We start from the raw sequence: 230,686 nt of genomic DNA, 5'->3' as shown, positions 1-230,686 counted from the left end.
CTTTTTGTTCAGGCATATTGGAAAGACGGATCTTATTGAAAAATGTACTTGTTGTACCAATCTTCATACCTTTCTCCATAATTATATAATTTGCTTTTAACCATTATCGTCATCTTTGAGTAATACTTTATATATAAAATAATTATTCCGGTATAATTTAGAGCAATTTTTTTTATTTTGGTTTTTATTGACAATGACAATCAATGTCAATGAAGGCTGAAGGAATAAAAAACGATTCTATCAATTGAATACGAGGAACTATGAGGGATGTAATAGATCTTGTCGGCGCAAAGACAGAAGAAATTAAAAATGGATATGATATTGTTCACGAAACTGTTCATCAATTTGCAGAATCTCTTGGCAATGCCATTGATGCCAAAGATACATGTACAAGTTCGCATTCTGATGAGGTGGCTGTGATATCAAAGGCTTTAGGTGTGCAAATAAGGTTAAATCCAGATGAATGCAGGGCGCTGCATATTGCCGGACATCTTCATGATATAGGTAAAATTGGAATTCCTGATTCAATTTTAAAAAAGAAAGGGAAATTGACCGATGAAGAATATGAGGTTGTAAAAAAACATCCGGTTATCGGAGCGGGAATTGTCGGTCCAGTTTCAGTCTTTTCTGGAGAGAATGGTATCGCCAAAATGATATTACATCATCATGAAAGATTTGACGGAAAAGGGTATCCAGCAGGATTAAAGGGGCATGATATCCCTTTCGGAGCAAGAATTATAGCTGTTGCAGATACCTTATCTGCTATAATGCAGGATCGTCCATATCGGCAGGCAATGTCATTTAATCATGCCTTGGAGGAAATCGAAAGATGTTCCGAAACACAATTTGACCCTGTGGTTGTTAACGCATTAATTGAAATAGCAGATGATGTTCAAAAATATCTATCTGATATGAAAAGTTACAATGAAGAAGATTTAATAATAAAAGATGCATAGTTAATTGAAGATAAAATATTAAACTTTCCTATTCACGCTTATAACGGTTCATTTTCTTTTCTAAAGCTCGCACTGCAATTGAGCACGGGAATGTCAGCAAAAAGTATAAAACGATTACTACTGACCAGATTTCAAAGGTTCGGTATGTCGCGGACATAAGTTCTTGTCCGGCAAAAGTTAATTCTTGGATAGAAATAATTGAAACAATAGATGAATCCTTGATGGTTGATATAAATTGTCCAGCCAAAGTCGGTAAAGATTGCGCGAATGCCTGCGGAAGAATAATATAAATAAGCTGCTTACGGCGGTTTAATCCTTGTGCTTTAGAAGCTTCCCATTGTTCAACCGGGATTGATTCAATACCGGAGCGAACAATTTCTGTAATATAAGCACCTTCAAATAAGGACATGGTTATAACACCGGAAAGAAAGGCGGGGAGCTGCTCAACAGGTCCGAGTAGAAACGTTAAAAAAGGAAAAGATTTATCATCAAGTGAATACGAAAGATCTGTTATTCCTGTGGCGTTCATCAGTTGATCGCCGAGGAAATAATAGAAGATAAAAATCAGCACTAACGGTGGAATGTTACGAATCAGCCCGACATAAGAGCTCGAAATCATGCGATATAGCGGACGCGGACTGACCCTTAAGATACCCATAACGGTACCGATAATCAGAGCAAAGATGATTGACCATACGGAAAGGCGCAGGGTCACTAAAAGTCCCTGAGTCAGCTGTCCTGCTTTCCACGTGTCTGTGGTGTGATCATATCTGATGATATAATTAGGTATTACAGACCAATCCCAATGGTAATTCAGCTGTGTAACAATATGATAGGAAAGAGTGGACAACACCCCGATGATAACTGCAAGCAGCAGTATATCAAGGGATGTTATCCTCTTTTTTGAATTATTCATTTTGTAGTGATTATTCTACCAGAGATTCCCATTGGTTGCTTTTAAACCAGTAATTAAAGCGAGCTTCGAGCCAGCCTTCAGAATTGGTAACTTTAATCCAATTATTGAGATAATTGAGAAAATCAGGATCACCTTTTCTAACCGCAAATCCGATAGGTTCTTTGGTGAAATCACCTTTAAGCGGCAGGTAAAGCTTTTGTGGGTACTTTTGAGCCAGTGTTTCTGGTAAGGGGGCGGAAGCGATCAGACATGCGACTTTTCCATTGAGAAGTTCCTGAATAGAAGCAGCTTCATCGCTGAATTTTAGTAGATTAGCTTTAGGAAGAAAATTCTGAGCTGCTTTTTCAGCTGTTGTTCCTAAACGGACGGAGACTTTTGTATCCGGATTATTGAAACCTTCAAGTGAACTTTTATCTGGAGCGGCAGATTTGCTGGCAATAATGGACATTCCGGTGAATTCATAAGGATCTGAAAAATTAACTTTCAGATTCCGCTTTGGAGTAATTCCCATTCCGCCGATAATTATATCAAATTTACCTGTTAGAAGGGCGGGGATAATTCCATCCCATTTTGTCGGAATAAATCTTATTTTTACGCCCATGTCTTCTGCAAGTCGTTTAGCTACATCTATTTCGAATCCGATGAATTCTCCATTTTTATCCTTCATAGCCCACGGTTTGAAAGTTGAGAATCCTACCCTTAGAGTTTGTTTTTTCTGGATAGTTTCGAGAGTGCTGTCCTGTGCCAGGTCCTGCCTGGTACTACCGGCCCAGACCGCAGTAGAGACCCCGATGATCAGGATTACAGCTGCAAGTCCTGTGTTAATAGTTCTCCATAAAGTCATCAGATAATTCCTCCGGTTTTGAGAATGATACTTACCATGCACTTTTAAAGCTTTTAGCAAGCCTATCCAGTGTCCACGAAAGTAAAAGAGTAACAACAAGGTATGCTGCCGCAACAGTAAACCAAATTTCAAAAGTTAGAAACGTTTCAGATATTATTGATTGCCCCTGCATAGTCAGGTCGTAAATTGCGACTGTGCTGACAAGGGCCGAATCTTTAACAAGTGCGATAGCCTGACCGGCAAGAGGTGGAGCTATGCGAGGAATTGCTTGAGGTAATATCACATTCAAATAGGCAAATTTAGTGTCGCCGCCTAAACTGTACGCAGCTTCCCACTGTCCGATATCAATTGATGTTATACCGGATCTGAAAATTTCTGAGGCATAAGCTCCTTCAAAAAGACTTAAGGCTATAACTGCAGACCAGAATCCGTTGATATTGAGTATTGGTGATGCAACAAAGTATATAAAAAACAGCTGGATAAGCAGTGGAGTATTACGAATAATCTCAAGATATAAGCGTGCAAGGCTGTTAGCCATAAATGAATCTGAAAGACGGAAAATTGCGGTTCCAAGTCCTATAATAAAAGTGAGAACAAAGCTGATTCCTGTGATTTTTAAAGTGACAATAAGTCCCTGCAAAAGAGGTCCGGCCATGAATCCTTGGCTGGAGTATGTGAAAATAAAGTCCGGCACTCTGAACCACTGCCAGTTATACCCGAGTTTTTCAGCCCCCTGGTATAAAAAATAGCTGGAGGCAATTAATAAGCAAATAAAAAGAATGATATCACAAATATAAATTCTTTTATTTACAGTATGTCGATTAGTTAATCTGGTATTTAACATATTATTTTTGATTACTATTAATTACTGTACAAATCTAGGATTGTTTTTTTATGCGATAATATTTGCTCTTAACAAAGTAAATTTTAAATGGCGACACATTCTGTCAGTTTGTGTCGCCTTTTGTATATAATGGATAGCGAATACTCGGAACTGGCTGGTAAATCGTTTAATTATCAGCAACTCAAATAAAGCAACTTATATATTTAGTAATGGGGTTTGAATAATATGAATAAAAATCAAATAAAATTCATACAAACAGTTTTAAACAAAAATAATGCAGATTTAATTGTCGATGGTATTGTCGGGCCTGCAACTATCTCAGCTATAAAAGTTGCTGCGGATATTCCTGAAGATTGGACCGACGAAAGATGTTTAGCCGGATATATCCAGATTCTTACAGCAAATAGCGGTATTGAATGTGGTCCGTTTGATGGTTATTGGGGTGATAAAAAATTTACACCTTCGATCTGGCCAAATTCTTCGCAAAAAGATTTAATCCGATATTATGGTCAAGTTGGTGAGAATCAAGTTAGAATTACCCTTCCTTATCCGCATAAGCTGGCGTGGGATACGAATAAAACTATAAATTCATATTTATGCCATGAGAAAGTACATGACAGCCTCAAACGAGTTCTTACGCGCACACTGTCCCATTACGGTCCGGCTAAAGTTGAACAATTGAATTTAAATCTTTGGGGTGGATGTTTAAATGTGCGTACTATGAGAGGAGGAACAACATATTCTGCTCATAGTTGGGGAATAGCCGTTGATTACGACCCTGAGCATAATCAGCTCAAATGGGGGCGTGATAAAGCATTATTTGCTAAGTCCGAATATGATGCATGGTGGTCTTTTTGGAAAGAAGAAGGGTGGACAAGTCTTGGGCTGACACAAAATAGAGATTGGATGCATATACAAGCGGCTGAAATAAAGCCCCGTTCTGTCCACTGACGGAATGGGGCTTCAAATATATAAGAATAACTTTAAGAACTAAACTGTAGCAGCAACTTTTTTAATCAGGCGAACGAGCTGGTTGGAAAAGCTGGATTCATTATCATACCAGACAATAAGTTTGAGCATATTTTCTTCCATTACAGACGTAAGCGGACCATCAACAACTCCTCCGTAGGTGCTGCCAATGTAATCAGTAGAAACAAGCGGTTTATCAGTATAACCCATGTTCTCATTTGCAGCTTTTTTAAGAGCGGCATTAACTTCTTCAATGGTAGTTTTTTTTGCAAGATCACAAGTAAGATCAACCAATGAAACATTCGGAGTAGGAACGCGAAGAGACATACCGTCCAGCTTTCCTGTGAGTTCAGGGATAACAAGCGCTACAGATTTTGCTGCACCGGTAGTTGTCGGGATTATATTAACGGCACATGCTCTTCCTCTGCGGATATCGGAATGAGAACCATCAAGAACTCTCTGGCTCATTGTGTACGCATGGACTGTAGTCATGAGACCGCGTTCAATACCGAAAACATCGTTTATAACTTTTGCGACCGGAGCAAGGCAGTTTGTTGTACAGGATGCTGCTGACACAATTTTATGCTCAGGTTTTAGATCGTTGTCATTAACACCCATAACAACGGTTATATCTGAATCTACGCCGGGAGCGCTGATAATAACTTTTTTAGCTCCGCAGGCAATAGCTTTTTGGCAACTTTCACGATCACGGAATTTTCCTGTGGATTCAACAACAATGTCGCATCCGAGTTCTCCCCAGATCCATTCACCGGGAGCGCAGCGTGTAACTTTGATCTGTTTACCGTTAACGGTAAACCCATCTTCGTTTGCAATGACTTCGGCATCTAATTTACCGTGTACGGAGTCGTATTGCAAAAGAAGAGCAAGATCTTCGTTAGAAGCACGAGCATTTATAGCAACAAGATCAATTTCTTTGCTGTTGTGAATAAGTCTTGTCAGGTAGCGGCCTATTCTTCCAAATCCGTTAATTCCGACTTTTACAGCCATCGTTTACTCCTTCTAGAAGATGAGCCACCTTTATTAAAGGTGGCTATCATAGTTTATGCTTTTCCAGAGCAACCCAGAACATTTGTGATTTTATGGCGAACCATTTCTTTCACAGCTTTGCGGGCTTCGCCAAGGTATCCTCTAGGGTCAAATTCAGTTGGGTTTTGAGCTAAAAACTTGCGGATTTCAGCCGTCATTGCAAGGCGGATATCCGTATCAATATTAATCTTACAAACAGCTTTGGATGCAGCTTTACGAAGGAGATCTTCAGGTACTCCTTTTGCTCCGCCGATATTGCCGCCAAATTCATTTGCCATTTCAACGAATTTAGGAACAACACTTGATGCGCCATGCAGAACTATCGGCAAATTAGGGAGCAATGCAGATATCTTATCAAGGCGATCAAAATCAAGTCTTGCTTCACCTGTGAATTTGTATGCACCGTGACTGGTGCCGATTGCTACTGCAAGCGAGTCACAACCTGTGCGACCTGCAAATTCTGCAGCTTCATCAGGGTCTGTATATATATGTTCGTTTGAGGAAACATCTTCTTCAACCCCGGCAAGTCTGCCAAGTTCTGCTTCCACCCATACTCCATGGTCATGTGCGTATGCTACGACTTGTTTAGTCAAAGCAATATTTTCTTCAAAAGGAAGGTGAGAGCCGTCTATCATTACTGAAGAAAAGCCGCCGTCGATAACTTCTTTGCACATTTCAAACGTCGGGCCGTGATCAAGGTGCAGAACAACAGGAAGATCTGTTATTTCCAGAGCGGCTTCCATCAGTTTGATGATATATCTTTGGCCTGCATATTTACGGGCGCCGGCTGAAACCTGTAGAATCACCGGAGCGTTTTCTTCGCTGCCGGCTTCCATGATACCCTGAATGATTTCCATGTTGTTTACATTAAATGCTCCAATGGCATAGCCGCCGGCATAGGCTCCTGCGAACATCTCTTTAGGGGAAACGAGTGGCATAAACTCCTCCGTGGTAAAATGAATGAGGTAAAAAACATTGCAATAAAATTAACGCTGAACTGAAACAACAGCTCTTAATAATCGACAAAAAAGGAAATTACAGAACTTGAAGTCAGGAAAATTTACCGTTTTAAGTTCCAAATATTAACTATGTACACTATGTAGAAAGTAAATGTCTATAAACAGTTTAAAAAGTATGCCGATTATCTATTGAACGCCTGCTCAAGAGTTATAATTGCTTCTCTATCCGTAAAATCAAAATGCAAAGGAGTCATAGTAATATGACCTTTTGTAAGCAAATCACGGTCAGTTCCGGCACTTATAAGTTCTTTCGGCATAACGCCGTCCAGCCAGTAATAAGTCTTGCCTCGTGGATCTTTCCGGACATCATACCAATCGTGCCAAGAAACTCTGGTGTGCCTGCAAAATTTAATTTTAAGAGTATCAGCCATTTTTAAAGCTGGAAAGTTAAGATTCAAAACTGTTTTCTTCTCAAACTTAGACCATGGTATTTTGCTCAACATTTCAATGCAATAATCTGCCTGATCAGTCAGATCTGTCGGGTTAAAATCATCATAGGATACGGCTAAGGCCGGTATGCCCATGAGAGCTCCTTCCGTTGCCGCTGAAACTGTTCCGGAGTAGAGTATATCCACGCCGATGTTGGCTCCGTTATTGATTCCGGAAATGACTATGTCGGGTTTCGTATCGAGCAAAGTGGTTAGCCCAAGTTTTACGCAGTCAACCGGAGTTCCGTAAACACCGAGTCCTGAAAACCCACCTTCGTTAAATTCTTTAACACGAAGAGGGGAGGACAGCGATACAGCATGGCCTACAGCAGATTGTTCAGTAACCGGTGCGACAACCTGAACATTGTGACCTGCTTTTTTAATACTATTGTACAAGGCTCTCAGGCCTACGGCCTGTATTCCGTCATCGTTCGTCAAAAGTATGTTCATAATAATTTCCAATTGAAAAAAAAATTGGACAGTCTTCCAATGCTTTGACTATGAATACAACTTCGAAGCAGTTAAAATTGTGCAAACCGCAACGGTAAAACATCAACGCCTCGGGGCGAGTTATCAAAGCAATTCAGGAATAGCAAGAAGTGTCGCAAAAAACTATATATATTAAAGACCTTATTAACGGTTTAAGAATCAGAGACGTGTTTCTGATTGCTGATGCGCAGGTTCGGGAATCCAAAAATGGGCCTTTCTGGAATTTGCGTTTACAGGATTATTCAGGGTCGGTAGAAGCTAAAATATGGAGTCCTCTAAGTCAGGCGTTTACAAGTCTTGAAACAGGAATGTTTGTCATTGCCGGTGGAATGATCGGGTCCTTCAGGGATCAGCCTCAACTGACAATTGAACAGCTTGAAATACTTGATCCTGATCAATGTGAACTAGAAATATCAGATTTTCTACCGTCAAGCCATCAAAAACCTGAAGAAATGATGCAGGAATTAGAATACATGGTGGCTGAGCATATGGTTCATCCTCCATGGAAGAAGTTTTGTCGCAAGGTTTTAAATGATGATGAAATTCATAAACGACTACTTTGCGCAACAGGTGCAAAAACAGTTCACCATGCATACGTGGGCGGTCTTTTAGAGCATACTCTTTCAGTTGCCAAACTTTGCATGTCCATTTGTGATAATTACCCTCATATCGACAGGCAGGTTGTACTTGCGGCGGCAATTTTTCATGATTTAGGAAAAGCATGGGAGCTTACCGGAGGGCTTAAAAATGACTATACAGACGAAGGGCGTCTGCTTGGGCATATTCATATAGGAGTTGAAGTTTTAGAACCTTTTCTTCAAAAATCTAAAGATTTGGATGAAAAGTTAAAGCTTCACTTTAAACATTTGATTTTGTCTCATCACGGTGAATATGAGTTCGGTGCTCCTAAACGGCCGAAAACACCTGAAGCTTTTATTTTACATTTTGCGGATAATATCGATGCAAAAATGAATACAATTTTCGCGGAGCTTGATAAGCTTGATGGAACAGACAGTAATTGGACTCCATATCAGCGTTTTCTTGATAGATATTTGTATAAATCGGAAAAATCTCCCAATGAGAATAACATTAAATCTGACAAAAAAAAATCGGAGGCTCAATGTTCATTACCTTTGAAGGTATAGAAGGAACCGGCAAAACAACGCAAATTAAGCGGGTTGTAGAGTTTCTCAAAGAAACCGGGCATGAGGTTGATGTTACCCTTGAACCCGGCGGAAGTAGAATAGGCAAAGAATTGCGTAAAATTTTACTCAATATGGGAAGTACAGATATAACTGGTCCGTGTGAGCTTTTTCTTTATCTTGCAGATAGAGCACAGCATGTCAGTCAGGTTATTCTTCCCGCTATAGAGGCCGGGCGTGTTGTTATCTGCGACAGGTTTGCCGACTCTACTATAGTGTATCAAGGGTATGGTCGCGGTCTTGATCCCAAATTACTGCGTGAGCTTAATGAAGTTGCTGTGTCCGGATGCTGGCCTGATTTAACTATTCTGCTTGATATTGATCCTGAAATAGGTCTTAAACGGGCCACGTTCAGAAATTTAGATGAAGACAAAACGCAGGAAGAAGGACGATTTGAAGCTGAATCAATTGATTTTCATTCTAGAATCAGAGAAGGGTATTTAACTTGGGCTGCACTTAACAGGGAAAGAATTGCCATAATTAACGCAGATCAGACACCTGATGAAGTTTTTTCACAAATTAAAGAAAAAATTCTAGAAATTCTTAAAAAAGAGGAAAAATAATTTTTCCCCATTCAATATATTCATAATATTCTAAATTAATTAGGTTAAATAAAGACCATACACCTTATTTAAGGCGTATGGTCTTTATTATTATCAGAGTAATACTTATAAATTTTACGTGTTACTCTGGAAATTGTTATTGAAAATATCAAATGTTTAATCTTGGAGATAATCTTCATCAAAAGAGAAACTCTTTCTGTATAACAAATTAAAATTAGTGTTATACAGTGCTGTTTTTGTCTATAAAAGACGCAATGAACCATCTAAATCAACAATTTTGCATTTAGGGTTGACGCAGTCATAGTTAAATGGTTTATATCTAATTACAATATTCGATAGGTAAGCAGTTGCAGGGACAAGAGAATTAGATATTTTACTTGTGTAAAAGATTTAATTGCAATTGTAGACTGGTTATGGGGTATGTATTCACGGTTTCGGAATCGGATATGTTTCTGATTCCACCTTGAAAACTGTGTCGTCAGGGGGTAACTCCCGCTGATTTTTAATTAGAGGATGGAGGTTTTTATGAAATTCTCTGTGGGACTCGGAAAGGATGGAGCGGAACAACGCCTGGAGCAGAATGGTGTATCCCGCCGTGACTTCATGAAGTTCTGCGCAACAACTGCCGCTATTATGGGTATGGGGCCAGCTTTTGCGCCGACTGTAGCTGAAGCTCTTACTCAAAAAAGGCGTCCTTCTGTTGTTTATCTGCACATGGCCGAATGTACCGGCTGTTCAGAAGCAGTTCTTCGTACTGTTTCTCCTTACATTGATGCGTTGATTCTAGACACTATTTCTCTTGATTATCATGAAACTATTATGGCTGCTGCCGGTCATGCTGCTGAAGAAGCATTGCATGAAGCTATCAACTCACCTGAAGGCTTTATCTGTGTAGTAGAAGGGGGTATTCCTACTGCTCATGAAGGCGAATGGGGTAAAGTTGGCGGTAAGTCCATGCTCGACATCTGCAAAGAAATAGTTCCTAAAGCAAAAGCTACTATTTGTATCGGCACATGCGCATGTTATGGTGGCGTTCAAGCCGCTGCACCAAATCCTTCAAAGGCAATGGGTGTAAGTAAAGCTCTTGGCGGAATTACAACTGTAAATCTTCCAGGTTGCCCGACTAATCCATACAATTTTGTAGGTGCAGTTGTTCATTACCTTACCAAAGGTATTCCGGAACTTGATTCAAACGGTCGCCCAACCATTTTTTATGGTGAATCAGTTCATGACAACTGTCCTAGACTTGTTCATTTTGAAGCTGATGAATTTGCACCATCTTTCAGTTCCGAAGAAGCTAGAAAAGGCTACTGCCTTTATGAACTAGGCTGTAAGGGGCCGGACACCTACAACAACTGCCCGAAAGTCAAGTTTAATCAGACCAACTGGCCTGTTGAAGCTGGACATCCTTGCATCGGTTGTAGTGAACCAGACTTCTGGGATGAAATGAGTCCGTTCTATAAACAGGGTTAGTTTCATCTTTTTATTTGGAAGTTTGTTGAAGTTACATTCTATTTTCTGGAGGATTGTATATGTCTGGTTGCAAGTCAAAGTCGGGTCCAGCTATAATGGCTACCCCCTTCGATAAGAATTATACCGGTCCCGTTACGGTTGACCCGCTTACTCGAATCGAAGGTCATTTAAAAATTGAAGTTGAAGTTGAAAATGGTAAAGTAAGCAATGTTTGGAGTAGTGCTCAGCTCTTCCGCGGGCTGGAAATTATTCTGAAAGGACGTGACCCTAGAGATGCACAGCATTTCACTCAGCGGTCATGTGGTGTTTGTACTTATGTGCATGCCCTTGCTTCTACACGCGCCGTAGACAACGCTGTCGGTGCAGATAAAAATCTACCTGAAAATGCTAGAATTATCCGTAACTTGGTTATGGCTTCTCAGTATCTGCATGACCATATTGTTCATTTCTATCATTTGCATGCGCTAGACTGGGTTGACGTAGTCAGCGGCCTTCAGGCCGACCCTGTTAAAGCTGCAAAACTTGCCAACAACATGTCTTCTCGTGTTACCAAACCGGAAGACCTCAAAGCTGTTCAGGAAAAATTAAAAGCATTTGTAAGTTCCGGCCAGCTCGGTATTTTCACAAATGCTTACTTCCTCGGTGGTCATGATGCTTACTATCTGAAACCTGAAGAAAACCTTATTGCTACTGCTCATTATCTTGAAGGTCTCCACCTTCAGGTTAAAGCTGCACGTGCAATGGCTGTTTTCGGTGCTAAGAACCCGCATCCTCAGTTCACCATCGTCGGTGGTGTAACTTGTTACGAGTCTTTATCAAAAGAACGTATTCAAGAGTTTAAAGATCTTTACAACGAAACCAAAAAATTCGTTGATGAATGTTACATCCCTGACCTGTTGATGGTAGCTTCCTACTATAAAGACTGGGCAGGAATCGGTGGAACACATAACTTTCTGAGCTTTGGTGAATTCCCTGCAGTTGAAACTGATATTAACAGTCGTTTCATTCCTCAGGGTGTAATCATGAACCGTGATCTTAAAAACGTCATGGACTTTGATCCTAAATCCATCAAAGAAGATATTAAACACAGCTGGTATAAGGGCGAGTCTTCTCTGCATCCTTATGATGGCGAAACTGATCCTCAGTATACTTCTTACGAAGACAAAGACCGCTACTCATGGATGAAAGCTCCTCGTTATAAAGGCGAATCCATGGAAGTTGGTCCTCTTGCTCATGTTCTCACAGCTTACGCTAAAGGACATAAGGACTTCGTGCCTGTTGTTGACAGTGTTCTCAGCCACCTTGGAGTCGGAGCTGAAGCTTTATTCTCCACACTCGGCCGTACTGCTGCCCGCGGTATTGAAACCACTGTTGTTGCTAACGCAATGTCTGAATGGGTTAACAACCTCGAAGACAACATCAGTTCCGGTAATACTGACATTGCAGTTGAATGGGAAATGCCTGACGAAGCTGAAGGTGTCGGATTTGTCGGCGCACCTCGTGGAGCTCTTTCTCACTGGATTAAGATTAAAGGCGGAAAAATCGAGAACTTCCAGCTTGTTGTTCCTTCAACATGGAACCTCGGACCCCGCTGTAACCAGAACAAAATGTCAGCTGTTGAAGAAGCCCTTATCGGAACTCCAATTGCTGATCCTAAACGTCCTGTTGAAATCCTTCGTACTGTTCATTCATACGATCCTTGCATTGCTTGCGGTGTGCATGTTATCGATGCTAAAACAAATGAAGTTCATAAATTCAAGGTAATGTAATGCCCTGAGTTTCCGATTAGTTAACGGGAATCCGGGCTTTCCGGATTCCCGTTTTTTATTTAAAAGGATTAAGATGTCTGAAAGTCAAAAAATTTTAGTTCTGGGAGTTGGGAATATTCTTTTTACCGATGAGGGGATCGGTGTAAAAGTTGTGACCGATCTGCAAAATGAATTTTCGTTTTCCCCTAATGTCACGCTCATGGATGGTGGTACACTTGGAACCATTCTTATGGGCCCTATTATGGAATGTGACATGCTCATAGTGGTGGACGCAGTGCTTGGTGATGATAAACCAGGGTCTGTTTACCGCTTGACAGGAGAGGATTTGCGTAGGAGTCTTGCCTTTAAAGATTCTATGCATCAGACTGATTTGCTTGATACATTAGTTTTATGTGATCTGTGCGACAGTCGTCCTGATTGTGTTGTTGTAGGTGTTGAACCTTTTGATTATCAGACCATGTGTGAGCATGTTTCTGATACTGTTAAAGCTCAGCTGCCTACAATGAAAGAAAGGGTGCTTGAAGAAGTTCTCGCTGCTGGCGGTACCTATAAAGCAGTATAAGTTGCACCAACCGTAAATAAGGGGTTTTTCCATGTGTTTAGCTATTCCTGTTGAAATTGAGTCCATTAACGACAATGTTGCCCGTTGTCGCGTGGGTGAAGGTGAAACATATCTTGATGCTTCATTGATGCTTATGGGAGATGAAGTTGAAGTTGGGGATTATCTGATAGTTCATGCGGGATTTGCGTTGAGAAAACTAGAAACATCTGAAGCAGAAGAGACTCTCAAAATATTGAGAGAAATGCTTAGTCTGGCGGATGGAACAAAACCTGAAGCTTGCGGTTTTTAATTATAAATTTTTTGCTTAAATTTTAGGTTTTGAAACCTAATAATAAAACCCGTAATCTTAGAGTAAGATTACGGGTTTTATATATCTGGGATTAGTGCTTCTAATATTACTTATTAAACTTACGCTTAAATCCAAGTAAACCTGCAATGCTTGTTCCCAAAAGCCAAATTGCTCCGGGGATAGGAGTAGGGGAAGTTCCACTTGGTGTTTCAATTACATAACCGGTTATCATCTGCTTTACGGCACTATCTTCATCATTCCATTTATACTCAAATCTGGAGTCTGCACTGAGATGAATCTCGTTCATCCCTGAATTGTTAGGTTCCTTAGATGACCAATTAGTAAAGTTCCATTCTTCACCGGTAACCCATTGCCAGTTGGCTGTGGGGGTTTGTTTGTTTTCATCACCTGTCTGGAAAGCTCCAAGCCAGTAAGCGTTTTTATCTTTTGTGAAAAAAGTCTGCTTTAAAAATTCATTCTCCGCACTTGAGGTAATTGTCGCTAAATGACCACCAGCCGCTATTGCCTTAGCGTTAGCCTCATCCCAGCTTATTCCTTTATCTTTTATAAGTTCATAAGTAGAACCTTGAAATGCAAAAGGAGAAGCCGCTGCCGGAACAGCAAAGCATATAAGTAGCAATGTTATTGCAAATAACAGGAATTTCTTTGTCATATTTACCCCCCCAGGAAATATTTTGACTTAGGCAAATTCAAAACAATAATTTTTAGGAGTATATACCTTTATAATTAATATATCAATATGGTGAAAAGTAAATCGTGTTATTTTTAATTGCTAATAATGATTGTTAGTTAGATATGTTCTTTAACACCAAAGGCTTTAATATTTAGTAAAAGCCTTTGGTATCAGGGGGTATTCACCCGTTCAGGAAATTAATCACGCGGGGCAGGGTATGAGCTAACATGGGGTGCAATCGCTTTTCCAAGCCAGTTAATTGCCATACCCAAATGATTCATATTTCTTAAACCCTCTGCATCATTTCTAACTTCGCCTTCGTTTCTGCCGTAACCAATATTCCAATAAGTAGATCCGGGAACGACCATCTGACTCATAAGAAACATGTGGTTAATGCTGTCGTAAACGTGAGTAGCACCGCCACGACGAACTGCTATAACGGCTGCACCGATTTTACCGCGTAGTATCTGTCCATTAGCTCCAGAAACATATCCTGTACGGTCTATGACAGCTTTAAGCTCAGCGGTAACATCAGTAAAATACGTGGGTGAACCGAAGATCAGAGCATCCGCTCTAATAATTTTTTCGAATATTTCATTGAAATTATCAGTTTTTATGACACATTTATTATCTTGATTTTCCCTACACTTATTGCAAGCCATGCACCCATGCATAGGTTTGCCGCCTACTTTGATTATTTCAGTTTCCCACCCGGATTCTTTTAACGGTTCAAGAACTGTTTCCAATAATATTCCAGTATTTCCATTTTTACGGGGACTACCATTAATAGCGAGAGCGTACATTTGTTTTCTCCTTATTGAATTATTTAAGATAAAAAACGATAGCCTTTTCTTATTTTTTTACAAGTACATACTTTTTTGTTATGTACTTACATATTAGATAGTATAAAGAGGTTTTACATATGACATGCCGGATGAAAGATTTTAATGGTAAAGAATATAGGTGCTTTTTTGAGCTTACCTTACTTGTAATTGGTGGGAAGTGGAAACCTATTATTTTAAATTGTTTATTCATGGAAAAAACTTTGCGATTCGGGGAAATTAAAAAACGAATACCGGATGTTACTGAACGCATGCTTACAAAACAACTACGTGAACTTGAGTCTGATGGGTTGATCCACCGCGAAGTCTATAAGGTTGTTCCGCCTAAAGTTGAATATACTTTGAATCCAATTGGAGAACGCTTGATTCCGGTACTTAAAAGTATGCGGGAATGGGGCGTAGAGTATGAAGAATTTCTCTATGATGGTGAAGTTCTTGACGGCGAAGGTTATGAAAAAAAATAAGCATTATTTCAATTGCCTGTCATAAAATCATAGTTATTTTTTTGATTATCTTTAATTTTTAGAAGTAAAGTTGGTGAAAAATGATCAGTAAAGATAGAATTTTAAATTTATTTTTAGATTTAATTAAAATTGATAGCCCATCGTTAAAAGAAAAGAATGTTGCAGATTACCTGGTTTCCTTGATGCAGGAAAGCGAGTATGATGTGATAAAAGACTGCGCAGGAGATGCGTGCGGCGGAAATACCGGAAATATATTTGTTCGAATTCCAGCAACAGGCACTGGAGAGCCAATCGCTTTTTCAGCGCATATGGATTGTGTAAATCCATGCGTTGGTGTTGTTCCAGTTGTTAAAGATGATGTTGTGTATAGCTCCGGAGATACCGTTTTGGGCGGTGATGACAAAGCCGGGCTTGCCATAATGATTGAAGCTGTTAGACATCTCGAAGAAGAATCTATTCCTCATCCTGAAATTCATTTTATATTTTCGATATGTGAAGAGTCCGGAATGCATGGAGCAAAAAACATGGATAGCAGCTTATTGCCTGCAAAGAATATCCTTGTACTTGACTCAAGCGGAGACGTTGGAAGAATCATCATCGAATCTTCCGCAAAAGCCGGTATTAATATTACTTTTAAAGGTAAATCTGCTCATGCAGGGATTTGTCCGGAATCCGGGATAAGTGCAATTCAAATTGCTGCTGAAGCAGTTTCGAAAATGCATCTGCTACGTATTGATAAAGGAACAACTGCAAATCTCGGTAGAATTGAAGGCGGAGGAGCGACTAATATCGTAACGGATCAAGTTACGCTAACAGCAGAAGCTCGTTCTACAAATGATGAATCATTACAACTTCAGCTTGATCATATGGAAAAATGCTGTGTTGATGCTGCTGTCAAATTCGGTGGAATGTGCCAGTTTGATTCTGAAATTTCATATCCTGCTCTTCATATAGACGAAAAAAGTAAACTTTTGGCTAAAGTTGAGCAAAGTTGCAGAAATACAGGCATCACTCCTAAACGAGACTCAACAGGAGGTGGAAGTGACGCAAATATTCTTTACGGAAAAGGGTATACAGCTTTAACTCTGGGTGTCGGTATGAGCAAGGTGCATACTGTCGACGAATTTATTGCAGTTAAATCATTGACTGACTGTGCTGAATTAGTTGCAGATATTATGAGAAGTTAAATTAATCGTTGGGAAAATATTACAACATTTTAAAAATATAAAACTTATGTTAATCTATTCAGAAGAATGTTTCATTAGAAGTATTCTTCTGGATAGATTCTGGCTTATTTAAATTAGTCAGTTTAACTAATAGAGTTTTACTATAGACATAAATAGCTAAAATACTGCTGTCAGCCTTTTTCAATACTTCTATAATCTGATTTCTCTACGGAATCCTGATTACTACATTTCAGCAACTTCTCAATGCGTTTTTTTTCAATAATATCCAGTTTACTTAAACTATTTGTACAGGATGGAAACAAAAAGCATGACCTGTTTTAATACGTTTTGCTGTTTTTTAAGAATTTTGCTTATTGTAAATTTATATCAAAGGCCGGAATATTATGATTAATAAAAATAGGATATTGAATTTGTTTTTAGACCTAGTAAAAATTGACAGCCCCTCGCTTAAAGAAAATGATGTTGCAAGTTTTTTGTACTCATTAATGCTGGAAAAAGAATATGATGTTAAAAATGATAGAGCTGGTGATGCTTGCGGTGGAAATACAGGAAATCTATTTGTACGGATTCCTGCAACAGGGGCCGGGGAACCAATCGGGTTTTCGGCGCATATGGATTGTGTAGAACCTTGTTGCGGAGTAACACCGATCATTAAGGATGATGTAGTCTACAGCTCTGGTGACACCGTTTTAGGCGGTGATGATAAAGCCGGGCTCGCCATAATGATTGAAGCGATAAATCATCTTGAAGAAGAGTCGATTCCGCATCCAGAAATTAATTTTATGTTTTCAATGGGTGAAGAGTTAGGCATGTATGGTGTAAAAAATATGGATACTACTTTACTGCCTGCTAAAAATATTATTGTGCTTGATTCTGGCGGTGCTGTAGGAACAATCGTTGTTAATGCTCCATCTGAGGCTCTGATTTCGATGGTTTTTCATGGTAAATCTGTTCACGCAGGTATTATTCCTGAGAAAGGGATTAATGCTATTCAAATAGCTGCTGAAGCAATCTCCAATATGAATTTATTACGTATTGATGCATGCACTACTGCCAATTTAGGCCGAATTGAAGGTGGCGGAGCCGCTAATATAGTAACTGATCTTGTTGAACTTTCTGCCGAAGCTCGTTCTACAAAAGAAGAGTCGCTTAAGCATCAACTTGATCATATGAAAAAATGTTGCACAGATGCTGCAGCAAAATTCGGCGGAAGCTATGAATTTAATTATGAAGTGTCATACCCTGCGTTGCATGTGGATGAAGACAGCTTGCTCCTAGCTAAAGTTGAAAAGAGTTATAAAAATGTAGGTCTTACTTCCAGCCGTGTTTCAACTGGAGGAAGTAGTGACTCAAATATTCTTTCTGGAAAAGGTTATGGAGTTTTAACTCTTGGTATCGGCATGTGCAAAGCCCATACTACAGGGGAGTTCATTGCAATTAAATCAATGACGGACTGTGCTGAATTAGTTGCAGATATTATGAGAAGTTAATTTATCAGCGGTTTAAAAATAAAATCCCTCACTGTTAAAACACTGAGGGATTTTATTTTTAATGAAAAAAACAATAAAAATATTTTAAAGACCTAATGAAGCAAGCAAATCGTCAACTTCGCCTTGATCACTTCCTTCGGTAGGACCTTGCAATTCGCTCATTTGTATTTCCGCGACCTGATCTAATTCTTCCAATGATTTTTCAGGAGCCTTTTCACGGGCTTTAATTTTAAGTCCGGTGGACATGTACAGATCAAGAACAATTTTTTCGACACTTTTAATAGTCTCAACAATAATTTTGATTCTCTGTCCGGTTAAATCTTGAAAGCTAAGGGTCGTCATGATGTTCATGAGATCTTCACCGAGAGTATTGTTTATTTGACCCAATTCTTCGCGCTGCTCTTTCTTTACCCCGCCGGATTCAAATCCTTTTATGATAGCCGAAAGGGCAAACTGCATTTCCTGAAGTTTCTCAACAATATCCATAATATCTTGAGTAGCTTTTTCAGTTGTGCGCATAATCGCATCAAGCTGATCAGATGCTTCATTGAATAAGTCATCAGGATTTGCATCTACTGAGACAGAAACAGACGAGGTTGGACCTTTTTTGGCTTTTGCGACTTCTTGATATATATCTTTTAAGCCGCTTTGAAGATCTTCATTAATTCTGCGATAAAATTCTCCCTCAAGAAGTGTCTTAGACATGCTTTTAGAAATTTCTTTCTGAATGGCTAAGGTTATACTTTCCTTTAAACTCTCAGTCAGATCTGTAGAAATTTTCTCCATCATGTTTTGAACGATTAGATCATCGTTAACCACAATGCACTCCTTAGGGATTTATGTTTCTAGGATATTTTATCAGTACGTATGCGTTCACGTTGTTCGCTGAATACAAACTTGATTATAGCCTCAAGGTCGTGTTCTTTAATGTTTATAAATTCCATGACCCAAGTATCAGATATTTTACCTGCTTTAACAGTGCCTTTTGTACTGGCCATACGCAGCGGCACTTGATCAAGAACAAGAACAACTTCCATAATACTTTTGGACTTTAATGGTGTCGCCGTCTTGAACATTATGCCGTTCCCGGAGATTTCAAGAACTTCAATATCAATCGGGAAATCTTGAGAAATATCTTTTATACTTTGAATACCAAGAAGCTGATCAAGTTTACGATCAATTTCAATGAGATATACTTTTAACCATTCTGGAACCTTCGAATCATCAAGATCTTCAGCGGGATGCTTTTGCCCGTTCCCTATACCTCGGAAAAGAGGAGGGTTGCTAAGTGAGTTAGCAATCCTTCCATATCCCCTGATCCGTGTTTTTACACTTGAATAATGAGCGGTCTGGTCCATTATGTAGTCCTGTTTTCTTTCTCCTGCGGATCAATTTCCATAGCCCGTACCGGGCAGATCTTGGTACAGATTCCGCATGCAGTACATTTTTCAAGCTCGAACAGCACCAAGCGTGATTCCATATCCAAAGAAAGAGCACCCGTTGGGCACATCGCAAGGCACATTCCGCAATGCATACACGATTCTTCATCTCTGGATATTTTCTGTGCAACCGGAATTATTTTAATCCCATTTTCTTTCAGGTAGTTTAACCCCTTATGAAATTCTTCTTCCGGTCCTGTTATTTCAAGAGTCAGACTTCCTTCATGACGAGGATTTATGTCTGCTTTTAAAATATTAAAACTTAAACCGTATAATTTCCCGAGATTGCAGATTACAGGACGACCTGAAACTGTTGGTGGGAATGATAGGTGCACTATTTTATTAAAGTTTTTATTTTCAGTCATTTTCGTTATTCCAATTAAAGATTTGTAACGCTATATTATTTAATTGAACTAATCACTTCTTTAGCTCTCTTAGCTTCAGCAGACGAAGGAGCTTTTTTGATTAAGTCTTCCAAAATGTATTTACCGGATTTAGTCTTTCCAAGTTTAATGAGACAAATTCCCTGTTTAAGCATCGCTGATTTATATTTGTTGTTTTTGGGATACTTGGCAATAACTACTTGGTATTTCAGCGCGGCGTTAGGGTAATCATTGAGTTGGTAGTAACATTCCCCTTCCCAGAATAACGAATTAGGAACGAGCTCATTTGTAGGAAACGTTTTACTGAACTCTGACCAATCGGCTATGGCTTTCTTATACTCTCTAGCTTTAAAGGATTCAAGCGCCTTATCGTAAAGAGCTTGAGCCGGGTCGATAGAGGTTTCTTTTTTAGCAGGTGTCTCTAGGACAGCAGCAAGGCCAGTGGCCTGACTGACTGTCGCTGAAACAGCGGCAGGGTGAGCTTTTTCAGCTTGCGGTTTAATCAAATCAAGATCCATATCAAGCTGGCTTTCTAGAGCCATGCGCATAAGATTAACTTGCTGAGAAAGTTCACGAAATGAAATAGTGCTGTTAGAAGCACCGCCAGTTATGCCTTGAATTTTAAGATTAAGAGAATCTAATGATCCCTGTATCTTACTCATATCAATTTTTAAAGAATTAACTTCAGCCCACAGGTTTGCCTGACGGGTTTGTACAGGAGTATTGAATTCTTTTATTTCATTCCGAATTGAATTTTCAGTCTGATTAATCTGCTGGTCAAGAGTTTCTATTTTTTTATTAACCTGACTTCTACTTTGTCTCATTTCCATTCTGAGATTATCCATGTCAACAGTTGTTACACAACCACCTAGTCCCGTAATGACAGAAAGGGTCAATATTGAAATAGCTAAACAATTCTTATAATTATTTTTCATACTTTGTTCCTCTGTTTTTTCCTAATAGAAAATATACCAGACAACCTAGAAAAGGAATAAAAATGGCAAGTTGAATCCAGCCGACTTTTTCCATGTTTGAAGGAAATTCCCGTTTGAAGGCATCCCATATTGCAAAAAGTGTGAGCAGGGCAAAAAGCCCGACACTGCCGAGGATAATTATCCATGTTTCGGCTGGAAGAGCTGGTATGTGTCCCAAAAACATTATATTCTCCTGCGCTTATGTACAAATAATAAATAAAATCCGATTGAGAGAATGATCAAAGTTAAAAATTGAGTAAGACTGAGAGGACCGAATTCTCCTCTATAATCAGCTCTGAAAAATTCAATAATAAATCTGCATACTGCAAACAATATAAGAAATAAACCTGTCAACTTTCCTTCATTTTCAATAAATTTCTTCGCCACCATCAAAATGATGAATATCAATAATCCGCTCAAACTATGGTATAATTGAGTAGGATGCAATGAATGTCCTAACGGTGCAAGTGATTCCGGATCAGAAAAAGTTACTCCCCAAGGAAGTGATGTTGTCTTTCCATAACAACATCCAGCAAAAAAACAACCCAAGCGTCCGACGGCCTGCCCTAAAGCAACGCCAGGAACTATGCAGTCCAGCCATTGCAACAAAGGCTGCGCCTTAGATTTAAGAAAAAGAAGCCCGCTAAGTGTCCCGAAGAAAAAAGCTCCTGAAAAAACGAGACCACCTTGCCAAATATAAAAGATCTCAACGGGATTACGAATAAATTCCTGTGAGTACAAAGCTACATAAAGTGCGCGAGCACCGATAAGTCCGCAAACAATTGCAATGCCTCCTGCAATCGGAGCCAGTGTATATGGCAGACTCTTAAGACGAGCTTCGCGCATCGTCCACGCCATTGCCAGTAAACAGCCGGCTGTAAGGTATACGCTGTAGCTGTATATCGGCATGGAGCCTATGTTAAACAGTATCGGATGCATTGGATTTGTTCCGATAAACAGAAATAATCATGGCGATAGCTCCAAAACAGATTGCAATATCCGCAACATTGAATGCAGGCCAGTGATGTGTCCCAGCATAAATGTCAAGGAAGTCTGTTACTTCTCCGAATATAATCCTGTCAATCAAGTTGCCGACAGCCCCGCCGAGTATGCAGCCCAATCCTGATATTTGAAAATAATCTTTATCTTTGGTTGATTTGAGCAACATGGTGATTGCTGCTAAAGATACGACAGTAACAATGATAAAAAAAGTTCTCTGCCAATTGATATCACTACGGTTGAGAAAGCCGAAAGCCGCTCCTTTATTAACCACGTATACTAAGTTAAAATAGTCTGGAATAATTGTTTTGGACGACCACAGCTCTAGATTATTACGAACAGCTACCTTGGTAACTTGATCAAGGATAATTATTACTGCAGCAATCAGTCCGGCTAGTGAATATTTTTTCATAGCAGATCCTTTTTGCAAACATACCCCCGTCCTCAGTGTACTATGAGGACGGGGGTATGTATTTTTTAAGTATGAATAAGTTGTAACTTATTCGCCCGCTAGTACTTCAGTACAACGAGGGCAAAGTTCAGGATGCTCTGCATTGGATCCGAGGGTGTCATAACGCCAGCAACGGCTGCATTTCTCACCTTCAGCTTTTACAACTTTTATTGCAATACCTTCAAGTTCTTCAGGTTTAACGGCGTCACTGCCGGCTTCTGCTAAAGGTTTAATTTCTGCTCCGGAAACAATAAAGAATTCTCTCATTTCAAGATTCTCAAGAGCTTTTGTGATTGTTTCATCTGCAAAAAGAGTGATCTTCGTATCAAGAGAATGACCGATGATTCTGTCTCTGCGGAGTGGTTCAATGGCTTTGGTCACTTCTCTGCGTACATCCATCAAAAGTTCCCACATAGCTCTCTCATCTGAACTTAAAGTTGTGGCGAGAATCTTAGGACGAACAGCAAAAACAGTATCAACACCACATTTCATTTCTTCAGGAAGATGGTCGAAAACTTCTTCTGAAGTAAAGGAAAGTACCGGAGCCATATCTACAAGCAACATCATCATTACCTGCCAAAGAACAGTCTGCGCCGAGCGGCGTTCAAGACTCTTTTTGCCGGAGACATAAAGTCTGTCTTTGATGATATCAAGATAGAAAGCCGAAAGATCGGTTACGCAAAGGTTATGCAGAGTGTGATAAACTTTGTGGAACTCAAAGTTCTTGTAAGCTGCTTGAATAATCTCATGCTCTCTGGTGACCAGATCAAGTGCAAAGTGGTCAATAGGCAGAAGCTCCGCAACAGAAACAGCATCCGTTTCTGGATTAAATCCGTCAAGGTTACCGAGCAGGTAGCGGCAAGTATTTCTAATTCTGCGGTAAGCATCAACCAAACGGTTTAATATTTCATCAGAAATTTTTACATCTTCCTGATAGTTTACTGCAGAAACCCACATGCGCAGGATTTCAGCACCGTGCTGGTCTATAATTTCCTGCGGAGCAATTACGTTGCCGATTGATTTAGACATTTTTTTGCCATGTTTATCAACAACATAGCCATGAGTCAGAACATTACGGTAAGGCGGTGTTTTGCGCGTTGCCATGGAAGCAAGAAGGGAACTATGGAACCATCCTCTGTGCTGATCTGATCCTTCAAGATACAGGTCCGCAGGGAATTTAAGTTCAGGTCTTTTTTCTACAACTGCGGCAAAACTGGTTCCGGAATCGAACCATACATCAAGGATATCTGTTTCTTTATCCCAATGTGTTCCGCCGCATTTAGGACATTTGAGGCCTGCTGGAGCGAGCTCTTCAACTGATTTTTCAAACCAGTAGTCACAACCGTTCTCATGCTTTTCAAATTCGTCAACAATTGAGAAAACCCATTTCGGATCATTATATACTTCATCGCAATCCTGACAGATTAAAGCGATAATAGGTACACCCCAGTTACGCTGACGGGAAATACACCAGTCAGGTCTGTTTTCAATCATTTTATAAATACGGTTTTCACCCCAGGATGGAATCCAGTTAACATCATCCTGAATGGCTTTAAGCGTGTTTTTGCGCAGGTCATTTTTTTCCATAGAAATGAACCACTGTGTGGTTGCGCGGAATATGACCGGCTCTTTACAACGCCAGCAATGAGGATAGGAGTGGGTGATGTCTTCCTTAGCAAGTAAGTTTCCAACTTCTTCAAGTTTTTCAATTACTTTAGGATTTGCCTCAAAAGCATTAAGACCTGCAAAAAATTCTACTTCTTTGAGGAAAACACCGTCATTATTCATTGGAGAATAAACTTCGAGTCCGTAGCGATTTCCTGTTTCAAAGTCTTCGCGACCGTGACCTGGAGCAGTGTGAACACAACCGGTGCCGCTGTCTAAAGTTACATAGTCAGCCAGAACGATAGGAGATTCTCTGTCATAGAAAGGATGTTTTGCAACAGCTCCTTCAAGTTTAGCTCCTTCAAATGTTCCAAGCATATTCCACTTTTCCCAGCCGAATGATTCAGCGCAAACCGGTAGAAGTCTTTCAGCTAGAATGTAGAAATCACCATTAACTTCAGTTACGCAGTAATCAAATTCAGGATGCAGAGCCACTGCCATATTGTCAGGCATTGTCCACGGAGTAGTGGTCCAGATACAGACATATGTACGCGACAAATCTATTTTAGATGAAATGTCTGAAGGAAGAACTTCCAGAACTTTCTTATCATTTAAAGGAAAGCGGACATAAATTGATGGAGATGTGCTGTCTTCATGTTCGACTTCTGCTTCTGCCAGAGCGGTTTTACAAGAACAGCACCAATGGATCGGTTTTTTTCCGCGAACAACAGATCCGTTTTCCATAAAACGTCCTAGCTCACGGGCTGTCGCTGCTTCATATTCAGGTTTTAAAGTCAGGTACGGGTTATCCCATACACCCATTACTCCAAGGCGTTTAAATTCTTTACGCTGAATGTCTACATACTTAAGCGCATATTCGCGGCAAAGTTTGCGGATGATTAGAGTAGGGAGATCTTTTTTCTTTTTCTTAAGATCCTGTTCTACTTTATGTTCAATCGGCAGACCGTGACAATCCCATCCCGGCACGTATTCAGCTTTCTGACCTTGCAGGTTACGGGATTTAATAATGATATCTTTAAGCACCTTGTTCATGGCAGTACCCATGTGAATGTGCCCGTTTGCGTAAGGAGGACCATCATGCAGAACATACTGCTCTGCATCCTTATTGGCTTCGACCATTTTATTATAAACCCCGGTCTCTTCCCAGCGTTTAAGCATTTCAGGCTCACGCTGTTTGAGGTTTGCCTTCATTGGAAATTGGGTATTTGGCAGACACAGGGTCTTTTTGTAATCGCTCATCGCTTAGAAAATCCTCCGGGAGTATCTTAAAACATTGGATAATTTATTGATTTGTTGAAAATATCAAAATAAAGAACACCCGCTGTCAGTAGAAAAATTGTTAATTTAACATTTAATCTTTAGAGGAGAGCAGGTTGAACTTAAGTAAATTGCTTATACAGTCGACGCTTAGATATAGATTTATTAACTATATGTATAATGAAACCGCGTCATTTTTAAACAAGGACTGAAGGAAGTCAACCTTCATTCTGCATAACAGAATATTCTTAAATTATAGTTATAGCGAAATAAGCCCTTCAATGGTTGCGGCTTTTTGATATAAATTGAGAATGAAGTCTGAGCAGTCTGCGGTAACAGTCGCAGTAACACTGGTGTATTTACCTGTTTTCGAGTCTTTTTCAGAATGAGCAATTCCTTCAAGAAGGCTTTTAAGTTCGCCAAGTGATTTTGAAGGAACGATAAATTTAAAGGTGTATTCACAAGGCCATTCATGATGTTCTTCAAGAACTCTTTTAAAATTTTTAATTGATTCTTCCATTTCTGCTCCTGATCTCATTCTTATTTAATTTAAAGCAATATTTGTCCGCAAGGCTCAGTCTAATCATGGTAAAAGCAATGCTGATATATGAACCATGCAACAACCTGTCAATGGTAGCAAAAAATATAGTTATAAGTCTAAAGCATATTTTAGTTTTACCGATATGATATTTAAGCAGCTTCATATTTGTAAGCAAAAGAGGGTGATTATTATGAGAAAAAAATCAATTCATGCTACTAATTTTAGAAAAGTTCTCGAACTTTTCAGGGATGACCGCAGTGAAGAAGCAATACATCTTTTGAAAATTATTCAGGAAGATTATCTTGAATTATACAGCGAAAACAAAGAGTTACGCTCTCAGATAAAGGAAGTTGCGAATATCCTCGACCTTGCGGAATGCATGGATTTTGATGGACAAAAATATTGGATTAAAGAGGATTCTGATATAACCGGACCATATTGTCAGGTCTGTTATGATAAGGAAGGAACTTTAATCAGACTTCAGGAAAGAGAAAAACATTGGGAATGTTACTGTTGTAAGAATTTGTTTGCAAAGATTCCAAAAGGAATCACCGAGGAAAAAGAAGCTCCTGCAACAAAATTCAAGCCTCCTTTAAAGTTATTCAGTTCGAAATAGTAAAATTTAAGTCAAAATATTTCAGAGCCTTTTGTGTATTACAAAAGGCTCTTTTTTTATGAAATAATCTTTTTTTTTGCGCCAGATAATATGAACTGTAAAAAGGTGTATTAAAGTAACACAATTGTAACATAGTGAGTTTATCTTTAATATGAACTATTAAATAATGATATATAACTCAGTGTTAACGAGATAAACGACTGAACGGAGTCTATACGACTCGCGTTGACAAACAACATCTCTCTTGCAATGAGATGTTGTTTGTCAGTCAATTATCTGTTTGGCGCCTGCCACTTGCAGAATTCAACAAAATTATGATTAGGAAGACTTAATTACCCTAATTAGGGAGGTTGCTGTTCATATGGTCTTAAACGAACGCCATTTACAGTTGTTAAAACATATTAAAAGTTATTCTTGCATAAAGCGTTATCATGGTTTGCTTCCTCAACGAGAAGCCGCTTTTTATGATGATACTCTTATATGCGAATTGCAGGAACTCGGGCTGGTTGAAGAAGGGCGTATTTGCAGTTCATGCGGAAACAGTCTCGTTGGATATAAGGTATCTAAAAAAGCTGATGAAGAGCTTGAAAACGTTTATCTGGATATAAAAGATAACGATTGGGACAGTTTTTGCGGCTTGGACGTTGATGTACATGACTGTCTGGATAAAGAACATATCAGGGCCTTGATGGATATTTACCATTTGTCCAGAGTGACTCAATTTTGCGGGATTGCGCCTAAAAGACTTTTGCTTAACAGCTATGCATCAGATGTGATTAATGTTCTTCTGGATGTAGGATTTATAAATAAAATTTCACTAAAAGGGTCTTCCGTTAAATATAGAAGTGGTTTTGTTTTATCCACTAAAGCATCCAGGTTGTTGCAACAACTGGGATATATGCGCTGATTTGTCAGTAACACATATAAATGTTTTAATATTAACTCCCGGCATCACTAGATGACGGGAGTCTTTTTTTGATAAATAGTAAAAAACAAATTGAAATGATTTTCAGCGTTAAATTTATTGCCTTAAAAGTTGAATATGCTAAGATTTGAACCTAAGCTTAAATAAGACTCCTTGGTATATTAATATTATTACAGCGATATTTAAGGTAAATGAAAATAAAATCATAAAAGTGAGGTTCGAAATGTCTGGGAAATTTTTATGCATTCATGGGCATTTTTATCAGCCACCCCGTGAAGACCCTTGGCTGGATATGATCTTTCCGGAAGGTAGTGCGGCTCCTTTCAGACATTGGAACGAGCGAATCTGTCGCGAAAGTTATGGTCCGTTAGCTTGGTCCAGACGAATGGGCGATAAAGGTATTTTCGACATAACTAATTGTTATGAATGGATGAGTTTTAATGTTGGACCGACCCTTTTCAGCTGGATTGAGCGTGCAGAACCGGGACTCTATGAAAAAATCATAGAAGCTGATGCAAAAAGCCTTAAACGTTGGGGGCATGGAAATGCTATCGCTCAAATTTATCATCACGTGATCATGCCGCTTGCTTCAGAATTAGATAAAGAAGCAGAAGTTGCATGGGCTATAGCAGACTTTGAATCTAGATTTATGCGTAAACCTGAAGGTATGTGGCTTTCAGAAACAGCGTGCAATACAGCTTCGCTTGAGGCTTTGGCTAAACAGGGGATTGTCTACACTTTGCTTGCACCGCGTCAGGCAGAAGCCGTTTCTGAGCTTAATTCTGATGATTGGATTCAGATTGATGAAGGTTCACTCAACATTAAGGAACCTTATCTGGTAGAGCTTCCGTCAGGAAAAACTATATCTGTATTTTTCTATGATGGCGGATTGTCACAGGCTGTTGCATTTGAAGGGCTACTCAAGAATGGCGACAGTTTTTGGAACAAACTTTCCGGTGCTTCAGGTGAAGGGTTACTTTCAATCGGCACAGACGGGGAGACCTACGGTCATCATTTCGAATTCGGAGAAATGGCTCTTGCTTACGTTTTATCGCAAGGAACTATAGGCCGCGACGACATCAATCTCACTAACTACGGGGCGTACCTTGAGAAGAACCCGCCTACACGAAAAGTGAAAATTCGTGAAAATTCCTCATGGAGCTGCTATCATGGAGTCGAAAGATGGCGTTCAGATTGCGGCTGTTGCACAGGTGGTCATAACGGATGGAATCAGCAGTGGAGAATGCCTCTTAGGGATGGTTTGAATGAAATAAAAACACTGATGGATAAACATTTTTTTGCTGCCGGTGAAATTGTTTTCAATGATCCTCGCACGGCATTAGTTGAGTATGGTAAAGTGCTTAGCGGAACTTTGAGTCAAGACGATTTCTTCAAGCTTTACTTTAAGTGTAATGAAAATTCATCTCAAGCAAATTTGGGGTGGAAATTGCTATCTATGCAGAAATGGGCTTTGTCCTCATTTGCCAGTTGTGGATGGTTTTTTGATGATCTAGCCAGACTTGAACCGTTAAATGATATGTCGTTTGCTCTAAGAGCTATCGAGATCGCTGAAAGTACAGGGCTGATCGGTCTTGAAGAAAAGTTTTTACAGATCATAGCCAGAGCCAAATCTAATGAAGAAAGATACGGTTCCGGCGCAGATCTTTGGAAAAGTAAAATTAAATTACAAAGTGAGACTCCTGGAAGTTTGATAGCGCAGGGTCTTGTAAGGCTTTCCGCAGAAGGAGCCTTCCCCGTCCCGGATGAAGAAGGGCGTGTAGATTGGCCTGGAGCGTCTGTGTCAATCAGACTCGAAGGCAATGGCAGATCATGTTTGCGAGGGCAAGCTGAAATAAAGTGGAATCTTGAATCGGCTGTAACTGCTTATAAATGGGAATGGACCAAGGAATCCAACTTAATATCCGGGAATGTTAAAGTTGACGGGGTAAAGACCGGATATAAAGAAATATTTAATCTTGATCAATTATCATGGAAAAAAAGGCAATCTCTTTCAATGGCTTGGGTAAAAAGAGTTTCTGACAACAGTTGGGACAGAAAGTTGTTACCTGTCGTTGAGTACGGACCGGATATTTTTATTGAATTTGAAGATTATCAAACGACCCAAATATGGTCCCAAAAATGGAAAGAGCTTTGGGCTCCACTTGTCTGGACATATCTGTTTACTGATGTTTCAGCATGTGATGATTTCATAGCATTTATTAAAGGAACAGGCCGCGATCATCCTGATAATGATGCTTTGATTTATCGTATATCAACAACTCTTTGCGATATGCTGAATAAAAATGTGCTCGCTGCTGAAAAAATCAGCAATGTGTTATTAAAGTCGAAAAACATTGAACTTCCGCTGAATACATGGAAACTCCAAAATTGCTACTGGGATAAAGTACAAAATGGGTTTTCACATAAAGAATTGAGTGAACAGTTAGGATTTGATTTGTAAGTTTTAATATTAAGTTATGCAATTGTAAAAATCTCCTTGGAAAAATTAATTTCCAAGGAGATTTTTATTTAAATAAACGCAAATAATATAGTGAGCAGAGTATATTATTAAAATTCAAATACAGCTCCAGACCCCATTGGCAGAACAGAGCATGAGAGTCTGTCTTTCAAGAACTCATAACCCTTATCACCGGTGCAATGACCGGCAGCAATCATCTTAGGATTAAACTCTTCAATTACTTTGGCTGTGCTTTCAAATTCATTAACATCAGCTTCAAAAAGATGAAGTCCGCCGATAATAGCATGAACTGATTTAAGACCGGTCAAATCACGCAGATGATACAAACTGTTTGCAAGTCCGCTGTGACAGCAGCCTAAAACAACAACCGGACCGGACTTCGTCATCAAAAGTAAAAATGAATCATCCGGGACATGATCTGTAATGTTCATTTCCGGATCAATAAAAAGGCCACTTGTTGCTTCAAAAAGACCTGCAATGCGTGGAATTTCAGTGATCATGAACAAGCCCGTATCCAGCTCAGTATGATCACGCACGATTATTGTGCCGGGATATTCACACGGGAATGAAGCTTCTTTAACTTTATCGTCTTCCCAGAGAGCGTAACGCTTGGCCGCAAAATTCGGGTGAGCATAAACCGGCCCCATAAAATCTGTTTCCATAAGAGCATCCATGCCTGCGGTATGGTCCCAGTGTCCATGGCTAAGGGCGATCCCTTTAGCTTTATTTATGTCAACATTCATCTCTACCGCATTTTGCAGGAAAAGCGAGCTTGCGCCGCAATCCCATAGCCAAAGAGCCCCATGAGGCATATTAAGGGCCATAGAAAGGCCCCATTCTTTGCCTAAAGAATCCTTTGTAGTATGATTATCGCACAAGATTGAAATCTTAGTTGTGTCCTCAATAGTTGCACCGTCTACATTGAGCTTGGCCATTTTTGTGGATCATCCTTGAATAATTTGTAGTTGATGGAATCAACTAGTGCCTGCCAGCTGGCTTCAATAATATTATTGCTGACTCCCATTGTTGTCCACTGAGTTTTTCCGTCAGTAGATTCGATGAGTAGGCGAACATTTGAACTTGTTCCGCTTGAATCCCTGATTGCACCATTCAAAACTCTAACTTTAAAATCCATAAGGCGAACATTTTTAAGACTTGGATAAAACGGCTCAAGAGCTTTACGCAAAGCTTTATCAAGCGCGTTTACCGGGCCGTCTCCGGAAGCTGCCGTATGGTTTTCCTGTCCATGAACCTTAACAATAACAGTCGCTTCAGAAAAAGGCTCAGTGTCTTCTTTACGCTTTGCATCAACTACAAAAAAGTTGATAAATTCAAAGTACCGTTTGGACCAGCCCATAGCTTTAAAGAACAGCAATTCAAAAGAAGCTTCCGCTGCGGAATATTCAAACCCGATACTTTCGCGTTCTTTAATGTCTGCAAGAATAGTTTTAACCGCAGGATCATCTTTTTGCAGATCATACCCGAACTGGTGAGCTTTATAGATAATATTGCTCTTACCTGAAAGGTCGGAAAGTAAAACACGTCTATCATTTCCGACAAGTATCGGATCAATATGTTCGTAGCTTTTCGAATCTTTCATAACTGCGCTGACGTGAACACCGCCTTTGTGCGCAAAAGCAGCCGCGCCGACGTAAGGCTGCCTGAGAAACGGACGAAGATTCGCTATTTCAGTAATGTAATTTGAAATACTTTTCAGCATACTCAAATTTTCTTTACCGATAGTGTTATAACCCATTTTCAGTTCAAGGTTGGGAATGATAGAACAAAGGTTGGCGTTTCCGCACCGTTCGCCATATCCGTTCATTGTTCCTTGAATTTGGATTGCACCGCTTTTAACTGCAGCAAGTGAATTTGCAACAGCAAGTTCACAGTCGTTATGAGTATGAATCCCGACTTTTGAACCTGGAATATTCGAAAGAACTGTTTTACAAGCTTCTGCAACTTCTTCCGGCAGACTTCCGCCGTTAGTGTCACATAAAACAAGTACATCCGCTCCGGCATCATGGGCAGCTTTAAGACATGCCAATGAAAAATCAGGATTAGCTTTAAATCCATCAAAAAAATGTTCCGCATCAAAGAACAGCTCTTCAACATGCTTACGCATGAAGCCGATACTGTTGCTGATCAGTTCAAGATTTCGATCTAAGCTGACACCTAAGGCATCCGTAGCGTGAAAATCCCAAGTCTTTCCGAAAAGAGTTACAACTTTAGCCCCGCACTCAACAAGAGCAGCGAGGTTCGGATCATTTTCCGGCTGAAGCCGTGTGTTATGAGTTGATCCAAAAGCTGAAACTTTGGAATTTTCTAAATGGTAATTCTTAATTTCTTCGAAAAATTCCTTATCCGTGGAATTTGATCCAGGCCATCCGCCTTCAACATAATGTACGCCAAGCTCATCAAGCTTTTTAGTAATGCGTATCTTATCTTGCACAGATAAGTTTATTTCTTCGCTTTGAGTTCCATCGCGCAGAGTAGTGTCATATATTTTTATTGTTTTCATAGTTACAGCATATTTTCGACGGACCCGCTTTTATCAAGCCCGAACGTGTTGTGGAGCGTTCTGATGGCAAGTTCAGTGTATTTTTCCTCAATGAGGCAGGTAATTTTAATTTCAGAGGTGCTGATCATCATGATATTGATATTTTCATCCCGAAGTGCCTGAAATGCTTTAGATGCGACACCTGAGTGATTACGCATTCCAACACCGATAACTGAAACTTTACAGACATTCTGATCATAAAGAATTTCCTGAGCACCCATTTCGTCTTTAATTCTATCTAGAATTTCAAGAGTAATTTCAAGGTCGGCTCTTGGAATTGTGAAAGTCATATCAGTGCGACCGTCACGGCTGGGATTCTGAACAATCATATCAACAAGAACGCCGTTCTCAGCCAGAGGAGTAAAGAGAGTTGCGGATACACCCGGCTTATCGAGAACTTTTGCAAGAGTAACGCGTGCCTGATCTTTGTCATATGCAATGCCGGAAACCATAACCGATTCCATATCTTTATCCTCCTGAGTAACAAATGTCCCTATTTCATCGCTGAAAGTTGAGCGAACATGGACTTTTACATTATATTTTTTTGCAAATTCAACTGAACGTATCTGTAGAACTTTTGCTCCCATGCTGGCCATTTCCAGCATCTCATCATAGGAAACAGTATCAAGTTTTCGTGCTTGGCTACAGATGTTAGGATCGGTTGTAAAAACTCCGGGGACGTCTGTGTAAATTTCACAAACATCAGCGTTAACAGCTGCAGCCATAGCAACTGCGGATGTATCTGAACCGCCGCGCCCCAGGGTTGTAATACGTTTTTCTTCCGTACATCCCTGAAATCCGGCGACGACTAAAATATCGTACTTATCTAACAGACTGAAAATCTCATCGCTGCCCATGTCTAAAATTCGTGCGCGGGAATGAGCTGTATTTGTTTTAATGGGCATCTGAAAACCTAAAAGAGAGCGGGCTTTAATACCCTTATCTTTAAGGAGCATTGTAAACAAAGCTGTTGAAACTTGTTCTCCGGTTGAAACAAGAGAATCCATCTCAGCAAGATCCGGAGTTTTTGACCATTCTTTTGCAAGAGCAATCAGTCTATTGGTTTCGCCGGACATTGCGGATAATACTACAATGACTTTGTTGCCTTGCTCGTAAGGTACCATTACTTTTTCGAGTACCTGCTTCATACATTCGAGGTTCCTGACTGAGGTTCCTCCGAATTTCTGTACTACTATGTTCATTTGAACATTATCTCCTTACCACATTTATTTAACGTAAGTTGTTAAAAAGACTCTAGAAGTGTGGCAATCTCTTCGAAGAGGAGGGTCGCAAAGCCATGAAAGGTCAATTCGATTTTTCTACCGGTTGAGGTAGTTTTCCAAGTGAAGAGTAGTGCGTTATCAGGCCAAAATTCAATATTGAGATACTGAATCCACTCTACAACTGTCAAAGTTTTTTTGTTGTTCAATAAATCAAAAAACTCATCATCAGGGCATTGGCCTTCAAGTCTATACAGGTCAAAATGCTCAATTTGCGGTTTTGTGGGGTAAATATTAAGAATATTGAAACTTGGACTGCTAACTTCTGCGTTTTCCGCACCGGGAAGCGATTCTACAAATGCTCTGACAAATGTTGTTTTTCCTGCTCCAAGATCTCCGCTAAGAAAAATTGGAATGAATTCATTTTTTTTTTGGAAGAAATCCGCCAGAGTGGAGCCAAGTCTTAACGTTGCCTCCACGTCCGGCAGGTTTATTATCAACTTTTTCTTTGTCATTAGGATTTAATCAGCACCTTTAGCACATCTTCTTTGCCGATAACACCTATAAGCTTCCCGTTTTCTACAACAGGTAAAGTGTAAAGTTTTTTTCCAACCATCAGATCGGCAATTTTTTCAATGCTTGTTTCAGGTGTTATGGTTACAGGATTAGGAGTCATGGCCTGTTTAACCTTAGTAGCTGAAATTTTAGTTATTTCTTTTTCAAAATCATCACTTGATGACAGCGAAATAAAACCGTCAAGTATTGTGAAAAATGAAGGAACAGAAATACTTTTCTGCTGCGCAACCAAATCGCTTTGGCAGATTACACCGACAAGAGCACCCTCTGAATCAACAACAGGGACACCGTTCAGATGTTTTTCAAGCAACAGCTTTGCAGCGACGGATACTTCGGAATCCGGTGAGAGTGTAAGAGCTCCGGATGTCATAATGTCTTTAGCAGTTAGCATAATTCCTCCTTAAGTACTTGGGGAAGTGAGTTGGCAATTTCAGAAGCAATATTACCTCTGTGTGGGAAATTTCTATTTATATAAAGTCCGCATTTACCATGTAAGTATACCCCGAGACAGGCAGTTTGCATAGCCGGAATACCTCTGGCAAGTAATGCCACGGTAATTCCTGATAGGATATCTCCCGACCCGGCTGCTGCGAGATTCGGAGCGGAAATAGGAGATATCATCGTTTTACCGTCCGGACAGCCTATAATTGTTCCAGCACCCTTAAGGACAAGTATAACTTTTTTGGAAACTGCGTATTTATGGGCTGTCTCAATGCGCGCGGATTCAATTTCAGCTATACTTTTATTAATTAAACGGCCCATTTCTCCGGGGTGAGGAGTGAAAATAGAATTTTCTGCAATTGAAATCAATAGATGCGACCTTCGGGACAGGGCATAAAGCGCGTCTGCATCAAAAACGGCAGGAGGGTGCCCTGCAGAAATCATTGCTTCAACGATATTCATTGCTCCTTCAGTTCTTCCCAGACCCGGGCCTATAGCAATGGCGGAATAATTACCGAGCAAGGGAATAAGATCTTCAACAGCCTGATCATTCCAATGATCACCGGAGCCAAGCCCCATAGTCATAAGTTCCGGCATATATGCTTTCACTTGGGAAGCAAGACCGGCAGGACATGCGAGAGTGACTAAACCTGCTCCGGCTCTTAAGGCAGCAAGTCCGGCAAGTTGCAGTGCCCCGGTAAGTCCGATGGCCCCTCCGATTATTAAAACATGCCCGGAAGTTCCTTTATGCATGGTCGGCGTAAGGGGTGGTAGGTGGTCGTAAATGCTGTCATTAATCAAATAATGGCTTACAGGATGATCATTTTTAACCTTATTTGGGATGCCAATTTTTTTGACAATTAATTTCCCTGTAAACTGTTTAGCTTCAGGAAGAATAAGTCCTACTTTTGCGGCTTCAAATGTCACGGTAGTGTGAGCAATGACAGCTACCGGCTGAGCTTTTCCGCTAAGAGAGTTGAGCCCTGAAGGGACATCGATAGCAAAAATAAATGAATGCTTTCTTACTTTGTTTACAGCTTCAACAATTTTTGTGGCAAAAGGGCGTAGTTCATTATTAAAGCCTGTTCCAAGCAAGCAATCAATAATAATATCAGATTCATGAAGATTAATTTTATCGACAGCGCGGAAATGTTTGAGCTGAACGCCTGATTTTATAGCTAGTTTAAGATGGTATAAAGCGTCACCTTTATACTTATTTTTAGGCGCAGTATGCAGGATAAGTACTTCTGCACCGAGGTCCGCCAATTGTCTGCCCATGACAAAGCCGTCTCCTCCATTGTTTCCGGAGCCTGAGATGATGAGGATAGACTTGTTTTTAACCGAACCGAATTCGCTTAGAAGGGTAGAAACAGCTTCACGTCCGGCATTCTCCATAAGAATTTCACCACGGATACCTGTATCGTGAATTGCGGCCTTATCCCATCCAGACATTTCAACAGGTGTTGGAAGCGGAGAAAACATAATTACCCCCGGATGTTATTTCTCAAGAATTACGACAGCAGCAGCGGTGTCCCGTCCATGAGTTATTGAGATGAGTACACTCTCTACACCTAATTCAAGGGAACGCTCAAGCCCTTTGCCATTAAATTTAAGCTCAGGTCCACCTGATTTAAGATTGAATATCTCGATGTTTTTGAAGGTAATACCTTCGGAAAAACCGGTTCCAAGTGCTTTTACAGCGGCTTCCTTTGCGGCAAACCGTGCAGCAAGATGTTGGACATAGTTTACTTCGGGAACTAATTTTATTTCATTTTCAGTAAGGAAAGTCTTCATAAAACGCTCGCCGAATTTTTCCAGCGAGCTTTTTATGCGGTCAAGTTCCGTGATATCAATGCCTAAGCCTACTATCATTATTAATCCACAAAGGTTCTGATAATTTCAACCATATCTTTTACTGCGCGATCTATTCCGAGGAAAATTGCGCGGGCCATAATTGAATGCCCGATAGAGTATTCGCAAATCCCGGGAACATTAGCAAAATCCAAAATATTGGTATAATTAAGGCCGTGACCGAGGTTAACTTTCAATCCCAGATTCTGACTTCTTTTAATACCGTCGATTATTTTTTTCAGCTCTTTTTTTTGTTCAGGTCTTGTTTTAGCGTCAGCAAAATGGCCGGTGTGAATTTCAACATATTCAGAACCGATCTGGTGCGCCGCTTTAATCTGAGCTGGATCCGCATCAATAAAAAGGCTCGACCTGATTCCTGCTTCATGGATAGGCGCAAGATATTTTATCAGTTTATCTTCATGTCCCACGCAATTAAGACCGCCTTCTGTTGTAAGCTCTGCTCTTTTTTCCGGAACAAGGCACACTGTGGCAGGTATAATTTTAAGAGCGAAGGCTTGCATTTCTTCAGTTGCAGCCATTTCAAAATTAAATTTTGTCTGGATAGTCTGTGCAATAAGATTAATATCTCTATCTTGAATATGTCTTCTGTCTTCACGTAAATGCATAATAATTCCGGTAGCTCCGGCTTGTTCACACATTGCCGCGGCAACTATCGGATCCGGTTCTGTGCCTAAACGGGCTTGTCTTATTGTTGCAACATGATCAACATTGACGCATAATAATGGCATGTTTATATCCTCCCGGAAATATACTTTTCGTGTTGAATTAATTTATTTTTGCATACCTTTATATAGATCTATTTTGTGAAATGACAATATAGCCATTGATGATTGAAGGCAACTGTCATATCTTTGTAACCCTCTGATAGTTGACAGTAAAAATATAATAACGTTATCCGCTGTGTACCTGATCATAACGGCCTTGCTCAATTTGACTTTTCTGGGCGGCCTGTTAGTGAGTCTTTTTTTAACGTAAAGAATAGCATTGAGAGAATAAATAATGAACATATGTATTGTAGGAACCGGATACGTAGGGCTTGTCAGCGCAGCCTGTTTCGCTGAAATGGGAAACCATGTTTGGTGTGTTGATGTCAATCCAGACGTTGTTGCGACACTTAAAGAAGGCAAAATTCATATTTTTGAACCTGGTCTCGCAGGTCTTGTTAAAAGAAACTACGAAGATAAAAGACTTTTCTTCACTACCAGTCTGAAAGAGGGGCTTGATAAAGCCCGTTTTGTTTTTATTACGGTCGGAACTCCCTGCGGTTCAGACGGAAGTTGTGATTTAAGTTTTGTGGAAAATGTCGCTCGTGAAATAGGGCAATCCATGAATGATTATAAAATCATTGTTGATAAATCAACTGTTCCGGTTGGAACCGCTGATAAAGTTCGTACAATAGTTAAAGCAGAACTTGAAAAAAGAGGCTTAGACCTTGATTTCGATGTTGCTTCAAATCCGGAATTTCTAAAAGAAGGTGACGCAGTCAGCGACTTTATGAAACCTGACAGGGTTGTTGTCGGAACAGAAAAGAAAGAAACATGTAAGGAATTCGAAACCTTATATGCTCCATATGCCCGCAGCAGAGAAAAGCTGATTTTTATGGGAACCAGAAGCGCGGAAATGACAAAATATGCCGCTAACTGCATGCTTGCCACAAAAATTTCTTTTATTAACGAAATGTCCGGTATTTGCGAACAGGTCGGTGCGGATGTGCGTGAAGTCAGGCTCGGAATAGGTTCTGATCATCGCATCGGGTATTACTTTATTTATCCGGGCGTAGGCTACGGTGGATCATGCTTCCCTAAAGATGTGAAAGCCCTGATCAACACCGCAAAAGAAGTCGGAGCGAAAGCCGAGCTTATTGAAGCTGTTGATTCTGTTAATGACAGACAGAAAAAAATGCTTTCCAACAAAATTCTTGATTATTTTGAGCCTCAGGGCGGAGTCAAAGGTAAAACTCTTGCAATATGGGGGCTTGCATTTAAGGCTAATACCGATGATATGAGAGAATCATCTGCTTTATCCATAATTTCTGAGCTGACCGCGGCAGGAATGAAAATTAGAGCTTTTGACCCGGTAGCTCATACTAAAGCAAAAGAAATTTTGTGTGATAATGATCTGGTGGAGATCGTAGATAGCCAGTACGAAGCTCTTGAGGGAGCAAATGCCGTTGCAGTTGTTACTGACTGGAATCAGTTTAGAAATCCAGATTTCGATAAAGTGAAAAAAGCATTACTTGCTCCTGTTATTTTTGATGGTAGAAATCTTTATGATCCTTCTTATCTGGGCAGCAATGGTTTCGCTTATTTCAGCGTCGGCCGTAAGCCTGTCGGTGAATCTGTTTAATTTTAATCAAAATTTAAAGGCCCGCATGGAGCGGGCCTTTAAATCAATCTAAGGTGAGAGAGTTTTCATGCACGATCTGAGTTGCAGTTCCTGCAAAATTAATCTTTCATATTCTGGGTTGTATGGAATTTCTTCTTGGTTTTCTTGATTTAACATCTTTGCAAGAAACTGGGTTTCTTCCCAGAAATCAAGCAATTCATCATTTGCTAATGATTTAATCTGGTCTTCCAGAGTAACATTATCCGTTGGGGAAAACTGAGCCATGCGAGTTCATACCCTCCTGAGTCTTCGCCTTATCGCTTTTTTTTGCTAATCAGATTTACAAGTAGTCATTTTTGGGACAGTAGTCAATTTTCTATAAACAAAAAAAATGAATAAATTGTTTTATAATTTTATGATTAGCTTGCAAATATTTCAGATGAATAATAATATAATATATAAATGTGTGTATTTCGTTTAATTAAAACTTTTACACGGTTAAAATATTTTGACCGTGCACTGCAATAGCAACTAACAGGGGGCATGAATGGAAGAAGGTAAGAAAAGGCAAGATGCCGAACTTATCCAGCTAGTCACCTTCAGCATTGCCGAAGAAGAGTTCGGAGTTGATATCCTTAAGGTTCAGGAAATTATCCGGACCATGGAAATCACTAAAGTTCCCCGGGCTCCTGTATTCGTTGAGGGCGTAATAAACCTTCGCGGGAAGGTTATTCCAATTATTGACTTAAGAAGTAAGTTCGGTCTCGAAATTCGAGAGCATGATCAGAATACTCGTATCATTGTTATTGAAATAAATGATATGATAGTAGGTTTTGTGGTTGATTCTGTTTCCGAGGTTCTTAGAATCCCGTCAAATACGGTTGAACCGGCGCCACCGGTTGTTTCAGGACTCGAATCTGAATATATCAGCGGTGTAGGCAAGCTCGAAGACAGACTGCTTATTCTGCTTGATCTTAACAGATTGCTTTCAGGTGACGAACAGGAAATGCTGGCACAGGTTTAATCAAATATTTAAGACGGTTGCAGCCTGATTAAGGAACATTTATGATCCTGTAGTTATTGCAGATTGCTTATTAGTTGATTTACTCGTTTCAGATTTATTTGTGGTTAGCATCTATTTACTGGACAACAGAGCAGTTTCTTTGCAAAAAAAAGCCGTCCCCTGACGTATCTGGAGGACGGCTTTTACTTTTCATAATAATTTTGGAGCAAAATTGTCTTTACCTTCCGAACTTACCCCTTTCGCCGCCGGAAAAGGAAACACTGCACGAATATTTAAGAGTGGTCCCGGAACGCAGGCTTTTACCGCTCACAGTCTGCACTCCAGAGGCCAATCTGTTGTCATGATTGCCCCCGGTGCGCGCGAATATGCTGAATTAAAGGCGTTAATCACTTTGCTAAGCCGTAATGATTTTATTGAAAATAATAAAATTGTTCCGGCATGGGAAAGAGATTGGGTTTTTCTGCCACCGTATCTTTGCAAAACCCCGGTTGCTTCTGAATGGGCTGAACGCTGGACAGCATTGCATGCTCTGACTCGCGGCGGCAAACAGTCTGTACTGATGACTGTTGACAATCTGCTGCCCAAATGGCCTATGCCTTCAGTTTTGGAAAATAATTATATTAATCTTTCCAAAGGCGAAGAGATGGAGCCGGAACTCCTCATGGAACAATTAATTTCATGGGGATATTCCAGAACGAAATTGGTCTCGGAGTATGGCGAAATGTCCATGCGCGGGGATATCCTTGATGTTTATGCCCCGGGATATGACCTGCCAGTCCGATTAGAATTTTTCGGTGATATTCTTGAAGAAATCCGTGTTTTTGAACCTTCATCCCAACGTTCCAAAGCCGATTTAGATGATATAACCCTGCTTCCGGTCGCTCCGGCAATGTTGACTGGAAACAGCATTAATGATGCTGCAAAACTTTGGGAAAAGTTAAAAACTACGGGAGATATTTCCTCAGAAGGGCATGCAAAACTTAGTGAAAAAATTGGCAATGCTGACGGAATGATCTGGCCGGGTCTTTTTTATCCGGAATGCACTGATCTTAAATCATTTTTATCTAAAAAAGCTGTTTATATCCTTTCCTCTGCCTCCAATTTAAGATTGCGGCTTCAAGATCATGAGTACAGCTGGAAAACTTTTCTTCATGACAAAAATGCTCATTCCGGTTGTAGGTGGCCTGTTAATACTATTTGCTGGAATGAGGAAAAAGCCAGATCTACATGGCGAGATGAAAGACAGATTGTATACGAAGATCTCGTTATAGGCAGAGAAAAAAACGGAATTGATCTTTCTGAAAGATCATTGACCGCATTCACTGATCTATTCTGGAAGCCAGAGCAGATAAAAAGGCCTTGGGCTGCACTTGTTGCAGGACTTAAGGAATGGAGCTCTGAAAGATTCCAAACAGTTCTAAGTTTTAAAACTGACAGATCCCGAAAAAAATTTCTATCACTCATCGAATCAGAACAGCTTTCTATTTCAACTGAATATTCGCCGCTGAATAGAGGCGTATACGCTCTTATTTCACCCCTAAAAACCGGAATGGAACTTGAGTGGAATCAAACACTTATTTTAGGTGAAGATGTACTCCAGCCTGAATCCGCAAAGGGAACAAGAGTCAGAGATAAAGCGTTTGAAGGAATGACGAGTTATGAAGACTTGCTTCCAGAAGATTTACTTGTCCATAGAGATTACGGGTTGTCAAGATTCGGCGGGTTGCACCATTTTAAAGTAGGGGATGTTTCTAATGACTATCTTCTACTTTTTTTTGACGGGGATGATAAATTATATGTTCCTGTAGACAGACTCAACCTTGTTCAAAAGTACAAAGGTCCGGAAGGGACCTGTTCTGTATTAGATAAACTTGGCGGCAGCCGTTGGTCCAAGACCCGCGAAAAAGCGCGTAAAGCAATTGAGAAAATCGCCGGTGAGCTTGTTGAAATGTATGCGTATCGAAAAGTCGCCAAAGGATACGCCTATGGTCCACTGAATGACATGTACTGGGAATTTGAAAGCTCTTTCGGATTCGAAGAAACTCCGGATCAGGAAAAGGCTATACAAGATGTCTTCAGAGATATGGAAAGCCCTGAACCTATGGACAGACTCGTCTGCGGCGACGTCGGGTTCGGAAAAACAGAAGTTGCATTAAGAGCTGCATTCCGGGCAGTACTCGATGGTAAGCAAGTTATTTTGCTGTGTCCAACGACGGTTCTGGCAGAACAGCATTATCAGACTTTTCTGCAACGTATGGAAGGATTTCCTGTAACAGTCGGAATGCTCAGCCGATTTGTTACTAAAAACAGTCAGAAAAGAGTTCTTGAACAGATCTCTTCAGGACAACTTGATATTCTTATAGGTACACATAGAGTTTTGTCTAAGGATGTAGAAGCTCCGAATTTAGGCTTGCTTATTCTTGATGAAGAGCAGCGCTTCGGTGTGAGACATAAAGAGCGCATCAAAGAAATGCGTAAAAATATTGATGCGTTAACATTGACGGCAACACCGATTCCGCGAACTTTACAGCTGTCCCTATCCGGTGTGCGAAGCCTAAGTACCATTGAAACACCCCCAGTTGACCGCAAACCTGTTGAAACAGCTCTGATTGAACGAGACGAAGTACTGCTTGCGTCTGTGATTAAGCGCGAAATGGAGAGAGGCGGCCAGGTTTTCTGGGTCCATAACAGAGTTCAGGGGCTTGAACGGGTCGTTGAATTTGTTAAAAAACTTGCTCCTGATGCAAAAATCGGCATGGCTCACGGTCAGATGTCGGAAAAAAATCTGGAAGATACTATTCATAAATTCTGGCATAAAGAATTAGATATTCTTATTGCCACCGCAATTATTGAGTCAGGCCTCGATTTCCCTAACGCAAACACCTTAATTGTAGATCAGGCTCAAATGTTCGGGCTTGGACAGCTTTACCAGTTGCGAGGCAGAGTAGGGCGCAGCACCAGACAGGCTTATGCATATTTCGTAGTTTCATCTCTTGATTCTTTATCCGAAAAAGCTAAGCGACGCATGCAGATAATTCTTCAACTTGATTACCTAGGAGCAGGTTTTAAAGTTGCCATGGAAGATTTAAGACTGCGCGGAGCAGGTAATATCCTTGGTGAAGTTCAATCAGGACAGATGGCAAAGGTTGGGCTTGACCTGTTTCTGGAAATGCTTGACGAAGAAGTACGCAGAATTAAAGGTGATGACAGCACTGTTGCAACGGATCCTGAAATGAACTTTGTTTTCAAAGCGCATCTGCCGGAAGATTATGTTCCGGACGCCAGAGAGCGGCTCAGATACTACAGGGCACTTTCTTCAGCGAACACAGAAGCTAGAATCGAAGAACTTGCCGCAGAAATAAAAGATAGATTTGGACATTTTCCTGAGGAAGTTGAGAATTTTATAACTGTGCTTTACCTGAAACGAAATTTAGCACACCTCGGAGTTACGCGAGCAGATTTATTCCCTGCCAGAGTTGTTTTGACATGGGAAGATAGTAGAAATCCTGTAGATCCTGCTAAATTGATGGAATGGATTGCTGATGATAAACACGCAGCACGCCTCAAGCCGCCTGCAAGTATTGAAATCCGTTTTGATAAAGACATTGAAATAGCCGCTGGCCTTAGCAAAATATGTAAGGACTTAGAACCGTTAGTTGAAAAACTTTAAGCTATAGTGATAGCATACGGGAATTATATATGAAAAAAGTAACTATGATTTTAATGCTGACATTTATTTTTTTACTCGGATGTCAAAACAAAAAAGATGAACCCGGAATTATCGCGAGAGTAAATGGGAAACCTATTTATCTTTCACAGCTTAACTATAAATATGATTTAACTCATGACGGAAGTGCGGGTTTTATTCCTTCTGTCAATCAGGTCAGGAGCGAATACGGTCAAATTTTAGGTGATATTATAGTGCAGGAACTTGTCTCACAGGAACTTGCTGAACGTGATATCCCTGTAACGGATAAAGAACTGAAAGAAGCTGAAGATCAGGTTCGTTCTGATTATCCCGGAAATGCATTTGAGCAGATTTTAATAGAAGAATATATTGATCTTAATTCATGGCGCAGACAGCTGCGGTATCAGTTGGCAATGGATAAATTTTTCAGCCAGGTACTGCGCCCTGAAATTAAAATTGATTACAAAGAAGCCGAAGAATATTACCGCACGCATCTGTCGGATTTTTATATACAGGCAGGTAGCAAATTTGAAATGATCAAAGGAAGCAGCCGTGATTTAGTCACTAAAGCGGTTGAAGAATTCGGAAAAGGACTTACGCCAGCTGAGATATCAAGCAATTTGAAGGAGGTTACTGTCAGAGAAATATGGGTTAGAAATGGACAGTTGCCGGCCACTTGGGAGCCTTTTGTTCAAAAGCTTGGAATAGGAAAATCCAGCCCTGTAATCACTCAGGAAAAAGAATTTATCTGCTTAATTTTAAAAGAAAAAAAAGATGCCACTTTATTAACCCCTCTTCAAGCTTATCCAACAATTGAAAAAGTGCTTCTTGAACAGAAGCTGGATGATAAATTTGAGTTATGGCTCAAGGATAAGATTGTGAAATCTGACATTAAAATCAGCAAAGAATTATTGCCTCAAAAAGAAACAGAAGAGCCTGTTTCTACGGAAGATGCTAACCTGAAGGCTGAATAGATATTCGTTTTTTTACTAATCTTGCATACTTCTGTGAAAGAGTTTAGTTAGGCAGAGGAATTATTAATCTTGCGAAGGAATAAATCCGGCAGCTTGATTAAATTAAAAACGGGATACGAAGCATTCCTGCTCTATATATTTTATGGGAGAGTATGTGTTGAAACGTGTAATTATTGTTTTTTTTATTATATTGATCAGTTTGTTCGAAACCACTGCCAATGCTGAAGAAAAAGTAGTTGATGGCATTGTTGCAGTCGTTAACGGTGATATAATTACATTGTATGAAATGAACGACAAAATGGCCCCAATCATGAAGCAGTTCGGAAAATCAATTTCAACTGCAGATGCACAACAGATCAAAAATATAAGAAGCCAGATACTTGACCGCATGATTAATGAAATGATCATTGATCAGGAAGCAAAAAAGCTTAAAGTCATAGTTTCAGAGCAAGATATTGATGGCGAAATCAACCGAATTAAAGAATCAAGCAATCTTTCTGACGAAGACTTTCTACGCCAGCTTGCATTGCAAAAAACAAATTTAGAAGATTTTAAAGAAACTTTGCGTAAGGATATTCGTAAACACAGACTTGTTTCATACAAAGTTAAAAATAAAGTTGTAGTAACTGAAAAAGAAATTGAAAATGTATGGAACAGCACTCAGACCGACCAAGGCAGTGTTAAAGAGAGTGTTCACTTAAAATTAATACTTTTCCCTGATGGAGTCTCAGCTGATGATATTAGAGAAGAAATTATTTCCGGTAAAATGACTTTTGAAGAGGCCGCAGATAAATATACTGCTGGTCCCGGAGCGGGCAGTGGTGGAGATTTAGGGGTTCTGGAGTGGGATGATCTAGCGCAAACATGGCATGACGCATTAGATGGACTTAAAGTTGGAGACATCAGTCAGGTCTTTAAAGTTCAGCAGTCGTCAGCCTTGCTTAAACTCGATTCTTTTGAAAAACAAACGACTAAATCATTTGCTGACAGCAGAGATGTAATTTACGAACGCCTTTATAGAGAAAAACAAGACGCTGTTTTCAATGACTTTATAAATAAGCTGAGAGAAAAAGCAGTTATTGAAATTAAGTAGTGTTTTGAAAAAAGTGTTGTTGAATGGCAAAATCAATAAACAAAATTTATTTAAATAAAATAGCCAGACTATCATTAATGAGGGACTTATGGATTTAAAAGAGCTTGGTTCCCGATTAAAAGCGGAAAGAGAACAACAAGGACTTACCGTTGAACAAATGATGGAGCTTACCAAGTTAAGCCGCGTGAATGTTCATGCGATTGAAGACGGTAATAAGAATGATTTTCCACACCCTGTCTATGCTAAAGGTTTTATAAAAAACTACGCAAAAGCGCTTGGCCTTGACTCAGAAGAAATTGGAAATGAATTTTCAAAATTTTATTGTATTGACGAACCGGGTGATGAGAAAAAGGATATTAATTCTTGTGCTGATAACAGCTTATCTCAAAATAATTATTCTGACATACCCTCCAGTTCATCTAAGTCATCAATTTTTTTAATTATTATTCTAGTGGTTGTTCTTGCAGGTCTTGTTTATTATCTCAACGGCAGCTCCTTGTTAAATTTTGGAAAATCCCAAAAATCAGAAGTTGTTGTGACTGATGAATCGAAAGAGATTGTGAATACTGATGCTCACAATATGGAATCTCTTCAAGAAAAAAATGAAGATATTTCAAAAGAAGTTCCAGCAGAATACTCTGCTGGAGAGACACAAACTGAAGCTCAGGTAGCAGATTCAAATAAAGAGATTGCTCCAGTTGAAGATAAAAAAGCTGCTCCGGTAATCTCACCGAAAACTGAAGCTCAATCGATAGTGAAAAATACTGTTGTAATTACCGCTAAGCCCGGTGAATCTTGCTGGTTGGAAGCTACCAGTGACGGAACTTCTAAGGAATATGTTCTGCAGGAAAATGAAACAGTTTCCTTACCCTACGTAAATAACCTTAAAATAAAATTCGGTAATGCCGGTGGAGTAAATCTTATTTCTGATGGCAAACCGATAGTTCTTAATGCCGCAAAGGGAAAAGTTAAAACTCTTGAGTTTCCGATTTCCGAGTAGGAAATTCCGCATCTAGTATATGGAAACAACTGATAAAGTTTTAATTCTTAAGACAGGAAAATTTAAAGAGAACGATCTTTGGGTTAAATTTTTGTCTGCTTCACACGGAGTTCAAACAGCTTTCGCGTTTGGCGGAAGCAGAAGCAGAAAAAGATTTGGGGGATGTTTAGAGGTTTTTTCACAAGTTTTATTTAAAATCGAAAGCAACAAGAGTGGAGCGTATCAAGTTCTTAAAGAAGGCAGTCTCATGAAGAGTTACCCGGAAATAAGAACTAATCTGCGAAAAACCGGACTTGCTGCAAACTGTTTAAAATTTATTGAATCAGCCGGAACAGAGAAAGAAAGCAGCCGCAGAGTTTTTGACCTTTTATCTGAAACTTTGGAGGTTATTGAAAACTCTGAACCCGATGATTTTTTCCCTTTGTTTTTCAGAGCTAAGGTTGCATTTGAACAAGGATACAATCCTGACTTTACAATTTGCTCAGGATGCGGCAAACCTCTTTTCAGCGCGAAGCCGGTTGTTTTTGACATTGAGAGAGGTGTTATCGTCTGCTCAGAGTGTGACAAAGGGAGGAGCGGAGATTCAGTCGGAGCCGGAACCATCCGGACTTTGGCATGGATTCAGGACACAGGCCCTTCTAACTGGGTAACTCTCAGCCTGCCATATGAAGTGAGACAGGAATGTTTTTCTGTAATGGATAAATTTATGGCTTATCATATGGGGCTGGTTTGGGAAGATAGTGGGTACCGGAAAATTTAATGAAGCTTAATGTTTATCATGGTCGTGTGCCGCTTGAGATATTAAGTTTAATTTTGAGGCTTATTTCAAGTAAAAACTCTTGAAATTGTCTAAAATCTTTCTGCTATTAATCGTTTAGAAGTCGGACATTTTTTATATTATTCTTTATAGTGAGTATATGAAAAATGACTCTATAGAAAGTTTGGTTTTTTTCTAGATGCGAGGAATTTAATGAATTTTCAGAATGTTATACTTACGTTGCAAAAATATTGGTCTGATTACGGTTGTTGCTTGGTTCAGCCACTCGATATTGAGGTAGGGGCAGGAACTTTCAACCCTTCAACTTTTTTCAGAGTTATCGGACCTGAACCCTGGAATGCTGCTTATGTTGAACCATCACGCCGTCCGACAGATGGCCGTTATGGAGAAAATCCAAATAGGCTTCAGCATTACTTTCAATTTCAGGTTATTTTAAAACCTTCTCCTGATAATGTGCAGGATCTCTACCTCAAGAGCCTCGAAGCTCTCGGTTTAGATGCCGCTGCCCATGATATCAGATTTGTAGAAGATGACTGGGAATCTCCTACTCTTGGAGCTTGGGGACTCGGCTGGGAAGTTTGGCTTAACGGAATGGAAGTTACTCAGTTTACCTATTTCCAGCAGGTTGGCGGGATAGATCTGAGCCCTGTTTCTGTTGAAATTACATACGGTCTCGAAAGACTTTGCATGTATTTGCAGGGTAAAGAATCTGTTTATGACCTTATGTGGAATGATAAAGTCACTTATGGCCAGATATTCCATCAAAACGAAGTTGAGAATTCAAAATATAATTTTGAACTCAGCGACGCTGATATGCTTCTTGACCTCTTTAATAAATATGAAGCAGAAAGTTTGAGACTGTGCGAAGAAAAACTTCCTCGTCCTGCATATGACTACTGCCTGAAGTGTTCTCATACTTTTAATTTGCTTGATGCTCGCGGGGCGATATCTATTACCGAACGGGCAACCTATATAGGCAGAGTGCGTAATCTTGCTTCAGCAGCAGCCAGACTTTATTCGGAACAGCGTGCTGAGTTGAATTACCCCATGCTTGAAAACGATTAAAAAAAACGGAATTAGATATGGCCGATTTTATTCTCGAAATAGGTATTGAAGAAATGCCCGCCCGTTTTGTTCCACGTCTGGGCGAGGATATCAAAATAATATTCAATGATTTGCTAAATGAGCAGTTGATTGATTTTGCAAAAATTTCCGCTTTTGCAACTCCGCGCAGACTCAGTGTTTTTGTGACTGATATAGCGCTTGATCAGCGAAAAGTTGAAGAGGAAGTTTCAGGACCTCCAGCCAGAATCGCTTACGATGCAGATGGAAAACCTACTAAAGCCTGTGAAGGTTTTGCGAAGTCTCAAGGCATCACCCTGGAAGATATTTATATCATTAAAACTGATAAAGGTGACTATCTCGGGGCTAAAAAAACAGTCGGCGGATCTGCAACTGTCTCAATTCTTCCTGAAATATGTGTTACAGCAATTAAAAAACTTTCATTTCCCAAAAAGATGAAGTGGGGCAGCCTCGACTTCGCTTTTGCAAGACCGCTTCGCTGGCTTTTATGCCTTTGCGGTGACCAGGTCATTGATTTTGAGCTGGCAGGTCTGACTGCAGGGCGTCAGACCCACGGTCATCGTGTTATGGGCGCAGGTCCGTGGAATGTAACTTCTGCTTCTGACTATTTTAATATTATTGAACAGAATTGTTCCGTAATTATTTCACCGGAAGTACGTGGAGAATTTGTTCGTTCAGAAGGTAATAAACTTGCGTCTGAACTAAGCGGTACTGTTGTCTGGAAAGAAAGTCTGCTGGAAGAAGTCAGCAACCTCGTTGAACTTCCTATGCCGATCATTGGAAATTTTGATAAATCTTTCCTTGAACTTCCTAAAGAAGTTTTACTGACCAGCATGGAAAGTCATCAAAAATGTTTTGGTATTGAAAAATCTGACGGAAGCCTGCTCCCTCATTTTCTATGCACCTTAAATCTTATTCCTAAGGATATAGATTTAGTACGCAAAGGGTGGGAAAAAGTTCTTAAAGCAAGACTTGAAGATGCGCGTTTTTTCTGGGCTAAAGATCTAGGTACTGAACTTAGCTTCTGGCTGGAAAAACTTGAACATGTTGTATTTCTTGGACCTTTGGGAACAATGGGCGATAAATCACGCAGGATGGAAAATCTGGCTGCATTGATTGCCGGCAAAGTCGATCCTGATTTGCAGACAGAAATGGCCCGTGCCGGAAGACTTGCCAAGGCAGATTTAGTTTCTGAAATGGTTAATGAATTTGACAAGTTGCAAGGTCTGATGGGCGGAATCTACGCTTTGAAGAAAGGCGAAGAGGAAGTTGTCTGCAAAGCTATCAGCGAACAATATTTACCTGCAGGACCAGAAAGTCCTATACCTTCTACAATTGGTGGAGCTATAATATCCATTACCGATAAAGCCGATACTCTAGTCGGTTGCTTCGGATTAAATAAAATACCTACCGGTGCTAACGATGCCTACGCTCTCAGGCGCGCTGCCCTTGGTATTATTCGGATGATCCTTGAATTCAAATTAAGTGTCGACATCCTCGAAATCTTCGACATGGCTTATGACGGTTATTCAAAGGATATTAAGTGGAAACTTGATAAAGCAGAAATTCTTGAGAAACTCGGAGAATTTGTTTCAAGCAGACTTCGTGCCTACTTTACTGGAACAGGTTACGAAACAAGAGTTGTTGACGCTGCTTTAGGTGCTGGATTCAGAGATGTTAATGCTTTAAAAGCTAGAGTTGAAGCTTTATCTGAATTTGCAAAAAAAGATGGATTTGAGCAGTCGGTGCTTACTTTTAAACGAGCATCGAACATTATCAGAAAACAGGGCAGTGAAGCAGGAATAATTTTGACTGGCGGTTATGAAGTTGAAAAACTGATTGAACCTCAGGAAAAAGCTCTTGCTGCAAAGCTTGATGATACTGCTGCCAGATTCGAAGAACTGTGGGGAAATGATGATTTCACAAAACTCATTGGAATACTTGATGAATTGAGACCTTTTGTGGATGACTTTTTTGATAACGTAATGGTTATCAGTGATGATGAATCATTAAAAATTAATCGCTTAAATCTTCTTAAGGCTCTGGTAGACAGACTAAGTAGATTGGCTGATTTTAGTGCTCTTCAAGTTTAAAAAGGTTTCTTAATAAATAGGTTTGTTATTTTAACGAGTTTTTATTATATTTTTTGATCCAAGAATATTTTAATGCTTGACAATAACGGCTTATTTTAGTTAGAGACCCATTTTGTTTGAACGTAACTCCGGCTGTCCGGAGAAAGAAATACAAATTTAAGATACAGGAGAAATACCTTGGCTAATCATAAGTCCGCACTCAAAAGACACCGTCAGAGCCTCGTTCGTAACTCACGCAACAACATGGTACGTACTCGTATCAAAAACGTTGTAAAAGAAGTACGCGCAGCAGTTGACGCAAACGATACTGAACTTGCAGCAACAGCTCTTCGTAAAGCTACATCCGTTCTTGATGCCGCTGCTACTAAGAAAGTCATTCATGCTCGCGCAGCATCACGTAAAATTTCTCGCCTTCACGCTGCCGTGAATAAGATGGCATAGTTTTACAAGATACTGTTTTTGCATTGAAATATTTAGTCCGTCGCATATTGCGACGGACTTTTTTTTTAACTCAAATCTGTTTACTTTTTATATAAAAAGTCGATAGTAATTTTATTATCTTTGCGGTATCAAAAACAAATATTAATTTCAGTTATTAGCGGCAGTTATTTTTGATTTTCAGCTGTATTGGATTTCACATGAGGAGTTACTTTTGAGGGTTATAATCGTTGGAGCCGGAGAAGTTGGATTCAATGTTGCCAGGCGACTTTCCGGTGAAAGTAAGGAAGTTGTTGTTATTGACAAAGACTCCAAAGCCTTAAGCAAAGTTGCTGATACCTTGGATGTTCAAACGATACTTGGATCAGGTTCAAATCCTGAAATATTAGAGCGGGCTGGAGTTCTTGATGCTGATATTTTTCTGGCTGTGACAGATAAAGATGAAATTAATTTGATTTCAACTTTTATGGCTAATAGAATCGCTCCCAAAATTATAAAACTCGCACGTATCAGAAATGAAGATTATACAAAATACCCTGAAATGTTCACTGAGGGTGATCTGCGAATAGATACTCTGATTAATCCCGATGAAGAAGTTGTTGAATCAATACTTAGAATCATGAGTGTTCCCGGAGCTGTGGAAATTAATGATTTTGTCGGTGATAAGGTTCGTTTGATCGGAGTCAAGCTTCCAAATGCGAGCCCCCTTATCGGGGTAACTCTTATGAATATCAAAGAGCATCTTATCGATCTTGATGTTGTTATTGCTGCTTTGGTCCGTAAAGACAGGCTTATAATTCCCGGCGGACTGGACACTATTCAAGAAGGGGATATCGTTTACTTTGCTTGCATTCGTGATCAGCAAGAAGCACTACTCAGGCAGGCTGGCATTCTTTCAGACCCGATTAGGAAAGTTCTTATTGTAGGCGGAGGAAATGTCGGTTTTCTGCTGGCGCAAGCTCTGGACAACAAAAATCATCATACACGTCTTCTGGATAAAGATCCTGATCGGTGCGCAGAACTATCGGAAAAGCTTGACCGTGTTATTGTCTTGCAAGGCGATGGAACTGATCAGGAATTACTCAAAGAAGAAAATGTCGGTGAACTGGACATGGTTATTTCAGTTACCGGTGATGAAGAAATGAATATCCTGTCCTGCCTGCTTGCTAAAAACTTAGGCGCGCATAAGACAATTACCCGCATAAATAATTTTGCATATATTCCTTTAATTCAGCCTATCGGAATTGATCACCTTGTCTGCCCCAGACTTTCTGCAATTAATTCAATTTTGCATTTTGTCAGACAAGGAAAAGTTATTTCTGCTGTTTCAATTAAAGGTGAAGAAGCTGAAGCTCTCGAAGCTATTGCTCAGGAAAATTCAGGAATAGTCGGTAAACCGATTAAGGATCTCGACTTGCCTAAGGGCGCACTGATTTTATGTTTCCAGCGGGGAGAGGATGTAATAATTCCTACGGGCCTCACAGTGATAGAGCCTAATGACAGACTCCTGATTATTTCAACACGCAAAAACATACCTGAAATAGAAAACGCACTGACGACTAAGCTGGAGTTTTATTAATGCGTTGGAAGGTAGTTTTGCACATTATCGGGGCCTTGATTTTATGTGTAGGTATTACAATGCTGATGCCGCTTGCTTTTTCATTGTATTATCAGGATTCCGGCATAATCCCGTTGATTGAATCCATGGTCATTTCCTGTGTTTGCGGGGTAGGTTTATTTTTTGCTTTTCGAAGCAGTGATGCAAATCAGGGATTAAGTCATAGAGAAGGAATGGCAATTGTTGCTCTAGGATGGATAGCTGCAGGATTCTTCGGAAGTCTTCCTTTTTATTTCGGTGATGTTTTTTCAAATCACGTCGACTGTTTTTTCGAGTCTCTGTCAGGCTTTACAACAACAGGGTCCTCGGTAATGACGGATATTGAAAGCGTTGCAAAGGGTATTCTGTTTTGGCGGAGTCTTACCCATTGGCTAGGTGGAATGGGGATAATTGTTCTTTCGCTTGCAATTTTACCATTTCTCGGAGTCGGGGGGATGCAGCTTTATAAAGCAGAAGTTCCCGGACCGGTTCCAGATAAGCTTAAGCCGCGAATCAAAGATACCGCCATGGTTCTTTGGAAAGTTTATCTGCTTTTTTCCGCTATTGAAGCCATTCTTCTAATGTTCGGGGGGATGGATTTTTTCGATTCGCTCTGCCATACATTCGGGACACTCGCCACTGGAGGATTCTCAACTAAAAACACTTCGGTTGCGTATTTTAATAGTGCTTATATCGACTACGTTATTACCTTTTTTATGATTATAGCCGGAATAAATTTTAGCCTTCATTATCAAATGCTGAAAGGGCGTCCATTGCTTTTATGGCGAGATCCTGAGTTTAAATTTTTTGCAACCGTAACATTGCTAATAACCATTATAGTTACAATCTCAGTCTATTCTTCCCATACTTATGAAACTGTCACTGATACAATCAGATATACCTCTTTTCAGGTTGCCTCAATTATGAGTACCACTGGTTTTGCAACCGCAGATTATGAATTATGGCCTGCACTTGCTCAAGGATTACTTCTGTTTTGTATGTTTTTGGGAGGATGCGCGGGATCAACCAGCGGCGGCATGAAACACCTTAGAATTATGCTTCTTTTAAAACAATCCTATCAGGAAGTTTTCAGAATTATTCATCCACGCTCAGTAAACAGAGTAAAACTCGGAAAAACTGTTGTTAAACCGGAAACAATGAATGATATTCTTGGATTTTCTGTCCTTTGGATAGGGCTTTTTGTGATTTGCGGACTTGTCGTCGCGGCTACAGGAGTTGACGTTGTTTCCTCATTTGCCGCATCACTTGCATGTCTGGGAAATATCGGTCCTGGGATTGGGACTGTAGGCCCTGCTAATAATTTTGCACATATACCTGATGTAGGTAAGTGGGCTTTGATTTTTAATATGTTGCTTGGACGGTTAGAAATTTATACAGTAATTGTTCTTTGTGTTCCTGAATTTTGGAGAAAGTAATAGGGGCTACGCTATTACTTAAAATAATTTTCTACTACTCTTTAAAATTAAATCAGGAGATTCAACTATGGATTATTCAAGTATCCAATTTACACATCCTAATAATATCCCTTTAAATGCGAAGATCTGTATTTATGGAACAGGGAAGGGAGGTGAAGAATCATACAAAATGCTAAAACAAGTTAGACCTGACATTAGTATAATTGCTTTTGGAGATTCTTTTAAAACTGGAATAATTTATGGCCTGCCAATTCTTTCACCTAAAGAACTAAGTCTTCAACAAGATAAATTAACTCTTATCCTAGTCTGTTCACTTTACTTTTTAGATATAAAAAATGTCTTACAGGAAAATGGTGTTAATAATATTTCATTTTTTGCATGGTCTAAATTTTTTGACTATATCTTTTTACCTGAAGAGTTAAAATCCGCACAGAGTGAAATTACTAGAATATGTGAAATGCTTGATACTGACGATGATAAAAAGCTCTTTATGGATTTATGTGATGCTCGCTCATTAGATTCTAAACTTACAAATACAGTAATTTCAACTGATGGTGTCCCTGAGCTAAAATTTAAAAAAGAGCATAACTTAACTGCTTTATATCCAGAACACACATCGTGTAGCTATTTTGATTTTGTTGATCTTGCTCAGGTTGAATATGCAGCACAAGGTGGAGTTTGCGACGGACGTGAAGCTGTCTTTATGGTTAAGCAATGTAAAAAACTGGTAAATCTTTTCGGATTTGAGCCTCAAGGTATGGAGGCTCTCAGCAAAGAAAATTGGAATTTTTTAGATCAATCCCCAAAATTTAAACTTATTGCTAAAGGCTTGTGGAGCAATTCTGTAAAAAAAGAATTCGTAAAAAATGGATCTGCTAGTTATGTTTCTCCAACCGGTAATTTAGAAAATGTTTGTGAAATATCTCTTTGCTCATTGAGCGAGGAAGCCGGAAAATTATCTTTAAAAAAATTGGATTTTCTTTTTTGTGATATCGAAAATGCAGAAGTTCCTATGCTGAATGGAGCTCTTGAGTTAATAAAATCGAGCAGGACTCAACTCGCAATATGTTTTTATCATTCTAAAAAACAATTTTTAGAAATTCCACTTTTGCTAATGGAAGAACTTGAAAATTATGTTTTTAAAGTAGGACATTATTCACCTACATCAGATGAAAGTGTTTTTTATGCGATCCCTCGCGAAAAATATTCAGGACATCAAATTTATTCATAAATTTAAACAGTTGGCCCTGCTCATAGGGCCAACTGTTTAATCATAAAACTAGAACGGAAACGAAGCTTCTTTTCCTGCTCCTGTTTTGGCTAGTTTTGTTTCAATTGCACTTAGTCTTGCTTTTGCAGCTTCTTTTTGAGCCGGCCTGTCAGCATTTTTAATCACACTGTTTAAGAATTTTTTAGCAGTCTCAAACTGACCTTTATGTTCATAGATCATTGAAATTCTATACATGGCAGTCACAGCCCATATATTTTGTTCCGGGAATTTAAACGCCAGCTCCAAATAACTTTTTAAAGCCTTCTCTTTATCTCCCATTGCCTGGTCTCCTTCAGCAATCCAAAAAAGAATTTCAGCTTTTAATTCGTTACTTAAATTGTCGCTTCGACTCCATATTCTTTCAAGTATAGCTTGAGCTTTTTTCAAATCACCTTTTTGCTGTATTAAAAGAGCAAGTTTTAACTCTTTTTCAGGAGGAAGACCCCCTCCAGATTCTAATATTTCATTATACGCGTTTAGAGCTTTACCTTCATTTCCGACCGCTAAATCATACTCAACAGCGGCGATAAGCCATTTGAGATGCATCTCAGATCCAAACTTTTCAGGATCGACTCTTTTTAAATAAAAAGCGGAAAGTTTAAAGTCTCTATTTGTTGCAGCATTATCTGCTAGGTAGATATAACTTTTAGCACCTAGTTCTGAATTTGGAAAAAGAAAAGCGCATCTTCGGGCAATACTGTCATCAAGCTGCTTTGCACTGTCGCTTAATAATTCTGAAAATAAAAGCAATCTGTCCAGCGGCTTGGTATTAACCTGTACATTGAATTCCTTTCCGGAAAGAGGCTTCCAAAAAGGAGCATTGATATCTTTGAAATATTCAACTTCAGCAGCATCACAAAGTCCTGAAATTATGAATAAATTTGAATTTTGGCCGGCATCAGAGCTGCTGACTATTTTTGACAAATCAGGTTTAAACGCTATACCTGCGGCAATACGGAGACTCATCGGCAGGGTATTATGGTCGAGTTGACCCCAAATTTTCTTTGTTAACTCCATATCACCGGTTAAGAATGCAAAAGCTAATTTATAATTTTGTAAGGCACTGACTAAGTCCTCTGAAAGAAGCAAAGATCCTGTTTCGCGGTCAATGGTATCAAGGGCTTCCTGGGGAGACATAGACATAAGCTTGCTTCTAAATGCATTCCAAGCAGGGGAGGCAGGTGCTGCCATTTTCCAAAGAGTGGGGGATTCATATGCCGGTTCCATCACTCCAGCTTTAAAAAATGACCATGCACTAACAAGATTTTGCTCTTTAAAGGTATCAACCGTCTCAACTGGGTTTTTGCCGGTTTCCAAATAACTATTTACGGAGCTCCAAAAAGTCTTAACCGTTGAGTTACTGACATTTTCAAGAATAGAACCGGACTTACTCCAATCACCCAAGCTTGATGCAGCAATCGACATTGCTATCAACTCACGGTCTTTATCATTAATGATAGTAGAATTACGCACAGTCGGTTTAAACTCAAAACCTTTTGCAAGAGTCTTCTTAAAAACAGGTTCAGTATTAATTATGAAGTAAGTAGTCGGCCAAACATTCATAGCTTGATCAAAGGATTGGTTCAAAATCATATCCTGCGCTTCACGAGCTGATCCGGAAGTCACAAGAATGGACCAATATAATGACCGCCAAACATCAAACCAAACCGTTTTTAAATTTGGCTCAGCGTTAAATTTTTCACTCATTGAATTCTGACTCATAAAACGGGCAGCCTGGCTAAACCAAATCACTGATTTAATTGGCTCCCCTAAAGCTCGTTGAGCTTGCCCGCCGAGCCAAAGTCTCGAAATTTCGAGCGACTTGTCGTCAAAAGCAGGGGTCCCTTGTAAGATATTCATGCAAGCGGAATATCTGCCCAGATTATAAGCTGTCTGAGCCCTTTTAATTATTAATTCCGGAGTATCGCCACTGCCGGAATAATTTTCTTCCAGAATGTCCCACGCGCCATATTTTTCGAGCCACAAATTAAAAGGGTCACCTTTTTGCGGCTCGACGGCTTTAGATGCTGTTGCGGTTATAAGAATTAAAAACAGGGCAATTAGTAACATCCGATATTTATAAGTTCGAAAGTTTGAAATCATGAAGTCCTCATTAATTCAAAATTAATTTGTTAAAATAACTGTCTCAGAAACAAATAATGAAAAGCATGGGAAGAGGCAAACTCTTGAAGCTATTTAAATGAAAGTTTGAAAGTTATATATACATTTCTAAACAAAATAGCTGTAAATCCATTTTTAAGCTCTTACTATTGAGATAATCAGACACCTGTAAAATAGATAACACATAAGTATATACTTTTTAACACTAAAAATAGATGTAAGTTATCGATGTTAAATCATAGAGCTTTAATTTTTAACAAATACTATCCTTATTTGTTTTGAAAGTTTACATAATTTACATTATGAGACATGTATTTAAACTTAATTAATACAAATAGTTAAGACTAAATATCTAAAAATAGCCCTTTTAAATTGAATTTATCGCAATTTCTGACAGCGACTCAATATTCTAAATCAGATTGAACAAATGTCAGAAAATCTATTCAATTTCAAATTTCAATTCTAAGGATTATTAAGATGCTGTTTGAAACAATTAACCATATAATTTATTAAATGGGCTTACAGTTAAAATTTATTCCATTCCTAAAAACTTAATCTAAATTTCAATGGAAAACTTAATGTTATACTTGCATAGTTTCATTTTAAACAAGGTCAGTGAGAACTTCATATGAAATTGAAATTATATCTGTGCCTGCTTTAATCGCTTCGTTAATTTGTTCCATCTTGGTAAAACCAGATACCATCAGTGAAGAAGTTAAGTTATACTGCTTATTGATTGAAACCAGCTCTCCGAAATCTTCTTCTTGGCCATTGTCGGGTAATTCCAAATTAATAAACTCTCCCCCCGGTCTTCCCGCCATAACAACTTGGATTGGAGTACATTTTGAAAACATACATACTGGAATATCATTTTCCACAAGTATACTTGCAGCCTTAAGCCCTTCCCTCGTTGTTGGTATCTTTATCACCGAGTTAATACCCAGTCCTACAATCTGCCTAGCTTCATCCAGAATGCCCTGTGAACTCCTTTCAGAAGCTTTTACTATACAGGGCCCGGGAACCATTTTGAATGGTTCTGACAAGTCTTTTCCGAAATTCAGCTTTTTAAGAGCAGATAAATCAAGATCAAAATCAACGCCGTCGATCAGTTTGAAATCCAGCGCATTCTTAATTTCACCGAGAGAGCTGGATACAAGAAAAATTTTCATTAACAACTACCCTTTTTAATTATATAAAATACAAACACCCTTTCAACTTAATAGCTGAAAGGGTGTAGAAGATAAAATATGATGGTTTCTAAATAGTACTAATCATCATTGCCGGATTCAATACGTTTAATATACTTGTCCCGGCATTCGTATGAACAAAAGCATTCAATTTTTTCACCATTTTTTACTCGGATATCACTATTTTTTTGAACATAAGTTCCGCAAATAGGATCTTTAACCATTTCTCCGGCTTTAATCTTTTTTTCTGTCTGCTTGTTATCTTGATTTTGCTTATGTTGTTTTTCTCCGGTGAATAATTTCCACATAACAAAAGCAGCCACAGCAATCACAACAAACTTAAGCATATAAGATTCCGCCTTGATTTTAACCGTGATAATATTTTAGCACGTAGTTCACCCATAAGTTTTAATACTTACGGGCTGGAAATTTAAAGGTCATGCTCGAAAAAACGAGCATGACCTGGTACTTAATCCTGATAAATTTTTTTATCTTCGATTCGGTAATTAATTTTAGACAATAATTCAGCAACCTTGCTGCCATCAGGAAAAACAAGTTCAGGGTCAATTTCGGCAAGCGGACAAAGAACAAATGCACGTTCTTTTGCACGCGAATGAGGAACGGTAAGATAGTCCCCACCGTCAACAATTTCATCACCGAATAAGATCAGATCAAGATCTATAATTCGAGGTCCGTTAATCTCTTTTTTAACTCTCTGCATCTGCCCTTCTACCGCTTGAAGCGTTGAAAGGAATCCATGCGGAGACCAAAGTTCTGGATCAACAGCAAATCGAACAATCTGGTTAGTAAACCAAGCTTGATCTTTCAGTCCCTGTGGTTCAGTAAGATAAGTTTCCGACCAAATTTCAGGGTCAATGCCTTCGTATTTTTCCAGTCGTGCGACAGCCTCGTTTAAATTATCATCGGTATCGCCGATGTTAGAACCAAGACTGACGTAGACCTTTATAGTTGGGAAATCCGTGATACTGCCTCCTTGAGTCTTTCTGTGTCTACTGTCAGAGATATACGGAAGTATCCTTCACCAGCAGGCCCAAATCCATTTCCGGGTGTAACAACGACGCCTGTTTCCTTGAGTAATTTAGATACAAATTCCGCTGAAGTATAACCTTCAGGAGTTTTCGCCCACACAAAGATGGATGCATCTGGAATTCTGCAAGAAATATTAATTTTTCTAAGAGCTTCAACTACGACATCACGACGCTCTTTGTATATTGCACGGAATTCTTTAACATAAGGTTCGCCATGCTTGAGAGCAGCAATTCCTGCTTCCTGAACGGCTTGAAACATACCTGAGTCAACATTTTCTTTAACTTTGCCCAGACCTGCAACCAAAGTTGCATTACCGACAGCCATTCCGCAACGCCAGCCGGTCATATTGTATGTCTTTGACAGAGAATGAAACTCGATAGCGACTTCTTTCGCGCCAGGAGTTTCAAGAATAGACATCGGCTTTTTATTTTCATCGTAATAAACTTCAGAATAAGCTGCATCTTGAACAATAATTACATTATGTTTATGTGCTATTTCAACAACTTTCGCAAAAAAATCAGATGTTGCAGTAGCTGCGGTCGGATTGTTAGGGTAATTAAGGAAAATAACTTTTGCTTTATCCCATGTTGCCGCATCAATAGCATCTAGGTCAGGCAAAAAGTCATTTTCATCCAAAAGAGGAATCAGCTTAACTTCACCGCCTGCAAAATTACTTGCAACAGGATAAACTGGGTAATTAGGAGATGCAACAAGAACAAGATCTCCAGGATTAACAAAAGCTAACGGGAAATGTGCAATTCCTTCTTTTGATCCGATAAGACTGATAACTTCTTTTTTAGGATCAAGGTCAACATTGAATCTTTCCTTGTACCATGTTGCAACAGCAGAACGAAAGGTCAGAAGACCTACATATGAAGGATACTGATGATTTTCCGGACGTTTTGCTGCTTCATAAAGAGCATCTATGATAAATTGCGGAGTTGGAAGGTCAGGATCTCCGATGCCGAGACTGATTATATCCACCCCTTGTGCGGCTACTTCAGTTTTTAATCTGTCAATTTCCGCAAAAAGATAAGGTGGAAGCGTTGCAATCCTGTCGGCAAATTTAAATTCTGGCATTAGTAATATACTCCTTCAAGTTTTTGTAACATTATTACTGAAACTGTTTAATTGGGCTTGTTTGCTCTGTCAATCAACTTGAGCAGACGGTTGCATCCGTGTAGTGATTATTTTGTATGACTGAGAATAAAAACAACATTTCCTGTAAACACCAATGGGTTGACCGTTATCTGGAACATCTTTTAATTGAAAGAGGTCTTGCAGAAAACAGTCTGGATGGATATTTGCGAGATCTGGAATCATTTCAAATGTTTCTAGACAGCAAATCTTCAACTATCGAAGAAACAACAAGTCAAACTTTGTTACTTTATCTTACATATTTAAGGTCAAAATCTCTTAAAAGCAGATCACTTGCAAGACATCTTTCATCGTTGAGAGGCTTTTTCGCGTTTTGCGCCTCGCGTGGTTTTTTGAAAGAAAATCCTGCAATTTTGCTTGAAAACCCCAAATTACCAAAAAAACTTCCTGAATTTCTTTCAATCGATGAAATGCGCCTTGTTTTAGCCCGCCCTGCTCTGAATACAAAACTTGGATTCAGAGATAAGGTAATGTTAGAACTTTTATACGCTGCGGGAATGCGAGTTTCTGAATTAATTGAATTAAAGATCGAAGATTTTGATCCACAAACAGGATTACTCATCATTTTCGGCAAAGGTTCAAAGGAAAGGATTGTCCCTATTCATTACACCGCTCAAGAATTCTTAAACCAATACATTAAAGATTGGCGTCCTGCTTTTAAGCCTAATGTTAAAAATATTTTCCTCAATCGCACCGGAAACGGTTTGACACGCCAAGGCGTCTGGAAATTAATAAAAAAATATACGCTTGAAGCTGGTATAAGAAGATCAATATCTCCGCATACTTTTAGACATTCCTTCGCGACCCATCTATTAGACGGAGGTGCAGATTTGCGAACTGTGCAGTTACTTTTAGGACATGCTGACATCAGTGCTACCGAAATCTATACCCATATTCAAGCCGGACGACTGGTCCAGCTTCACAAACGCTTTCACCCTCGTTCATTAATGTGAGATTGTAAATATGTCAAAAACTGAAGAACTGATAAAAGCAGAAACAATTATAACAGGGCATGTAAATGCCGATTTTGATTGCCTTGCAGCGATTGTTGCTGCCGGTAAGCTCTACCCTGGCGCCACGCTTATTTTCCCTGGAAGTCAGGAAAAAAATCTCCGTAATTTTTACATGGAGAGTGCAACTTATTTCTTTAATTTTAAACAATTGCGGGAAATTGACAATAGTTCAGTCAAGCTTCTTGTTGTCGTTGATACTTCACGGAAAATAAGGATTTCGCACATCAAACCTATTCTTGAGAACCCGGGGCTTAGAATTCATGTATACGACCATCATATGCAATCAGAATGTGACTTAGAACCTGAATTTATTATAAAAAAGCCTTGGGGTTCAAGCGTTGCCATACTCACTCATGAAATTCGCCAAAAAAATATTACCTTGCATCAGGAAGAAGCGACAATTCTCGGGCTGGGACTTTATGAAGACACAGGCTCTTTCATGTTTAACTCCACTACGGAATATGATTTTGAAGCTGGCAAGTGGCTGCTTACCTGCGGCATGGAACTTGATGTAATAACAGATCTGCTTAATCGGGAAATGACTTCACAGCAAATCTCACTTCTCAGTAACCTTCTTGAAGGGGCTGTAACTTATACTATAAATGATTTAGATATTGTCATTTCAGAAATATCCACGCCTGAGTATGTGGGAGATTTTTCAGTCCTTGTTCACAAATTTATGGATATGGAAAACGTTCAAGTTTTATTTGCTTTAGGAAGAATGAACGACAGAATACATCTGGTAGCAAGGTCACGAACCAAAGATGTTGATGTTGGAGACATCTGCTCCGCTTTTGGAGGCGGCGGTCATGCTTACGCTGCTTCCGCCACAATTAAAGACCGTACTCTTGCCGAAGTAAGAGATGAACTTTTCGCTATTCTTTATTCTAAGGTCGCACCTAAATTAAATATTGAACACCTGATGTCAAAGCCGGTTGTGGCAATCCCTCGCAATATGACTATTTCTCAAGCTGTCGAGCGTATGACTCAGTTCAGCTTAAAGGGAGTTCCAGTCGTTGATAATATGGAGAATATGAGATGTGTTGGTATTCTCGAGCATAAAATTGCGGATAAAGCCCTTGCGCATCAACTAGGTGATGTTGATGTCGAAATTTATATGCAGAATCCTTTTTCTACAATAAAAATGGATTGCGGACTGCATCGCGTAATGGAAATTATTCTTGGTCAGAAACAACGTCTTGTGCCGGTTGTTGAAAATGATAAAATAATTGGTATTATTACGCGCACTGATCTTATTAATCTCCTTGTTCAAGACCCTGCGCGAATTCCTGAATCTCTATTTCCTGAGAATAAACAGGAGCGCAACATACGCAATATCATGCGTAACCGCCTTCCTAATAAAATTCTTAATATTCTTGAAACCGCAGGGCAAATGGCAGAGGAGTTCGGAACGGAAGCCTATGTAGTAGGAGGATTTGTCAGAGACCTGCTGCTGACAAGAAATAATTTAGACATGGATCTGGTTGTTGAAGCTGACGGAATTGCATTTGCTAAAAAACTGGCTAAAAAAATGTCCGGGCGCGTTAAATATCATCGTAAATTTAAAACTGCGGTCGTGATCCTGCCTGACGGACAAAGGATTGATGTAGCGACTGCTCGCCTTGAATATTATGAATATCCTGCCGCCTTGCCGACGGTCGAACTTTCATCCATTAAAATGGACTTATATCGCCGCGATTTTACGGTTAATGCGCTGGCCGTTCACATCAATCCATCCAGTTTTGGAACGTTGGTAGATTTTTTCGGTTCTCAGCGTGATTTGAAAGATAAAACAATTCGCGTTCTGCACGCTCTCAGCTTTGTCGAAGATCCGACTCGCATAATGCGTGCAATAAGATTTGAGCAAAGATTTAATTTTAAAATAGGCGGACAAACTTTAAGCCTGGTAAAAAATGCACTCAAACTAAATCTTTTCAGCAAGTTATCTGGGTACAGAATTGTTCATGAATTGAAATTGATTTTTACTGAAGCAGAAGTTCTGGGAAGTATTAAGCGAATGAATGAACTCGGAGTACTTGAAGCAATTCATCCGCTTTTAGCACTTAATACTTCTCGTGAACAGGTAATTGCAGAGCTTGAACGAGTTGTCAGCTGGTACAACTTACTCTACCTTGAGCCTGAAATTTCAATTTGGAAGATTTATTTTCTAGGTATTTGTATGGGAATTTCAAAACCTAAAATTGAGCAAATTTATAACCGTTTCAGTTTTTCTCAGACAGAAAAACGTGAATTCGTACATTTACGTGAAACTATTTTCTGGGCAGCCGGAAATATCATGAACATAAGAGGCGAACTAAGACCCAGTGAAATATACAAAATTCTAAGCCCCGTCCCGCTCGAAGGCGTTCTTTTCATAATGGCCAGAACTACGCGGGATATTGTTAAAAAGTATATATCGCAATACCTGACAAACCTGAGGTTGCAAACTGTAGATATTACAGGTGATGACTTAAAAGCATTAGGATTAATTCCCGGACCGCAATATACTAAATTACTTTACGAAACTAAATTAGCATGTCTTGATTCAATTGTTAAAGGAAAGGATGAACAATTTAATTTTGTTAAAAAAAGAATTAAAAATTTATACAATTTTTAAAGGCTCCATCATCCTGATAAAAAACGGAGTTTTTCTTGCCCTTGGGCTATAACCCGTGTAGAACATGCACACTTTTGATTAATTATATTATCATTATTGTTTACTGAATTGTTTGCTGACGATGAAGGTCTCACTTTAAAAAGTAAAAAAATTACTAAAGCAACATAAGTTGTTGATAATTAAAGTGCGATTATATAATTAATATGAAATAGTACTTTTAAATTGTTAAATATGACATGCTAATTGCTATCAATGATCAAAACAGTCACTCTCTCGTCTTTTTAAGCCTGAAAATCAAGGATTGCTTTTTATGGATGTTTTATGGGCTCCGTGGCGAATGGATTACATATTAGGCCCTAAGCCTGATGAATGCGTTTTCTGTATTCCTGAGAGTACAGATGAAGACAAAGAAAGATGTATACTTTTCAGAGCTAAACATTGCTTTGTTCTGCTTAACAAGTTTCCTTACAATAACGGTCACATTATGGTCACACCATATAAACACGTAAGTAAACTTACTGATCTTACTGAAGAAGCAACCTCAGAGATCATGAAGTATATAACAATAAGCTGTGATGTTTTGGAGAAAGCATTTAAACCGCATGGAATAAATGTAGGACTTAATATCGGGGAAGCAGCTGGAGCTGGTATTGCAGCCCATCTCCATTTTCAACTAGTTCCACGGTGGAACGGAGATGCTTCGTTTATGGCGGTGTTCGGAGAAACTACAGTAATTCCGCAACACTTGTCTTCAACTTATAGTAGACTCAAGCCGTTATTCGACAGCTATGTCGAGTAGTAACACTAAGGAGGGTTTCATGCGTTACTTGAAGGTACTGGCTCTGGTTATCCTATTTTTTGTTTCTATGGTGTTCTTTATTCAGAATACCACTGAACTTTCCAAAGAAATAACTCTTTCTATGGATTTGTTTAATTACACATTTACAAGTCAGCCTATTCATTATTATCTTTTGATATTAATTTCATTTTGTGTTGGTGCATTTCTTTGTCTGGTTTACTTCATGGCTGATAAGCTTCGTCTTTCCGGACAGTTGCGCACCTGCCGTACTAGAATGTCCAATCTAGAACAGGAAGTTAATTCACTTCGTAATTTACCACTTGAAGAACAGAATTATCCATCCGCAGATGAAAGTGCTGACAATGCTTAACAACTCGTTATCACGAGGTTAAAGTGTCTTTACTTAGCTTATTCAGGAAGAAAAAAACGACGGCGTCCGAAAATCGGGCGCCGTCTCATTCATCTGTTGCGGCTAAAACTAAAACGGGCCTTGCTGATACTCGCGCAGCTATTGATGAACTCAGTAAAGCTGTAAAGGATACCCCCGAGGCCGTTGAAATTTATCTTGCACTTGGTAACCTTTACAGGTCTCAAGGCGAGATTGAAAGGGCCGCGCAAATCCGAAACAGCTTGATTGTACGCCCGGGGCTGGCCCCTGCAACCAAAGCACGTGCTCTTTATGAGCTTGGAAGAGATTTCAGTCGCGGCGGTTTTCTAGATCGTGCGGTAAGTGCCTTTGAAAAGGCTCAGGAAATTGAAGGAGAATCTCCGGAAATTTTAACTGAACTGGCCATCATTGCTGCTGGAAGCAGAGAATTTGAAAAAGCGGCATTCTACTATTCTAAACTCAACCAGCCACTTCAGGAATCCCACTATTTAGCCAGATGTGCAGAAGCTGAATTCAGCTACGGTGATGAAAACATTGCACTTGATACTCTTAAAAAAGCATTGCGAATTTATCCTAGCTCTACTGAGTCATGGTTGTTAATTCTGGCAAGACTCAAGAAAAACGGTTCACTTGATAAATTCAGAAAAAAATTTCGTGAAGCACTTCAAAGCATTCCCAGACATCTACGCTTTGTACTGGTTGAAGGGCTTCTGAGTGAATCAACAATTTTCGGAGATACTCCAACAAGTATTTCAACCGCTGACACAGTTAAGAATTATTCGTTTTATGAAGTGATGGTTCAAGAAATCGAAGCTGCCGACCCTGATGTCAGTATGCATTATTACGGAGCAAAACTTCTCCAGCTATGCAAAAAAGATGAAGAAGCCAGCCTTTGGCTTGAAAAGACGCTGATTCTTAATCAAAATTTCTGGCTAGCCAGACTTGAACTTTTTAATCTTGCTCAGGAGCAACAGCAGTTAACTCCGTCATTTAAAAATCAGCTGGATTTTTTTGTTAACATTGCCCACAACATTAAGCGATTCACCTGTTCAAGTTGCGGTTTCAAACGTGATCGAATTTTCTTTGTCTGTCCCAGATGCCGCAGTTGGCATTCAATAACGTTTCGCAAAGAATTGAACCAATAACCCCTAGTGATAATATTGTGAGCACACCTAAACTCACCCCGATGTTCGAGCAGTATCTCCAGATTAAGGAAGATCATCCCGACTCACTCCTTTTTTACAGGATGGGCGACTTTTACGAACTTTTTTTTGAAGATGCGGAGATCGCTGCCCGTGAGCTGCAGATTTCGCTTACCTGTAGAAATCCTAACTCCGAAGTGAAAACACCCATGTGCGGTGTTCCGCATCATGCTGTAGATGCATATCTTTCACGTCTTCTTGAAAAAGGTTACAAAATTGCGCTTTGCGATCAAATTGAAGACCCTAAGTTAGCAAAAGGATTAGTTAAAAGAGCTGTAACACGAATTTTCACACCCGGAACGGTTGTTGAAGATTCTACGCTAAGTGCTAAAGCGAACAATTTTCTTGCCGCCCTTATCTGGGACGAAGCAAAGTCTGCCGGCGGTCTTGCCTGGATAGATTTTTCTACAGGGCAATGGAGTGGAGTTTTAAGTAAAACGGAAGCCGATTTATGGCAGTGGGCTATAAAGGTCGGCCCGAAAGAACTTATTCTTCAGCAGGGCAAAGTTGTTCCTACCCATTATGGGGAGATAGATGCACGCATAACCCCTGCCCCGTCTGCCGGATTTTTTAATCTGAAAACAGCCCGTGATAATATTTTAGAAGTTCAAAATGTTGCTGATCTGGAAGCACTTGATCTTGAAGATAAACCGCAACTGACACAGGCTTGCGGCGCACTTATTGCTTACCTTCGTCAGACACAGATGCAGGAGCTCAGCCATTTAGGTGAGTTTAGACCTCTAAGCTTATCTAAATATATGATACTGGATGAAGTAACCGAAAGAAACCTTGAGCTGTTCAGACGCCTTGACGGAAAAACAGGCAAAGGCACACTTTTAGCTGTTTTAGATAAAACAATGACTCCTATGGGCGGAAGACTTCTTTCTACCCGCTTAAAGCAGCCTTGGCGCGATTTGGCACCGATCGAACATAATCAAAAAGCGGTAACTTTTTTTTATGAGAATGATTCTGTACGCGCAACGATCCGTAAACTTTTAGATACTATTTACGATCTGGAACGCCTTTCGACACGTGTTGTTCTCGGTAGAGCCAATCCTAAAGATTTTATAAGTCTCAAAGAGAGTCTTAAAAATTTACCTCCGATGCAGTATGAACTGCAAACAGCAATTACGTCAGTTGAAGAAACTAATTCTATCGCAGTTGCGCAGGCTCTTAGGACTATTGTCGCCAAATGGGATTCAATGTCTGACGTTACGGACCTTTTAGAAAAAGCAATGGTAGACTCCCCGCCTCCGGTGATTACGGAGGGAGGTCTTTTCAAGCTTGGCTACAACGCTGAACTTGACGAATTTATTGAGCTGACAGAGCACGGCGAAGCTAAACTTGCAGAGCTGCTTGAGCATGAAAAAGAAAGTTGCGATCTGCCGAAGCTTAAAATCGGGTATAATAAAGTTTTCGGATATTATTTTGAAATATCAAAAGCATTCAAAGGACAGGTGCCTGATTACTTTGAACGACGCCAGACCCTTGTAAACTGTGAAAGATATATTTCTCCTCAGCTAAAAGAGCTTGAAGATAAACTTATTTCAGCATCTGAACAGCGTAAGAAGCTGGAATATAATCTTTTCCAAGCTATACGAGATGAAGTCGCCAAAAATCGCAGCCGTTTTATGTTCATGGCTGATGCCATATCAGCAATAGATTTCTGGCAAGGACTCGCTGAAGCTGCCCGCATCAATAGGTGGGTGTGCCCGGAAGTACATGCCGGAATGGAAGTTGTCGTATCAGAAGGTCGTCACCCTGTTGTTGAAGCTGTGCAAGGTTCTGCAAACTATATTCCCAACAACCTTACAATTGATGAAAAACGCCGTATTTTGCTTATTACCGGTCCGAATATGGCTGGTAAATCAACTGTTCTTCGGCAAATTGCACTTATGGGAATAATGGCCCAGATGGGTTCCTACATCCCTGCTTCAAGTGGGCGAATCGGACTTATGGACCGCGTTTTTTCAAGGGTTGGAGCATCGGATAATCTAGCGCAAGGGCAATCCACATTCATGGTTGAAATGATGGAAACAGCTCGCATTTTAAGACAGGCTTCAAAACGCAGTCTTGTTATTCTTGATGAAATAGGACGCGGAACGAGTACCTTTGACGGGCTTGCTTTAGCATGGGCTGTTGTGGAAGAACTTTCAAAAAGAGCTCGCGGTGGTATTCGCACACTTTTCGCAACGCATTATCATGAACTGACTTCTCTTGAAGGTGTTATTGACGGGCTTAGGAACTTCAATATTGCTGTCAGGGAATGGAAAGGTGATATTCTTTTTTTAAGACGCCTTGTTCCGGGACCTGCTGACAAAAGTTATGGTATTGAAGTCGCTAAACTAGCAGGTGTTCCAAAACCTGTTGTTTCACGGGCAAGAGAAATTCTTGCGAATCTCGAAGAAAAATCACATGATAGCAACTTGCGCTCCGGCACACAGACTACTATTGTGCAAAGCATACTGCCGGGAATGATTGCTTCCGGCACAAATGATAAAAAGGATATTCCACCTGAAGATCACGAAATAATTAAAGAACTTCGTCATCTTGATATAAATGGATTATCACCGATTGAAGCTATTACTCTGCTGAATCAGTGGAAAAAATCACTGGGAGATAATTGATGAAAAGTTTTTCCTTTAAAAAATGTTTTTTGCTGACTCTTTTAATGGTTACGTTACTTTCTGTAACCGGTTGCGGAGTAAAAATGTGGCCTTCTCCTCAGAATAATGAGGATATTTTCAGTTTTGCTTCGATTACAGGCCGTAGAACCGGTGAATGTCTTAAGGTAGCGGTTAAGATTAACGGTGCTTTTAAAAATGTTGACAATTTAAGCCTCCAGTTTCAAGCTGACGGAGACGGTCCGGGAGAAGGTTGTCCTACCTGTCCTTTCTTCCCTGCTATTCGCAAGCAATTCACCCCCGGTTCAGAAGGTATCCAATCAGACGGTTCTACTTTCGTATTCAGTCAATGCGGACTTGATCCGAATAAAAGCTACCGCTACAGAGTTGTCGGACGAAATATCTATGAAGCTCTTGGAGTCGTCATTTCTGACGTATATATAGTCACCCCCTAATTTAGAGAATGGAGTTCTTGGATCATGAATCATTTCGAATTTAAAAATAATGAACTTTTCGCAGAAAATGTAAATATTTCAGAATTGGCGAAAGAGTACGGCACACCACTCTATGTCTATTCTGCTGCAACTTTTCGCAGACATTTTAAAGCTTTTGATTCAGCTTTTAATGGTTTGGATCACCTCACATGTTTCTCAGTAAAAGCTAATTCCAACTTAAGCCTTCTTAAGTTGCTTGCCGAACAAGGCGCAGGGATGGATATTGTTTCCGGCGGAGAATTATACAGAGCTCTTAAAGCAGGTGTTCCTGCTAACCGCATTGTTTACTCCGGCGTAGGTAAAAAAGCATACGAAATTGCTGAAGCTCTTAAAGCCGACATACTTATGTTCAACGTTGAGTCTGTTGCGGAACTTCATAATATCAATGAAGTCGCAATCTCTATGAATAAAACGGCCAGAATCAGTTTCCGTATCAACCCTGACGTTGATCCAAAGACTCATCCTTACATTTCTACCGGAATGAAAAAGAATAAATTCGGCCTTGATATGGAGACCGCTCTTACTGCTTATCAAACAGCAAAAAAATTATCTAATATCGAACCAATCGGAATGGATTGTCACATCGGTTCACAGCTGACAACCATTGAGCCTTTCCTCGAAGCTCTTGATAAACTTCTGGCATTTAAAGATAAACTTTCCGATATTGGCATTGAAATCAGTCATTTTGACCTTGGCGGCGGACTCGGTATCACTTATGATGATGAACAGCCTCCTCACCCTAAAGAATTTGGTGAAGCATTAACAAAAGCACTTGAAGGTCGAAACCTTAAAGTTATACTTGAACCCGGTAGAGTTATTTCCGGAAATGCAGGGATTTTGGTTACTGAAGTAATTTATACCAAGAGCACCCCTACAAAGAATTTCCTTATCGTAGATGCCGGAATGAATGATCTCATCCGCCCTTCTCTTTATCAGTCGTTCCACAACATATCCGAAGTTGTGAAACACGATCGGTCAAATGTAGAAGTTGATGTTGTCGGCCCTATTTGTGAATCCGGTGATTTTCTTGCTCATGATCGCGAACTGCCTGAAATGAAACAGGGTGAACTTCTTGCCGTATATTCCGCCGGAGCTTATGGCTTCACAATGTCATCCAACTATAACTCACGCCTCAGAGCTGCTGAGATTATTGTTGATGGAGATGATATTATCGTTGCACGCAGAAGAGAGACATACGAGGATCTTCTTAATCTGGAATCTTAATTTTACTGGAGGCCGGAAAAATCCGGCCTCCAGTTTTTAACAGGTTAACTAAAAAAATGGCCCGCCTAAATTCATTTTATATCTCACCGGAAAATTGGATTTCACCTTTTATACTTGAAGGTAGTGAAGCCAGACATATGTGCAAAGTCCTTCGCACCCGCGAAGGTGACTCTGTACGGCTTTTTGACGGGATCGGCAGAGAAGGTCTCTTCAAAGTTGAAAGCATTTCTAAAAACCGCGTAATATTACAGCTTGATAGTGAAAGCATTCAAAATGATTCTCGCGGTCTCACTCTGGCTATCGGCTGGAATAAATCTAATAGAAGAAATTGGTTACTGGAAAAAAGTGTTGAACTTCAAGCACGTGGGCTTATTTTTTTCCAGAGTGAATTCAGTCAGGGCAAAGTTCCTGAAATTCCCAAAGATACGTGGCATGAAAAGAATGTTGCTGCGGCTAAGCAATGCGGAAATGTTTGGCTTCCTAAAATTGAAACATTGTCGGGAAATATTGAAGCTTTGATTGAAAAATCCAAAGAGTTCTCTAATAAAATTATTTTATGGGAAAAGGCTGAAATAGAAACTGTACCGGACTATGGCGTTTTTGCGCAAGAATCGACTTTGGCAGTAATTGGGCCGGAAGGCGGATTCAGTGCACATGAAGCAGAATTACTGCTAAATAACGAATTTAAAAAATGCAGTCTCGGGGACAGTATTCTACGGTGGGAAACTGCGGCTCTCTTATGTCTTGGAGCGGCCTACCTTGAAAAACAAAAGCAATCCTCATAAAATTTCATCCCCTACGGAGATTCTCCAGTGAAGCTTGAGCTAACTGATAACCAGCCCCTTGCCGATCGTATACGCCCTACTACTTTATCTCAATTTGTAGGACAGGTGCATCTTCGTGAACGCATTGAAGCCTTTGAAAGATCAAAAAGATTACCGAGTTTATTGCTTTTCGGTCCTCCCGGATGCGGAAAGTCTACACTGGCATTGCTTCTCGCTCAGTCAACAGGTCGGCATTATATGCGACTAAGTGCGCCGGAAGCCGGGATTGCTGCACTTAGAAAGCAACTTGCCGGAATGGATATTCTCATTCTTGATGAGCTTCACCGTTTTTCAAAAGCTCAACAGGATTTTTTCCTCCCGATTCTAGAATCCGGGGAAATAACTTTACTGGCTACAACAACTGAAAATCCTTCGTTCAGCGTTACAAAGCAGCTTTTATCACGACTTCATGTTCTACGGCTTCGTCCTCTGACTAAGCTGGATTTAGTAAATATTGCTAAAAGAGCAACTGAGGAACTGGGCTTTGAATTAAAGGATGAAAGTTTGAATCTTATTTCTTCAATGTCAGGCGGAGACGGTCGAACTCTTCTTAATCTGCTTGAGTACACGTCACAGCTTCCTGAAGAAAAAAGAGAACCTGAAAAACTCAGAGCAATCCTGCCGGAAACAATTATCCGCGGTGATCGTGATGGTGATTCACATTATGAATTAGCTTCAGCCATGATTAAATCAATACGCGGGAGTGATCCGGATGCGGCCCTTTATTATTTGGGGTGTTTGCTTGAAAGCGGTGAAGATCCAAAATTTATCACCCGCAGGCTGATAATTTCTGCCGGTGAAGATGTAGGTCTTGCTGATCCTTCAGCTCTTACATTGGCCGTATCATGTCAGCAAGCTGTTGAATTTATTGGTATGCCTGAAGGATTTATTCCTCTTTCGGAAACAGTTGTATACCTCGCGCTTGCTCCCAAAAGTAATACAACCTATGCGGCCTATCATACAGTGAAGCAGGAAATAAGGCAAAACGGAATGCTCCCTGTTCCACTTCATCTTAGAAATGCCACATCTGCTATCCAAAAAGAATGGGGATATGGCCGCAATTATAAATATCCGCACTCGTTTCCCAAGGCTTGGGTTGAGCAGAGTTATCTGCCGCCTGAACTTTCTGAACGTTCTTTCTATCAATCGAAAGATCAAGGTGAAGAACCTCGTCTTAACGCATGGGTAAAAGGTCAGAAAAGATCTGCGCACCCAAGAATGGAACCTCCTTCCAGCCGGAATTCTAAAAAATAACTTCTCTGCTTCTTTAGTGTTATATATTGCCAGTTTTCGATGTGGAGTGTATTATTATAAATAAAACTCTATCTCAGGAATGGCTATGTCATCGTTAAAAAAAATTATTATCGAAAATATTCTCACCAGTCTTAGCGCCGGATTAATGGTTATTTCCAATATAGGGAAAATTATTTTTCTGAACAGATCCGCATGCGAAATACTCGGGCTTACTCTTGAGGAACATATCGGAAGCGGCTGGGGTGAATTGTTTATTACTGATGATATTCATAATATAGAATTTAATCAGGTTATTATTGACGCTATTACAGAGCAGGAAGTCGGACGGAAGCATAATGTTTTTTTCAGTCTTAATAATAAAAAGTGCACTAAAAGATTATCAATAACCTCCTCTTTTCTTACAGAAGATGAAAACACGTTAGGAATGGTTTTTCTTTTTGAAGACGTTACAGATATTTATCTTTCTGAAGAACGGGAAAAGAAGATGTTATCCAGAAATGTTGAACTGCAAAAAGAACGTGCAGCGGGGCTTGATAGTCTCGCACAAGCCGTTGCTCACCAAGTTTTAAACCCCACAACAGTCATCGGTGGACTTGCGAATTTAATTTCCAGAAAACTACCTTCAGATGATCCTTTGAATCGAGATATTAAGGTAATTGCTGAAGAAGCAAAGAAATTGGAAGAACTGGTAAAGGCTGTAAGAAGCTACTCCACTATTCCAACAGCAAATACTACAGAAGTTGAAACTGATGTTATTTTCAGACACGCAGTTGAAATTACGAATAAAATATTATCAGAAATAGGTGAAGATATTACCGTTAAACTGGAAAGTAATATACCTTTTCTAAGAGTAGACCATGATTTGTTTATTTCTGCTATTATTGAACTTTTACTGAATTGCAGTAATTTTACACCGGAACTTTCAACTGATGTCAGAATTAAAATTTCCCAAATAAAAGACATTATATCAATTAAAATAATTGATCACGGGATGGGAATTGAAGCTCAATACCTACCTTATGTACTCGATCCTTTCTTCTCAACAAAAGCGAAAGGAATCGGCATGGGACTTTCGCTTGTTAAAAAAATTATTTTCGAACATCACGGAAAAATCTCCATTGAAAGTGCCGGAGAACTTAAAGGGACAACCGTAACAATTTATCTGCCAAGCTCAAACGGTAACGGCAGTTGTTACTCGTAATCTTGTTATTATCAGCAAAAAAAAGCTTGGAAAAGTTCCTCAATCTGGAGGTCGTAATCTTCAACAATACCTGTCAGGCTTTCCGCGTCAATTCCGAGCAATTCCCATGCTCCGTCTTCAATCCCGGGAAGCACATACATTCCGCCGTCAGAAATACCGATAGCATTCGCTAAATTATCCGCAACTTGAAGAATTGTTGCCTGAAGTTTATACTCCTCCGTGTGCGGATAATGATGATTACTAATAATTTCAGTTAATTCTGTAGGAAAATTCCATTTTCTCAGCATGTCTTTTGCTACTTGAGTATGGTTAAATCCCAAAGTCATATCTTCTGCTTCAACAAGTGGAATAAAATTTTCACGAGCAGAAAGCATTGCCTGAATAGAGCTGCACGGCATTTTTTTAAAAATGATAAGTTTACCGACATCATGCAGTAATCCGGCGGTAAACATTACTTCAGGAATAACTCCTTTCACCTTTTCAGCAATAATTTTAGAAAAAACTCCGCAAGTTAATGAATGCATCCAAAATGTTCGCATATCAATAAGTTCAGGCGGAATGTCTTTAAAATAACTTATAGTTGAAAGCCCCAAAGCAAGAGTGCAAAGCTCTCTGCTGCCGACAAGAGTAACAGCGCGTACAAGTGAGTTGACCTCGGAAGGGAATCCATAAAGAGGACTATTTACGAGTTTCAACAGCTGAGTGGAAATACCTACATCAAGCCCGACAACAGCTGCAATCTCTTGAGCAGAAGCTTTCGGATTATCAACAACTTTTTTTACTTTAAAGAAAATATCCGGAAAAGAAGCAATTTTAATTTCAGCATCAACAACATCTTCAACTTTACCTTCATCACGGAAGAAAAGATCTCGCATGTCATCAAGTTCTGAAACAGTTTGCTCTTCATACGTAGGAAGAGTCCACCCTTCCATAAGTTTTATGGCAGTTCTGTAAACGGCTATATCAAACATCTTAATCATCGCAGGATGATCATGGTTTACAAACATAAAGTAATCACGAACATATCCGAATGATTTTTTGAGAGTTTCTTCATCAGGTTCAGATTTAGGGGAACTGTAAACAGTAATTTTTCCTATACCCTGCCGCTGAAAAAAAGTTATATTACTGTTTGTTATTACTGAACCTTTCGGAAGCAGCAATCTCCCTGATTGAAGTAAGTCTCTAGCTAAAATCATGCCCGGTTCAAGATCATCAATGCCTACAGTACGCATCGCAACACCTCATAAAATAAAGTTAAAGCCAGATTTTATACCTTTCTGTAAGAGATAGCACCCGTGTGATGTTTGGCTTTAAAGGTATTTGTTATCGTATGTAAAGACTCAGAGTGGCCGACATATAAATGTCCACTTTCTATTAAATTGTCGTAAAAAGCTCTAAGTACTCTTTTTTTCATTTCTTTATCAAAATATATTATCACATTTCTGCAAAAAATAATATCAGATTTAGGCACTTTTTTTAGCGCGGTAAGATCATTCAGATTGATCTTATCAAACCTTACCAGACGTTTGATTTCAGGGCTGATCTGATAAACTCCTTCTTCACTTTCTGTAAAATACTTTTTTGTAATAGCAGCTTCTGTCGTTTTCAACGCATATTTTGTATATTCACCTTTTTTAGCTTTTTCGATTACAGAAGATGAAATATCCGTGGCAGTAATTTGAATACGCCATTTAGGAAGCTCTGTTTTCAGCACTTCATGTAGAATCATTGATAATGTGTAGGGTTCTTCACCTGATGAGCATCCTGCGGACCAAATCTTGAGTTCCAAACGCCCTGACTTACGTTTGGCATCAAGAATTTCCATCAATGAATCATTTGTAAAAACTTTAAGCTGCGGGTTATCTCTGAAAAAACTTGTTTCATTTGTTGTAATGAGGTCAGCAAGTTTATTTAATTCAACTACCCGGTTTTTATCATATTTTATATAATCAATGTATTCTTTAAAGCTTTTTAAATTTAACTCATTTATGCGAGCGGAAAATCTGTTTTCCACAAGATATTTTCTGTTATCGTTCAGGAAAATACCGAATAATTCATAAATAATATCTCTTAATTGAGTAAACTCCAGCATGGAAATTTTAATTCCGCCACTAAAGCCTCTATTTGAAAAAAGTGCCGCCATAAATTTGTCTCTCTAAAATTTAATTACAAAATAAGAGCATTAATTGAATAATTGTTATATTATAAAAAAACATAATGCTTATCTTTTGTATGTTTTTTTCCATTCGTCCAAGAATAAAATTGCCGTATCAAGAGGACTTAATTCACCATGCTGCATTCGAACTGCACTGACAAGATCTTCAAAATTAACGCTTAGGGGCAATCCTAACTTCTCTATCAGTTGTATCACATTATTTTTTATATCCTCAGGGAAATCCTGTCCAAAAAATGTATCAGACTCTCTTTCTTTCGGCCATCCTAAAATTTTTTCCGTAGCGAAATTAATCAGTGTCTGCATTCGGATTACGTACGTATGATCAGCAAGAACCCTTTTGCGCCCTTTTTCAGCATAAGACTTTCTTTCTTCCGGATGATCCAGAAAATAGCTGATTTTATCATCAAGATCCTTAAGATTATCAAAATAGGCGAGTTCGCCATCCTTGAAAGCTTCAGGCATAAGCTTTCGACGATCCACTAATTGAAAGGCTCCGCAAGCGGCAATCTCAAAAGTTCGTGGGTTGATAAAATCTCCATCACTGACAATATTATCCACATTGATAGAAGAGTGAAGGTTTAAATTAATCTTTGTCGCATTGAATATTTTTACGCATTCCTCTGACGACACTCTACGGCCGCCAAGCTGAATATACTTATCAAGGACGTGATCTCCTTCCCATTCAGAACCCCAAATTTTGAGGCCGTGGTGGATAAGAGTTCTAAAAGCCATACGCCTGTTAGGGTACCCAGCCCCCATGAACGAGACATCAGAGCCATACTTACGTGTATCAATTGAATTAATATCAAGCGGCCTGTGAAATTCAGGATGCGCCGCCAAAGGGAGATAAAGAGTGTTTTCAACTCCTATATCCTTAAGTTTATCAAAAAAATGATCTTTCTGAATCACTGCAAAAATATCATAAAGCGGCGCGAAACTCTGCCAATAAGTAAAAAGTCTGAAGTCTTCAACAAACCACATGGCCGTTAAAACGTTATCGCGGCGAAGCCTTTTAAGAGCCTGATGGGTAAGCGGAGCCTGGGCCATGGAAAGCACCATGTCCGGCTCAAATGTTTCAGTCTTGGCCAAAACGGCTTGTGACAACACTTGCAGAAAACTGTTCTGTAAGTATTGATGCCTGTCAGAAGTGACTTTGAGGTTATCAAGAGCATTGTAGGCATCGTAGAATTCAGGGGCTTCAAAAGTTTCGACGAGATGCCCCATCTCTTTAAGCGCGGCGACGCAAAACCTTCCAACCGGCAAAGATCCACCATAAAGCGGCAGCACAACCAATATTCTCAATACTTTTTTTGAATTCATAATTTTTTCTTTCAACATACTAACCTCGATCCTGTTACCCAGTCTTTTTCTTTATAAAACTTTTCCGCCAGTTCAGGAAAAGGTCCATGTTCACCGAGATCAAGTATACCAAGATGACAACCAATAAACTGCCGTATTCTATCACGACGTTTGGAACCGATGTCTTGCCCTGCTTTTAAAACGTAATTAGTTCCTAAAAAATCACACTCAGATTCAAAAACAGACAACCCGTGCGGTAAATGCTCTGCTTTACGTGTAACAATAAATCTCGCCAAGTTTGAGTTATTAAATGGCCCAAGACATTTTAAATCATTATAGCAAGGCTGAGATTCAACACACGGAGAGCAATCAAAATCAGCCTGAATTACGGTATGCCCTTTTCCATAAGGTCCAGTTTCACTGCACCATGCAGAGGAAAGGAAGAAACCTAAAACCGGGGTTCCTAAATGTGCTGCCAAGTGCATGGTTCCGGTATCCGGTGTCATTAACAAATCAAGATTTGAAACAGATTCTACAAGTTCTTTCCAATCTGTTTTACCTATAAGATTAACGGTATCTTTAATTATAGATGGAGGGAGTTTACTAAGAAGTTTTTCGCCGGCTTTTTTTTCTGAGGAACCACCTAGTAAAAATATCTTTTTATTTTTATTAGCCGACCTTGCAGCTAAAATCAGCGGAGCAAAAACATCAAACGGAAGTGAGCGACGTGATTCACGTCCAGCCATTACTACCCCTATTCCGCCGTTTCCGGGAATAGCAACCGGGTTAACATCTGAAGCCGGAATCATTTCAGGACTTAGTGCAGCCCAGTAATCTACGATATTTATGTTACTACGTCTTTCCGTTGCAAAGCGAAATGCCAGGTCAAACCAAGGATCCTTAACAGTCTGTCCATTAATCATTTTATGTCCCACTACTTTTTTAGAATCAAAAAGCGAAGACAGCGCGTAGTTCATCGATGAAAAATTTAAATTGTAAATCTGATCAAAATTAATATTTTCAAGAACCTGAAAAATTTTGTAGTTAACTGTAAAAGTCGAGGATATACCATTATCATTAACCCCGGTACCGTGCGCAATCAGAGCATGGACGACACAATCAGGATAAATGATTTCAGCCAGATCTTTAAGCGAACGGTCGACACAGAGATGAACTTCAAATCCACGACGCGTTAGTGTAAGGATAAGCCGCTTGGTCTGGACAAGGTCACCAAACCTTGTAAGTTGTACAACGAGTGCTCGTTTCATAAAAATTTCCATTTGTTTCAGAATTATTCCGCCTAAAAATATATATGTTTATCTGTGCTTTGTCATTTTACAATGAGGGCTCCATTTTGCTATACCCAAGCTCTATGACGTACTACCCTATTTTACTTAAAGTGGAAAATCAGAAATGTCTGCTTATCGGTGCAGGAGAAGTCGGGCTTCGCAAGCTTAAATCTCTTTTGCAGTGTAATCCAGATGAAATCAGAGTTGTTGACACTTGCGACCCTTCTCCTGAAATGCTGCGCATTGGGGAAGATCCTCGTGTTTTCATAGAAAAACGTGCATTTGATCCTTCTGATTTAGATGAAATGTTTATGGTATTCGCCTGCACCAGCAATGCAGGTGTAAACAAGATGATTGCGGATCTTTGTCTGCAAAAAAAAATTCTGTGTAATATTGCGGACTACCCTGAAGGTAGCAACTTTATCGTTCCATCGGTAATAAGGCAGGGAGATCTTACTCTTGCTGTATCTACAGGTGGCAACAGCCCTGCATTTACAAAAAAAATACGCAGTGATCTACAAGGTATTTTCGGTGATCACTACGCAAAATTTCTTACTTTAATGGGAAGATTACGACCTATGGTCCTTGACCTTGGCGAGGAAACAAGCCAAAACACGGCTTTGTTCAGACATCTTGTTGCGTCTCCGATTTTAGATGAACTGGAAGCAGGAAATTTAAGCCGTGTTAATGAATTATTGGCTGAAATCCTGCCGGATGAACTTGTTTCACACATTCCGGAGTTAACTGATGACTTTATTTGAGTTTTTCCAATATTTAATCATCGCCTTATATTTGATGGGAATGATCTTCTTTATCGGAGGTACCCTGAAGAATAATAAGATCATGGGAAAGCTGGGCAACCTCTGCGCTATCGGAGGTTTTGCACTGCATTCGGTCGACCTGCTGCTTGCAGTGACACTTTATAAATTTACTGTTTTTACAGACGGTTTCTTTTATTTAAGCCTGCTTGGGTGGAGTTTCATTCTTGTCTACTTTGCCCTGTGGTGGAAAGTCAGAAATACTTTTTTTGCCTTAACGGCCTCTCCGCTGGCTCTTTTGCTTTTTATCGCTTCCCTTGCGACGCAAAGTTTAAAAGTTCAGCAGCTACCGGCTCACCTTGTAGGCCTCTTTATCGGTCTCCATATCGGAACCATCTTTTTGAGTATTGCTTTGATGGCAATGGCTGCAGGAGCAGGTGTTGCCTTCCTTTACTTAAATAATAAAATTAAAACGAAAGCGAATCTTTCCAATTTAGGTAAAGAAATGCCTTCTCTTAATACCTTTGACAGAGTAAATCACTGGTCCATCATGGTAGGATTTCCTCTTTATACACTGGGACTTGCCGCAGGATTCCTCTGGGCCAGCAAAACCTTCAATAAGACTTTTTCGTGGGACCCGAAGGAAGTAGTAACGATAGTGGTCTGGTTTTTATTTGCAATTCTCTTTCATCAGCGTTTAGTCGCTGGTTGGAGAGGTCGAAAACCGGCAATTCTGGTGATAATAGTTTTCCTCATCACCATGATCTCATTGTGGGGCATCAACTTTTTTGTACCTACTCACCATAGCTTTAAAGTCTAATTTTTATGGACCAAAATATTTACCTTATTGGGCTCAACCACAAATCTGCAGGTGTTGATGTCCGTGAACGCTACGCACTGACCAATATTGATGAGTTTGAAAATGGACTCCTTGATATGGGAATTCGCGAGGTCATGGCTCTTTCCACTTGTAATAGAGTTGAAATCCTTGTCGTATGTTCAGAAGAATTCACTGAAAATGAAATCCTCGCATACTGGGCTGACAAATGCTGCGGTTCAAAAATTGACCTCGAACCAAACACATATTGTTATAAAAATTTAAAAGCAGTTAATCACCTGTTCAGAGTTGCCAGCAGTCTTGATTCAATGATCGTCGGCGAACCGCAAATTCTCGGACAGCTTAAAAAATCATATCGAAAAGCTGTTGAAGCCGGAGCCGCCAGAGTCATAATCAACAGACTCCTGCATAAGTCTTTTTTTGTGGCTAAAAGAGTACGCACAGAAACATCAATTGCTTCAAGCGCAGTATCAATAAGTTACGCAGCGGTTGAACTTGCCAAGAAGATTTTCGGCGAACTCAAAGGACAAAAAGCCATGCTTATCGGAGCTGGCGAAATGGCAGAATTAGCTGCAACTCACCTGCTTAAAAGCGGTGTCGAAAAGATCCGCATCACCAATAGAACCTTTGCCAGAGCTGAAGAACTTGCAGAAACTATGAACGGTGAAGCTGTGCCGTTTGAAAATCTTTACGACTGTCTAAGCGATACTGACATCATCATAAGTTCCACAGGAGCCCCGTATGCTGTCATTAAAGCTAAGGACATGAAAGCGGTAATCAAAAAACGTAAGTCTAAACCTATGTTCTTTATTGATATTGCCGTTCCGCGTGACATAGATCCTGATGTTAATGGCCTCGACAACGTTTATCTTTACGATATTGATGATCTTAAAGATGTTGTTGAAGAAAACATGTCTCAGCGTGAAGATGAAGCAGTCAAAGCAAGCTCCATTGTTGAATCGGAAACGCTCTCTTTCGGCAACTGGCTGAATTCTCTTGATCTGCAACCAACCATTGTTGATCTCTTCGATCGCAGTGAAAATGTAGCCAGAAAAGAATTAGCCAAGACTTTAAAAAGACTTGGAAATATAGATGACGAAACACGTGATGCGATTGAAACCATGGCCCTTTCAATCGGCAAAAAACTTGTTCATGAACCTGTTATATTTTTAAAACGCAGAACAGAAGAAGAAGGCGCGGCTGAAAGATTTATTGATTTAGCACGGCGCATGTTTAATCTTGATAATGATACAATTCCACCTGATGCTCACTGTAAACGCAAGAAATCAAAAGATTAAATTTTAGGAAGATCACAAATGAGAAATTACCTGCTTGAAGACATATATGAAGAAGATCTTAAAAAAATAACTGACGCTCTTAAAGAACTTGAATTTACAGGCGGACTGGACGGAATTTTCTATATTCCGGTACCTGACAGCCTTTTGCAGGATGAACAGAAAGAACACCTTGGAGAGTGCGGTCCCTACTTCATGGCATTAGAAGTACTTGAGAACGAACTTAAACTTGAGCTTCTTGTTCGTGCACGGAATAAGCTGCGGTGTTCCTGCGTTTGTTATGCTACACCAGAGCAGCGTAACCATATGCTCGATTATCTTGATAATTTCATCAATGATCTCGAAGTTTCTTTATAATTATGATTTCTCATCCGATCAAGGCAGACAATTTTATATGAGTTCTTAATAATGATAAAACTACCTGTATCAATTCAAGAACTTGATTCTGTGCATGCAAGATTATGCCTTGATATTGAAAAGTTTGGTAATCTGAAATCAAACACAAACTTTGCATCAAAAAAACTGCTTGTAGCTGTTTCAGGCGGAATAGACTCTACAGCTCTTCTGATCATCTCAACCCTGCTAACCCGAAAATGCGGTGGCAGGGTTTTTTGCGCGCATGTGGATCATAATCTTCGGGATGAATCTCATAAGGATAGAGAGTTTGTCGAAAATTTATGCTTAGATATCGACGTTCCATGCGCATGTAAGTCTGAAAATGTAAGTGACTATGCCAGCAAAAATTCAATGGGACTTGAGGAAGCCGGCAGAATTCTGCGGTACGATTTCTTCAACCAATGCATGAAGAAATTTGATACATCATTCCTACTACTCGCACATCACCTCGGGGATCTTGGTGAAGACGTGATAATGCGTCTTATCCGCGGTGCAGGCTGGCCTGCGCTCGGCGGGATGGATGCCTATGATCCTGATCGAAAACTCCTTCGACCTCTGCTTACAACTGAGAAACAGCAACTTAAAGATCTGCTGGAAAGCATTGACTGCACGTGGCGGGAAGATAAAAGCAATTCTTCAAACGCATGGACCAGAAACCGCGTCCGTAACCGGATTATTCCGTTACTGATGGAAGAAAATCCTAATTTCGGAACCACTGTTTCACGTCTGAAAAATCAGGCTGATCAAGATATGGATTACTGGAACCATGAAATATCGAAGTGCTTAAATAAACTGGAAAGATCTGAATCCGGCGAAATATTAGCTCCCAGTTCGTTGCTCAATAAAAGCCACTCTGCCGTAAGATGTCGACTTTTTAAGAAAATTATTGAAATGCTCGGCAAAGGACATGCCCTCGCCGATACCATAAATCTTCTTGAGAATGCATACTCCGCTCGAAAAACAGGATCCGTCTTCCAATTCCCCGCTGGGAAAACTGCTACCATAACAAAACAAGGTATACTGTTCAAAATTCTTAAGAGATATTGACAGTGTAAGCGGCAGGGTTTAAACCTTGTGAAATTTGTTACTAATTCATTAGGAGGACTACAATGAATATTCTTATTTTTGGACCTAACGGTAGTGGTAAAGGAACTCAGGGTGCGCTTGCTAAAAAGAAATTTAACCTTGATCATATCGAATCCGGAGCTATCTTCCGTAAACATATCGGTGGCGGAACTGAACTTGGAATGAAAGCTAAGGCATTCATTGAAAAGGGTGAGCTCGTACCTGATGATATCACTATTCCTATGGTTCTTGACGTTCTTCAGTCTTCTGATGAAAACGGCTGGTTGCTTGACGGCTTCCCCCGTTCTATCGTGCAGGCTCAGAAACTTTGGGAAGCTCTGGAAAAAGACGGCGTAAAACTTGATTACGTTATCGAAATTCTTCTTCCTCGTGAAGTTGCTAAAAACCGCATCATGGGTCGCCGCCTTTGTGCAAATGATCCTAACCATCCTAACAACAAATTCATCGACGCTATCAAACCTGATGGAGACAAATGTCGCGTATGCGGCGGTGCTCTTACCGAACGCGCTGATGACCAGGATGCTGATGCTATCAACAAACGTCATGACATCTACTATGATGAAAAGACCGGAACTATTGCAGCTGCATACTTCTATAAAGACCTCGCACCTAAAGCCGGCTTCAAATATATTGAACTCAACGGCGAAGGTTCTATTGATTCTATTAAAGAAACTCTTATGGCTCAACTCGTATAATCCCGTTTATACCGGATTAAATTTTAAAGCCCCTCTTCCATCAGGTAGAGGGGCTTTTCATTTAAGCTTATTAAAAAATATGGGTGGTTTAGAGTAAAAAGATACCGGCTAGACCGAGTAATGAAAAAAAGCCTAAACTGTCGGTAATTGTCGTAAGAAATATCGAAGACGCCTGCGCAGGATCGCGGCCGAATTCTTTAAGAATGATCGGGATAGCTCCACCGACGACCGCTCCTATTATCATATCAAGAAACAATGCCCCGGACATTACCATTGCAAGTGGTGCATTTTGCGTAAACATGTAAACTGCAAAAAGAACCAGCAAAGCGACGCAGAAACCATTCACAAGGCCGATTTTAAGTTCACGGAAAACTGCGGTCCAAGATTTTACACGATCAAATTTTTCGGTTGCAAATTGCCTTATCATAACAGCAAGAGCCTGCTGCCCTGTATTACCTGCCTGATTTGCAACAATCGGCATCAAAACAGCCAAAATAGCCATTTTTGCAATATTTCCTTCAAACAGATGCACAACCCAAGCAGAAATAGCCGAGTTTGCAACGTTTAAAACAAGCCAAGGAAGACGTTTTTTAACCGAATAAGCCCATGGTGAATCAATAGTTTCATCAGTACCGGCACCAACCATTGACTGCATGTCTTCACTGGCTTCTTCATTGAGAATGTCAATAACATCATCAACAGTAACAACGCCAAGTAATCTATGGTCAAAATCTGTAACAGGCATTGCAAGAAAATTATAATGCCCTATAAGTCTGGCAACTTCTTCCTTATCAACTTCATAAGTAACCGAAATTAAATGCTGATTATGAATAAGTTCTTTAATTTTTTTACCGGGACGGGCAACAAGAAGATCACGTAAGGAAACTGCTCCGGTCAGATGATTTCTTCGGTCAACAAGGTATGCATAATAAGGAATACTTTTATCTTCAACTTCCGCCCTGATAGAGGTAATTGCCTGATCGACAGTAAGATCTTCAAGAAGAATTGCCACCTCAGTGTTCATAACACCACCGGCGGTATCAGGGTCAAAAGTAAGCAGCGTTGAAATTTCTTCTCTGTCTTCTGCTTTTATTTGACGCAACAAACTTTCACGTAAATCATCATCGAGCTCTTCAAGAATATCTGCCGCATCATCTGGAGACATATACTCCAAAATACGCGCAGACATACCGATGTTAAGCCTTTCGATCAATTCACGCTGATCATATCTTTCCATCTCAGCAATAGAGTCAGCGGCATCGCGAATTGGAAGCTGTTTAATGAACTTGACCTGTTCTTCCAGCCCTAATTCTTCGATATGGTCAGCAGCATCCGCAGGATGCATTGCATCTATAACCCGTTGGTCTACTTCACCGCCGAGTCCTTTGCCGTGTTCCTGCCATTTCCTGAGGTGTTCAGGTATTCCTTTTTCCTTTCGCATTGCGCTCCAACTATCTTAAATACACCCAAAGGTCAAAATATCTAAGTATGTACTTTTAAAATAACACCTTGTGAAAAACTTCCCAGCTCTTGTGTCTACGAGAAAAAACAGATACCAAAAAAGTGCTAATCGTTCTTAAACCTTATGTTATAAAATCTTTACAGGTAAAATATGACTGATAATACATTTGATACATTTTTTCAGGCTGAAGCAAAACTCTTCCTTTTAGCAACAATTAGAATAGCACTTAGTGAAGATGGACCGGATCTGACTTCACAGGGGTTATTTGAACCTGAAGATCTGGCGAATGCTCAGATCATTGCGAAAGAAGAAACAATTGTTGCCGGACTTCCGCTCATACCTCTCATACTTGAATTCACGGACAAAGAAAAAGTCTGCAAAGTTCATTTAAATGTTGATGAGGGAGATAGAGTCTCTGCCGGAACAATGATTGCGGCTATCCAAGGTCCTGCTGCTCTACTCCTCAAAGCCGAAAGAGTCATTCTTAATTTTGTTTCCCACCTATCCGGGATTGCGACTCTTACCAATAAATATGTTCAGGCGCTTGACCATTGTGAAACAATTTTGCTGGACACAAGAAAAACTATTCCTGGTCTTCGCTATCCTGAGAAATATGCGGTTCTGATTGGCGGCGCGAAAAATCATCGTTTAAATCTTGTTGAAATGTTGATGCTGAAAGACAATCATATAGATAGAGCCGGTTCCATCACGCTTGCAGTTGAAAAACTCCGCCGTAAATATGAACCATGCCCTCCAATTGAAGTTGAATGCCGCACGCAGCAGGAAGTTGATGAAGCTGTATCTTGCAATGTTGAGCGTATCATGCTTGATAATATGACTTTTGATGAAGCAAAAGCTGCCATAGAAACTATTCCGGATTCTATTGAAACTGAAATAAGTGGAAATGTAACTCTTGAAACAATTGCGCATCTGGCGGAAGCTGGACCGGACTATATTTCTGTTGGAAGAATCACGCATTCTGCAAAATGTTCAGACATGAGCATGCAAATATATTCAATCTAAGGCTTATATAATGTATTCCAAAACTATCAGCGATTTAAGGGCGAAGTTCGGAAAAAATCTGGCAATTCTCGGGCATCATTATCAGGCTGATGAAATAATCAGACACACTGATCTAAAAGGTGATTCACTTGAGCTGGCTAGACAGATTGAAAAACTTGATGCCGAATACATTGTTTTTTGCGGTGTACATTTCATGGCTGAATCTGCGGCCATAGTCCGTAAAGATAATCAAAAAGTATACATACCGGACTCTTCAGCGGGATGCGTAATGGCGAATATGGCCCCCGCGGAACTGGTCGACACTGTTTTATCCAAAATACTTAACGAAACCGGACGGAAGATTATTCCGCTTGCTTATGTTAACACTCCCGCAGCCGTAAAAGCCGTTTGCGGTAAACATGGCGGATCGGTCTGCACCTCTGCAAATGCCGAAAAAATGCTGAAATGGGCACTTGAAAGAGGTGACGGGGTTCTTTTTCTTCCTGATAAAAATCTTGCCCTGAATACAGCGGACAAACTTGGCATTCCAGAGGAAAAAAGATTAATTTTAGATATTCGGAATAAAGGCGCAAATTTTGATACTAAAGAGACTATGGATAAGCAGCTTTTAATATGGCCGGGTCTCTGTGCAATCCACCAAAGATTTAAACTTTCTCAAATTGAAAAACTTCGTCAGGAACATCCGGGCGCAAAAGTTATTGTGCATCCTGAATGTCCTCCGGAACTGGTTAAGGCGGCCGACGGTAACGGTTCGACCTCCTATCTCATAAAGTATGTAACCGAAGCTCCACTCGGTTCAACTATAATTGTCGGAACTGAAACCAATTTGGTAAACAGATTGGCTAAACGGTTTCATGACAAAAACATCATTCCTTTAAGTGTGAGTTTTTGCAGTAATATGGCCAAAATTACTGAACAGAAACTTGCCGAACTTCTCAAGAATATTGAGACTGCAAAATTTGAAGACGTTTCAGACGACATCAGAATTCCTGCCAAAGTTGCCCTTGAAAGGATGCTTAAGGTCTGCGCGTGATTCAAATTAATTAACCTTTAGCCGGAAACCATCATGGCAACCGTCAATCGAGATAAATCGAATGCAAGATAACCGTATGAAAACTGATGTTTTAATTATCGGAGCAGGAATATCCGGTTGCATATCAGCTTTAACTCTAGCGGAAAAAGGTATCGAAGTTACACTGTTAACTCAGGGTGAAGACCTTTTCACCGGTAACACAAGACTCGCGCAAGGAGGTATTGTATATACCGGTCCCGGCGATTCTCCTAAAGTTCTTGAAAAAGACATTCTGACCGCAGGCTGGAACTATAATAACATCAAAGCAATCCGTACCTTGACAAAAAATGCTCCGGAAGCTTTGAAGCATCTGCTTATGGATAAATATCCTGTGCCTTTTGCTCACAGTGATGGTGAATACAGCCTGACGCGTGAAGGTGGTCACGCTGTCCCGCGCATACTCTACTGCGCTGATCATACTGGATATTCTATAATGGAAGTCCTTGCAAAAGCGGTAGAAAACACTCCTAATATTACTATCTGCACTCAGCGAACTGCTGTTGACCTTTTGACCAACCATCACCATGCAAGACAAACAGATTTTAAATATTGCCTAAGCAATAAATGCCTTGGAGCGTATGTTTATAATGAAGCGATAGATGCAGTAGAAACAATACTGGCCGATTATACCATATTAGCAACAGGCGGTCTCGGTCAGATCTTTTTACATACGACTAACTCTACCGGTTCAATAGGGTCCGGTGTAGCAATGGCTACCCGCGCAAAAGTCAGAGTAATAAATTCAGAAATGGTTCAATTTCATCCAACAGCCTTTTATCAGGGCACACGCTCAAGAGCGAGCCGTAGATTTTTGATCTCTGAAGCAGTCCGCGGCGAGGGAGCCAAACTGGTCAACTGTTATGGTGAGGCATTTATGCCGCGCTATGATCCTAGAGCAGACCTTGCACCGCGTGACATCGTAACCCGTTCAATTCAGGAAGAAATGCTCAGAACCGGAGAAGAATGCGTTTATCTTGATGCTGCAAACTTTGTTAAGCATGATTTAAAAGAGAGATTTCCTACAATTTACGGAACTTGCGCTGAAGCTGGTACTGATATTACCAAGTCACCTATTCCCGTTGTTCCAGCTGCCCACTACTTCTGCGGGGGTGTTCTTGTAGACGAAAAAGGAAGAACAACCTTAGACAGATTATACGCAGTCGGAGAATGTTCCTGCACAGGACTGCACGGTGGAAACAGGCTTGCATCAACATCACTGCTCGAAGGAATGTTCTGGGGTTTTGAAGCTGGTAAAGATATAGGCGCAAAGGTTTCAAGCAAAACATCTATCAGCAAAAAATTGATGAATGCAATCCCGGACTGGGAAAATTCCGGTACAAATGAAAATGAAGATCCGGCTTTGATTGCTCAGGACTGGATGTTAATTCGGAGTATCATGTGGAATTATGTCGGAATAACAAGATCAACAGCACGTCTAAGCCGCGCAATGTACGACCTGCAAAATCTTAACAGAGACTTGAGATCCTTTTACAAAAGGACCCCTGTCAGTCGTCCGATTGTTGATTTATTCCATGGCTGCCAGGCCGCGCTTTCTGTCACCGCAGCAGCGGTAAAAAACAAAGAAAGTATAGGCTGCCACTATAGAGTTGATTAAAATTGAAATCTGCTGAGAATTTATCATTAAATCAAAAGGCTGTGAGGTTAATCTCACAGCCTTTTTTATAAACAGAACTCACCGTTTCTATTTTTAATATCTGTCTAAAATTTTAAAATTAAATTTATTAATTATTTATGCAGATCTAATAATTTTAATGCTGTAGCTGCCAATGTTGTAACAGCGGTAGCAATAGTTTCTTCAGGTGGTGGAAGAAATTTACTATTATGAATGCTGGGCGGATCAATTGATTCTGTTTCAAATAATTCCATATCTGAATGGCTGGTTGCTCCTGTAAAAAACAGACAACTGGGAATTTCAACCCCATCTGAATTTCTGTAGAGCGCGAAATCTTCGCTACCCATGACCATAGCTGACTCAACAAAATGATCTGCGCCCAAATGCTCTATTACGGCATCCTTAACTATTGCGTAGAGATTAGCGTCGTTGATAGTAGCAGGTAGTTCATCACCATCTTTCAAAGTGATAATCGGCAAAAGATTTTCAGGAACATTCATAGCCAATGCTTCATTGCGACAGATACGTTTAATCGCGTTCATGATACGATTACGGCTTTCCGCATCAAAAAATCTTGAGGTCAATTCCATAACAACTTCTTCAGGAATAATATTAGCTCTGGTCCCGCCGTGGATCGAACCAACTGTAACTACAGCCGGACTGAGAGGACTGAGTTCCCTGCTTACTATTGTTTGAAGAGAAGAAATTATTCTGGCAGCAAGCACAACTGGATCACGAGTTTCATGCGGAAAAGCGCCATGCCCGCCTACGCCGCGAACTACTATTTTCAGTTGAAAAACCCCGGCCATTATCGGACCAGGTTTAACAGCAATTGATCCGGCATGAAGTTTAGGATAAACATGTGTAGCAATACAATAATCCGGACGTCCAAATCTTTTAAATAAGCCGTCTTCAATCATGGCTTTTGCTCCGGACATCGGCTCCTCAGCAGGCTGACCAACAAACAGAACCTTACCACTCCAATTCTCTTTCAGTTTTGATAAAGTTTTTGCGGTTCCTACAAGAGCAGTCATATGTAAATCATGACCGCATGCATGCATAACCCCTACAGAATTACCGGAACTATCCTGTACTGTAACAGAACTGGCATAATCAGCTTCTGAATTTTCAATAATCGGCAGTGCATCCATATCTGCACGAATCATAATTGTCGGCCCTTCTCCATTTTCAAGAATTCCGACAATTCCTAATCCACCGATATTACGGACAACTTTAATCCCGCAAGTCTCAAGTTGATCACCAAGCACACGCGAAGTATTATTTTCCTGTCCGGAAAGTTCTGGATTTGAGTGAAAATGCTTATACAACTCTACCAAAGGGGACAGCTGTGTTAAAACAAGAGATTTTAAGTCCATATCCTGAAAATCCTTATAAACTAATAATTGTTAATCGTTATCTTTACTTGAACTTCTTGCGGTAACTTCTGTGTGAGCACGCCTTTTAGCGTCTTCAATAAGCGGGTGCAGAAGACCGACAATATTACGTACATTAAGATTTTCGGCTTCTTTGGAACAAAGCAGGATATCAAGTGCATCAAGTCCATGAAAAATATAATCTACACTTTTTTTAACATCACTCATTCTTGTCTCCTTGGATAAAATTATATACAGGCAAGCGTCAAAATTGTATTAGTACGACCAGCTGATGTCTATGAATAATTGTTCTTTTTACAAATTAAATACTTTTACATGCGAGGTTTGCTGTGAATTATAAAGTTGTTTTTCACATCGATTGGGATGACGGTCAGGTTTTGAATATGGCTCTCGGAAATATGGAAAATTTATTGAAAGATCCTTCAGTTGATTCTTCAGAAATTCTGCTAGTAGCGAACGGCGACTCAGTACGACTTTTCAGAACTGAGTTTTGCGGTAATTTCCTTCCCCGCATGAGAGAGCTTCATTCAAACGGCGTTAAATTTTGTATCTGCAATAATTCGCTCAAAAAGCTCAAGTATAAACCTGAAAATATGGTAGACGTTTGCGAAATAGTTCCAGCAGGTGTTGTTGAGCTGTGTAAACGGCAAGCTGAAGGTTTTGCTTATATTAAGCCCTAGATTCTTTCTTTTTTTCCCGCCCCTCCCAATCAGGTTTAATCCAAGTCTGTTTCCAAAATTTAATCGAAAGGTCTGTTTGGGAGGAGCACGTTCTGAATCATTTAAGGAATTATACCGAAAACTATGAAAACCAACTTGTACTCATGGATTCTTGCTATTCGCCCTAAAACTCTTCCAGCAGCAATATGCCCGGTATTGGTTGCCAGCGCACTGGCATTCCAAGCAGAAAGTTTTCAATGGCTACCGGCTTTGCTCTGCCTGTTATTTGCCCTGCTTATTCAGATCGGAACTAATTTCGCAAACGACTACTATGATTTTATAAAAGGTGCGGATACGGAAGAGCGTCAAGGCCCTAAACGGATGACTGCCTCCGGTTTGATATCATTAAAAAGGATGAAACTCATGACCGCCGTGATCTTCTTTCTGGCATTCATGGTTGGAGTCGGGCTTCTTCCCTTTGGCGGATGGTGGTTGCTGGCCGTAGGCATTCTTTCTATTTTGCTGGGCTACGGCTATACCGGAGGACCATTCCCTCTGGCTTACCTGGGTCTTGGCGAAATCTTTGTAATGATTTTTTTCGGATGGGTTGCAGTAGGCTGCACCTATATGGTGCAGGCGGGAGGATTCAATGCCATAGTCCTTTTGGCGGGCACGGCAGTCGGAGCATTGAGCACCAACCTGCTGGTGGTGAATAACCACCGGGATGTTGAAACAGATATCAAAGCAAACAAACGCACTCTGGCCGTTCGTTTCGGGCGGGTTTTTTCCGCACTTGAATACCGGGTCTGGTTTGCTATCGCCCTACTCTGTACTCTAATAATGGCCGTACTTTTAAAATCTTTCTGGATGCTTCTGCCTTTGGCTGTTTTACCGCTGGGTATAAAGCTCTGCAAAATGATAGGACTGCCGCAAACAGGTCCAGTCTACATACGTATGCTTGGTAAAACCGCCGCAATATTGGTTCTGTATTGTCTTTTGATGAGTGTTGGATTGTTTTTAAGCTAAGAAATATAAGTAAGTTACATTCCTCTTAAAGCAAAAAGTACTTATTAAGGTTTACTATTAATTTTAAAGCCGCAGTTCCTAAGAACTGCGGCTTTTTTAGTTGCTTATACACTGTTCCATACTCTTTATCGGATAAGATTAAGGAAACGTATTTATTTCCGAAAAACACTACAACACAAAAAAGCCGCAACTCTTACAAGTTGCGGCTTTATGCACTTCATGGTGCCGAGGGGGGGACTCGAACCCCCACGGAATTAACTTCCACTAGCCCCTCAAGCTAGCGTGTCTACCAATTCCACCACCTCGGCAAGAGGTGAATTATTCAAAGAGCGATTCGACTTAGAGGGATGCAATGTCTGCAACCGCTTCGGTAAAAGAGGGTTTACCGAGTTTTGAATTTATTTGCAAGATGTTTTTGCAAATAATTGTCCAGAATATTTAGACTTATTAGTCTGAATATAATTTTTCAGATGGTGCCGAGGGGGGGACTCGAACCCCCACGGAATTAACTTCCACTAGCCCCTCAAGCTAGCGTGTCTACCAATTCCACCACCTCGGCTCTGAAAAAAAACTGAACCTATATTATCAAAGATCTTTAAACTGACTATTTTTTCTATTCAGTCTTGGCAGCTTCTGTTTTAACAGCTTCAGGCTTAGCAGATTCTGTCTTTTCAAAAGTAACCGCTGGCTTGTCAACTTCTGGCATCGGGGTCACAACTCCGTCACCTTGAAGCATGATAGAATCATCTGACATTCTGTTGCCGGCAAGGTAGTTATAACTGAGCGATGTAATCAAAAAAATCGCTGCGAGAAAAGAGGTTATTTTAACTAAAACCCCTCCAGCTCCGGTACTACCGAAAACAGAGCCACTTCCTCCGCCGAAGATTACCCCCATGTCTTCCTTACCACTCTGTAAAAGAACAAAGATGATCAGAAACACGCAGGCGATAATGTGTACAGTAATTACGAGCGTTTGCAAAGCTTTTTTTTCCTTTTTTTTAAACTCGGATTAAGGCGTTTTTTATGCCAGAGCAATCTGACTGAAACTTTCGCCGTCCAAGCTCGCGCCTCCTACCAATACTCCGTCCACATTGTCAAGTGCTATTATTTGGGCGCAGTTAGCAGGTTTGACACTTCCACCATACAATATCCTGATTTCATTAGCTTTATCAGGGAAAATACTTTTTAATTTATTTCGTACAAAACTATGAGCTTCGACTATTTCTGTCGTTCCAGCCACTTCTCCGGTTCCAATAGCCCACACAGGTTCATAAGCAATTACAATTGATTCAGGTAAAAAATCAGCAGGAATTTCAGCTAATCCAACTTCAAGCTGTTCATCAATTACCTTCTGAACTTTTCCAGCTTTTCTTTCTTCGATGGTTTCACCGATGCAAAGAATCATCGAAAGTCCGGCTTTCAATCCAAATGCAACTTTTTCACCCACAAATTTACTGGACTCCCCTAACACATGTCTGCGTTCAGAATGTCCTGCAAGGGCAAATCCGCAACCAACGTCTTTAAGCATATCCGGTGATATTTCTCCGGTAAAGGCACCTTCCTTGGCTGGATACATATTTTCCGCACAAAGATGGCATCCGGCTTTGCCGGCTAGAGCAGAACCGACGCTTTCAAGAGCCGTAAACGGCGCGGCAATTAAGACTTCTCTATCACTTGGCAGTTTACCGTCAATTCGTGAAATAAAATCCTCAGCAGTCGCCTTGGCTTCTGCACGGGTTTTATACATTTTCCAGTTAGCGGCCATTAATTTTTTCATTTATCCAAGTTCTCCTTCAAGGCTTTGAAGGCGGGAAGTTCTTTTCCTTCTAGGAATTCAAGGAACGAACCGCCTCCTGTGGATATGAAAGTGAAGTCGTCCTGCAGTCCAGCCTTGTGAACAACTGCATCGGTATCTCCCCCTCCAACGATGGTAATACCATCAGATTCGGCCATAGCTTTACAAACTTTTAATGACCCTTCTGCAAAAGCAGGTTTTTCAAAAAGTCCCATAGGGCCGTTCCAGACTATTGTCTTGGCTTCTGAAATAACATCACAAAATTTTTGAGTACTTACCGGGCCGATATCTAGAAGCATTCCATCAGCTGGAACATGGTCGGCATCACAAATTCCGGCAGCTTCCTCGATATTTTTACCCCAGACAAAATCTTCGGGAAGGTGAAGAGTTGTCCCGGAAGCAGCAGCTTTAGTCATAATGTCACGGGCTATATCAACAAGACCGTCTTCGACAAGAGACTTACCCACATTCTTACCTTGTGCAAGAAGGAATGTGTTGGCCATGGCTCCACCTATAATAAAATGATCAACTTTACCGATCAAATTATTAAGAATACCGAGTTTTGTCGAAACTTTTGCACCGCCGGAAATCGCAATATAAGGTTTTTCAGGATTCTTAAGAGCTTCGCCGAGATTTTCCCATTCGAGCTTCAGTAAAAAGCCTGCGCAGCATTTTTTTGCATGGTAAGGGACATCAACAACTGAGGAGTTAGGTCTGTGAGCTACCCCGAATGCATCATTCACATATACATCTGCAAGGGCTGCCAGCTTTGCACCGAAATCACCTCTAGATTCAGGGGTTTTACCTTCTTCTTCAGGATGAAAACGTAAGTTTTCAAGCATTAAAACATGACCTGGATTAAGAGCTGCAGCCATTTTTTCAACTTCAGCCCCGATACAATCCGGCGCAAGAGGAACATCTATTCCGAGATATTCAGCCAAACGTTTGGCTACAGGTTTAAGGCTTAATTCTGCGACTTTTTTACCTTTAGGCTTACCAAGGTGAGCCATTATGATAACAGCAGCTCCATTATCCAACGCATATTTAATAGTTGGGATTGCGGCTTTAATGCGGTTATCATCGGTAATAGTTTCACCATCAAGAGGGACATTAAAATCCACTCTTATAAGTAATTTTTTACCTGAAATGTCGAGTTCGTTAATGAAGCGCATACTCACTCCGTATTTTATGATGTTATATTAAATAGTTAAACAAAATTTACATATCCAGATCATAAAGAAGAGCATCTTCATTAGTATCCGGATAATATTTTTTGCGAACTCCAACCTGCTTAAAACCTAAACTTTCATAAAGGGATATAGCAGGAATATTAGATCTTTTGACATCAAGCAGACCTTTCACAACATCTATATCGCGGCATTGTTTTAACAAAGCCAGCATCAACCCTCTGGCAATTCCCTGCTTCCTGAAATCTGGATGAACTCCTAAATTGAGTACCTCCATTTCATCAAGAACTATTGAATACGCCAGATAGCCGACCAGAAGACCCTCTAATACATATCCAAGTATATAAAAGGCTCGTCGTTCAAGTCCAAGTTTAAACTGTTCCTCTGTCCAGTGGTAATCAAAACACACCCTTTCAAGATTCCGAATCTCATCAATTGATTCCAGCCCTACTTCGATTATCATTTGGTCACAAGTAGTGACTTCTGTGCTTTTCATATTGTAAACTATCTGTCAGTAAAACAGAACTAGAAGGTTAAATTTGTAAATAACACGGACTTGATTCTTTTACACGCAATTCAGTTGAATTGGAAGAACACGCAATCTATTAAAAAACAGTAATTTAAAAAAAATGAAAAATAAACCGAATCATGTCGAAGTTGTCGATATTAAAAATTGTCCATTTGCAAGAATGAATCTTACTGAAGTTCATAGACAGTCATTGAAACACAGATCAGTGATCGTTCTTATATATGATAACAAAGGAAAACTCTATTTACAAAAAAGAAGTGCAGAAAAAAAACATTATCCGGGACGATGGGATCTTTCAGCCAGCGGTCATGTATATGTTAAAGAATCATTTGAAGATGCGGCTTTAAGAGTCTTAAAAACAAAACTGGGAATAGAACACGCTAATATCAAAGAACTTACTGAACTGAAGGCTTCATCTGAAACTGGATACGAATTTATCAAACTATTTATACTGGATAAATTAAACACAGTTTCGCCACCCAATCCAAACGAAGTTGAATCCGGATTCTTCTACTCTATGAATGAATTGGGGTGGCTTCTTAAAGAATGTCGTGAACTTCTTGCTCCGAAACTTGTATATCTGAACGACATAAAAATGTTATACAAAATGAAATAGTTTTCACGCTAAAATGCAATGTGCCCGATATAGGTGAAAGCTATAAGCAAGATCTTAAGATTTTACCAAGTGGTTCATGAAGTTTAGAATTGGTTGCAAGAATACTGGATGAGAAAAGGTTAAACTCGTTATTCTTATAATCTGAAACAGTTCCGCCTGCTTCTTCAACAAGCAACCACCCTGAGGCTGTATCCCATGGCTTTAAAGCATTTTCATAATAACCGTCATATCTACCGCATGCCAGATAAGCCAGATCAAGAGCGGCTGCTCCAGGTCGACGCACGCCCTGAGTACTTAAAAGAACTTTACTCAGTGCCTTGGTAATGAAATCAACATGCTCTTCAATAGCGTAAGGAAAACCTGTTGCGACAAGCGAATCCTCCAGACTTACGCAGTCCGAAACATGAATGGGTTCAGCATTCATAAACGCTCCGCCGCCTTTAACTGCGGTGAAAAGTTCATTTAAAATTGGCAGGTTAATTATCCCGAGAGCAATAGAACCATCAACCCATAAGGCAACAGACGTTGCTATCATGGGCAGACCGTGAGCAAAATTAGTTGTTCCATCAATAGGATCAATTATCCACGTCCGGTCACCGAGTTTAGCATTTCCGGCGGTTTCTTCTGCTAAAAAAGAAGATCCGGGAAGTATTTTTGAAAGTTCTTCTTTAAGAAAAAGCTCAACGGCCAAATCGGTCTCAGTAACAAGATCAATCCGGCCTTTATGCTTAATATTTTTGGGTTTTTTCCACCCTTCCTTAATAATGTCTCCAGCTTCAAGAACAGCCGATGATGCTTTTTTAAGAATAGAATTCATTATTTACAGCCGAATGATTAAAATTAATTTATATAAACTTTTTCAAAACCTTTATCTTTTTGCAGACTTAGTCCTGTACCGCGGACAACCGTTGTCAGAGGATCATCATCAATAATAACTTTAAGCGTTGTTTCACGATTTATCAAAATATCAAGACCTTTTAAAAGAGCTCCACCACCGGCTAAAAGCAGCCCGTTGGTAGCAATATCACTAACCAGTTCAGGTTGAGTATTTTCAAGAGCAATCTTAACTGCTGTGACAATGGCAGCAACAGGATCAGAAATGGCTTCCCTTACATGAGCATCAGTAATTTCAATAGCTTTAGGCTTTCCATCAATTAAATTTCTTCCAGAAATTGTCATAGTAAGAATTTCAGGAAGTTCAATTGCTGAACCGATAGTTATTTTAGCCCGCTCTGCTGTATTTTCACCGATCAGTAATTTAAATTCATCCTGAACGTAGCGCATGATAGCTAAATTCATTTCGTCACCAGCAACTCGCACGGACTGACTGTGAGCAATAGATGAAAGGGTAATAACGGCAACTTCAGTTGTTCCGCCGCCGATATCAACAACCATGTTACCTTCCGGCTCATGAATATTAAGTCCGGCACCGATTGCTGCGGCCATCGGCTCTTCAATGAGGCGGACTTCACGCGCTCCGGCCTGTTGACCCGATTCAATAACCGCCCGCTTTTCAACCTGTGTAATTCCTGTCGGAACACAAATAATGATCTTCGGCTTAATAAGATTACGTTTATTGATAACTTTCTGGATAAAGAAAGATATCATTTTTTTTGTAACCTCAAAATCAGCAATAACTCCGTCTTTCATAGGACGTATGGCTCTGATTTTATCCGGAGTTCTTCCAAGGTACTCTTTTGCTTCCTTTCCTACCGCAATAACGGAATCATCACGTGCATCAAGTGCAACAACAGACGGTTCATTTAAAACAATACCGTCTTTAGGTGTATAAAGAAGTGTATTGGCAGTACCAAGGTCCATGGCAAGATCTTTGCCCAAAAAGCTTATAAATCTAGCCCATAACATATAATATAGCCTCTTCTGTGAAGGGATTAATTGTCATTTATCAAGATAGTAGCGTTATTCTTTGCAGGGGTTACCTTCTGCAAAGCTGTCCGCGCTTCAACGAGCTTACTTTTTAAAAAAAGATTCTCGAGAAATTGCGTTAAATATTCAGAAACCATAAACAAAAAGTCTTTAAGATCTTCAGAAATTTTTAACGGGCTTTCATTTGCCAGAACTAAAACACCTCGTGTTTTTTTCTGAAAAACAAGCGGTAGGCAAATTACACTTAAAAATTCCTTAGTAGCGGCACTGGCTCCCAGCAATCTTGAGCATGCCTGTCCCTGACTGTTTTCATCAATAAAAATAGATTCTTGATTTTTATACACCCAACCGACAAGACCACTTCCTATCGGAAATGCAATTGATTTAGAGTCTCCTTTGTGGAGTATAGGTTTATTCTCACCTTCAACATAAAACGAAGTTCCTCGTTGATCAATAACCGTTAAAAAGGCATGAGAATAAGTACTGGCTGCAACCGTCATTTCTAAAAGATTATTTAAAAAGGCATCCCATTTAGGCTGTCTTTTCCGAAGGTCATGAAGCAATTTTAAAGTCAAAAAATACTCATTCTTCTTGCCTTCAGCATCGGCAGAACTGATGCACGTAAGTATCGAAGCTATCATTTTACCGAATTGAGAAAGAATTTTTAAATCCTTGGTACTGAAAGAATATGTCCGTTTACTGTCTAAACAGATAACTCCAAGTGCATTATCAAGCGGAGTTCCCATGAATGCTTTAATCTTTCCATCTTCCTTTGTACCGTAATAACCGAGCGGGGTTGCCCCTTTTTTATCCATGTTATTGATAAAAAGAGGCTCTTTTTTGTTAAGAACAATTCCGGACAGACTCTTAATCTGCAATGGACTACCAATGGGATTTACATCATCGCCAAGGCTGAAAAATGTCGAAAGTCCATAACCGTGTTGTCCGTCAGGCAGGTACAATACAACAGTATGCGCTTCAAATACATTGCAGACAATGCTGAGAATATTTATCAAAATTTCATTTCTAGGCATCGTCTATTTATCCCTGCACTCAATAAAAAAGTCTATACTTCTATTATATGTTTTTTCTTGCTCGGCAGTGAAATAGCACGCGGGCAACTGATCTTTCTTACGATGATAATGCACGCAGTCGCAGCAACGGCCATGCCTCGGGCAACCTGCGTATGTACATGGACACTCAAAATCTTTCTTTTCTTGGTTGTTACATTTATCAAAACTCACTGCTATCAATCCCTTATATTAAGATTCCAGTACATTATTTTAATTTTAAATCAAATTCTTACTAGTCTTATTTGAAAGACTCATTGCGGTCAATAAGCTATGCTTTTGTCAGGCAGAATTTCTATACAAAATCTAGAAAAAATTCATTGTAATTCTTTACGGTTCGATATATTCATTAACTCATAAAATAGTTATTAATATAGTTTACTTTTTTAACAAATAATTTTTTTTAGAAAAATGGAACTGATTAAGTTTTCAAACCTTCGATATCTGTAGGGTTTATTTATGTGGCAGGAAGCTTTTTCCAAATTTATGGGAGTGAGTCCCGAAGAAACGGCTGTTAACAGTGATGAACTCTATAATCTTAAATCCCTTGATGGGATTAGACTCTACCTTGATCATGTTCACATAAAAAACTGTCTCCTGCGTCCGTATTTTGAACAACGCGATTCTTACCCCCTTGTTGATGCACGCGAACTGCTCCCTTCTTTTGAAGTAGATTTATACGAATACAAAAAATTGCCGGGTTTCAGCATGGTAGTGCTTGAGCGTCCGATTAATTACTTCCACGAAACTTTTCAATTTGACATACTGCACAAGCCTGTTCTTGAAAATGACTCTAAAGAGTCAAACTCATGCCCGCGTTTTAATTTTATTAAAAAAAACAATATTGAAACCTTTGAAAGCAGACTTCCTAAAAGATCACATAAAGATTTTTTGAATGAGTTCGGCTCTTCCGATATTTCTACTATTGAAAACTACGGAAAAATCCTTCCGTATCTGCTTGAAATTGAACGTGCGCATGTTATGGCACAAGATGAAACAGGCAAATTTTATCTTTCAGGTATCTTTGGATCTCTGCCCTCCGATTTGGACACAGAACTTAAACGATTCGGAATCAAAATCAGGAAGTTTAAACCCGGCAGCAATAATTTATATGAGTTGAACAGACTTTTTGTTTACACTTTCCTTATGGAACTTCATGGTTTTCCAATTGTTTCTGAACGGAGAACATCATCAGCGCTTTTCGCCCGCCGCCTTTTCAGGATGGGTGAAAGATTTATGGTCAGGGTACTTGGACAATCAGATAGAACCATAACATCCTTATTCTCACATCCGAAAGCAAAGCATTATCCACGTGTTGAAAAAATTGCTTTAGTGCAAGTAAGCCCTGAAAATAAGGAAACTTTAGCTGAACTGAAAAAAGGCGGATTTTTTGTTGATGTCAAAAAACGTGTAGTTATTCTAAAAGTCAGATACCGCCAGCACAAATTTAATATGGAAAACGTCCGTGAAGATCGTGCATTATCTGTTTACAAGCAGGAAGTAATTCACCCTTTAACCGGTGAATGCTCTACCAAATTCAATATTATTAAAGATGCCAGCAGCATGACTCTGCTGTTAAACGATATTGTACGCGGTGAATATGCAGGCAGTATTGTTTATAAACGAAATGAGCTTATTCAGGATACAGAAACACACGAACGACGCTTAAAATTCCTTTTTGCATGGCTTTCCAAACATCAGCGCAGAATTGTCGGTTATTCCGAAGAATTCTATTCCGGTGTTGTTAAAGTTCTGGACAGTTATCTGCTTACACCGGATAATTATGAACAGTTCAACGATCTGTCAGATTTATATCAAGAAGTATGGTCTAAATACAGTTACATCCAGCAGGCAAGAAAGCTGAAAATCTTAGAAGATCTTAAGGGCCGAGTATTCCGGGGTAAAAAAATTTCCTATCTGGAAATGCTTCAAGAAATGACCGGGATTATGAATGATCTTAAGTTTGAAATAGTAAACTATTTTGACAAACTTGTGGCAACAACTCTAAGTATAGGTGACAGAGTTCTAAATGACCCTTATCTCAGGCGTACATATATCACCTGCCCTGAAGATACCCTTACTGAATATGGTCTTAAAATAAAAAAATATTATGGACGTTTAGTCGTTCTTCTAGATGAATTTAAATCAATTCGGAAAAGTCGTACTAAATACGAGGACGGAACAGTTGTAAGCGGAATGTTTTAATCTCAACCCAAAAGAATAGGCTGTTTCAAGCCTAAATAAACTATCAGTTTTGAACTGGAGGATAATTTGTCATCTTTACGCACTACCCCCCTTACTGAATGGCACCGTGAAAATGGAGCTAAACTTGTTCCTTTCGCCGGTTTTGAAATGCCTGTTCAATATCAAGGTATTATCATAGAGCACAAACATACCCGCGAAAAAGCAGGTGTCTTCGATATCAGCCATATGGGCGAATTCTTACTCTCCGGAAAAGGAGCAAAGGATGCTCTCAATAAACTGGTAACGCAAAATCTTGACACACTCGCCCCCGGTAAATGCCGCTATGGTTTTTTGCCAAACGAAAAAGGCGGAGTTCTAGACGACCTTATTATCTACTGCCTTGCTGAAGATTCCTACATGCTTGTTGTTAACGGAGCCTGTGAAGAAGGCGATTTCAACTGGATAGACAGTCATCTTCCAGATGGAGTTAATTTCGAAAACATTTCTTACGAAACAGCTAAAATTGACTTACAAGGTCCACTTTCTTTAGATGTCCTTGAAAAAGTATTTGGTAGAGAATTTAAACATCTTAAATATTTCAACTTTGAACAAACTGAATTTGACGGTTATAAGCTCATTATCAGCCGTACAGGTTATACAGGCGAACTTGGCTATGAATTCTACCTCCCTGCTGACAAGGCTCAATCCCTTTGGGAAAAACTTGTTGCTGTAGACAGTGTCGAACCCATAGGACTCGGAGCACGTGATACTTTACGCCTTGAACTCGGATATCCACTCTACGGTCAAGATTTGGATACTGATCATAATCCGCGTGAAGGCGGTTACTCCTTCGTACTTTCTGACGATGCTTTCACGGACGTTAAAGAAATGTTGATTCCTTTAACCATTGAAGGCCGTCGCTCAGCAAGACATGGAGACAAAGTTCTTCTTGATGGTAAAGAAGTCGGAATTGTTACCAGCGGCTCTTTCTCTCCGACTTTAGGGTATTCAGTAGCTCTTGCTTATGTTAAGGCCGAAGTTGCAGATGCAGAAACATTTATAGTCAAAGGAACACGCACAGACCTGACTGCTGTGAAAAGTGAACTTCCATTCTATAAAGCTGGAACTGCACGCAAAAAACTTGATTAAAGCTTACAAAGATAAATCTTAATCATTATGCTTACGAACTCCCGCATTCATTTAAAATGTTTGCGGGAGTTTTTATTATGTCGAAAATGAAACAATAGTTTTCTGCCAGTCATTTAAAATACAATTAAACAATTAATTTAGTATATTAAGTCACAATAAAACAGATTAATTCTGTTTCATACCGCCTTTTGGATTTTAAAAGTTTTAACTCCTCAAACACTCTTTTATTGTATATATCCTTAAATACCATATACTTAGAATAACAATTATTCATTTCTGATTAATCACTAAAACTTGCAATTGTGTCAGTCGCACAACAAGCAAGTTTTTTTTTAATCTTTTTAGCTATGTGTATAGTTTGAATTTACGAGAATTGAAATTTTCTTTTTTTTGACTGTTTTTTATTTTTAAACCTTTCAATTATTAGTTTTTTCTGAACTGTACTGTTTTTAAGTGACATTTGAAGGATTAAAACATCTTAACCTTAATCGATCAGAGATGAATGAATTCATGAAAAATCTGAACAGTTCAAACAAATCAATTGAGGTCATAACGTTTCAATTGCCCTTTAATGGTCTTGGCATTTCGCTGGAAATTTGCGCTGCGGCAGCGGAGGAAATGGAAATATGCTATTTTACATATTCTCATTCTCACGCACCTCTAATGCTTGGGGACTTTTTTAACCGCCCTGCTCATGTCAATTTATCCGGCTACCATTTGCAAGTCACTCAAGGGCGAGAAATTCGTGGAAGATAACCAGAACAAAATTTAAGGAGCGATGATGAGAATTAATCGTAGAGATTTTGTGAAACTTACAACGGTTGCAGCCGCCGGGCTTGCTGCTGTTCCGGCTTTCGGCGGACTCAGTAAGGCTTTTGCAGCTCCGGCTGTTGATCGGGCTAAAAACCTTGATCCTAAATGGACCAAACAAACCACTTCAGTCTGTGCTTTCTGCTCTGTCGGTTGCGGTCTTTTAGTAAACACCTCACTTGAAACCAAACGGGCAGTCAACGTTGAAGGTGATCCTGATCACCCTATTAATGAAGGCTCGCTTTGCGCTAAGGGAGCAAGCTCTATTCAGATGACAGAAAATCCGGATCGTCCCGGAAAATTTCTGTACCGCGCACCTTACGGTGAAGAATTTGTAGAAAAAGATTGGGACTTTTGCAAAAAACGTATTGCCCGTCTTATAAAAGATTCTCGCGACAAATCTTTTCAGGAAAAGAATGATAAAGGTCAGGTCGTTAACCGCACCATGGGAATCGCTTCTCTTGGTTCAGCTGCGCTGGATAATGAAGAATGTCTAGCTATGCACAGCTTCATGCGTTCTTTAGGCCTGGTCTATGTTGAACATCAGGCAAGGATCTGACACAGCGCAACAGTTGCGGCTCTGGTAGAGTCGTTCGGACGCGGCGCGATGACAAATCACTGGAACGATTTACAAAACAGTGATTGTATTTTGATAATGGGCAGTAACGCTGCCGAAAATCATCCAATTTCCTTTAAATGGGCTGTAAAAGCACAGCAGCGCGGCGGCAAAATCATACATGTCGACCCACGCTTCACACGCACATCAGCCAGATCTGATGCTTATATTGCTTTACGCTCAGGTACTGATATCGCTGTCCTCGGCGGTATGATCAACTATATCATCAATAATAAAAAGTATTTCCTTGAATACATGGTCAACTATACCAATGCAGCTTTTATAGTTGGCAAAGATTACGGATTTAACGACGGTTTATTCAGCGGATTCAACCACACCACCAATTCATACGACCAGTCAAAGTGGGCTTTTGAACTTGATGAAAATGGTGTTCCGAAACAAGATAAGAGTTTGAAAAATCCTCGTTGTGTATTCCAGATTCTTAAAGATCACTACTCACGGTATACACCTGAAAAAGTTTCATCTATTTCCGGTGTTTCAACTAAGGATCTTGAATTACTCTACAAGACATACACAGCTACCGGCGTGAAAGATAAAGCCGGAACTATCATGTACGCAATGGGCTGGACGCAGCATTCAGTCGGAGTTCAGAACATTCGCGCCATGGCAATGATCCAGCTAATGCTTGGTAACATAGGTATTGCCGGCGGAGGTGTTAACGCACTTCGCGGTGAATGTAACGTTCAGGGTTCAACTGACTACGCTCTCCTTTACCATATCCTTCCCGGCTATCTTAAAACTCCGCTTGCAGGTCAAGATACTCTTGAGCAATACAACAATACTTATACTCCTGCCAGCAAGGACCCGGAAAGTGCCAACTGGTGGCAGAATTATCCTAAGTACTCTGCCAGCCTTATAAAGGCGATGTATTCTGAGGACACACCGGAAGAAGGATATCAATATCTTCCTCGTCTGGATTCACATAAAGCCAGTGTCTATTCATGGATTCCACTGATCGACAGAATGTATGAAGGCGGATTTAGCGGCGGTCTTGTATGGGGAATGAACCCTGCGTGTTCGAGTTCTGACTCATTTAAAACCCGTAAGGCTCTCAGCAAACTGGACTGGATGGTCAACGTAAACCTTTTCCGCTGTGAAACAAGTGACTTCTGGAAAGGTCCGGACATGGACCCAAAGAAGGTCAAGACTGAAACATTCTTTATCCCGTGTGCTTCTGCTATTGAAAAAGAAGGATCAGTCTCCAACTCAGGTCGCTGGATGCAATGGCGTTACAAGGGACCTGACACCTTTGGTGATGTAAAGACTGACGGTCATTACTTCCACGAAATATGGGAAGAGCTTGTTCACCTTTATGAAGCCGAAGGCGGTGCATACCCTGAACCGATCACACATTTAAGTTTCAATAATATGTGTGAAAAGAATGAAGAAGGTAAGTACGAATTCAGTGCTCAGCAGACAGCTAAACTTGCAAACGGATGGTTCACAAAAGATACTGTCGTAAACGGTAAATCATTTAAAAAAGGGCAGCAGGTTCCGAGCTTTGCTTTCTTACAGGCTGACGGTTCAACAACTTCCGGTAACTGGCTGTATTGCAACTCCGTAACCGATGAAGGCAATAAAGCTGAACGGCATGATGCTTCTCAGACTAAAGAACAGGCAAAAATCGGTTTGTTCCCTAACTGGACATGGTGCTGGCCTGTTAACCGTCGTATTCTATATAACCGTGCATCTGTAGACTCCAACGGTAATCCTTGGAATCCGGAAAAACCTGTCATTGCATGGAACGGCACAAAATGGATCGGCGATGTTCCTGATGGCGGATGGAAGCCCGGAACAAAACATCCATTTATCATGCAGAAAAATGGCTTCGGACAGCTGTTCGGCCCAGGTCGCGCTGATGGACCGCTTCCTGAATACTATGAACCGCTGGAATGTCCGGTTGCAGACCATCCATTCTCCAAGCGTCTTCACAGCCCGACAGCTGTGCAGATTCTAAGTGAGAAAAAAGCAGTTTGTAACCCGCGCTATCCATTTGTCGGAACAACTTATCGTGTCACCGAACATTGGCAGACTGGCTCAATGACCCGCTGGCAATCATGGCTCGTTGAAGCTGAGCCGCAGATGTTTGTAGAAATCAGCCCGGAACTGGCTAAACTTCGCGGAATTGAAAACGGTGACAAAGTCACAATTGAAAGTATTCGCGGTTCACTGTGGGCTATTGCAATGGTTACCGAACGAATCAGCCCTTACTTAATTCAAGGGCAACAGATTCATATGGTCGGTATGCCATGGCATTTCGGATGGGTAACACCTATCAACGGCGGAGACTCCGCTAATATAGTTACTCCGAACGTCGGCGACCCGAATACCGGTATTCCTGAATATAAAGCCTTTATGGTGAATCTGCGCAAGTGGAAGGAGGGTGACAGATAATGAACGGTAAATCCTTTTTTGTAGACCTCACTCTCTGTACCGCCTGCCGCGGTTGTCAGGTAGCCTGCAAGCAGTGGAAAAAACTGCCTGCGGAACATACTCGTAATGTGGGATCACATCAGAACCCGCAGGACTTGTCTTCTAAAACTATTCGCCTTGTACGCTTTAATGAAGTGCATGATGATAAAGGTAAGCTGAGCTGGCTGTTCTTTCCTGAACAGTGCCGGCATTGTATTGAGCCTCCATGTAAATACATGATCAATATGTATGCGCCCGGAGGAGTAACTCAAGACCCTGAAACCGGCGCAGTTGTAATGACGGATAAGGCCGTCATCATACCGGGTAAAATTACAAGTGAAGAGATCTGCCCTTACAATGTACCGCGTCAAGACCCGAAAACAGGTCTGTGGAACAAATGTGACATGTGCATAGACAGAGTTGAAATGGGTATGCTTCCTTCGTGTGTGAAGAGCTGTCCGACCGGAACCATGAACTTCGGTGATCGTGATGATATGCTCGCGCTTGCGAATAAGCGTCTGGCAGAGGTTCAAAAGACCAAGCCGAAAGCTTTCCTTGCCGACCCTGAAGATGTTCGGGTTATCTACCTGTGCGAATCAGCACCGGAAAATTATCATGATCATCTTCTGGCTTCAGCTGAACAGCGTAATACTATGATGGCTCATGGCCCTGTTTCTACAAAGCAATCACGTCGCGGTTTTTTGAAAGCGGCTGTCGGTAAAAACAACAAAGCCTAACTGGGCACACAAAGAGGAAATAAAATGAAAAACTTATTTATCGTGTGCCTCATCTGTCTAGGCATGACGGTTTTAGCTATCGCAGCAAACGCAGGTGACAAAAAAGCGGTTGAAGCTCCTGAAGGTGATCTTATGATCAACTTCATTAAGGGTAACAGCAAAAGCAATATCGGAGTTAGTTTCAATCACGCAAATCATGAAAATTATGAATGTGTTGATTGCCACCATGCTCTGAAAAAAACCAAGGTTCCTACAAGTTGTGCGACCTGTCACACAAACTTTGAACCGGTCCCTGTCAAAGGTTACAAGTCTTACTTCAAGGCAATGCATATTAAACGCAACAACACAAAGCGTAATTCATGCTTATCGTGTCACGTTAAAGAATTCGGAAATGATCCTAAAATGACTGGATGCACAGCCTCCGTATGTCATCCTAAAGGAATCAGATAACCGAAGTTACAGTCTAAAAACTGCATATGACCTTTAAGGTCCTGTAGTCCTTCCACATGAAAGCCCCCGCAACTTATTAAAAGTTACGGGGGCTTTCTTGCTTAATATTTGAAAACGAATCTATTTTTTAATCCGTGGAAATCCGGTGAGAATACTGATTATCGCAACAAACGCCAGTATGAAGCAATAGTACATGTTTCCGACAATTTCTAACGGAGATAGCTGTGATATGGAACCTGCAAGCAGAATTTGCGCACCATAAGGAATCAATCCCTGAATAACACAGGAAAAAATATCCAAAAGGCTGGCACTGCGACGCGGATCTACATTATGGCTTTTTGCAATTTCTTTTGCCATTCCACCAGTCAGAATGATTGCTACAGTGTTATTTGCAGTACATAGGTCAGATAAAACGGACAAAGCACTGATGCTGAACTCTCCTGCGCGAGTTGACTTAGTCCCGCGTGTCAACTTACCTATAAAACTGATAATATAGGTAATCCCGCCATGGTATTTAATCAATTCTCCAAGTCCGCCAATCATCAATGACAGAACTAAAATTTCCTGCATTCCCGTGAAACCGGAATAAATATCTTGAGAAAATTTAAGCACGCTAAAATCAGCAACTGCGAATAAACCGACAATTCCAGTAAAAACAATCCCTGCGCCAAGAACAATAAATACATTAATCCCTACAACCGCCATTACGAGAATAATAATGTACGGCAAAACTTTAACTAGGCTGTATGTCCCCTGCTGCAAGACCTGACCGCCTTCACCGAGCATATATAAAATAACTACCGTCAAAACCGCTGCGGGGATAGCAATCATAAAATTCAATTTAAATTTATCGCCCATCTCACAACCTTGCGTACGGGTTGCCGCAATAGTCGTATCAGAAATCATGGACAAGTTATCTCCGAACATTGCGCCGCCGACAACCGCTCCCATAAGCAGAGCTGAAGCTATATCTGTTTTATCCGCTACGCCGACCGCAATCGGAGCAATGGCGGCAATGGTTCCCATTGAAGTACCCATTGCAGTTGCAATGAATGCCGCAATGATAAACAAACCGGGAAGAACCATTGAAGCCGGAATTATTGATAAACCTAAATTAACTGTAGACTCAACGCCCCCGATTGCCTTTGCAACTGAAGCGAATCCTCCGGCAAGCAAGTAAATCATACACATTGTAATGATTCCGGATTCTCCGGCACCACTGAGGAAAATATTTATTTTATCTTTTATTTTCCCTTTCCCCATCCAGACAGCCCATGCAATCGCAGGAAGAATGGCAACAGTGGCGGACAATTGATAGAACGCCATGTTTGTTCCGTTCATAGTAAGGGAAAGACCAGTACCTATAAATATCACTAAAAATAAGGCAAGAGGGGCTAACGCCCACCCATTAGCTTCGTATTTCATAACGACTTATCCTTTACAGAAAAATTAAGTAAAAATGATCAGAGTCTTTTTACTTAATAAATTCACAGCTAATAATTAAATTCTAATCTTCATAAACACATTAAACAGCTAACGAACAAATCTTAATAAAAAAGAAAAAATTGATAACTTTATACTAAGATAGAGCGAATTTCTCCGATATATTTTCGCTTTTAACAAATAAGAGCAAAACAAATGCCTCTTTTAGAACTGATTTGTCAATCTCAGCAGAGCTAAAAATACGATTAAACAAAAGACAGCCCCGTGAGTAACATTTAATACTCACGGGGCTGTCTTTACAATCTAGCAATTGAAATAATTAATACAAAACTTCAACGGCTGTGGAAGCTTTAATAGCGCGTTTTTTTGCATCATCAACATCTTTTCCCAGAGCTAAAGCAACTCCGAGACGGCGCACACCGTTACATTCGCCTTTTCCGAAGATGAGAACTTTTGTGTCAGCTTCTTCCAGAGCTTTATCAACATTGGCAAAAGAAGGAGAAGTTGATTTACCGTTTGAAAGAATAACGCTTGAGGCAGCAGGTCCATATTGACGGATCGCTGGAACAGGCAATCCTAAAATAGCGCGCACATGCAGTGCAAATTCACTGAGGTCCTGAGAAATTACTGTCACGAGTCCGGTATCATGAGGACGCGGTGAAACTTCACTGAAATAAATTTCTTCACCTTTAATAAATAGTTCTACGCCGAAAAGCCCTCTGCCCCCAAGAGCATCCGTAATTTTGAGGGCGTATTCCTGTGCTTTATTCAGCGCAGTTTCAGTCATAGGCTGCGGCTGCCATGATTCGCGGTAATCACCATCCTCCTGCCTGTGCCCGATCGGAGCGCAGTAGGAAGTTCCGTCCTTGTGACGAACTGTGAGTAAAGTAATTTCGTAATCAAATTTAATAAATTTTTCTACGATGATACGTCCTTGCCCCGTTCTACCGCCGGATTGAGAATATTCCCATGAATGATCTATGTCACTTTCACTTTTAACAGTGCTCTGCCCTTTTCCGGATGAACTCATAACAGGCTTCACTACGCATGGAATACCTATTTCTTTAACTGCTGCGAGGTATTCTTCTTTGGTGTCGGCAAACTTGTATGGAGATGTTTTGAGGCCGACTTCTTCAGCGGCCAACCTTCTGATACCTTCCCGGTCCATAGTCAGCCGCGCTGCTCTGGCTGTAGGAATAACTGTAAACCCTTCATTTTCGAGTTCAATAAGAGTCTTGGTTGCAATGGCTTCAATTTCCGGCACGATAAAATCCGGTTTCTCTATTTCAACAACTCTGCGAAGTTCGTCAGCATCCAGCATAGAAATTACATAGCTGCGATGTGCAACCTGCATAGCGGGAGTATTTTCGTATCTGTCAACGACAATAACCTCTACGCCTAAACGCTGGGCCTCAATCACTACTTCTTTGCCAAGTTCTCCGCCGCCAAGCAGCATCATTTTACCGGCAGAACTTGTTCCGGCTGTGCCAAGAGTTACCATTGCTTTATCTCCGTCTGATAAAATTATGTAAGTACTTTCTTCAAGTATCGGGTTAAGATTTGTCTCTACTCTCATATGAGAGTTCAAAATTCAAGAAATTAAGAATATGTTATAAAATAATATTTAAAATTTGCCATCTATTTTGCAAGACTTGTCAACATTTGTCCCCTGTTGTACTTAACTTAATTACAAAAAATATTCTAACTTTTAAAAATATAATGCATTAATTTGAAACAAAGTTAAAGGATTCAGGCTTATTTTATGGATAAAAAACGAATTATACTTGCAGCTACCGGCGCGAGTGGAACAATTTATACCCTCAGCCTTGCTAAGGAGCTAGGAAAACGGAATGAGATTGAACTTCATCTTATTATTTCTGACGCCGCGCTTAAAGTTATGGAACTTGAAACAGATTTCAAGCCGGAAGATCTCACAGTTCATGCAGATTTCGTCTATCAGCAAAATCTTATCTCAGCCCCTCCTGCCAGCGGCTCATGGCAACATGACGGCATGATCATATGCCCGTGTTCAATGAGCTCTTTAGCTGCAATAGCAAATGGTATGGGTTCTAATTTAATTCATAGAGCTGCTGATGTTTCACTTAAAGAACGCCGTAAACTTATTCTTATAACACGCGAAACACCATTGAATCTTATACATATCAGGAACATGGAGACAGTGACTTTGGCAGGCGGGACGGTGATGCCGGCTTCTCCGGGATTCTATCACAGCCCTAGAACAATAAATGATATTGCAGAACATATGACAGGACGTATCCTTGAACAGCTAAGCATTCCCCACGATTTATACAAACGTTGGGGAGAAAACTCACGGAGGTAATTATGAATCATATTTTTACATGGAATGGACATTCAAACTTTAAGATTAAATCAGGCGACAAAACAATAATTATTGATCCTTTTTTTGAAGGCAATCCGAAATCTCCTGTCTCTTGGAATTCTGTCAAAGAAGCTGATGTTGTTTTAGTCACGCATGATCATGGAGATCATGTCGGGCAGGCGGCTGAAATATGTTGCGCTACAGGTGCAACCCTTGTCTGCATCTTTGATTTTGTCGAGAGTATGATCGCGCAAGGAGTAAGCGGAAATAACATTATCGGGATGAATATAGGCGGGACAGTTGAAGCCGCGGGAATAAAAATTAAAATGGTTCAAGCCATGCATTCCTCAAACGAAGGAGCCCCTGCCGGATACATCTTAACTTATGAAGATAATTTCTGTGTATATTTTGCCGGAGATACGGGATTATTTGCCAGCATGGAACTTTTTGGGAAAATGAATGATATTGATGTTGCAATACTCCCGACCGGAGGATGGTTCACAATGGATTCTAGCGACGCGGCATATGCCTGCAAGCTGCTCGGATGCAAATATGCGATACCTATGCACTGGGGAACATTCCCGATTTTAGAACAGGACACATCTAACTTTGTTGCTGAAGTTGCCAAAACTGCGCCTGAGTGCAAAGTTATTGAATTAGCTTTGGGTGTAGAAACTGAAATTAAAGCTTGAGATTTATAATTAAAAAGCAGCTTTCTATATGCCTCCGGCGGCTTAGGAACCTTTTTGAAAAAAGGTTCCTAAGAACCTCCCAAAACTTTTATTTATTAAAATACAGCTAAGTACCTTAAATAGAAACTGTAAGAAAATATGTTTTTAAAATCTATTAACTATCTCTAAACGAATCATAAATTTGCTTTGCACGTACTTTACCGATTCCCTCAACTTTTGAAAGTTCTGCGGCTGTTGCTTCTCTCATTTTTTGAACTGAACCATATTCATCCCAAAGCAACCGTGCTGTTTTCGGGCCTATCCCCGGCAGGCTCAGAACTTCGCTTTGCAAAGCTTTTTTCTTACGGGATTTCCGCTGCTTTCCAATTACAAATCTATGCGCCTCATCACGTAGTCGCTGTAAATATAGCAGAGCCGGACTTCCTCCCTTTAATGGCAGATGATTTTTACGTCCTGGAGTAAAAATTCTATCTTCAAGCTCACCGGCCTTTCTGGTCGGACCTTTTGCTATAGATGCTAAAGCAGGAACAGGCTCAGTTTCCTTCCAATTCTCGGAAAAAGCTTTTTCAACCGCTGCGAGCTGCCCCTTACCTCCATCTATTAAGATAAGATCCGCCCAAGGGCTGCCGGATTCAATACGTTTCAAGACCCAATGATATAAAGCTGCATAATCATCAGATGAATATTCAAGTTCGGGGAATGTATACGTACGATATTGCGACTTTTCCGGTTTACCTTGCTCATATACAACCATTCCGACACGCATACCCTCTCCGCCTAGATGCGAGGCATCGATACATTCAATCCGTTGCGGGGAAGTTGCTAAATTTAATTTAGCAGACAAAATATCTAGAATATCCTCATTATTCTTCTCTTTTGCGCCTATTGATGCGTTCTTACGGGCAATATCAAGCAACCTTTTCTCTTCGCTTGTTTGTGGAGTGGCAATACGGACTACAGATTTGGATCGCTCAGTAAGAATTTCCAGCGAGCTATGCATATCAAATTCGAACGGAACCAAAAGTTTTGGAGGGATAAATTTTGTTGAAGAATAAAACTGCGAAATAAAACTATGCAGAATTTCTTCTCCGTCTTCAAGACTGAGCCCGGGCCAGAAGAAATCTTTTTTATCGAGTAAACGTCCTTGCCGGACAAAAAGTAATCCCAAACCTATTCCACGCGAAGATTCCGCAAGGGCAATTACATCAATATCCGCCCTGTCATTAAGAACAACTGCCTGTTTTTCGATTGTTTTACTGATTGCTTTGATCTGATCACGTACCTTCGCAGCCTGTTCATAGGCAAGTTCTGCGGCAGCTTTTTCCATTTCGTGACGCAAATCTGAAATCAGATCATGTGCTTTGCCTGAGAGCAGCATCTCAACTTTTTTTACAAGTGCCATATATTGTTCGCGCGGTACAAAATTAACGCACGGTCCTAAGCACTGTCCTATATCATGATACAGACAGGGCCTGACCCTGTTTTTAAAAGCGGAATCTGAACATTTTCGTAATTGAAATACCTTACCGAGAATTTTCCATGTCTCTCGGGCAAAATAACTTGAAGTATATGGCCCGAAATAAACAGATCCATCGCGCACAACCTTTCTTGTCAATCGTAAACGAGGATACTCAGATCGTTTATCCAGCTGAAAAAGGACATACTGCTTATCATCGCGCAGAACTACATTATAACGCGGTCTATGTTTCTTAATCAGACTGGCTTCCAGAAGAAGCGCTTCTTTTTCTGTTCCTGTAACAAGAATATCAATAGACGCTATCTTGGAGACCATGACCTTAGTTTTAGGCGTATGATTCTGACTTGAGCGGAAGTAAGACGAAAGACGGTTTCGCAGAATTCGAGCTTTACCTACATATATAATAAGACCGGTGGAATCCTTCATCAGATAAACACCGGGTGATGTCGGATAATCGGCACTAATAAACTCAAATCCCATATTAACCAGCCTTGTATAATTTTTTATACTTCCACTAAAAGCACATATTCAGGACTATCCAGAGCAGAGATCCATGTCAATAAAGGACTTACAGCACAACCTAATCTGTCTAGAAAAAATCTAAAGTTTTAGAACATTTCAAACAGTACAATTTTTTATACGGTAAAAAAAATTTAACTTTAGTCAAAAAAATGTAATTTTTGACTTGCAATTAAATTTATGAAGCGATAAAACCTTTCCTGAAGGTAGGTGTCAGGCAATTGTGCATTAACTACATTCATTCAGCAAAAGAAGGAAAACAATTATGAAACGTTTGGTAATTCTCGCCATCCTCGCCACTATGGTGCTCGGAATGGCTGGTACCGCTTCTGCGGTGGATCTGGAAGCTAAAGGTAAATTCCAGTTCCAGGCTAACATCATGGACAACAGCGACTTCCTCTCAGCAAAACATCGTGGTAACCAGGAAGACGATCTCAACTTCTGGTTCCGTGCTCGTACACAGTTCCGTTTCATTGCAAACGAAAACTTGATGTCAGAATTGTACGTTGAATACAAAACTCGCGTTGGTGCATCTGATTCAGATGCTAATTCCGGTTCTACTGACCGTGCTCTCGGAATCAAGCGTGTATTCATTCAGTACCGCTTCCCTGATACTGAAGTACTGACAACAGCCGGTATCTTCTCTATCAACCTTCCTGGCGCAGCAGCAGGCAACATGGTTCTCGCTGATATCGATGCTGGCGCTTTGACTGTTAGCTCACCTATCACTGACCAGATTTCTGTTGCAGTAGGTTACGTTCGTGCATTCGACAAAAACTCAACTGACACAGCCGGTGCTGGACTTACTAATGTAGCTAGCCAGAACGCTAAAGATGAATTAGACCTGTTCTACGCAGCTCTTCCTATCACCATTGATGGCTTTGAAGCTACCCCTTATGCAATGTATGGTACTATCGGAAAAGACACATACTCTTCCGTTGCAAAAATGAAAGGTCTGACTACTGCGAATACTGCTGCCAACGCAAAAGCATTCAACAAAAATGCTGATGCATGGTGGGCAGGTACTTCTTTCGCTATGACAGCTTTCGATCCTATCGTACTTAAAGCTGACGTTGTTTACGGTTCTGTTGATGCTAACCAGAAACAGAATGATCGTTCCGGTTGGGGCATGGATGCTTCTCTTGCATACACAGGCCTTGACTTTGTACAGCCTAAACTTGTTTTCGCTTACACTTCCGGTGAAGATGACAAAACTGACAACGGTTCAGAACGTCTTCCAATAATCAACAATGACTGGGCATTCGGTTCTTACTACTTCGGTGGTTCTGCTCTTACTTCTTCTGACCTTGACACCAACCAGCAGGTTGGTCTCTGGACACTTGGTCTTTCTTTCGAAGGAATTTCCTTCCTCGACAAACTTACTCATGACGTACATTTCTTGTACATCAAGGGTACCAACGATGCTGACCTGATCAAAAATGCTGGAACAAAACTGACCAACATCAGCTCCGATGGTCAGTTCCTGACTGATAAAGACCAGGCTTGGGAAATTGACTTCAACACCAACTACCAGATCTACGACGAACTGGCAGCTATCGTTGAATTCGGTTACATCGGCATGGATATGGATAAAGACACATGGAAGAACTACGATGGTGGTTCACGTCTTGAAGGTAAATCCGATCCAGCATTTAAGTTAGCAGTTGGTCTTGTTTACGAATTCTAAGAATTCTTAGACCATCTAAAGCAATTTAGTCCTGACACCGGGGCCGGAAGTTTACTTCCGGCCCTTTTTTGTTGCATTTGCTCTATTCTATTATACTCGACTTTTAAATCACATTAAGTTAATGGACAAACACATCAGAATTAATATACTTCGGTAACGAAAACACAATTTTCACACCTTTCACGTTAAGGATACTTCCATGCCTTGCAAGGATATAAAATACTCGGATCAAGACTCGTGGCCTGAAATTAAAAAATGGCTGGATTTACGCAAAAATCCTGATCAAAAAGTAAATGGCCTCGTTAAAGAGATACTTGAGAATGTTAAGTCAGAAGGCGATCAGGCTTTAATCAAATACACCCAAAAATTTGACTGTCCTGACTTCACAAAAGAGATGCTTAAGGTTTCTGCAGATAACAGAAGTGTTGCATACACAGAAGTTAAAACAGAAGATCTTGAAATAATAGAAGAAGCTATCCGCAATGTTAAAGATTTTCATCGCAGACAAGTTCAACAGTCATGGTGGACCACAGGCGAAGACGGAACAATACTCGGACAACTTGTTAGACCTGTTGACCGTGTAGGTTTGTATGTTCCCGGAGGTCAAGGCGGAGAAACCCCTCTTCTTTCCAGCATGATTATGAATGCTGTTCCTGCTCAGGTTGCCGGAGTTAAACAGATAGCGGTGATTTCACCACCTAGAAAAGATGGTTCCTTAAATCCGTATATCCTTGCAACTGCTCAGGAACTTGGAATTAATGAAATTTACGCATCCGGATCGGCATGGGCCATCGGCGCACTTGCTTATGGAACTCAGACCATTGCTCCATGTGATGTAATTGCCGGACCCGGTAATATCTTCGTAGCAACGGCTAAAGGCCAGCTCGTCGGTGAAGTCGGAATAGACATGATTGCCGGACCGAGCGAAATAGCAATACTTGCAGATGAATCAGCCAACCCTGTCTGGCTTGCTGCCGATATGCTTTCACAGGCTGAGCATGATCCTTTAGCGGCGTCTATCTTGATAACTTGGGATAAAACCCTTGGCGCAAAAGTTAAAGAGGAACTCAGAACTCAGGCAAAAAAATTACCGAGAGGCGAAATAGCTCTCCAATCGCTTAGTTCATGGGGTGCAATTGTTGAAGTCCCGGATAGAAATACCGGAATAGACTTTGTTAATAACATGGCTCCGGAACATCTTGAACTGGCATTTGAAGATCCATGGTCCGCAATCGGTTTAATTAAGCATGCCGGAGCTATTTTCATGGGACATCATACACCTGAACCCATTGGTGACTACTTTGCCGGGCCTAACCATGTATTACCAACCGTCGGAACGGCAAGATTTTCATCCGCCCTATCCGTCGATACTTTTTGTAAAAAATCCAGTCTGATTTATACAGATCAGAACTATATTGCTAAAAACGGCGCAAAAATCGCCAGACTGGCTAGACTCGAAGGACTTGAAGCTCATGCTCGTTCCATCGAATCCCGCTATAAATAAGAGGTAACTCAAATGTCTAAGAAACATCTTATCGAAACAGATATCAAAGAACTGAAACTTCTCTCCAGAGGAAAAGTACGTGATATTTACGAAGTAGACGCTGAAACTCTGTTGATTATTACTACCGACAGAATATCAGCATATGACGTAATTATGCCCAATCCTATTGAAGATAAGGGGAAAATTCTGAACCAGATTACTCTGTTCTGGATGGATATGTGTAAGGATATTATTCCTAACCACCTTATTTCTTCAAATGTTGCGGACTATCCTGAAGTACTGCATAAATATAAAGATGAGCTTCAGGGCCGGAGCGTTCTGGTAAAAAAAGCAAAACCATTACCCATCGAATGTATAGTTCGCGGGTATATTACCGGTTCAGGATGGAAGGACTACCTTGCTACAGGTAAAGTATCCGGCCATGAACTTCCTAAAGGGCTCAAAGAGTCTGACATGCTTGAAATGCCTTTATTCACACCTTCCACAAAAGCTGATTTAGGCGAGCATGATGAAAACATTACTGTAGAAAAAGCAATGGAAATGCTCGGCAGCGATCTGTTTGAAAAAGTGCAGAATGTGACCCTTGCAATCTATCGCCGCGCCAGAGATTATGCGCGTGAACGCGGCATAATCATTGCTGATACAAAGTTTGAATTCGGTCTTATCGGTGAAGAACTCATTCTGATCGATGAAGTTTTAACTCCGGATTCTTCAAGATTCTGGCCAGTTGAAGGTTATAAAGCAGGACAATCACAGCCCAGCTTTGATAAACAGTTTCTGCGTGACTGGCTCACAGAAATAAAGTTCAATAAACAGCCTCCAGCTCCTCAAATTCCTGAAAATATTGCTTCAAAAACTCGTGAGAAATATCTTGAAGCATTTAAGCTCTTGACCAGTTCCGAACTTGATGCTTAAAAACTTTTATTAATATATCAATTCGACATAAACATACAAACTGGTATATCCTCGTGTATGAATATTTTTATGCAGGATCATCTTTTGTTGTAGGTTTTTGTCTGTAAATTCATATCTTTTATCTACAAGGAGAAATTAATGCTGCTGGAAGGAAAAAAAGCACTTATTTTCGGCGTGGCAAATGAAAAAAGCATTGCTTATGGAATTGCTCAACAATTCAAAAAGCAAGGTGCTAGACTTGCTTTCAGTTATGTTAATGACGCTATTAAAAAACGCGTAGAACCGATTAGCGACGAGCTAGGCGGAGAATTTATATTCCCTTGTGATGTCAGCAGTGATGAAGATGTTGCGAACTCAGCTAAATTTGTAAGAGAGCAATGGGGAGATATTGATATTCTCGTTCATTCAGTAGCTTTTGCAAACCGTGATGACTTGAAGAAAAGATACCTCGAAACTTCACGTGACGGATTTCATCTTGCTCTTGACGTATCTGCATACTCACTGGTCACACTTTGTAATTCTTATGAACCACTCATGAAGCCGGGGGCATCTGTTATGGCAATGACCTACCTCGGATCTTCAAAAGTAATCACAAATTACAATGTAATGGGTGTTGCAAAAGCAGCTCTCGAAGCCAGCGTTCGCTATCTGGCATACGACCTTGGTGAGAAAGGTATCAGAGTTAATGCAATCAGTGCAGGCCCTATTAAAACTCTGGCTTCATCCGGTATTTCCGGATTCAAAACTATTTTCTCTCATATTGAAGACCGTGCTCCTCTGCATAAGAACGTAACCACCGAAGAAGTCGGCAAAACAGCAACTTTCTTAGCTTCGGATATGTCCAGCGGCATTACCGGAGAAGTTATGTTTGTTGACTGCGGTTACAACATTATGGGAATCTAGTTTTTTTAACAAAGAATATAAATATTAAGCTGGATTCGATGATTCGTTTCCAGCCTTATATTTTATTATAAATGATGAGCGTCTTGACAGATGCCTGAAAAGGGACTAAACATCCCTTCTTTCGCCTTGCCCTAAAACTTAAGGAAAGGGCCATAGACCATAAGGAGGTTTTTTTAATGCTTAGAAAGTATGAAGCACTTTTGCTTTTAAACCCCGAACTTGCGAATGATAATCGTAAGGACATCGTAGACGGGGTTGTTGCCATCATCGAACGTGAAGGCGGCAAACTCGACGAAATCGACGATTGGGGTTCTCGCCAGTTGGCTTATCCTGTCCAAAATCAGTCCCGTGGATACTATGTTCGTGTAGTTTTTGATGCACCAGCACCTGTTGTTGCAGAGCTCGAACGCAATATTCGTATCACAGACGGAATTTTCAAGTTTGTTACTGTTAAACTTGAAGATCACGCACAGGTACAGGAGGAAGCATAATCATGGCATTCAAGAAAAAATTCACACCAAAAAGGAAGTTCTGTCGTTTCTGCGCAGATAAAGCTCTTCCTCTCGATTATAAACGTCCTGACATTCTTAAGGACTTTGTTACCGAACGCGGCAAAATTATTGCCCGCAGAATTACTGGTACTTGTGCAAAACATCAGCGCCGCCTGACTACTGAAATCAAACGTTCCAGGCAGATGGCTCTTATGCTTTACACCACTGTGCATAGCACTGATGTCAAGAAAAAGAGCATCTAGGAGGCAATGATATGAAACTTATTTTACGTGCCGATATAGACTCTCTTGGACGCCTTGGAGATATCGTTTCAGTTAAAGCCGGTTACGGTCGCAACTATTTGATTCCTCAGGGATTTGCAATGCCTGCTTCTGCCGCTAACCTCAAGCAGTTTGAACTTGAAAAAAGAAAGCTTCAGGAAAAGGCAGACGATCTGCGCACTCAGGCTGAAGGACTTAAAGCAAGACTGGCTGCAGTCGAAGTCAAAGTCGAAGTTCGTGTAGGTGAAGGCGATAAACTTTACGGTTCTGTTACCGCAGCAAATGTTGCTGAAGCTCTTGTTGAACAGGGTTTTGATCTTGATCGCAGAAAAATTCTGTTGTCTGATCCTATCCGTTCACTTGGAATTTTCAATATTGAAGTTAAACTTCACCCCGAAGTTCGCGGTGAAATTAAACTGATCGTTTCTAAACCCGGTCAGATTATAGAAGAAGAAGAAACTGCAGAACCAGAAGCAGAACAGGCGTAAGCCTAACTCGAATTACAATTCAGACGGAGCATCATCAGGTGCTCCGTCTGATCTTCTAAGGAAAGTACCCCCTCACAACCTTGAAGCAGAACAGGCTGTGCTGGGCGGAGTTTTTTTAAGCAATAATATATTCAACGATCTCGTCGATATTGTCCATTCTGACGATTTTTATTCCCCTGCTCATCACGAAATATTTCAGGCTTTCGAAGCCCTGTATTCTAAAAATGTCCCGATAGATATTGTTACCGTCAACGAATACCTTACCAGTTGCGGAAAAATTGATACTGTCGGCGGACCTGTTTATCTGGCAGATCTTGCCAATTCTGTAATCAGTTCTGCGAATGCACTTCATCACGCAGAAATTGTAGCTGAGAAAAAAATTCAGCGCAGTTTGATTGATGCTGCCGCCCTAATTATATCTGATAGTTTTGAAGCTCAGGACGTTAAAGCATTACTTGATCACTCTGAACAAGCAATCTTTGAAATTACTGATGCCAAAAAAACTACTACAATTAAAAGCAGTAAAGAACTTATCAAAGAAGTTTTTCAAGAACTGGAACATCGAGTCGAGCAAAAATCACTCGTAACAGGCATACCGACTACATACACAAAATTTGATGAAATGACGGCAGGGCTTCAAAACTCAGAACTCATTATTATTGCAGGTCGCCCAAGTATGGGTAAAACGGCTTTTGCTTTGAACGTTGCCATGCGCGCAGCTCTTCATAGCGGAGTCCCTACAGCTGTATTCTCACTTGAAATGGCTATGGGCCAGCTTATGACAAGAATGCTCGCCTGCCATGGTAAAGTTGATCTTGCCAGATTAAGAACAGGTCAGCTTGACGATGAAGACTGGGCAAAGCTTTATGAAGCAGCTCAAGACTTGACAGAAGCTCCTATTTTTATTGATGATACTCCAGCTCTTTCCACAATGGAACTTAGAGCAAGATGCAGGAGACTTAAGTCGCAGCATAATCTTGGTCTGGTAATGGTTGACTACCTCCAGCTTATGCGCTCCAGTGCGCGCACAGACTCCCGTGAACAAGAAATTTCCGATATTTCACGTTCATTGAAAGCGTTAGCAAAAGAATTAAAAATACCGGTAATCGCACTTTCACAGCTTAACCGTAAGGTTGAAGAACGTACGGACAAAAGACCTATGATGTCCGACCTTCGAGAATCCGGAGCGATTGAACAGGATGCTGATATTATTTTATTCCTCTACCGTGAAGATTTTTATAACAAAAAAGAAGACAAACCTATTACGAATAAAGCCGAAGTCATTATTGGTAAACAGCGAAACGGTCCTACCGGAATTGTTGAATTAGCCTTTTTCGGCAACTATACTGCCTTCGAAAATCTTGCAGCCGAACCTTACCCGTCTGAGTATAGCGATGAATAATTTAAGCTCATACAAACGACGAGGATTAATGATAAACAATTAGCGGGAGAAATATAATGTATTTCGATAAAGCTGAAGTGCTAGAGAGAAGTGAACTTGAAAAACTACAAGTTGAACGACTTAAAAAGACTATCGATCTAGCCGCAAACTCTCCATACTACAGCGAATCTTTCAAAAAAAATAACATTAATTCTTCCGTTATCAAAACTATTGATGATGTGAAAAGATTACCTTTTACTACAAAAGATGATCTTCGCTCTCAATACCCCCACGGACTGTTGACAAAACCTCTTGATGAGTTTGTCCGTCTCCATGCCTCCTCCGGAACAACCGGAACCCCTACTGCTGTTTTTTATACTCAGAAAGATCTCGATACATGGGCCGATCTTATGGCTCGCTCTCTTTACGCTGTGGGAGTTCGACGCTCTGACATTTTACAAAATATGTCAGGATATGGACTTTTCACAGGCGGACTTGGAATTCATTACGGTTCTGAGCGTCTGGGATGTTTGACTATCCCGGCAGGAGCTGGGAACACTAAACGCCAGATCAAACTTATCCGCGATTTTAACGTAACAGCATTGCACATAATTCCCTCATTCGCGCTCTACTTTGCAGGCAAAGTCAGAGAAGAAGGATATGACCCAGCAGATATGCCGTGGAAAATTGCCCTCATAGGTGCAGAACCGCACACTGAATATACCAGACAGAAAATAGAAGAAGAGCTCCATATTAAAGCCTATAACTCGTATGGTCTCACTGAAATGAACGGTCCCGGTGTAGCTTTTGAGTGTACCGAACAAAGCGGAATGCATGTATGGGAAGACTCCTACATCGCTGAAATTATTGATCCGGAAACCGGAGAATCTGTTCCAGACGGTGAAATAGGTGAACTTGTTATGACGACCCTTACCCGCGAAGGGATGCCGATAATCCGCTATAGAACAAGAGACTTAACCAGATTCATTCCAGGACAATGCAAGTGCGGCAGGACATCAAAACGCATCGACAGAATAGTCGGCCGCGCAGATGACATGCTCATCATTAAAGGGGTAAATATTTACCCTATGCAAATTGAAAATATTATTATGGCCATGCCGGAAGTCGGACAGAACTATCTCATTGAACTTTTCAGAGAAGGGTTCATTGACCAGATTAAAGTTAAAGTTGAAATTAAAGATCAGTATTTTGTTGAAGATATGAGAGCGTTGCAAGGACTGCAGAAAAAAATTGCAAACAAACTTAGAGATGAGATTCTAGTTACACCGCGAGTTGAATTGGTTCAACATGACTCTATTCCAAAATCTGATGGAAAAGCTAAACGAGTTCTGGACCTTAGAGAAGTAGAGGCTTAAAATGATTACAGCTCTGGCTGTGCTGATCATTCTGCTTATGTTCAGCTCGTTAGCCCTGCATATTTTCGGACTGCCTGCAAACTGGATTATTCTTGCTTTTGTTATCGGATGGAAATTATTTTTTCCTGCAACAATGAGCTGGAACTTTATATCCATTTTAGCTTTAATCGCGGTGGTCGGTGAAATTTTAGAATTTGCAGCACAATACTTCGGCGGGAAAAAATACGGGGCAACCGGTCGTGGCAGCTTAGGTGCTTTTGTCGGTGCAATAGCCGGAGCTATCTTAGGAGCACCGTTTTTTTTCGGACTCGGAGCACTTCCCGGGGCTCTTTTGGGGTCATTCGGAGGTTGCCTGGTTCTTGAACTTACTCATGGCAGAACTTTCGCTGAAGCCCAGCACTCCGCATGGGGAGCTTTCTGGGGGAAAGCATTTGGATTAGCAATCAAAATCAGTCTCGGGGTGTGGATGTTTACCTTAAGCATCCCTAAAATTTGGCCGTCTTAATTCTTTGCTTTTTATAAAACCTCGTGGAGGAATAATGTCTCAAGCTAATACTTTCCCTAAGTACAGGGGGAAAATGGAATATCACTGTCTAGGTTGCGGTCAGCATTACGGAATAGATGAATTATATTATACCTGTCCTGAATGCGGATCAGTTTTCATTCTTCAAGATCTCACTTTTGATGAATTAAAGAAAACCAGCGGTCAGGAGTGGCGCGACTTGTTCGATGCCCGTACTGCCACCAAAAAAGACAGCCTCCGAGGCATTTTCAGATTCTACGAACTATTTGCGCCTGTAATTGAAGAAAAAGATATTTTATACCTTGGTGAAGGCAACACTCCCATTGTTGCTTCAAGCCCTAATTTAAATGAAATCATCGGGATTACGACCGCTTATAAAAATGACGGACAAAATCCGAGTGCTTCTTTCAAAGACAGAGGCATGGCATGCGCCTTCAGTTATATTAACGCACTTCTTGCCAAGAATAACTGGGATGAAATTCTTACTGTCTGTGCTTCAACCGGTGACACCTCCGCAGCTGCGGCTCTTTATGCATCATATATCGGCGGCCCCGTTAAATCAGTTGTCATTCTTCCTGAAGGAAAAGTTACTCCGCAGCAGCTTGCACAGCCTCTTGGAAGCGGAGCTAAAGTGCTGGAAGTTCCCGGAGTCTTTGATGACTGCATGAAAGTTGTTGAGCACTTGGCCGACAACTATAGAGTCGCCCTGCTCAACTCTAAGAACTCATGGAGAATTCTCGGTCAGGAATCCTATGCGTTCGAAGTTGCTCAGTGGTACGATTGGGACCTTACAAACAAATGTATTTTTGTCCCGATAGGTAATGCAGGAAACGTAACTGCGATTATGGCAGGTTTTTTGAAACTTTACGAGCTTGATATTATTAAAGAACTACCTCGCATCTTCGGTGTCCAGTCTGCACATGCAGATCCCGTTTACCGCTACTACTCTGTGGATGATCCGAAAGAACGCGAATTCAAGCCGGTTACCGTACAACCTTCAGTTGCGCAGGCCGCAATGATCGGAAATCCTGTTTCATTTCCGAGAGTAAAATATTTCGCGGATAAATATGAAGCGATAGGTGGCAAAAAATCATTTCAAGTCATCCAAGTTTCTGAACAGCTTATTATGGACAGCATGCTTCTCGCTAATGCACACGGTCACATTGCATGTACTCAAGGCGGGGAATGCCTTGCTGGACTGATCAGAGCTAAAGAACTTGGGCTTATCAGTGACACTGAATCCGCTGTACTCGACTCTACAGCTCATCAACTCAAATTCGTCGGCTTCCAAGATATGTATTATCAAAACAAATTCCCGGCAGAGTATGAAGTCACCCCTGATTCATCCAAAGCAAACTCACCTGAGCTTGTGATCAGTGCTGAACTTAAAAAAACAATGTCCGAATCTGATTACATTTCAAAAGCCGCTAGTAATGTTGTTGCAATGCTGGGTTTGGAGAAAAAATAGGTGGCTAAAAAGGAACGCGCAGACCACATGCTTTATGAGCAAGGTCTTTCGGACACCCTCGAACAGGCTACGCGAATAATCATGGCGGGACATGCGCACTTTCTAAAAAACGGCCAAAAAACACCTATAGAAAAACCGGGGATGCAACTAGACCCGAGTTTAGAAATAGTTGTAAAAGGTAAAGACCGATTTGTCAGTCGCGGCGGCTACAAATTACTTACAGCCATAGAAGAACTTGGACTTGATCCAAATGGTAAAACAGCACTGGATGCCGGAGCTTCAACAGGCGGATTCACCGATTGTATGCTCCAATTCGGTGCACTTAAAATCTACGCAGCGGATGTAGGTTACGGGCAGCTGCATTGGAAGCTGCAACAGGATGAACGTGTAATTAACTTAGAAAGAGTTAATTTACGGATTGCTGAACCTGACCTGATCCCGGAAAAAGTAGACCTCGTTGTTTGTGATGTTTCGTTTATTTCATTAAAAAACATACTTCCTTCGTTAGTACGATTTTTAAAAGACACCGGCGAAATTGTATGTTTAATTAAACCTCAGTTTGAAGTGGCTCAAGGACAAACAGACAAAGGAGTTGTCAGAGATGAAGATCTCAGACAACAAACCGTCGACATGATTGTCGATTTTGCATCTTCTGAGCTTCAATTAAAGCTAAAAGGATTAGTTCCTTCAAGCATTAAAGGACCGAAGGGAAATCAGGAATACCTAGCGTATTTTATACGATAATATTATATGGATATTTTTTTATTATAGGCAGCCTTTTGGCTGCCTTTTTTTGTTGGCCCCATACAGAAACGACACAGAAACAAATTAAAAACAAAGTAGAAACAATAAATAATACATATTTTGCTTACTACTTCAAATTTTAACAATCTAATTTTTAATAATACAATATAATTTTTTATTTCTGTGTTGATTTTACTGTAAGCAACTAAATGAATATTAAAAATCAATGCACAAATCACATTTATACTTCAATTTTATTAACATAACAAACATACGTGTATGTATATAATATATAGTTAATTACGAATATTTGCTTAATAATTAATTAAAATGAATACATACTAAATTATCTTTACATATACTATCAGCCGATATACTAAAATCTCCGATTAAACTATGGAAATGGGGATATTGCGGTAAATTTACCTTCTAAGATTTTTGTATCTTGCGTTAAGGAGTTTGTGCATGAAGAACAAGTTTACAGTATATGTAGGTATACTACTTTGTGTGATCGGAGTTACATTGTCTTCCGGACTCTGTAAAAGAGCTGAAGCTTCAGGGTTCGCCCTATATGAATGGAGTGCTCGCGGTAATGCTCTTGGGGGAGCGATGATTGCCCGCGCAGACGACCCTTCTGCCATTGCTTGGAACGCTGCCGGAATGACACAGCTTAACGGAACTCAGGTGCTAGCCGGTGTGTCAGGAATTGCGATTGAAAATGATTTAACAACCACCTATAATGGAAACACCCAGTCAGCCTCCACTAAAGATAAAATTTATGTTCCACCTCATTCATATTTCACACATCAGTTAAATGATAAATTTTGGTTTGGAATTGGTACATTTACACGTTACGGACTTGGCACAACTTTTTCAGAAGACTGGGCGGGAAGATACTCTTCGTACAGTACAGAACTGAACTCATTTTCAATAAATCCTAATCTCGCTTACAAGTATAATGATTATATTTCGTTTTCACTGGGGTTGGAACTTATGTACGTAAGAGCTGACCTTCGCAAAAAATTTGACCCTACAGGTGCTAATGATCCGGATGACACTTCACATGATATTGACCAGCGTCTCATTGTTGACGGAATCTCTCCCGGCTTTAACGCAGGTTTAAGGATTACTCCATGTGATGAATGGGCTATAGGGTTTTCTTACCGCAGCAAGATGCTGCACCACGCAGACGGATCTGCAAGCTATAATCTGCCTGCCGGTATGAGCCCGACGACACTGTTCAACGATTCTGCCGTAACAATGTCTATGAATACGCCTAATATGTTTTTTTTCGGATTAGAATATAAGCCGATTCCAAACTTCAGTGTTGAAGCCGATGCAATCTACTCTGAATGGAGCGAATACAGTGACATTACATATCACTTTGATAAATCTACTGCTATCGGAAGAAAAAATGTTACTGTAAACAAAAAATGGGAAGATGTTTGGAGGTTTCAATTTGGTGTTGAATACCTGCCCATTGAAAATTTAGCTTTAAGGGCCGGTTATGTTTATGACCAGAGTCCTATCCGTGAAGGATATGAGGACTACATGCTCCCGACCAATGATAGACAGATAGTTTCAACAGGTTTCGGAGTGACATTTGATAAACTGGTAGTAGATGTTTCTTACATGTACTTGTGGATGAAAGATCGCGATATCAAAGCAAGGGCCGGAACAGGTGTTCTTGATACTTCCACTAAAAACGGCCAGAGCCATGTTGTAGGACTGAGCCTCGGATATAACTTTTAATTTCATACTCATATGAGAATTAAAAAAGCCCGTTTCGGTTGAAACGGGCTTTTTTTAATTTATCTGCCAAGACCTAGATCAATTTTCATATCTTCGGGTGCGTTCAAATCAATATCATACTGAATTTCAGCTTTTTGATTTGCTGGAACAGTTATATCCCATTCAAAATTATTATCCTTGACTATTGCTTTAGGCTTAGCAGAATCACTTAATTTTATTCTTTCATCTCCTGAAGACGGCGCAGGCTCCTGAACTTTTATCAAAACAGGTATTTTCCTTGGATTAATCAAACTGATTAGATACTTCCACTTGTAAGTCTGTTTTGATCCGAAAACACCTTTTGCTCCTGAATACTTTTCTAAGGTTTTTCGCTCTGCCTTAAGTACGGGGTCAGCTCCAAAAAACAAAGTTTTATCCTTACCGAAAAAAGAAAAATCAATTTTCCCGATCATAGCTCCTTCCATTAAAACCAGAGCTTGCCCTACTGGAAAATCTTTTGCATCTTGAAGTTTCATTTTCGCTGAAACATATACATCAGCAGTAGCGGATGGTCGTGATAGAAATGAATACTCGGCATTCCAGTTTTCATTTAATATGGAATACTTTCGCGCCGGCCCAGCAATAATATTTTTTGTGCCGAGTTCCCATATTGAATATGTGGACTTTTTAACCTGTATCGGAGCAGGATCGGCAACAGCCTTATCAGCACTATTTGTCATAGCAGATTCCATAACCATCATTGAACGTGCGTACTTTTTTTGCATCGGTTCATCTTCATGCTTCGGAGCAATTGTCCAGAGTCCTAATTCAGGAGGAAAAATACGTGAATTTTCTTTAACTGTCGCAAGGGCTACATCAAAATTATGAAAATCCATTCCACTACCCTGCCAAATCTCAGCATCAAAAGAAAATTTAACTTTATTCTGGTCAGGATAGGCATCCAGTTTATATTTGGGACGCCAACCGCAGTTACTCAACATATAGTTTATCTTAAAATCCGCATGCTTGCTTTTTGTTCCAGCTACAGAAACAGTAATAATCCACCGACTTTTACTTTGTCCTGAAACTTCGTTAAGCTTTCTTTTCAATTCGGTGATAATGACCGAAATATCTCTGCTTTGACTGTTCAATTCTACAGATTGATTATAGAGCTTTGACAGGTTTGAAACAACTAAATCAGCAACTTTATCAACTTCTCCAACTTTGGTTTGTTGAACTTTAGCTCTTTCGTTCCAAAAAAGGATACCTCCTTCAACTGCTTGAATTTGAGCCTTTACTGCCATTAATTTTGCATTAAGCACGTTTATTTTTTTTTCGATATCACTAGCCGCCGGAGATTGAACCAAGTCATCTCTACTCCACGAAACATCATTAATTACAATCTGTTTTGTCCGTGGTTCTATCGAAAATGTATCGGGCAAAGCTTGCCCGGGAAGAATAAAAGTCACAATTTTATCAGAATTTTCAGCATCCGTGCCGACTGTGATCTCAGCAGTAACAACTCTTGAAATATCCGCGCTGGAAGGGTAAAAAACAACTCTGTCAGTAGTAATCGCAGCAGCATAACTGCTGGACGTTATAAACATAAAAAAAATGGATAGTATTAATTTTTTTAGCAAGTTAGAATCCTCTTTTATAAATTATTATAATTTTTTTGATCAACACAATAGCCTATTAAGATCATTGCAATTGATGCTATTTATTTCCTGAAAAATTCACTAAGATGTTTTATTCAATATACCTTTATTTATAAATATAAAATTAAAAAATATTTGAAAAAATTACAGTTATAGTTTTCCAGTCGGCTATCTATACTTGAACTCGACAAAATGTTAGTTTTGACGTCTAATTATGTGAATAACATTCATTAATAATTACGAACTCATGGAGACGTAATGAATAGCGATAATAAAAAACTTTCTCTACTAGTATGCGGCGGAGCCGGATATATCGGTTCTCATATGGCGCGAATGCTTGATAGTTACGGCTATGAAGTTACTGTATTTGATAACCTTTCTACAGGATATTCCAAAGCTCTTAAATGGGGAGAGTTTATAAAGGGAGATTTAAGAAACCCCGATGATCTGGATAAAGCTTTAGGCTCTAAAAAATTTGACGCTGTATTTCATTTCTCCGGCCTGATTGTTGTCAGCGACTCAGTGAAACACCCTTTTCAATACTATGACAACAACGTTACAGGGACCTTAAACCTTTTGCAGGCCATGCGTAATCATGGCGTTAATAAATTTGTTTTCTCATCCTCAGCGGCTGTATACGGTGAACCGGTCATGGACTTAATTACTGAAAGTCACCCGCTTGCTCCGCTGAATCCATATGGAAAAACCAAACTATATGTAGAAGAAATTATTGCGGATTATGCAACTGCGTATAATTTTAACTCCGTAAGCTTCAGATATTTCAATGCGGCAGGTGCTCATCCTGATGGTTCAATAGGTGAAGCTCATCGCCCTGAAACTCACCTCATTCCTAATATTTTGTTAAGCAGCCTTGATCAGGGTCGCAAGCTTAAAATATTCGGCGACGATTACCCTACTCCTGATGGAACATGTGTTAGAGATTATATTCATATTCAAGATTTATGCGAAGCGCATCTTGCTGCAATAAATTTTTTGGAAACAGCCCACGGCGCTCACTCTTTTAACCTCGGAAACGGAAACGGGTTCAGCGTATTAGATGTCATCAACGCCGCCGGTGATGTTATCGGCAAAAAAATTCCATATGAATTTGAACCGAAACGAGATGGTGACTCACCAAGACTTGTCGCAGACAGCTCAAAAGCACACAATATTCTTAACTGGACACCCCGCTATAAGGATCTGCGTGAAATTATTGAAACAGCATATCGTTGGCATAAAAATCCTGTTTTTTAACTTTAACACTGCGGATAAACTAGTCCGCAGCTGAAGGATAAAATGAAATCACTATTAATTGATCCACGAATGGCCGGTGTAGCCGGAGACATGCTTTTATCCGCCCTGCTGGACCTTACAGGAGATCAGGAATGCATTCCCCTCCTCAATAAAGCCGTTTGTGAATTAACTCATTGCACCGCCTCCATTAAAGCCGTACATGCCACATCCATGGGTATAGGAGCTGTACGGATGGAAATCGGGCTTAAAGGTGAACGATTTGCATCCGCAGAAGATCTTGCAAGAGCTTTTAAAAACATTTCAAACTTCATGGAAATGTCGCCTGAAGTGATTGATAAAGGACTTGAAGTAATATCAACACTGTCAGAGGCTGAGTCCGCAGTTCACAAAGGCCACTACCACCTGCACGAAGTTGGTTCGGTTGATACTGTTATTGATATAGCCGGAGTTCTTTGGCTTCTCGATAAATACGACTATATGAGCGGTAAGATTTCCTGTCTTCCTGTAGCTGTCGGCAACGGCATTATTTCAATGGATCATGGCGAACTTCCCGCCCCTGCCCCTGCAACTCTCGAAATTCTTTGTAAAAGATCAATCCCTGTAGCTTCTTCAACCGAGCAGTTTGAACTGGCTACTCCGACAGGAGTGGCGCTGCTTGCCTGTATCGTTGATGATTTTATAAAAGTTTACCCGACTTCAACACCTCTTAAAATCGGAAAAGGAGCCGGCAACGCAGAATTAAAAGTATCCCCGAATATTATCAGAATTATTGAGAATATTTCCTCTTGCGAAAATAATGAACAGGCCGTCTTACTTGAAACTCTGATTGATGACGCAAGCGGAGAAGTGTTAGGTCATGCTCTAAACGAGATGCTTGATGCAGGTGCTCTTGATGCCTACATCAGTTCGGCGACAGGCAAAAAGAACCGCCCTGCACAGCTTGTTTCAATTCTGTGTCTCCCCGGTGAAGAAAGAAGAATGAGCCGTAAACTCATGCAGCATACAGGCTCTATCGGAGTGCGTGCGCAAGTTGTGAACAGATTTATCGCAGGTCGCAAAATTGATAAATATCAAGTTGAAATAAACGGAACGAAGTATCCGGTAAGAATCAAGATATCTACATTTGACCGACATTTAATCAGCAGAAAACCAGAGTTTGATGATTTAGTAGAAATTTCAAAACAAACAGGACTCTCACCGCGCATAATTTCTGAAGAAGTTAAGCGGCAATGTTTCCTGCCTATAAAGGATTCTAAATAAGCTGGACTGAGCTGATTAAGCTTCTCCAACTGTATAAAAGCGGTAAAACAAACGATTCTGAAATTCTGGAAACGATTTCACAATTATCTTTTCAAGATTTAGGCTGCGCTAAACTCGATTATCATCGCGTAAGTAGAACAATATCCTGATGATTTCCAGCATTGTGCCCGCACCAAGTCCCGTACAATACTTCTTTAATTTTCAAGTTATACTTCTCAAAAAGGTTAAACATAAAATGTTCATCATATCCTACCGCGTCCATAGGTTCTTTAGGATCGGAGGTATAAAAAATCCCGAACTTCTGGAAATCATGAACACTTTTCCCTGATTTCATAAGTTCAGAAGATTCTTTATTTATTAAAAAATAAGTTACAAAAACTCTGCCTGTATCTTTTAAAACTCTATCTATTTCAGATAGATAATTAATGATATCATCAGGCATCATATGCGTAAAAACAGAATTCAACATCACGAGGTCAAAGGTATTATCCTCATACGGGAAAATGAATTCCGAAGCTTTTGTCTGAGCGTATGGATTATAGGTAGTATTAAAAATATCAACCAGTTGGAATTTAAAATTCGGGAATTCAGGAGTGATATTTTCAGAGCACCACTTAACTCCTACCGGAAAAGTATCAAAACCTTCATACCTGCCATTTTCACTTAGATATTCTAGCAATGGAAAAGCAAGCCGTCCAATTCCGCATCCAATATCTAAAACACTTTCGTTTGGAGTAAGATCAAGCTTTTCTTTACAAAAAGTAACCATTTTACTTCCGATTTTACGAAAGTCTCCCCCTCCGAAGCAAATATGGAGATCTTCTGGAGGGTCAACAATGTTATTTATATCTCTCATTTAGTATCCCTAAATAATTACATTTTATTTAAGCAATCTTCACAAATGTCACCGTCAGTGGTTTCTTTTTTAGGACTTTTTTCAAGAATAAGCTCAACGATAGCTTCGAATTTATCTTCTGGTACATAACCGCGGATTGAAACTCCATTTACAAGAAAAGTAGGAGTTGCATCAAATCCGAATGATTTTGCTTCTGCCTGGTCTGCAGCAATATTTTCGGCAATTTTTGCAGACTTCAAAACCTTCTGCAATTCACCTAAATCAATACCCAGTTCAAGCAATATTTTGCCGAGAACTTTTCCATCAGAATCATCAAATAATTTTTTTTGATTTTGAAATGCTGCATCATGAAATTTAAAAGCCTTATCTTTATCAATTAGAGCTATAGCCTCAAAAACAGCTGCAAGCTTTTTAGATTCTGCGTGCAGTGGAAGATGTTTATACACCAATCTGTATTTAGCAGGATTTTTGGCTACAAGGTCGCGCACAACCTCGGCTCCTTTTTGGCAGTAAGGACAAAGAAAATCTGAATATTCTACAATAGTAACAGGCGCGTCAGGGTTGCCTATACTTGCCCTGTCAGGAGAAAGAACAGGTTTAAAAGGATTATTGATTTCAGCTTGAAATTTCGCTTTACGGTTTAGTTCATTGCGTGCATCAACACCGCTTTCAACAATTTTCAGTAACTCCAGATTATTTTCACGCATTGCATCTAAAATAATTTGTGGATTTTCTTTTATAATTTCAGCTATCTGACTTTTTAATACCTGTTTGCTGGCGCAACCGGATACGAACACCAAGACGATAATAAATAACACTGTCCTTTTTAACATATTCTTCCTCATTACTTTAAAAAAATGGCAAATAAAAACCCTCCAGCGTAAATCCTGCGGAGGGTTAAATTTTAAATAACTTTTTTTGCAATATATAACGATCCAACCATGAAAAAAATGAATAAATCAATACAGTTCTCCGCCGGTGATATCTGTAAAACTATTATCCCGGGCATCAACTTTATCGGTAAATTCAGAGGAGATAAATTCCTCATCCATTGTGGGGCCAGCAGGTCCACCGAACGGTGAAGTAACAATATCATACATGCCGGAAACAACTCTTCCGGTTCCATACGCAAACCCGGTTACAAAGCCGCCGAAATATCCAGCCAACTGTTCACCCGGACCATCACTTTCTGCCGCCATATTCACAGCCTGATTAGGAATTTCAATCGGAGCCGTAATGATATTAGTCATTCCACGCCCTATCTTACGGGTAACTCTGGAGCCATAAGAATCCTGACTGCCGACATAGTTATCAGACTTCATGGAACATCCGCTAAGAATAAGCATCAACAAACTGATAACAGTCAGGCTTATTTTTAAAAACCAGCTTGATTTATACATTATTGCTCCTGATATTGTCTGAATATGCCTTTGCCGCCCTTATCTGTCAAGGTTTCCAGCAACTCACAAAGAATGCACAAATCTCATCAAGACCAACTTGCTTAAAAGCTGGTCTTGATGATTATTAATAACTACAATTCTACCATTTCTTGGAATATTGCTTGTTTAGAGCAGCTTCCTGTTCTTCAAAAGTAGCAAAACCTGCATGGTGCATGGCGTCTTCGACAGTCTGTGACCAGTTCCATGCAGAATAGATCACAGCTTTATGGAACGTTCCGCGGAATGTATTCATTTCCTGACGATAAAAATCTTCTTTCGGAGTATCAATGTTGTCACGAAGCTGTTCATTAAGTCTTCTTATTTCACCTTCATACCAGTCTTCCAGGTCTTCAGGTGTATTGTATTTCTTAATGATATGCCCGTAACCATTCCCTTCCATTAAGTTTGCAAGATTATCAAAGTGTCTTGCATTAATCCACTTACCGAGTTCACTGACCTTGATATTTTCAGCTTCGACAGCCGCCATATCAAGTTTTGTCTGAAGATATGTATCAGGCACAACAGAAGCTGAAACAATACCTGCAATGCAGACAACTCCGCGCAGAATAACACTGTTTGATACACCCTGACCGCAGAAACCGATTTTCTTACCAAATTTCTGCCCGGTGAATATGGTCGAAAGAATCGCCCATACAACGGCGGGGTCTTCTTCATCATAGATATGCTGGAGCCTGGAATTATCTCTGTCTGTTCCTAAAACAAGCTGAGTCATATCATTCGAGCCGATCGAGAATCCATCAACTTCTTTAATGAATTCCTTACTGAGAATTGCATTACTAGGTATTTCAGCCATCAAAATAAGCTTTAAGCCGTCTTTACCTGATTCAAGATGATGAACCTGAGAAAGGTAACGTTTCATGCTTCTTGCTTCTTCAATGGTTCTGACAAACGGAAGCATCAGGTGTAAATTCTTTCCACCGAAAACGCCTCGCGCAAGTTTAAAAGCTTCAAGTTCCCAATCATGAATATCTCTGGAAACGCCTCGATATCCAAGCATCGGGTTATCTTCATGATTTTCAAAAAGGAGTCCGCCAAGCAGGTTATGGTACTCATTTGTTTTAAAATCTGTGGTCCGGTAAATGATATCTTTGCCATAAAAAGCCATGGAGAACAGAGCAAGTCCCTGTGATAATGTCTGGATATAATTCTCTTTACCAGAACGCAATCCGCGAGATTGTAAAAGTTCAAAAATACGCTTTCTTAAAGTCTGAACCTCGTCCATTTCGGACTTAAGGCCCATCTTGCGAGCAACTTCTTCACGTAAAGATTTAATTTTTTCGTTAAGTTCAATAACGATCGGATTTTTAACAGCCTTACCGACCATGTCTGATATTTCATCAGGAGATTCGAAACGCCTGTAGATAAAGCGTGAATCAGCATTTTCTTCCACGCCCTGCTGAAGTCCTAAAACGGCTTTAACATGCTCTTCTATTTTAACAGAAGTCTTTAAAATATATAGGCTTTCTGCCGCATGTTCCAAATAATTATCTAATTTTTTGTCTAAATCTCTGAGCTTGCGGTGCATAGCAAGAACTTCTTCAGTTCCTCTGGCATTTTCACCGTTGGCAAGTGCATCCATTTCAGGACTTAGCCCGGTAAGAGCTCCGACGTATTCTCTGAGTTTTATGTTCAGCGAAATAAGACCGGAATCAAGCTGAGACCTCATGACAAGAGTAAGTCGTGCATCAAGTTCATCAAGTTTATCCTGAATCAACTTATCAAGAGTTCCGTTGTCGTATGCTTCAAGCGCAAGTGGATGTACACCTACATTACCAAGCATAAATTCAGCTCTAAGCAGGCCGACTTCAAAATCAGGAACTTCTCTGAGGCGCGAGAGGAAAAGAGACTGTCCTACATCAGCAAGAATAAGCCCAACTTTTGTTCTTGTTGCAGGAAGCGTTGCGGTATCAATAGTTCCACCTACTTCACGCAGCGGAAGCAACCCGCGATAAACTTTGCCTCTGGAACCATCGACAGTTACTTCCTGCCCATCAAGTGACCGCAGAATTTCAAGACGCTGAATACCGATAATTGCCGGAATTCCAAGCTCGCGAGAAGTAATTGCGGCGTGACTGGTATCCCCGCCGACATCGGCCATAATACCTGCGGCAATACGCATTCCCGGAACCATATCCGGATCAGTACGGGCAGCAGCTAAGATGTCACCTTTATTAATTTTATTAAGCTCAAGAGCTGACCGCAGATATTTAACGGTCCCCTGACCCGCTCCGCGGGAAGCTCCGTTTCCTTCGAGAAGTACTTCTGCCGAGACAAGAGCTTTCGGATCAACTTCCAGCCTGCGCATAAAAATTGTACTTGGATGATCTGCGAACTCTTCGTTCCAGCGTGTTTCAGGACGAGCCTGCACAAACCATAATCTGTCTGCTGCGTCGAGACAGAATTCAGTATCCATGATCATGCCGCCATAAGCCTGACTTATTGAGCGGACGCCTTTAGCGACTTCTTCGGCCTGAGCAAGCGACAAAGCCCAGCGATAAATTTCATTAGGTTGAACCTTTTCAACTTTGGTTCCGCCATTTTCGCTGTAAACAATCTTTTTGTCTTTGTTGCCCATATTACGGACAACAACTTCCGAGCCGTCATCACGCTGGAAAACATAAAATTTATCAGGAGTAACCATTCCGCCGACAACCGCTTCACCAAGACCGTAACTGGCATCGATGGAAACAAGGTCTTTGCGGTCAGTTCCGCGGCAACCTGTTGCGGTATCTGCACTGAACGCTGTACCGGAGATAACCGGATTAATCATGCGCATCAAACAGACTGACAATGAAGTATTTTCAATAGCCCATTCTTTTTTGGCTATTTCTGCTATAGAAGCATCTCCGGTATTTTCAGCGAGAGTGACAGCGTCAAGAATTGCTTCACGGCGGTAAGTCATACTGCGGAGATTATAAGCGGAAGCACAATCCCAATGGTAAGCCTTAGCGCAGTTATCTTCACCGATAATATTTAGATAAGTATCCTGAAGTCCGGCAAAGGCTTTTTTACGACTGTCTTCACCGGCTGCGGAAGATCTGACAGCAACAGGTTCATTTTCAAGTCCGGCATCTTTGCAAATAGATAAATAAGCAGATTTAACAGCTTCATCAACTTCCTTTGGAAGGTCGACAGACAAAATAGCACTTTGAACCAGAACAGACCGTTTACGGAGCTGATCAATACCTTCAGGAGAGGTGGCAAAACCTTCAACAACGTTATTAACAAAAGTTCTTAACTGAATTAAAGTTTCAGAATGTTTTTTAGCTTCTTCTTTAATTACAGAGGCAATGGAGCGGACAAAATTCTGTATAAATTCGGAATCACTGTTAACGCTTTCACTGTTCCAATCAACAGCATTATATTCGCTGTCGACAACAGCTCTTACAAGACTTGCGTGAACCTTTGTTTCATCAAGCAGTTTATGAAAAGCCAAAGATGAAATAGCTCTGAACTGCGGAGCTCTGATACCTTCAACTTGACTGATCAGTGCTGTATTATAGTTTTTACCGCCAACTAAAAGTTCTGCATCTTCTCCAATTTTGACAATATCAGAACCGGCTAAAACCATTTTTTGTTCAAGCTGTTTTACTGCCTGACTTTTTTTAGGAGATTCAGTCTCTGATTTCTTAGCGGTACCAACTTCTTCCTTTTTGCCAGCCATTATTTACTCCTTACACAACAGTAATCATTGTGCTCGCGAAACAGTCATTTAATTAATTTCGCTTAATATAAGGTGTTTAATTTTTAAATTATATTTTATACACAATCTACTGAATTAAAAATAGATGTATTATAAAAAACTATAGAGGCATAACACTTCCAGAATATACAGTATGCCGGGCTCCGTCTTTCTCAACAATCAGCCCGCCATCCGCAGAAAGACCGCAGATACGCCCTACTGAAACATCTTTAGGACCATCCACGATTCTAACTTCTTCACCGAACCATACTAATTGATCAGCCAAAATTTTAAGAAAATCTTCCGGTTCCTGCATTGAAATAATCGAATCAAACTGGCTTTTAAAATAATCCACAAAATGAATCCAAGTTTCAAGCGGGCCAAGCTGCACTTCTTCAGTATTAATACATGTAGCAGAAACAGCATGATCAGGACGGAGTTGCTCTCTTTCAGGGGCAGAAGCTGTATTTAGACCTATCCCCACCATAATTGTAGATTCGCGCTCTTCAATAAGAATCCCGCCAATTTTCTTACCGTCCTTCAAAAGATCATTAGGCCATTTAAGTTGAACTTCAACGCCTATATCTTTAAGAGCACGACAAGCGAGATAACCGACGATAAGAGGCAAAATTCTTGCCCATACAGGCCGGAATTCCCCGGGAGATCCAGCAGCAATCCCAGGCCACCTGATTGCCCCGTAGATATTGCCGGGGGGTGAAACCCACTCCCGCCTGATTTGGCCGCGTCCAGTGTGCTGTTCAACAGCCAAAACGCTTCCCCACACCGGCAGATCTTCCATAGAATTAAGACGCCACGCAACATCAAGACTTGAAAAGCAGGAACCGCATATAGCTATCGGCCTGCCCGCTCTGGCTCCTGATAACCACGTAGAATAAGTTCGGCACTCATCTTCGACACTATTCCAAGGTCCAAAATGTTCTATATCTCTAGCCCATAAAGGATGAGCCTGGAAAAGCTGCTCAGGGGTTACCTTCGGAATATTACTTTCATCTTTGCCGCTGACAATGGTAATTCTTGTAATCATGGTATATTATCTCATCTACTAAGGTTTTTTGGCAAGAGTTGACACCGTTGTTTTTAACTTACTATAGAGAAGGTTTGATCAATACCAACTTATTCCCTATTGCCAGATTTAATCTCTCTAATTATCTCAAGTAATTCTTCTTCAACTTCATCGGCTTCATTCTGATCAATCGCATCTAACCCTTTTGATTCTTTGGTAATTGCATTTGCAATTTTTTCAGAAATAGTTGCTAGGATTCTGTCTCTGCCGTCTTCCTCTGCAATTGTGAGTAGAATTCCAAGCTTATAATATCCAAGTCTACTGAAAACCTGTTTCAAAGTGCCTATGTCAACAAAAACAATATCGTTAACACCCTCCAACTCTTCAATGGACTTGCGCTTTCTCTTGTTTTCCTGAAAATAATCATCACCTTTCTTTTCAGCCCACTTAACAGTAGCACCTTTGTGTAAAACACAAATATCTTCAGGGAAATCGCCAACGCCGATTTTTTTATAGATCAGCTCCGGAAGTGAATCAAACATATCAGAAAAATCCTGAATATCCACGTATTCGCTATAACAATTATTTCCAACGAATCTATTAACATCATTAGATAAAGTTTCAGAAACTTCCAAAAAATGCTCCGGATCAATAATTGAAAGATAAACCCTGCTTACCATCTTGCTTTTTTTTATAAGATTGAAAGAACACGCGGCAGTAATCATCCTTTCCACTTCAGACTCTGAAATGTTAATAATAGTGGTAAGTTCAGAGCAAAATTCTTTGTAATTAACACCAAAATCTTTGTCAGGATCTGGAGAGTTTGTAAATATTCTGTATTTGAGATCAAGAAGCCGGCACATGGTCATCCAGATGTTACCGCTTCTGTTTTCAGTTATATTCTTATTAGCAGTAGCAAGCCTTGCAGCCAGCACCCGTGTAAGGTGAAATACTGTAGGATGACTCTTTTTAAGCAAAGTTAAAATAAGCTTAGCCGTTAAAACCATAAGTGTACAACTGGTTTCGGCTTCCGCCCCTGCAACTCTGGGATTCTTCGAAATTATAGCCATTTCTCCAAATATTTCCCCGGGGCCAAGCGTAGCCAGAACATTATTAATTCCGTGAATCTGCTTAACAATATTAACAGTTCCTTTGGTGATCATATATGCAACGCTGCCCATATCCCCTTCACTGAAAATAAGGTCACCTTTAGAAAACGTTATTGACTCCGGTTTAAAAGAGTTCACTCTGCAACTCCGTAAACAAAGATTTCTCTTGGCATCATCAAGCTATAACCCTTTCATTTTTTTACTTAGATCTATTACTTCGTCTGAACATTCCAATACATCTAAATCGTTGACATTCCGAACGGGTGGAGGTTCTGACTGAAGTACAGACGCTTGTTTTTTATTAATATTATATAAAATTTTAGCTTTATTCTGCTCGTCAGCCGCAGAATATAGAATAGAGATTCTATGGTAATCAAAAGACTTCAACGCCTGTTGCAGTGTAGGATTATCAATAAAAATTAAATCATTAACATTTTCAATTTCACTCAAGGCTTTTTTGGGCCGCTTAAATTTTTTAAAAAAATCAGGTTCCTTATCCTGACTCCATTTTAAAGCTTTAGCCCTATTAAAAAAGAACAGGTTTTCTGGAAAATCTTCTTTCATCACTTTGTTGTAGATAACTTCAGGTCGACTCCCGGTTCTAACCGCAAGGTCACTGAAAGTCATAAAATTCATTCGATATTCAACTTCAGCTCCAATCTCCTTCACTTCTGAATACAACCTTCTAAGAGAAGGCATAAACTCCTTACAATCAGGAATATTGATATATTTTTCAGTAAAAGCAATTTTATGACATTTCGACTTTGACTTAATATCAATCAATCTAAGCTTAAAAATTGTTTGAAGAAATGAATCTATTTCAATGGCGGAAAAGACTGCAAAACTTTTTACTGTTTCGGTAAATGATTTTACAGACAGCCCCATATCATAATTTTCTATTTCACGTTTCTTGTCTCTTGGAGTGTACGCATAATCTTTGTATGCAAGATCTAAAATAGTAGCCAGAGAGAGAAACGGCCCACCTTCATCAACTGTAACGGCTTCAGTATCTACCCTTAAAACCCGCGCGGCCAGAAGTTCTACAATTTTTCTTACAGTTACAGGCGATGCTTCAAGCAGCCTGTTCATAATCTCTTTTGTCAACGGAACTAATTCACAGTAACTTGCGGCTTCAGCACTGGCAGAACGTTTTTCATGCGCTAAAAGCGACATTTCTCCAAAAATATCACCACGGTTAAGAGTCATTAAGACCGTTTTTTTATTATCTATATTTTTGAAAACATTAACTGAACCGGATTTAATCATGTAAGCAACGTTACTTTCCTGCCCTTCATGGAAAATAATCTTACCTTTATGGTAATTTTTAATCGTAGGAGATGTCTTAGTCGTCATTGACGTTAAAGGAGATCTGGCCATAATTTAATAAAAATCCTTATTCAAATTATGCAGTTTTATCAGTATTTCTTGCTCTTACAAAACTAACTGCTTTACGGACAAAAAGTGGAAAAAATCCTAAGACCATAAAAGAAATTATTAAGCTCGGCTGAACTATATCAGATACAGAAGTAATTTTTCCAAGCTCTTTTCCGGCATTAACAAAAACCATTGTTCCGGGTAACATTCCTACCTGAGAGACCCAGTAAAAAGTTCGAAGCCTTATAGGAGTAAGCCCCATAACCAGATTGATAACAACGAAAGGAATAGCCGGAATAAGGCGCATTGTGAATAAATAGAATGCACCTTCGTTCTTAATTCCGTTGTTGACTTTCTCCAGCTTATCTCCAAACCTCCGTTGCACATAGTCTCTAAATAAATATCGCGAGAAAAAACAGGCAATTGTTGCTCCGAGAGAGCTTGCAAACGAAATGGTTATCACGCCGGTGGTAAAACCGAAAAGAGCTCCTCCGGCAAGGCCCAGTATCGCAGCTCCTGGCAAGTTAAGACCGACAATAGCAACATAAATTAAAAAAAATCCGAAGACAGAACTGAATGGATGCAAATCATAAAATGCTTGGAATTCCTGTCTTGAGTTCTTTAAATAGTTCAAGGTAAGAAATCTATCAAGATCAAAGGCAAAAAATAGAATTATTCCAGCCGCCAACAATATAAGTACTAATATTTTATTTTTCATTTATTATAAGATATCATCTCTTGAGATTTTGGCAAGTTTTCTTAATCTTTTATCATGCATAGAATAGATTCAGTAACAATATGAAAAATAAAAATAAACCAGTGTCAATTTTGATGGTCGGCGGAGCAGTTCGCGACCTGCTGCTCGGGAAAAAACCGCATGACTTTGACTTTCTGGTTGCGTCCGGTTCAGTTGATCAGTTTAAAAAACAATTTCCATATGCGAAACCTGTTGGCAAATCATATGAAGTTTTTTTTCAAAAAGGTTTTGAATTTTCCTTTCCAAGAGTAACCGGACAAACTGTTGATGAAACTATAGATCTAGATCTTGCCGCGAGAGACTTCACTATAAACAGCTTTGCTCTTGACGCTGAGGGGGAACTGTATGTTCACCCGAACGGACTCGAAGATTTAGCCTCTAAAACCCTGCGACCGGCATTTTCAGAAACATTTAAAGTTGACCCGTTACGGGTTTTCCGCGCCGCCACCTTTCTTGCCAGATTTCCGGAATTTACAGCGCACCCTGATTTGATAAACAAAATGCGCGAAGCTTCTGCAAAAGGCTGGCTGGAAACGATTGCTCCTGACAGAATCGGAGTTGAGCTGCTTAAAGCTTTAAAAAGCGACAAACCTGGTAATTTTTTAAAAACGCTTCAAGAAACAAATTGCTTTGAACCTTGGTTCACAGAGTTCAAAACCGCAGATAAAATCGTTGCCGGACCACCGGAATTTCACGATAAGTCTGTGCTGGGCCATACTGCAGAATTAATGGACAAAACTTCCGGCAATCCACTCACCTGCTGGATGGCTATGTGTCATGATCTGGGAAAAATTTTAACCCCGTCAGACCTGTTGCCGGCGCACCATGGACATGAGAAAAAAGGTATTAAGCTGGCATCAGCTCTTGGTACAAGGTTGCTCCTTCCGAATAAGTTTATAAAGGCAGGAGAAGTAGCGGCTGCGCTGCATATGAAAGCTGGAAAATATAATCAACTTCGCCCGGGAACAAAAGTAGACTTGCTTATAGAGCTGCACAAAAATGATTTGGTAGAAAATATGAGAAATCTTTGCCGCGCCGATAAAAATGAAGACATAATGACAAATGCAATGACAGATTTAACTGAAATATTAAAAATATCCCTACCTGAAAACGATAGGAATTTAGGGAAAAAATCTGGAGAGAAACTTAGGGAGATGCGTGCTCACAAGTTAATTAAAGAAAATAGATCTTAAATTTAATATGTTACCATATTAAAAAACAGCTTTCGTTATTCAAAACGAAAGCTGTTTCAAAGCAACATGGCAGCAAAACTATTCAAACAAAAATTTATATCGAGTTGTGATTTCATCAGTTATGTTCATAAGTTTTGCAGCAGTGGTATCAACGCTTGTAACATTAACGGTTCCAATACGCTCATCAAGGTAAAACGGAACCACATCCTCACTTTCTGCAAAAGTCCATACAACCGAATAAATTGAACCTATTTCCGGTCTTTCATTAAACTCACTGCGGGAAACAACTCTGATTCGAACGGATTTTTGTTTTTTATCAGCTAATCTGAACAAGACAGATTTCCTAAAGTTTTCCTTTAACTTTAAAGCAAGAGTACCGCCTAACTCATCATCTCCAAAATGTTCAACAACTACAGCTAATCCGTCATTTTTATTAATGTCTTTCGTATTATCACTCACGGGAGCAGGCTTTGATTCTGCATCCGGAACAGCCATTTCCTGAGCAGCAACAGCCGATATAGAAAAGCTCCATACAGTCAGAACAAAAATAAATAATACAAACACTTTTTTCATCTGAAGGCTCCTGAATTAAAGACTTTCCCGCAATTCTTTTAACAACTCTTTCACTTGAATTTTATTCTCTGCATACATCTTGGCGCAAAAGTCACTAAGAAAAGAAAGACTAGCGTCATCGTTTGGCAATTCTGGAAAATCCGGTAAACCAAACCCTCCAATATTAATCGGCTTAAAAGCCATCTGACCGTCTATAACGGCACATTCAGGACCTACACATCCTGCAATTTTTTCTTTTTCTACAGCTTCATGATCAAGCGACTTGGCGAATTTAAGCACATTTGAAGGAGAGGTATTGTTGTTAACTTTATCAATTTTGCGGTTAACCTCTTCTGCAAAAAGATTAAAATCCATAAAATTTACAGACCTCATTTTACGACCATGATGAGATCCATCATCGGTAAAAACTCCATTCATATAGACTTCTATGCGCGAAGCAAGCTGGTGATAAGCAAGACTAACCCATTTAGTATACTCACTTTTACTTGTCAGCGAAAAAGTCGGCGTATCCTCAAAACGAGAACATTCAGTCTGCTTGGGAAATTTAAAAATATTCCGGTTAATTTCAGCCAGTTCCCAAAATTTTTTATATCCGTCTTCTCCAAGACAAACCTTTTGAAGCAAAGCGCATGACTTGAATATTCCATCAACTTTTTCTAAAAGTTGCTTTGACAAGGTATCTAAATACTCCAAAGAATCATCAATATCCTTTCTTGCACTAAAAAAGGTGTCTGCAATATCATTTAAAACTTCATCTGCTAGAGCATTAGATAAATCTTTAAAATCTGCCATTTTTTAATCCTTAATTATCTTATCAATATAATTAAGCTACAGTTTACTTATTTGATTTCCACTTTAACCTGCTTAGAATAATGATCAATACCCTTCCGGCAGAAAAAAACAGAATAGTATTTATCTTTTGAACTTGAGAGTGCCATATATTTGCATTATACGCTATTATCATTAGTCTCGTCAGAAACTTATTTTCTGACAAACATATTGATATTCTAGTAAATTTAGTGTTCTGAAACAGACTTATGCTGATTTAATATCTTTGACTCGAGACTAGTAATCTAAATTGACTCTTAAAGTTATAACTGTAGCCGTGCTGGAGGGTAAATGCTGCTTAATGAACATCTCAGCAAGACACTGCTAAAAGAGGCCGCCGGAATTCCTGTTCCAACAGGAGTTAAAATAACCACAAAAGATTTACCTGATTTAGAACCATACTTTCCTCTGCCTTGGATTTTAAAAGCACAAGTCCCGGTGGGAGGGCGTGGAAAAGCCGGCGGGATTAAAAAAATTGAATCCAAAGAAGAATATGAAACAATTGCGCGTCAGATTCTATCTATGGAAATTAAAGGTAACAAAGTTCCTTTTCTCAGAGCAGAGCCTGCAATTGATATTCGGCAGGAATTTTACCTTTCGCTCACCCTTTCAAGACAACGCCGCAAAGTTATGATGACTGTCGGACGTGAAGGCGGTGTTGAAATAGAAAACATGGGACCCGAAAATCTTCTGGTCCAAGAAATAGGCTTACCCGGAGGATTACATCCCAACCAGATCAGGGCCGCATTCTTTCACATCGGGATTGCCAGAGAACTGTTTGCCGATTTCAGCTTAATAGTTACAAATTTATATAAAACAATGATTGATTACGGACTATTGCTAGCAGAGATCAATCCGCTGGCATTAACAGGATACGGTAAACTACTCGCCCTTGATGGTAAAATTGAAATGGATGATAACATTGTTGATATCAACCCTGCTTTTGAACGTTTTTACCAGCCGGAACATTCAACCCGCGAAGAAAATATGGCGCGTGACGCCGGAATGAGTTTTGTTTCACTGAAAGGATGGGTCGGACTTATTGCCAACGGAGCAGGTCTGGCGATGGCTTCAATGGACGCTCTCAACTTCTCAGACCTGCCTGCCGCCAACTTCCTTGACCTTGGCGGGGCTGCGGATCAGAAACGTATTGAAACAGCCTTAGATCTGCTTTTTAATGACAAACAGGTTGGAGCTATTTTTATAAACCTGTTCGGCGGAATACTTTCCTGTGAACTTGTTGCCAAGGCTCTAGTTGCCGCCCTTGGTGGAAAGGAGCCGGAAAAACCGATTGTAGTACGTATGTCCGGGAACAGCGCGGAAAAAGGTCTTAAAATACTTAAAGATATCAACAGTGACAAACTGCACCGCGCTCGCAACATGCATGAAGCTATCGAAACACTTAGATCGCTAAAACCTACAAATGCCCAAAAAATTACATTTGCACCTCCCATTTCGGCAATGCCTGAAGTGACAATTAAAGACGTTGGATACAAATCCTCCAGCTTCTTTGAAATAAATAAAGACACTCCTATACTGGTACAAGGCATAACAGGACATGAAGGACGCCTTCATACACGCCTTATGCTCGAATACGGCAGCAACATTGTTGCCGGAGTAACACCGTTTAAAGGCGGTCAGGAAGTTTTAGGAGTGCCTGTTTACAACAGTATTAAAGAGGCTCAGCTGCATCACGAAATAGGTGCAAGCATTATTTTTGTACCTCCCAAGCTGGCTGCGGATGCAATTCTGGAAGCTGCGTCATGCGAAATACCGTGGGTTGTGTGCATTACGGAAGGCATTGTCCAAAGCTCCATGCTGAACGTACTTGAACAGATTAAGGGCGGGAAAACTCGAGTAGTCGGTCCCAACACTCCCGGACTGATCGTTCCCGGACAAACCAAAATAGGGATATTGCCGACAACTCCATTTTCACCCGGACCTGTAGCTGTCCTGTCCCGAAGCGGAACCCTTACATATGAAGTTGCAGACCGCTTAAATCAGGTAGGTATCGGACAATCGCTCAGTGTAGGAATCGGCGGTGATTCATATATCGGGACCACTTTTGCGGATATGTTTGAAATGCTGCGTAACCACGATGAAACCAAGGCTGTAATGGTTCTAGGCGAAATCGGCGGAACCGCGGAGCAGGATCTTGCTGACTATGTAATTAAAACAGGATTTGACAAACCCGTGCTTTCCTTTATTGCTGGGCAGACAGCACCTCCCGGAAAACGTCTCGGCCATGCAGGTGCTATTTTGCAGGAAGGAACCGGAGTTCAAGGCAAACTCGAAAAAATGCGTTCCGCAGGCTTCACCGTCTGCCCAAGTCTTGAATCTATCCCACAGCTCACAGCGGACGCTCTCGGAATTAAATTATAGTGAATCAAAACGTTTGTTTTTTTAATAGTAATAAAGCGTGGGGCGGCGGGGAAAAATGGAATCATCATTTTTCCCTGCTCCTGCGTGATAAAGGATACCGAGTTTTTGTGGTCACGAATCACGACTCAGAACTAAAGAAACGATTGGAAAACGAGCCTGGAATAACTCTTCACAGTGAATCAATCGGCAATCTTTCGTTTTTAAATCCAGCCATAATGCGGCGTCTTAAATATTTTTTTCAGCAAAATGACATCAAAACGGTCATTACCGCCCTGCCGTCAGACATTAAAAGCGGCGGTTTTGCTGCCAAGTGTGCCGGAGTTTCCAAGGTTATCTATCGTCGCGGCATTGCTGTTCCGGTTAAAAACAGTTTCCTCAACAGAATTATATACTCAAAGGTTGTTGACCGTTTAATAGTAAATTCTCTTGAAACCAAACGCACGGTACTTGCCGCCAACAAGAACCTTATTGACGAATCAAAAATCAGATTAATTCATAACGGGTTTGACGTTGCTGAATTTGATAAGCAATCAAGTGACCCACTTTACTCTAAATCCGGAGATGAAATAATTATCGGAAATGCGGCAAGACTGACAGCTCAAAAAGGACAAAAACACCTGATTGAAGCAGCCGAAATTTTAAAAAAGAAAGGTCTTAATTTCCGTATACTGATCGCCGGAAAAGGCGAAATGGAAGAGGAACTGAAAGAATATTCAGCAAAGCATGGCGTAACTGATGTGGTCGATTTTATAGGCTTTGTTAAGGATATGAAATCATTTTACATGTCACAGGATATTTTCTGCCTGCCATCGCTATGGGAGGGATTCGGTTATGCTCTTGTTGAAGCAATGACCCTTGAAAAACCCGTTGTCGGATTTGAAATAAGTTCAAATCCGGAAGTAGTTAAAAACGAAATAACTGGAATTTTAGTGCCGTCTGAAAATTCATTACAGCTGGCTGAAGCTCTTGAAAAACTCATTTTAAATAAAGAATTACGCAATCAAATGGGTAAAGCTGGTAGAGAAAGAGTCTTAAACAAATTCAATACGCCGCTTGTTTTAGGAAAATTAATTGATCTGATTGAAGAATAATACTGTGAAAAATTTAATTATAACTCTCGATCAAGCAGTAAATGCGAAAAATAACCAGTCACAAAAGCCACATAATAAGGCAGTAAAGTCGGAAACGGTTGCCCGTAAATATAGTATGGCAGCACCAGCATAGGCATTGGAACTAACAACATTGCCCACCAAGTGTGCGTCCATCCGCGATGCGCACTTATCCCCGGAAGCATTGCTAAAATTCCAAGATATGCTGCCCACTGGAATTCTTTGAAGTAGATAAGTGCAAGCGAAAGCAGCAACATCCCTGAATAGAAAACCCGTTTACCTTTTGAATCCGTATCAATATCGGGGAAAAGTGCACCAAGCACACACAGCACTGTCAGGACAGCCACCTGCTGCGGTTCGACAATATACATTCCGATATTAACCAGCAGTAAAAGGACCAGCAATCCGGCAACGATAGATCCGCTAATATGTACTCTGTATCCTGGCATCTTAATTCCTAAAAATTTTACTTATCAATAATTATAAGCTGTTATAACAATGAAAGATTGCTTATATGGAAAAGTTGTAATCTTGTCCATTACAGCTGTTATCAGACATTAAGCTTTGATAAGACCCAATAAAAAAAGTGCCCTTCCATATGGAAAGGCACTTTGATAAAACTGTTTAACTCTAAAAATTACATAGCGTTGTTCGAATCAAGCTCTGCAATCTGCTTATCTATTTCAATCTGAAGCTTTTTAGGCAATTTCATATCATCAACGTTCAGGAATCCGCGAACAATTGTAGAAGTCGCTTCGTCCTCATCCATTCCGCGCGCCATCAAGTACTCAATCTCTTCTTGAGCAATTTTACCTACAGCAGCTTCATGTGAGAGCTCAACGCCTTCTACAGTCGCTTCAAGCTCTGGAACAGCGTGGATAATCCCGCCGCCTAGAAGTAAGCCCTGACACTCAAGATGCCCGCGTGCCGGAGCACAGTTTCCCTGAATATGACCACGGGCAATAATTTTACCACCGGTAGTTATGGTGCGGGAAATAATCTCGCCTCTTGTGTTCGGAGCATTCTGAATAATACGGGTTCCGGAATCGATATGCGAACCTTCAGGGGCAACCAAAACAGAGTTGAAACGGGCAACAGCCCCTTCACCGTTGAGGTAAATAGTAGGGTAGGATTGCAGGTCTTTAACTTTTTTAAGCAGAACATAGTTGTTAAGAAGAACTCCGCCTTCTTCAACTACGCCTACAGTTCTAGGGCGAACTACTACATTTTCACCCCAGTTATGAACCATTGTAAAAGTAATCTTAGCGTTCTTCTTAACGTAAATTTCAGTGATACCGAAATGTGCCCCCATAGAGGTACTATGTGCGGCGGCGCAACCGGTAATAATTTGAAGCTCTGAATCTTCTTCGACAATAATTATGTTGTGAATATTCTGGCCTGACTGCTCTGCTTTAAGAAACAGACACGACTGAACAGGAGCTTTAACTTTTGCGCCCTTTTTAGTGCGTACAAAGTAACCGCCATGAAGATTCTCAGCAGCTGATTTTGTAAATTCATCTTTATCTTTATCAATCAGCTTGAAATAATATTCAGGAAGGCCGTCATATTTCTCCAGTGCTTTTTTGATGTCCATAACTTCAACGTCTTTGTCGGTAGAACCGCAATGAACGTTGGAATGGTCAACCTGCAAAAAAGTTCCGCTGGTTTCTGCTGAATCAACATCGACACCGGCCATAAGCAACTGTTCTTTATCTTCCGCATTTAAAGTTGAAAGATCAGCTACAGCAGCATGCTCAAGGCCACTAAATTTATATAAATTGAGATCAACTTTTTTCATAATTTTCTCCGTGGAGTTTATGCTTCTACTTCAAGCATTTAACGCATTCTTGATAACCATATTGACGAATATGTTCCAGAATGTCGCGAGGTCTGGCTTCACAGCAGAGGTGCCCGTTGTAAAGGACCTGTCCACGGTCAGCGTTAATATAGTCGAGAATATGCCCTGTATGCGTGATGATAAGTCCACATGATCTAGGACTTCTTGCTTTCTGTTCTTTCATGCTGAGATCCACAGCAGGCTGTATTTCGCCGTCAAGGAGGGTGCGGACCATTTTACCGATAAGGTGCATGTTTTCAAGATCGACACCGGATTCAGGTTCATCGAAAAGAAGCATATCAGGGTTCTGAGCCATCAGTTGAAGCAGCTCTGATCTTTTAATTTCACCACCGGAAAAACCGGCGTTGATATCACGATCAAGAAAAGTCTGCATATTCACTTTTTCGGCAAGCATTTCAACATCAACATTCGAACCGTTTCCACACATTTTAACTAAATGTCTGGTTTTAAGACCGTGAATGGTAGGCGGACGCTGGAAAGACATGCCGACTCCAAGGCGGGCGCGTTCATAAATAGGGGCGTATGTAATATCTTTGCCCTTAAAAATAATTTTACCGGAAGTTACTTTATAATTACTAAAACCCATAAGAGTCATTAATAAAGAGGTCTTACCAGATCCGTTAGGTCCAAAAAGAATAAAGGTTTCCCCTTCTTTTATATGTAAGTCCAGGCCGTTGATGACCGTCTTGTCGCCAATCTTGACGTGCAAGTCTTCTATCTTAAGCATTGAGTTCCCTCACTTTACAAGCGATATGTCAAAAGCATTATCATTTAGTTAAATTAAAAACGCTTTCAAGAGCTAATAAATTAAACTTTTCAAGTCCAGAATTAAAAAGCATTTTTTTCACAATAAGAATAAACTGGAAAATTATATTTAAAAGGAATATTTATCACACTGGAAAGATGTAAAACATAATTAAAAAGTTTCCAGATTTGATTCGTAGCTTACAAAAAATGTACACGAGAATGAAAATGTCAAGCAGACAACTAACAAAAACTTATATTTTAGACATAGATTGATTTACTTAAGCTTAAATTATGACTAGTTTACATCTTCTATTTTTCAGGAGAAACAATATGGCTGATAAAAGAATGAAATCGTTTACAGACTTAAAGTCTATGAAGTTTAAAGATAACAATAAAAATATAAAAACTGACCCCAAAATGCCAAAATCTGTTCAGAAAGTTCTTGAATCATTAAATAAAAAAAAAGAACAGGTTAAACTGGAAGATAACAATTCGCAGGAAGATGCTCCTATTGAAGAAGAGATGGCCTTTTTGAATGCCATGGCAGGTGTTAAAAAAATGGACAACTCAACTGTTAAAGTTAAACGTGTTAAGCCTGAAGTACCTGTCCCCTGCTCTGAAGATACAGACAATGAACATTTAAGCAATCTGATTTCAGGAAATATTGATTTTGATCTGGAATATTCAGATGAATTCATGTTCGGACATGTTTGCGGAATTGATTCAAAAATATATCAAAAACTGAAATCAGGTGCATACAGCTATGAGGCTCACATAGATCTTCATGGCATGACGGCCGAACAGGCTTTCGATAACCTCATGTTTTTCATCAGAGAATCATTTCTCCAAGACCACAGGTGTTTGCTTGCAGTTACCGGTAAGGGCAAAAATTCTCCAGGCGGTTTCCCCATTTTAAAGAGAGAAATTTACGACTGGCTTACGCGTGACCCTTTCCGGAGAGTTGTTTTAGCTTTTTGCACGGCGCAACCTAAAGACGGAGGTTCCGGAGCTATCTACATTCTGTTGCGCAGGCAAAAAAAGATTAAAGGAAAGGTAAAGTGGGATAAAGGAATCAATTGGGATGAATAACTTCATTGAATCCAGTCAAATCAGGATTGCTTTTGGAATCCCATTTGACAGTTTGGACTTCCATGAACTTTTAGTTGCAGTGGGCGAACTTGCTGCGTCCGGAAAAAAACATTTTATTTTTGCAGCTTCCTTTCCGTGGATTTTGGAGTACGGCCGAAATCCACTTAACAGGCTGAACGAAACAGACATATTTATTGCTGCTGATTCAAATATAATCGGATTAGCCGAAAAACTTGGGCAGACAATAAAAATGCCCATAGAATACTTTGAATTCCCTGAACAAATTGCTCTGATTTGCGCTCATTACGGATTTAGGCTGCTTCATGTTTCCAGCACCGCGCTAAAAACGGATATACTTGTTCGCGACGGGTATGTGCCTTTATCGTGGGATTTATTTACCAATTTTAAAATTTCAGACTGCTTAGATGAAAAACATAAAGATTCAATAATCTCAAGTGCCGTCAGTTCAAAACCTGATATTATCTTAATATCCGCATCTCCTGACAATTTAAGAACATATATCCCTGAAATTCATAAAAACATTCCAAATTGTTTACTGATCTGCACTCCGAAAGACGAAACAAGATCCACACTGAGTGATAGAATCAGAAATATAATTTCACCATTAATTCTAGCCCGCCAAGAAACCTGTTTACTGAGGCACATGACTGAATCATGTGCAAATTCAATCCAAAGTTCCGTCAGCTATGATGACAAATCCGAACAATCTGTAATCAGAGTTTCAGGAGTTTTAAGTTCCAGAGTCGTTTCAGATCTTAGAAGAATTGGTAAAAAAGTATTTAGAACAGGTAAGAATCTTGAGCTTGATTTATCAAGCACTACGGCAGTTTCCATTAAAGGATTAGAAGAAATATTTTATCTGCATCGCCTGTTTAAAAACGCAGGGAAAAAGTTTTTTATTCGAGAAATCTCTCCAGAAGCCCTGACTCTTTTTCATCAATCCGGAATAGCTTCATTTTTTGATAACATACCCGGAATAGCTGATGACATGGACATTGAGAACATGGACATTGATACTATAGATATTAATGACCAGAACTAAAGCATATTAACCGGATCAAGATCGAGAGTAATTCGTATATTTTTTGCATCCGGATTACTCCTCATCATTTCAGCATATAAATCACGGGTTTTAACCCAATCTCCAGATTTAATCAGGCAATTAAACCGTTTGCGCCCTCTAAGCTGAGAAAGCGGCGCCGGAACAGGTCCCAGAGCCATCAGCCCTATTTTCATGGCAGATTCTCTTATCTGCTTGAAAAAAGGAGTACACAGTTCATCTCCATCCCAGCTGAGAGGATAACTGATTCTGATCAGTGCTAATTTAGTAAACGGCGGATATTTGAATTTACGTCTCTTCTCAATTTCATGTTCAAAAAAAGTTTTATAATCTGCGGAAGTAACAGAACTCCAGATCGGATTTTCCGGGTTTCTGGTTTGAATAATAACCTCACCTGGTTTATCTCCTCTGCCTGCCCTGCCTGAAACCTGAACCAACAACTGGAATGTCCGCTCCGCAGACCTGTAGTCAGGAAGATTGAGCCCCAAGTCGCCTTCAGAGACAACAACAAGGGTAACTCCGGGGAAGTTATGCCCCTTTGATAACATTTGCGTCCCAACAAGAACCTGAGCGTCTCCTCTGGCGAAACTTTTAAGAATCTCCTCCAGCCTTTCCTGTCTGCGGGTACTGTCCCTGTCCATACGTAAAATTTTTGTTTCAGAAGGCAACGCCTTTGCAACTTGCTCCTCCAGTCTTTCCGTGCCGCCGCCGAGCGGAAGCAAATGGCTGCCGCCGCACATAGGACAAGGAAGCGGAAAAGAATGTGCATTTCCGCAATAATGGCAAATCAGCCGTTCTCTGCCTTTATGATATGTCATGCTGACATTACAGTGCGGACATTTAATCGGCTCTTCGCAGTCAGTGCAATAAATCAATGGCGAAAAACCACGGCGATTCAGCATAATAACAGCCTGTTCGCCTCGTGCAATGACTTCTTTCAGCCTGTCCTCAGTCTCAAAAGCAAATGGCTGTTCAGGATTTTTTATCTTGCTTGTATCAACTATCCGCACTTCCGGCAGCATGCTTTTCCCGACACGATTCTCCATAGAGATCATGCTGAAAGCTCCTTGCTGTGCTGCATAAAAAGTCTTTAAATCAGGTGTTGCGGAACCTAAAATTAATAAACTGTTTGTTTTCTGAGCTAGAAAATACGCTACTTCTTTAGCCTGATAAGGAAGACGTTCTTCTTGTTTATATGATTCGTCGTGCTCTTCATCCACAATAAACAAACCCGGATTTTGAATCGGCAAAAAAAGCGCAGACCGTGTTCCGATTATTAAAACAGGATTATTCGAGGATGAAACGGCTCGGAAAATAGCTTCCTTGCGCACCGGAGTCTGATAGCCATGATATAAATATTTTTCTGAATCTGGAAAAAGTGGGCAAATACTGTTCCACAGAGAATATGCAAGAGCTATTTCAGGCACAAGGATTACCGCAGAACGGCCTTGCTCCATACATTTACGGGCAGCTGTCATATATACAAGAGTCTTTCCGCTGCCGGTAATTCCATGCAGCAGTTTTACTTCCATCTTATCACTGTCAAGTGCAGATTCTATTTCGACTATAGCAGATTCCTGCTGCTCTGTAGGAACAAAATCCCAATCATCGGAGCTGACCGTACATTTCTCGGACGGGTCCAATTCTTCGGCAGGAGGCGGCCCTACTCTCAAAAGTAAATCCGACTGTAACTTATTAATAACCCCGGTCGTCCAATCGCCCATCACTATTTTCAAAAAACCTTTTTCGCGAGGACCGTTTTCATAGATATATTCTAAAATCTGCAACTGACGCGCTGCATTAGGCCGAACAGGCCACGGAGGATCAGCCGTCAAACTTACATATTCTTCCTTTTCAATAGCCGTGGGCAAGCAAACATTCATCCTGTCTTCATTATAAATGTGAACAAGTTGCATTCTTGAATTAAACGACATGCGTGCGAGATCAACACCTTTCAAACGTGTTGGAAAATCTTTATCAGCTATTTTAAACGATAGTTTAGCACTTCTAAATCGCTTGGGTACAACATTTTCCAGAACTTTACCAAGCGGTTGCAACTGTCTGGAAGCAATATTTCTGTATAAATGAAAATGCGTTACATTTAGAAGCGGCTTCTTTTCAAGAGGCCAGATTATCGATTTTAACTCAATATTCTGTGGTGGTTCCGGCTGAGTTTCGATTAAAAAAGCAACTCGGATTGATTTGCCGAGCGGAACAAGCACACGCTGACCTTCCTGAAGATCAGGAAGGTCAGCAGGGGCTGAATAAGTATAGATAGAATAAGGAGGGCTGGCGAGGCAGGCCTGCCAGAGTATAGGCATTTTGTTTCCGACTAATGTTTAAGGCTGAGACAACTTTTCAAAATACTGAAAACAAAACCATTAGGTTCAACGCAACCTGATTCCTTTTTAATAGCAGATTCTGAAAAAAATAACGGAGATGTCTTTTGTCTGATCCCGCGCCATTCAATTTTAAATTCAACTGTATCTTCACCAGATTTTATAGTTCCTGAATGAGGAAGCATAAATCCGGCAAATTTCATATAAGATCCAAAAGTAATTACATTTGATGAACTTAGTACAATTTTTATGGGAGCAAAATTTTCATTATCAAGCCATATTTGCGGCGAAGAATCATCGCCCTGCTCTGCGCCGTAAACAAATGAGGGCATGTCCTCATCGGTGAAACCGAAGCTCCGGGTAGAATTACTGACCCCGAGACTTTTCCACTCACTTGTCGGATTATCCGGAATCCAAAACTGTAGCAACGAAACCGGCAAATCTCCATTAACCGGACATTGAGCGAAGGTCTTAAAATGTTGCCCGACAGACTTTGCAGTTGAAGTTCCATTCGTTACAGAATTACATGTAAAAGTCTGCTGCCAATGATTATCCCCGCGAGTAATAGTTAGCACTGTCCCTGGTTCAGATGGAAAAGTGATAACAGCTTCATAAGATGTTAACGCACCATATTTCTGGATCAATGTATCATCTATAGCTATATCAGAAGGGAAAAAAGCCCTTGCCGATCTGCACCAAAGCAGACTTACGGCAAGGACCATTATAAGCATTGAAATGGATTTATTTTTTACGAACAAGACAAAAGCTCCCTCAATCTCTTTACCAAGTCATCACGCAGCTCTTCATCCTGAAGAGCAAAATAAATATTGGCTGTAAGATAATCAACCCAGTCACCGGCGTCAAATCTTTGCCCGCGAAGTTTTACAGCAAGAAGCTTGTTATCCTGAGCAAGACACTGCAAAGCATCAGTAAGCTGAATTTCTCCGCCGACACCGGGTTCAAGATTTTCAAGATGGTCAAAAATCTCCGGCAGCAAGACATATCGTCCGACTATTGCCAGTCTGGAAGGAGCCGTACCTATAGCTGGTTTTTCAACAAGACTGCGCACCCTGTACCTACCTGGCGCAAACTCTTCGCCCTGAATAATTCCGTAACGATTAACCTTGTTTTCAGGAACTTCAATGACCCCGACAACAGCCATATTTTCGGTTCTTGCCGCATCAATAAGCTGTTTGATGCCAGGTTCACCACCGAACATAAGGTCGTCACCGACCATTACGGCAAAAGGATCATTCTTGCATACTTCTTTAGCACACAGAACAGCATGGCCGAGACCGAGCTGTTTTTTCTGCCGAACTGAAATGATATTGACCATTTCAGCTACTTTTCTGACTTCTTCTAAAATATCATCTTTACCGGCTCGTTTAAGCACATCTTCAAGATTCAAGTTATAATCAAAATGATCTTCGATAATTTTTTTATTCTGGTTGGTAATGAAAACAACATCTGTAAGCCCACTGGTCATAGCTTCTTCAACAACATGCTGTATTACTGGTTTTTTAAAAATAGGAAGCATTTCCTTCGGAATATTTTTAGTGGCAGGCAATGATCTTGTACCCCAACCAGCAACCGGAACAATAACTTTTTTGATGACCATTGATCGGACTCCTTGAATATATTCAGCGTTCTTTCACACTGAATCATTATTTAACGTAAATGCTTTTCCAAGATTTCTGCAAGTTCAGCAGTGTAAAGCTCTACTTTGGAACTGTCTTCGGCTTCAACCATAACTCTGGCGACAGGCTCAGTACCAGAGTACCTGAGCAGAACGCGCCCTTTATCTCCAAGATCTTCTTCAACTTTTTTCAACGCTTTTTGTACAGCAGGCACATCTTCAAAAGGAATCTTACGCTTAACATGTACATTTATTAAAGCTTGCGGATATAATTTCAATTGCCTTGAAAGTTCAGATAACGGTCTGTTCTTTTCGCAAAGTATACGTAATAACTGAAGCGCGGCAAGTAGTCCGTCACCGGTTGTACTGTATTCTCTGAAAATAAGATGACCGGACTGTTCGCCGCCGAGCATTGCTCCCTCGCGCCGCATCGCTTCCATAACATAGCGGTCACCGACCGGAGTTCTAAGAAGCGTTCCGCCATGCTCTTTCATAAAATTTTCAAGAGCCATATTGCTCATAACAGTTGCAACGAGCATATTTTTAGGAAGCTTTCCCCGTTCAAGCAGATCCGCAGCGCACATAGCCATCAGCTGATCACCATCCAGAATCTGTCCTTTTTCATCGACAACAATCAACCGATCGCCGTCACCATCAAGAGCAAGTCCGATATCGGCACTTTCTTCTACAACTCTTTGCCCGACTATTTCCGGATAAAGTGATCCGCATTTATCATTAATATTAAGACCGTTAGGTTTATTACCAATAGTGACGACTTCAGCGCCGAGTTCTTCAAACATTTGACCGAGGCTGTATGTAGCACCATTGGCGCAGTCTAGAACAAGTTTAACGCCTTTAAGAGTCATCTCCTGCGGAAAACTGTATTTCAAATATACAATATATCGTCCTCTGGCATCATCAATTTTAAAAGCTCTGCCAACTTTTTCAGACTGCGGATAAGCCCATTGCGGACTACTCGAAAGTACCATTTCAGATATCTGATCTTCGAGTTCATCAGGTAATTTAAAACCATGTTTATCAAAAAGCTTAATACCGTTATCCATAAACGGATTGTGGGAAGCAGATATAACGATGCCCAAATCTGCGCGCATATTGCGGGTCAGAAAAGATATTGCAGGAGTAGGCATCGGCCCTACCTGAAAAACATCCATACCCATCGCACAAAGCCCTGCCGTCAAAGCTGATTCAAAAACATACCCTGAAAGCCTTGTGTCTTTACCGATAATTACTTTGTGACGCTGATTGCCGTTTCTAAAGAAATGCCCACACGCAAGGCCAAGTTTCAAAGCTATATCAGGAGTCATAGGGAATATATTAACCTGACCTCTCAGGCCGTCAGTTCCGAATAAACGTTTACTCATCCAAAATCTCCCAAGACAGACAACATCATATACTAATGACCGTTTGGATTCTGTCTCGATATTGTTACAGTTATTTCTTCAGGGTTCTTTTTAGTTACTATGCACCCTGATGGTACACTTACATCGTAAGGTACAGTGTTTTTACCGACTGGAATAGTTCCATTAATATCTATAGATGCAGTAATTTCATTTCGAAAGCCGCTCTTTCTGAAGAAAGGTTTCGGCCCTTCCACATAAAGTCTGACAAAATTCTGGCTGGCAGTAAATTCTACTTCTTCCGGTCCAAGTATATATAGCGGAACCTTGACCCACATTTTTGCATTTCTCACCGCAAAATCCAAAGAAACGGATACAGTGCCGGGCGTTGCGTCAACTTCATCAGGAAGTTCCAGCGGAACATCCCCCTTCCAATTCTGGGGAGTATCAGAATCAAGCGTTATAGTCTGCGTGCGCACTTGAGTGATCTTTTTAAGAATAGATGCCGGCCCGCGTAAAGTGATTTCAGCAGGATCAGCCACTTTATTTTCAAGTGTGTAATCGCGGTCAAGCTCTCCTTTCCACGTAGGGATTACCTCAACCTGCTTTTTAACATACATATCAACATCAAGCTTGATAACCGACGGGTTAACTTCTACGACTTCTAACGCACTGCCGAGTGAAAGTTTATCAGCAGAAATCGCAATCGGATTAATGCCGACAGTTAAGCTGCTGGTATCAAGTGAATAAGCCGTTTTTTTAGTATCTAAATTGCGGATTAAACCTTTTGGTCCCCTGACTCGCGCAGAAACTTTGGAAATCATACCGCTGCGTATAATCATCCCTTGAGGAGGATTAACTATTTCCAGCGGAAATTCGACCCAAGTTTCTACCAGATCACGCCCTGTGACCAAGTACCATGTCAAAATAGACATTAATAATGCCAAAATGGCTATTTTCCAGCGCGTGTTTACCATAATACTAACTCAAAGTGTTTTTGAGTACACGTTTAAGCCTGACAATATCCAGACTTGTGGTAAGTTTACCACCTATTGCGACAGAAATAGTGCCTCGTTCCTCGGAAACAATGATTACAACAACGTCTGTCTCTTCACTTATCCCGAGAGCAGCTCTATGCCTTGTGCCGATGGAACTCTGCTGAGTAGAAACCTGTGCCAGCGGCAAAATGCATGATGCGGCAACAATCCTGTTTGAGCTGATGATAACAGCCCCGTCATGGAGCGGAGTATCGGGCCAAAAAATATTTATGAGAATCTGTTTTGTTATTTTAGAATCTATTTCGACGCCTTTTTCAATGATATCACCCAAAGGCACATTCTTTTGGATTACCACTAACGCGCCTATTTTACGACGTGCCATGGAGTCCATGGCTGAACAGATCTCATCAATGACTGCAATTTTAAAATCATTTTTATGCCAGAGACGGCCGGCGCCCATCTGCGCCAGACCTTTACGAATATCTCGCTGGAATAAAATAACAATGATAAGAAAAATGGAGCTAAGAAAATTAGTGAGCAGCCAGTTTAAGGTATAAAGACCGAAAACATCAGATATGTAATAGACGAGTAATATAACCAGAAGACCCCAGATGATTGCAGCAGCACGAGTTCCACGCACTAAAAGAATCACATAGAAATAGACCACTGCAACGAGTGCTATATCAAGCAATTCCTTCCATGAGATCTGAAATCCTAAAAATCCAAACATTAACGGCCCTCGGTTATAGCCTTCACAACCTTTAAAGTCTGACAGGTCAACTCAACTTCATGAACCCTGTGAATAGGAACTCCGCGAGCTGCAAGTACTGCCGTAGCGGCCTGAGTTGCATTTTGACGCTTATCAGATTCAAGCCCCAGTAACTTTCCCCATAAAGACTTGTTTGAAAGCCCCATGTAAACTGGAAAACCTAAATTCATCAGCTGATCAATATTTTTTAATATCTCAAAATTATGTTCAAGAGTCTTACCAAACCCTATGCCTGGGTCAATTACTATGTTTTGCTCTGGTAAGCCAGCTTTTAGGAGTTTCTCAAGACTTTTTTTAAAAAAAGATAAAAGATCTTCCATAACATCGTCATACTGCGGAGATAACTGCATCTTTTCAGGGGTCCCCTGACTATGCATTAACACATAACCGGGCTTTCTGTCCGCTACAATTTCAAGCAAAGCTGGATCAAAACTAAAAGCTGAAACATCATTTATTATTGACGCACCAGCTTCGATTGCTGCAAGGGCAACCTGCGATTTTACAGTATCCACTGAAACAATATAATCTCTGGCGAGCTCTTTAATTACAGGGATAACACGATTTAATTCATCTTCAACAGAAACCGGCTCCGAAAAAGGTCTAGTGCTTTCTCCGCCTACATCTAAAATATCCGCCCCTTTGGCAGCGAGCATCCGTCCATTAGCAATAGCATTTTGATGGTCATAGTTTTTGCCTCCGTCATAAAAAGAATCAGGAGTGACATTTACAATTCCAGCAATAAAAAAAGGGGCAGGGCCTAATACCCTGCCCCCTTCTATGGTCCATGTGTAGGTCCGGTTCATTTATCTCTTCCGGCTATTTGGAGTCTTTCTTATCCTCTGAAGAGTCTACTTCAGCGGAATTATTTTCTGAGTCATCGCTTTCAATTGACCCGTCAAAAGAAAAATCTTTCTTTTCTTCTTCAGAATCAGTTATATTTTCTTCTGCTTTTTCTTCAACAGGAGTGTATCCTGTTTTTGCAGTAGAGGCATATGCCTTTGCAGCAGTAGAAGGTTTTGCAGTCGAAGTAACTTTTTCAAGCGGAGGCAATTTTCCACCATTAATAAGTGTATCAATCTCATCACCAGAGATTGTTTCACGTTCAAGCAATGCTGCTGCCAGCTTATGAAGCGAATCTTTATTTTCGCCGAGCAGCGTCTTAGCCTGTTCATGAGCGGTATCTATAATTCTTCTTACTTCGGAATCTATAAGGCGTGAAGTATCTTCACTGAAGTCCTTACTGTGACCGAATTCCTTGCCTAAGAAGACCTGATCATTAGTTTCACCAAAAGTCATAGGTCCGAGTTTATCACTCATACCCCATTGGCAAACCATACTGCGCGCCATTTTGGTAGCACGTTCAATATCGTTGCTTGCTCCGGTTGTCATCTGATTAAGAATCAATTCCTCAGCGACTCGTCCGCCGAGCAGCATAACCAGAGTATCTTCAAGATATCTCTTAGAGTAATTGTGACGGTCATCAACAGGAAGCTGCTGGGTTACACCAAGAGCTCTACCGCGAGGAATGATCGTAACTTTATGAACAGGATCAGTATCAACAAGAAGTTTGGCAATAAGAGCATGCCCTGCTTCATGGTAAGCTGTAGTTTCTTTTTCTTTGTCATTAATGATGAGACTGCGACGTTCTCTACCCATAAGGACTTTATCTTTAGCTTCTTCAAAATCGATCATATTTACGTAATCTTGATTATTCTTCGCTGCGTAAAGAGCAGCCTCGTTAACAAGGTTCTCAAGATCTGCTCCGGAGAATCCGGGAGTCCCGCGAGCGATAACATCAAGGTCAACTTCTTCCGCAAGAGGAGTCTTACGTGTATGAACACTTAGGATATGAGCACGCCCTCTTACATCCGGAGTCGGCACAACAACCTGTCTGTCGAATCGTCCGGGTCTAAGCAACGCAGGGTCTAAAACATCAGGTCTGTTTGTCGCGGCAATAAGAATAACACCTTCGTTAGACTCAAAACCATCCATTTCGACAAGCAGCTGGTTAAGAGTCTGCTCACGTTCGTCATGTCCGCCGCCTAGTCCTGCTCCGCGCTGACGCCCTACTGCATCGATTTCATCAATAAAAATCAAACAAGGTGCATTCTTTTTACCCTGAGCAAAAAGATCGCGAACACGTGAAGCACCGACACCGACAAACATTTCAACAAAATCCGAACCGGAAATTGAAAAGAAAGGTACGCCTGCTTCACCGGCAACAGCCCGTGCAAGTAAAGTTTTACCTGTTCCGGGAGAACCGATAAGAAGTACGCCTTTAGGAATACGACCGCCAAGGCGGGTAAACTTTTTAGGTTCACTCAAAAACTGAACTATTTCAGAGAGTTCTTCTTTAGCTTCATCAACACCGGCAACATCTTGAAATGTAACCTTAGCAGTTTCTTCATTAAGCATGCGAGCTTTGGACCGACCGAAAGACATGGCTCCGCCACGACCTCCACTGCCGCCTCCACCTTGCATTTGACGCATGAAAAAGATCCATACACCAACTAATAGAAGCATCGGGAACCACGAAATAAACAGAGTCATATACCACGGAGAGTCTTCTTCCGGCTCAGCAACTACTTCAATTTTATTATTGATCAGCTTCTGAACAAGAGTTGGATCATTTGGACTGTAAGTTACAAACCTCTTATCTCCGACCAGAACTCCACTTATTTTATGTCCCTGAATCTTGACCTGTAAGATTTCTCCCTGATCAACTTTCATAAGGAAATCAGTATATGAAACTTTGAGCTGAGGCGCGGCAGGTTGGTTAAAAAGATTGAATAAAACAATCATCACCAACATAATGGTTACCCAGACCAAGAGATTCTTGGCAAAACTGTTCAAAATTAATCTCCTTCATATTTGTCCGGCTTATTTCTGCAAAATGCAGACTGTCAGCTTATGGACCAAAATCAGTTCTTAGTTTAGTTTCAGTCAGTATTAGTAAGACTAATTACGAAAAAGGCAAGTGGAATAAGAAAGATTATTAATGCTTGCCCTTACCTATTAAAATTGGTAGCTGATTTTCTTCATTAACGGAAGTGTTTCGTCACCGGTGTGGCGCCTGGACTTCAAATCCAGTGGACGGGCTAACCCTCGTCGGTAGGTTCGACTCCTATACACTTCCGCCATTTACCGCAAACATTATCCGCATATCACTGCCTCTTTATCATTATCCGCTTGCCGTCAGTTTATAAATATGTATTTAATAAAAAATGTTTTTTGTTTCACGTATATCCTTAAAAGAGGAGATTCTTCATGGCTTCTAACTGTATTAATGGGAAATTTTTATGCACCGGATTTGGACTTGTAGACAGCCAGCACAATAATTTCATTAAATTACTCGAAAGAATCCGGTCGCAAATACCTTCAGCAAATAAAGGCGAAATTGACTTAATTCTCGATGAGCTTTTTTTATACAGTCTTTATCATTTTGAAACAGAAGAGCGACTGCTTGAAAAGTATAATTTAGAAAGTTTCCCAAAACACCTTGAACAACATCGCGAATACACTGAAAAAATGGAACAATTTAAAATTGATTGCCTGCTTGAAAAGGCAGAACTAACTCTTGAAATAATAGAATTTTTAGAGCAATGGCTTATCAACCACATTAAAGAAACTGATGTTATAGATTTCCAAGCTGCTCAAAAAATTGATGATGCGAAAATGTAAAAAGCTCTATTCACTTTCATTAATAGAGCTTTTTACAGCTGGTAATAAACATGTACAAATATTATTTCAGCCAGTTCTTTAATTCTGCAATCTGAGATCTAACTGATTCAGGTCCAGTACCACCAGGGGAAACTCTGCGCCTGACTGCGGCCTCGTATGCTAAAACCTCAAAGACGTCGTCTTCTATTTTTTCCGAAAAAGACTTAAGTTCCGCAAGAGTCATATCCTCAAGACCTTTTGCTGCCTTTTCAGCATAAGCAACAGCTGATCCGGTAATGTGGTGAGCTTCACGGAAAGGAATGCCTTTACCTACAAGATAATCTGCAAGTTCAGTCGCATTCAAGAAACCTTTTTTAAGTGCTTTTTCCATATTTTCTGCATTAAAACCCATTGCTTCCATCATATCACCCATAATGGAAGCAGATGCATAGACTGTTTTATGTGCATCAAAGAAAGGTTCTTTATCTTCCTGCATATCTCTGTTGTAAGCCAGTGGAAGACCTTTCACAGTAGTAAGAAGAGACATTAAATCACCATATACTCTTCCAGTTTTACCACGCATAAGCTCGCAAACATCAGGATTTTTCTTTTGCGGCATAATGGATGAACCGGTAGAAAAAGCATCTGGTAATTTTATAAAACCGAAACACGGATTAGCCCAAATGATAAGCTCTTCGCAAATCCTGCTCAGGTGAGTCATAACAAGGCTACCAGTAAAAATTGCTTCCAAAACAAAATCACGATCCGAAACAGCATCTAAACTGTTACGGAATGTATCATTCATCCCGAGCTTTTCAGCAGAGCTGGCCGGTTTCAAAGGATAAGTTGTTCCTGCAAGGGCGGCCGCGCCAAGCGGGCAGACATTCGCTCTTTTTATGCAATCACACACGCGGCTATGATCTCTTTTAAACATCCACGCGTAAGCAAGCATGTGATGAGCAAGACTGACAGGCTGCGCAGGCTGTAAATGAGTGTACCCCGGAAGAAGAACATCGGTATGAGCTTCAGCTTTTTTTGTGAAAACTAAAATCAATTTTTCAAGAGCGGTTTTCCAGGCTTCTAAGCTGTGGACAACATACAGGCGAAAATCAAGAGCAACCTGATCATTACGACTGCGCCCTGTATGCAGCTTTCCGCCGACAGCACCTACTATCTCAGTAAGCCTGCTTTCAATATTCATGTGGAGATCTTCCATCTCCTTTTTCCATTCAAACTTGCCGGACTCAATTTCTTCAAGAACGGTATCTAAACCTTTGACCAAAGTCATGGCTTCCTGCTCTGTCAATACACCCTGCTCTGCGAGCATTTGCGCATGCGCTTTGGAACCTGCAATATCTTCATGATAAAGGTTTTTATCAAAGCTTACAGACTGCGTGTAGTCTTCTACAGATGCAGCAGTTTTTTGAGCAAATCTACCACCCCATAATTTTGCTTCAGCCATAAGTAATACCTCGTTATCTCAATGTTTACTAAAACGTAAAATATTTTTTAAATAAAAATCCTGCCATGGATCAGATATCAGTCCAAATAATTGAAATGAATCGACACCGGCAGGATTAAAAAGCTCAGGCAGAAAGTATCTGCCTGAGCGATACTGTTTAACTATTTATCACCGGACTCGCCGTCTTTCAGCCAGTTGCTTCCAGATTCTGCAGTTTTACCCTTCAATCTTAAACCGATAAGTTTGATGAAACCTGCAGCATCTTTCTGATCATAAACATCATCTTCTTCAAATGTTGCAAGATCAGAACGATAGAGAGAATAAGGCGACTTACGCCCTTCAGGAACGACATTACCTTTGTAGAGTTTAACTCTTACTGTTCCGGTAATTTTTTCCTGAGTCTTATCAATCATTGCCTGCAAAGCTATACGCTCCGGAGCATACCAGTATCCGTTATATACCATTTCGGCATATTTAGGAATAAGGCTGTCACGAAGATGCATAACTTCGCGGTCCATGCAAAGACCTTCAAGATCACGATGAGCAACATGAATAATAGTTCCACCCGGTGTTTCGTAAACACCGCGGGATTTCATACCTACAAAACGGTTCTCAACCATATCAACCCGTCCGATACCATGCTTTCCGCCGATTTCGTTGAGCTTTTCAACTAAAGCCGCAGGAGAATGGCTGACTCCGTTAATGGCGACAGGATCACCGCATTCAAAATCTATAGTAATAATTTCAGCTTCATCAGGAGCTTTTTCAATTGGAGTACAATATCTGTAAGATTCAGGAGACGGAGCATTCCAAGGATCTTCAAGCTCAGAACCTTCAAAGCTTACATGTAGAAGATTGGCATCCATTGACCAAGGTTTGCTGCGCGAAACCGGGATATCAATTCCATTTTCCTCAGCAAACTTAATGAGGTCGGTACGGGATTTAAGATCCCATTCACGCCATGGAGCAATTGTCTTAAGTCTAGGATTCATACCCATTGCACCAAGTTCGAAGCGAACCTGATCATTACCTTTTCCTGTAGCTCCGTGCGCAACGGCCTGAGCACCTTCTCTTTCAGCAATTTCAACCATTCTTTTGGCGATAAGCGGACGGGCAATGGATGTACCTAAAAGGTAACGGCCTTCGTAGATTGCGCCGGCACGGAAACATGGAAAAATAAAATCACGCGCAAATTCTTCACGCAAATCTTCAATAAAAGCCTTGCTGGCTCCGGTTGAAAGAGCTTTCTGCTCTATTCCGTCCAGCTCTTCGCCCTGTCCGAGGTCAGCGGTAAGAGTGATAACTTCGCAGTCATACTCCTGTTTGATCCATTTTAATATAATAGAGGTATCGAGACCTCCTGAATACGCCAATACTACTTTTTCAATTTTTTCTGTTTTACTCATTATTTATACCTTCTAAATTTTTATTCTACAGCATGAATATTTGGAAGAACCTGCACTGGTCCAAGAAGTTTCTCAACGGCTTCAAGATCAACTTCAAGGCCGTTTACAGCCCATTCCAAGATAGCTTTCTGCATATGTAATCTGTTTTCAGCCTGATCAAAGATAATAGATCTAGGTCCGTCAAGAACATCAGCGGTGACTTCCTCCCCCCTGTGGGCAGGAAGACAATGCATAATTTTACAATCAGGATCAGCGTAAGCAAGAAGCTCTTCATTAACCTGATAAGGCAGAAAAGATTTCATACGTTCTTCCTGTTCTTTTTCCTGACCCATAGAGGCAAAAACATCAGTATTCACATAATGAGCCCCTTTAACGGCTTCAATAGGATCATAGCTCATGTTGATTTTTGCTCCCATAGCAAGAGCACGGGCAAGAACGTCTGAATTAGGTTCATAACCTTTCGGGAAAGCCAATGTGAGATAAATCGGGAAATATATTGCTGCATTAATCCATGAATGAGCCATGTTGTTGCCATCACCGACCCATGCAACATGAACATTCTCAAGATCAGGAGTTCTTTCATAAATTGTCAGCATATCACTCAAGACCTGGCAAGGATGATACTTGTCAGTCAGAGCATTAATAACCGGGATAGAAGCGTTTTCTGCAAGAGTGCGAACCTTCTGCTGCTCAAAAGTTCTTACAACAAGAGCGTCAGCATAGCGGGACAATACATAAGCTGTATCTTCGAGAGGTTCACTTCTTCCAAGTTGTGATTCAGTAGGAGTCATAAAAATTGAATGACCGCCAAGCTGTTCGACCGCAACATCAAAAGAGACTCTGGTTCTTGTAGAAGCTTTTTCAAAAATCAGAATAACAGTCTTACCTTCAAGAGAGTTATTTCTGATCTTGTTATCTTTAAGTTCTTTTGCCCTGAGTAAAATCTGTCCGAGTTCAGAACGCGGAACATCATTTATTTTAAGTAAATGTCTGATCATTTTTAAACTCCAAATAGTATGTAAATAGGCTCTTAAAACAATGACTGAAAATTATTGCTCATAAAAGCTGCTATTGTAAACCATATTTTATAGTGAAATTTAAGCGGATAGCATTAAATCGGCGAAATAAACAAAAACAGTTCAAACTGTATTTATAAATCACTTAGCTGTAAAAAAACGGGCTGGCGCGCTATCATTGCCAACCCACCATTCGCTGTCTGAAAATAGGAGCTACTGATTCAACGGCAGTATCTGTAAGCGCGTACATTTCCGGCCCATGATCATAGCCGGCCAGATGAAGTAAAGCATGAGCCAAAAGCCTGATCATATGTTCTTCAGGGGCTTGAGCATAAAGTCGTGTTTCACGTGCTAATGTATCTACAGACAAAACTATTTCGCCAAGATATTTGTTCGTGGCAAGATCAGGTGTTTCAGAAAAAGGAAAACTCAAAACATTGGTAGGACCTACGCAACCTAAAAAATCCTGATTAATCTCGGCAATCGCTGAATCATCAGTTATTTTTAAATCAAAGTCGAACCCTTCAATATTTAAAGACTTGAGCAGAAGTTCAGCCATAAACATCACTTCCCTCTTGCTCAAAGGAAAATTGGAATCAGGTCTGCATTCATATGTCAGTGATAGCGTCATATTTTACCGCCACTGCATTCATATGAATCATAAGCCTTTACTATTCTTGAAACAAGAGGATGCCTTACAACATCACTGTCTTCAAATTTAACAAAGCTTATCCCTTCAACATCCTTAAGTATATTGCTCGCAACACTCAAACCTGAGGCAATATTTATCGGCAGATCAATTTGAGTAATATCACCTGTAATTACGGCCTTAGACCCAAATCCAAGACGGGTAATAAACATCTTCATTTGTTCAGGAGTGGTATTTTGTGCTTCGTCAAGAATAACGAATGCATTACTAAGTGTTCTACCGCGCATAAAAGCTAAGGGAGCTATTTCAATGATGTTTTCTTCAATCATATCCTGAACTTTTGCAAAATCCAGCAAATCATAAAGAGCATCGTAAAGCGGACGCATATATGGGTTAACCTTATCCACAAGATCACCGGGTAAAAACCCAAGTTTTTCACCTGCTTCTACAGCTGGTCTGGTCAGGATAATTTTTTTAACTTCTTTGCGTGTGTAAGCATAAACAGCCATAGCAACAGCAAGATATGTCTTACCCGTTCCGGCCGGACCAATAGAAAATACCATATCATTTTCACGAATGGCGGAAAAATAGGCACGCTGCGTAAGAGTTCGCGGGGAAATTGTTTTTTTAGGAGAGACTGAAAACAATTCGTCTCTAAATATTTTTATAAGGTCCGCAGCGGGATTACGGCATAAAATTTTATATGCAGCTTCAACGTCTTCCGGAAAAACCTTTTTACCGGATTTAAGCACTGAATAAAGTTGGCTGAATGACTTGGCGACAGGATCAATAAGCTCATGACTGTCAGCTATCAATTGCAGAGAGTTACCCCTGCTGTTGATTTGCACACCGGAAAGGTTTGAAATTGCATCAAGATTTGAATTTTGAGCACCAAAAAGCGTACTCGACAACCCTGCATCATCAAATTCCAATTTTACACGTATTTTTTCTTGTTCTGACATTTAAACACTACTCTTCTAAGATTTGTCAGGAAGAAATACGGCAGGTTTTGATAATATGCAACAGAATGCTTCAGCAGGAGCGTCCAAAGCAAATTTATTCAGATAAAAGGTCATCGATAGCCGAGATAATTGCTTTTGAATTAAAAGGCTTAGTGAAGGTATACTTCACTCCGAACATCTTTATCCAATCAAGCGAATCATAGTTTGCCGATGAACTGCCGCCGGAAACGGCAATAATCTTAACATCAGGATTTTCTTTAATAAGTTCCCTGACAGTTTGAACACCTTCTTTTTCAGGCATAAAGATATCAGTTATGACAAGATCAACTGAACCTTTATCATAGTTATTAAGCGCCTTAACACCATCTTCTGCTTCTGAAACAACGTGCCCTTCTTTCTCCAGCATTGCTCGAAGAATTTGACGTGAAATAGGATCATCATCAACTACGAGAATCCGCGACATAACTGCACCTCTTAACAATTATAATATATGCTACTTAGACCCCATAAACATAGAAAAATCTAAGTAGCATATCTGAAAATAAAATCCAATTAATATCTTCTTTTAGCACTACCGGCAAAGATTTCATATTCGAGCAGCCTGCACTCAATCTTTGCATTATAAAAAAGGAGTCTTCGTGAGGTCTTAAGACCTATAAACTTTGCCAGATCTGAATTCCCGGTAAAAACATACCCTTTATAGCCTTGGCATTTATTCTTCAAGAAATCGCCTATAGCCGTATAAATTTTTTCCAGCAGAGTAGAAGTTCCAAGCCTTTCGCCATATTCTGGATTGAAAAAGATTATACCCTTACCTTCAGGAATTTCTGTTTCACGAAAATCACAAACTTCAAACTCTATGTGATGTTCAACACCGGCGGCACGGGCATTTTTACGGGCAGCTTCTACCGCTTCCGGGTCAAGGTCTGTTGCTATAATTCTTCCGTCAATCGCATTACGTTCTCTGTCTTCAGCCTCAATACACAAATTATCCCAGTACGCTTCATTATACCCCGGAAGATTCATAAAAGCATATGTCTCGCGAATCAATCCAGGAGCTCCTGAAAGAGCGATTAAAGCTGCCTCAATAGCGAGAGTTCCGCTACCGCACATAGGCGAAATAAAATTACCGCGCCCATTCCACCCGGAAGCTTTAATTAAAGTTGCAGCCAGAGTTTCCTGCAGTGGAGCTTTGTGCGGAAGCTTTCTATATCCTCTTTTAGAAAGCGGTACGCCGGATGTATCAAGATAAATTGTACAATCATCATCTCTCCAGTGGAGAAAAACAATAATCCCGGTCATATCCGGACCTGAAGAAGGACGACGACCTAATTTCTCGCGAACCTTATCAACAATAGCGTCTTTAACCTTCACATTTGCAAAGCGGGTATCATTAATAGTTTCAGTTATAACTGAAGATGTGATAGTCAAATAATCATCGGGAGAAATGATTCGTTCCCATTCCATTTCTCTGACTTCGTCATACATCTGATCAGGAGTTGCAGCCTTAAACTTCTTAAGCTGGTACAACACGCGATGCCCGCACCGACTCCAAAGATTAAGCCGCATACATTCGTTAAGAGATGCTTTGGTTTCGACCCCGGCAAAAAATTCATTTCTTATTTCAAAACCCATCTTCGAAATTTCTTCCGCGAGATAAGGTGAAAAACCTTTAGGACAAGTGACCATAACTACACTTTTACGTTCAAAATCTAACATTATATCCTCACTGAGCGTGATTTTTGTAATTGACTATTTAAAATTGTTTGTAACGGATATACAGAAAAATTGAAATTCACAAATCTTTTATAGCACAGAAAAAAAATCTCAAAAGCCATTTGATTAATCTATCGATGTCCATTTTTAGATCATTTTTATAATGATATAAAATAACTATTGAAATCAACTTAAAGAAAATATAATTGAAAGACATGTATTCTTATAACACTATAATCTTTTTAATTTTAGGGAGATTGGAATGAGAGTTTTAAAAATTCTATTAATTTCTTGTTTTATGCTAGTCGCGGCTCAATCATTTGCTTTTGCTGGTAGTGGTAAGGCTATAATCCCTCACTGGCTTTCATTGGGGGGGGGGGGGCAGATGGGGGCAATGGATATCATTTATATTTCTAATATTTCAACCCATGACTTAGTTGTAAAAATAACGCTATACAAAGAAGATTCATCGACTGTTACATCAGGTCCTCAATACAGCAACTTCAAGGACAACAATACAGTAATAGGTGCTGGCGAAACAGCATCTTTTTCAACATCAACAGAGACAGATAGTAACGGTTATGGAATAATAGAGTGGAAAAATAAAGATGGGGAAGACGATACTGTAGGACTCATATCAACTATGCCCAAACTTCTTATCAACAATGGTATGCCTTTCTAAATATTCCTAGCAAACAAATACTCCGCTTAATAAGCGGAGTATTTGTACAATCTACTTATGTTTTTTTAAATAAGCCTTAATGCGATCCTGAACGTTTTTCTCAATGTTTCGATACCAGAAGGCATAATCAAACTTATGCAAAACGCCTTTCGGGAAATGTCCAATCTCCATTTTATCCGGCGGAATGGTAATAAGAGCTCCGCTTTTCTTATCAACACGTGCTCCGGTATATTGTGGGACTTCCCGTATAACGGTACCATTAAAATCATCAAAGAATACGGCCCCTAAGTTGAGGCTCTTGTCGGCCGGAGTTTCGTCAGTAGTCCACGTCAATGGATTGATGCAGGTTGCTCCGGAACGCAGCACCGGTGAACCTGTTGCGCCGGGTTCCTGTGTGTTCCAAGAGATAACCACTCCAGTGTCATCCGCCTTTTGGGCTGGCTTTATCCAAGGGTAATTTTTCAAATCTTTATCCGTGACGGAATAGCCAATGAGATAGGCTGCCACAAGTGCATTCTGTAGTTTAGGATCTTTGAACCGGCTTCGAATCAGATCGAGCAGAACCACAGATCCCTGACTGTGTGCTGCCAGAATAAATGGACGGCCGTTATTCAAAAAATTCAGGTAGTAATCAAAAGCCCTGTGCACGTCGTCAGCCCCGATGCGGAAATACGAATTAAGCATCATATCCTGATTCTGATCAAGGCATGCGAATGTTACCTGACGGTAGTAGGGAGCGAACAAGTTGGCCGATCCGGAAAAAACACCCGCCTGTGCTTTGAGTAAACCTTGCACATCTGCGCGTAAGGACTTATCGAAAACATCCATATTTTTCGGAAATGTCTCGGGGTAGATAGTTGGATATACATAAAAAACATCCACATTTTTTTGTGGATTTATGGGTTTTGATGCCCAGCTGATATCTTTACTGTAATCCGGACAAGCCGGTATGCATTCTAGCGAAGGTTGTGATTTTTCAATATTGCCTTCCACAGCCCAGACGGGCAAAGCAAAACAGAGGCTGAAAAATGAAAAAAGAATTGCGGTTAAAAAGTATTGCATTAGCTGTCTCCTGGAAAATATTTGCTGATTGCATATAATATATCACTATATATTTAATCAGTCACCCACCCTCCATACATCTTTAATCACATCTAGAAAAATTGAAATGCTATGGTTCATTTTCCGTTGCTTAAGGCAAAGAATATAAAGTTTTAGTCTTTTATTCAATTTTGCAACAGAAAACACCCCATACTGGTGCTCTAAGTTTTTTACTTTATTTGAGGGCATTACAGACAGACCAACACCATCAGAAACCAATTTCAAAATAGCTGCCTCCTGATCAACAACAATTGCTTTGACAGGCTGTTCTTTGATACTTTCAAAAAATTCAGTGAGAATCATATTCAGAGGACAATGCTCACTTGTCCATACCCACGGGAACGCGGCAAGATCTTTCTCAGTTTTTCCGTCCAAAAGACTCCGCCATGCTTCCGGTCCAACAACTGTTAAATCTATTTCTCCAAGTAGTTGCGCATCAATTCTATCATCATGCGGAACAATATAAGAAAAGCCTAAATCAATTTTTTTTGAATTCAACTTTCCAACCACATCCCAACTCATCGACTCCTGCACAGTCAAGGAGATATCAGGATATTGGTCCGTTAACTTTTTGTAGATATCTTTCAAACGTAAAAGTCCCGGATCTGTGTTAACTCCAAGAGTAATTTTGCTAAAGGCATTTCCTCGCATTTTTTCTACTTCATTATTGAGATCATCAACATCACGCAGCACAATATCAACCTTTGTCTTCAGTATTACCCCTTCCTGCGTAAGCTTCATACCTTTCGATGTTCTTTGAAAAAGAGGAAAACATAACTCTTCCTCTAAAGATTTAACCTGAGCACTAACTGCTGGCTGACTCAAATTCAAACGAGTTGCAGCACGGGTCATATTCCCCTCTTCTGCCACTACAACAAATGAAACAAGCTGATACAACTCCATTCGTTCATCCCCACTAAAATTATCTATATCACCTGAAAACAATAAATGCTGTTTATGAGTCCAATCAAATCATTTAATTGGACCAAAATAAAACTCACTCGTAGTTTAAATATATCTTTATTTAACAATATCAAAAAGGAAACAACATGTTTACACTAATTACCGCTATGTGCATTTTCTCTCTTACAATGTCCATTACCCCGGGACCAGTCAACATGGTCATCGTAGCTTCCGGCGCAAGCTACGGGTTTCGAAGAACACTACCGTTCATATCTGGTGCTACTATAGGATTTATTTTATTACTGATCACTCTTGGACTCGGGCTTATGCAATTTGTAACAGCCTACCCGACTTTTTTAAATTATATGTCAATAGCAGGATCTTCATTCATCATATATATTGGCTACAAAATAGGCACAGCAAAACCTGAACTTACTATCGAAGACAACAATTGTCCTAACTTTAAACAAGGTTTCATCATGCAATGGCTCAACCCTAAAGCATGGTTAGCATGCATAGCAGGTCTTTCAATGTTTATGGATGAAAAGTCACATGATCCTCTAATATTATTTTCAACTCTCTATTTTGCAATATGCTACCTGTCTCTTTCCCTGTGGGCAATTTTGGGAAGCAAGGTCGGAATCATACTGAGTACACCAAATAAAATAAGAATCTTTAACGTTTCCATGGGAAGTCTGCTCTGTACCTGCGCAGCCTATCTATTCTTTGAATCTGTATACTAACAACAGAGCACCACCATAGCATATCGATACTATTCTTATTTAAACTCAATGGATTTATCATATTCTCTTTTAATGAGTACAAACGATACGCTAATAATATTATGGATTGCAAATTGAGGGACAGACAAAGGACAGAGAGGAGCAGTTATGAAATGGATAGGTAATCATCCCATTTTTAATAGTTCTTTCAAGTAGAAGCTATGCAGCCATTCTCAGTTTTGCATCGGGGTGATTACCCGACCAAGGCAGTACCCGCCATCTTAAAAACCATGCACCAGAAAGCACGGCGACCTTCGAGCATAAGACCGACAGCCTTGTGATGTTCCCGCATGGCTTCAATGCCATTGGAATGTTTACTGCCGCCGATATCCCGAACCATGCCCATAAAATGACCAACCTCTTGTGCAGCATCAGCTGAAAGATTGCAGGAACACTTATCGTATTCCTTCATAGCAAGAGCCACACCTTCAGCAACCACCAAGGCTATTTCTTTTCTAAGTTCTGGATCGATAATCTGATTCACAGCAAACTCCGGTTTGCCGTCCGTACCCAGAGTTAAGGATACGGACGGCACGAGGATAGAAGGAAAACAAAGTTTCCACGCTTATGAAATCAGTAACATGGGTTTTTGGAGTGAGGACGTGAGAGATCGCCACAGATCGTCACAGATCAGTGGAGGGGGGGTTGACAGGGGTATGAGGATGGAGAAATTTCAGGCAAAAGAATACCCCGCTAGGCGGGGTATTCTATTTTGTCTTTACAATTTAAATGATCACAATCAGCTATAGCGTATGTCTTAAATTAAAAACTAGGGAGTTTCGAATTCTTTAGGGTATTTAGTGATGTTGCCATGAAGAAGTTCGTCAAAACTCATCTTTGCCATTTTACTGCCGACAGGAGAAAAGAAACTGATACACAAAGACTTTTGCGCAGAAATCATTTTTATTCGCATATTATGATCATACTTGCCCTTTGGAAAAACAGGAAGAATAGCCCCCCATCGGTTCCGAAGGGATAAATCCACATCAAAATCTACAACTTTTTTTTGAGAATTATTCACATCTTCTTTTGTATAAAAATAACGTTGGTCTAATTCCGATTGAGTTATTATAATAAAGGAGAGAGGGTCACCCTTATCAGTATTAGCATAAATATAACATGCGACCAATCCAGGAGACTCTAGGTTCGGACTTTCGTCGATCCCTGCGAACATGTACTCATCTGAAACTTTAATAGGGAAAGCCTTTTTTTGACTTTTTGTTAATAGATTATACGGAATAATATTACTATCTATCAACCCACGCCATGAATATAGAATCACCCTAGCCCCTGCCTCTATCCGAGCATCTTCCTGTGTACGAACCTTTGTTTCACCCTCGGACCATTGCCCGCTTTCCATAAGTTTTATAGCCTGATTTATATCCTTTCTGGCTCCGACAGTATTCCCAAGGTGAAAATTTGCTACAGCCTTATTCAAAAGAAACATGACTCGCTTAGGATCTATTTTTAACCCTTCGTTTGCATCTACAAGCATCCCTTCAAAATTTCTGGCACTATGATTTTCACTTGCAGATTGAAGTAGCTGCATTGTTTTAATAACTTCACGATTACGCTGCTCTTGAGTTTTTAACGCACATCCCGACAAGCTCAACCCTACTATCAATAAAATCAGTACACCTATTTTTTTCATAATAACCCCTTTTATTGGGCTGACCTATCTTATACAGAAAATTTTCTCAAGACCAACTAAGGTTCACCTTATACGCCCCTCCTCCCCTAAATCTAAAATCTTATTGAAAATCATTTAGATACAATATAACGACGAATCATGCGTCTTATAATATTGTAAACATTTTATTTTAAAGGAGATTTTACGATGAAAGTTTTTAAAATCTTACTGACTTCATGCTTTATGCTGATTGCGGCTCAATCATTTGCTTTTGCGGGTAGTGGTAAGGCAATCGTTCCCTACTGGTATGCATTTGATAACGGCGGAACAAACTACCAATCTTCACATATAAGAATTTCAAACTTTACCGACCACGATCTTATTGTAAAAATATCTATCTACAATAAAGACGCAACAATCTACGCAGGAAACGTTGAATATGAGAACTTACAAGCCGGAGATACAGAAATTGGTGCAGGGAAAAGCGCAGGCTGTATTATTAGAGGATATCCTTTGAATACAGTCTTCACAGGATATGCTATAATAGAGTGGAAAAACAAAGACGGTGATAACGATGCTGTAGGGTTAGTATCATGGGCAGATTGGGCACAAAAGACTCCCTCGAGGGGCTTCAGTATCCCCGTAAACAACGGAATGCCATTTTAATATACCTGAACATAACAAAAGCACCCCGCTCGCGCGGGGTTTACTATTTTCATATTCCAAACCATTAACAATTCCTACTTCCCTACTCCCTTAACCTTTCCCCATCTGGCCTGCGCTGCTTTTTTAGCATTATCTGATCTTAGTTGTGCGGCTTTAATCTCTTTTAGCGACTTCACAGGAGCTGCCGGAGCACGCTAGGGAATAAAGGTATGTTGAAGCACCTGAACAAATAAAGCCAGAAAATGGTGGTTGTTAACAACAGTACTTTCTTCTCGAACAGCATGAAAAAAATATTAACGGTAGTAATATAAACAGCACAATGTTAGCCTAGAAATAGATACAACCTATAGGAGGGTTAGCAATGACAAAAAAAATCACTCTGTTTTCGTGTATGATGTTTATGCTCCTTTTCTCTTCAGCTGCCTTTGGGCAGATGATGGGATCAGGTGGGGGAATGGGATATGGTGGAGGAATGAGATCTAACAGCATGTGGAATAACTACCAACCGACGCCCGAGCAGGAGAAGACCTTTCAGGAAATTACCAGTAAGTATCAACCTTCCTTCGCAAAGCTCAAAGACGCAATGTGGGCAAAGCGAGTGCAGCTGAATGGAATTCTTGCTCAGGATAAAATCAACAGAAAGCAGACAACAGCTCTCGCCAAGGAAGTTGGAGCTCTAATAGCTCAGTGTTATGAGCTTCAAGTGGAAATGCAGGCTGACATGCGCGAAAAAGGAATATCCTACTACGGCATGGGCATGATGCATGGCGGAATGATGGATATGATGGACATGATGATGGACGGCGGCCGATATTCTCCACGCGGCGCTCAACAAGGATACGGAAATCGCGGTATGATGCAGTAATATAATTGAAAATGTTTTTCTTGCATCTGCGCCCTCTCCATATTTAACGGAGGGGGCGGATTTTGTTATGAGCACTAATTTTGTGTTATCTTCATACTTAAGACTTTAATACGTGTCCGTTGCAAAAGGAGAGACATGAAGATTTTTTTTACATTGTGGCATGAAGCGGCTGTGACATCCCTGGGTCTGTTCTGGATGGCATTCTGGGCTTTTGGACTTGGTTATCTGGTCAGTAGCATGATCCAGGTGTTCATGACCCGCAAGAGGATGAAACAGGGTATGGGAGAAACCTCAGTAGGCAGCGTAACGCTGGGGACTTTTTTTGGTTTTATCTCCAGCTCATGCAGTTTTGCAGCCCTTTCCACCACCCGTTCGCTTTTTGTCAAAGGAGCAGGGTTGGTGCCCGCGTTGGCGTTCATGCTGGCCTCCACCAATCTTGTCGTGGAGCTCGGAATCATCATTGGTGTTTTTCTGTCTTGGCAGTTCGTGGCTGGAGAATATATCGGAGGTATCCTTCTTATACTTATCATGTGGATTGTGGTGCGACTCACTCTTCCAAAGGGACTTGAGAGTCAGGCTCGTGAACATGCCCGGGAGCAGACTGGGGACGAGGAAGAGGACGAAGAGCAGGACTGGCGCAAGCTCATAACCTCCAGCGAAGGATGGCATCGGGTCGCCCACCGTTATGTCATGGAGTGGGATATGGTCTGGAAGGACGTGACCATCGGTTTTACCGTGGCCGGTATTATTTCCGCCTTTGTGCCGAGGGCGTTCTTTCAGGTGCTTTTCATCAGTTCGGACGTAGCCGATCCGGCCTTCTGGCAGGTACTGGCCCAAGCAGTGGTCGGGCCGATTGCCGCTTTTTTTACCTTCATAGGCTCCATGGGCAATATCCCCCTGGCAGCGGTGCTGTTCAACAATGGCGTCAGTTTTGCTGGAGTCATGGCCTTCATCTTCAGCGATTTAGTAGTTTTTCCAATACTCCGTATACAGGCTCGCTATTATGGCTGGAAGATGGCCATGTACTTGATGGCAGTACTGCTTTTCGTGCTCGTTTCCACCTCGGTGATACTGCACTATGGTTTTGCCGCCTTCGACCTGTTGCCGGGCGGTGCTCCCGCGCGTATGATTTCGGACCGGACCTTTTTTGCCGTTGACTTAACTCTGGCACTGAATCTGGCGTTCATCACGCTTTCAGTCGTTTTCTGGGGCTGGAAGCGACTGGCCGGGCACGCCGAAATGTCACATGGATCTGCTACAATAGGTGACCGAATCCTCCTGGGGGTTTCCCTGGCTGCCTATGGCTGGCTTGTTGTAGGAGTATTTCTTCCTCTGTAATGTTTTTCTGCGGTTCTGCGCCGCCGCTCATCCAATTTCTCAATTCGGGAGTTTTCCATAGACAACCAGCATGTCTCCCGGGCGCAACATTATTTCATCCTTGGGTGCTCCAAGGAATGTTCCATCGTTACGAGTTATAGTCACAAAACGACCACACTAAAATCAAGATTGGTTAAATTAACAAACATGATAATCCCCAACCCAAGTATTCTCCTTACTCCACTCCCAAAGCACATGCGTCTTCGCACAAAAACATCTTGCCGTTATGGCAAATTTACCATGATTAAACCCATGAGTGTAAATCAACGTCAGCTGTTCTGGGTCGGAACCAGCCTTAAAGATCTTCTCGGGCAACCTGTAGAAGTAAGGCAATGTGTAGGATACGCTCTGCATGTAGTTCAGGACGGAAGAACGCCGGAGAACGCTAAAGCGTTTAAACAAGGCGGCTCCGGTGTAATTGAAATCAGCATAGACCATGACACGGATACATTTAGAACCATGTACGTGGCTAAGCTCGATAAAGGAGTATATGTCTTGCAGTCATTTCAAATGAAATCAAAAAGCGGCAAAGCTACCCCGAAAGCCGATATTGATAAGATTCAAGCCAGATACAAAGAAACTTTGAAAGCAGATAAAGAATAAACAGAATAATTAGAGGTATCCACTATGACAATAGAAGCTGGATCAGGAAATGTGTTTGCAGACCTTGGCTTAGAACAACCGGAAGAGTTAACCTACAAGGCTAATATCATCATGGAAATTCAAAATGCCATCAAGGTTCGTGGAATCACCCAGACCATGGCGGCAGAGATTTGCGGCACAGATCAGCCGACCTTATCGAAAATATTAAGAGGAAATATTACCCTCGCAACAACAGATAGACTTTTTACTTGGCTGGTCAGACTCGGGTATATCGTTAAGATTACTTAGGTGCGCCCTTGTCCTTCTGCCAAATCCGTACAGTGTTGCGCCCCACTCCGAACAGCTTGCCGATGTTCTCCAGCCCCGTAACAATTTCAACCGGCCTGACAACCATACCATAACCGCCCCGCTTTTCCAGATCCTCAAGATACTTTACATATCCACGTATGATCTCGGACGGCTTCTGCGCGGTCACATCAATGCGCCCTTCCAGAACAGAATCAATTACACCTTGAGCAGACACAGCGAACTCAGCCGGATCCGCGTCACCTGAATAAGCATGTTCAATAAGATTCTGCCCAAGCTGCGCCACAAGCATCTGATCGACCGTTTTTAATAAGCCGATCATTAAGCGTTACTATATCTACGGGGATCTGGTCACGATGCATGGCCAGAATAGTCCGCCATAGATCCTGGTGAACTGGACTGTAAAAATGATCAGGTGATTTTAAGATAGGAAGCAGCGAATCAATATTTTGTCCACTGCTACGTAAAACAGCACCAAGAGCAGCCCTTTCAAGCTCAAGATTATTGGGAGGCGCAAGCGTACTCATTTAAGCCCCAAGCTACAGGACCTGATTTGACCGTAGCAACACGAGCTTAAACCACAATTTTTCACCTTCAAATATAACCAACAAACTCTTGAGGGGGAGAAATAAGGGCAAAACCCATAAAAAAAGCTCCCAAGACTGATGTACTAAACATCTATCTAAGGAGCTGTTTTTATTCTGGTTGGTGCGAAAGGAGAGACTCGAACTCTCACGGACTAGCCGCTGGATCCTAAATCCAGTGCGTCTACCAATTCCGCCACTCTCGCAACCAGTTTTGTCTATTATTACACGGTAATTACACTTAATCAATAAGATTGAGTTTAGAACCGCGGCGACAGAAGATGGTTAATATAGAGACCGTTAAACATTGTCAACCAAAATTACACTTTATGTTAACATTTCCTACGTTTTTGTACTTAGTTTTTCAAAAATCCGATTAAACGCTTAAGTTTTTCTTCAAGGTCTTGAAAATCCTTTCCTAAAATTCTTACAAAAGGCTCAACCCCAATATCCCCGGGATCGCAGACAACATCCACTTTGGTTACATCATCATGATGTGCAAGAGCCTCACATGTTCCCCATTCAAGATGACTTCCGATCTCTCTATTCAAGTTGTCAGGTTTATCTGCAAGATCAAACCATGCTTCAACGAAGCCGCACTTTGCAACAGCGGCTAAAATTTGATCATCATACTTAATGCCGACAGCACAGTTAATCTCGGGGTTATGTTTCCTGGCGCAAAGAACAACTTTTGCCATATGTGCTGATGCTCCGAAAGCCGGAGAACCGCCTACAATAATTTCCCCCTTGCGGGTGCATCCAATACGCCCGGTAAATGCTGCGACATCATCTATCTCAGAAGCGCAAGGAAGGGCCGCGGCAACATTCATCCGGCTCTCTGGAATTAACTTATAAAGTCCGTCCATTTTAGTCAGCCGTAATCCACATTCATGCAGATCTGACAAAACGCTCTCTTTCATACCAGTAATCAACATAGGTGCAAGGTGATTTGGAGGCCCGCCGCCTTCACCAAGGTTAAACCCGGCACGGAGGGCAAGATTCAGATATTTTTGAGCTCCTAAAATTGCGGTAACAAGATTCTGCCCTTTTGCCAGACCGGAAGCTATCGCAGCGGAAAGAGTGCATCCTGTGCCATGAGTATTTTTAGTTTTAACCCGCTGCTGCATGAAAGGAATCGGTTTTTGACCTTTAATACCAAGCCAATCCGTTGCCGCAACAGAATCAAAATGCCCGCCTTTAATCAAAACGGCTTTCGGTCCCGTTTCAAGGAGAATTTCAATTGCTTTGAATACGTCTTCACGGGTTTTAATTTCCATATCCGCAAAAAGCTCTGCTTCCGGTATGTTAGGAGTAATTAGATCAGCTAATGGAAACAATCTCTTCATTGCTTCCACTGCATCTTCCTTAAGAAGTCTTGCACCGCTGGTTGCAACGCAGACAGGATCAACAACAAGTGGAAAAGATTTGCCGGCTAAAGCCGTTGCGACAGATTTTATTATCGAAGCAGAAAACAACATACCAGTCTTTGCAGCTTTAACATTAATATCGGCACAAACCGTTTCAATCTGTAATGCGACAAATTCCGGAGTTACAGGCTCAATACCGGACACTGTAACTGTATTCTGAGCAGTAATGGCCGTAATGGCACTTGCTCCGTAACAGCCTAACATGGATATTGTTTTAAGGTCAGCTTGAATCCCGGCACCACCGCCGGAATCCGACCCGGCTATCGTTAATACACATGGAAGCGAATTCATTTTGCCTCCTTAGGCAACATATATATTTTATATAACATTTTTTTACTGCCGACTAAATTTTAATCACCTTTTAGCTGTCGACCTTCTTTCGGTCAACTGCGATGATCTGCTAATTCTAAGCCGATATGTTCAACTGAATGACGCACAATTACTAGACATAAATTTTGTAGCATGATTTAATATTACTTAACTATCCGTATAAAATTAACAACATTTAAATAAATCAGCAGTCATCTACAAGAGTCCTTTATGGCTAAACCAATTGATAAAAATCATTATGCAACCCCTGAAAATGAAGAGGCTCCTAAGCTGTTATTCAAAGATTTAATTAAATTTGATGAACTTCAGAAAATGCTTGAAGTAAGTTATAGTGCGACAGGAATGCCATCCGGAATAATAGATGCAATCACGGGGGAAGTATACGCAGATGCCGGATGGCAAAAGATATGTACAGATTTTCATAGAGTTCATCCAGAAACAAATGCCAAATGTATTGCGAGCGATACAGCCATCACTGATAAAATTAAACATGGCCAATACTTCGCTAATAAATGTCGCAATGGGCTATGGGATATAGGTGTACCGGTACATTGCATGGGCACACACATAGCCACTTTTTTTCTTGGACAATTTTTTTATATAAATGAAGAACCAGATATAAGCTTTTTTATTAATCAGGCAGAAAGATTAGGATTCGACAAAGAAAAATACCTTGAAGCTCTCGCTGAAATTCCAAGATTTACAAGAGAACAAGTACAACAAACATTAAAATACAACACTGCTCTGGCTGATTTCTTATCAGAATTAGCCTCCAGCAGTATGAAATACAAACAAGAAATTTCGCAAAGAAAGATTGCAGAAAAAGAACTTCGTAACTTACAAAACTACCTTTCCAACATAATCGATTCAATGCCCTCTGCTCTGATCGGTGTTAATCTTGATGGAATAATTACCCAATGGAACAAGGGAGCCGAACAGGTATCAAGTTTGGCATCTAAGCAGGCTGTCGGGCAGCCCTTGGAAAAAGTTCTTCCCCGACTATCCTCGGAAATGGATAAAATAAAACTTGCCATAGCAACTAGACAAAAAAAACTGGAAAGTGCCAAGCCCTGTATCATTAATAACGAAACAAAATACGAAGACCTCACTATCTATCCTTTAGTCGAAAACGGAGTTAGCGGAGCGGTAATTCGCATTGATGATGTCACGGATCGGATAAATCTGGAAAAGATGATGATTCAATCAGAAAAGATGATGTCAATTGGCGGCCTTGCGGCCGGGATGGCCCACGAAATCAATAACCCGTTAGCCGGTATTATAGGATATGCATACAATATTAAAAACCGTCTCTTTGGTGACCTTGAAAAAAACAGTGATACAGCTCAAAAGTGTAATATATCTTTGCCAAATTTACAAGAATACCTCACCCGGCGCGAAATACCACGCATGGTTGACGGTATAATCAACGCCGGGCATCGAGCGTCTTTAATCATCAGCAACGTTTTAAATTTCAGTCGTAAAAGTGAATCAAATTTTACCGAGCATAGTTTAATTGATCTTTTAGATAATACTCTGGAACTGATTGAAAACGATTACAATTTGAACAAAAAATATGATTTTAAAAAAATTGAAATTATTAAAGACTATGACCGGAACATACCTGCTATCAAATGCGAAGGTAATGAAATTCAGCAAGTACTTCTTAATATATTAAAGAACGGAGCTGAATCTATGTCGGGAAAAGAATATTCTGACGATAAGCCACGCTTTATATGCAGGATAAGTCAACAAAATGAGATAGCTATTATTGAGATAGAAGATAGTGGCACAGGTATTGGCGAACAAGATCGAAAAAGAATTTTTGAACCTTTTTATACCACAAAAGAAATTGGCAAAGGTACGGGACTGGGCCTTTCTATCTCATATTTCATTATAGTCAACCAGCATAATGGATCTCTGGAAGTACAATCAAAACCCGGTTCTTGGACTAAATTCACCATTAAACTGCCCTTTGCCGATCGAACATAGAAAGGCGTTATAAACCGACAACACTATGCTCTGCTCTTGCCAGCCTCACATCTCCTCTATATGAACAGCGGATGACAAACACAATTATCGCTTCAAAAACAAAGCAACCTGATTTTCTGCCCATGACAAGAAGAGAAATGGACAGGCTCGGATGGGATGAGCCTGATATTCTTCTCGTGTCAGGCGATAGCTATATAGATCATCCAAGTTTCGGAATCCCGCTGTTAGGCAGAGTTTTGACTGCTCATGGATATAAAGTTGCGCTTATCTGTCAACCTGACTGGAATGATACTAAACAGATCGAAGCCCTCGGCCGCCCGCGTTTATATGCCGGAGTCTCTGCCGGAGCACTTGATTCTATGGTTTCGCACTATACATCATTCCGTAAAAAAAGAAGTGATGATGCTTACACGCCCGGTGGAAAAGCCGGAGCCAGACCAAACCGTGCATGTATAATTTATACAAATCTTTTAAAAAAAGCTTTCAAAGGACTGCCTGTAATCTTAGGCGGAATTGAAGCTTCCCTGCGCCGGGTTTCGCATTTCGATTTCTGGACCGATAAAGTCCGCAAAACAATTCTTATGGACAGCAAAGCTGACCTTTTGATTTACGGCATGGGCGAACGGGCTATGCTTGAAGCTGCGGACCGACTTTCACAAGCAGCTGAACCTTCAAACAAAGTACTGCGAAATATTAACGGTACGGCGTTCATGGGTAATATTGAAGATGTTCCTGCGGATGCGGAAGTAATAAACCTACCGTCACATCAAGAGATTATCGACAATCCGCAAATGTTAATGAAAGCAACACTTCTGCTGGAAGAACAAGTTCACCACGGTAAGTCATGGGCAATTCAAAAAACAGACAACAGGCATGTCGTCATAACACCCCCGTCGCCTTACCTCACCACCGCTGAACTGGATTGGCTTTATACACTGCCGTTTGCAAGACTGCCCCACCCTACCTATGAAGGAAAGGGAAGAATCCCCGCTGCGGATATGATTGAATTCAGCATAACATCTCACCGCGGATGCGGCGGAGGATGTTCTTTCTGCTCTATTGCTATGCACCAAGGAAGGCACATTCGTTCCCGCAGTAAAAAGTCCATTTTAAATGAAGCTGCTGAAATGAATTCACATGTTGATTTCAGAGGTTCCATCTCAGACATAGGCGGCCCAAGTGCCAATATGTGGAACGCAAAATGCTCGCTTGAAAGAGATATCTGCAAGCGTAAAAGCTGCCTTGTACCAAATGTCTGTCCTAATTTTAAGTATGATCAAAAAGCGAACCTTGATCTCTTGAAACAGGTTAAAAATATTGAAGGAATAAAACATGTACGTGTTGCCAGCGGAGTAAGGTTCGATCTTGGACTTAAAGACCGCACCAGTTTGCGTGAAATATTTAAAGAATTTGTCGGAGGACAGTTAAAAGTTGCTCCCGAGCATATATCACCAGCCGTTCTGAAACATATGCGCAAACCGGATCTTCCTGTATTCGAAAGCTTTCTTGAACTTTTTAAGGCCGAATCTAGCAAAGCAGGCAAAGATCAATATGTCATTCCTTATTTGATGAGTGCATTCCCCGGCTGCACTGATGCGGATATGCGCATGCTTGCCGACTGGCTTAAATCAAAGGGCTGGTCACCTAAACAGGTACAATGCTTTATCCCGACTCCCGGGACTGTTGCCGCAGCTATGTATTACACAGGCACATCACCGGAAGGGGAACGGATCTTTGTTGCAAGGACAGATGCCCAACGTTTGAAACAGCATGGCATTCTCATTCCGGACTCAGGGCGTGACCCGAGAAGTATCCGCCATAAAGATAAACAGGATAAACCGGAAAAAACCGATTCAAAAACTAAACAAAAAGATTTTAAAGGAAATAAAAAGTTTAAAGGGAAAGGTAAAACAGAACCATTTTTCAAAAAAACTAAAAAAAATTAATCATTACCATTGGAAATGATTAATAATTAATATAATAAATAAGTGAAGAATTCATCCAAACTATTACTGCAGGTAGTATCCAATGAGCTCAGACTCTTTCGCTAATCTGTGCATCTTCCATATAATGGACGGATTGCGTGACGGACTTTCACACTTCTCACAGATAAGCCGGACAGCATTACTATACGCAATAAACCCCGGTGATCCTTTGCGTATTTATGACCCGCACGATTTATTGAGAGATCACGAACCGAAGCTGAAAGAAGTTTACATAGACTCAGATGAATGGAAAGCCGGAAGCAGACATGACGACACCTCGCGGCTTATTGAGCTAATCAGAACAAAAGATCTGACACTTGCCGGATTAATAACATGCAGTGCACGCTCCAGCAGTATATTTTACCAATGCTGGTTCACAGAACAACATCCCAACATGTGTTCAATCGGACCGACTCAAAGTTGGATGGAATATGCGGCTATGATACTTTCTCAGGATTATGCGGCGCAGAACATTTTGCGTCTTGATAGTTCTGGCCACCTTTTGCGCGAATATTCAACCCATGCTGTAAGAGATTACATTGTTGATCAGCGCAATCGAATCATGGGATGGGATACGCAACTGAGAGTTTACCCGATTCTTGATGCAGTTCTAGGGATATCCAAAACAAAGGAAGAAGGCGCATGGGCCCGCGGGGATCTTATTTTTATTGAACCGTCAGAGCTGGAAGCATTAAATTATCTGGCAAAATTCCCGGAAAATGAAAGACCGGCACTAAAAAACCATAAGCATGTCAGAAAGCTTCTGCAATCTGTAGAAAATTCCAGCAGAAAGCTGGTATCTGACGGGAAATGTGTTGTCGGTATCTCATCGTGCATACCTACAAACACCTCTATTTCCGCTAATTTCAAAGGAGAAAGAGGGATTCTGCAACTTGGACCGGAATCAGTGTGCAGTTTCGCAGATGCAACTTTTTCATCAACAAATTTCAAGCCTAATTTAGTCCAGCTCGAAGAGACTCTCCTTGAAATTCCACTTGATGCCAATGACAGACACGATTTATTTCAATTTGCAAATAAAATGGTAGCAAGCGCAACTAATCAAAGCCACGGATGCACACTGGTTTTAGATTTTAATGAAATTCCTGTAAAAATAGCCGGGCAGACTCTCGAAGAACCGCTTGATTTGCGAGATCCTGAAATTCGCGGTTTAGCCCGGTCCCTGACAAAATTGGACGGGGCAGTACATATCGGAAAAGATGTAAAAGTTTACGGGTTTGCATGCCTGCTGGACGGGAAAGCTGTTTCAGGTGAAAACAGAGGAAGAGGAGCACGGTTTAATTCTGCCCTACGCTTTACCGCGGAACATCCGAATATAATTGTAATTGTAGTTTCTTCCGACAAACCGGTTTCAATTATTCAACGCGGAGCGGAACTGACGGCAAGTTGTGATTGGACGCAGCATTTTGCCTGTGTAAGTACTCCGCCCACTCTAGAAGATTGGATTGAAGAATAAGATGAGGAGAACATTATGAATAAGCTGCTAAAATTAATATCTGTTACAGCTCTTTCCCTGCTGATTTGTGCTTCAGCTGCAACGGCAGGAGAACCTCTATTCAAAACTTATGATTTTTCAAACAAGAAAATTTCATCTGACTGGTCTACAAAAAAAACATATATTATTGCCGGCAACAGAGTTCTTGGACTATTTAATAACCGCAATAAACGATATCCGGCTCAAACGGTGCTGACGTTACAGAACATTCCAAAAAACTCCGCGGTTACAGTTAAATTTGATATGTTTTATGTAGGAAGTTGGGATTCAGAAGGAAAACTGGCTGACAGCTTTTCAGTAACCATCCCTGAAGGGGCTGAAATCATGAAACTCACCAAATTTCCATGCATTCTTGAAAATGACGATGACGAAAAACCTGTGAATAACACAGGGTTTGTAAAAGTAGGCGAAAGAGATAGAGCCTACTGGGTTGCACCGCTTTCATTCACAGTTGACCATTCAATGGTTTTAAACGGGGAACTTAAGCTTGAGTTCAAAGGTTCTCTGACAGGTCGTAAAACAGAGTTCTGGGCTTTAGATAACGTTAAAGTTTTTATAAACTGAAACAATCTAGTCAAACTTTTTAAAAATCCTGTAAGTTATCTTATAACAATAACTTACAGGATTTTTTATATTCAACAATCAAAGTTTCTCTAATATTTTAGTAAAAGGATGATCTTCTACTCTTTTAACTTCAAGGACGTCATACAATTTTTCAAGTTGCAAAACTATCTGTTCAAGCTTGCTGTCATCTTTAACAGTCAGCACCATGCGGCTCTCCTCTCCATTCCCTACAGGACCGCAGACAATTCCCTCAAGGTTAAAATTCCTCCGCGCAAAAAGCCCGGTAATCTGACTCATAACTCCGGCATGATTCCTAACCAGTAAATCTACACCATATTTACACATATCTCAGCCTCCTATCATTTCTATATTAGCGCATTCAGGTGGAACCATGGGAAGAACTTTATTTTCAATCTCTATAGGAATATTTATGACGCACGGACCGTCCTGACCAAGAATTTTACGTAAAAACAGTGACGGATTCTCCGCTTCTCCAAGATCAAAAGCAGGAACGCCGAAACCTTTTGCAATAGCTGTAAAATCAGGACTGCTTTCAAACGTGGAGGCAATATATCTTTCTCCGAAGAAAAGTTCCTGCTGCTGCCTTACAAGCCCAAGCCTATTGTTATTCATAATCAGAACTTTAACATTCAGATGATGCTCAGCAAGCGTTGCAAGTTCCTGTATATTCATTAAAAAAGAGCCATCGCCGCTGACACATACAATCCGGCTTTCAGGATTGGATAACGCCGCTCCGATTGCTGTAGGTAAGCCGAATCCCATTGTGCCGAGTCCGCCGGACGTAAGCAAAGTACGCGGTTTTCTAAATGGATATCCTTTCGCCACCCACATCTGATGCTGCCCTACATCTGTTGTGATAATAGAATTTTCGGAAAGTGATTCGCTGACAACCCGCAGCAGATTCATAGGATGGAAGGTATCATCCATATCCGGCAATATTTCGGGATTCATCAACTTTAACGAAGCAATTCGAGCACTCCATTCCATACGGATTGCTGATTCCACGCGCTCGGCAAAAACTTTAAGGGCGTGTCCGACATCACCTACAATTGCAAGGTTGGAAGACTTAATTTTATCAATTTCAGATTTATCGATATCTACATGCAAGATATCGGCATGTTTGCAGAATTCACATGTTTTTCCGACAGCTCTATCATCAAAACGCACTCCGAGAGCTATAATCAAATCGGCTTCATTCATTATCATATTAGTTGCACGCTCTCCGTGCATACCGAGCATTCCAAGACAATGAGCATCACCATGCGGATACACTCCAAGCCCCATCAAAGAAGTAACAACCGGAATTGAATTTTTATGAGCAAACCGAATTAAATTTTGTGATCCTTCAGCCGCAACAACTCCCCCGCCTGCATAAATAACGGGTCTGCGTGAATTGTTGATCATTTCAACAGCCTGACTAAGTAAATTGTCATCACACAATGAAGGTTTGCTTTTAACTCCGGCTTCAGGAAAATCATCCAGCTCAAGAATCTCACTCTGAACATTTTTCGGGATATCAATGACGACAGGGCCAGGTCGGCCGGATTCAGCAAGGCGAAAGGCTTCAGGAATAATTTGGAGTAAATCTTTAGCGGATTGAACCAGAAAATTATGTTTGGTAATAGGAATTGTCAGACCGTAAGTATCAACTTCCTGAAAAGCATCAGTACCGATTAATGAACTTGAAACCTGTCCCGTTATGGCAACAATCGGGATTGAATCAAGACTCGCATCAGCTATTGCTGTCAGCATGTTTGTAACCCCCGGACCTGAAGTCGCCATACAGACAGCAGCCTTTCCTGTCGTTCTGGCCATACCGTGAGACATAAAACCCGCCCCTTGCTCATGTCTTGCCAGAATATGTTTGATAGAACTGTTTCTGAGTGCATCATAAATTGGCAGATTAGACCCGCCCGGTATTCCGCATATGATATCTATACCCTGCCTCTCCAAAAGCCTGATAAGCAATTGCGCTCCACTGATTTCCATTTACTCACCCTCACTTGTCATAATGTCAAAAAAAAACCCCTGCAGGCATAGCCGGCAGGGGTTAGAACAACATGTGTGCGTAAACTGAAATTTACAGCATTCCCTCCGGCTTGATTATGCCTGTCACTAGGACCACAGAAATCACCACCATCACCACTAGGGTGAGGGTTGCAACGACTGATAGATTGTGATTTAGGGAAAATAAATTCATTTCAGTTTTTCTCAAATTTTCTTAAATTTATAAGTACTGGAGGAAATGTATGACAGCAGATTATCATAATCAAGTCTTTTTTATAAAAAAAATACAAACTATGATTTCAACTTGAACAAACCCACCCATCCGGTCTTATAACCGATTACATTAAACGAAAACTTAAACAAACCTGCGCAAAACAAATTAAACAGAAGCATCGGAATATCATTGTACTTAAGAAGTAGATTCCGGTCATTTTTGACTCTAAAAGGACTTTTCCTGAACCTGATATCCTGTAACTTCAATTCATATTCAGAACTGAAACCGACCTGTTCTGAACTGCCGCTGTAAAAATTTTTAATACCTTGAGGGTAATACGGTTTCTCATGATCCAGATCAAGCCAGAAATGAGGATGAACCATAGGAGTTGCAATAAGTATCAATCCATCCGGCTTTAAATATTTCAGATATCCATCGATAAATCTGATTAAATCTTCGAACTTAAAATGCTCAATAATGTGGGATAATACTAAAAAATCAAATTTAGTATCAGTATACCCTGCATCAAACTCTTCTAAAGAAACTACATTTAATCCTCGTTTATTACACTCATCAACCTGATAAATATTCTTTTCAACTCCAAGAATATTTTTAAAACCTTGCGATCGTAAAAAATCAGTCTTCCCGCCTCGGCCGCACCCGACTTCAAGAATACTCATTTCACGGTCAAGATCAGATAAAACCAATTCCCACTGAGACATTTCATGACGAGAAAAATCTTTGGTGATTTTCCGGATAGTTTTACGCAGCTCGTTACTAGCCGTTAGCATCACGAACTCCAGCAAGTTCAGCCAGATACCTGGCCGCATTCGCCGCACCGTCAAGGGAGATAGCAAACGGATCAATATTCGTTTTGAAGCATTTTTCAAGAGAACTGCGGAGCCCGTCAACAGTAACATCATCTTCAGGGAATATATCCACGACAGCCGATAGAGACTTACTTAAAGCTGCAGCATGCTCTTCCTGTTCCCCGTCTTTCATTCCACGCAGCAGCACTACAGATGGGACTCCTGCCCCCATTACATCCGTCAGGCTGTTATATCCACCGTAAATAACGGCAGACCGTGAATTTGCTAAATCTGTCAGAAAAGACGGCCCCAGCTGTTCCAGACAAATATTGGGATAGCTCTCAAAAAACTTTTTCACATCACAGACTCGCGGTTCGCGATGATTCATATAAACTTTCCATATCCCTTCCGATATATCGAAACTGCCCAAGGCTTCTGCAACCTTTTCAAGAAGAGCAAAAGTCCCGTCCCCTGACCACGGGACAGAAACAACCCCGGCAAGTTTCTTGAGTGAACAAACATCAGTTACAATCTTTTGCAATTCCTTGAACCTAGAAACATATCCTGTTTCAAACGGAATTTTATGAAAATGGCTTGAAAGTCTATCGAGTTCTAGACGGCCTGTTACGGAAGAATCGCCATACCACAATATATCCGAATATTTTTTAGTAAAAATACTTGCGGAAAGTTCAGACCAGACTTTATCAACCTCTCCTACTACAGCCCGCACTCCAAGTACCCACTTGCTATAAGTTGAACCTTCTACAGCAGGAAGTAACTCTCTGTGTTTACCTTGAGGAGTATGATCCGCCAAAATAACTTTAGGTCTATAAACATCTACCAGATCACTGATATTCTCTGCCCGGATACTACCCAGAACTTTATCTTCGATATTTGAAGGACCGAGATCGCCACAGGATTCTCCGCTTAAAATTTTAGTTTTATACGACGGCAACTTAATCCAATCCAGTTCTCCGTCACCTATAAGCTCAGCTGTAGAGCCGCATCCGGTTACCAGCAAAACTGACAAGTGCGGGAAAAGCCTGCGTACGGCCAGACCTATTGCAACACTGCGACTGACATGCCCGAGACCTCTTCCATCATGCGCATAAATCAGTATGTCTATTATTGAGCTCATCTTTTCCCCCTGTGTCTACATGTCAAAATCAACTAACAACCTTTAATATATATAAAAACCATAAACAACAAAAGACATGAAAATGGATTGCATCCAACCGGAAAACATACTAGAAAACAGCAAAGACTTGGTTGAACAATTTTAAGAAGTTACAGAATAACTTTTTTTAGTTAGATATTCCAACGATCACGGATATGCAACGCCAAATCAACTTAGTAGCTTATAAACCATGTACATTCGGTATAATTAATGAGTAAGACCTACAACATTTTGATGTATTCCCACGACACTTACGGTCTTGGACACATCCGCCGTACAATGGCAATCGCCTCACAACTTAAATGCCATGGGGTAAACATCCTGATAATTACAGGATCTCCAATAGTCGGAAGATTTGAATTCCCCGAACAGATAGATTTTGTCCGTGTTCCGGGAATGATCAAACAATCAAACGACAATTACATACCTCATTCAATAAAAATAGACCCTATTCACGCAATGTCTATCCGTCAGTCTATAATTGATGCCACTGCAAAAAGTTTTCAACCGGATCTTTTCATAGTTGATAAAGCTCCGCGCGGCCTCAAACACGAAATAATGCCGACTCTGGAATGGATGAAGCAGTACGGTAAAACCCGCACCATTCTTGGACTTCGAGACATCATGGATGATTCCAAAAGCACTACTGCGGATTGGCAGGATAAAGGTATTTATGATGTTCTTGAGAACCTTTATTCTGAAATATGGGTTTACGGACACCGTGAATATTACGACCCGATTAAAGAATACAGCATTCCAGAGTCTATCAGTAAAAAAATGGTCTTCACAGGTTATATTCCGCGAGAAATCCACGAAAGATCCTGCCCTGACACACGTAAAAACGGCAAAAAACTCGTCGTCATAACCGCCGGCGGCGGTGGTGACGGATACCCCATGATGGACGCGTATTTAAAAGCACTTGAAAAATACGGACCGCAGAATTTCCGGACAGTCATGGTTACAGGCCCTTTTATGCCGGCAGACCTGAGACATGACCTTTCTGAGCGTGCAAAAAAACTTTCAGTTACCTTCTATCATTTTTACAGAAGAATGGAAAAACTATTCAGTAATGCTGATCTTGTTGTAAGCATGGGCGGATACAATACTATTTGCGAAATTCTTTCACACAAACAGATCAGTTTGATCGTTCCTCGTGAAACCCCGAGACTTGAGCAAACCATCAGGGCCGAAGTCCTTAAAGAGCAAAACCTTGCAGACTTTATCCCCTGGCATGATTTAGGACCGGATACGATGATGGAAAAAGTAAATAATTTACTTAACAATTCCAAAATCATCCGAGAAGCTGTCTCAAATTTTAAATTCACCGGCCTTGATGTTATGCATCAACGTGTAAACGCATTCAAAGATATTTGCTAATGATAAATACAAATCAACCAGTTCTGGCTATGATCCTGAAAGGATACCCGCGTATTTCCGAAACATTCATATCCAATGAAATTCGCTTACTCGAAAAACGCGGCGTAAAAATTCATATTATCTCCATGCGTAAACCGCGTGAAGATTTTACACATAAATCTATTTCAGAGATTAAAGCCGAAGTGTCTTATCTGCCGTCAACGCTTGAGGGCTGCCTTGAAGAACTTTTCGGTTCATCAGATCAGGACGCAGGTTTAAAAGATCCGCGTTATAAAGTTGATCCTGATTTTACGGCTCGAATCGATAAAATATGGGACAACTTTAACGAAACCGGTAGTGAAGCTTCTTTTAAGCATATGCTTCAAGCTGAGTATATCGTTGAAAAGATTCTGCCCGGGTCTAATATTTTTCACATCCACGCACACTTTGCCCATTCTCCGACTTCAGTTGCGAGAAATACAAGCAGGCTTTCAGGGCTTCCGTTCAGTTTCACAGCTCACGCCAAAGATATTTATACTCAGGCTCCTGAAAAAATAACCGCTAAAATTTCTGAAGCTAAGTTTGCGGTAACGTGCACCGGATACAACTGCAAATATCTTGAGGAGATAGCTCCTAAAGGTAAACCCATTCATAAAGTCTATCATGGCATTGATCTGCGTCTTTTCACTTCAGATAAAGATTATTCATCAACTGCGCCTTATGAAATTTTCACTGTAGCAAGGTTCACTCCTAAAAAAGGTCTCCCGACAGTATTTAAGGCATTAAAAGTGCTGGCTGATAAAGGAATAGATTTTTCTTATAAAATTGTCGGTGACGGCGATGACAGAGAATCCGCACTGGCAATGATTGAAGATCTTGGTTTATCGAAGCGGTGCACATGGCTCGGAACAAAACCGCACGAAGAAGTTCTTGAACTATACCGATCAGCAGACTTGTTCGCACTGGGATGTGAAATAGCCGCCAACGGCGACAGGGACGGAATCCCTAATGTTCTTGCAGAAAGCATGGCCATGTCGGTTCCTGTAGTGGCAACCACAATATCCGGTATTCCTGAACTGATTGATAACGGCAAAACAGGGATGCTTGTTGAGCCGGGTGATTACTTGGCAATGGCTGATGCCATGGAAAAGATATTAACCGATCAAGCACTCAGACACGCCATGATTCCAGCGGCTAAACAGAAAGTTCATGATATTTTTGACAACCGTTACTGGATCAACGTATTGGCTGATGTATATGAATTATATGGGATAAAGGCCGGCGACTAGCATTTACATTACAAGGACACGCCCATATGCGAATCGCCTTTTTCGCCCCGCATAAACCTATCGATGATAAAACTCCTTCCGGAGATTTAATTATCGGTAAAAGTCTGCATGACTATCTATGTGCACATGGGCATGAAATCCTGATTGCAAGTCGCATGCGGCTTAGAAATATTACAACATCACCATCCAAATGGCCGATGCTCTACTTTGAATATAATAAAACTTTGAAGAGAGTTAAAAGTTTCAACCCTGATGTATGGCTTACATACCACAGTTACTACAAATCTCCTGACTTATTCGGTCCGGAAATTTCTACTGAATTAGGTATCCCCTACCTGATATATCAAGGTGTATTTTCCACAAAACATAGGCGTAACCTCAAGACATGGTTAGGTTTTATGGCAAACAAAACGGCTTTACTGCATGCCGATCATGTCTTTGCAAATAAAGAAATCGACCATGAAAATCTTTCCCGCATAATTCTTCCTGAAAAATTGACCAGAACACGTCCGGGGATAAATCCTGACGAATTTAAATTCTGCTTAAAAAGCAGAACCGCCATCAGGAAGACTCTTAACATAGAGAATAAACCTGTGCTTATGAGCACGGCTATGTTCCGCAGCGGAGTAAAAGAACAAAGTTTAAGAGACTTGATCCTTGCTTTTGCAAATGTTCTCAAAATAATCCCTGAAGCCAGACTGCTTATTGCCGGAGATGGCGAAGCCCGTGAGCGACTGATATCTTTGGCAAAGCAAAAAGCCGGAGATCAGATTATTTTTTTAGGTAGGATAAACCGCGAAGACCTTTTTAAATACTACAGTGCCGCTGATATTTTCGTATACCCCGGGTACAATGAAGCTCTCGGAATGGTTTATCTGGAAGCTCAAAGCATAGGATTACCAGTTATTGCATATTCGACGCGAGGCCCTAGAGAAGCTGTTGCACATGATAAAACCGGACTTTTATCTCCAGAAGGAGATATCAACTCACTTGCAAATAACATTATCAATCTTTTTAAAGATAAATCAAAACTGCAAAAAATGAATGAGTTGGCTCCCATACGTATTAAAGAACTGTTTGATCAAAACTTGAACCTGCGACATATAGAAGAAAAAATCCGACACTCAATAGTAAGGAGGTCATATTGAAACAGGTAAGAATTGCGTTAATCAGACATTCAGTTACAATCTGGAATGAAGAAAACAGAATTCAAGGCCACATGGACTCTCCGCTTACAAAGCACGGAAGGAAATTAGCTGATAAATGGAGAAAAACTCTTTCGCCTGAAACTTTTGATGCAGTAATAACAAGTGATCTGGGACGGGCGATTGAAACTGCCGAAATAATTACTCAAGGCCTTAACATACCGATCATAAAAATTCCGGGCCTGCGTGAGCAGGATTGGGGTGAGTGGTCCGGTTTAACATACAAAGAACTTGACCAAAAATGGCCCGGCATACTTTCAGCGGAAGAAGCTAAGGGATGGAACTTTCGGCCTGTCGGTGGTGAGAGTCGTGAAGAAATATCAAAAAGAGCACTGAAAGCTCTTGAAGAAGGTATTTCAAAGATAATTGATATAATTGACAATGAAACGCTCAAAGTGCTTGCTGTCATTCACGAAGGGACATTGAAATCAATCACATACAAATTGGCGGATCACGATTTTATGCCGGGAACTCCGAAACTGATCAAACGCCGAAGATTACACTGGATAAAATGGGATGGAAACTTATCCATTGATAGGCTGAACGATATTTTATGAAAATAATTCATTACTGCCAGCATGTCTTAGGCATGGGGCACTTTTTTCGCAGCCTTGAAATTTCACGGGCACTTCAAAATGAACAAGTAATTTTTGTTTCCGGCGGAACGAAACCTGCCCAACAATTACCTGATCATGTTGAATACTTTCAACTTCCCGGACTTTGCATGGATGAAAGCTTCGGCGGCCTGACTCCAACTGATGAAGGACGGGCTATAGACGAAGTAAAAGCTGACAGAATAGAAAAAATTAAGATTCTGTTTGAGCAGAAACAGCCTGACATCTTTTTAATTGAGCTGTTCCCTTTCGGACGAAAAGCATTCAGATTTGAGCTCTTACCGATTTTAGACTCAATTAAAGCCGGTCTTTATGGTAATGTAAAGGTTATCTGCTCTCTTAGAGATATTCTTGTAGAGAAAAATGACGGCGGAAAACACGAAAAACGTTGTGTAGAGACCCTGAATAAGTACTTTGATCTTTTGCTTATTCACTCTGACCCGCAGATAGCAAAACTTGATGAAACTTTTCAAGCAATGAATGATATAGCTATCCCCTATTTATACACAGGATTTGTCGCCCGCAAACCGAATAAAAATATCCGCGGTGTAATTAGAAAACAACTGGGAATCAGCACCGACGAGAAATTACTGGTTGTAAGTGCCGGCGGTGGGAAGGTAGGAGAATCATTGTTAAAAGCCGTATTTGACAGTTTTGCAGAACTCAATATTGAAAAAACTAAACTGTTAATGCTGACAGGACCATTTTTTGACAACGATAAATATGACCTTATGAAAACAGCCTCTTTATCTTTACCGAATATAACTGTAGAAAAATTTGCACCGGACTTCCCGAACCTGTTGACTGGCGCAGATGCCATGATATCTATGGCAGGCTATAACACCTGTATGGATATACTTACTACAAACATACCAAGCGCAGTTCTCCCATTTGCACAAAATAGAGAGCAGCGGATGAGAGCGGAAAAATTGGCTGAACATATTTCTCTTAAAATTATGAATGTTAACGATCTCAACAATACAAATATGAAAACGATAATCACCGATCTTTTAACCTCTGAACACTCCTCTTCAGACCATAGTATAAACCTAGACGGAGCACTTAATTCTGCCCGAGAGATACTGATGGCTGGTAAAAGATAATGTCATACCGCCCTATATCTTCTATTTGGAAAAATAATATTTCGGACCTCGTTGATACGTTTGAATCATGGTGGGAAGAACTGGAAATGCTGATTCCGGAAAAGGGATGTGACGTTTTCTTCAGAGCTGATGATATCGGGTACCCCGGGAAACAATTTTCAATGATGATCGATGTTTTCAAAAAAAACAAAGTTCCACTTGCTCTGGCAGTTGTTCCTTCATGGCTCAACGAGGACAGAGTGCAAAAAATATTTGAAAAACTAGGCCCGGACGACTTATCTCTCTGGTGTATGCACCAGCACGGCTACCGTCACACTAACCGTGAAAAAATCGGTAAAAAATTTGAATTCGGACCTTCGCGAGATTACAATAAACTTACAGCGGAAATTACTAAGGGAAAGCAAAAGCTTAATAAACTACTCGGCAACAATATGTGCCCCATATTCACTCCGCCTTGGAACCGCTGTACAAGTGAGACTATGACCTGTCTGGCAGAATTAGGTTTCATTGCTATCTCACGCTGCATTAATGTAGCCCCCTACCCTGTAGAAGGGCTCCCTGACCTTCCTATTAATATTGACCTCCACACTATTAAAGAAGAAAACCCTAAGGCTTGTATTAAAGCTTTAATGAATCAAATCGAACATGCAGTGCAAACAGATTATGCAGGTTTTATGCTGCACCACCAGCGTATGAACAAAACATCTATTAAATTTTTAGATTTTCTTTTAGCTAGAATTTCCGAAACGCCTCGACTTCGCATCCAAGATATCCGTGATATACTTCACAAATAATTTTTAGATAAATTAATACTATACATTTAATACGCTACAGTTATTCATAATTTGTATAATATTAATATATCGGCATCTTTCTATAATCAGACATTCATAACTCTTACTCATTTTCTTATACAAAATTTTATGTCAAACACCCTCTCTTAAATGTATTTTTGCTTTGCATTTAATAGAGTTTAAGGTACGAATTAAATGTATAAAATTTAAAAATGATAACTGCGAAAATTATAAGAAAGATTGATAAATATATTAATTTTCTAAATTCACAGCAGTCATATTTAATATAAACAGATTCACCAGAGACTGATAAAATGTCAAAACTTAAAAGAATCCCCTTTCAGACCCCTGGCGAGTCAACTGATATTCTGGCTCAGGTGGTATTGCCGTTCAATAAATCTTTGGAAATAAGCCTCAAAAGCATAAAATCCAGATTTTTACGAAATATGGTAACTGTGACCAGTCTTGTTCTTGCAGTATCCTTCCTCGCCTATGTTCTTATAGGTAGCGATATTTCAAACGGAATTTATAATTCTGGGCAAGCCTATCTCGTTAAAATTCTTGATAAAGCCGGTTACCAGCCAGACGGAAGTGCGAAAGAACGCTGGATTGTAATTCTTTCACTTCTCGTATGTACTGTCGGAATCATTAATGCTCAGCTTATGGCGGTCACCGAACGATTTCGTGAAATAGGTACAATGAAATGCCTCGGAGCCCTTGATAGTTTTGTCTTAAGATTATTTATACTTGAAGCTTCAATGCAAGGCGTTGTAGGATCGGTTCTCGGAGCAGTTTTCGGAGCAATCATAGCTATATTGCTCGCGATGACCAGTTATGGATGGAACGCTATTAAATATCTGCCAATCGCAGACGTCGGACTGTCAATACTGTATTCCATAGGTGTAGGTTTTGCGCTGAGCCTGATAGGTGTTTTATACCCGGCCTTGATTGCTGCACGCATGCGCCCCATTGAAGCGATGAGAGTTGAAGAATAAACCATTTTGAATTTGACTTTATAAAACTAATTAAGACAAAGGCGACATAATATGCCCGAATCACATACCATAGTCAGAGTTACCGGAGTTACTAAAAAATTCAAACTCGGATCCGTAGACGTACAGGCTCTTAAAGGTGTTGATTTAGAAATTTTCGCGGGAGAATACCTTTCGATTATGGGACCGTCAGGGTCAGGAAAATCCACCCTCTTTAATATGATAGGAGGACTTGATAAACCTACGGAAGGAAAAGTATTTATTGATGAAGTTGATATTGCACAACTGGATGCCTTTGAACTTGCGTGGCTCCGCAACCGCAAGATAGGATATATATTCCAGACATTTAACCTGATTCAGGTAATGACAGCTTTAGAAAACATCACCTTGCCGATGATTTTTGCAGGCGTTCATAACGACGCGGCTGTTACAAAAGGTATTGCACTGCTTGATCTGGTAGGACTGCATAAAAGATACAATCACAAACCGCAGGAACTTTCCGGAGGACAGCAGCAGCGCGTTGCAATCGCAAGATCTCTTGCCAACGACCCTGCTATTATTCTTGCAGACGAACCTACAGGCAACCTTGACCTTTCAACTGGTGAAGAAATTATCAAACTGATGAGTGACTTAAGCAAAGAGCGCGGTGTAACCATCATCACTGCAACCCATGACTATAAAATGCTTAATGCTTCCGACAGAGTTGTCTGGATTGAAGACGGACTGATTAAAAAAATTGAAAACAGAGACCAGCTTAATATTGAGGTTGGCCGCATCTGCACGGTATAATTTCCGGAGACCGCAATTAATGTCCACCATCAGATTAAAGATAAATCTCACACTTTGGTCAACCAGAAAATTACTGGGTGTTCTTACTGTATTATTTACCATTTCAGCTCTGGTAATCCCCGCCCCGGCTTACAGTGCATATGAACCGTTAAAGCAGACTATTACGGAATTATCTTCTTTGGGTGATCGCTCATTCGGCTCCGAGGGTGAACAAAAAGCCTCCGATTATATCGCCGCAAAATTTAAAGAATTAGGTGATGTAAAAGTAGGTAAGCACGTTTTTATTGCTCCCACTATGGTCAATTCTGCTGCGGAATTAACTATCGATAAAACCGGGGCGAAAATACAGATACGCCCTGCCAAGTTTAATGCTGTCTCACCGCCTGCAACTCCTCAAAACGGTCTTTCAGGTCCTATTATCTATGTAGGAAAAGGACGACTAGTTGATTTTACAGGGCTTCCAGTTAAGAATGCCATAGTTATCATGGACATTGAATCCGGTAAAAACTGGCTTAACGCAGCAAGTTTAGGAGCATCCGCTCTTATTTACGTGGATTCAGGCCCGACAATGAAAGGTTTTTTTGAAGAAAAACTTGAACTGTCGCCTCTTGATTTCCCGCGTTATTATATGAGCGCAACTGACGCTGAAAAGAAACTCGGCATAATCAGAGGTGGCCCGCAGACGGTTGTTGCAGATTCTGCTACCGTAAAATCCTCGGCTAAGTGGAAACGTATTACAGCAGAAAACGTCTACTGCATGATTGAAGGAACTGACCCAAAGCTCTCCGAAGAACTGGTTATTATTGAATCTTTCTATGACAGCTCATCATACATAATGGGGAACTCTCCCGGCGCGGACGAAGCTCTCTCAATAGCATCACTTATTAAAATAGGTAAAGATTTAGCTGCCAATCCTCCCAAACGCTCCATACTGCTTCTTGCCACAAGCGGACACGGTCAGTCCCTGCGCGGTATGCGTGAATTTTTCAAAGCAATCTCCGGTAAAAGCATAAGTCTGAAAAGAATTAAAGCGACGCTTAGCACCAAAAAAGACAACGCTGCTAAGATTTTGGAAGGCCTTGAATTGGACAATCCGCTTGCCACTGAAGTGGCTGCCAAAAATCCAGAACTTTTCGATCTGATGTATAAGGCTTTAAAAAATCAAGTTAAAGACGAAGTTGATATTCTTAACAAAAACCTCATGCTTATGCGCATGCAGCAAGATATTAAAAAAGAAGATATCGAAAAGGTTGATCAAAAACGCAAATTATTACGTCGCATATCATGGAAAACTGATTATTCAACTTTGCCGGCCGATGAACTTGCGGCTCTGCGTAATTTATTTCCGAAAGTTAAACAAAATGTTCAAGCAATAAAAAATGATATTAAACAGCAACTTGATTCTGCCAGAAGCGCGAGGGGCCTTCGTACAACAGTCCGATCAAAAGACCCTGTATGTTTGATATCACTTCACCTGTCCAGTCACGGTCAAGGCGTAGGCGCATTCGGGCGCGGGTGGTTTTACGATCTAAGACCCAGAGTAAATCTTTCCAGAACATTTTCTCAGGTTAACGAAATTTTAAATGACACCGCTCCAGCTGTTGAAAAAAAAATAGGAACTCACGGACTGTTTGCGGATACACTTCGACCTAACAGCTCAAAACCTTGGCAGACGTGGTTGCTTGATAAGCCTCAATTCGGAAGTGAAATCGCGACCATGGCAGGCATGTTAGGCTTTACACTTGCAACCGTTAACGATGATCGTGCGTACTGGGGAACACCTTTTGATACTATCCAGAATATAAACTGGGACGGAGTCGGTAAACAGGCTGAGCTTGTTGAAGGGCTTGTCAAAGGCATTTCAAATTCACCGGAAGTTTTAACAACAAAACCGCCTCGCAAAGGCTTTGCTCTTGTAAATGGGAAAGCCCGTTTTGTCAGACAGGGTGAACTGTTTGCTGACCAACCTGCTCCGAACGCTATTTTTATGGCATTTCAAGGCAATACAAGATTTTATTCTCTTGCTGACACTGAAGGCGACTTTAAATTCACAGGAGTTGCTTCAAGTAAACTTGTCCAGCCTAAATTGATTATTGAAGGATACAAATATAATCCAGACGGAAGGATTGTCTGGGCTATCGACAAAAAAAAGACAGGTATAAACGCATATAGACTCAAAATGATTCGTCTGGACATGGAAACAAAAGTTATCATGTTCGGTTGCACGCAAACTACCCTGTTCGATCTGCTTACTCCAAGAACCTTCAGATACATGACCAAAGTTGAAGTGCTCGACGGTTCCCGTGATGCTGCTCCCATGCATTTTTGGTACAGCCGCATCGACACCCGTTCTTCAACAATCACCAGTGTTTTTCTTGAGCCGAATGTTCCGTTAAAAATGACGCTGTCTGATTCTGTACTCAACAGGAAAATGATCCTCATCCATTCAACGCCTGCAGATCCAGCCGGAGACGGGTATAACCTGAAAGAATGGCCGATTATTCCCGCAACCGACTACAGAGCGGCCGCGGATATGTGGAATCTTCTGAAACCTAGAATTGAAAACCTCGAATCACATGGAATCATAAACCAGAGAATAAGAACGCTGGAGCAAAAGGGAACAGAAGCCCTTTCAAAAGCCAAAACAGCTTGGCAAGAACGCCGCTATAACGATTTCATGGAGAACTCACGCACGTCCTGGGCTCTGGCATCAAGAGTTTATCTGGATGTAGATCAGACTCAAAAAGATGTTCTTGTCGGAGTACTTTTCTACATCGCTCTGTTCATACCGTTTGCATACTGTATGGAACGGGTGCTCTTTTCTTTTGCCGATATCCACAAAAGAATTTTGGGATTTCTGGCGATTCTTATGGCTGTCATTGCTGTCATATATATGGTTCATCCGGCATTTCAGCTTACTTACAGTCCGGTTGTCGTTATTTTAGCCTTTTTCATTCTTGCTCTGTCCGTCATGGTCTCTTTAATTATATTTTTCCGCTTTGAAAAAGAGATGATACTGCTTCAGCAACGGGCACATAAAACCAGCACCTCTGAAATCAGTAAATGGAAAGCTTTTACTGCCGCATTTGTAATTGGTGTCAGTAACTTAAGACGCAGAAAAATCAGAACATTTCTTACATGCCTTACGCTTACAATTCTTACGTTCACTATCATGAGTTTTACAGCTGTAAAATCTCTCAGAGAGCATACTTATGTGCTTTTCAGTGACAGCAATCCTTATTCCGGCATTTTTATGAAAAATATCGGCTGGAAAGACCTGCCTAGAGAGACTCTCGGAATTGTCAGAAACGACTTCGAAGCAAACGGCATTGTCGCTCCGAGAGGATGGCTGGAACTCGAAGATAAAACCATTTCTGCTTCTACCCCTGTAAGCTTCAGGGGGAATAATGAAGAAGTTAAAGGACTGATCGGGCTAAGCTATATTGAACCGCAACTCAGCGGAATCAATCAAATTTTGGTGTCCGGTCATTGGCTGGAACCAGATAAGTCCAGACAAATTATATTGTCTAAAAAAATGGCTGACAGACTCGGAGCAAAAACAGGTGATACTCTGAATGTATGGGGAAGCCCTTTTACATTAGTAGGAATTTTTGACGGCAAGAAATTTAATGAACACACGGATCTCGACGGCGAACCGATGACTCCGGTAGTTTTCCCTTCCGCTGCGGCACAGGAATTAAGCGAAGTTGAAGCTGACGCTATTGAAGCAGGCGAAGATATTGATACCTTCCAAGGGCGATATTCACACATTCCCGGAGAAGTTACTGCAATTATTCCATATGATACTTTGATGGCAATGGGCGGTAAATTAAAAGCCGTAGCTATTGCACCTGTCGCAGGTGTTTTCTCAACCGAGACCATAAACAATCTTGTTGACCGCTACGGTCTTCCTATTTTCAGCTGTGATAATACCGGGACGTATATTTGTCAGGCTGCTGACAGCATGAACTATTCAGGGGTTTCTAACATTTTGATTCCGCTGATAATTTCAGCACTTATTGTACTGAATACTATGATTACAAGTGTATACGAGCGTAAAAAAGAAATAGCTGTATATACATCAATAGGCATGGCCCCGACTCATGTATCATTTTTATTTATTGCAGAAGCTATTGCCTTTGCCGTGATCAGTGTTGTCGCCGGTTATCTTATAGCTCAAACCGCCTCCGGTCTTTTTGCCGGAACACCTTTATGGGCAGGTATGACCGCAAACTATTCTTCCATGGCGGGAGTAGCTGCAATGGTTCTGGTTATTGCGGTAACGTTGATCTCTGTTATTTACCCCTCAAGAGTTGCTGCAAATATTGCTATTCCCGACGTAAACAGGTCATGGAAAATACCTGATTCAGGAACAGATTCAATTGAAACAACGCTTCCTTTCCTCCTCAAACACGCAGAGCAGAAAGATGCAGGCGGATTCCTGCTTGAATACCTTGAAGCTCATACCGATGTGTCGCATGGCCTGTTTTCAACTTCAGAAATTGAAGTTAACTTCAGCAACCAGAAGTTACCGGAATCGCTAAAAGAAATATCACCCGACTTTCCGGATCATATAGCGTGCTTTCAGTTTGATGTTCGTGTTTGGCTTGCACCCTTTGATTTCGGCGTAAAACAAATGATCAAACTGGAATTCAGACCATCTAAAGAATATCCGCAATTTCTTGAAACCGCGCTCATTATCAACAGAGAATCAGGTGAATCCGGGGCATGGAAAAGATTAAATAAAGACTTCATTAACGCGATAAGAAAACAATTCCTTGTCTGGCGTTCCCTTGATCCTGAAAAACAGAAAACATTTCGTGAGAAAATCCCAGAGTTGATGGCTTATGGATTTACAGGGCTCAACTTGAAGAAAACGCTTGAAGATATTTAAATTATTTAGGAAATTATCAGATGCATGGAAACATACGGAAACGGGCTATCGCACTTGGGATTATATTCGGATTACTGATTTGCGCCTTTACGCCCTTTAATAATGCCTATTTAAATGCAACACCGCTGGCAGGGGGACATTTTCCACTGGCTCCGTTCTTTATACTGGCATGGCTTACAGCAATCTCGGCATTGCACCATAAAATATTCCGTTCAGCTCCGCTTTTGACTGGACTGGATCTGATGACCATGTGGATACTGACAGTTATTGTTTCCGGCATAGCGTTTACAGGTCTGGCAAGAACTTTTTTCATCAACCTTACCGCACCTATCCATTTTGCAACCATCGGCAACAGGTGGAAAGAGCTGCTTCAGCCTGTACTCCCGCCATCATTGCACCCGACAGACCCAAAAGTTGTCGAGAGCCTCTACAACGGAATTAAAGGCGGCTCATTCATGGATACAACAGACCTCATCAGGGCCATCCCCTGGTCTGCATGGATTACTCCGCTTTTATGGTGGGCTGCTTTTATACTGCTCTGCTATTTCATGATGCTCTGCCTGACAAATATTTTCAGCAGGCAATGGGTGGAAAACGAGCGCATTAACTTTCCACTTCTTCAACTACCTAAATTTATGGAAGAAGCTCTTGATCAAGGATTATACGGTTCATTTTTAACCAATAAATTTTTCCTAATCGGGTTATTTTTCTGCATTGCGTTGCACACAATGAACGGACTTCATTTTTATATTCCGTCAGTTCCTGAAATGCCTACATTAATACTTGCAGGTAAATATTTCGCCAAAACTGGCTTGTTTTCAGGCTTTACCAAAATGAAAATTTATTTCTATCCGGCGTTTGTAGGGTTTGCGTTCCTTGCGTCACGCCAGATTTCCTTCAGCTTCTGGTTCTTCTTTCTGATTGGAGGTCTTTTTTACGGAATCCTGAATATCGCGGGATTAAATATTCCTGCCTCATCACTTGGCGTAACTTTCGGACCTACTTTGACCCGTCCGGAAGAAACTCAAATGATCGGCGCATATCTGATTTTCTTTTTGTTTATCGTATGGCTCGCCAGACAGCATCTCAGGCAAGTTCTGCGTGAAGCCTTCGGAGGCAAGCAAACTAAAGGAGATTCCGAATGGATGTCCCTGCGGTTTTCATTCTGGGGACTGATGATTTCAGGCTCGCTGCTGGTAGCATGGTGCGTTAATTTCGGTGTACCGATGCTTATGGCTCTGCTGGTCCTTACGGCCTTCTTTGTCTTCACCGTAGTCGCTTCAAAAGCCATCTGTCAGGGTGGTATTGCGTATTTCACATTGACTGCCGCCCCTATTGACGGCGTTACCGCAATATTTGGAACCAAGTTTTTCGGAGCTGTAGGAATTGCAGTTACGGCCATGTGCCAAAAGATTCTTTTTGTCGACCTTAGAGAATCTTTAATGCCGTCCCTTGTTCATGGATCAAAAATTAATGAATGGATTAAAAATAAACGACTTTTTCTTTCAGGAATAATAATAATCCTGCTAGCCGGGGTTGCTGTGTCTTTCGCAGCTATGCTCTTTATCTGCTATAAATACGGCATTCGTGAACTTCAGCTTGATTGGGCAACAAGTACATCGATGACAGTTTACGATAACGTAGTACGGGTCATTCAAGAACCTGCTGCTGCTTCCGAGTGGGTAACAACTTTCGCGACAATCGGGGCAATTGTCATGCTGATACTGGTTCTTGCCTACAACAGGCTCCCATGGTGGCCTCTCCATCCAATCGGATATCTTACAGCATACAGTTCGGCTATGAAAATTCTCTGGTTCAGCTTTTTTCTGGGGTGGATGTTTAATCAGCTCACCTTACGCTACGGCGGAGTCGGATTATTTAAAAAAGTCCGGTACTTATTTTTCGGTTTGATAATGGGCGATTTTTTAATGGGCGGAGCATGGGCATTATATGGACTATGGGCGGGACAAAGCTATCAGGTACTTCCGGGTTAAAGCTATTGACTAATTTTATGCCAATAAAAGTAGCGGAAATTTAAAAATGAATAACGATAAAGAATTACAAGAATACCGGGACCTACTCAAAGCACCTGACCATTTTGAAGAGGGTTTTGACTGGAAAACGATTGTCGGCGCGGTTTTCATCGGCTTTCTGATGATGCCGGGCAGTATGTATTTGCAACTTGTCATCGGTCAGGGAATCGGCCCAGCCGCCAGATGGGTTACAATTATTCTTTTTGCCGAAATAGCCAAACGCTCATACACTGAACTCAAACAGCAGGAAATATTTCTGCTCTACTATATGGCGGGTGCGGCATTAGCCTCACCTTTCTCCGGATTACTGTGGCAACAGTACCTTGTGCAATCCGATGCGGCCAGAATGCTGGGACTGACAGAGTTTATCCCGACATGGATTGCTCCGCAACCCGGTTCTGAATCATTATTGCAAAGAACTTTTTTCCATCGCGACTGGCTTATCCCCATATTGTTATTGATCGGTTCGCAAATAGTTCAACGAATTGACCATTTCGGACTTGGTTACGCCTTGTATCGCATTACATCCGATGTTGAAAAACTGCCTTTCCCTATGGCCCCTGTAGGAGCTTTAGGAACAATGGCTCTTGCAGAATCAACAGAAGAAAAGGCTGCCAGTTGGAAATGGCGCGTATTCTCGATAGGAGGAGTCATAGGGCTGGCTTTCGGTTCAATCTATGTACTCTTGCCTGCAGTATCCGGACTGATTTTTACAGAGCCGATACGATTGATTCCGATTCCATGGATTGAACTAACACCCTACACGGAAAAAATTCTTCCAGCGGTTGCGACCGGTATTCAGTTTGATCTGGGACTGTTTTTCATAGGAATGGTTTTACCATTCTGGGCTGTAATCGGTGGATTAATCGGAATTATCATCACCTTTGCTGCCAACCCTGTTCTTTTCGAGCATGGAATTCTCCATAGATGGCATCCGGGCATGGAAACGGTTGAAACGGTTTTTGCCAATAACTTCGATTTTTATATGAGCTTTTCCATAGGTCTTGGACTGGCCATAGGAATAATAGGAATATGCTCGGTAGTGTCATCCTTCAGAGGTGAACATGCCAAAAGCCGTTCATCATGGAGCAATCTCTTTACACCTCCAGAAGGTAGAGGTGACATCAATTTCTGGTTTTCAATTGCAATTTATTTATTTTCAACACTTGCTTATGTCGGCATGTGCTTGTTTCTTGTTCCTAATTTTCCGTGGATATTTTTCTTGCTGTACGGGTTCATTTATACACCGATAATTTCGTATATTTCAGCTAGAATGGAAGGTATAGCAGGACAGTTTGTCAGTCTGCCGCTGGTTCGAGAGGCAAGCTTCATTGCCGGTGCAAAGTTTTTCGGATATCAAGGAATTGAAATATGGTATGCTCCTATACCTATCCATAACTATGGAGAGGCAACTGTTCATTTCCGCGAAATTGAACTGACAGGAACATCAATCCGCGGAATCATTAAAGCAGAGCTTGTTGTATTCCCTGTGGTTATGATTGCCAGCCTATTGTTTTCACAATTTATATGGCAGTTAGCTCCTATTCCTTCATCCAACTATCCTTACGCCCAGGAATTATGGCATCTGCAAGCTTTAAACACTCTGCTGATGCAAACGTCAACACTTGACGGAAACTCGCTATTCTTCCAAGCTTTAAGCGGAACAGTTATCTTCTCCGGGATTGGACTTGGTTTAGTTCTTTACGGTATTTTAAATATTCTAGGACTTCCGATCATGCTTATTTACGGAGTTGTTCGAGGACTTGGACAAAGCACTCCGCACGCATTCATTCTGGAAGTAATCGGTGCTCTTATCGGGCGGTACTTCTTTCAAAAGAAGTATGGAACCATGTGGAGACAATATGCGCCGGTGTTGCTGGCAGGTTTTTCATGCGGCATGGGATTAACAGGTATGTTTGCAATGGGATGTACCTTAATTCTAAAATCACTGGGTAAAATGGCCTATTGACGAAAAGTTAAAGCTATGATGTTTTGTCTTCCCCGAGTCACAAGACTTGAATACATAGAAAATAATAAATATTTAGTAAATTAAATGATATAGATTGATTCCATACGCCTTTCTATTCTCAAAAGGAAAATTTAATGGTTAAGAAAAATATTGCATGGGACGGTATAAGCTTTGAAATATCGTCTAAATTTGAAGTTAGCGGTATAGATAAAAAATTTATACAGCTCGATAACGGCGAACATCCCTGCATTGAAATCAGATGGTATGATTCAGGAAAATCATATAAAGAACAGAATTATTTTAGACAATTAGCAAAAAAAATAGAAACATCTTCCGGAATTAAAATTGAATCCTCAGTTTTACCTTCGTCTTGGAAAAAACCATTAGAGAGATTCAATTCAACCGCTTTCTATTGGCAGTCAGACCTTTCCACAGGACGCGGGGTGATGTTCTATTGTCAGAAATCAGCTAAAGTTATGTTGATTCAATTCATCGGCAAAGCTGGAGACGAATTAGAAGATGCGGCTATTTCAATATTCAACAGTATTAAGTTTTATAATACCGAAGAATTCACGCCTTGGCGCATATATGACATGGAAGCAACTCTTCCGGCATCTTACAAGCTTGATTCGTTTGAATTCAAACCTGGACGATTCAAAATATGCTTATGTGATGACACTGAATCCATTTCTCTATACAGAATCAGCCCGGCAGATACTATTTTAAAAGATCGCTCTCTTGGTAATTTTTCAAAAGAATTTTTTAAAAATGAAATTGCAAAACTGAACCTTCGCATTGCAGAACTTGAATTCGGCGAAGGAGCCACATGCATGTTCGGACAAGAGAAAAAACCTTCTACTGCCAAAATAACCATGTCCAAATTAAGTTCTAAACACCGCCCGTTCGGGCGAATCGAAGCAAGGTACACAAAAGAAGCTAATCGTATTCAAGCGGTACTTATAAACTCTCGCACAAGCATCCCTGAAAGTAGAATGCAAAACATTTTCGAGAATTACTCAATTGTTCGGTAGAAAAAAGAAAAGAATTATTCCAGAGATGACCAGAGGTGAAGCTTTGGCCTGCAAACCTGTCAAAAATCTCGATATTGAAGAGACTAGAACAGACCACAATAAGGTTATTCTTGCATATCCCTTACGGCTGAAACCTATTTTTTCCGGTATCGCGAAAAAGTACGGCTTATGGAAAGAAGGCCGTTCCCCAATGAAAAGGCTTGAGCTGGATGACATGGGTACAATGGTATGGGATATGATCGACGGTAAAAACAGCGTAAAAAAAATATCAGCGGCTTTTGCTGAAAAATATACTGTCCTCCCGCGCGAAGCAGAAGTTGCGACAGCTTCGTTCTTGAAAGACTTAGGAAAGCGTGGGCTTATCGCATTCGATATAAAATGAAATATTCAGTGCAAAATTCAGGACGAACTAACTAGCTGATTTATAAGATTACTATAAATTAACTAAAGCTCAGATTAATTACAGGTTAGTTTAATATATTCCTCAAAACTGACACCGTTCCAAACTTTACTGACCCAATAAGCAGTGGCCCAAATCATAAGAGCAGTGCACTGCACATCTGACAATCTTCTCAACTTAGCTTCAAGATTAGCCTTACTGACTCCATGCGTCACATGCACACTATCAATCTCACATGCTTCCTCAATCCGCAAAAAAAGATAAGCACCTTTGCATTGATTGGGCAAAATTTTTACACCACTATATGCTTCTAAAACAGTTTTAAGCTCCGCAACATTAAGTTCCGTAGCTGTCTCCCGCATAGATTTAAAAAACATATCAACAGCCCATGGGAGAATAAATTCAGCACCGGCACTTTTGGTTTTGAAGTAATTCTTAAGCCATTGTTCATGGTCATGTGTAATTCTCGCAGCGACTTGCGGCATTTAGTCCTCCTGATACTCACATTATACTTATTATTTTAGTATCTTTATTCACCGTGAATATCAAGACTTTTTCTAGATTTTTCAAACATATTCCTACCGAACAAAACTATCTCTTATCTGCTTAAAAAGACTGAATAAAAGTGCATCAGGAACGTTTTTATCATTGATATTCATAGTTACAATACGAACAACGGTATTATTGTTTGGAGTTACATTCTCTTCAGTTACCAAAACAATAGACTTTTCATCACCCGATACATCTTCATGAGCAGTAATAACTAAAACCCAGCTTGAATCTTTCTTTTCCCACTTCAAGTCTACACTGCGATGGGAATTTACACTGTTCTCGAGAAGCTTGACAAAATCTTCTAAAGAAAAATGCTTCCGCCCTTTTCCGGCAACACCTAAATATTCACCTTCTGAATTTCTAATAACCAGCGGACGCTCAAGATAGGCAGTAGAAGGAAATGAAGATTCATCAGGACCTGAAGAAACACCACCCTTTCGCAACAGCCTAAAGAGTTCGACTCTGTCACGTTTAAGCTGACCAATTTCCATAGCAAGATCAAGAACGCGTTCATTAACCTGCGCTTCAAGCTTATGCTTCTCACTCCGTAGACTGGCAACTTCGTCTCGCAGGTCTCGGATCTCTGACTGAAACAATACCTGACTGGAAAGAAGGTCTGAAACTTTTTCTATAACGGAAGCAAGCCCCTGAATAACAGTTTGCATATCACTACCGGCATTAAGTCCTGCATCACTGATCACTTGTTGTTCATTTTTGATATGGTTTATTAACATACCAAATTTGATAGATAATTCATTTTCAATTTGTTCAGTTGACCAATTCATTCCATACATTTCGCGTATCCTCCTAAAAATTTCTAAAACATTTACAGAATACTTTTGCCGACGAGAACCATTGCCTGTTGAGGGTATAAACTTAGAATACTTATCTTTATAATATACAATAGTAGAAGGAGGGATTCCAAGTCTCCTGCTGACTTCCCTAAGACTTAAATTTTGACTAGACATGACACCTGCACACTTGTTGTTTATTTCTAATTTGAACATACGATAAACTACTATATAATAGACGTCAACACGTTTTGATCAATTAATGTACAACTGAACAACAATTGTTTATTCAAATGACAACTGAAAATTTTCCTGAATTGGTGGACAATTGGTAATTGATGATTACTTAATAATCAGAAGGGAATTAAAACCTTAAAGGAGGGTGAGAAAAAATAGAATTTAATATTAAAAATATACGCGAATTGAGTCGCGACAAAAAATTAGGTGCGTGAACATGGGGAGTATTCCCACAGCCACACAATGTGGCAAAACGCACTTTTCTCTTGCCTTATCATATCTGTCGAGCTTATCAAAATGTTGTAATTCATATACGACACCCACTCTACTTATTGTATTTATTAGTCACATAACGCACTTTGAATTGATTATTTAAATACTAAAAAATTATTAATGAAATGTTAGAAAAGATTCAAACTGAAAATATTCAAAAAGGGATGTATATTGTTTGCTCTGCAAACAACTACCCGCCCCTTCCATCCAAAATTGCCAACACCTATGTAACTACTAAAGATGTAATTCTAACACTTCTACGTTGTGACATTAAAGAAGTGCTTATTGACTCTTACAAAAGCTCTATCCGTGAATCTATTCAACAAACTCCCTATTCCGACGAAATACTCTTCGCACGCGAAACGTATGCACAGATTATAAAACTAGTTCAAAATATATTCAAAACAGTTGAAGAAAGAAGAGATATTGATATAGACGAGTACAAAAAAAAGGTTACTCCTTTGCTTGACTCAATTGAACGTAACAGCAACGCCGCAGCAAGTTTAACAATTCTACTTCAAAGTGACCAATATATATTTGCACACAGCCTGAACACAGCAATCTTAAGTGCTGTCCTTGGTAGATTTCTAGGACACTCGACGGAATCACTGAAAGACCTGATTGTTTCCGCCTTACTGATGAATATCGGTGAAATATGGATTCCAGATAACATTTTAAAAAAACATGGGAAGCTTATACAGAAAGAGTTTTCAATTATTAAACAACATCCGGCACTCGCCTGCGAATACTTAAATACACAAGATAATATTCCTCAGAATATAATAGAGACAATCTACTCTCATCATGAGCGTGAAGATTGCTCAGGATATCCTGAAGGATCAGCCGGAAATAAAATACCAAAATTTGCACGGATTATTTCTATCTGCGATTCATATGATGCGATGACTTCAAGCCGTCCGTACAGAGAAGCTATGACTCCAAACATGGCAATAAAACACCTATACTCCATGAAAGACTCATCTTTCCATACGCCCTACCTAGAAAGTTTTATCAAATGTATTGGGATTTATCCTACGGGGTGCTTTGTCAAATTATCTGACGGACGTTACGGAGTTGTTATGAAAAACACTCCATCAGCCCCTCTTTTACCAGAAATTAAAATAGTATTCGACAGTAGACTTAGAGCAATTCTCCCTGAATATATTAATCTGCTACAGGAGGACGCCGGGAATACAGACTCAAGCTTGGAAATAATTGAATGCATTCATCCTAAAACATTCAAATTGGAATTGGATCGTTTTTTGTGGTAATAAAATTTAATCTTCTTCAAATTCAATCTCAACGCATACAACGTAGTCTTTAAGGCATAAAAGCAACCGCTCAATATTTTCTACGTCTTCATCTGCTCCAGCTTTTTCAATACTTCTGCCAATCTCAGCAAGATGTTTGAATCCGTAATTAAGCGCAGTACCTTTAATGTTATGACCAATCCTATTAATGGCTAAAAAATCTGACTTCTTAAAAGCTGCAACAAGCGTAGCAATCTCCAAATCAGTATTTCTCATAAACCGGCCTACAAGCCTTTCCAGTTCACTATTAATAGTCTCCTTAATTTTATTCGCCATGAAACGCTCCCATTTAAATTAAAGTAATTTCAATTTTATAAATTACATAATTTATTTTTTCAATGAAAGCTGCAGCATGAATCAAAAAAAAGGGCATTGCCGTTAGGCAATGCCCTGATTATTAAACAAGTCAGTTCTTAATCTTCAAGCTGCTGCAATCCATCAAGCTTCCACATTGCAGAGTTTGTGTTTTCTTTAGTAAAAGTCCAAACTTCACGCACCTGAGCAGGTTGTGACTGATTCGCATCTTCCCTGAGAAGCACGTCATAATATACTGTTGCCGAAGTACTTGAACCTTCGTCTTTCACTTCAAGCAGCCTGGCATTAATCAACATAATATCAGTTTTTGAAGGGGCAGGATCTTCAGCCGCCTGCCGTTTTATTTCATCAACAACGCCTTTAGTGGCAAAGTATTCAATATCAGCAAGATCACGGGCATCCCAAGATTTTTGAAGTCTGGTGTACATAGCTTTTGCACCTTCAAGAAAATCTTCAGTATCAAAACCGGCAGGCACTCCAATTTCCGGGCTGACTTGGTCATGGCTTACAGGCTCTACACGCGGCGCAGAAGCAGGTTTTGAGGAGAGATGATCCCATGCACTTTTCGAGTTCTGCTCTCTACGCGCAAACGGATCAACGTTGTATGGTTGATTTGGAGGAGTCTGTTGCTGATTGGAGCTGGTCTGGCCGAAGACAGAGCTTGAACCTCCACTACGCGACTTCAAAAATTTGAATCCAAAATAAATCAACGCGCCGATAATTAAAATATTAAAAATACCGCCGCCTCCGCCCATTCCGCCACCTAACATAGATCCGAGAAAGGTTCCTGCAAGCAATCCGCCCATAAGGCCCATTCCAGGACGAGCAAAGCCGCCCTGCTGGCTCGGAGCACCGGCAGCGGAACTTTGCTTTGAATTTGAAAACGAAGAGGTAGTCGGTTTACTAAAGGAACGAGAAAAAGATGGTTTACTGCCGAAAGAGCTACCACCACCGAATCTCTTTGCATTTGCATCACCGGTCATAGCAACAAGTAGACAAATTGTTATTAGCGGCAGAACCATGTATCCGAGTAGTTTCATCTAAGACCCCATAGTATTTAAATTAAAAAAATCTGCGACAAACGCCGCAGATTAGATATTAATACACAATTCACATCTGTCCAGCACAGTTAAGGCCTATTCACTTAATCACTTTGAGTCAAGAATATCAGCCATAATATTTTTAATCTTGTCAGTTGAAATAGGTTTCACAAGGTAGTAAGTAGCCCCTCCCTTATAATAAGCCTCCAGCACTGTCTTCGGATCAGATAAAGCGGTTGTCATTATGACCTTAGCCTCATCTTTGGGAAGGATTGAATGCTTCTTTTCTATCTCACGCATTTTTTTCAGAGCTTCCTGCCCGTCCATTTCCGGCATCATAATATCCATGCAAATCAAATCATATTTTTCGCCGTTAAGCATGGACTCTTCAAACATTATCACGCCCTTAATTCCATCAACGGCAATATCGCAATGTCCATAGGCTTCCATCATATGTGTGATGAATTTCCTACTTGCAAGTTCATCTTCTACTACCAATATTTTTAACATTGGAACTCCATTACTCAAGTTACGATATAAACAAAAATTTTTGCAACATCATATAATCAAATTTTATAGCAACACGCAATATTTACTATCTCAAATTAGGATTTAATAATCTTGCAGATAGTCAAAATGAAAGGTACTTACACAGCAAAACTTAACAGGAACTCAGCATGATCAAAACTATTTTATCCATACCTTCTTCTGTAACCGAGCTGTTCGGCACAGGCCCTCAATGGGACCATTGGCCGTTCGGCCCCGGCTACGGCAATTTAAATGCATCACTTTTAAAACTGGCTTTTGTCGGATTAATTTTAGGGTCTATATGTCTCTTCTTAAGAGTTTTATTCGGCCCCAAAGGAATATTCAGAGATAAAGAACTTGATAGAGAAGCCGCGGAGATGCGTGAAAAAGCACTAAAGGACCTTGAAGCGGAACTGGCATCAGGTGAAATTTCAGAACTGGATTACAAATTTAAGAAGAAAAGATTACTCTAGCTCCTCAGATTATGAAAACTTTCAAAAAAATATTCACTGATTTCAGTACTACTTATATTGAAAATGCTGATAAAAATGAACTGCAGGCCTACACCTTAAAATATGAACATTCTTTGCGGGTACTCGAAAATTGCCAAGGAATTTGTCAATCTTTAAATTTGGACAAAAATTTAACTTTAACCGCTAATATTGCAGCTCTTTTTCATGATACAGGAAGATTTCCACAATATCTGAAATACAAAACTTTTAATGATGCGAATTCCTGCAATCATGCGCTATTGGGTGTGAAACATATCCTGCGCAAACAATTACTAGCCAATTTGCCTAAATCTCAACTTCGTATCATACTGGGATCTATTGCTCTGCATAACCGAAATGAACTTCCCGCACGCTTACCGGAACAACTTAGAATAACAACAGAAATAATTCGTGACTCTGACAAAATAGATATTATGGGAATCCTTCTTGCCCATATGAAAAATGTAAAACCTTCAAGCTCTGTTCCTCTTATGGATTTAAAAGAAATTCCGGGGCAGCTGACTGAATCTGTTTTATCCTCTCTTGAAAAAGGTAAGCAAGTCTCATACGGCGAAATGAGATGTTTAAACGATTTCAGACTATTACTTTTGAGCTGGGCATATGGACTTAATTTTGAATGGTCAAAAAAACAAATGGTAGAACGGGGAATTGTTGAAACACTTTTTTCTCAGCTTCCTAAAACTACAAGGGTGGAAAAACTCTTTTTTCCAATAATGTGCCGGTTAAAAAATTAGTAAGCAGTATTTTTTTAATAAATGAAAACCGATTATTGCCTTTTGGTGTTTGATACTTATTTTTACGTAATAGATTTGTTAAGAAAAAGTTAACCAATTAAAATGGGTAAATGACATGAGCGAAGCGATTCAAGATATCGTCATATTAGGAACCGGACCGGCGGGCCTGCAGGCAGCAATTCATTCTGCGCGAAAAGGACTTAATGTTCTTGTTTTAGGTAAAAACGACAAAAGCAGCCTCTGGTGGGCACATATTGAAAACTTCTGCTGTACACTTGAAATTTCCGGTGAACAGATTCTGAAAACAGGAAAACAGCAGGCCGAAAGCTTCGGAGCTGTCTTTGTAAATGAAGATGTTCTCAACATAACTCCACCGGATTTGATGACTCCTGACGGAAATGTGTACACCATCACCACCGAAACAAAAGTTTTTAAAACCAGATCTATAATTATCTGTACCGGAACTACCCGTAATAAACTCGGTGTCCCTGGTGAAAAAGACCTTTTCGGGAAAGGTGTCAGTTACTGCGTAGAATGCGACGGAAACTTTTTCAGAGGTGAAGAAGTTGTTGTTGTAGGCGGCGAAAGCGCAGCAGCAGGCGGAGCACTCCATCTGGCTCATCTTGCTTCTAAAACACACCTGGTCGCAAAAGAATTCTCATTTGCGCCTGAACTTATGCAGCGACTCAAAGACGCGGGCATTATTATTCACGAAGGTGTTGAAGTTAAGGAAATCACAGGCAAAAGCGGCGTAGACGGACTGGTCCTCGACGACGGCAGTAAACTTGATGTTACCGGCGTATTTATCGAGCTTGGCGCCAAAGGTGTTATGTCTTTAGGAGCTGAACTTGGAATCACACTTGATGAATCCATGAAATTCATTGAAACTGACAAACAGCAGCGCACCAATGTTCCGGGTATTTTTGCAGCCGGTGATATATGCGGACCTCCACTCCAGATGGCAAAAGCTGTCGGTGAAGGATGTGTTGCAGGTCTTGCCGCAGCAAAATTTGTTAAAAAAATCTAACAGTATTAACAGTATTTTTTGAACAGGTAGAATTAAAATATCTGCCGACTCATATGTCAAAAAAAAGCCCGCATTTGTAAAGTCTTAACAGACCTTATAAATGCGGGCTTTAAAATTTATAAATTAATGGGCAGAATAAATATAATTTGGATACAAAACAGGAGTTCCTGCCTGTTCCCCGGCTACCTCAAAAGGCAAAACTCCAATTGTTGCTACGATATTATATCCGGTCCTATGAAGTCCCTTACGAATTTCCTCATAAAATTTTTTTGAGTCAGCTTGCTGATTCGGAGCCAGCAGATAAAGACCTTTCCAACCTGAATATCCGGACCCGGCGAGGTTTTCCAAAACAGAAACTCTTAAACTCTCCGGCCTATATGAAACTATAAAAACTGTAACTTTACGCGACAAAAGATATTCAAACATATTCAATGACGGTTTAATAACAGGTAAAATTCCGAGGATTACATTTGAATCAAGCTCCTTACGAGCGCAGCTATTATCAGAAAATCCCTGTTTTTTTCTAACATCATAAGTTGATACCAATACGTCTTCCACAGAGATAACGACAGCCGGATATTTAACTCCGGAGGCAATAGCTTTATCAGCAGCAGCAATTACTTCGCGAGCTTTAGCTTCAACATCCCGGCTGTATTTTCCACTTTCATGATAGTCAATAATGCGCTGCTGAGCAGCTGGAATTGATATCAACTGAGCTGATTCATTAACATGCTTAACAGATGACGATACGCAGCCTGCTGCGCTGCAAAAAAATAAAACAATTAAAAAACGTGTAAGCAAAATAATCACCCCTAAGAACAAGTTGAATATTTAATAAACATTTACAACATGTTTGATGATTATCATAAGAAACTTGCGGACCACAAGAGCTTCACGCTTCCGTTTATTTTTTAAATTTTGTAAAAATAAATGATCCTACAATCGCAGTAAAAGGCGCAACGGTAACAAGTCCGAAACTGCCTACGATTGTTTTTAATACCTCTGCTGAAACATAAACAAAGTTGAAAGTATTAATAAGCGGCACTCCCTGCGCCATAAAGGCCATTAGAAGAGTTATGAACCCTCCTGAATACGCAAGAAGCAAAGTTGTTGTCATGGTGCCTACAACAGCCCTTCCTACACGCAGACCGGATGCAAGAGCTTCTAAGCGGGTTATGTCCGGATGGATTCTGACAACCTCATCCAAACTGGCAGACACGTCCATAGCCAGATCCATAACAGCTCCGGAACAAGCAAGAAAAACCGCAGCAATATAAATCTTCGTTAAATCAAGATGCCCGAATCCGGAATAAAGCAAAGTTTCTGCAAACGGCATCACCGCACCTTGCAGGTGCAGATCTCCAGTATAATATATTGCCATAAGGCAACTGGTAAGCACTCCTAAAAATGACCCGATAAACGCGACAAGCCCTTTTTTGTTGATTCCTGCAACCATGAAAATTATTACCGCACATAAAGCTGTAACGATTGCAAGCGTCAAAATTACCGGGTCGAATCCTAAAAGAAGCCCCGGGATAAGAAGTTTCCAAATAGCCAGAGCTGTAAAAAGAAAAGAGAACAATGCCTTAGCTCCGGTCCACCCGCCGAAAACAAGCAAAAGAAATGTAAACAGCCCTACCAGAACAAGCTCTTTACCAATCCTGTAATGATCTTGAGGATTTACAAATATAACATCACCTTCTGGACTTAACGACAGAACAACCAGCGCAGAATCTCCGACTCTAAAAATTTTATCTTTATCCATCTGTCCAAGCAGTTCATTTGTTCCCTTCATGATCTGATCTTTAAATTTACCTTCAACCATCTTCAAAGAAACTAATTGTGTTCCGGTTTTAACCATGCCGAATTGATGAATCTCAGAATTATTAACTTCAACAACTTCTGCTTTACAGCGAACTGCATTATCAGCAATACGATCATCAAATTTTGTAGGAATTATGCAGAGTACAGCTGTAAGTATGGCAAAGACCAGAACTAGAACAAACTCATGATTTTTAAATAATTTTAGCATATTATGACCACTTATTAAATGTGATATTATTCCTGTCGACTAAGTAATAAGGCGGAGCGGTAAATAGCCCGCTCCGCCAGTTAGATTTTCTAAATGATATTTATCAATTATTTAGCAGCAATCTTAACGTGTTCACTTCTTGAATAAACGCGTGGAGAAACACCCATTACTGACATAATTTTCAGAGCTATATCAGTATTGTCATAGTAACCGTTAAATGAAGTAGCTCCTAAGCCCATTGCAGAAGTTGCAATCGGAATTCCGGTATGCTGAAAGGAAGTCCATCCAAGTCCGGCATTATTATCCAGAACATGTGTGATTGTAGTGGTTAATGGATCATAACCGCCATACATATTATAAAGTTCGGGGCTACTGGAATCATCATCTTTCATAGTACGGACGTAAGCATCTTTAAGCATTGCAAGCTGGTAAGGTTTAACAACCATAGGATCTTTTTTGTAATCACCTTCAAACTTAAGTCCGAAGTAATTCGTAATGGTCGGTTTAATGTCATCAAAATTCACGTCGCCCTTATGCTCACTCTTCCAAAGTTTAACAACTTCATCGGTAAACTTCTGAAATGATACATCCTGCTTGTTAAGAGAATCATAGTAAGAACCGTATTTAGTTCCGGCAAAACCGAGAGTCAAACCACCGCATTCATGGTCACCGGTAATAACAATAAGAGTATCTGAAGGATGTTTTTTCGCAAATTCAACAGCTTTTTCGATTGAATCATCAAAAGAAACAGTGTTGCGGATAAATGCTGCAGCATCGTTAGCATGACATGCCCAGTCGATTTTTCCGCCTTCAACCATCAGGAAAAACCCTTTAGAGTTATCAAGCATTTCAATCGCTTTCTGGGTGAACTCAGGAAGAGTAATATCTTCAGGACGCATATCCATTACATAAGGAAGAGCTTTTGCGTCCTGCAACCATGCATTCCATGCAACAACTTTGCCGTCAGAAGGCTTAAGAGCCATAAAATCATTTTTATCGGTTATAACTTTATACCCGGCATCTTTGATCATTTTAAGAGCATCGCCCTTGAAATTTTTAGAATTATTTTTCTTGTTAGATGGATCTTTAAGTCCGCCGCCTGCAAAAAAATCAAAATTGCTTTCAGCAAGAGCTACATCAATATCGTAATACTGACCGCGGGTAGGAACATGAGCATAAAATGCTGCCGGAGTCGCATGGTCTATTGAAACACTTGAAACAATACCGACTTTCATTCCTTTATCACGAGCAACTTCTGCAATGGATTTAACATCTTTCTGGCTTGGGTTCATACCGAGCATTCCGATGTTGGTTTTCTGTCCACTCGCAATAGCAGTTCCGGCTGCGGCGGAACCTGTGATAAATCTGTCAGCAGCATAGGTTGTTGTCATTCCCTGTGCCGGAAAACTGTTCATAACTAACTGTTTACCCAAAAAGGCTTCAGCAGCAGCTCTCTGCGGGATTCCCATTCCGTCACCGATGAAGAGAAATACATATTTAGCAGGAGCACCTTTATAAACCGCTACTGATTTGGTTTTAGCATGTGCCGGAATTGCTGTAAGAAGAACAGCACAGACGAACAACAACATTAAATGTCTACCTTTACGATAAAAAGTCATCAGAGCCTCCGAATTTAAAGAAATTAATTGTTAAAAATAAATTCATCTTAAGCAGAGACTCATCTATCAGTCCCAAATGACTGTTGTGTCACAACCTAGCAACAATATGATAACTAATATGATTATCTTTCTTTTTTGATCATGCAAAAGTTTAAACTGGACAAAGCCACCACGTTTACCTATATAATTTATAGGAAAATTCCCTTTTAAAACGAGGAACAGTCGGTGCAAAAAAAGTTCTTTCCTATCATAATTATTACTGTGCTGTTGCTGGGACTTGCTGCTACCGGATACATGACTTCAACGCAGAAACAAAAAGTTCCGGTTAGAATTTTATTCAAAAACAGTGGCGGGAAAGTAATCTTCAAACATCTAAAGCACCACCGGCTTTACGAAATATCATGCGATAAATGCCACCACGAGCGTAAAACAGCTAACAACGAACCTCTTCCCTGCGGCTCATGCCATCCTGAATCTTTTGACAAAGACTTCGTTCGCAATCACATAAATTCCTTTCCGGACAACACCTACTGCGTAAAATGCCACCATGCAGAGCTTGGCAAACTTAATTTCGATCACGAAGCTCACGAAGAACGTGCTGACGACAACTGTCAGGCTTGCCACCATGGGCAGGAAATAGAAGATGAACTTCAGAAATGTTCGAATTGCCATACCAACGCGGGAACCAAAGAAATTCCGAGTATAAGAAATGCGGCGCACGCCCGCTGCGTGAAATGTCACGCAGATCAGTTCAAAGACGGTCTTAAAGGGTGTAATCCATGTCATAAAATGAAAGACATGACCCATTACAAAGGCGACACCACTGCATGTGCACAGTGCCACCAAAAACCGGGGAAAGATTTAGTTATGAATCGTATGAGTGCATTCCATGATCAATGTATGGTATGCCACGGGGAACTTAAAAAAGGCCCGTATAAAGATAATGATTGTGACAAGTGTCATTTAAGATAAAGGCGGATACATCGATTATGAATCCTATTTTTTCACTTATTCCATCAGAACGCGGTCCGGTGCTGAAAATAAGAGAGCAGCTCTTAAATTCCGCGTTGCTGATATCTCTGGAAATAACTGGGCTGGAACCGCTTACCACGGCGGGGGAACTTGTCGCAAAAGGACAAAAAATTGCTTTTGATCCTTATAATAAACTCCCATCAGTTCACTCTTCAGTGTCTGGTAAAGTACTTGAAGTAAAAAAAGATTTTATCCTCATTGAAGAGCATGGCGACCTTGTTGCAGAACCGTTAGCGTTTAACACCACCGACAGCTCTTCCATGCTCGCAGATCTTAGAAATGCAGGAATTGACGTCAGTCGTTTTAAACAAGGATGCACTCTGATCATCAACACCGTTCCGGCAGAAACCGGAATAGACGGGCATAGATTTTTAATCGAAGAATTTAATCACATAATGTGTGAAGGGTTGGATTTTCTTAAGAAAGCCCTTTCGCCGAAAGCTTCAGCCATCGCCGTACCGCAGGGCATGGCATGGACTCTGCCCGGTTGCACCGCGCATGAAATAAAGCCGGTCTATCCCAACGGATTACCTGCTATGATCATTAAAACTGTAACCGGAAAAGAAATGCCTGCCGGAGTTTGCGTTGTAGACGCTGCGACTCTTTACAGAATAGGGAGGACCGTTCACGGCAAACAGCCGGTAACTGAAATTATGATCAAAGTCGGCAACACCCTCTTCCAGACTCCAGTCGGCACAACCGTCGGGCTATTGGTAAGTAAAGCCGGATATACGCTATCAGAAGGTGATAGAGTTGTTCTAGGCGGTCCTTTATCAGGAAGAGCTGTCTACTCACTAAACCACGGAATTTCAGCGGATACGCAGGGAATAACAGTTATTGCAGGTGACAAAGAGCCCGTAACTAAAGACTCACCATGTGTAGGATGCGGAGAATGTGTAATCAGATGTCCGGCTAGACTTATGCCTAATATGATCTCCAGACACGCTGAATTCGGACTTTTTGAAAATACTAAAGCGTATTTCATCGGTTCATGTTTTGAATGCGGGCTTTGCGCTTATTGGTGCACGGCTAAGCGTCCCTTGCTGCAATATATAAGACTGGCCAAAAAAGAACTTTTCAGCAAACCGATACTTGAAGACCTTCGGAAATAAATATGAAACCCATAAGCGGATCTCCAGTTTTAACTGTTTCAAGTTCTCCACACATTCACTGCGGGCGGACTATTAAAGGAACTTCTTTCGAAATACTGCTGGCTCTACTCCCCGCAGCCGGATTCGCTATCTGGCACAGCAATATACTTGCAATGAGAGTTCTTGCGCTGTCATGCGTGGTTGCGGTCCTGACAGAAGCTATCTGCCTGCGAATAATGAAACGTGAAATTGAATCCGACAACTACACAGCTCTGCTCTGCGGCCTGATGTTCGGATTTCTCATAGCTCCAAGTTCCCCGTGGTGGCTTGTAACAGTCGGCAGTTCATTTTCAATGATACTTGGAAGAATGGTATTCGGAGGTCTTGGAGGTTCCCCGTTATGCGCTCCGCTGGTAGGCTGGGCCATCTGCAAAGTTTCATGGCCTGATCTGATGGATTTTGACATGACAATGCTGGGATCTGAGCTGACCTACCCGCTAAGTCAGCTCAAAAATTTCGGTCCTGAAACACTAAGTGAGTATTCCTTAAAATCATTATTATTAGGATTCCAGCTCGGCGGATCAGGAGCGGCGCAATCAGGTCCTATTCTTCTCGGCGGGTTATATCTGTTGAGCCGCAAAATTATCCGGCCCGACATTCCTTTCGCATTTATTGCAGGGGTAACTTTCACCGCAGCAACTTTTTATGCAATATCCCCTCTTGATTACTGCTCACCGATTTATCACCTGCTATGCGGGAGCACATTATTCGGAGCTTTCTTTCTTGCAACCGACGGTTCCTCTTCCCCTGTGGGGCATATCCCGATGATTGCTTTCGGATTTATTGCCGGAGTTCTGGTCATAATCATAAGAATTTACGGAATCTATCCTGACGGAGTTCCGTTCGCCATACTGCTTGCGAACCTTGCAACGCCACTGCTCGAAAAAATCAGACCCAAGCCCTTCGGCGGAATAACCAATGTACACTTGCAGAGGTAAATTATGAATGAAACCTTTAAAATGATCGTAGTTCTTTCACTCTTATGCGGGTTGTCAGGGTTTACCCTTGCAACCCTGAAAGATGCTACTGAAAATAAAATTGAAGAACAGGTCATGACCTATGTGCAAGGACCTGCAATCGATAAAGTTCTAAAAGGATTTAGTAATTCTCCGGTTAAAGATCGCAAAAAATTTGAGATTCCCGGGACAGATAAACAGATAACTGTTTTCCCTGCGATTAAAGATAATAAACTTTTCGGTGTGGCTCTTGAAACCTCTGCAAAAGGTTTCGGCGGAGATGTCGGTGTAATGGTAGGCTTTAATATTGATAAACTTAATCTTTTAGGCATCGGCATTACTACCATGAAAGAAACTCCCGGCATTGGTGCAAGAGTTGCTACTCATGGATTTACGGATCAGTTCAACGGTCACTCAGCATCAGTTGAGCTCTCTTCAAAGGGGGGGACCATTAACGGCATTGCAGGGGCAACTATTTCGTCAACTGCGTCGGTTGAAGCAGTAAAAAAAGCAATTAATATTTTCAACCAAATCAAACCGCAAATCAATACGGCATGGACAAAGGGGTCTTGATCATGAGCAGATTATGGAAAGAATTTTCTAAAGGATTATGGACCGATCTTGCTCCGTTTAAAATAGTTCTCGGTCTGTGTCCTATTCTGGCTGTTACTAAAAGTGCCGACAACGGATTCGGAATGGGAATAGCTGTAATTTTCGTACTGACACTTTCAAATATCTTTGTGTCCGCTGTCAGAAAAATTATTCCTCCGAAAGTCCGTATAGCCTGTTTCATTGTTATCGCCGCTTCATTAGTTGTTGCGGTTGAATTGCTGATGCAGGCATATGCATATCCGCTCTATCAGCAACTGGGTATTTTTGTTCCGCTCATTGTTGTTAACTGTATTATTCTCGGGCGCGCGGAAGCCTTTGCATCTAAAAACACCATACTTCTTTCAGCTGCTGACGGACTGGGAATAGGAATAGGGTACACCATGTCTCTTACAGTTCTCGGAAGCCTGCGTGAACTTTTAGGATATGGAACTCTTTTCGGAATTCAAATCATGCCTGAAACATTTAAACCGTTCAAATTTATGATCGAGGCTCCGGGAGCATTCGTATGTTTAGGAATTCTTCTAGCAGCCATGAACGCTTTTACAAACAGTCAAAGACGCAAAAAAGGACAGGCCGTGCTCGATAATCCCACTCATGACTGCAAAACATGCGGCATATGCGGACAGTAATTTCATAACTCAGCATCAAGAGATAAGCATATGAAAGAATATTTTCTCCTTTTCATATCAGCCATATTTATAAATAACATTGTTCTGGCCCAATACCTCGGCAACTGTCCGTTTATCGGGACATCCAAAAAAATTTCTGTGGCAATAGGCATGGGCAGCGCAGTTGTTTTTGTTGCCACACTGGCGGCTTCAATAACATGGGCAGTCCAGCAATATCTGCTGACTCCACTAGGGCTTGAATATCTGCAAACTTTAACCTTTATTCTGGTAATTGCCGCGCTGGTACAATTCGTTGAAATGTTTTTAAAAAAAGCTGTCCCCCCGCTATACAAAGCACTCGGAATATTTCTACCGCTGATCACAACAAACTGCGCAGTTATGGGTATAGCCATCATTTGTCAGCGCGAAGAATTTACTTTCGTTAAAACGGTAGCTTTTTCTTTTGCATCAGGAATCGGTTTCATGGTCGCACTGATTGTACTATCCGCAATACGTGAAAAAATTGAGGTTTCCAGAGTGCCTAAAGCACTTAAAGGAACCCCTGTTGCTCTAATTATGGTAGGTCTCATGTCTTTAGCGTTTTTTGCGTTCAAAGGAATGATCTGATGACCACAACCGCAGACACAGGCGGAACGAAATGATTACATCATCAATACTTGTTCTTTTCGGATTAGGCTTTTTCGCGGCTGTGATTCTTGCTGTGGCTTCCAAAATTCTATTCGTAAAAGAAGATCCGCGCATAGCACTGCTTGAAAATGCTCTCCCCGGGGTAAACTGCGGAGGATGTGGATACGCCGGTTGCAGCGGAGCTGCCAACGCTGTTGTCGATGGTAAATCCGGCTCCAATGTCTGTGTAATCGGCGGGCTTGAAGCCGCCAAGGCCGTTGCGGCAGTTATGGGACTTGAAGTTGTAGAAATGGAACCGGAACTTGCCTTCAGAGACTGCACCGGAGGCAAGCGAGCTGAAGAATTGTACCGTTATGAAGGAGCTAAGGATTGCCGCGCGCAGGCTCTACTCTACAACGGAAGCAAAACATGCCCCGAAGGATGCTTAGGGTTCGGCACATGCGTATCCGTCTGCCCGTTTGATGCGATTCATATGGGTCCGGAAGGCTTACCTGTTGTTGATCCACTTGCTTGCAGATCATGCCGGAAATGCGTTGATGCCTGCCCGCGGAATGTCCTTTCAATTATTTCTATGAGTGAAAGACTCCTGCATCAGGAAGAAGTTAACGATTGCCTTGCGCCGTGTCGTCAAAAATGTCCGGGACAGATTAATATTCCAAAATACATCGAGCTGGCCGGAAAAGGAGATTACGCCGGAGCAGTGAATACAATCCGTGAACGCAATCCATTACTTCTTGTATGTGGACGAATATGTCCCCGCCCCTGTGAAGCCGCTTGCCGCAGGACACATGTTGATGAGCCTGTCGGAATCAATATGATCAAAAGATTTGTTGCAGACTGGGAAATGAAAAACAATCTTCGCCTCGAAATCCCCTGTGCTAAAGAGACAGGTCATAGAGTTGCAGTTATCGGCGGCGGGCCAGCCGGACTTTCATGCGCGTACTTCCTGCGCAGGCTCGGACACAGCCCTACAATTTTTGAATCCATGCCAGCACTCGGCGGGCAGCTCCGCTACGGCATACCTGAATACAGACTGCCTAAAAAAGATTTAGACTGGGAAATTCAAGGAATTCTTGATTTAGGAATGGAAGTCCGCACAGATATAAAATTCGGAATTGATTTCACTATTCAAGGTCTCCAAAAAGAAGGTTTTGAAGCCTTCTTTATGGGACTTGGTGCATGGTCAAGCGGCAACCTCAGAATTGAAGGAGAAGAGGCAGAAGGAGTCCTCAGCGGAATAGACATGCTCACAGCGATCGGCCTTAATAAACCTCCTGAGGTCGGCCCGAAAGTTTTAGTTGTCGGAGGCGGCAGCACTGCAATTGATACGGCAAGAACAAGCATAAGACTCGGCTGTGACGTAACTATCATCTATCGCCGTACGCAAAATGAAATGCCGGCCCATGTTGACGAAATTAATGATGCGCAGGAAGAAGGCGTTAAGTTTGTATTTTTAACAGCTCCTACCAGGGTAATTATCGGTGAAGACGGTCACGCCACTCACCTCGAATGTATAAAGATGAAACTTGGCGAACCTGATGATTCAGGACGCTGTAGACCTATTCCGATAGAGGGGACGGAGGTCAGGTACCCTGCCGATACTATTATCTCGGCGATTGGGCAAAAACCTTCTCTTTCATGCTTTTACTCGGAAGACTCGGAAGAATGTCCGATCGACTTCACCCGTTGGAAAACTGTAAACGCCGATCCTGACACCCTGCAAACATCTGTCCCTAATGTTTTTGCAGGAGGAGACCTGTTCAGCGGCCCCGATCTTGTTATTTCAGCAGTAGGGGCAGGACGCCGGGCTGCGCGATCTATCCACTTTTTATTAACAAAAGGTGAAATACCTGTAGCCGATAATATTATGCGGAAATTAATTCCCTATACACTTTTTAAAGATGTGGACGGGGTTGATAATAAATGTCGTGCCACAATGCCTCATCTTTGCGAGGGTTCTTACAGGATTTCAACGTTTAGTGAAGTGGAAGGAGCTTTGTCTGAAGAACAGCTTAAGCTGGAAGCATCACGCTGCCTACGCTGCGGTTTGATATGCTATGACAGAGATGTTCCCCTTGCTGAGATTGTGACTGCAAGAGTTGGTGAAAAAGTAGAATAAAATGAAATAAGATTCTCGAACATAATCGCCAGGCATAAAAAAAGGCGCGAAGAGTAACCACTCTTCGCGCCTAATATTTTTAAATCAAAATCTTTATTTCTGGAGACCGGACTGAACGTCTTTGAGTAAATCCTGAACCTGAGCAAGTTTAGCCTGCTCTTCAGGAGTGAGCTGCTGGCTGATATAGTTGGCTTTCTGAGTCATCTCGTCAATCATACCGTCCATAATAATATTTCTTGTTCTGATCGGAAGTTTTTCAAGTTCAACAAGTCTGTTATCAACAGTTGTCATCTGAGTATTTAGAGTTTCGACCTGTCCGCGAACGCCCTGAAGATCTTTAACTTCAGTAGCCAGGTTACTTAAATTCTGGTTTAGACCATAGAAAAATACTACGAGAAGAACAATCGCCATGAAAGATATGATGACTGCTACTTTACCCATATCTTTCTGAGCTGATTCGCCGATTCCCTCTGCGAAATTCTGCCCTTCTGTTTCCCCTTTTTTCTGATAATCTTCGATCTGATGTACTTTTTCAGATGCTGCGCTCATTTTTATTTCCTCCTGACTAGTCATGTTTAAAACAGATAAAAAGAATAAGTGAAGGATGATTTCAAAGCAAGAAAATATCCATATTTAAAAAGATCCTTATAACCATAGGACCCATAATTCCTTGCATAAAAGATCATGTTTTGCAACTCCTTATCAACTATTTTTTTATGACTACCTCAAATTAACTACAATTTTAACCGTTTAAACCACCCTTCAGCTTTACATATATTCCTGCAATCATAATATTCATTAATACAACTTTATCAAAACTAAATATTTGGTTTGTGAATTGCATATCCCCCACCATACAAATCAATGCGGAAAATATTTCTCGAATAAAAATTTCAGGAGCATGACATGATTAACTCTGCAAGTATGCTAACAAGCGGAACAGCTGGAAGTTATTTCTCAAACATTGCAAATGAGTCTGCTAAAACATCCACCCCTCAAATTACAAAAGAAATGACTCCAAGCCAAATCCGCAGGCAGCTTCAAATGCAATTTGCATCTCAAAGTTTTGGACTTACTTCTGATGAACAGCAACAAGTCGGTTCATACTTTTCACAGATAAATAATATTTATGGTGTGGATGACAGTAAGCTTCGTAAAGAGGAAGAAGCACAGTTCAAAGCGCTGAAAACACAACTGGACGATCTTTACGGACTTTCCGGAGAACCTAAAAAATTGACGGTTGAAGAACAAGCCAAGGTAGATGAAATTCAAAGTAAGTTAGATAAACTCTACGACATTTTACCAACAAAAGAGCCAACTGGTTCTGATCTCAAACGAGCTGAGAGCCTTAAATGGGAACTGCGCAAGCTCTACTACCCTGACGGGAAAGTTTTAACCGCTGCAGAAAAAAAAGTTGAATCATCTATTCAGT

The 230,686-nt window shown here is 40.5% G+C and carries 213 protein-coding genes and 4 tRNA genes (2 of these 217 only partly in view); 115 read left to right on the top strand and 102 right to left on the bottom strand.

The window, feature by feature from the left end; all coding sequences use genetic code 11:
- Positions 1 to 79, bottom strand: partial view of a hypothetical protein gene (locus B9N78_RS03535; protein WP_170921365.1) — the 5' end (the start) only. It extends 677 nt beyond the left edge of the window; the window shows 79 of its 756 coding nt (coding positions 1-79); the start codon lies at positions 77 to 79; the stop codon falls past the left edge of the window.
- Positions 80 to 260: 181 nt separating this feature from the next.
- Here B9N78_RS03535 and B9N78_RS03530 point away from each other — a divergent pair, with 181 nt between their 5' ends.
- A complete protein-coding gene (locus B9N78_RS03530) occupies positions 261 to 956 on the top strand; it encodes an HD-GYP domain-containing protein (RefSeq protein WP_085098376.1) in 696 nt (231 codons plus the stop codon).
- Between the two features lie 28 nt (positions 957 to 984).
- Here B9N78_RS03530 and B9N78_RS03525 read toward each other — a convergent pair whose 3' ends face one another.
- From B9N78_RS03525 to B9N78_RS03515, 3 genes are read right to left on the bottom strand one after another with little or no spacing between them, the layout of a single operon-like run.
- Positions 985 to 1,872, bottom strand: a complete 888-nt coding sequence (locus tag B9N78_RS03525; RefSeq protein WP_085098373.1) for an amino acid ABC transporter permease — start codon at positions 1,870 to 1,872, stop codon at positions 985 to 987.
- 10 nt (positions 1,873 to 1,882) lie between these two features.
- A complete protein-coding gene (locus B9N78_RS03520; protein WP_085098370.1) occupies positions 1,883 to 2,716 on the bottom strand; it encodes a transporter substrate-binding domain-containing protein in 834 nt (277 codons plus the stop codon).
- Positions 2,717 to 2,747: 31 nt separating this feature from the next.
- Positions 2,748 to 3,410: an amino acid ABC transporter permease gene (locus tag B9N78_RS03515; RefSeq protein WP_245805450.1), complete on the bottom strand. Its 663-nt coding sequence runs from the start codon at positions 3,408 to 3,410 to the stop codon at positions 2,748 to 2,750.
- A gap of 375 nt (positions 3,411 to 3,785) precedes the next feature.
- Here B9N78_RS03515 and B9N78_RS03510 point away from each other — a divergent pair, with 375 nt between their 5' ends.
- Entirely contained in the window at positions 3,786 to 4,511 is a 726-nt protein-coding gene (locus B9N78_RS03510) for a lysozyme family protein (protein WP_085098364.1), read from the top strand.
- Positions 4,512 to 4,550: 39 nt separating this feature from the next.
- On the opposite strand, the gene gap is transcribed toward B9N78_RS03510, so the two are convergent.
- The 3 genes from gap to surE form a co-directional block, all read right to left on the bottom strand.
- Positions 4,551 to 5,537 (bottom strand): type I glyceraldehyde-3-phosphate dehydrogenase, encoded by a 987-nt coding sequence (gene gap, locus B9N78_RS03505; protein ID WP_085098361.1) that lies wholly within the window; start codon positions 5,535 to 5,537, stop codon positions 4,551 to 4,553.
- 53 nt (positions 5,538 to 5,590) lie between these two features.
- Positions 5,591 to 6,514 carry a class II fructose-1,6-bisphosphate aldolase gene (gene fba, locus B9N78_RS03500; RefSeq protein WP_085098358.1) on the bottom strand — a complete coding sequence of 308 codons (924 nt, stop codon included), beginning with the start codon at positions 6,512 to 6,514 and terminating at the stop codon, positions 5,591 to 5,593.
- Positions 6,515 to 6,717: 203 nt separating this feature from the next.
- Entirely contained in the window at positions 6,718 to 7,473 is a 756-nt protein-coding gene (surE, locus tag B9N78_RS03495) for a 5'/3'-nucleotidase SurE (RefSeq protein ID WP_085098355.1), read from the bottom strand.
- A 149-nt stretch (positions 7,474 to 7,622) separates the two neighbouring features.
- Here surE and B9N78_RS03490 point away from each other — a divergent pair, with 149 nt between their 5' ends.
- The 6 genes from B9N78_RS03490 to B9N78_RS03465 all read left to right on the top strand — a co-directional run bounded on the left by B9N78_RS03490 (position 7,623) and on the right by B9N78_RS03465 (position 13,370).
- The gene (locus B9N78_RS03490; RefSeq protein WP_085098352.1) at positions 7,623 to 8,657 is read left to right on the top strand and encodes a 3'-5' exoribonuclease YhaM family protein; all 1,035 of its coding nucleotides are present in this window, start codon (positions 7,623 to 7,625) and stop codon (positions 8,655 to 8,657) included.
- Positions 8,633 to 9,277, top strand: coding sequence for a dTMP kinase (gene tmk, locus B9N78_RS03485; RefSeq protein WP_085098349.1), 645 nt, complete (start codon positions 8,633 to 8,635; stop codon positions 9,275 to 9,277). Before B9N78_RS03490 ends, tmk begins: the two co-directional genes overlap by 25 nt.
- 525 nt (positions 9,278 to 9,802) lie before the next feature.
- Positions 9,803 to 10,750, top strand: a complete 948-nt coding sequence (locus B9N78_RS03480; protein WP_085098346.1) for a hydrogenase small subunit — start codon at positions 9,803 to 9,805, stop codon at positions 10,748 to 10,750.
- A gap of 59 nt (positions 10,751 to 10,809) precedes the next feature.
- Positions 10,810 to 12,519, top strand: coding sequence for a nickel-dependent hydrogenase large subunit (locus B9N78_RS03475; protein WP_085098343.1), 1,710 nt, complete (start codon positions 10,810 to 10,812; stop codon positions 12,517 to 12,519).
- A 73-nt stretch (positions 12,520 to 12,592) separates the two neighbouring features.
- A complete protein-coding gene (locus B9N78_RS03470; RefSeq protein ID WP_085098340.1) occupies positions 12,593 to 13,081 on the top strand; it encodes a HyaD/HybD family hydrogenase maturation endopeptidase in 489 nt (162 codons plus the stop codon).
- Positions 13,082 to 13,112: 31 nt separating this feature from the next.
- Complete coding sequence (locus tag B9N78_RS03465; protein WP_085098337.1) at positions 13,113 to 13,370, top strand: HypC/HybG/HupF family hydrogenase formation chaperone; 258 nt, start codon at positions 13,113 to 13,115, stop codon at positions 13,368 to 13,370.
- Between the two features lie 106 nt (positions 13,371 to 13,476).
- Here the strand turns inward: B9N78_RS03465 and B9N78_RS03460 are convergent, their stop codons facing one another.
- Both B9N78_RS03460 and B9N78_RS03455 read right to left on the bottom strand, forming a co-directional pair.
- Positions 13,477 to 14,043 (bottom strand): lectin-like protein, encoded by a 567-nt coding sequence (locus B9N78_RS03460; protein WP_085098334.1) that lies wholly within the window; start codon positions 14,041 to 14,043, stop codon positions 13,477 to 13,479.
- A 218-nt stretch (positions 14,044 to 14,261) separates the two neighbouring features.
- Positions 14,262 to 14,867 carry a flavodoxin family protein gene (locus B9N78_RS03455; RefSeq protein WP_085098330.1) on the bottom strand — a complete coding sequence of 202 codons (606 nt, stop codon included), beginning with the start codon at positions 14,865 to 14,867 and terminating at the stop codon, positions 14,262 to 14,264.
- Between the two features lie 119 nt (positions 14,868 to 14,986).
- On the opposite strand from B9N78_RS03455, the gene B9N78_RS03450 reads away from it, so the two are divergent.
- The 3 genes from B9N78_RS03450 (at position 14,987) to B9N78_RS03440 (ending at position 18,047) form a co-directional block, all read left to right on the top strand.
- A complete protein-coding gene (locus tag B9N78_RS03450) occupies positions 14,987 to 15,370 on the top strand; it encodes a winged helix-turn-helix transcriptional regulator (protein ID WP_085098327.1) in 384 nt (127 codons plus the stop codon).
- 80 nt (positions 15,371 to 15,450) lie between these two features.
- Entirely contained in the window at positions 15,451 to 16,557 is a 1,107-nt protein-coding gene (locus B9N78_RS03445; protein ID WP_085098324.1) for a M20/M25/M40 family metallo-hydrolase, read from the top strand.
- A gap of 410 nt (positions 16,558 to 16,967) precedes the next feature.
- The gene (locus tag B9N78_RS03440; protein WP_245805449.1) at positions 16,968 to 18,047 is read left to right on the top strand and encodes a M20/M25/M40 family metallo-hydrolase; all 1,080 of its coding nucleotides are present in this window, start codon (positions 16,968 to 16,970) and stop codon (positions 18,045 to 18,047) included.
- An 84-nt stretch (positions 18,048 to 18,131) separates the two neighbouring features.
- Here B9N78_RS03440 and B9N78_RS03435 read toward each other — a convergent pair whose 3' ends face one another.
- The 9 genes from B9N78_RS03435 to B9N78_RS03395 all read right to left on the bottom strand — a co-directional run bounded on the left by B9N78_RS03435 (position 18,132) and on the right by B9N78_RS03395 (position 25,696).
- Positions 18,132 to 18,866 carry a protein phosphatase CheZ gene (locus B9N78_RS03435; RefSeq protein WP_085098318.1) on the bottom strand — a complete coding sequence of 245 codons (735 nt, stop codon included), beginning with the start codon at positions 18,864 to 18,866 and terminating at the stop codon, positions 18,132 to 18,134.
- Between the two features lie 26 nt (positions 18,867 to 18,892).
- Complete coding sequence (locus B9N78_RS03430; protein WP_085098315.1) at positions 18,893 to 19,405, bottom strand: PilZ domain-containing protein; 513 nt, start codon at positions 19,403 to 19,405, stop codon at positions 18,893 to 18,895.
- Positions 19,405 to 19,851, bottom strand: coding sequence for an NIL domain-containing protein (locus B9N78_RS03425; protein WP_085098313.1), 447 nt, complete (start codon positions 19,849 to 19,851; stop codon positions 19,405 to 19,407). Before B9N78_RS03425 ends, B9N78_RS03430 begins: the two co-directional genes overlap by 1 nt.
- A 35-nt stretch (positions 19,852 to 19,886) precedes the next feature.
- Complete coding sequence (gene ybgF / locus B9N78_RS03420) at positions 19,887 to 20,804, bottom strand: tol-pal system protein YbgF (RefSeq protein ID WP_085098310.1); 918 nt, start codon at positions 20,802 to 20,804, stop codon at positions 19,887 to 19,889.
- A complete protein-coding gene (locus B9N78_RS03415; protein ID WP_085098307.1) occupies positions 20,794 to 21,027 on the bottom strand; it encodes a PLD nuclease N-terminal domain-containing protein in 234 nt (77 codons plus the stop codon). The genes ybgF and B9N78_RS03415 overlap by 11 nt, the downstream gene beginning before the upstream one ends.
- The gene (gene lgt / locus B9N78_RS03410) at positions 21,027 to 21,782 is read right to left on the bottom strand and encodes a prolipoprotein diacylglyceryl transferase (protein ID WP_085098304.1); all 756 of its coding nucleotides are present in this window, start codon (positions 21,780 to 21,782) and stop codon (positions 21,027 to 21,029) included. The genes B9N78_RS03415 and lgt overlap by 1 nt, the downstream gene beginning before the upstream one ends.
- Positions 21,763 to 22,254: a signal peptidase II gene (lspA, locus tag B9N78_RS03405; RefSeq protein WP_085098301.1), complete on the bottom strand. Its 492-nt coding sequence runs from the start codon at positions 22,252 to 22,254 to the stop codon at positions 21,763 to 21,765. The genes lgt and lspA overlap by 20 nt, the downstream gene beginning before the upstream one ends.
- 87 nt (positions 22,255 to 22,341) lie before the next feature.
- Positions 22,342 to 25,158: an isoleucine--tRNA ligase gene (ileS, locus tag B9N78_RS03400; protein ID WP_085098298.1), complete on the bottom strand. Its 2,817-nt coding sequence runs from the start codon at positions 25,156 to 25,158 to the stop codon at positions 22,342 to 22,344.
- Positions 25,159 to 25,435: 277 nt separating this feature from the next.
- The gene (locus B9N78_RS03395; RefSeq protein WP_085098295.1) at positions 25,436 to 25,696 is read right to left on the bottom strand and encodes a DUF493 family protein; all 261 of its coding nucleotides are present in this window, start codon (positions 25,694 to 25,696) and stop codon (positions 25,436 to 25,438) included.
- A gap of 211 nt (positions 25,697 to 25,907) precedes the next feature.
- On the opposite strand from B9N78_RS03395, the gene B9N78_RS03390 reads away from it, so the two are divergent.
- From B9N78_RS03390 to B9N78_RS03380, 3 genes are all read left to right on the top strand, one after another.
- Positions 25,908 to 26,333 (top strand): hypothetical protein, encoded by a 426-nt coding sequence (locus tag B9N78_RS03390; RefSeq protein ID WP_085098292.1) that lies wholly within the window; start codon positions 25,908 to 25,910, stop codon positions 26,331 to 26,333.
- Positions 26,334 to 26,694: 361 nt separating this feature from the next.
- On the top strand, positions 26,695 to 27,240 hold the full coding sequence (locus tag B9N78_RS03385; protein ID WP_085098289.1) for a hypothetical protein: 546 nt from the start codon (positions 26,695 to 26,697) through the stop codon (positions 27,238 to 27,240).
- A gap of 241 nt (positions 27,241 to 27,481) precedes the next feature.
- Complete coding sequence (locus B9N78_RS03380) at positions 27,482 to 29,719, top strand: DUF3536 domain-containing protein (protein WP_085098287.1); 2,238 nt, start codon at positions 27,482 to 27,484, stop codon at positions 29,717 to 29,719.
- 107 nt (positions 29,720 to 29,826) lie between these two features.
- On the opposite strand, the gene B9N78_RS03375 is transcribed toward B9N78_RS03380, so the two are convergent.
- Genes B9N78_RS03375 through B9N78_RS03340 form a run of 8 tightly spaced genes read right to left on the bottom strand, consistent with a single transcriptional unit; the run spans position 29,827 to position 37,134 of the window.
- Positions 29,827 to 30,672, bottom strand: a complete 846-nt coding sequence (locus B9N78_RS03375) for an MBL fold metallo-hydrolase (RefSeq protein ID WP_085098284.1) — start codon at positions 30,670 to 30,672, stop codon at positions 29,827 to 29,829.
- Positions 30,654 to 32,258, bottom strand: a complete 1,605-nt coding sequence (cimA, locus tag B9N78_RS03370) for a citramalate synthase (RefSeq protein ID WP_085098282.1) — start codon at positions 32,256 to 32,258, stop codon at positions 30,654 to 30,656. Before cimA ends, B9N78_RS03375 begins: the two co-directional genes overlap by 19 nt.
- A gap of 2 nt (positions 32,259 to 32,260) precedes the next feature.
- A complete protein-coding gene (locus B9N78_RS03365) occupies positions 32,261 to 33,499 on the bottom strand; it encodes an aspartate kinase (RefSeq protein ID WP_085098279.1) in 1,239 nt (412 codons plus the stop codon).
- Positions 33,500 to 33,540: 41 nt separating this feature from the next.
- The gene (gene tsaE / locus B9N78_RS03360) at positions 33,541 to 34,032 is read right to left on the bottom strand and encodes a tRNA (adenosine(37)-N6)-threonylcarbamoyltransferase complex ATPase subunit type 1 TsaE (RefSeq protein WP_085098276.1); all 492 of its coding nucleotides are present in this window, start codon (positions 34,030 to 34,032) and stop codon (positions 33,541 to 33,543) included.
- Positions 34,032 to 34,484 (bottom strand): CBS domain-containing protein, encoded by a 453-nt coding sequence (locus tag B9N78_RS03355; protein WP_085098273.1) that lies wholly within the window; start codon positions 34,482 to 34,484, stop codon positions 34,032 to 34,034. Before B9N78_RS03355 ends, tsaE begins: the two co-directional genes overlap by 1 nt.
- Positions 34,478 to 36,016, bottom strand: a complete 1,539-nt coding sequence (locus B9N78_RS03350; RefSeq protein ID WP_085098271.1) for an NAD(P)H-hydrate dehydratase — start codon at positions 36,014 to 36,016, stop codon at positions 34,478 to 34,480. Before B9N78_RS03350 ends, B9N78_RS03355 begins: the two co-directional genes overlap by 7 nt.
- Positions 36,017 to 36,031: 15 nt before the next feature.
- A complete protein-coding gene (locus B9N78_RS03345) occupies positions 36,032 to 36,406 on the bottom strand; it encodes a holo-[acyl-carrier-protein] synthase (protein WP_085098268.1) in 375 nt (124 codons plus the stop codon).
- 2 nt (positions 36,407 to 36,408) lie between these two features.
- Positions 36,409 to 37,134 (bottom strand): pyridoxine 5'-phosphate synthase, encoded by a 726-nt coding sequence (locus B9N78_RS03340; protein ID WP_085098265.1) that lies wholly within the window; start codon positions 37,132 to 37,134, stop codon positions 36,409 to 36,411.
- A 271-nt stretch (positions 37,135 to 37,405) separates the two neighbouring features.
- Here B9N78_RS03340 and B9N78_RS03335 point away from each other — a divergent pair, with 271 nt between their 5' ends.
- Positions 37,406 to 38,752, top strand: coding sequence for a UDP-glucose dehydrogenase family protein (locus tag B9N78_RS03335; RefSeq protein ID WP_085098262.1), 1,347 nt, complete (start codon positions 37,406 to 37,408; stop codon positions 38,750 to 38,752).
- A 48-nt stretch (positions 38,753 to 38,800) separates the two neighbouring features.
- Here B9N78_RS03335 and B9N78_RS03330 read toward each other — a convergent pair whose 3' ends face one another.
- The gene (locus B9N78_RS03330) at positions 38,801 to 39,016 is read right to left on the bottom strand and encodes a hypothetical protein (protein ID WP_085098259.1); all 216 of its coding nucleotides are present in this window, start codon (positions 39,014 to 39,016) and stop codon (positions 38,801 to 38,803) included.
- Between the two features lie 262 nt (positions 39,017 to 39,278).
- On the opposite strand from B9N78_RS03330, the gene B9N78_RS03325 reads away from it, so the two are divergent.
- The 12 genes from B9N78_RS03325 (at position 39,279) to B9N78_RS03270 (ending at position 55,166) form a co-directional block, all read left to right on the top strand.
- A complete protein-coding gene (locus B9N78_RS03325) occupies positions 39,279 to 39,755 on the top strand; it encodes a chemotaxis protein CheW (RefSeq protein WP_085098256.1) in 477 nt (158 codons plus the stop codon).
- Positions 39,756 to 39,966: 211 nt separating this feature from the next.
- Positions 39,967 to 43,425 (top strand): transcription-repair coupling factor, encoded by a 3,459-nt coding sequence (mfd, locus tag B9N78_RS03320; protein WP_085098254.1) that lies wholly within the window; start codon positions 39,967 to 39,969, stop codon positions 43,423 to 43,425.
- A gap of 29 nt (positions 43,426 to 43,454) precedes the next feature.
- Positions 43,455 to 44,417 carry a SurA N-terminal domain-containing protein gene (locus B9N78_RS03315; RefSeq protein WP_085098251.1) on the top strand — a complete coding sequence of 321 codons (963 nt, stop codon included), beginning with the start codon at positions 43,455 to 43,457 and terminating at the stop codon, positions 44,415 to 44,417.
- A gap of 154 nt (positions 44,418 to 44,571) precedes the next feature.
- A complete protein-coding gene (locus B9N78_RS03310) occupies positions 44,572 to 45,510 on the top strand; it encodes a SurA N-terminal domain-containing protein (protein WP_245805448.1) in 939 nt (312 codons plus the stop codon).
- An 88-nt stretch (positions 45,511 to 45,598) separates the two neighbouring features.
- Positions 45,599 to 46,510, top strand: a complete 912-nt coding sequence (locus B9N78_RS03305; RefSeq protein WP_085098245.1) for a helix-turn-helix domain-containing protein — start codon at positions 45,599 to 45,601, stop codon at positions 46,508 to 46,510.
- A 19-nt stretch (positions 46,511 to 46,529) separates the two neighbouring features.
- Positions 46,530 to 47,270 (top strand): DNA repair protein RecO, encoded by a 741-nt coding sequence (recO, locus tag B9N78_RS03300; RefSeq protein ID WP_085098242.1) that lies wholly within the window; start codon positions 46,530 to 46,532, stop codon positions 47,268 to 47,270.
- Between the two features lie 210 nt (positions 47,271 to 47,480).
- Complete coding sequence (gene glyQ, locus B9N78_RS03295; RefSeq protein ID WP_085098240.1) at positions 47,481 to 48,353, top strand: glycine--tRNA ligase subunit alpha; 873 nt, start codon at positions 47,481 to 47,483, stop codon at positions 48,351 to 48,353.
- A 17-nt stretch (positions 48,354 to 48,370) separates the two neighbouring features.
- A complete protein-coding gene (glyS, locus tag B9N78_RS03290; protein WP_085098237.1) occupies positions 48,371 to 50,464 on the top strand; it encodes a glycine--tRNA ligase subunit beta in 2,094 nt (697 codons plus the stop codon).
- A gap of 177 nt (positions 50,465 to 50,641) precedes the next feature.
- On the top strand, positions 50,642 to 50,905 hold the full coding sequence (rpsT, locus tag B9N78_RS03285; protein WP_085098234.1) for a 30S ribosomal protein S20: 264 nt from the start codon (positions 50,642 to 50,644) through the stop codon (positions 50,903 to 50,905).
- A gap of 211 nt (positions 50,906 to 51,116) precedes the next feature.
- Positions 51,117 to 52,481, top strand: coding sequence for a Trk system potassium transporter TrkA (gene trkA, locus B9N78_RS03280; protein ID WP_085098231.1), 1,365 nt, complete (start codon positions 51,117 to 51,119; stop codon positions 52,479 to 52,481).
- Positions 52,481 to 53,935: a TrkH family potassium uptake protein gene (locus B9N78_RS03275; RefSeq protein ID WP_085098228.1), complete on the top strand. Its 1,455-nt coding sequence runs from the start codon at positions 52,481 to 52,483 to the stop codon at positions 53,933 to 53,935. Before trkA ends, B9N78_RS03275 begins: the two co-directional genes overlap by 1 nt.
- A 67-nt stretch (positions 53,936 to 54,002) precedes the next feature.
- Positions 54,003 to 55,166, top strand: coding sequence for an FkbM family methyltransferase (locus tag B9N78_RS03270; RefSeq protein ID WP_085098225.1), 1,164 nt, complete (start codon positions 54,003 to 54,005; stop codon positions 55,164 to 55,166).
- A gap of 48 nt (positions 55,167 to 55,214) precedes the next feature.
- Here the strand turns inward: B9N78_RS03270 and B9N78_RS03265 are convergent, their stop codons facing one another.
- The 5 genes from B9N78_RS03265 to B9N78_RS03245 all read right to left on the bottom strand — a co-directional run bounded on the left by B9N78_RS03265 (position 55,215) and on the right by B9N78_RS03245 (position 60,643).
- Positions 55,215 to 57,308 (bottom strand): tetratricopeptide repeat protein, encoded by a 2,094-nt coding sequence (locus B9N78_RS03265; protein WP_085098222.1) that lies wholly within the window; start codon positions 57,306 to 57,308, stop codon positions 55,215 to 55,217.
- 620 nt (positions 57,309 to 57,928) lie between these two features.
- Entirely contained in the window at positions 57,929 to 58,495 is a 567-nt protein-coding gene (locus B9N78_RS03260; RefSeq protein ID WP_085098219.1) for a transaldolase family protein, read from the bottom strand.
- 98 nt (positions 58,496 to 58,593) lie between these two features.
- Entirely contained in the window at positions 58,594 to 58,860 is a 267-nt protein-coding gene (locus tag B9N78_RS03255; RefSeq protein ID WP_085098216.1) for a transcriptional regulator, read from the bottom strand.
- Positions 58,861 to 58,982: 122 nt separating this feature from the next.
- Complete coding sequence (gene folK, locus B9N78_RS03250) at positions 58,983 to 59,480, bottom strand: 2-amino-4-hydroxy-6-hydroxymethyldihydropteridine diphosphokinase (protein WP_085098213.1); 498 nt, start codon at positions 59,478 to 59,480, stop codon at positions 58,983 to 58,985.
- Positions 59,477 to 60,643 carry an LL-diaminopimelate aminotransferase gene (locus B9N78_RS03245; protein ID WP_085098210.1) on the bottom strand — a complete coding sequence of 389 codons (1,167 nt, stop codon included), beginning with the start codon at positions 60,641 to 60,643 and terminating at the stop codon, positions 59,477 to 59,479. The genes folK and B9N78_RS03245 overlap by 4 nt, the downstream gene beginning before the upstream one ends.
- A gap of 116 nt (positions 60,644 to 60,759) precedes the next feature.
- On the opposite strand from B9N78_RS03245, the gene xerD reads away from it, so the two are divergent.
- The 11 genes from xerD to B9N78_RS03190 all read left to right on the top strand — a co-directional run bounded on the left by xerD (position 60,760) and on the right by B9N78_RS03190 (position 74,361).
- Positions 60,760 to 61,674, top strand: coding sequence for a site-specific tyrosine recombinase XerD (xerD, locus tag B9N78_RS03240; protein ID WP_085098208.1), 915 nt, complete (start codon positions 60,760 to 60,762; stop codon positions 61,672 to 61,674).
- 10 nt (positions 61,675 to 61,684) lie between these two features.
- Positions 61,685 to 64,351 (top strand): CBS domain-containing protein, encoded by a 2,667-nt coding sequence (locus tag B9N78_RS03235; protein ID WP_085098205.1) that lies wholly within the window; start codon positions 61,685 to 61,687, stop codon positions 64,349 to 64,351.
- 310 nt (positions 64,352 to 64,661) lie between these two features.
- Positions 64,662 to 65,150, top strand: a complete 489-nt coding sequence (locus B9N78_RS03230; RefSeq protein WP_085098202.1) for an HIT family protein — start codon at positions 64,662 to 64,664, stop codon at positions 65,148 to 65,150.
- Positions 65,151 to 65,169: 19 nt separating this feature from the next.
- Positions 65,170 to 65,520 (top strand): LapA family protein, encoded by a 351-nt coding sequence (locus tag B9N78_RS03225; protein ID WP_085098199.1) that lies wholly within the window; start codon positions 65,170 to 65,172, stop codon positions 65,518 to 65,520.
- A gap of 23 nt (positions 65,521 to 65,543) precedes the next feature.
- Complete coding sequence (locus tag B9N78_RS03220; RefSeq protein WP_085098196.1) at positions 65,544 to 66,683, top strand: tetratricopeptide repeat protein; 1,140 nt, start codon at positions 65,544 to 65,546, stop codon at positions 66,681 to 66,683.
- A gap of 41 nt (positions 66,684 to 66,724) precedes the next feature.
- Positions 66,725 to 69,367 carry a DNA mismatch repair protein MutS gene (gene mutS / locus B9N78_RS03215; protein ID WP_085099280.1) on the top strand — a complete coding sequence of 881 codons (2,643 nt, stop codon included), beginning with the start codon at positions 66,725 to 66,727 and terminating at the stop codon, positions 69,365 to 69,367.
- Entirely contained in the window at positions 69,367 to 69,819 is a 453-nt protein-coding gene (locus B9N78_RS03210) for a hypothetical protein (RefSeq protein ID WP_085098193.1), read from the top strand. Before mutS ends, B9N78_RS03210 begins: the two co-directional genes overlap by 1 nt.
- Positions 69,820 to 69,843: 24 nt before the next feature.
- A complete protein-coding gene (gene lysA, locus B9N78_RS03205) occupies positions 69,844 to 71,082 on the top strand; it encodes a diaminopimelate decarboxylase (protein WP_085098190.1) in 1,239 nt (412 codons plus the stop codon).
- Between the two features lie 56 nt (positions 71,083 to 71,138).
- Positions 71,139 to 71,867, top strand: coding sequence for a 16S rRNA (uracil(1498)-N(3))-methyltransferase (locus B9N78_RS03200; protein ID WP_085098188.1), 729 nt, complete (start codon positions 71,139 to 71,141; stop codon positions 71,865 to 71,867).
- A 27-nt stretch (positions 71,868 to 71,894) separates the two neighbouring features.
- Positions 71,895 to 73,160 (top strand): replication-associated recombination protein A, encoded by a 1,266-nt coding sequence (locus B9N78_RS03195; RefSeq protein WP_085098185.1) that lies wholly within the window; start codon positions 71,895 to 71,897, stop codon positions 73,158 to 73,160.
- 85 nt (positions 73,161 to 73,245) lie between these two features.
- The gene (locus B9N78_RS03190) at positions 73,246 to 74,361 is read left to right on the top strand and encodes a sensor histidine kinase (protein ID WP_085098180.1); all 1,116 of its coding nucleotides are present in this window, start codon (positions 73,246 to 73,248) and stop codon (positions 74,359 to 74,361) included.
- An 11-nt stretch (positions 74,362 to 74,372) separates the two neighbouring features.
- Here B9N78_RS03190 and B9N78_RS03185 read toward each other — a convergent pair whose 3' ends face one another.
- The 4 genes from B9N78_RS03185 to B9N78_RS03170 form a co-directional block, all read right to left on the bottom strand.
- The gene (locus tag B9N78_RS03185) at positions 74,373 to 75,593 is read right to left on the bottom strand and encodes an HDOD domain-containing protein (protein ID WP_085098177.1); all 1,221 of its coding nucleotides are present in this window, start codon (positions 75,591 to 75,593) and stop codon (positions 74,373 to 74,375) included.
- A 35-nt stretch (positions 75,594 to 75,628) separates the two neighbouring features.
- The gene (locus B9N78_RS03180; RefSeq protein ID WP_085098175.1) at positions 75,629 to 76,504 is read right to left on the bottom strand and encodes a CheR family methyltransferase; all 876 of its coding nucleotides are present in this window, start codon (positions 76,502 to 76,504) and stop codon (positions 75,629 to 75,631) included.
- A 78-nt stretch (positions 76,505 to 76,582) separates the two neighbouring features.
- On the bottom strand, positions 76,583 to 77,857 hold the full coding sequence (locus B9N78_RS03175; RefSeq protein ID WP_085099276.1) for a CgeB family protein: 1,275 nt from the start codon (positions 77,855 to 77,857) through the stop codon (positions 76,583 to 76,585).
- Positions 77,858 to 77,868: 11 nt separating this feature from the next.
- Positions 77,869 to 79,104, bottom strand: a complete 1,236-nt coding sequence (locus tag B9N78_RS03170) for a glycosyltransferase family 9 protein (RefSeq protein ID WP_085098172.1) — start codon at positions 79,102 to 79,104, stop codon at positions 77,869 to 77,871.
- An 86-nt stretch (positions 79,105 to 79,190) separates the two neighbouring features.
- Here B9N78_RS03170 and B9N78_RS03165 point away from each other — a divergent pair, with 86 nt between their 5' ends.
- From B9N78_RS03165 to B9N78_RS03140, 6 genes are all read left to right on the top strand, one after another.
- Positions 79,191 to 79,886 (top strand): precorrin-2 dehydrogenase/sirohydrochlorin ferrochelatase family protein, encoded by a 696-nt coding sequence (locus B9N78_RS03165; RefSeq protein ID WP_245805447.1) that lies wholly within the window; start codon positions 79,191 to 79,193, stop codon positions 79,884 to 79,886.
- Positions 79,873 to 80,703, top strand: a complete 831-nt coding sequence (locus B9N78_RS03160) for a cytochrome C assembly family protein (RefSeq protein ID WP_085098167.1) — start codon at positions 79,873 to 79,875, stop codon at positions 80,701 to 80,703. Before B9N78_RS03165 ends, B9N78_RS03160 begins: the two co-directional genes overlap by 14 nt.
- A gap of 5 nt (positions 80,704 to 80,708) precedes the next feature.
- On the top strand, positions 80,709 to 82,019 hold the full coding sequence (gene hemA, locus B9N78_RS03155; RefSeq protein ID WP_085098164.1) for a glutamyl-tRNA reductase: 1,311 nt from the start codon (positions 80,709 to 80,711) through the stop codon (positions 82,017 to 82,019).
- An 18-nt stretch (positions 82,020 to 82,037) separates the two neighbouring features.
- On the top strand, positions 82,038 to 82,373 hold the full coding sequence (locus B9N78_RS03150; RefSeq protein WP_085098161.1) for a hypothetical protein: 336 nt from the start codon (positions 82,038 to 82,040) through the stop codon (positions 82,371 to 82,373).
- Between the two features lie 51 nt (positions 82,374 to 82,424).
- Positions 82,425 to 83,459, top strand: a complete 1,035-nt coding sequence (gene tilS, locus B9N78_RS03145; RefSeq protein WP_085098158.1) for a tRNA lysidine(34) synthetase TilS — start codon at positions 82,425 to 82,427, stop codon at positions 83,457 to 83,459.
- Between the two features lie 62 nt (positions 83,460 to 83,521).
- On the top strand, positions 83,522 to 84,193 hold the full coding sequence (locus B9N78_RS03140; RefSeq protein ID WP_085098155.1) for an adenylate kinase: 672 nt from the start codon (positions 83,522 to 83,524) through the stop codon (positions 84,191 to 84,193).
- Between the two features lie 88 nt (positions 84,194 to 84,281).
- Here B9N78_RS03140 and mgtE read toward each other — a convergent pair whose 3' ends face one another.
- Entirely contained in the window at positions 84,282 to 85,634 is a 1,353-nt protein-coding gene (mgtE, locus tag B9N78_RS03135; protein ID WP_085098152.1) for a magnesium transporter, read from the bottom strand.
- 171 nt (positions 85,635 to 85,805) lie between these two features.
- Between mgtE and nadC the strand changes: the two genes are divergently transcribed.
- From nadC to nadB, 3 genes are all read left to right on the top strand, one after another.
- Entirely contained in the window at positions 85,806 to 86,678 is an 873-nt protein-coding gene (gene nadC, locus B9N78_RS03130) for a carboxylating nicotinate-nucleotide diphosphorylase (RefSeq protein ID WP_085098148.1), read from the top strand.
- Between the two features lie 10 nt (positions 86,679 to 86,688).
- A complete protein-coding gene (nadA, locus tag B9N78_RS03125; protein ID WP_137982476.1) occupies positions 86,689 to 87,711 on the top strand; it encodes a quinolinate synthase NadA in 1,023 nt (340 codons plus the stop codon).
- A 61-nt stretch (positions 87,712 to 87,772) separates the two neighbouring features.
- Positions 87,773 to 89,365 carry an L-aspartate oxidase gene (gene nadB, locus B9N78_RS03120; RefSeq protein WP_085098143.1) on the top strand — a complete coding sequence of 531 codons (1,593 nt, stop codon included), beginning with the start codon at positions 87,773 to 87,775 and terminating at the stop codon, positions 89,363 to 89,365.
- A gap of 131 nt (positions 89,366 to 89,496) precedes the next feature.
- On the opposite strand, the gene B9N78_RS03115 is transcribed toward nadB, so the two are convergent.
- Positions 89,497 to 90,759 carry a M20 metallopeptidase family protein gene (locus B9N78_RS03115; RefSeq protein ID WP_085098140.1) on the bottom strand — a complete coding sequence of 421 codons (1,263 nt, stop codon included), beginning with the start codon at positions 90,757 to 90,759 and terminating at the stop codon, positions 89,497 to 89,499.
- 30 nt (positions 90,760 to 90,789) lie between these two features.
- Entirely contained in the window at positions 90,790 to 90,984 is a 195-nt protein-coding gene (locus B9N78_RS03110) for a hypothetical protein (protein ID WP_085098137.1), read from the bottom strand.
- 122 nt (positions 90,985 to 91,106) lie between these two features.
- Here B9N78_RS03110 and B9N78_RS03105 point away from each other — a divergent pair, with 122 nt between their 5' ends.
- Positions 91,107 to 91,457 (top strand): DsrE family protein, encoded by a 351-nt coding sequence (locus B9N78_RS03105; RefSeq protein ID WP_085098134.1) that lies wholly within the window; start codon positions 91,107 to 91,109, stop codon positions 91,455 to 91,457.
- Between the two features lie 123 nt (positions 91,458 to 91,580).
- A complete protein-coding gene (locus B9N78_RS03100; protein WP_085098132.1) occupies positions 91,581 to 92,462 on the top strand; it encodes a 1,4-dihydroxy-2-naphthoate polyprenyltransferase in 882 nt (293 codons plus the stop codon).
- 220 nt (positions 92,463 to 92,682) lie between these two features.
- Here the strand turns inward: B9N78_RS03100 and B9N78_RS03095 are convergent.
- From B9N78_RS03095 to rimI, 6 genes are all read right to left on the bottom strand, one after another.
- Positions 92,683 to 92,770: transfer RNA gene (locus B9N78_RS03095), tRNA-Leu, on the bottom strand.
- Positions 92,771 to 92,933: 163 nt separating this feature from the next.
- Positions 92,934 to 93,021 (bottom strand) — tRNA-Leu (locus B9N78_RS03090).
- Between the two features lie 54 nt (positions 93,022 to 93,075).
- Positions 93,076 to 93,441, bottom strand: a complete 366-nt coding sequence (secG, locus tag B9N78_RS03085) for a preprotein translocase subunit SecG (protein ID WP_085098129.1) — start codon at positions 93,439 to 93,441, stop codon at positions 93,076 to 93,078.
- A gap of 42 nt (positions 93,442 to 93,483) precedes the next feature.
- On the bottom strand, positions 93,484 to 94,239 hold the full coding sequence (tpiA, locus tag B9N78_RS03080; protein WP_085098126.1) for a triose-phosphate isomerase: 756 nt from the start codon (positions 94,237 to 94,239) through the stop codon (positions 93,484 to 93,486).
- Complete coding sequence (locus tag B9N78_RS03075; RefSeq protein WP_085098124.1) at positions 94,236 to 95,429, bottom strand: phosphoglycerate kinase; 1,194 nt, start codon at positions 95,427 to 95,429, stop codon at positions 94,236 to 94,238. Before B9N78_RS03075 ends, tpiA begins: the two co-directional genes overlap by 4 nt.
- Before the next feature lie 46 nt (positions 95,430 to 95,475).
- A complete protein-coding gene (gene rimI, locus B9N78_RS03070; protein WP_085098122.1) occupies positions 95,476 to 95,940 on the bottom strand; it encodes a ribosomal protein S18-alanine N-acetyltransferase in 465 nt (154 codons plus the stop codon).
- Positions 95,941 to 96,073: 133 nt separating this feature from the next.
- On the opposite strand from rimI, the gene B9N78_RS03065 reads away from it, so the two are divergent.
- The gene (locus tag B9N78_RS03065; protein WP_085098119.1) at positions 96,074 to 96,589 is read left to right on the top strand and encodes an NUDIX hydrolase; all 516 of its coding nucleotides are present in this window, start codon (positions 96,074 to 96,076) and stop codon (positions 96,587 to 96,589) included.
- A gap of 40 nt (positions 96,590 to 96,629) precedes the next feature.
- Here the strand turns inward: B9N78_RS03065 and B9N78_RS03060 are convergent, their stop codons facing one another.
- The 4 genes from B9N78_RS03060 to B9N78_RS18425 are packed head-to-tail and all read right to left on the bottom strand — an operon-like array spanning position 96,630 to position 99,720.
- Positions 96,630 to 97,406 carry an inositol monophosphatase family protein gene (locus tag B9N78_RS03060; protein ID WP_085098117.1) on the bottom strand — a complete coding sequence of 259 codons (777 nt, stop codon included), beginning with the start codon at positions 97,404 to 97,406 and terminating at the stop codon, positions 96,630 to 96,632.
- A 23-nt stretch (positions 97,407 to 97,429) separates the two neighbouring features.
- Positions 97,430 to 98,455, bottom strand: coding sequence for a rod shape-determining protein (gene mreB / locus B9N78_RS03055; protein ID WP_085098114.1), 1,026 nt, complete (start codon positions 98,453 to 98,455; stop codon positions 97,430 to 97,432).
- A 26-nt stretch (positions 98,456 to 98,481) separates the two neighbouring features.
- A complete protein-coding gene (locus tag B9N78_RS03050; protein WP_085098111.1) occupies positions 98,482 to 99,510 on the bottom strand; it encodes a GAF domain-containing protein in 1,029 nt (342 codons plus the stop codon).
- A 3-nt stretch (positions 99,511 to 99,513) separates the two neighbouring features.
- Positions 99,514 to 99,720: a DUF6485 family protein gene (locus tag B9N78_RS18425; RefSeq protein ID WP_085098109.1), complete on the bottom strand. Its 207-nt coding sequence runs from the start codon at positions 99,718 to 99,720 to the stop codon at positions 99,514 to 99,516.
- 285 nt (positions 99,721 to 100,005) lie between these two features.
- Between B9N78_RS18425 and B9N78_RS03040 the strand changes: the two genes are divergently transcribed.
- From B9N78_RS03040 to B9N78_RS03015, 5 genes are all read left to right on the top strand, one after another.
- A complete protein-coding gene (locus tag B9N78_RS03040) occupies positions 100,006 to 101,751 on the top strand; it encodes a hypothetical protein (protein ID WP_085098106.1) in 1,746 nt (581 codons plus the stop codon).
- A 66-nt stretch (positions 101,752 to 101,817) separates the two neighbouring features.
- Positions 101,818 to 102,879, top strand: coding sequence for a glycine cleavage system aminomethyltransferase GcvT (gcvT, locus tag B9N78_RS03035; protein WP_085098103.1), 1,062 nt, complete (start codon positions 101,818 to 101,820; stop codon positions 102,877 to 102,879).
- 781 nt (positions 102,880 to 103,660) lie between these two features.
- The gene (fdnG, locus tag B9N78_RS03025; RefSeq protein ID WP_085098098.1) at positions 103,661 to 106,720 is read left to right on the top strand and encodes a formate dehydrogenase-N subunit alpha; all 3,060 of its coding nucleotides are present in this window, start codon (positions 103,661 to 103,663) and stop codon (positions 106,718 to 106,720) included.
- Positions 106,720 to 107,475 (top strand): 4Fe-4S dicluster domain-containing protein, encoded by a 756-nt coding sequence (locus B9N78_RS03020; RefSeq protein WP_085098095.1) that lies wholly within the window; start codon positions 106,720 to 106,722, stop codon positions 107,473 to 107,475. The genes fdnG and B9N78_RS03020 overlap by 1 nt, the downstream gene beginning before the upstream one ends.
- Positions 107,476 to 107,499: 24 nt before the next feature.
- Complete coding sequence (locus tag B9N78_RS03015) at positions 107,500 to 107,925, top strand: cytochrome c3 family protein (RefSeq protein ID WP_085098092.1); 426 nt, start codon at positions 107,500 to 107,502, stop codon at positions 107,923 to 107,925.
- A gap of 120 nt (positions 107,926 to 108,045) precedes the next feature.
- Here B9N78_RS03015 and B9N78_RS03010 read toward each other — a convergent pair whose 3' ends face one another.
- Entirely contained in the window at positions 108,046 to 109,350 is a 1,305-nt protein-coding gene (locus B9N78_RS03010) for a Na+/H+ antiporter NhaC family protein (RefSeq protein ID WP_085098089.1), read from the bottom strand.
- Between the two features lie 337 nt (positions 109,351 to 109,687).
- The gene (gene purT / locus B9N78_RS03005) at positions 109,688 to 110,869 is read right to left on the bottom strand and encodes a formate-dependent phosphoribosylglycinamide formyltransferase (protein ID WP_085099273.1); all 1,182 of its coding nucleotides are present in this window, start codon (positions 110,867 to 110,869) and stop codon (positions 109,688 to 109,690) included.
- 261 nt (positions 110,870 to 111,130) lie between these two features.
- Here purT and B9N78_RS03000 point away from each other — a divergent pair, with 261 nt between their 5' ends.
- Positions 111,131 to 111,709, top strand: a complete 579-nt coding sequence (locus tag B9N78_RS03000) for a UbiX family flavin prenyltransferase (protein WP_085098086.1) — start codon at positions 111,131 to 111,133, stop codon at positions 111,707 to 111,709.
- Positions 111,710 to 111,711: 2 nt separating this feature from the next.
- The gene (locus B9N78_RS02995; protein ID WP_085098083.1) at positions 111,712 to 112,401 is read left to right on the top strand and encodes a metal-dependent hydrolase; all 690 of its coding nucleotides are present in this window, start codon (positions 111,712 to 111,714) and stop codon (positions 112,399 to 112,401) included.
- Between the two features lie 154 nt (positions 112,402 to 112,555).
- Here B9N78_RS02995 and uvrC read toward each other — a convergent pair whose 3' ends face one another.
- Complete coding sequence (uvrC, locus tag B9N78_RS02990; protein ID WP_085098080.1) at positions 112,556 to 114,358, bottom strand: excinuclease ABC subunit UvrC; 1,803 nt, start codon at positions 114,356 to 114,358, stop codon at positions 112,556 to 112,558.
- Between the two features lie 304 nt (positions 114,359 to 114,662).
- On the opposite strand from uvrC, the gene B9N78_RS02985 reads away from it, so the two are divergent.
- The 13 genes from B9N78_RS02985 (at position 114,663) to B9N78_RS02925 (ending at position 127,910) form a co-directional block, all read left to right on the top strand.
- Entirely contained in the window at positions 114,663 to 116,084 is a 1,422-nt protein-coding gene (locus tag B9N78_RS02985; RefSeq protein WP_085098077.1) for an outer membrane homotrimeric porin, read from the top strand.
- Positions 116,085 to 116,283: 199 nt separating this feature from the next.
- Complete coding sequence (gene hisD / locus B9N78_RS02980) at positions 116,284 to 117,588, top strand: histidinol dehydrogenase (protein WP_085098075.1); 1,305 nt, start codon at positions 116,284 to 116,286, stop codon at positions 117,586 to 117,588.
- 12 nt (positions 117,589 to 117,600) lie between these two features.
- Positions 117,601 to 118,503: a phosphoribosylaminoimidazolesuccinocarboxamide synthase gene (locus tag B9N78_RS02975; RefSeq protein ID WP_085098072.1), complete on the top strand. Its 903-nt coding sequence runs from the start codon at positions 117,601 to 117,603 to the stop codon at positions 118,501 to 118,503.
- 138 nt (positions 118,504 to 118,641) lie between these two features.
- Positions 118,642 to 119,406, top strand: a complete 765-nt coding sequence (locus tag B9N78_RS02970) for an enoyl-ACP reductase FabI (protein ID WP_085098069.1) — start codon at positions 118,642 to 118,644, stop codon at positions 119,404 to 119,406.
- 176 nt (positions 119,407 to 119,582) lie between these two features.
- Positions 119,583 to 119,897: a 30S ribosomal protein S6 gene (gene rpsF / locus B9N78_RS02965; RefSeq protein ID WP_085098066.1), complete on the top strand. Its 315-nt coding sequence runs from the start codon at positions 119,583 to 119,585 to the stop codon at positions 119,895 to 119,897.
- Positions 119,898 to 119,899: 2 nt separating this feature from the next.
- Positions 119,900 to 120,160: a 30S ribosomal protein S18 gene (gene rpsR / locus B9N78_RS02960; protein WP_085098063.1), complete on the top strand. Its 261-nt coding sequence runs from the start codon at positions 119,900 to 119,902 to the stop codon at positions 120,158 to 120,160.
- A gap of 11 nt (positions 120,161 to 120,171) precedes the next feature.
- Positions 120,172 to 120,666, top strand: coding sequence for a 50S ribosomal protein L9 (rplI, locus tag B9N78_RS02955; protein ID WP_085098060.1), 495 nt, complete (start codon positions 120,172 to 120,174; stop codon positions 120,664 to 120,666).
- Positions 120,638 to 122,068: a replicative DNA helicase gene (dnaB, locus tag B9N78_RS02950; protein ID WP_085098057.1), complete on the top strand. Its 1,431-nt coding sequence runs from the start codon at positions 120,638 to 120,640 to the stop codon at positions 122,066 to 122,068. The genes rplI and dnaB overlap by 29 nt, the downstream gene beginning before the upstream one ends.
- Before the next feature lie 56 nt (positions 122,069 to 122,124).
- Positions 122,125 to 123,423: a phenylacetate--CoA ligase family protein gene (locus B9N78_RS02945; protein WP_085098055.1), complete on the top strand. Its 1,299-nt coding sequence runs from the start codon at positions 122,125 to 122,127 to the stop codon at positions 123,421 to 123,423.
- Between the two features lies 1 nt (position 123,424).
- Complete coding sequence (locus tag B9N78_RS02940; RefSeq protein WP_085098052.1) at positions 123,425 to 123,928, top strand: DUF456 domain-containing protein; 504 nt, start codon at positions 123,425 to 123,427, stop codon at positions 123,926 to 123,928.
- 34 nt (positions 123,929 to 123,962) lie between these two features.
- Positions 123,963 to 125,414 carry a threonine synthase gene (gene thrC, locus B9N78_RS02935; protein WP_085098050.1) on the top strand — a complete coding sequence of 484 codons (1,452 nt, stop codon included), beginning with the start codon at positions 123,963 to 123,965 and terminating at the stop codon, positions 125,412 to 125,414.
- On the top strand, positions 125,415 to 126,158 hold the full coding sequence (locus B9N78_RS02930) for a TlyA family RNA methyltransferase (RefSeq protein WP_085098047.1): 744 nt from the start codon (positions 125,415 to 125,417) through the stop codon (positions 126,156 to 126,158).
- A gap of 465 nt (positions 126,159 to 126,623) precedes the next feature.
- Positions 126,624 to 127,910: an OmpP1/FadL family transporter gene (locus tag B9N78_RS02925; RefSeq protein ID WP_085098044.1), complete on the top strand. Its 1,287-nt coding sequence runs from the start codon at positions 126,624 to 126,626 to the stop codon at positions 127,908 to 127,910.
- A gap of 59 nt (positions 127,911 to 127,969) precedes the next feature.
- Here the strand turns inward: B9N78_RS02925 and B9N78_RS02920 are convergent, their stop codons facing one another.
- Complete coding sequence (locus B9N78_RS02920; RefSeq protein ID WP_085098041.1) at positions 127,970 to 129,529, bottom strand: DUF4139 domain-containing protein; 1,560 nt, start codon at positions 129,527 to 129,529, stop codon at positions 127,970 to 127,972.
- Between the two features lie 276 nt (positions 129,530 to 129,805).
- Here B9N78_RS02920 and galE point away from each other — a divergent pair, with 276 nt between their 5' ends.
- Both galE and larC read left to right on the top strand, forming a co-directional pair.
- A complete protein-coding gene (gene galE, locus B9N78_RS02915; protein ID WP_085098038.1) occupies positions 129,806 to 130,801 on the top strand; it encodes a UDP-glucose 4-epimerase GalE in 996 nt (331 codons plus the stop codon).
- A gap of 42 nt (positions 130,802 to 130,843) precedes the next feature.
- Entirely contained in the window at positions 130,844 to 132,061 is a 1,218-nt protein-coding gene (larC, locus tag B9N78_RS02910; protein ID WP_085098035.1) for a nickel pincer cofactor biosynthesis protein LarC, read from the top strand.
- Between the two features lie 121 nt (positions 132,062 to 132,182).
- On the opposite strand, the gene B9N78_RS02905 is transcribed toward larC, so the two are convergent.
- The 8 genes from B9N78_RS02905 to B9N78_RS02870 all read right to left on the bottom strand — a co-directional run bounded on the left by B9N78_RS02905 (position 132,183) and on the right by B9N78_RS02870 (position 142,284).
- Complete coding sequence (locus tag B9N78_RS02905) at positions 132,183 to 132,917, bottom strand: class I SAM-dependent methyltransferase (protein ID WP_085098032.1); 735 nt, start codon at positions 132,915 to 132,917, stop codon at positions 132,183 to 132,185.
- Positions 132,918 to 132,934: 17 nt separating this feature from the next.
- Positions 132,935 to 133,750 carry a DsbA family protein gene (locus B9N78_RS02900; RefSeq protein ID WP_085098029.1) on the bottom strand — a complete coding sequence of 272 codons (816 nt, stop codon included), beginning with the start codon at positions 133,748 to 133,750 and terminating at the stop codon, positions 132,935 to 132,937.
- 126 nt (positions 133,751 to 133,876) lie between these two features.
- Positions 133,877 to 134,317 carry an exosortase system-associated protein, TIGR04073 family gene (locus B9N78_RS02895; RefSeq protein ID WP_085098027.1) on the bottom strand — a complete coding sequence of 147 codons (441 nt, stop codon included), beginning with the start codon at positions 134,315 to 134,317 and terminating at the stop codon, positions 133,877 to 133,879.
- A gap of 139 nt (positions 134,318 to 134,456) precedes the next feature.
- Entirely contained in the window at positions 134,457 to 138,041 is a 3,585-nt protein-coding gene (locus tag B9N78_RS02890; RefSeq protein WP_085098024.1) for a PEP/pyruvate-binding domain-containing protein, read from the bottom strand.
- Positions 138,042 to 138,180: 139 nt separating this feature from the next.
- The gene (locus B9N78_RS02885; protein WP_085098021.1) at positions 138,181 to 139,104 is read right to left on the bottom strand and encodes a biotin--[acetyl-CoA-carboxylase] ligase; all 924 of its coding nucleotides are present in this window, start codon (positions 139,102 to 139,104) and stop codon (positions 138,181 to 138,183) included.
- Positions 139,105 to 139,193: 89 nt separating this feature from the next.
- Complete coding sequence (locus B9N78_RS02880; RefSeq protein WP_085098018.1) at positions 139,194 to 140,330, bottom strand: Crp/Fnr family transcriptional regulator; 1,137 nt, start codon at positions 140,328 to 140,330, stop codon at positions 139,194 to 139,196.
- 42 nt (positions 140,331 to 140,372) lie between these two features.
- Positions 140,373 to 141,569 (bottom strand): Crp/Fnr family transcriptional regulator, encoded by a 1,197-nt coding sequence (locus B9N78_RS02875; protein ID WP_245805446.1) that lies wholly within the window; start codon positions 141,567 to 141,569, stop codon positions 140,373 to 140,375.
- 25 nt (positions 141,570 to 141,594) lie between these two features.
- A complete protein-coding gene (locus B9N78_RS02870; RefSeq protein WP_085098015.1) occupies positions 141,595 to 142,284 on the bottom strand; it encodes a TVP38/TMEM64 family protein in 690 nt (229 codons plus the stop codon).
- Positions 142,285 to 142,364: 80 nt separating this feature from the next.
- On the opposite strand from B9N78_RS02870, the gene B9N78_RS02865 reads away from it, so the two are divergent.
- A complete protein-coding gene (locus B9N78_RS02865) occupies positions 142,365 to 143,516 on the top strand; it encodes a tRNA nucleotidyltransferase/poly(A) polymerase-related protein (protein WP_085098013.1) in 1,152 nt (383 codons plus the stop codon).
- Positions 143,517 to 143,594: 78 nt separating this feature from the next.
- On the opposite strand, the gene B9N78_RS02860 is transcribed toward B9N78_RS02865, so the two are convergent.
- Both B9N78_RS02860 and B9N78_RS02855 read right to left on the bottom strand, forming a co-directional pair.
- Entirely contained in the window at positions 143,595 to 144,089 is a 495-nt protein-coding gene (locus B9N78_RS02860; RefSeq protein ID WP_085098011.1) for a hypothetical protein, read from the bottom strand.
- Between the two features lie 15 nt (positions 144,090 to 144,104).
- On the bottom strand, positions 144,105 to 144,881 hold the full coding sequence (locus B9N78_RS02855; RefSeq protein ID WP_085098009.1) for a hypothetical protein: 777 nt from the start codon (positions 144,879 to 144,881) through the stop codon (positions 144,105 to 144,107).
- Between the two features lie 327 nt (positions 144,882 to 145,208).
- Between B9N78_RS02855 and sucD the strand changes: the two genes are divergently transcribed.
- Positions 145,209 to 147,299 carry a succinate--CoA ligase subunit alpha gene (gene sucD / locus B9N78_RS02850; protein ID WP_085098006.1) on the top strand — a complete coding sequence of 697 codons (2,091 nt, stop codon included), beginning with the start codon at positions 145,209 to 145,211 and terminating at the stop codon, positions 147,297 to 147,299.
- Positions 147,299 to 148,390: a glycosyltransferase gene (locus B9N78_RS02845; RefSeq protein WP_085098003.1), complete on the top strand. Its 1,092-nt coding sequence runs from the start codon at positions 147,299 to 147,301 to the stop codon at positions 148,388 to 148,390. The genes sucD and B9N78_RS02845 overlap by 1 nt, the downstream gene beginning before the upstream one ends.
- Positions 148,391 to 148,407: 17 nt before the next feature.
- Here B9N78_RS02845 and B9N78_RS02840 read toward each other — a convergent pair whose 3' ends face one another.
- The 3 genes from B9N78_RS02840 to B9N78_RS02830 form a co-directional block, all read right to left on the bottom strand.
- Positions 148,408 to 148,857 (bottom strand): metal-dependent hydrolase, encoded by a 450-nt coding sequence (locus B9N78_RS02840; protein ID WP_085098000.1) that lies wholly within the window; start codon positions 148,855 to 148,857, stop codon positions 148,408 to 148,410.
- A gap of 188 nt (positions 148,858 to 149,045) precedes the next feature.
- Positions 149,046 to 150,206 carry a SufB/SufD family protein gene (locus B9N78_RS02835; RefSeq protein WP_085097997.1) on the bottom strand — a complete coding sequence of 387 codons (1,161 nt, stop codon included), beginning with the start codon at positions 150,204 to 150,206 and terminating at the stop codon, positions 149,046 to 149,048.
- A gap of 25 nt (positions 150,207 to 150,231) precedes the next feature.
- Positions 150,232 to 150,993: an ABC transporter ATP-binding protein gene (locus B9N78_RS02830; protein ID WP_085097994.1), complete on the bottom strand. Its 762-nt coding sequence runs from the start codon at positions 150,991 to 150,993 to the stop codon at positions 150,232 to 150,234.
- 350 nt (positions 150,994 to 151,343) lie between these two features.
- Here B9N78_RS02830 and B9N78_RS02825 point away from each other — a divergent pair, with 350 nt between their 5' ends.
- Together B9N78_RS02825 and B9N78_RS02820 are read left to right on the top strand one after the other, a co-directional pair.
- Entirely contained in the window at positions 151,344 to 152,102 is a 759-nt protein-coding gene (locus B9N78_RS02825) for a Smr/MutS family protein (protein ID WP_085097991.1), read from the top strand.
- Positions 152,095 to 153,165 carry an STAS domain-containing protein gene (locus B9N78_RS02820; protein ID WP_137982475.1) on the top strand — a complete coding sequence of 357 codons (1,071 nt, stop codon included), beginning with the start codon at positions 152,095 to 152,097 and terminating at the stop codon, positions 153,163 to 153,165. The genes B9N78_RS02825 and B9N78_RS02820 overlap by 8 nt, the downstream gene beginning before the upstream one ends.
- Here B9N78_RS02820 and priA read toward each other — a convergent pair.
- The 8 genes from priA to ftsH are packed head-to-tail and all read right to left on the bottom strand — an operon-like array spanning position 153,162 to position 163,136.
- Entirely contained in the window at positions 153,162 to 155,504 is a 2,343-nt protein-coding gene (gene priA / locus B9N78_RS02815; RefSeq protein WP_085097988.1) for a replication restart helicase PriA, read from the bottom strand. The genes B9N78_RS02820 and priA overlap by 4 nt on opposite strands.
- Before the next feature lie 11 nt (positions 155,505 to 155,515).
- The gene (locus B9N78_RS02810; protein WP_085097985.1) at positions 155,516 to 156,280 is read right to left on the bottom strand and encodes a hypothetical protein; all 765 of its coding nucleotides are present in this window, start codon (positions 156,278 to 156,280) and stop codon (positions 155,516 to 155,518) included.
- Positions 156,271 to 157,140, bottom strand: coding sequence for a UTP--glucose-1-phosphate uridylyltransferase GalU (gene galU, locus B9N78_RS02805; RefSeq protein ID WP_085097982.1), 870 nt, complete (start codon positions 157,138 to 157,140; stop codon positions 156,271 to 156,273). Before galU ends, B9N78_RS02810 begins: the two co-directional genes overlap by 10 nt.
- A gap of 50 nt (positions 157,141 to 157,190) precedes the next feature.
- Entirely contained in the window at positions 157,191 to 158,540 is a 1,350-nt protein-coding gene (glmM, locus tag B9N78_RS02800; RefSeq protein WP_085097979.1) for a phosphoglucosamine mutase, read from the bottom strand.
- Between the two features lie 32 nt (positions 158,541 to 158,572).
- A complete protein-coding gene (locus B9N78_RS02795) occupies positions 158,573 to 159,451 on the bottom strand; it encodes a CdaR family protein (protein WP_245805445.1) in 879 nt (292 codons plus the stop codon).
- A 46-nt stretch (positions 159,452 to 159,497) separates the two neighbouring features.
- Positions 159,498 to 160,244, bottom strand: coding sequence for a diadenylate cyclase CdaA (gene cdaA, locus B9N78_RS02790; protein WP_085097974.1), 747 nt, complete (start codon positions 160,242 to 160,244; stop codon positions 159,498 to 159,500).
- Positions 160,244 to 161,086 carry a dihydropteroate synthase gene (folP, locus tag B9N78_RS02785; protein ID WP_085097971.1) on the bottom strand — a complete coding sequence of 281 codons (843 nt, stop codon included), beginning with the start codon at positions 161,084 to 161,086 and terminating at the stop codon, positions 160,244 to 160,246. The genes cdaA and folP overlap by 1 nt, the downstream gene beginning before the upstream one ends.
- A gap of 13 nt (positions 161,087 to 161,099) precedes the next feature.
- Positions 161,100 to 163,136 carry an ATP-dependent zinc metalloprotease FtsH gene (gene ftsH / locus B9N78_RS02780; protein ID WP_085097968.1) on the bottom strand — a complete coding sequence of 679 codons (2,037 nt, stop codon included), beginning with the start codon at positions 163,134 to 163,136 and terminating at the stop codon, positions 161,100 to 161,102.
- 193 nt (positions 163,137 to 163,329) lie between these two features.
- Here ftsH and B9N78_RS02775 point away from each other — a divergent pair.
- Positions 163,330 to 163,423, top strand: a tRNA-Sec gene (locus B9N78_RS02775).
- A gap of 127 nt (positions 163,424 to 163,550) precedes the next feature.
- Positions 163,551 to 163,964, top strand: coding sequence for a bacteriohemerythrin (locus B9N78_RS02770; RefSeq protein ID WP_085097965.1), 414 nt, complete (start codon positions 163,551 to 163,553; stop codon positions 163,962 to 163,964).
- Positions 163,965 to 164,025: 61 nt separating this feature from the next.
- Here B9N78_RS02770 and argH read toward each other — a convergent pair whose 3' ends face one another.
- The 7 genes from argH to B9N78_RS02735 form a co-directional block, all read right to left on the bottom strand.
- Complete coding sequence (gene argH / locus B9N78_RS02765; protein ID WP_085097962.1) at positions 164,026 to 165,405, bottom strand: argininosuccinate lyase; 1,380 nt, start codon at positions 165,403 to 165,405, stop codon at positions 164,026 to 164,028.
- A 161-nt stretch (positions 165,406 to 165,566) separates the two neighbouring features.
- The gene (locus B9N78_RS02760) at positions 165,567 to 166,811 is read right to left on the bottom strand and encodes an argininosuccinate synthase (RefSeq protein ID WP_085097959.1); all 1,245 of its coding nucleotides are present in this window, start codon (positions 166,809 to 166,811) and stop codon (positions 165,567 to 165,569) included.
- Between the two features lie 20 nt (positions 166,812 to 166,831).
- Positions 166,832 to 167,809 (bottom strand): ornithine carbamoyltransferase, encoded by a 978-nt coding sequence (gene argF, locus B9N78_RS02755; protein ID WP_085097956.1) that lies wholly within the window; start codon positions 167,807 to 167,809, stop codon positions 166,832 to 166,834.
- 193 nt (positions 167,810 to 168,002) lie between these two features.
- Positions 168,003 to 168,458, bottom strand: a complete 456-nt coding sequence (ybeY, locus tag B9N78_RS02750; protein ID WP_170921364.1) for an rRNA maturation RNase YbeY — start codon at positions 168,456 to 168,458, stop codon at positions 168,003 to 168,005.
- Positions 168,455 to 169,438, bottom strand: coding sequence for a PhoH family protein (locus B9N78_RS02745; protein WP_085097953.1), 984 nt, complete (start codon positions 169,436 to 169,438; stop codon positions 168,455 to 168,457). The genes ybeY and B9N78_RS02745 overlap by 4 nt, the downstream gene beginning before the upstream one ends.
- Positions 169,439 to 169,532: 94 nt before the next feature.
- Positions 169,533 to 169,901: a response regulator gene (locus B9N78_RS02740; protein ID WP_085097950.1), complete on the bottom strand. Its 369-nt coding sequence runs from the start codon at positions 169,899 to 169,901 to the stop codon at positions 169,533 to 169,535.
- 89 nt (positions 169,902 to 169,990) lie between these two features.
- Entirely contained in the window at positions 169,991 to 171,157 is a 1,167-nt protein-coding gene (locus B9N78_RS02735) for a THUMP domain-containing class I SAM-dependent RNA methyltransferase (protein ID WP_085097947.1), read from the bottom strand.
- Between the two features lie 259 nt (positions 171,158 to 171,416).
- Between B9N78_RS02735 and B9N78_RS02730 the strand changes: the two genes are divergently transcribed.
- Positions 171,417 to 171,836 carry a hypothetical protein gene (locus B9N78_RS02730; protein ID WP_085097945.1) on the top strand — a complete coding sequence of 140 codons (420 nt, stop codon included), beginning with the start codon at positions 171,417 to 171,419 and terminating at the stop codon, positions 171,834 to 171,836.
- Between the two features lie 51 nt (positions 171,837 to 171,887).
- Here B9N78_RS02730 and B9N78_RS02725 read toward each other — a convergent pair whose 3' ends face one another.
- A complete protein-coding gene (locus tag B9N78_RS02725; RefSeq protein ID WP_085097943.1) occupies positions 171,888 to 172,898 on the bottom strand; it encodes a DUF3089 domain-containing protein in 1,011 nt (336 codons plus the stop codon).
- A 57-nt stretch (positions 172,899 to 172,955) separates the two neighbouring features.
- Complete coding sequence (locus B9N78_RS02720; RefSeq protein WP_085097940.1) at positions 172,956 to 173,840, bottom strand: LysR family transcriptional regulator; 885 nt, start codon at positions 173,838 to 173,840, stop codon at positions 172,956 to 172,958.
- Positions 173,841 to 173,986: 146 nt separating this feature from the next.
- Between B9N78_RS02720 and B9N78_RS02715 the strand changes: the two genes are divergently transcribed.
- Positions 173,987 to 174,583: a LysE family translocator gene (locus tag B9N78_RS02715; protein WP_085097937.1), complete on the top strand. Its 597-nt coding sequence runs from the start codon at positions 173,987 to 173,989 to the stop codon at positions 174,581 to 174,583.
- 232 nt (positions 174,584 to 174,815) lie between these two features.
- On the opposite strand, the gene B9N78_RS02710 is transcribed toward B9N78_RS02715, so the two are convergent.
- Both B9N78_RS02710 and B9N78_RS02700 read right to left on the bottom strand, forming a co-directional pair.
- Positions 174,816 to 175,106, bottom strand: coding sequence for a hypothetical protein (locus tag B9N78_RS02710; protein WP_085097935.1), 291 nt, complete (start codon positions 175,104 to 175,106; stop codon positions 174,816 to 174,818).
- Positions 175,107 to 175,391: 285 nt separating this feature from the next.
- Positions 175,392 to 176,273, bottom strand: coding sequence for a tetratricopeptide repeat protein (locus B9N78_RS02700; RefSeq protein ID WP_085097930.1), 882 nt, complete (start codon positions 176,271 to 176,273; stop codon positions 175,392 to 175,394).
- Between the two features lie 186 nt (positions 176,274 to 176,459).
- Here B9N78_RS02700 and B9N78_RS02695 point away from each other — a divergent pair, with 186 nt between their 5' ends.
- The 5 genes from B9N78_RS02695 to B9N78_RS02675 all read left to right on the top strand — a co-directional run bounded on the left by B9N78_RS02695 (position 176,460) and on the right by B9N78_RS02675 (position 180,051).
- Positions 176,460 to 176,918, top strand: coding sequence for a hypothetical protein (locus tag B9N78_RS02695; protein ID WP_085097927.1), 459 nt, complete (start codon positions 176,460 to 176,462; stop codon positions 176,916 to 176,918).
- A 361-nt stretch (positions 176,919 to 177,279) separates the two neighbouring features.
- A complete protein-coding gene (locus B9N78_RS02690) occupies positions 177,280 to 177,783 on the top strand; it encodes a Spy/CpxP family protein refolding chaperone (protein WP_085097924.1) in 504 nt (167 codons plus the stop codon).
- A gap of 135 nt (positions 177,784 to 177,918) precedes the next feature.
- The gene (locus tag B9N78_RS02685) at positions 177,919 to 179,121 is read left to right on the top strand and encodes a permease (protein ID WP_085097922.1); all 1,203 of its coding nucleotides are present in this window, start codon (positions 177,919 to 177,921) and stop codon (positions 179,119 to 179,121) included.
- 291 nt (positions 179,122 to 179,412) lie between these two features.
- The gene (locus tag B9N78_RS02680) at positions 179,413 to 179,763 is read left to right on the top strand and encodes a type II toxin-antitoxin system RelE/ParE family toxin (protein WP_212637006.1); all 351 of its coding nucleotides are present in this window, start codon (positions 179,413 to 179,415) and stop codon (positions 179,761 to 179,763) included.
- 24 nt (positions 179,764 to 179,787) lie between these two features.
- The gene (locus B9N78_RS02675; RefSeq protein ID WP_085097915.1) at positions 179,788 to 180,051 is read left to right on the top strand and encodes a helix-turn-helix domain-containing protein; all 264 of its coding nucleotides are present in this window, start codon (positions 179,788 to 179,790) and stop codon (positions 180,049 to 180,051) included.
- On the opposite strand, the gene B9N78_RS02670 is transcribed toward B9N78_RS02675, so the two are convergent.
- The 4 genes from B9N78_RS02670 to thiD all read right to left on the bottom strand — a co-directional run bounded on the left by B9N78_RS02670 (position 180,044) and on the right by thiD (position 182,371).
- Positions 180,044 to 180,391, bottom strand: coding sequence for a hypothetical protein (locus B9N78_RS02670; protein WP_137982474.1), 348 nt, complete (start codon positions 180,389 to 180,391; stop codon positions 180,044 to 180,046). The genes B9N78_RS02675 and B9N78_RS02670 overlap by 8 nt on opposite strands.
- On the bottom strand, positions 180,327 to 180,596 hold the full coding sequence (locus B9N78_RS02665; RefSeq protein ID WP_085097909.1) for a DnaB-like helicase N-terminal domain-containing protein: 270 nt from the start codon (positions 180,594 to 180,596) through the stop codon (positions 180,327 to 180,329). Before B9N78_RS02665 ends, B9N78_RS02670 begins: the two co-directional genes overlap by 65 nt.
- Positions 180,597 to 180,775: 179 nt before the next feature.
- A tRNA-Leu gene (locus tag B9N78_RS02660) sits at positions 180,776 to 180,859 on the bottom strand.
- Between the two features lie 150 nt (positions 180,860 to 181,009).
- Complete coding sequence (gene thiD / locus B9N78_RS02655) at positions 181,010 to 182,371, bottom strand: bifunctional hydroxymethylpyrimidine kinase/phosphomethylpyrimidine kinase (RefSeq protein WP_085097907.1); 1,362 nt, start codon at positions 182,369 to 182,371, stop codon at positions 181,010 to 181,012.
- A gap of 249 nt (positions 182,372 to 182,620) precedes the next feature.
- On the opposite strand from thiD, the gene B9N78_RS02650 reads away from it, so the two are divergent.
- From B9N78_RS02650 to B9N78_RS02635, 4 genes are all read left to right on the top strand, one after another.
- Entirely contained in the window at positions 182,621 to 184,399 is a 1,779-nt protein-coding gene (locus B9N78_RS02650; RefSeq protein ID WP_085097905.1) for a PocR ligand-binding domain-containing protein, read from the top strand.
- A gap of 71 nt (positions 184,400 to 184,470) precedes the next feature.
- On the top strand, positions 184,471 to 186,345 hold the full coding sequence (locus B9N78_RS02645) for a YgiQ family radical SAM protein (RefSeq protein ID WP_085097902.1): 1,875 nt from the start codon (positions 184,471 to 184,473) through the stop codon (positions 186,343 to 186,345).
- Between the two features lie 82 nt (positions 186,346 to 186,427).
- Entirely contained in the window at positions 186,428 to 187,858 is a 1,431-nt protein-coding gene (locus tag B9N78_RS02640) for a DNA integrity scanning protein DisA nucleotide-binding domain protein (protein ID WP_085097900.1), read from the top strand.
- Between the two features lie 15 nt (positions 187,859 to 187,873).
- Positions 187,874 to 188,461 (top strand): hypothetical protein, encoded by a 588-nt coding sequence (locus B9N78_RS02635; RefSeq protein ID WP_085097897.1) that lies wholly within the window; start codon positions 187,874 to 187,876, stop codon positions 188,459 to 188,461.
- A gap of 78 nt (positions 188,462 to 188,539) precedes the next feature.
- Here the strand turns inward: B9N78_RS02635 and ilvN are convergent, their stop codons facing one another.
- From ilvN to B9N78_RS02615, 4 genes are all read right to left on the bottom strand, one after another.
- A complete protein-coding gene (gene ilvN / locus B9N78_RS02630) occupies positions 188,540 to 188,806 on the bottom strand; it encodes an acetolactate synthase small subunit (RefSeq protein WP_085097895.1) in 267 nt (88 codons plus the stop codon).
- 3 nt (positions 188,807 to 188,809) lie between these two features.
- Positions 188,810 to 190,471, bottom strand: a complete 1,662-nt coding sequence (ilvB, locus tag B9N78_RS02625) for a biosynthetic-type acetolactate synthase large subunit (protein ID WP_085097892.1) — start codon at positions 190,469 to 190,471, stop codon at positions 188,810 to 188,812.
- 309 nt (positions 190,472 to 190,780) lie between these two features.
- Positions 190,781 to 191,494, bottom strand: coding sequence for a class I SAM-dependent methyltransferase (locus tag B9N78_RS02620; RefSeq protein ID WP_085097889.1), 714 nt, complete (start codon positions 191,492 to 191,494; stop codon positions 190,781 to 190,783).
- Entirely contained in the window at positions 191,481 to 192,650 is a 1,170-nt protein-coding gene (locus B9N78_RS02615; protein WP_085097886.1) for a hypothetical protein, read from the bottom strand. Before B9N78_RS02615 ends, B9N78_RS02620 begins: the two co-directional genes overlap by 14 nt.
- A 249-nt stretch (positions 192,651 to 192,899) precedes the next feature.
- Here B9N78_RS02615 and B9N78_RS02610 point away from each other — a divergent pair, with 249 nt between their 5' ends.
- The 13 genes from B9N78_RS02610 (at position 192,900) to B9N78_RS02550 (ending at position 211,140) form a co-directional block, all read left to right on the top strand.
- Positions 192,900 to 194,066, top strand: a complete 1,167-nt coding sequence (locus tag B9N78_RS02610; protein ID WP_085097883.1) for a glycosyltransferase family protein — start codon at positions 192,900 to 192,902, stop codon at positions 194,064 to 194,066.
- On the top strand, positions 194,066 to 195,334 hold the full coding sequence (locus B9N78_RS02605) for a glycosyltransferase family 4 protein (protein ID WP_085097880.1): 1,269 nt from the start codon (positions 194,066 to 194,068) through the stop codon (positions 195,332 to 195,334). The genes B9N78_RS02610 and B9N78_RS02605 overlap by 1 nt, the downstream gene beginning before the upstream one ends.
- Before the next feature lie 26 nt (positions 195,335 to 195,360).
- Positions 195,361 to 196,482 carry a glycosyltransferase family 4 protein gene (locus tag B9N78_RS02600; protein ID WP_085097877.1) on the top strand — a complete coding sequence of 374 codons (1,122 nt, stop codon included), beginning with the start codon at positions 195,361 to 195,363 and terminating at the stop codon, positions 196,480 to 196,482.
- The gene (locus B9N78_RS02595; protein WP_085097875.1) at positions 196,479 to 197,096 is read left to right on the top strand and encodes a histidine phosphatase family protein; all 618 of its coding nucleotides are present in this window, start codon (positions 196,479 to 196,481) and stop codon (positions 197,094 to 197,096) included. The genes B9N78_RS02600 and B9N78_RS02595 overlap by 4 nt, the downstream gene beginning before the upstream one ends.
- Positions 197,093 to 198,256, top strand: coding sequence for a glycosyltransferase family protein (locus B9N78_RS02590; RefSeq protein WP_085097872.1), 1,164 nt, complete (start codon positions 197,093 to 197,095; stop codon positions 198,254 to 198,256). The genes B9N78_RS02595 and B9N78_RS02590 overlap by 4 nt, the downstream gene beginning before the upstream one ends.
- Entirely contained in the window at positions 198,256 to 199,050 is a 795-nt protein-coding gene (locus B9N78_RS02585) for a polysaccharide deacetylase family protein (RefSeq protein WP_085097869.1), read from the top strand. The genes B9N78_RS02590 and B9N78_RS02585 overlap by 1 nt, the downstream gene beginning before the upstream one ends.
- A gap of 314 nt (positions 199,051 to 199,364) precedes the next feature.
- Positions 199,365 to 200,045, top strand: a complete 681-nt coding sequence (locus B9N78_RS02580) for an ABC transporter permease (RefSeq protein WP_085097867.1) — start codon at positions 199,365 to 199,367, stop codon at positions 200,043 to 200,045.
- A 51-nt stretch (positions 200,046 to 200,096) separates the two neighbouring features.
- Positions 200,097 to 200,831 (top strand): ABC transporter ATP-binding protein, encoded by a 735-nt coding sequence (locus B9N78_RS02575; RefSeq protein ID WP_085097864.1) that lies wholly within the window; start codon positions 200,097 to 200,099, stop codon positions 200,829 to 200,831.
- A gap of 19 nt (positions 200,832 to 200,850) precedes the next feature.
- Positions 200,851 to 205,725 (top strand): FtsX-like permease family protein, encoded by a 4,875-nt coding sequence (locus B9N78_RS02570; RefSeq protein ID WP_085097861.1) that lies wholly within the window; start codon positions 200,851 to 200,853, stop codon positions 205,723 to 205,725.
- A 20-nt stretch (positions 205,726 to 205,745) separates the two neighbouring features.
- Positions 205,746 to 207,719 carry a DUF6785 family protein gene (locus B9N78_RS02565; RefSeq protein WP_085097858.1) on the top strand — a complete coding sequence of 658 codons (1,974 nt, stop codon included), beginning with the start codon at positions 205,746 to 205,748 and terminating at the stop codon, positions 207,717 to 207,719.
- 46 nt (positions 207,720 to 207,765) lie between these two features.
- On the top strand, positions 207,766 to 209,727 hold the full coding sequence (locus tag B9N78_RS02560; protein ID WP_085097856.1) for a peptide transporter: 1,962 nt from the start codon (positions 207,766 to 207,768) through the stop codon (positions 209,725 to 209,727).
- Between the two features lie 134 nt (positions 209,728 to 209,861).
- Positions 209,862 to 210,758: a hypothetical protein gene (locus B9N78_RS02555; RefSeq protein WP_085097853.1), complete on the top strand. Its 897-nt coding sequence runs from the start codon at positions 209,862 to 209,864 to the stop codon at positions 210,756 to 210,758.
- Entirely contained in the window at positions 210,748 to 211,140 is a 393-nt protein-coding gene (locus B9N78_RS02550) for a PqqD family protein (protein ID WP_245805444.1), read from the top strand. Before B9N78_RS02555 ends, B9N78_RS02550 begins: the two co-directional genes overlap by 11 nt.
- Positions 211,141 to 211,214: 74 nt before the next feature.
- Here the strand turns inward: B9N78_RS02550 and B9N78_RS02545 are convergent, their stop codons facing one another.
- Complete coding sequence (locus B9N78_RS02545) at positions 211,215 to 211,643, bottom strand: hypothetical protein (RefSeq protein ID WP_085097848.1); 429 nt, start codon at positions 211,641 to 211,643, stop codon at positions 211,215 to 211,217.
- A gap of 93 nt (positions 211,644 to 211,736) precedes the next feature.
- Positions 211,737 to 212,717, bottom strand: a complete 981-nt coding sequence (locus B9N78_RS02540; protein ID WP_245805443.1) for a MerR family transcriptional regulator — start codon at positions 212,715 to 212,717, stop codon at positions 211,737 to 211,739.
- 419 nt (positions 212,718 to 213,136) lie between these two features.
- On the opposite strand from B9N78_RS02540, the gene B9N78_RS02535 reads away from it, so the two are divergent.
- Positions 213,137 to 214,282: a cyclic di-GMP phosphodiesterase gene (locus B9N78_RS02535; RefSeq protein WP_085097842.1), complete on the top strand. Its 1,146-nt coding sequence runs from the start codon at positions 213,137 to 213,139 to the stop codon at positions 214,280 to 214,282.
- Positions 214,283 to 214,288: 6 nt separating this feature from the next.
- Here the strand turns inward: B9N78_RS02535 and B9N78_RS02530 are convergent, their stop codons facing one another.
- From B9N78_RS02530 to B9N78_RS02520, 3 genes are all read right to left on the bottom strand, one after another.
- A complete protein-coding gene (locus tag B9N78_RS02530) occupies positions 214,289 to 214,597 on the bottom strand; it encodes an Hpt domain-containing protein (RefSeq protein WP_085097839.1) in 309 nt (102 codons plus the stop codon).
- Positions 214,598 to 214,734: 137 nt separating this feature from the next.
- Complete coding sequence (locus B9N78_RS02525; RefSeq protein ID WP_085097837.1) at positions 214,735 to 215,676, bottom strand: Tim44 domain-containing protein; 942 nt, start codon at positions 215,674 to 215,676, stop codon at positions 214,735 to 214,737.
- Between the two features lie 108 nt (positions 215,677 to 215,784).
- A complete protein-coding gene (locus B9N78_RS02520) occupies positions 215,785 to 216,186 on the bottom strand; it encodes a response regulator (RefSeq protein ID WP_085097835.1) in 402 nt (133 codons plus the stop codon).
- Between the two features lie 167 nt (positions 216,187 to 216,353).
- Here B9N78_RS02520 and B9N78_RS02515 point away from each other — a divergent pair, with 167 nt between their 5' ends.
- The 3 genes from B9N78_RS02515 (at position 216,354) to B9N78_RS02505 (ending at position 218,477) form a co-directional block, all read left to right on the top strand.
- Complete coding sequence (locus B9N78_RS02515) at positions 216,354 to 216,677, top strand: hypothetical protein (protein WP_085097832.1); 324 nt, start codon at positions 216,354 to 216,356, stop codon at positions 216,675 to 216,677.
- Between the two features lie 11 nt (positions 216,678 to 216,688).
- Positions 216,689 to 217,450 (top strand): HD domain-containing protein, encoded by a 762-nt coding sequence (locus B9N78_RS02510; RefSeq protein ID WP_085097830.1) that lies wholly within the window; start codon positions 216,689 to 216,691, stop codon positions 217,448 to 217,450.
- Between the two features lie 115 nt (positions 217,451 to 217,565).
- Entirely contained in the window at positions 217,566 to 218,477 is a 912-nt protein-coding gene (locus B9N78_RS02505; protein WP_085097827.1) for an NAD(P)/FAD-dependent oxidoreductase, read from the top strand.
- Positions 218,478 to 218,600: 123 nt separating this feature from the next.
- Here the strand turns inward: B9N78_RS02505 and B9N78_RS02500 are convergent, their stop codons facing one another.
- From B9N78_RS02500 to B9N78_RS02490, 3 genes are all read right to left on the bottom strand, one after another.
- Complete coding sequence (locus tag B9N78_RS02500) at positions 218,601 to 219,287, bottom strand: HAD family acid phosphatase (protein WP_245805442.1); 687 nt, start codon at positions 219,285 to 219,287, stop codon at positions 218,601 to 218,603.
- A gap of 94 nt (positions 219,288 to 219,381) precedes the next feature.
- The gene (locus B9N78_RS02495; protein WP_085097825.1) at positions 219,382 to 220,509 is read right to left on the bottom strand and encodes a YibE/F family protein; all 1,128 of its coding nucleotides are present in this window, start codon (positions 220,507 to 220,509) and stop codon (positions 219,382 to 219,384) included.
- A 107-nt stretch (positions 220,510 to 220,616) separates the two neighbouring features.
- Complete coding sequence (locus tag B9N78_RS02490; RefSeq protein WP_085097822.1) at positions 220,617 to 222,128, bottom strand: alkaline phosphatase; 1,512 nt, start codon at positions 222,126 to 222,128, stop codon at positions 220,617 to 220,619.
- 225 nt (positions 222,129 to 222,353) lie between these two features.
- Here B9N78_RS02490 and B9N78_RS02485 point away from each other — a divergent pair, with 225 nt between their 5' ends.
- From B9N78_RS02485 to B9N78_RS02455, 7 genes are read left to right on the top strand one after another with little or no spacing between them, the layout of a single operon-like run.
- On the top strand, positions 222,354 to 223,100 hold the full coding sequence (locus tag B9N78_RS02485; protein ID WP_170921363.1) for a cytochrome c3 family protein: 747 nt from the start codon (positions 222,354 to 222,356) through the stop codon (positions 223,098 to 223,100).
- A 17-nt stretch (positions 223,101 to 223,117) separates the two neighbouring features.
- Positions 223,118 to 224,272 (top strand): 4Fe-4S dicluster domain-containing protein, encoded by a 1,155-nt coding sequence (locus tag B9N78_RS02480; RefSeq protein WP_085097819.1) that lies wholly within the window; start codon positions 223,118 to 223,120, stop codon positions 224,270 to 224,272.
- 2 nt (positions 224,273 to 224,274) lie between these two features.
- Positions 224,275 to 225,249 (top strand): RnfABCDGE type electron transport complex subunit D, encoded by a 975-nt coding sequence (locus tag B9N78_RS02475; protein ID WP_085097816.1) that lies wholly within the window; start codon positions 224,275 to 224,277, stop codon positions 225,247 to 225,249.
- 3 nt (positions 225,250 to 225,252) lie between these two features.
- Positions 225,253 to 225,840, top strand: a complete 588-nt coding sequence (rnfG, locus tag B9N78_RS02470) for an RnfABCDGE type electron transport complex subunit G (protein ID WP_085097813.1) — start codon at positions 225,253 to 225,255, stop codon at positions 225,838 to 225,840.
- Between the two features lie 2 nt (positions 225,841 to 225,842).
- The gene (rsxE, locus tag B9N78_RS02465) at positions 225,843 to 226,508 is read left to right on the top strand and encodes an electron transport complex subunit RsxE (protein ID WP_085097810.1); all 666 of its coding nucleotides are present in this window, start codon (positions 225,843 to 225,845) and stop codon (positions 226,506 to 226,508) included.
- 30 nt (positions 226,509 to 226,538) lie between these two features.
- Positions 226,539 to 227,114, top strand: coding sequence for an electron transport complex protein RnfA (locus tag B9N78_RS02460; protein ID WP_085097807.1), 576 nt, complete (start codon positions 226,539 to 226,541; stop codon positions 227,112 to 227,114).
- A 31-nt stretch (positions 227,115 to 227,145) separates the two neighbouring features.
- Complete coding sequence (locus B9N78_RS02455; protein WP_085097804.1) at positions 227,146 to 229,254, top strand: FAD-dependent oxidoreductase; 2,109 nt, start codon at positions 227,146 to 227,148, stop codon at positions 229,252 to 229,254.
- Between the two features lie 93 nt (positions 229,255 to 229,347).
- Here the strand turns inward: B9N78_RS02455 and B9N78_RS02450 are convergent, their stop codons facing one another.
- Positions 229,348 to 229,803: a hypothetical protein gene (locus B9N78_RS02450; protein WP_085097802.1), complete on the bottom strand. Its 456-nt coding sequence runs from the start codon at positions 229,801 to 229,803 to the stop codon at positions 229,348 to 229,350.
- Between the two features lie 357 nt (positions 229,804 to 230,160).
- On the opposite strand from B9N78_RS02450, the gene B9N78_RS02445 reads away from it, so the two are divergent.
- Positions 230,161 to 230,686: the 5' portion of a hypothetical protein gene (locus B9N78_RS02445; protein ID WP_085097799.1), read on the top strand. 473 nt of this gene lie beyond the right edge of the window; only the first 526 of its 999 coding nucleotides appear in the window; it begins with the start codon at positions 230,161 to 230,163; its stop codon lies beyond the right edge, outside the window.

This window comes from Desulfovibrio gilichinskyi (genome assembly GCF_900177375.1).
Classification (GTDB): domain Bacteria; phylum Desulfobacterota; class Desulfovibrionia; order Desulfovibrionales; family Desulfovibrionaceae; genus Maridesulfovibrio; species Maridesulfovibrio gilichinskyi.
This window is presented reverse-complemented; position numbering and strand designations above follow the sequence as displayed.

Excerpts from the sequence above, each read along its gene's own strand:
- B9N78_RS03230 (WP_085098202.1), top strand. The coding sequence starts at position 64,662 with ATGGATGTTTTATGGGCTCCGTGGCGAATGGATTACATATTAGGCCCT.
- B9N78_RS03385 (WP_085098289.1), top strand. The coding sequence starts at position 26,695 with ATGGTCTTAAACGAACGCCATTTACAGTTGTTAAAACATATTAAAAGT.
- B9N78_RS02975 (WP_085098072.1), top strand. The coding sequence starts at position 117,601 with ATGTCTAAGAAACATCTTATCGAAACAGATATCAAAGAACTGAAACTT.
- B9N78_RS02830 (WP_085097994.1), bottom strand. The coding sequence starts at position 150,993 with ATGCTTAAGATAGAAGACTTGCACGTCAAGATTGGCGACAAGACGGTC.
- nadC (WP_085098148.1), top strand. The coding sequence starts at position 85,806 with ATGACTGATAATACATTTGATACATTTTTTCAGGCTGAAGCAAAACTC.
- B9N78_RS03185 (WP_085098177.1), bottom strand. The coding sequence starts at position 75,593 with ATGCGTACTGTAGGCATTGATGATCTTGAACCGGGCATGATTTTAGCT.
- B9N78_RS02510 (WP_085097830.1), top strand. The coding sequence starts at position 216,689 with ATGAAAACTTTCAAAAAAATATTCACTGATTTCAGTACTACTTATATT.
- B9N78_RS02650 (WP_085097905.1), top strand. The coding sequence starts at position 182,621 with ATGGCTAAACCAATTGATAAAAATCATTATGCAACCCCTGAAAATGAA.
- B9N78_RS02855 (WP_085098009.1), bottom strand. The coding sequence starts at position 144,881 with ATGGCAGATTTTAAAGATTTATCTAATGCTCTAGCAGATGAAGTTTTA.
- B9N78_RS03340 (WP_085098265.1), bottom strand. The coding sequence starts at position 37,134 with ATGCCATTATTATGCGTCAATGTTGATCATGTTGCAACAATAAGACAA.
- B9N78_RS02795 (WP_245805445.1), bottom strand. The coding sequence starts at position 159,451 with ATGTCTATTTTGACATGGTACTTGGTCACAGGGCGTGATCTGGTAGAA.
- B9N78_RS03050 (WP_085098111.1), bottom strand. The coding sequence starts at position 99,510 with ATGCCTAGAAATGAAATTTTGATAAATATTCTCAGCATTGTCTGCAAT.
- B9N78_RS02570 (WP_085097861.1), top strand. The coding sequence starts at position 200,851 with ATGTCCACCATCAGATTAAAGATAAATCTCACACTTTGGTCAACCAGA.
- tpiA (WP_085098126.1), bottom strand. The coding sequence starts at position 94,239 with ATGAAAAAATTAATGGCCGCTAACTGGAAAATGTATAAAACCCGTGCA.
- B9N78_RS02525 (WP_085097837.1), bottom strand. The coding sequence starts at position 215,676 with ATGAAACTACTCGGATACATGGTTCTGCCGCTAATAACAATTTGTCTA.
- B9N78_RS03520 (WP_085098370.1), bottom strand. The coding sequence starts at position 2,716 with ATGACTTTATGGAGAACTATTAACACAGGACTTGCAGCTGTAATCCTG.
- sucD (WP_085098006.1), top strand. The coding sequence starts at position 145,209 with ATGCTGCTTAATGAACATCTCAGCAAGACACTGCTAAAAGAGGCCGCC.
- glmM (WP_085097979.1), bottom strand. The coding sequence starts at position 158,540 with ATGAGTAAACGTTTATTCGGAACTGACGGCCTGAGAGGTCAGGTTAAT.
- B9N78_RS03425 (WP_085098313.1), bottom strand. The coding sequence starts at position 19,851 with ATGACTGAAAATAAAAACTTTAATAAAATAGTGCACCTATCATTCCCA.
- B9N78_RS02455 (WP_085097804.1), top strand. The coding sequence starts at position 227,146 with ATGATTACATCATCAATACTTGTTCTTTTCGGATTAGGCTTTTTCGCG.
- B9N78_RS03380 (WP_085098287.1), top strand. The coding sequence starts at position 27,482 with ATGTCTGGGAAATTTTTATGCATTCATGGGCATTTTTATCAGCCACCC.
- B9N78_RS03345 (WP_085098268.1), bottom strand. The coding sequence starts at position 36,406 with ATGATAGTAGGCTTAGGCATTGATATCACGGAACTTGACCGCATAAAA.
- B9N78_RS02490 (WP_085097822.1), bottom strand. The coding sequence starts at position 222,128 with ATGACTTTTTATCGTAAAGGTAGACATTTAATGTTGTTGTTCGTCTGT.
- B9N78_RS02640 (WP_085097900.1), top strand. The coding sequence starts at position 186,428 with ATGAGCTCAGACTCTTTCGCTAATCTGTGCATCTTCCATATAATGGAC.
- B9N78_RS02605 (WP_085097880.1), top strand. The coding sequence starts at position 194,066 with ATGATAAATACAAATCAACCAGTTCTGGCTATGATCCTGAAAGGATAC.
- B9N78_RS02610 (WP_085097883.1), top strand. The coding sequence starts at position 192,900 with ATGAGTAAGACCTACAACATTTTGATGTATTCCCACGACACTTACGGT.
- B9N78_RS02745 (WP_085097953.1), bottom strand. The coding sequence starts at position 169,438 with ATGTCAGAACAAGAAAAAATACGTGTAAAATTGGAATTTGATGATGCA.
- lspA (WP_085098301.1), bottom strand. The coding sequence starts at position 22,254 with ATGAAAAAATATTCACTAGCCGGACTGATTGCTGCAGTAATAATTATC.
- thiD (WP_085097907.1), bottom strand. The coding sequence starts at position 182,371 with ATGAATTCGCTTCCATGTGTATTAACGATAGCCGGGTCGGATTCCGGC.
- mreB (WP_085098114.1), bottom strand. The coding sequence starts at position 98,455 with ATGTTATGGGCTAGATTTATAAGCTTTTTGGGCAAAGATCTTGCCATG.
- hisD (WP_085098075.1), top strand. The coding sequence starts at position 116,284 with ATGCCTTGCAAGGATATAAAATACTCGGATCAAGACTCGTGGCCTGAA.
- B9N78_RS02690 (WP_085097924.1), top strand. The coding sequence starts at position 177,280 with ATGACAAAAAAAATCACTCTGTTTTCGTGTATGATGTTTATGCTCCTT.
- cdaA (WP_085097974.1), bottom strand. The coding sequence starts at position 160,244 with ATGTTTGGATTTTTAGGATTTCAGATCTCATGGAAGGAATTGCTTGAT.
- B9N78_RS03475 (WP_085098343.1), top strand. The coding sequence starts at position 10,810 with ATGTCTGGTTGCAAGTCAAAGTCGGGTCCAGCTATAATGGCTACCCCC.
- B9N78_RS03245 (WP_085098210.1), bottom strand. The coding sequence starts at position 60,643 with ATGCCAGAATTTAAATTTGCCGACAGGATTGCAACGCTTCCACCTTAT.
- B9N78_RS03020 (WP_085098095.1), top strand. The coding sequence starts at position 106,720 with ATGAACGGTAAATCCTTTTTTGTAGACCTCACTCTCTGTACCGCCTGC.
- B9N78_RS02580 (WP_085097867.1), top strand. The coding sequence starts at position 199,365 with ATGTCAAAACTTAAAAGAATCCCCTTTCAGACCCCTGGCGAGTCAACT.
- tsaE (WP_085098276.1), bottom strand. The coding sequence starts at position 34,032 with ATGACAAAGAAAAAGTTGATAATAAACCTGCCGGACGTGGAGGCAACG.
- B9N78_RS02700 (WP_085097930.1), bottom strand. The coding sequence starts at position 176,273 with ATGAAAAAAATAGGTGTACTGATTTTATTGATAGTAGGGTTGAGCTTG.
- B9N78_RS03260 (WP_085098219.1), bottom strand. The coding sequence starts at position 58,495 with ATGAAAATTTTTCTTGTATCCAGCTCTCTCGGTGAAATTAAGAATGCG.
- B9N78_RS02555 (WP_085097853.1), top strand. The coding sequence starts at position 209,862 with ATGGTTAAGAAAAATATTGCATGGGACGGTATAAGCTTTGAAATATCG.
- B9N78_RS03065 (WP_085098119.1), top strand. The coding sequence starts at position 96,074 with ATGAAAAATAAACCGAATCATGTCGAAGTTGTCGATATTAAAAATTGT.
- galU (WP_085097982.1), bottom strand. The coding sequence starts at position 157,140 with ATGGTCATCAAAAAAGTTATTGTTCCGGTTGCTGGTTGGGGTACAAGA.
- B9N78_RS03150 (WP_085098161.1), top strand. The coding sequence starts at position 82,038 with ATGAGAAATTACCTGCTTGAAGACATATATGAAGAAGATCTTAAAAAA.
- B9N78_RS03010 (WP_085098089.1), bottom strand. The coding sequence starts at position 109,350 with ATGAAATACGAAGCTAATGGGTGGGCGTTAGCCCCTCTTGCCTTATTT.
- B9N78_RS03365 (WP_085098279.1), bottom strand. The coding sequence starts at position 33,499 with ATGAACATAGTAGTACAGAAATTCGGAGGAACCTCAGTCAGGAACCTC.
- mgtE (WP_085098152.1), bottom strand. The coding sequence starts at position 85,634 with ATGCGAAAGGAAAAAGGAATACCTGAACACCTCAGGAAATGGCAGGAA.
- priA (WP_085097988.1), bottom strand. The coding sequence starts at position 155,504 with ATGCCTATACTCTGGCAGGCCTGCCTCGCCAGCCCTCCTTATTCTATC.
- B9N78_RS03525 (WP_085098373.1), bottom strand. The coding sequence starts at position 1,872 with ATGAATAATTCAAAAAAGAGGATAACATCCCTTGATATACTGCTGCTT.
- rnfG (WP_085097813.1), top strand. The coding sequence starts at position 225,253 with ATGAATGAAACCTTTAAAATGATCGTAGTTCTTTCACTCTTATGCGGG.
- tmk (WP_085098349.1), top strand. The coding sequence starts at position 8,633 with ATGTTCATTACCTTTGAAGGTATAGAAGGAACCGGCAAAACAACGCAA.
- B9N78_RS03460 (WP_085098334.1), bottom strand. The coding sequence starts at position 14,043 with ATGACAAAGAAATTCCTGTTATTTGCAATAACATTGCTACTTATATGC.
- B9N78_RS03110 (WP_085098137.1), bottom strand. The coding sequence starts at position 90,984 with ATGAGTGATGTTAAAAAAAGTGTAGATTATATTTTTCATGGACTTGAT.
- B9N78_RS02760 (WP_085097959.1), bottom strand. The coding sequence starts at position 166,811 with ATGAGTAAAACAGAAAAAATTGAAAAAGTAGTATTGGCGTATTCAGGA.
- B9N78_RS03015 (WP_085098092.1), top strand. The coding sequence starts at position 107,500 with ATGAAAAACTTATTTATCGTGTGCCTCATCTGTCTAGGCATGACGGTT.
- B9N78_RS02645 (WP_085097902.1), top strand. The coding sequence starts at position 184,471 with ATGACAAACACAATTATCGCTTCAAAAACAAAGCAACCTGATTTTCTG.
- B9N78_RS02985 (WP_085098077.1), top strand. The coding sequence starts at position 114,663 with ATGAAACGTTTGGTAATTCTCGCCATCCTCGCCACTATGGTGCTCGGA.
- rplI (WP_085098060.1), top strand. The coding sequence starts at position 120,172 with ATGAAACTTATTTTACGTGCCGATATAGACTCTCTTGGACGCCTTGGA.
- rsxE (WP_085097810.1), top strand. The coding sequence starts at position 225,843 with ATGAGCAGATTATGGAAAGAATTTTCTAAAGGATTATGGACCGATCTT.
- B9N78_RS03315 (WP_085098251.1), top strand. The coding sequence starts at position 43,455 with ATGAAAAAAGTAACTATGATTTTAATGCTGACATTTATTTTTTTACTC.
- B9N78_RS02735 (WP_085097947.1), bottom strand. The coding sequence starts at position 171,157 with ATGTTAGATTTTGAACGTAAAAGTGTAGTTATGGTCACTTGTCCTAAA.
- B9N78_RS02480 (WP_085097819.1), top strand. The coding sequence starts at position 223,118 with ATGAATCCTATTTTTTCACTTATTCCATCAGAACGCGGTCCGGTGCTG.
- rpsR (WP_085098063.1), top strand. The coding sequence starts at position 119,900 with ATGGCATTCAAGAAAAAATTCACACCAAAAAGGAAGTTCTGTCGTTTC.
- lgt (WP_085098304.1), bottom strand. The coding sequence starts at position 21,782 with ATGCATCCGATACTGTTTAACATAGGCTCCATGCCGATATACAGCTAC.
- surE (WP_085098355.1), bottom strand. The coding sequence starts at position 7,473 with ATGAACATACTTTTGACGAACGATGACGGAATACAGGCCGTAGGCCTG.
- B9N78_RS02840 (WP_085098000.1), bottom strand. The coding sequence starts at position 148,857 with ATGCCAGGATACAGAGTACATATTAGCGGATCTATCGTTGCCGGATTG.
- B9N78_RS02905 (WP_085098032.1), bottom strand. The coding sequence starts at position 132,917 with ATGAGAGATATAAATAACATTGTTGACCCTCCAGAAGATCTCCATATT.
- galE (WP_085098038.1), top strand. The coding sequence starts at position 129,806 with ATGAATAGCGATAATAAAAAACTTTCTCTACTAGTATGCGGCGGAGCC.
- B9N78_RS02730 (WP_085097945.1), top strand. The coding sequence starts at position 171,417 with ATGAGAGTTTTAAAAATTCTATTAATTTCTTGTTTTATGCTAGTCGCG.
- B9N78_RS02665 (WP_085097909.1), bottom strand. The coding sequence starts at position 180,596 with ATGAGTACGCTTGCGCCTCCCAATAATCTTGAGCTTGAAAGGGCTGCT.
- cimA (WP_085098282.1), bottom strand. The coding sequence starts at position 32,258 with ATGAAAACAATAAAAATATATGACACTACTCTGCGCGATGGAACTCAA.
- ybeY (WP_170921364.1), bottom strand. The coding sequence starts at position 168,458 with ATGACGCTATCACTGACATATGAATGCAGACCTGATTCCAATTTTCCT.
- B9N78_RS02740 (WP_085097950.1), bottom strand. The coding sequence starts at position 169,901 with ATGTCGCGGATTCTCGTAGTTGATGATGATCCTATTTCACGTCAAATT.
- B9N78_RS02575 (WP_085097864.1), top strand. The coding sequence starts at position 200,097 with ATGCCCGAATCACATACCATAGTCAGAGTTACCGGAGTTACTAAAAAA.
- B9N78_RS02685 (WP_085097922.1), top strand. The coding sequence starts at position 177,919 with ATGAAGATTTTTTTTACATTGTGGCATGAAGCGGCTGTGACATCCCTG.
- B9N78_RS03175 (WP_085099276.1), bottom strand. The coding sequence starts at position 77,857 with ATGAATTCAAAAAAAGTATTGAGAATATTGGTTGTGCTGCCGCTTTAT.
- B9N78_RS02885 (WP_085098021.1), bottom strand. The coding sequence starts at position 139,104 with ATGATTACAAGAATTACCATTGTCAGCGGCAAAGATGAAAGTAATATT.
- B9N78_RS02875 (WP_245805446.1), bottom strand. The coding sequence starts at position 141,569 with ATGGCCAGATCTCCTTTAACGTCAATGACGACTAAGACATCTCCTACG.
- B9N78_RS03000 (WP_085098086.1), top strand. The coding sequence starts at position 111,131 with ATGGATAAAAAACGAATTATACTTGCAGCTACCGGCGCGAGTGGAACA.
- glyS (WP_085098237.1), top strand. The coding sequence starts at position 48,371 with ATGGCCGATTTTATTCTCGAAATAGGTATTGAAGAAATGCCCGCCCGT.
- B9N78_RS02825 (WP_085097991.1), top strand. The coding sequence starts at position 151,344 with ATGGCTGATAAAAGAATGAAATCGTTTACAGACTTAAAGTCTATGAAG.
- lysA (WP_085098190.1), top strand. The coding sequence starts at position 69,844 with ATGAATCATTTCGAATTTAAAAATAATGAACTTTTCGCAGAAAATGTA.
- B9N78_RS03455 (WP_085098330.1), bottom strand. The coding sequence starts at position 14,867 with ATGTACGCTCTCGCTATTAATGGTAGTCCCCGTAAAAATGGAAATACT.
- B9N78_RS02720 (WP_085097940.1), bottom strand. The coding sequence starts at position 173,840 with ATGGAGTTGTATCAGCTTGTTTCATTTGTTGTAGTGGCAGAAGAGGGG.
- B9N78_RS02560 (WP_085097856.1), top strand. The coding sequence starts at position 207,766 with ATGAATAACGATAAAGAATTACAAGAATACCGGGACCTACTCAAAGCA.
- B9N78_RS03430 (WP_085098315.1), bottom strand. The coding sequence starts at position 19,405 with ATGGACCAGACCGCTCATTATTCAAGTGTAAAAACACGGATCAGGGGA.
- B9N78_RS03305 (WP_085098245.1), top strand. The coding sequence starts at position 45,599 with ATGGATTTAAAAGAGCTTGGTTCCCGATTAAAAGCGGAAAGAGAACAA.
- B9N78_RS03210 (WP_085098193.1), top strand. The coding sequence starts at position 69,367 with ATGAAAAGTTTTTCCTTTAAAAAATGTTTTTTGCTGACTCTTTTAATG.
- fba (WP_085098358.1), bottom strand. The coding sequence starts at position 6,514 with ATGCCACTCGTTTCCCCTAAAGAGATGTTCGCAGGAGCCTATGCCGGC.
- B9N78_RS03395 (WP_085098295.1), bottom strand. The coding sequence starts at position 25,696 with ATGGAAGAATCAATTAAAAATTTTAAAAGAGTTCTTGAAGAACATCAT.
- B9N78_RS02620 (WP_085097889.1), bottom strand. The coding sequence starts at position 191,494 with ATGCTAACGGCTAGTAACGAGCTGCGTAAAACTATCCGGAAAATCACC.
- B9N78_RS02495 (WP_085097825.1), bottom strand. The coding sequence starts at position 220,509 with ATGCTAAAATTATTTAAAAATCATGAGTTTGTTCTAGTTCTGGTCTTT.
- B9N78_RS02670 (WP_137982474.1), bottom strand. The coding sequence starts at position 180,391 with ATGATCGGCTTATTAAAAACGGTCGATCAGATGCTTGTGGCGCAGCTT.
- B9N78_RS02725 (WP_085097943.1), bottom strand. The coding sequence starts at position 172,898 with ATGCAATACTTTTTAACCGCAATTCTTTTTTCATTTTTCAGCCTCTGT.
- B9N78_RS03255 (WP_085098216.1), bottom strand. The coding sequence starts at position 58,860 with ATGCTTAAGTTTGTTGTGATTGCTGTGGCTGCTTTTGTTATGTGGAAA.
- B9N78_RS02450 (WP_085097802.1), bottom strand. The coding sequence starts at position 229,803 with ATGAGCGCAGCATCTGAAAAAGTACATCAGATCGAAGATTATCAGAAA.
- rimI (WP_085098122.1), bottom strand. The coding sequence starts at position 95,940 with ATGAAAAGCACAGAAGTCACTACTTGTGACCAAATGATAATCGAAGTA.
- B9N78_RS03225 (WP_085098199.1), top strand. The coding sequence starts at position 65,170 with ATGCGTTACTTGAAGGTACTGGCTCTGGTTATCCTATTTTTTGTTTCT.
- thrC (WP_085098050.1), top strand. The coding sequence starts at position 123,963 with ATGTCTCAAGCTAATACTTTCCCTAAGTACAGGGGGAAAATGGAATAT.
- B9N78_RS02635 (WP_085097897.1), top strand. The coding sequence starts at position 187,874 with ATGAATAAGCTGCTAAAATTAATATCTGTTACAGCTCTTTCCCTGCTG.
- B9N78_RS03325 (WP_085098256.1), top strand. The coding sequence starts at position 39,279 with ATGGAAGAAGGTAAGAAAAGGCAAGATGCCGAACTTATCCAGCTAGTC.
- B9N78_RS03375 (WP_085098284.1), bottom strand. The coding sequence starts at position 30,672 with ATGGCCAAGCTCAATGTAGACGGTGCAACTATTGAGGACACAACTAAG.
- argH (WP_085097962.1), bottom strand. The coding sequence starts at position 165,405 with ATGGCTGAAGCAAAATTATGGGGTGGTAGATTTGCTCAAAAAACTGCT.
- B9N78_RS03180 (WP_085098175.1), bottom strand. The coding sequence starts at position 76,504 with ATGGCGGCACTTTTTTCAAATAGAGGCTTTAGTGGCGGAATTAAAATT.
- B9N78_RS02890 (WP_085098024.1), bottom strand. The coding sequence starts at position 138,041 with ATGGCTGGCAAAAAGGAAGAAGTTGGTACCGCTAAGAAATCAGAGACT.
- ileS (WP_085098298.1), bottom strand. The coding sequence starts at position 25,158 with ATGAGCGATTACAAAAAGACCCTGTGTCTGCCAAATACCCAATTTCCA.
- B9N78_RS03415 (WP_085098307.1), bottom strand. The coding sequence starts at position 21,027 with ATGTTTTTGGGACACATACCAGCTCTTCCAGCCGAAACATGGATAATT.
- B9N78_RS03390 (WP_085098292.1), top strand. The coding sequence starts at position 25,908 with ATGAGAAAAAAATCAATTCATGCTACTAATTTTAGAAAAGTTCTCGAA.
- B9N78_RS02675 (WP_085097915.1), top strand. The coding sequence starts at position 179,788 with ATGACAATAGAAGCTGGATCAGGAAATGTGTTTGCAGACCTTGGCTTA.
- rpsF (WP_085098066.1), top strand. The coding sequence starts at position 119,583 with ATGCTTAGAAAGTATGAAGCACTTTTGCTTTTAAACCCCGAACTTGCG.
- B9N78_RS02770 (WP_085097965.1), top strand. The coding sequence starts at position 163,551 with ATGGCTTCTAACTGTATTAATGGGAAATTTTTATGCACCGGATTTGGA.
- B9N78_RS03115 (WP_085098140.1), bottom strand. The coding sequence starts at position 90,759 with ATGGACTTAAAATCTCTTGTTTTAACACAGCTGTCCCCTTTGGTAGAG.
- B9N78_RS03530 (WP_085098376.1), top strand. The coding sequence starts at position 261 with ATGAGGGATGTAATAGATCTTGTCGGCGCAAAGACAGAAGAAATTAAA.
- ybgF (WP_085098310.1), bottom strand. The coding sequence starts at position 20,804 with ATGAAAAATAATTATAAGAATTGTTTAGCTATTTCAATATTGACCCTT.
- hemA (WP_085098164.1), top strand. The coding sequence starts at position 80,709 with ATGGACCAAAATATTTACCTTATTGGGCTCAACCACAAATCTGCAGGT.
- B9N78_RS02870 (WP_085098015.1), bottom strand. The coding sequence starts at position 142,284 with ATGAAAAATAAAATATTAGTACTTATATTGTTGGCGGCTGGAATAATT.
- B9N78_RS02895 (WP_085098027.1), bottom strand. The coding sequence starts at position 134,317 with ATGTATAAATCAAGCTGGTTTTTAAAAATAAGCCTGACTGTTATCAGT.
- B9N78_RS02520 (WP_085097835.1), bottom strand. The coding sequence starts at position 216,186 with ATGTTAAAAATATTGGTAGTAGAAGATGAACTTGCAAGTAGGAAATTC.
- ilvB (WP_085097892.1), bottom strand. The coding sequence starts at position 190,471 with ATGGAAATCAGTGGAGCGCAATTGCTTATCAGGCTTTTGGAGAGGCAG.
- B9N78_RS02695 (WP_085097927.1), top strand. The coding sequence starts at position 176,460 with ATGAAAGTTTTTAAAATCTTACTGACTTCATGCTTTATGCTGATTGCG.
- gap (WP_085098361.1), bottom strand. The coding sequence starts at position 5,537 with ATGGCTGTAAAAGTCGGAATTAACGGATTTGGAAGAATAGGCCGCTAC.
- folP (WP_085097971.1), bottom strand. The coding sequence starts at position 161,086 with ATGAACCGGACCTACACATGGACCATAGAAGGGGGCAGGGTATTAGGC.
- B9N78_RS03265 (WP_085098222.1), bottom strand. The coding sequence starts at position 57,308 with ATGATTTCAAACTTTCGAACTTATAAATATCGGATGTTACTAATTGCC.
- B9N78_RS02995 (WP_085098083.1), top strand. The coding sequence starts at position 111,712 with ATGAATCATATTTTTACATGGAATGGACATTCAAACTTTAAGATTAAA.
- B9N78_RS03075 (WP_085098124.1), bottom strand. The coding sequence starts at position 95,429 with ATGCGCTTCATTAACGAACTCGACATTTCAGGTAAAAAATTACTTATA.
- uvrC (WP_085098080.1), bottom strand. The coding sequence starts at position 114,358 with ATGGGATTTGAGTTTATTAGTGCCGATTATCCGACATCACCCGGTGTT.
- B9N78_RS02530 (WP_085097839.1), bottom strand. The coding sequence starts at position 214,597 with ATGGCGAATAAAATTAAGGAGACTATTAATAGTGAACTGGAAAGGCTT.
- B9N78_RS02505 (WP_085097827.1), top strand. The coding sequence starts at position 217,566 with ATGAGCGAAGCGATTCAAGATATCGTCATATTAGGAACCGGACCGGCG.
- B9N78_RS02715 (WP_085097937.1), top strand. The coding sequence starts at position 173,987 with ATGTTTACACTAATTACCGCTATGTGCATTTTCTCTCTTACAATGTCC.
- B9N78_RS02615 (WP_085097886.1), bottom strand. The coding sequence starts at position 192,650 with ATGAGCTCAATAATAGACATACTGATTTATGCGCATGATGGAAGAGGT.
- nadA (WP_137982476.1), top strand. The coding sequence starts at position 86,689 with ATGTATTCCAAAACTATCAGCGATTTAAGGGCGAAGTTCGGAAAAAAT.
- B9N78_RS02545 (WP_085097848.1), bottom strand. The coding sequence starts at position 211,643 with ATGCCGCAAGTCGCTGCGAGAATTACACATGACCATGAACAATGGCTT.
- B9N78_RS02835 (WP_085097997.1), bottom strand. The coding sequence starts at position 150,206 with ATGAAAAAAGTTGATCTCAATTTATATAAATTTAGTGGCCTTGAGCAT.
- B9N78_RS02680 (WP_212637006.1), top strand. The coding sequence starts at position 179,413 with ATGAGTGTAAATCAACGTCAGCTGTTCTGGGTCGGAACCAGCCTTAAA.
- argF (WP_085097956.1), bottom strand. The coding sequence starts at position 167,809 with ATGATCAGACATTTACTTAAAATAAATGATGTTCCGCGTTCTGAACTC.
- mutS (WP_085099280.1), top strand. The coding sequence starts at position 66,725 with ATGTTCGAGCAGTATCTCCAGATTAAGGAAGATCATCCCGACTCACTC.
- B9N78_RS02865 (WP_085098013.1), top strand. The coding sequence starts at position 142,365 with ATGAAAAATAAAAATAAACCAGTGTCAATTTTGATGGTCGGCGGAGCA.
- B9N78_RS03330 (WP_085098259.1), bottom strand. The coding sequence starts at position 39,016 with ATGGCTCAGTTTTCCCCAACGGATAATGTTACTCTGGAAGACCAGATT.
- B9N78_RS02940 (WP_085098052.1), top strand. The coding sequence starts at position 123,425 with ATGATTACAGCTCTGGCTGTGCTGATCATTCTGCTTATGTTCAGCTCG.
- B9N78_RS02460 (WP_085097807.1), top strand. The coding sequence starts at position 226,539 with ATGAAAGAATATTTTCTCCTTTTCATATCAGCCATATTTATAAATAAC.
- ilvN (WP_085097895.1), bottom strand. The coding sequence starts at position 188,806 with ATGTGTAAATATGGTGTAGATTTACTGGTTAGGAATCATGCCGGAGTT.
- B9N78_RS03350 (WP_085098271.1), bottom strand. The coding sequence starts at position 36,016 with ATGTTTTCTCCGCTTCCAACACCTGTTGAAATGTCTGGATGGGATAAG.
- B9N78_RS03335 (WP_085098262.1), top strand. The coding sequence starts at position 37,406 with ATGAACATATGTATTGTAGGAACCGGATACGTAGGGCTTGTCAGCGCA.
- B9N78_RS03450 (WP_085098327.1), top strand. The coding sequence starts at position 14,987 with ATGACATGCCGGATGAAAGATTTTAATGGTAAAGAATATAGGTGCTTT.
- B9N78_RS03100 (WP_085098132.1), top strand. The coding sequence starts at position 91,581 with ATGAAAACCAACTTGTACTCATGGATTCTTGCTATTCGCCCTAAAACT.
- B9N78_RS03190 (WP_085098180.1), top strand. The coding sequence starts at position 73,246 with ATGTCATCGTTAAAAAAAATTATTATCGAAAATATTCTCACCAGTCTT.
- B9N78_RS03200 (WP_085098188.1), top strand. The coding sequence starts at position 71,139 with ATGGCCCGCCTAAATTCATTTTATATCTCACCGGAAAATTGGATTTCA.
- B9N78_RS03480 (WP_085098346.1), top strand. The coding sequence starts at position 9,803 with ATGAAATTCTCTGTGGGACTCGGAAAGGATGGAGCGGAACAACGCCTG.
- B9N78_RS02860 (WP_085098011.1), bottom strand. The coding sequence starts at position 144,089 with ATGAAAAAAGTGTTTGTATTATTTATTTTTGTTCTGACTGTATGGAGC.
- B9N78_RS03170 (WP_085098172.1), bottom strand. The coding sequence starts at position 79,104 with ATGAAACGAGCACTCGTTGTACAACTTACAAGGTTTGGTGACCTTGTC.
- nadB (WP_085098143.1), top strand. The coding sequence starts at position 87,773 with ATGCAAGATAACCGTATGAAAACTGATGTTTTAATTATCGGAGCAGGA.
- B9N78_RS02540 (WP_245805443.1), bottom strand. The coding sequence starts at position 212,717 with ATGTTCAAATTAGAAATAAACAACAAGTGTGCAGGTGTCATGTCTAGT.
- B9N78_RS03465 (WP_085098337.1), top strand. The coding sequence starts at position 13,113 with ATGTGTTTAGCTATTCCTGTTGAAATTGAGTCCATTAACGACAATGTT.
- B9N78_RS02515 (WP_085097832.1), top strand. The coding sequence starts at position 216,354 with ATGATCAAAACTATTTTATCCATACCTTCTTCTGTAACCGAGCTGTTC.
- B9N78_RS02820 (WP_137982475.1), top strand. The coding sequence starts at position 152,095 with ATGAATAACTTCATTGAATCCAGTCAAATCAGGATTGCTTTTGGAATC.
- glyQ (WP_085098240.1), top strand. The coding sequence starts at position 47,481 with ATGAATTTTCAGAATGTTATACTTACGTTGCAAAAATATTGGTCTGAT.
- B9N78_RS02585 (WP_085097869.1), top strand. The coding sequence starts at position 198,256 with ATGTCATACCGCCCTATATCTTCTATTTGGAAAAATAATATTTCGGAC.
- B9N78_RS03060 (WP_085098117.1), bottom strand. The coding sequence starts at position 97,406 with ATGAATTCTATTCTTAAAAAAGCATCATCGGCTGTTCTTGAAGCTGGA.
- B9N78_RS03270 (WP_085098225.1), top strand. The coding sequence starts at position 54,003 with ATGGATTATTCAAGTATCCAATTTACACATCCTAATAATATCCCTTTA.
- B9N78_RS03275 (WP_085098228.1), top strand. The coding sequence starts at position 52,481 with ATGCGTTGGAAGGTAGTTTTGCACATTATCGGGGCCTTGATTTTATGT.
- B9N78_RS03040 (WP_085098106.1), top strand. The coding sequence starts at position 100,006 with ATGTGGCAGGAAGCTTTTTCCAAATTTATGGGAGTGAGTCCCGAAGAA.
- recO (WP_085098242.1), top strand. The coding sequence starts at position 46,530 with ATGGAAACAACTGATAAAGTTTTAATTCTTAAGACAGGAAAATTTAAA.
- B9N78_RS02925 (WP_085098044.1), top strand. The coding sequence starts at position 126,624 with ATGAAGAACAAGTTTACAGTATATGTAGGTATACTACTTTGTGTGATC.
- B9N78_RS03140 (WP_085098155.1), top strand. The coding sequence starts at position 83,522 with ATGAATATTCTTATTTTTGGACCTAACGGTAGTGGTAAAGGAACTCAG.
- B9N78_RS03235 (WP_085098205.1), top strand. The coding sequence starts at position 61,685 with ATGTCAAAAACTGAAGAACTGATAAAAGCAGAAACAATTATAACAGGG.
- B9N78_RS02900 (WP_085098029.1), bottom strand. The coding sequence starts at position 133,750 with ATGTTAAAAAGGACAGTGTTATTTATTATCGTCTTGGTGTTCGTATCC.
- B9N78_RS02535 (WP_085097842.1), top strand. The coding sequence starts at position 213,137 with ATGTTAGAAAAGATTCAAACTGAAAATATTCAAAAAGGGATGTATATT.
- xerD (WP_085098208.1), top strand. The coding sequence starts at position 60,760 with ATGACTGAGAATAAAAACAACATTTCCTGTAAACACCAATGGGTTGAC.
- B9N78_RS02945 (WP_085098055.1), top strand. The coding sequence starts at position 122,125 with ATGTATTTCGATAAAGCTGAAGTGCTAGAGAGAAGTGAACTTGAAAAA.
- B9N78_RS03160 (WP_085098167.1), top strand. The coding sequence starts at position 79,873 with ATGACTTTATTTGAGTTTTTCCAATATTTAATCATCGCCTTATATTTG.
- B9N78_RS02590 (WP_085097872.1), top strand. The coding sequence starts at position 197,093 with ATGAAAATAATTCATTACTGCCAGCATGTCTTAGGCATGGGGCACTTT.
- B9N78_RS02475 (WP_085097816.1), top strand. The coding sequence starts at position 224,275 with ATGAAACCCATAAGCGGATCTCCAGTTTTAACTGTTTCAAGTTCTCCA.
- B9N78_RS02970 (WP_085098069.1), top strand. The coding sequence starts at position 118,642 with ATGCTGCTGGAAGGAAAAAAAGCACTTATTTTCGGCGTGGCAAATGAA.
- purT (WP_085099273.1), bottom strand. The coding sequence starts at position 110,869 with ATGGTAACTCTTGGCACAGCCGGAACAAGTTCTGCCGGTAAAATGATG.
- larC (WP_085098035.1), top strand. The coding sequence starts at position 130,844 with ATGAAATCACTATTAATTGATCCACGAATGGCCGGTGTAGCCGGAGAC.
- B9N78_RS03470 (WP_085098340.1), top strand. The coding sequence starts at position 12,593 with ATGTCTGAAAGTCAAAAAATTTTAGTTCTGGGAGTTGGGAATATTCTT.
- B9N78_RS03355 (WP_085098273.1), bottom strand. The coding sequence starts at position 34,484 with ATGCTAACTGCTAAAGACATTATGACATCCGGAGCTCTTACACTCTCA.
- B9N78_RS03510 (WP_085098364.1), top strand. The coding sequence starts at position 3,786 with ATGAATAAAAATCAAATAAAATTCATACAAACAGTTTTAAACAAAAAT.
- B9N78_RS02600 (WP_085097877.1), top strand. The coding sequence starts at position 195,361 with ATGCGAATCGCCTTTTTCGCCCCGCATAAACCTATCGATGATAAAACT.
- B9N78_RS03445 (WP_085098324.1), top strand. The coding sequence starts at position 15,451 with ATGATCAGTAAAGATAGAATTTTAAATTTATTTTTAGATTTAATTAAA.
- B9N78_RS02565 (WP_085097858.1), top strand. The coding sequence starts at position 205,746 with ATGCATGGAAACATACGGAAACGGGCTATCGCACTTGGGATTATATTC.
- tilS (WP_085098158.1), top strand. The coding sequence starts at position 82,425 with ATGATAAAACTACCTGTATCAATTCAAGAACTTGATTCTGTGCATGCA.